The 226,057-nt window shown below is 66.8% G+C and carries 210 protein-coding genes, 2 tRNA genes, 1 other RNA gene and 3 pseudogenes (2 of these 216 cut by a window edge); 124 read left to right on the top strand and 92 right to left on the bottom strand.

Annotated elements, in window-relative coordinates:
* The 4 genes in view from ACORJG_RS11225 to ACORJG_RS11210 are tightly spaced (at most 2 nt apart) and all read right to left on the bottom strand, a layout consistent with a single transcriptional unit that may run on beyond the window.
* On the bottom strand, window positions 1–30 hold the 5' end (the start) of the coding sequence (locus ACORJG_RS11225; protein ID WP_427789098.1) for an enoyl-CoA hydratase/isomerase family protein. The gene continues 723 nt to the left of window position 1, outside the view; the window shows 30 of its 753 coding nt (coding positions 1–30); it begins with the start codon at window positions 28–30; the stop codon falls past the left edge of the window.
* Window positions 27–1,217: a CaiB/BaiF CoA transferase family protein gene (locus ACORJG_RS11220; RefSeq protein WP_427789097.1), complete on the bottom strand. Its 1,191-nt coding sequence runs from the start codon at window positions 1,215–1,217 to the stop codon at window positions 27–29. The genes ACORJG_RS11225 and ACORJG_RS11220 overlap by 4 nt, the downstream gene beginning before the upstream one ends.
* Window positions 1,195–2,352 (bottom strand): acyl-CoA dehydrogenase family protein, encoded by a 1,158-nt coding sequence (locus ACORJG_RS11215; RefSeq protein ID WP_427789096.1) that lies wholly within the window; start codon window positions 2,350–2,352, stop codon window positions 1,195–1,197. Before ACORJG_RS11215 ends, ACORJG_RS11220 begins: the two co-directional genes overlap by 23 nt.
* A gap of 2 nt (window positions 2,353–2,354) precedes the next feature.
* On the bottom strand, window positions 2,355–2,873 hold the full coding sequence (locus tag ACORJG_RS11210) for a cupin domain-containing protein (RefSeq protein ID WP_427789095.1): 519 nt from the start codon (window positions 2,871–2,873) through the stop codon (window positions 2,355–2,357).
* A gap of 122 nt (window positions 2,874–2,995) precedes the next feature.
* Here ACORJG_RS11210 and ACORJG_RS11205 point away from each other — a divergent pair, with 122 nt between their 5' ends.
* Window positions 2,996–4,609: an FAD-dependent monooxygenase gene (locus tag ACORJG_RS11205; protein ID WP_427789094.1), complete on the top strand. Its 1,614-nt coding sequence runs from the start codon at window positions 2,996–2,998 to the stop codon at window positions 4,607–4,609.
* Window positions 4,610–4,615: 6 nt separating this feature from the next.
* Here the strand turns inward: ACORJG_RS11205 and ACORJG_RS11200 are convergent, their stop codons facing one another.
* Complete coding sequence (locus ACORJG_RS11200) at window positions 4,616–5,227, bottom strand: TetR/AcrR family transcriptional regulator (RefSeq protein ID WP_427789093.1); 612 nt, start codon at window positions 5,225–5,227, stop codon at window positions 4,616–4,618.
* Between the two features lie 248 nt (window positions 5,228–5,475).
* Between ACORJG_RS11200 and ACORJG_RS11195 the strand changes: the two genes are divergently transcribed.
* Together ACORJG_RS11195 and ACORJG_RS11190 are read left to right on the top strand one after the other, a co-directional pair.
* Window positions 5,476–7,764 carry a TonB-dependent receptor gene (locus ACORJG_RS11195; RefSeq protein WP_427789092.1) on the top strand — a complete coding sequence of 763 codons (2,289 nt, stop codon included), beginning with the start codon at window positions 5,476–5,478 and terminating at the stop codon, window positions 7,762–7,764.
* A 119-nt stretch (window positions 7,765–7,883) separates the two neighbouring features.
* Complete coding sequence (locus ACORJG_RS11190) at window positions 7,884–9,074, top strand: MFS transporter (RefSeq protein WP_427789091.1); 1,191 nt, start codon at window positions 7,884–7,886, stop codon at window positions 9,072–9,074.
* A 16-nt stretch (window positions 9,075–9,090) separates the two neighbouring features.
* Here ACORJG_RS11190 and ACORJG_RS11185 read toward each other — a convergent pair.
* Window positions 9,091–9,245, bottom strand: a pseudogene (locus tag ACORJG_RS11185) (transposase); the annotation flags it as partial.
* Between the two features lie 76 nt (window positions 9,246–9,321).
* Here ACORJG_RS11185 and ACORJG_RS11180 point away from each other — a divergent pair.
* Window positions 9,322–10,493 (top strand): IS3 family transposase gene (locus ACORJG_RS11180; RefSeq protein WP_427789090.1). Its coding sequence is split into 2 segments (ribosomal slippage): window positions 9,322–9,592 and window positions 9,592–10,493, totalling 1,173 coding nucleotides; the frame shifts between segments, so codons are not numbered across the junction.
* A gap of 83 nt (window positions 10,494–10,576) precedes the next feature.
* Here ACORJG_RS11180 and ACORJG_RS11175 read toward each other — a convergent pair.
* A complete protein-coding gene (locus tag ACORJG_RS11175) occupies window positions 10,577–11,524 on the bottom strand; it encodes a hypothetical protein (protein ID WP_427789089.1) in 948 nt (315 codons plus the stop codon).
* Between the two features lie 8 nt (window positions 11,525–11,532).
* Complete coding sequence (locus ACORJG_RS11170) at window positions 11,533–12,183, bottom strand: hypothetical protein (protein WP_427789088.1); 651 nt, start codon at window positions 12,181–12,183, stop codon at window positions 11,533–11,535.
* 499 nt (window positions 12,184–12,682) lie between these two features.
* Here ACORJG_RS11170 and ACORJG_RS11165 point away from each other — a divergent pair, with 499 nt between their 5' ends.
* The 6 genes from ACORJG_RS11165 to ACORJG_RS11140 all read left to right on the top strand — a co-directional run bounded on the left by ACORJG_RS11165 (window position 12,683) and on the right by ACORJG_RS11140 (window position 19,311).
* The gene (locus ACORJG_RS11165; RefSeq protein WP_427789087.1) at window positions 12,683–14,008 is read left to right on the top strand and encodes a site-specific DNA-methyltransferase; all 1,326 of its coding nucleotides are present in this window, start codon (window positions 12,683–12,685) and stop codon (window positions 14,006–14,008) included.
* The gene (locus ACORJG_RS11160; protein WP_427789086.1) at window positions 14,005–14,442 is read left to right on the top strand and encodes a DUF5681 domain-containing protein; all 438 of its coding nucleotides are present in this window, start codon (window positions 14,005–14,007) and stop codon (window positions 14,440–14,442) included. The genes ACORJG_RS11165 and ACORJG_RS11160 overlap by 4 nt, the downstream gene beginning before the upstream one ends.
* Before the next feature lie 164 nt (window positions 14,443–14,606).
* Window positions 14,607–15,017 carry a DUF2924 domain-containing protein gene (locus tag ACORJG_RS11155; RefSeq protein ID WP_427789085.1) on the top strand — a complete coding sequence of 137 codons (411 nt, stop codon included), beginning with the start codon at window positions 14,607–14,609 and terminating at the stop codon, window positions 15,015–15,017.
* Window positions 15,017–16,633, top strand: a complete 1,617-nt coding sequence (locus tag ACORJG_RS11150; protein WP_427789084.1) for a recombinase family protein — start codon at window positions 15,017–15,019, stop codon at window positions 16,631–16,633. Before ACORJG_RS11155 ends, ACORJG_RS11150 begins: the two co-directional genes overlap by 1 nt.
* Window positions 16,634–17,351: 718 nt before the next feature.
* A complete protein-coding gene (locus ACORJG_RS11145) occupies window positions 17,352–18,092 on the top strand; it encodes a hypothetical protein (protein WP_046651716.1) in 741 nt (246 codons plus the stop codon).
* Window positions 18,093–18,201: 109 nt separating this feature from the next.
* Complete coding sequence (locus tag ACORJG_RS11140) at window positions 18,202–19,311, top strand: Fic family protein (RefSeq protein WP_046651715.1); 1,110 nt, start codon at window positions 18,202–18,204, stop codon at window positions 19,309–19,311.
* A 211-nt stretch (window positions 19,312–19,522) separates the two neighbouring features.
* On the opposite strand, the gene ACORJG_RS11135 is transcribed toward ACORJG_RS11140, so the two are convergent.
* Complete coding sequence (locus tag ACORJG_RS11135; protein WP_427789083.1) at window positions 19,523–19,651, bottom strand: hypothetical protein; 129 nt, start codon at window positions 19,649–19,651, stop codon at window positions 19,523–19,525.
* A gap of 32 nt (window positions 19,652–19,683) precedes the next feature.
* Here ACORJG_RS11135 and ACORJG_RS11130 point away from each other — a divergent pair, with 32 nt between their 5' ends.
* A complete protein-coding gene (locus ACORJG_RS11130; protein ID WP_427789082.1) occupies window positions 19,684–20,505 on the top strand; it encodes a hypothetical protein in 822 nt (273 codons plus the stop codon).
* 280 nt (window positions 20,506–20,785) lie between these two features.
* Here ACORJG_RS11130 and ACORJG_RS11125 read toward each other — a convergent pair whose 3' ends face one another.
* A complete protein-coding gene (locus ACORJG_RS11125; RefSeq protein ID WP_427789081.1) occupies window positions 20,786–24,142 on the bottom strand; it encodes a TonB-dependent receptor domain-containing protein in 3,357 nt (1,118 codons plus the stop codon).
* Between the two features lie 117 nt (window positions 24,143–24,259).
* Complete coding sequence (locus ACORJG_RS11120; RefSeq protein WP_427789080.1) at window positions 24,260–25,180, bottom strand: hypothetical protein; 921 nt, start codon at window positions 25,178–25,180, stop codon at window positions 24,260–24,262.
* A 178-nt stretch (window positions 25,181–25,358) separates the two neighbouring features.
* On the opposite strand from ACORJG_RS11120, the gene ACORJG_RS11115 reads away from it, so the two are divergent.
* The 4 genes from ACORJG_RS11115 (at window position 25,359) to ACORJG_RS11100 (ending at window position 29,797) form a co-directional block, all read left to right on the top strand.
* Window positions 25,359–26,759: an aspartate ammonia-lyase gene (locus ACORJG_RS11115; RefSeq protein WP_427789079.1), complete on the top strand. Its 1,401-nt coding sequence runs from the start codon at window positions 25,359–25,361 to the stop codon at window positions 26,757–26,759.
* Between the two features lie 52 nt (window positions 26,760–26,811).
* A complete protein-coding gene (locus ACORJG_RS11110) occupies window positions 26,812–27,387 on the top strand; it encodes an RNA polymerase sigma factor (RefSeq protein WP_427789078.1) in 576 nt (191 codons plus the stop codon).
* The gene (locus ACORJG_RS11105; protein WP_427789077.1) at window positions 27,384–28,376 is read left to right on the top strand and encodes a FecR family protein; all 993 of its coding nucleotides are present in this window, start codon (window positions 27,384–27,386) and stop codon (window positions 28,374–28,376) included. Before ACORJG_RS11110 ends, ACORJG_RS11105 begins: the two co-directional genes overlap by 4 nt.
* 74 nt (window positions 28,377–28,450) lie before the next feature.
* Window positions 28,451–29,797: a dicarboxylate/amino acid:cation symporter gene (locus tag ACORJG_RS11100; RefSeq protein WP_427789076.1), complete on the top strand. Its 1,347-nt coding sequence runs from the start codon at window positions 28,451–28,453 to the stop codon at window positions 29,795–29,797.
* A gap of 578 nt (window positions 29,798–30,375) precedes the next feature.
* Here ACORJG_RS11100 and chrA read toward each other — a convergent pair.
* From chrA to ACORJG_RS11070, 6 genes and pseudogenes are all read right to left on the bottom strand, one after another.
* Window positions 30,376–31,695 (bottom strand): chromate efflux transporter, encoded by a 1,320-nt coding sequence (gene chrA, locus ACORJG_RS11095; protein WP_427793026.1) that lies wholly within the window; start codon window positions 31,693–31,695, stop codon window positions 30,376–30,378.
* Window positions 31,696–32,388 (bottom strand): annotated as a pseudogene (gene arsH / locus ACORJG_RS11090) (arsenical resistance protein ArsH); the annotation flags it as partial.
* The gene (gene arsN2 / locus ACORJG_RS11085; protein WP_427789075.1) at window positions 32,385–32,825 is read right to left on the bottom strand and encodes an arsenic resistance N-acetyltransferase ArsN2; all 441 of its coding nucleotides are present in this window, start codon (window positions 32,823–32,825) and stop codon (window positions 32,385–32,387) included. The pseudogene arsH and the gene arsN2, both read right to left, overlap by 4 nt.
* A complete protein-coding gene (arsB, locus tag ACORJG_RS11080) occupies window positions 32,825–33,910 on the bottom strand; it encodes an ACR3 family arsenite efflux transporter (protein ID WP_427789074.1) in 1,086 nt (361 codons plus the stop codon). The genes arsN2 and arsB overlap by 1 nt, the downstream gene beginning before the upstream one ends.
* On the bottom strand, window positions 33,910–34,332 hold the full coding sequence (arsC, locus tag ACORJG_RS11075) for an arsenate reductase (glutaredoxin) (RefSeq protein ID WP_003163807.1): 423 nt from the start codon (window positions 34,330–34,332) through the stop codon (window positions 33,910–33,912). The genes arsB and arsC overlap by 1 nt, the downstream gene beginning before the upstream one ends.
* A gap of 7 nt (window positions 34,333–34,339) precedes the next feature.
* Window positions 34,340–34,675: an ArsR/SmtB family transcription factor gene (locus ACORJG_RS11070; protein ID WP_003163806.1), complete on the bottom strand. Its 336-nt coding sequence runs from the start codon at window positions 34,673–34,675 to the stop codon at window positions 34,340–34,342.
* A gap of 322 nt (window positions 34,676–34,997) precedes the next feature.
* Between ACORJG_RS11070 and ACORJG_RS11065 the strand changes: the two genes are divergently transcribed.
* The 5 genes and pseudogenes from ACORJG_RS11065 to ACORJG_RS11045 form a co-directional block, all read left to right on the top strand.
* Window positions 34,998–35,498, top strand: coding sequence for an RNA polymerase sigma factor (locus ACORJG_RS11065; RefSeq protein WP_427789073.1), 501 nt, complete (start codon window positions 34,998–35,000; stop codon window positions 35,496–35,498).
* On the top strand, window positions 35,495–36,484 hold the full coding sequence (locus tag ACORJG_RS11060) for a FecR family protein (protein ID WP_427789072.1): 990 nt from the start codon (window positions 35,495–35,497) through the stop codon (window positions 36,482–36,484). Before ACORJG_RS11065 ends, ACORJG_RS11060 begins: the two co-directional genes overlap by 4 nt.
* A 130-nt stretch (window positions 36,485–36,614) precedes the next feature.
* Window positions 36,615–39,311: a TonB-dependent siderophore receptor gene (locus tag ACORJG_RS11055; RefSeq protein ID WP_427789071.1), complete on the top strand. Its 2,697-nt coding sequence runs from the start codon at window positions 36,615–36,617 to the stop codon at window positions 39,309–39,311.
* Window positions 39,312–39,409: 98 nt separating this feature from the next.
* Complete coding sequence (locus ACORJG_RS11050) at window positions 39,410–41,086, top strand: alkaline phosphatase D family protein (RefSeq protein ID WP_427789070.1); 1,677 nt, start codon at window positions 39,410–39,412, stop codon at window positions 41,084–41,086.
* A gap of 246 nt (window positions 41,087–41,332) precedes the next feature.
* Window positions 41,333–41,689, top strand: a pseudogene (locus ACORJG_RS11045) (transposase); the annotation flags it as partial.
* Window positions 41,690–41,693: 4 nt separating this feature from the next.
* On the opposite strand, the gene ACORJG_RS11040 reads toward ACORJG_RS11045, so the two are convergent.
* Window positions 41,694–42,047: a hypothetical protein gene (locus ACORJG_RS11040; RefSeq protein ID WP_427789069.1), complete on the bottom strand. Its 354-nt coding sequence runs from the start codon at window positions 42,045–42,047 to the stop codon at window positions 41,694–41,696.
* Window positions 42,048–42,235: 188 nt separating this feature from the next.
* Between ACORJG_RS11040 and ACORJG_RS11035 the strand changes: the two genes are divergently transcribed.
* From ACORJG_RS11035 to ACORJG_RS10970, 14 genes are all read left to right on the top strand, one after another.
* Window positions 42,236–42,892: an RNA polymerase sigma factor gene (locus ACORJG_RS11035; protein ID WP_427789068.1), complete on the top strand. Its 657-nt coding sequence runs from the start codon at window positions 42,236–42,238 to the stop codon at window positions 42,890–42,892.
* Complete coding sequence (locus ACORJG_RS11030; protein WP_427789067.1) at window positions 42,855–43,820, top strand: FecR family protein; 966 nt, start codon at window positions 42,855–42,857, stop codon at window positions 43,818–43,820. Before ACORJG_RS11035 ends, ACORJG_RS11030 begins: the two co-directional genes overlap by 38 nt.
* Before the next feature lie 114 nt (window positions 43,821–43,934).
* Window positions 43,935–47,495 (top strand): TonB-dependent receptor domain-containing protein, encoded by a 3,561-nt coding sequence (locus ACORJG_RS11025; protein WP_427789066.1) that lies wholly within the window; start codon window positions 43,935–43,937, stop codon window positions 47,493–47,495.
* Window positions 47,496–47,718: 223 nt separating this feature from the next.
* The gene (locus ACORJG_RS11020) at window positions 47,719–48,222 is read left to right on the top strand and encodes a hypothetical protein (protein WP_427789065.1); all 504 of its coding nucleotides are present in this window, start codon (window positions 47,719–47,721) and stop codon (window positions 48,220–48,222) included.
* Between the two features lie 210 nt (window positions 48,223–48,432).
* Window positions 48,433–50,532 carry a TonB-dependent receptor gene (locus ACORJG_RS11015; protein ID WP_427789064.1) on the top strand — a complete coding sequence of 700 codons (2,100 nt, stop codon included), beginning with the start codon at window positions 48,433–48,435 and terminating at the stop codon, window positions 50,530–50,532.
* Between the two features lie 332 nt (window positions 50,533–50,864).
* The gene (locus ACORJG_RS11010) at window positions 50,865–52,706 is read left to right on the top strand and encodes a Ca2+-dependent phosphoinositide-specific phospholipase C (protein ID WP_427789063.1); all 1,842 of its coding nucleotides are present in this window, start codon (window positions 50,865–50,867) and stop codon (window positions 52,704–52,706) included.
* Between the two features lie 127 nt (window positions 52,707–52,833).
* Window positions 52,834–55,620: a TonB-dependent receptor gene (locus ACORJG_RS11005; protein WP_427789062.1), complete on the top strand. Its 2,787-nt coding sequence runs from the start codon at window positions 52,834–52,836 to the stop codon at window positions 55,618–55,620.
* Window positions 55,621–55,706: 86 nt separating this feature from the next.
* A complete protein-coding gene (locus ACORJG_RS11000; RefSeq protein WP_427793024.1) occupies window positions 55,707–56,195 on the top strand; it encodes an RNA polymerase sigma factor in 489 nt (162 codons plus the stop codon).
* 84 nt (window positions 56,196–56,279) lie between these two features.
* On the top strand, window positions 56,280–57,281 hold the full coding sequence (locus ACORJG_RS10995) for a FecR family protein (RefSeq protein WP_427789061.1): 1,002 nt from the start codon (window positions 56,280–56,282) through the stop codon (window positions 57,279–57,281).
* 140 nt (window positions 57,282–57,421) lie between these two features.
* Window positions 57,422–60,346: a TonB-dependent receptor gene (locus ACORJG_RS10990; RefSeq protein ID WP_427793023.1), complete on the top strand. Its 2,925-nt coding sequence runs from the start codon at window positions 57,422–57,424 to the stop codon at window positions 60,344–60,346.
* A 104-nt stretch (window positions 60,347–60,450) separates the two neighbouring features.
* Window positions 60,451–61,059 (top strand): RNA polymerase sigma factor, encoded by a 609-nt coding sequence (locus tag ACORJG_RS10985; RefSeq protein ID WP_427789060.1) that lies wholly within the window; start codon window positions 60,451–60,453, stop codon window positions 61,057–61,059.
* The gene (locus tag ACORJG_RS10980) at window positions 61,001–61,999 is read left to right on the top strand and encodes a FecR family protein (RefSeq protein ID WP_427789059.1); all 999 of its coding nucleotides are present in this window, start codon (window positions 61,001–61,003) and stop codon (window positions 61,997–61,999) included. The genes ACORJG_RS10985 and ACORJG_RS10980 overlap by 59 nt, the downstream gene beginning before the upstream one ends.
* Before the next feature lie 10 nt (window positions 62,000–62,009).
* Window positions 62,010–64,469 carry a TonB-dependent receptor domain-containing protein gene (locus ACORJG_RS10975; RefSeq protein ID WP_427789058.1) on the top strand — a complete coding sequence of 820 codons (2,460 nt, stop codon included), beginning with the start codon at window positions 62,010–62,012 and terminating at the stop codon, window positions 64,467–64,469.
* 2 nt (window positions 64,470–64,471) lie between these two features.
* Entirely contained in the window at window positions 64,472–65,773 is a 1,302-nt protein-coding gene (locus ACORJG_RS10970) for a ComEC/Rec2 family competence protein (RefSeq protein ID WP_427789057.1), read from the top strand.
* 189 nt (window positions 65,774–65,962) lie between these two features.
* Here the strand turns inward: ACORJG_RS10970 and ACORJG_RS10965 are convergent, their stop codons facing one another.
* From ACORJG_RS10965 to ACORJG_RS10950, 4 genes are all read right to left on the bottom strand, one after another.
* Entirely contained in the window at window positions 65,963–67,531 is a 1,569-nt protein-coding gene (locus tag ACORJG_RS10965) for an alkaline phosphatase D family protein (RefSeq protein ID WP_427789056.1), read from the bottom strand.
* A gap of 17 nt (window positions 67,532–67,548) precedes the next feature.
* The gene (locus ACORJG_RS10960; RefSeq protein WP_427789055.1) at window positions 67,549–70,632 is read right to left on the bottom strand and encodes a TonB-dependent receptor; all 3,084 of its coding nucleotides are present in this window, start codon (window positions 70,630–70,632) and stop codon (window positions 67,549–67,551) included.
* A 110-nt stretch (window positions 70,633–70,742) separates the two neighbouring features.
* Window positions 70,743–71,720 carry a FecR family protein gene (locus ACORJG_RS10955; protein ID WP_427789054.1) on the bottom strand — a complete coding sequence of 326 codons (978 nt, stop codon included), beginning with the start codon at window positions 71,718–71,720 and terminating at the stop codon, window positions 70,743–70,745.
* Window positions 71,717–72,202: an RNA polymerase sigma factor gene (locus ACORJG_RS10950; protein ID WP_427789053.1), complete on the bottom strand. Its 486-nt coding sequence runs from the start codon at window positions 72,200–72,202 to the stop codon at window positions 71,717–71,719. Before ACORJG_RS10950 ends, ACORJG_RS10955 begins: the two co-directional genes overlap by 4 nt.
* Here ACORJG_RS10950 and ACORJG_RS10945 point away from each other — a divergent pair.
* A complete protein-coding gene (locus ACORJG_RS10945) occupies window positions 72,122–72,433 on the top strand; it encodes a tyrosine-type recombinase/integrase (protein WP_427789052.1) in 312 nt (103 codons plus the stop codon). The genes ACORJG_RS10950 and ACORJG_RS10945 overlap by 81 nt on opposite strands.
* Window positions 72,434–72,470: 37 nt before the next feature.
* Here the strand turns inward: ACORJG_RS10945 and ACORJG_RS10940 are convergent.
* A tRNA-Ser gene (locus ACORJG_RS10940) sits at window positions 72,471–72,560 on the bottom strand.
* Between the two features lie 146 nt (window positions 72,561–72,706).
* Between ACORJG_RS10940 and msrA the strand changes: the two genes are divergently transcribed.
* Together msrA and ACORJG_RS10930 are read left to right on the top strand one after the other, a co-directional pair.
* Window positions 72,707–73,357, top strand: a complete 651-nt coding sequence (msrA, locus tag ACORJG_RS10935; RefSeq protein WP_427789051.1) for a peptide-methionine (S)-S-oxide reductase MsrA — start codon at window positions 72,707–72,709, stop codon at window positions 73,355–73,357.
* Complete coding sequence (locus tag ACORJG_RS10930) at window positions 73,357–73,710, top strand: MmcQ/YjbR family DNA-binding protein (RefSeq protein ID WP_427789050.1); 354 nt, start codon at window positions 73,357–73,359, stop codon at window positions 73,708–73,710. Before msrA ends, ACORJG_RS10930 begins: the two co-directional genes overlap by 1 nt.
* A gap of 108 nt (window positions 73,711–73,818) precedes the next feature.
* Here ACORJG_RS10930 and ACORJG_RS10925 read toward each other — a convergent pair whose 3' ends face one another.
* The 8 genes from ACORJG_RS10925 to flgF all read right to left on the bottom strand — a co-directional run bounded on the left by ACORJG_RS10925 (window position 73,819) and on the right by flgF (window position 80,435).
* Window positions 73,819–75,606 (bottom strand): DUF885 domain-containing protein, encoded by a 1,788-nt coding sequence (locus ACORJG_RS10925; protein WP_427789049.1) that lies wholly within the window; start codon window positions 75,604–75,606, stop codon window positions 73,819–73,821.
* 62 nt (window positions 75,607–75,668) lie between these two features.
* Window positions 75,669–76,211, bottom strand: a complete 543-nt coding sequence (locus ACORJG_RS10920) for a hypothetical protein (protein ID WP_427789048.1) — start codon at window positions 76,209–76,211, stop codon at window positions 75,669–75,671.
* A gap of 7 nt (window positions 76,212–76,218) precedes the next feature.
* Window positions 76,219–76,734 carry a hypothetical protein gene (locus tag ACORJG_RS10915; protein ID WP_427789047.1) on the bottom strand — a complete coding sequence of 172 codons (516 nt, stop codon included), beginning with the start codon at window positions 76,732–76,734 and terminating at the stop codon, window positions 76,219–76,221.
* Window positions 76,735–76,899: 165 nt separating this feature from the next.
* On the bottom strand, window positions 76,900–77,238 hold the full coding sequence (locus ACORJG_RS10910) for a hypothetical protein (protein ID WP_427789046.1): 339 nt from the start codon (window positions 77,236–77,238) through the stop codon (window positions 76,900–76,902).
* A gap of 123 nt (window positions 77,239–77,361) precedes the next feature.
* Window positions 77,362–78,087 (bottom strand): flagellar basal body L-ring protein FlgH, encoded by a 726-nt coding sequence (flgH, locus tag ACORJG_RS10905; protein WP_427789045.1) that lies wholly within the window; start codon window positions 78,085–78,087, stop codon window positions 77,362–77,364.
* Between the two features lie 14 nt (window positions 78,088–78,101).
* A complete protein-coding gene (gene flgA / locus ACORJG_RS10900) occupies window positions 78,102–78,878 on the bottom strand; it encodes a flagellar basal body P-ring formation chaperone FlgA (protein WP_427789044.1) in 777 nt (258 codons plus the stop codon).
* 16 nt (window positions 78,879–78,894) lie between these two features.
* Window positions 78,895–79,683, bottom strand: coding sequence for a flagellar basal-body rod protein FlgG (flgG, locus tag ACORJG_RS10895; protein ID WP_346533016.1), 789 nt, complete (start codon window positions 79,681–79,683; stop codon window positions 78,895–78,897).
* Window positions 79,684–79,697: 14 nt separating this feature from the next.
* Window positions 79,698–80,435 carry a flagellar basal-body rod protein FlgF gene (gene flgF, locus ACORJG_RS10890; RefSeq protein ID WP_427789043.1) on the bottom strand — a complete coding sequence of 246 codons (738 nt, stop codon included), beginning with the start codon at window positions 80,433–80,435 and terminating at the stop codon, window positions 79,698–79,700.
* 180 nt (window positions 80,436–80,615) lie between these two features.
* On the opposite strand from flgF, the gene ACORJG_RS10885 reads away from it, so the two are divergent.
* The 10 genes from ACORJG_RS10885 to ACORJG_RS10840 all read left to right on the top strand — a co-directional run bounded on the left by ACORJG_RS10885 (window position 80,616) and on the right by ACORJG_RS10840 (window position 87,432).
* On the top strand, window positions 80,616–81,275 hold the full coding sequence (locus ACORJG_RS10885; protein ID WP_427789042.1) for a flagellar basal body-associated FliL family protein: 660 nt from the start codon (window positions 80,616–80,618) through the stop codon (window positions 81,273–81,275).
* Window positions 81,276–81,277: 2 nt separating this feature from the next.
* Window positions 81,278–82,348, top strand: a complete 1,071-nt coding sequence (fliM, locus tag ACORJG_RS10880) for a flagellar motor switch protein FliM (protein ID WP_427789041.1) — start codon at window positions 81,278–81,280, stop codon at window positions 82,346–82,348.
* A 1-nt stretch (window position 82,349) separates the two neighbouring features.
* Window positions 82,350–82,958, top strand: coding sequence for a DUF6468 domain-containing protein (locus ACORJG_RS10875; protein WP_427789040.1), 609 nt, complete (start codon window positions 82,350–82,352; stop codon window positions 82,956–82,958).
* A 98-nt stretch (window positions 82,959–83,056) separates the two neighbouring features.
* On the top strand, window positions 83,057–83,908 hold the full coding sequence (locus ACORJG_RS10870) for a MotE family protein (RefSeq protein ID WP_427789039.1): 852 nt from the start codon (window positions 83,057–83,059) through the stop codon (window positions 83,906–83,908).
* Window positions 83,909–83,975: 67 nt separating this feature from the next.
* Window positions 83,976–84,215: a DUF3297 family protein gene (locus ACORJG_RS10865; protein WP_427789038.1), complete on the top strand. Its 240-nt coding sequence runs from the start codon at window positions 83,976–83,978 to the stop codon at window positions 84,213–84,215.
* A gap of 86 nt (window positions 84,216–84,301) precedes the next feature.
* A complete protein-coding gene (locus ACORJG_RS10860; RefSeq protein ID WP_427789037.1) occupies window positions 84,302–85,729 on the top strand; it encodes a M20/M25/M40 family metallo-hydrolase in 1,428 nt (475 codons plus the stop codon).
* Window positions 85,730–86,449: 720 nt separating this feature from the next.
* A complete protein-coding gene (locus ACORJG_RS10855; protein WP_427793021.1) occupies window positions 86,450–86,614 on the top strand; it encodes a hypothetical protein in 165 nt (54 codons plus the stop codon).
* Window positions 86,608–86,829, top strand: a complete 222-nt coding sequence (locus ACORJG_RS10850; protein ID WP_427789036.1) for an EAL domain-containing protein — start codon at window positions 86,608–86,610, stop codon at window positions 86,827–86,829. The genes ACORJG_RS10855 and ACORJG_RS10850 overlap by 7 nt, the downstream gene beginning before the upstream one ends.
* A gap of 88 nt (window positions 86,830–86,917) precedes the next feature.
* Window positions 86,918–87,046 carry a hypothetical protein gene (locus tag ACORJG_RS10845; protein WP_427789035.1) on the top strand — a complete coding sequence of 43 codons (129 nt, stop codon included), beginning with the start codon at window positions 86,918–86,920 and terminating at the stop codon, window positions 87,044–87,046.
* Window positions 87,046–87,432 carry a hypothetical protein gene (locus ACORJG_RS10840; RefSeq protein WP_427789034.1) on the top strand — a complete coding sequence of 129 codons (387 nt, stop codon included), beginning with the start codon at window positions 87,046–87,048 and terminating at the stop codon, window positions 87,430–87,432. The genes ACORJG_RS10845 and ACORJG_RS10840 overlap by 1 nt, the downstream gene beginning before the upstream one ends.
* A 66-nt stretch (window positions 87,433–87,498) precedes the next feature.
* On the opposite strand, the gene ACORJG_RS10835 is transcribed toward ACORJG_RS10840, so the two are convergent.
* From ACORJG_RS10835 to ACORJG_RS10810, 6 genes are all read right to left on the bottom strand, one after another.
* Window positions 87,499–87,855, bottom strand: a complete 357-nt coding sequence (locus ACORJG_RS10835) for an endonuclease domain-containing protein (protein ID WP_427789033.1) — start codon at window positions 87,853–87,855, stop codon at window positions 87,499–87,501.
* A 78-nt stretch (window positions 87,856–87,933) separates the two neighbouring features.
* Complete coding sequence (locus ACORJG_RS10830) at window positions 87,934–88,359, bottom strand: thioesterase family protein (RefSeq protein WP_427789032.1); 426 nt, start codon at window positions 88,357–88,359, stop codon at window positions 87,934–87,936.
* Between the two features lie 21 nt (window positions 88,360–88,380).
* Window positions 88,381–88,731: a Grx4 family monothiol glutaredoxin gene (gene grxD / locus ACORJG_RS10825; protein ID WP_427789031.1), complete on the bottom strand. Its 351-nt coding sequence runs from the start codon at window positions 88,729–88,731 to the stop codon at window positions 88,381–88,383.
* An 85-nt stretch (window positions 88,732–88,816) separates the two neighbouring features.
* A complete protein-coding gene (locus tag ACORJG_RS10820) occupies window positions 88,817–90,064 on the bottom strand; it encodes a hypothetical protein (RefSeq protein ID WP_427789030.1) in 1,248 nt (415 codons plus the stop codon).
* A gap of 131 nt (window positions 90,065–90,195) precedes the next feature.
* Window positions 90,196–90,558 (bottom strand): hypothetical protein, encoded by a 363-nt coding sequence (locus tag ACORJG_RS10815; RefSeq protein ID WP_427789029.1) that lies wholly within the window; start codon window positions 90,556–90,558, stop codon window positions 90,196–90,198.
* A gap of 119 nt (window positions 90,559–90,677) precedes the next feature.
* Complete coding sequence (locus ACORJG_RS10810) at window positions 90,678–91,604, bottom strand: LysR family transcriptional regulator (protein ID WP_427789028.1); 927 nt, start codon at window positions 91,602–91,604, stop codon at window positions 90,678–90,680.
* A gap of 56 nt (window positions 91,605–91,660) precedes the next feature.
* On the opposite strand from ACORJG_RS10810, the gene ACORJG_RS10805 reads away from it, so the two are divergent.
* A complete protein-coding gene (locus ACORJG_RS10805; protein ID WP_427789027.1) occupies window positions 91,661–92,821 on the top strand; it encodes an MFS transporter in 1,161 nt (386 codons plus the stop codon).
* Here the strand turns inward: ACORJG_RS10805 and ACORJG_RS10800 are convergent.
* Window positions 92,818–94,275, bottom strand: coding sequence for a PLP-dependent aminotransferase family protein (locus ACORJG_RS10800; RefSeq protein WP_427789026.1), 1,458 nt, complete (start codon window positions 94,273–94,275; stop codon window positions 92,818–92,820). The two genes, ACORJG_RS10805 and ACORJG_RS10800, sit on opposite strands and share 4 nt — an antisense overlap.
* Window positions 94,276–94,340: 65 nt before the next feature.
* On the opposite strand from ACORJG_RS10800, the gene ACORJG_RS10795 reads away from it, so the two are divergent.
* Window positions 94,341–94,943 (top strand): YczE/YyaS/YitT family protein, encoded by a 603-nt coding sequence (locus ACORJG_RS10795; protein ID WP_427789025.1) that lies wholly within the window; start codon window positions 94,341–94,343, stop codon window positions 94,941–94,943.
* 77 nt (window positions 94,944–95,020) lie between these two features.
* Window positions 95,021–95,785: an SDR family oxidoreductase gene (locus ACORJG_RS10790; protein ID WP_427789024.1), complete on the top strand. Its 765-nt coding sequence runs from the start codon at window positions 95,021–95,023 to the stop codon at window positions 95,783–95,785.
* A gap of 3 nt (window positions 95,786–95,788) precedes the next feature.
* On the opposite strand, the gene ACORJG_RS10785 is transcribed toward ACORJG_RS10790, so the two are convergent.
* Complete coding sequence (locus ACORJG_RS10785; protein WP_427789023.1) at window positions 95,789–97,417, bottom strand: peptide chain release factor 3; 1,629 nt, start codon at window positions 97,415–97,417, stop codon at window positions 95,789–95,791.
* Window positions 97,418–97,577: 160 nt separating this feature from the next.
* Here ACORJG_RS10785 and ACORJG_RS10780 point away from each other — a divergent pair, with 160 nt between their 5' ends.
* Window positions 97,578–97,718 carry a hypothetical protein gene (locus tag ACORJG_RS10780; RefSeq protein ID WP_427789022.1) on the top strand — a complete coding sequence of 47 codons (141 nt, stop codon included), beginning with the start codon at window positions 97,578–97,580 and terminating at the stop codon, window positions 97,716–97,718.
* 22 nt (window positions 97,719–97,740) lie between these two features.
* Here the strand turns inward: ACORJG_RS10780 and ACORJG_RS10775 are convergent, their stop codons facing one another.
* Both ACORJG_RS10775 and ACORJG_RS10770 read right to left on the bottom strand, forming a co-directional pair.
* Window positions 97,741–98,121 (bottom strand): hypothetical protein, encoded by a 381-nt coding sequence (locus ACORJG_RS10775; RefSeq protein ID WP_427793020.1) that lies wholly within the window; start codon window positions 98,119–98,121, stop codon window positions 97,741–97,743.
* Between the two features lie 368 nt (window positions 98,122–98,489).
* Window positions 98,490–98,819: a DUF1491 family protein gene (locus ACORJG_RS10770; RefSeq protein WP_427789021.1), complete on the bottom strand. Its 330-nt coding sequence runs from the start codon at window positions 98,817–98,819 to the stop codon at window positions 98,490–98,492.
* 55 nt (window positions 98,820–98,874) lie between these two features.
* On the opposite strand from ACORJG_RS10770, the gene ACORJG_RS10765 reads away from it, so the two are divergent.
* Entirely contained in the window at window positions 98,875–99,738 is an 864-nt protein-coding gene (locus ACORJG_RS10765; RefSeq protein ID WP_427789020.1) for a hypothetical protein, read from the top strand.
* Window positions 99,739–99,746: 8 nt separating this feature from the next.
* Here ACORJG_RS10765 and ACORJG_RS10760 read toward each other — a convergent pair whose 3' ends face one another.
* Window positions 99,747–100,688, bottom strand: a complete 942-nt coding sequence (locus ACORJG_RS10760; protein ID WP_427789019.1) for a S41 family peptidase — start codon at window positions 100,686–100,688, stop codon at window positions 99,747–99,749.
* Between the two features lie 50 nt (window positions 100,689–100,738).
* Here ACORJG_RS10760 and ACORJG_RS10755 point away from each other — a divergent pair, with 50 nt between their 5' ends.
* Window positions 100,739–101,212 carry a MarR family transcriptional regulator gene (locus tag ACORJG_RS10755; protein ID WP_427789018.1) on the top strand — a complete coding sequence of 158 codons (474 nt, stop codon included), beginning with the start codon at window positions 100,739–100,741 and terminating at the stop codon, window positions 101,210–101,212.
* 59 nt (window positions 101,213–101,271) lie between these two features.
* Window positions 101,272–101,895, top strand: coding sequence for a LysE family translocator (locus ACORJG_RS10750; protein ID WP_427789017.1), 624 nt, complete (start codon window positions 101,272–101,274; stop codon window positions 101,893–101,895).
* A gap of 3 nt (window positions 101,896–101,898) precedes the next feature.
* Here ACORJG_RS10750 and ACORJG_RS10745 read toward each other — a convergent pair whose 3' ends face one another.
* On the bottom strand, window positions 101,899–103,554 hold the full coding sequence (locus ACORJG_RS10745) for a sensor histidine kinase (protein WP_427789016.1): 1,656 nt from the start codon (window positions 103,552–103,554) through the stop codon (window positions 101,899–101,901).
* 145 nt (window positions 103,555–103,699) lie between these two features.
* Between ACORJG_RS10745 and ACORJG_RS10740 the strand changes: the two genes are divergently transcribed.
* Window positions 103,700–104,143: a SufE family protein gene (locus ACORJG_RS10740; protein WP_427789015.1), complete on the top strand. Its 444-nt coding sequence runs from the start codon at window positions 103,700–103,702 to the stop codon at window positions 104,141–104,143.
* 30 nt (window positions 104,144–104,173) lie between these two features.
* On the opposite strand, the gene ACORJG_RS10735 is transcribed toward ACORJG_RS10740, so the two are convergent.
* The 4 genes from ACORJG_RS10735 to ACORJG_RS10720 all read right to left on the bottom strand — a co-directional run bounded on the left by ACORJG_RS10735 (window position 104,174) and on the right by ACORJG_RS10720 (window position 107,285).
* Window positions 104,174–105,232, bottom strand: a complete 1,059-nt coding sequence (locus tag ACORJG_RS10735) for a linear amide C-N hydrolase (RefSeq protein WP_427789014.1) — start codon at window positions 105,230–105,232, stop codon at window positions 104,174–104,176.
* Window positions 105,233–105,270: 38 nt separating this feature from the next.
* Entirely contained in the window at window positions 105,271–106,074 is an 804-nt protein-coding gene (locus ACORJG_RS10730; RefSeq protein ID WP_427789013.1) for a hypothetical protein, read from the bottom strand.
* 126 nt (window positions 106,075–106,200) lie between these two features.
* The gene (locus ACORJG_RS10725; RefSeq protein ID WP_427789012.1) at window positions 106,201–106,917 is read right to left on the bottom strand and encodes a DUF6456 domain-containing protein; all 717 of its coding nucleotides are present in this window, start codon (window positions 106,915–106,917) and stop codon (window positions 106,201–106,203) included.
* Complete coding sequence (locus ACORJG_RS10720) at window positions 106,914–107,285, bottom strand: chromosomal replication initiator DnaA (protein ID WP_427789011.1); 372 nt, start codon at window positions 107,283–107,285, stop codon at window positions 106,914–106,916. Before ACORJG_RS10720 ends, ACORJG_RS10725 begins: the two co-directional genes overlap by 4 nt.
* A gap of 306 nt (window positions 107,286–107,591) precedes the next feature.
* Between ACORJG_RS10720 and ACORJG_RS10715 the strand changes: the two genes are divergently transcribed.
* From ACORJG_RS10715 to ACORJG_RS10695, 5 genes are all read left to right on the top strand, one after another.
* On the top strand, window positions 107,592–108,683 hold the full coding sequence (locus tag ACORJG_RS10715; RefSeq protein ID WP_427789010.1) for a hypothetical protein: 1,092 nt from the start codon (window positions 107,592–107,594) through the stop codon (window positions 108,681–108,683).
* 272 nt (window positions 108,684–108,955) lie between these two features.
* Window positions 108,956–109,657, top strand: a complete 702-nt coding sequence (gene ctrA / locus ACORJG_RS10710; protein WP_003165857.1) for a response regulator transcription factor CtrA — start codon at window positions 108,956–108,958, stop codon at window positions 109,655–109,657.
* A gap of 235 nt (window positions 109,658–109,892) precedes the next feature.
* A complete protein-coding gene (ppdK, locus tag ACORJG_RS10705; protein ID WP_427789009.1) occupies window positions 109,893–112,583 on the top strand; it encodes a pyruvate, phosphate dikinase in 2,691 nt (896 codons plus the stop codon).
* 487 nt (window positions 112,584–113,070) lie between these two features.
* A complete protein-coding gene (locus tag ACORJG_RS10700) occupies window positions 113,071–113,604 on the top strand; it encodes a porin family protein (RefSeq protein WP_303718527.1) in 534 nt (177 codons plus the stop codon).
* Window positions 113,605–113,817: 213 nt separating this feature from the next.
* Window positions 113,818–114,345 carry a porin family protein gene (locus ACORJG_RS10695; protein WP_427789008.1) on the top strand — a complete coding sequence of 176 codons (528 nt, stop codon included), beginning with the start codon at window positions 113,818–113,820 and terminating at the stop codon, window positions 114,343–114,345.
* Between the two features lie 97 nt (window positions 114,346–114,442).
* On the opposite strand, the gene ACORJG_RS10690 is transcribed toward ACORJG_RS10695, so the two are convergent.
* The 9 genes from ACORJG_RS10690 to ACORJG_RS10650 form a co-directional block, all read right to left on the bottom strand.
* Window positions 114,443–114,715: a hypothetical protein gene (locus tag ACORJG_RS10690; protein WP_427789007.1), complete on the bottom strand. Its 273-nt coding sequence runs from the start codon at window positions 114,713–114,715 to the stop codon at window positions 114,443–114,445.
* A gap of 102 nt (window positions 114,716–114,817) precedes the next feature.
* The gene (locus tag ACORJG_RS10685) at window positions 114,818–115,963 is read right to left on the bottom strand and encodes a beta-ketoacyl-ACP synthase III (RefSeq protein ID WP_427789006.1); all 1,146 of its coding nucleotides are present in this window, start codon (window positions 115,961–115,963) and stop codon (window positions 114,818–114,820) included.
* Window positions 115,964–116,112: 149 nt separating this feature from the next.
* Complete coding sequence (locus ACORJG_RS10680) at window positions 116,113–118,176, bottom strand: capsular polysaccharide biosynthesis protein (protein WP_427789005.1); 2,064 nt, start codon at window positions 118,174–118,176, stop codon at window positions 116,113–116,115.
* A 216-nt stretch (window positions 118,177–118,392) separates the two neighbouring features.
* Window positions 118,393–119,211 (bottom strand): HpcH/HpaI aldolase/citrate lyase family protein, encoded by an 819-nt coding sequence (locus tag ACORJG_RS10675; RefSeq protein ID WP_427789004.1) that lies wholly within the window; start codon window positions 119,209–119,211, stop codon window positions 118,393–118,395.
* Window positions 119,211–119,888: an SDR family NAD(P)-dependent oxidoreductase gene (locus ACORJG_RS10670; protein ID WP_427789003.1), complete on the bottom strand. Its 678-nt coding sequence runs from the start codon at window positions 119,886–119,888 to the stop codon at window positions 119,211–119,213. The genes ACORJG_RS10675 and ACORJG_RS10670 overlap by 1 nt, the downstream gene beginning before the upstream one ends.
* A gap of 78 nt (window positions 119,889–119,966) precedes the next feature.
* Window positions 119,967–120,860, bottom strand: a complete 894-nt coding sequence (locus tag ACORJG_RS10665) for an ROK family protein (RefSeq protein WP_427789002.1) — start codon at window positions 120,858–120,860, stop codon at window positions 119,967–119,969.
* Window positions 120,861–121,115: 255 nt separating this feature from the next.
* A complete protein-coding gene (locus ACORJG_RS10660) occupies window positions 121,116–121,613 on the bottom strand; it encodes a GAF domain-containing protein (protein ID WP_427789001.1) in 498 nt (165 codons plus the stop codon).
* A 21-nt stretch (window positions 121,614–121,634) separates the two neighbouring features.
* Window positions 121,635–122,387, bottom strand: a complete 753-nt coding sequence (locus ACORJG_RS10655; protein WP_427789000.1) for a hypothetical protein — start codon at window positions 122,385–122,387, stop codon at window positions 121,635–121,637.
* A gap of 30 nt (window positions 122,388–122,417) precedes the next feature.
* Window positions 122,418–122,493, bottom strand: a tRNA-Ile gene (locus tag ACORJG_RS10650).
* Window positions 122,494–122,706: 213 nt separating this feature from the next.
* Between ACORJG_RS10650 and ACORJG_RS10645 the strand changes: the two genes are divergently transcribed.
* From ACORJG_RS10645 to murG, 15 genes are all read left to right on the top strand, one after another.
* Window positions 122,707–123,465, top strand: a complete 759-nt coding sequence (locus tag ACORJG_RS10645) for an SIMPL domain-containing protein (protein WP_427788999.1) — start codon at window positions 122,707–122,709, stop codon at window positions 123,463–123,465.
* A gap of 149 nt (window positions 123,466–123,614) precedes the next feature.
* Window positions 123,615–125,414 (top strand): signal peptide peptidase SppA, encoded by a 1,800-nt coding sequence (gene sppA, locus ACORJG_RS10640; protein ID WP_427788998.1) that lies wholly within the window; start codon window positions 123,615–123,617, stop codon window positions 125,412–125,414.
* A gap of 120 nt (window positions 125,415–125,534) precedes the next feature.
* Entirely contained in the window at window positions 125,535–125,858 is a 324-nt protein-coding gene (locus ACORJG_RS10635; RefSeq protein ID WP_427788997.1) for a hypothetical protein, read from the top strand.
* A gap of 10 nt (window positions 125,859–125,868) precedes the next feature.
* Window positions 125,869–126,630 (top strand): N-acetylmuramoyl-L-alanine amidase, encoded by a 762-nt coding sequence (locus ACORJG_RS10630; protein ID WP_427788996.1) that lies wholly within the window; start codon window positions 125,869–125,871, stop codon window positions 126,628–126,630.
* Between the two features lie 284 nt (window positions 126,631–126,914).
* An RNA gene (gene rnpB, locus ACORJG_RS10625) (RNase P RNA component class A) lies at window positions 126,915–127,293 on the top strand.
* 530 nt (window positions 127,294–127,823) lie between these two features.
* Complete coding sequence (locus tag ACORJG_RS10620) at window positions 127,824–128,303, top strand: division/cell wall cluster transcriptional repressor MraZ (protein WP_427788995.1); 480 nt, start codon at window positions 127,824–127,826, stop codon at window positions 128,301–128,303.
* A complete protein-coding gene (gene rsmH, locus ACORJG_RS10615; protein WP_427788994.1) occupies window positions 128,300–129,262 on the top strand; it encodes a 16S rRNA (cytosine(1402)-N(4))-methyltransferase RsmH in 963 nt (320 codons plus the stop codon). The genes ACORJG_RS10620 and rsmH overlap by 4 nt, the downstream gene beginning before the upstream one ends.
* Window positions 129,259–129,636: a cell division protein FtsL gene (gene ftsL / locus ACORJG_RS10610; protein ID WP_427788993.1), complete on the top strand. Its 378-nt coding sequence runs from the start codon at window positions 129,259–129,261 to the stop codon at window positions 129,634–129,636. The genes rsmH and ftsL overlap by 4 nt, the downstream gene beginning before the upstream one ends.
* The gene (locus ACORJG_RS10605; RefSeq protein WP_427788992.1) at window positions 129,633–131,414 is read left to right on the top strand and encodes a peptidoglycan D,D-transpeptidase FtsI family protein; all 1,782 of its coding nucleotides are present in this window, start codon (window positions 129,633–129,635) and stop codon (window positions 131,412–131,414) included. The genes ftsL and ACORJG_RS10605 overlap by 4 nt, the downstream gene beginning before the upstream one ends.
* Entirely contained in the window at window positions 131,411–132,880 is a 1,470-nt protein-coding gene (locus tag ACORJG_RS10600; protein WP_427788991.1) for a UDP-N-acetylmuramoyl-L-alanyl-D-glutamate--2,6-diaminopimelate ligase, read from the top strand. The genes ACORJG_RS10605 and ACORJG_RS10600 overlap by 4 nt, the downstream gene beginning before the upstream one ends.
* Entirely contained in the window at window positions 132,873–134,312 is a 1,440-nt protein-coding gene (locus tag ACORJG_RS10595; protein ID WP_427788990.1) for a UDP-N-acetylmuramoyl-tripeptide--D-alanyl-D-alanine ligase, read from the top strand. The genes ACORJG_RS10600 and ACORJG_RS10595 overlap by 8 nt, the downstream gene beginning before the upstream one ends.
* Window positions 134,313–135,422, top strand: coding sequence for a phospho-N-acetylmuramoyl-pentapeptide-transferase (gene mraY, locus ACORJG_RS10590; protein ID WP_427788989.1), 1,110 nt, complete (start codon window positions 134,313–134,315; stop codon window positions 135,420–135,422).
* A gap of 4 nt (window positions 135,423–135,426) precedes the next feature.
* Window positions 135,427–136,956 (top strand): Mur ligase family protein, encoded by a 1,530-nt coding sequence (locus ACORJG_RS10585; protein WP_427788988.1) that lies wholly within the window; start codon window positions 135,427–135,429, stop codon window positions 136,954–136,956.
* Window positions 136,953–138,134 carry a putative lipid II flippase FtsW gene (gene ftsW / locus ACORJG_RS10580; RefSeq protein WP_427788987.1) on the top strand — a complete coding sequence of 394 codons (1,182 nt, stop codon included), beginning with the start codon at window positions 136,953–136,955 and terminating at the stop codon, window positions 138,132–138,134. Before ACORJG_RS10585 ends, ftsW begins: the two co-directional genes overlap by 4 nt.
* 13 nt (window positions 138,135–138,147) lie before the next feature.
* The gene (murG, locus tag ACORJG_RS10575) at window positions 138,148–139,233 is read left to right on the top strand and encodes an undecaprenyldiphospho-muramoylpentapeptide beta-N-acetylglucosaminyltransferase (protein WP_427788986.1); all 1,086 of its coding nucleotides are present in this window, start codon (window positions 138,148–138,150) and stop codon (window positions 139,231–139,233) included.
* Between the two features lie 23 nt (window positions 139,234–139,256).
* Here the strand turns inward: murG and ACORJG_RS10570 are convergent, their stop codons facing one another.
* Together ACORJG_RS10570 and purE are read right to left on the bottom strand one after the other, a co-directional pair.
* The gene (locus ACORJG_RS10570) at window positions 139,257–140,330 is read right to left on the bottom strand and encodes a 5-(carboxyamino)imidazole ribonucleotide synthase (protein WP_427788985.1); all 1,074 of its coding nucleotides are present in this window, start codon (window positions 140,328–140,330) and stop codon (window positions 139,257–139,259) included.
* Window positions 140,330–140,827 carry a 5-(carboxyamino)imidazole ribonucleotide mutase gene (purE, locus tag ACORJG_RS10565; protein WP_427788984.1) on the bottom strand — a complete coding sequence of 166 codons (498 nt, stop codon included), beginning with the start codon at window positions 140,825–140,827 and terminating at the stop codon, window positions 140,330–140,332. The genes ACORJG_RS10570 and purE overlap by 1 nt, the downstream gene beginning before the upstream one ends.
* Window positions 140,828–140,954: 127 nt before the next feature.
* Between purE and ACORJG_RS10560 the strand changes: the two genes are divergently transcribed.
* From ACORJG_RS10560 to ACORJG_RS10540, 5 genes are all read left to right on the top strand, one after another.
* A complete protein-coding gene (locus ACORJG_RS10560) occupies window positions 140,955–141,557 on the top strand; it encodes a GGDEF domain-containing protein (RefSeq protein WP_427788983.1) in 603 nt (200 codons plus the stop codon).
* A gap of 185 nt (window positions 141,558–141,742) precedes the next feature.
* Window positions 141,743–143,383 (top strand): amidohydrolase family protein, encoded by a 1,641-nt coding sequence (locus ACORJG_RS10555; protein WP_427788982.1) that lies wholly within the window; start codon window positions 141,743–141,745, stop codon window positions 143,381–143,383.
* Window positions 143,384–143,464: 81 nt separating this feature from the next.
* Window positions 143,465–146,401 (top strand): TonB-dependent receptor domain-containing protein, encoded by a 2,937-nt coding sequence (locus tag ACORJG_RS10550; RefSeq protein ID WP_427788981.1) that lies wholly within the window; start codon window positions 143,465–143,467, stop codon window positions 146,399–146,401.
* An 89-nt stretch (window positions 146,402–146,490) separates the two neighbouring features.
* Window positions 146,491–148,281, top strand: coding sequence for a DUF885 domain-containing protein (locus ACORJG_RS10545; protein WP_427788980.1), 1,791 nt, complete (start codon window positions 146,491–146,493; stop codon window positions 148,279–148,281).
* 111 nt (window positions 148,282–148,392) lie between these two features.
* Window positions 148,393–148,866: an Lrp/AsnC ligand binding domain-containing protein gene (locus ACORJG_RS10540; protein ID WP_346528946.1), complete on the top strand. Its 474-nt coding sequence runs from the start codon at window positions 148,393–148,395 to the stop codon at window positions 148,864–148,866.
* Between the two features lie 37 nt (window positions 148,867–148,903).
* Here the strand turns inward: ACORJG_RS10540 and ACORJG_RS10535 are convergent, their stop codons facing one another.
* From ACORJG_RS10535 to ACORJG_RS10525, 3 genes are read right to left on the bottom strand one after another with little or no spacing between them, the layout of a single operon-like run.
* Window positions 148,904–149,128: a YdcH family protein gene (locus ACORJG_RS10535; RefSeq protein WP_025978184.1), complete on the bottom strand. Its 225-nt coding sequence runs from the start codon at window positions 149,126–149,128 to the stop codon at window positions 148,904–148,906.
* A 41-nt stretch (window positions 149,129–149,169) separates the two neighbouring features.
* Window positions 149,170–149,640 (bottom strand): TIGR02444 family protein, encoded by a 471-nt coding sequence (locus ACORJG_RS10530; protein ID WP_427788979.1) that lies wholly within the window; start codon window positions 149,638–149,640, stop codon window positions 149,170–149,172.
* Window positions 149,637–150,254, bottom strand: a complete 618-nt coding sequence (locus tag ACORJG_RS10525) for a UbiX family flavin prenyltransferase (RefSeq protein WP_427788978.1) — start codon at window positions 150,252–150,254, stop codon at window positions 149,637–149,639. The genes ACORJG_RS10530 and ACORJG_RS10525 overlap by 4 nt, the downstream gene beginning before the upstream one ends.
* Window positions 150,255–150,368: 114 nt before the next feature.
* Between ACORJG_RS10525 and ACORJG_RS10520 the strand changes: the two genes are divergently transcribed.
* Window positions 150,369–150,542: a YdcH family protein gene (locus ACORJG_RS10520; RefSeq protein WP_427788977.1), complete on the top strand. Its 174-nt coding sequence runs from the start codon at window positions 150,369–150,371 to the stop codon at window positions 150,540–150,542.
* Window positions 150,543–150,622: 80 nt separating this feature from the next.
* Here ACORJG_RS10520 and ACORJG_RS10515 read toward each other — a convergent pair whose 3' ends face one another.
* Complete coding sequence (locus tag ACORJG_RS10515) at window positions 150,623–151,288, bottom strand: DUF1013 domain-containing protein (RefSeq protein WP_427788976.1); 666 nt, start codon at window positions 151,286–151,288, stop codon at window positions 150,623–150,625.
* A gap of 215 nt (window positions 151,289–151,503) precedes the next feature.
* Here ACORJG_RS10515 and ACORJG_RS10510 point away from each other — a divergent pair, with 215 nt between their 5' ends.
* Window positions 151,504–152,175, top strand: a complete 672-nt coding sequence (locus ACORJG_RS10510) for a beta/gamma crystallin-related protein (RefSeq protein ID WP_427788975.1) — start codon at window positions 151,504–151,506, stop codon at window positions 152,173–152,175.
* A 60-nt stretch (window positions 152,176–152,235) separates the two neighbouring features.
* Here ACORJG_RS10510 and ACORJG_RS10505 read toward each other — a convergent pair whose 3' ends face one another.
* Window positions 152,236–153,207 carry an NAD(P)H-quinone oxidoreductase gene (locus tag ACORJG_RS10505; protein WP_427793018.1) on the bottom strand — a complete coding sequence of 324 codons (972 nt, stop codon included), beginning with the start codon at window positions 153,205–153,207 and terminating at the stop codon, window positions 152,236–152,238.
* A 104-nt stretch (window positions 153,208–153,311) separates the two neighbouring features.
* Between ACORJG_RS10505 and ACORJG_RS10500 the strand changes: the two genes are divergently transcribed.
* Both ACORJG_RS10500 and ACORJG_RS10495 read left to right on the top strand, forming a co-directional pair.
* Complete coding sequence (locus ACORJG_RS10500) at window positions 153,312–153,515, top strand: DUF1192 domain-containing protein (protein WP_346528963.1); 204 nt, start codon at window positions 153,312–153,314, stop codon at window positions 153,513–153,515.
* Between the two features lie 103 nt (window positions 153,516–153,618).
* Window positions 153,619–154,125, top strand: coding sequence for a DUF1465 family protein (locus tag ACORJG_RS10495; protein WP_427788974.1), 507 nt, complete (start codon window positions 153,619–153,621; stop codon window positions 154,123–154,125).
* A gap of 142 nt (window positions 154,126–154,267) precedes the next feature.
* Here ACORJG_RS10495 and ACORJG_RS10490 read toward each other — a convergent pair whose 3' ends face one another.
* Both ACORJG_RS10490 and rpmE read right to left on the bottom strand, forming a co-directional pair.
* Complete coding sequence (locus tag ACORJG_RS10490; protein ID WP_427788973.1) at window positions 154,268–155,824, bottom strand: L,D-transpeptidase family protein; 1,557 nt, start codon at window positions 155,822–155,824, stop codon at window positions 154,268–154,270.
* Between the two features lie 153 nt (window positions 155,825–155,977).
* Window positions 155,978–156,202 (bottom strand): 50S ribosomal protein L31, encoded by a 225-nt coding sequence (gene rpmE / locus ACORJG_RS10485; RefSeq protein ID WP_346528965.1) that lies wholly within the window; start codon window positions 156,200–156,202, stop codon window positions 155,978–155,980.
* A gap of 132 nt (window positions 156,203–156,334) precedes the next feature.
* On the opposite strand from rpmE, the gene ACORJG_RS10480 reads away from it, so the two are divergent.
* Window positions 156,335–158,179: an ABC transporter transmembrane domain-containing protein gene (locus ACORJG_RS10480; protein WP_427788972.1), complete on the top strand. Its 1,845-nt coding sequence runs from the start codon at window positions 156,335–156,337 to the stop codon at window positions 158,177–158,179.
* 139 nt (window positions 158,180–158,318) lie between these two features.
* Here the strand turns inward: ACORJG_RS10480 and ACORJG_RS10475 are convergent, their stop codons facing one another.
* The 5 genes from ACORJG_RS10475 to ACORJG_RS10455 form a co-directional block, all read right to left on the bottom strand.
* Window positions 158,319–159,359: a glycerophosphodiester phosphodiesterase gene (locus ACORJG_RS10475; RefSeq protein ID WP_427788971.1), complete on the bottom strand. Its 1,041-nt coding sequence runs from the start codon at window positions 159,357–159,359 to the stop codon at window positions 158,319–158,321.
* Between the two features lie 201 nt (window positions 159,360–159,560).
* On the bottom strand, window positions 159,561–160,367 hold the full coding sequence (locus ACORJG_RS10470; protein WP_427788970.1) for an inositol monophosphatase family protein: 807 nt from the start codon (window positions 160,365–160,367) through the stop codon (window positions 159,561–159,563).
* A 132-nt stretch (window positions 160,368–160,499) separates the two neighbouring features.
* Window positions 160,500–161,066 (bottom strand): elongation factor P, encoded by a 567-nt coding sequence (efp, locus tag ACORJG_RS10465; protein ID WP_346530965.1) that lies wholly within the window; start codon window positions 161,064–161,066, stop codon window positions 160,500–160,502.
* A gap of 171 nt (window positions 161,067–161,237) precedes the next feature.
* Complete coding sequence (gene bfr / locus ACORJG_RS10460; protein WP_346530964.1) at window positions 161,238–161,738, bottom strand: bacterioferritin; 501 nt, start codon at window positions 161,736–161,738, stop codon at window positions 161,238–161,240.
* Between the two features lie 166 nt (window positions 161,739–161,904).
* Complete coding sequence (locus ACORJG_RS10455; protein WP_427793016.1) at window positions 161,905–162,090, bottom strand: (2Fe-2S)-binding protein; 186 nt, start codon at window positions 162,088–162,090, stop codon at window positions 161,905–161,907.
* 120 nt (window positions 162,091–162,210) lie between these two features.
* Here ACORJG_RS10455 and thiE point away from each other — a divergent pair, with 120 nt between their 5' ends.
* From thiE to ACORJG_RS10440, 3 genes are all read left to right on the top strand, one after another.
* A complete protein-coding gene (gene thiE / locus ACORJG_RS10450) occupies window positions 162,211–162,882 on the top strand; it encodes a thiamine phosphate synthase (RefSeq protein ID WP_427788969.1) in 672 nt (223 codons plus the stop codon).
* A gap of 64 nt (window positions 162,883–162,946) precedes the next feature.
* Window positions 162,947–164,626, top strand: a complete 1,680-nt coding sequence (locus tag ACORJG_RS10445) for an ATP-binding protein (RefSeq protein ID WP_427788968.1) — start codon at window positions 162,947–162,949, stop codon at window positions 164,624–164,626.
* Between the two features lie 55 nt (window positions 164,627–164,681).
* The gene (locus tag ACORJG_RS10440; protein WP_427788967.1) at window positions 164,682–165,407 is read left to right on the top strand and encodes a hypothetical protein; all 726 of its coding nucleotides are present in this window, start codon (window positions 164,682–164,684) and stop codon (window positions 165,405–165,407) included.
* Window positions 165,408–165,410: 3 nt separating this feature from the next.
* Here the strand turns inward: ACORJG_RS10440 and ACORJG_RS10435 are convergent, their stop codons facing one another.
* From ACORJG_RS10435 to ACORJG_RS10420, 4 genes are all read right to left on the bottom strand, one after another.
* A complete protein-coding gene (locus ACORJG_RS10435) occupies window positions 165,411–165,746 on the bottom strand; it encodes a VOC family protein (RefSeq protein ID WP_427788966.1) in 336 nt (111 codons plus the stop codon).
* 245 nt (window positions 165,747–165,991) lie between these two features.
* Entirely contained in the window at window positions 165,992–166,492 is a 501-nt protein-coding gene (gene eco / locus ACORJG_RS10430) for a serine protease inhibitor ecotin (RefSeq protein WP_427788965.1), read from the bottom strand.
* A gap of 47 nt (window positions 166,493–166,539) precedes the next feature.
* The gene (locus ACORJG_RS10425; RefSeq protein ID WP_427788964.1) at window positions 166,540–167,730 is read right to left on the bottom strand and encodes a thiolase family protein; all 1,191 of its coding nucleotides are present in this window, start codon (window positions 167,728–167,730) and stop codon (window positions 166,540–166,542) included.
* 74 nt (window positions 167,731–167,804) lie between these two features.
* Window positions 167,805–168,653 (bottom strand): acyl-CoA thioesterase, encoded by an 849-nt coding sequence (locus ACORJG_RS10420; protein ID WP_427788963.1) that lies wholly within the window; start codon window positions 168,651–168,653, stop codon window positions 167,805–167,807.
* 164 nt (window positions 168,654–168,817) lie between these two features.
* On the opposite strand from ACORJG_RS10420, the gene ACORJG_RS10415 reads away from it, so the two are divergent.
* The 3 genes from ACORJG_RS10415 to ACORJG_RS10405 all read left to right on the top strand — a co-directional run bounded on the left by ACORJG_RS10415 (window position 168,818) and on the right by ACORJG_RS10405 (window position 170,467).
* Window positions 168,818–169,315 (top strand): winged helix-turn-helix transcriptional regulator, encoded by a 498-nt coding sequence (locus ACORJG_RS10415; RefSeq protein ID WP_427788962.1) that lies wholly within the window; start codon window positions 168,818–168,820, stop codon window positions 169,313–169,315.
* Between the two features lie 56 nt (window positions 169,316–169,371).
* On the top strand, window positions 169,372–170,067 hold the full coding sequence (locus tag ACORJG_RS10410; protein WP_427788961.1) for a helix-turn-helix transcriptional regulator: 696 nt from the start codon (window positions 169,372–169,374) through the stop codon (window positions 170,065–170,067).
* 70 nt (window positions 170,068–170,137) lie between these two features.
* A complete protein-coding gene (locus tag ACORJG_RS10405) occupies window positions 170,138–170,467 on the top strand; it encodes a VOC family protein (RefSeq protein ID WP_427788960.1) in 330 nt (109 codons plus the stop codon).
* A 3-nt stretch (window positions 170,468–170,470) separates the two neighbouring features.
* On the opposite strand, the gene mnmA is transcribed toward ACORJG_RS10405, so the two are convergent.
* From mnmA to ACORJG_RS10380, 5 genes are all read right to left on the bottom strand, one after another.
* Complete coding sequence (mnmA, locus tag ACORJG_RS10400) at window positions 170,471–171,703, bottom strand: tRNA 2-thiouridine(34) synthase MnmA (protein ID WP_427788959.1); 1,233 nt, start codon at window positions 171,701–171,703, stop codon at window positions 170,471–170,473.
* A gap of 110 nt (window positions 171,704–171,813) precedes the next feature.
* Window positions 171,814–172,098: a DUF1153 domain-containing protein gene (locus tag ACORJG_RS10395; protein ID WP_087139603.1), complete on the bottom strand. Its 285-nt coding sequence runs from the start codon at window positions 172,096–172,098 to the stop codon at window positions 171,814–171,816.
* A 186-nt stretch (window positions 172,099–172,284) separates the two neighbouring features.
* Window positions 172,285–173,727: a flagellar hook protein FlgE gene (flgE, locus tag ACORJG_RS10390; RefSeq protein ID WP_427788958.1), complete on the bottom strand. Its 1,443-nt coding sequence runs from the start codon at window positions 173,725–173,727 to the stop codon at window positions 172,285–172,287.
* A gap of 61 nt (window positions 173,728–173,788) precedes the next feature.
* A complete protein-coding gene (locus tag ACORJG_RS10385) occupies window positions 173,789–174,490 on the bottom strand; it encodes a flagellar hook assembly protein FlgD (RefSeq protein ID WP_427788957.1) in 702 nt (233 codons plus the stop codon).
* Window positions 174,491–174,492: 2 nt separating this feature from the next.
* Complete coding sequence (locus ACORJG_RS10380; protein ID WP_427788956.1) at window positions 174,493–175,767, bottom strand: flagellar hook-length control protein FliK; 1,275 nt, start codon at window positions 175,765–175,767, stop codon at window positions 174,493–174,495.
* A 409-nt stretch (window positions 175,768–176,176) separates the two neighbouring features.
* Here ACORJG_RS10380 and flgK point away from each other — a divergent pair, with 409 nt between their 5' ends.
* The 6 genes from flgK to ACORJG_RS10350 all read left to right on the top strand — a co-directional run bounded on the left by flgK (window position 176,177) and on the right by ACORJG_RS10350 (window position 182,908).
* Window positions 176,177–178,267, top strand: a complete 2,091-nt coding sequence (gene flgK, locus ACORJG_RS10375; RefSeq protein WP_427788955.1) for a flagellar hook-associated protein FlgK — start codon at window positions 176,177–176,179, stop codon at window positions 178,265–178,267.
* Complete coding sequence (locus ACORJG_RS10370; RefSeq protein WP_427788954.1) at window positions 178,264–179,211, top strand: flagellin; 948 nt, start codon at window positions 178,264–178,266, stop codon at window positions 179,209–179,211. Before flgK ends, ACORJG_RS10370 begins: the two co-directional genes overlap by 4 nt.
* A gap of 198 nt (window positions 179,212–179,409) precedes the next feature.
* Window positions 179,410–180,528 (top strand): MlaE family ABC transporter permease, encoded by a 1,119-nt coding sequence (locus ACORJG_RS10365; RefSeq protein WP_427788953.1) that lies wholly within the window; start codon window positions 179,410–179,412, stop codon window positions 180,526–180,528.
* Window positions 180,525–181,325, top strand: coding sequence for an ABC transporter ATP-binding protein (locus ACORJG_RS10360; RefSeq protein WP_427788952.1), 801 nt, complete (start codon window positions 180,525–180,527; stop codon window positions 181,323–181,325). Before ACORJG_RS10365 ends, ACORJG_RS10360 begins: the two co-directional genes overlap by 4 nt.
* Window positions 181,326–181,340: 15 nt before the next feature.
* On the top strand, window positions 181,341–182,279 hold the full coding sequence (locus ACORJG_RS10355) for an MlaD family protein (RefSeq protein ID WP_427788951.1): 939 nt from the start codon (window positions 181,341–181,343) through the stop codon (window positions 182,277–182,279).
* Entirely contained in the window at window positions 182,276–182,908 is a 633-nt protein-coding gene (locus ACORJG_RS10350; protein WP_427788950.1) for an ABC-type transport auxiliary lipoprotein family protein, read from the top strand. Before ACORJG_RS10355 ends, ACORJG_RS10350 begins: the two co-directional genes overlap by 4 nt.
* 28 nt (window positions 182,909–182,936) lie before the next feature.
* Here the strand turns inward: ACORJG_RS10350 and ACORJG_RS10345 are convergent, their stop codons facing one another.
* The 3 genes from ACORJG_RS10345 to fliI are packed head-to-tail and all read right to left on the bottom strand — an operon-like array spanning window position 182,937 to window position 185,791.
* Window positions 182,937–184,007, bottom strand: a complete 1,071-nt coding sequence (locus ACORJG_RS10345; protein ID WP_427788949.1) for an endo-1,4-beta-xylanase — start codon at window positions 184,005–184,007, stop codon at window positions 182,937–182,939.
* A gap of 16 nt (window positions 184,008–184,023) precedes the next feature.
* A complete protein-coding gene (locus ACORJG_RS10340) occupies window positions 184,024–184,431 on the bottom strand; it encodes a flagellar FliJ family protein (RefSeq protein WP_427788948.1) in 408 nt (135 codons plus the stop codon).
* A gap of 16 nt (window positions 184,432–184,447) precedes the next feature.
* The gene (gene fliI, locus ACORJG_RS10335) at window positions 184,448–185,791 is read right to left on the bottom strand and encodes a flagellar protein export ATPase FliI (RefSeq protein WP_427788947.1); all 1,344 of its coding nucleotides are present in this window, start codon (window positions 185,789–185,791) and stop codon (window positions 184,448–184,450) included.
* Window positions 185,792–185,982: 191 nt separating this feature from the next.
* On the opposite strand from fliI, the gene ACORJG_RS10330 reads away from it, so the two are divergent.
* Window positions 185,983–187,467, top strand: a complete 1,485-nt coding sequence (locus tag ACORJG_RS10330; protein ID WP_427788946.1) for a methyl-accepting chemotaxis protein — start codon at window positions 185,983–185,985, stop codon at window positions 187,465–187,467.
* A 39-nt stretch (window positions 187,468–187,506) separates the two neighbouring features.
* On the opposite strand, the gene ACORJG_RS10325 is transcribed toward ACORJG_RS10330, so the two are convergent.
* Complete coding sequence (locus ACORJG_RS10325) at window positions 187,507–188,415, bottom strand: EamA family transporter (RefSeq protein ID WP_427788945.1); 909 nt, start codon at window positions 188,413–188,415, stop codon at window positions 187,507–187,509.
* Window positions 188,416–188,500: 85 nt separating this feature from the next.
* On the opposite strand from ACORJG_RS10325, the gene ACORJG_RS10320 reads away from it, so the two are divergent.
* From ACORJG_RS10320 to ACORJG_RS10305, 4 genes are all read left to right on the top strand, one after another.
* Window positions 188,501–188,983 carry an Lrp/AsnC family transcriptional regulator gene (locus tag ACORJG_RS10320; RefSeq protein ID WP_427788944.1) on the top strand — a complete coding sequence of 161 codons (483 nt, stop codon included), beginning with the start codon at window positions 188,501–188,503 and terminating at the stop codon, window positions 188,981–188,983.
* 99 nt (window positions 188,984–189,082) lie between these two features.
* Entirely contained in the window at window positions 189,083–190,072 is a 990-nt protein-coding gene (cysK, locus tag ACORJG_RS10315) for a cysteine synthase A (RefSeq protein WP_427788943.1), read from the top strand.
* Between the two features lie 61 nt (window positions 190,073–190,133).
* Window positions 190,134–191,351 (top strand): DUF2336 domain-containing protein, encoded by a 1,218-nt coding sequence (locus ACORJG_RS10310; protein WP_427788942.1) that lies wholly within the window; start codon window positions 190,134–190,136, stop codon window positions 191,349–191,351.
* A gap of 165 nt (window positions 191,352–191,516) precedes the next feature.
* Window positions 191,517–191,939 (top strand): MucR family transcriptional regulator, encoded by a 423-nt coding sequence (locus ACORJG_RS10305; protein WP_427793015.1) that lies wholly within the window; start codon window positions 191,517–191,519, stop codon window positions 191,937–191,939.
* 54 nt (window positions 191,940–191,993) lie between these two features.
* Here ACORJG_RS10305 and ACORJG_RS10300 read toward each other — a convergent pair whose 3' ends face one another.
* Complete coding sequence (locus ACORJG_RS10300; RefSeq protein ID WP_427788941.1) at window positions 191,994–192,485, bottom strand: hypothetical protein; 492 nt, start codon at window positions 192,483–192,485, stop codon at window positions 191,994–191,996.
* 89 nt (window positions 192,486–192,574) lie between these two features.
* On the opposite strand from ACORJG_RS10300, the gene ACORJG_RS10295 reads away from it, so the two are divergent.
* On the top strand, window positions 192,575–193,396 hold the full coding sequence (locus ACORJG_RS10295; RefSeq protein WP_427788940.1) for a WecB/TagA/CpsF family glycosyltransferase: 822 nt from the start codon (window positions 192,575–192,577) through the stop codon (window positions 193,394–193,396).
* A gap of 146 nt (window positions 193,397–193,542) precedes the next feature.
* On the opposite strand, the gene smc is transcribed toward ACORJG_RS10295, so the two are convergent.
* The 4 genes from smc to ACORJG_RS10275 all read right to left on the bottom strand — a co-directional run bounded on the left by smc (window position 193,543) and on the right by ACORJG_RS10275 (window position 198,921).
* Window positions 193,543–196,983 (bottom strand): chromosome segregation protein SMC, encoded by a 3,441-nt coding sequence (gene smc, locus ACORJG_RS10290; protein ID WP_427788939.1) that lies wholly within the window; start codon window positions 196,981–196,983, stop codon window positions 193,543–193,545.
* A gap of 10 nt (window positions 196,984–196,993) precedes the next feature.
* On the bottom strand, window positions 196,994–197,620 hold the full coding sequence (locus ACORJG_RS10285; protein WP_427788938.1) for a DsbA family protein: 627 nt from the start codon (window positions 197,618–197,620) through the stop codon (window positions 196,994–196,996).
* Window position 197,621: 1 nt separating this feature from the next.
* Window positions 197,622–198,257, bottom strand: coding sequence for a thioredoxin domain-containing protein (locus ACORJG_RS10280; RefSeq protein ID WP_427788937.1), 636 nt, complete (start codon window positions 198,255–198,257; stop codon window positions 197,622–197,624).
* A 100-nt stretch (window positions 198,258–198,357) separates the two neighbouring features.
* Window positions 198,358–198,921 carry a DUF721 domain-containing protein gene (locus ACORJG_RS10275; protein WP_427788936.1) on the bottom strand — a complete coding sequence of 188 codons (564 nt, stop codon included), beginning with the start codon at window positions 198,919–198,921 and terminating at the stop codon, window positions 198,358–198,360.
* A 21-nt stretch (window positions 198,922–198,942) separates the two neighbouring features.
* On the opposite strand from ACORJG_RS10275, the gene mutY reads away from it, so the two are divergent.
* Window positions 198,943–199,962, top strand: a complete 1,020-nt coding sequence (gene mutY / locus ACORJG_RS10270; RefSeq protein WP_427788935.1) for an A/G-specific adenine glycosylase — start codon at window positions 198,943–198,945, stop codon at window positions 199,960–199,962.
* Window positions 199,963–199,983: 21 nt separating this feature from the next.
* Here the strand turns inward: mutY and ACORJG_RS10265 are convergent, their stop codons facing one another.
* On the bottom strand, window positions 199,984–201,063 hold the full coding sequence (locus ACORJG_RS10265; protein WP_427788934.1) for a site-specific DNA-methyltransferase: 1,080 nt from the start codon (window positions 201,061–201,063) through the stop codon (window positions 199,984–199,986).
* Window positions 201,064–201,369: 306 nt separating this feature from the next.
* Between ACORJG_RS10265 and catB the strand changes: the two genes are divergently transcribed.
* A complete protein-coding gene (catB, locus tag ACORJG_RS10260; protein ID WP_427788933.1) occupies window positions 201,370–201,993 on the top strand; it encodes a type B chloramphenicol O-acetyltransferase in 624 nt (207 codons plus the stop codon).
* Between the two features lie 58 nt (window positions 201,994–202,051).
* Here catB and ACORJG_RS10255 read toward each other — a convergent pair whose 3' ends face one another.
* On the bottom strand, window positions 202,052–204,133 hold the full coding sequence (locus ACORJG_RS10255) for a catalase (protein WP_427788932.1): 2,082 nt from the start codon (window positions 204,131–204,133) through the stop codon (window positions 202,052–202,054).
* Window positions 204,134–204,282: 149 nt separating this feature from the next.
* Here ACORJG_RS10255 and murC point away from each other — a divergent pair, with 149 nt between their 5' ends.
* From murC to cckA, 9 genes are all read left to right on the top strand, one after another.
* A complete protein-coding gene (murC, locus tag ACORJG_RS10250; protein WP_427788931.1) occupies window positions 204,283–205,728 on the top strand; it encodes a UDP-N-acetylmuramate--L-alanine ligase in 1,446 nt (481 codons plus the stop codon).
* Window positions 205,729–205,879: 151 nt separating this feature from the next.
* Window positions 205,880–206,788: a UDP-N-acetylmuramate dehydrogenase gene (murB, locus tag ACORJG_RS10245; protein ID WP_427788930.1), complete on the top strand. Its 909-nt coding sequence runs from the start codon at window positions 205,880–205,882 to the stop codon at window positions 206,786–206,788.
* Between the two features lie 244 nt (window positions 206,789–207,032).
* Window positions 207,033–207,971, top strand: a complete 939-nt coding sequence (locus ACORJG_RS10240; RefSeq protein ID WP_427788929.1) for a D-alanine--D-alanine ligase — start codon at window positions 207,033–207,035, stop codon at window positions 207,969–207,971.
* A complete protein-coding gene (locus ACORJG_RS10235; RefSeq protein ID WP_427788928.1) occupies window positions 207,959–208,789 on the top strand; it encodes a cell division protein FtsQ/DivIB in 831 nt (276 codons plus the stop codon). The genes ACORJG_RS10240 and ACORJG_RS10235 overlap by 13 nt, the downstream gene beginning before the upstream one ends.
* Window positions 208,790–208,816: 27 nt before the next feature.
* Window positions 208,817–210,142 carry a cell division protein FtsA gene (gene ftsA, locus ACORJG_RS10230; protein ID WP_427788927.1) on the top strand — a complete coding sequence of 442 codons (1,326 nt, stop codon included), beginning with the start codon at window positions 208,817–208,819 and terminating at the stop codon, window positions 210,140–210,142.
* A 124-nt stretch (window positions 210,143–210,266) separates the two neighbouring features.
* Window positions 210,267–210,530 (top strand): flagellar biosynthesis protein FliQ, encoded by a 264-nt coding sequence (gene fliQ / locus ACORJG_RS10225; RefSeq protein ID WP_291778108.1) that lies wholly within the window; start codon window positions 210,267–210,269, stop codon window positions 210,528–210,530.
* Between the two features lie 21 nt (window positions 210,531–210,551).
* Window positions 210,552–211,322, top strand: coding sequence for a flagellar biosynthetic protein FliR (fliR, locus tag ACORJG_RS10220; RefSeq protein ID WP_427788926.1), 771 nt, complete (start codon window positions 210,552–210,554; stop codon window positions 211,320–211,322).
* Window positions 211,315–212,391 carry a flagellar biosynthesis protein FlhB gene (gene flhB / locus ACORJG_RS10215; protein ID WP_427788925.1) on the top strand — a complete coding sequence of 359 codons (1,077 nt, stop codon included), beginning with the start codon at window positions 211,315–211,317 and terminating at the stop codon, window positions 212,389–212,391. Before fliR ends, flhB begins: the two co-directional genes overlap by 8 nt.
* Window positions 212,392–212,677: 286 nt before the next feature.
* The gene (gene cckA / locus ACORJG_RS10210) at window positions 212,678–214,771 is read left to right on the top strand and encodes a cell cycle histidine kinase CckA (protein WP_427793013.1); all 2,094 of its coding nucleotides are present in this window, start codon (window positions 212,678–212,680) and stop codon (window positions 214,769–214,771) included.
* Window positions 214,772–214,952: 181 nt separating this feature from the next.
* Here the strand turns inward: cckA and ACORJG_RS10205 are convergent, their stop codons facing one another.
* Window positions 214,953–215,105: a hypothetical protein gene (locus tag ACORJG_RS10205; protein ID WP_427788924.1), complete on the bottom strand. Its 153-nt coding sequence runs from the start codon at window positions 215,103–215,105 to the stop codon at window positions 214,953–214,955.
* A gap of 200 nt (window positions 215,106–215,305) precedes the next feature.
* Here ACORJG_RS10205 and ACORJG_RS10200 point away from each other — a divergent pair, with 200 nt between their 5' ends.
* The 10 genes from ACORJG_RS10200 to ACORJG_RS10155 all read left to right on the top strand — a co-directional run bounded on the left by ACORJG_RS10200 (window position 215,306) and on the right by ACORJG_RS10155 (window position 225,902).
* Window positions 215,306–215,920 (top strand): superoxide dismutase, encoded by a 615-nt coding sequence (locus ACORJG_RS10200; RefSeq protein ID WP_346531137.1) that lies wholly within the window; start codon window positions 215,306–215,308, stop codon window positions 215,918–215,920.
* Between the two features lie 66 nt (window positions 215,921–215,986).
* Window positions 215,987–216,952 carry an MBL fold metallo-hydrolase gene (locus ACORJG_RS10195; protein WP_427788923.1) on the top strand — a complete coding sequence of 322 codons (966 nt, stop codon included), beginning with the start codon at window positions 215,987–215,989 and terminating at the stop codon, window positions 216,950–216,952.
* Between the two features lie 182 nt (window positions 216,953–217,134).
* Window positions 217,135–217,752 (top strand): 30S ribosomal protein S4, encoded by a 618-nt coding sequence (gene rpsD, locus ACORJG_RS10190; RefSeq protein ID WP_427788922.1) that lies wholly within the window; start codon window positions 217,135–217,137, stop codon window positions 217,750–217,752.
* A 200-nt stretch (window positions 217,753–217,952) separates the two neighbouring features.
* Entirely contained in the window at window positions 217,953–218,312 is a 360-nt protein-coding gene (locus ACORJG_RS10185) for a hypothetical protein (RefSeq protein ID WP_427788921.1), read from the top strand.
* A gap of 1,002 nt (window positions 218,313–219,314) precedes the next feature.
* Window positions 219,315–221,012 (top strand): sodium:solute symporter family protein, encoded by a 1,698-nt coding sequence (locus ACORJG_RS10180; protein ID WP_427788920.1) that lies wholly within the window; start codon window positions 219,315–219,317, stop codon window positions 221,010–221,012.
* A 16-nt stretch (window positions 221,013–221,028) separates the two neighbouring features.
* Entirely contained in the window at window positions 221,029–221,160 is a 132-nt protein-coding gene (locus tag ACORJG_RS10175) for a putative transporter small subunit (RefSeq protein ID WP_346533025.1), read from the top strand.
* A 105-nt stretch (window positions 221,161–221,265) separates the two neighbouring features.
* The gene (locus ACORJG_RS10170; protein ID WP_427788919.1) at window positions 221,266–222,969 is read left to right on the top strand and encodes an alkaline phosphatase family protein; all 1,704 of its coding nucleotides are present in this window, start codon (window positions 221,266–221,268) and stop codon (window positions 222,967–222,969) included.
* A 167-nt stretch (window positions 222,970–223,136) separates the two neighbouring features.
* Entirely contained in the window at window positions 223,137–224,603 is a 1,467-nt protein-coding gene (pyk, locus tag ACORJG_RS10165) for a pyruvate kinase (RefSeq protein ID WP_427788918.1), read from the top strand.
* Between the two features lie 9 nt (window positions 224,604–224,612).
* Window positions 224,613–225,653: a DNA adenine methylase gene (locus ACORJG_RS10160; RefSeq protein WP_427788917.1), complete on the top strand. Its 1,041-nt coding sequence runs from the start codon at window positions 224,613–224,615 to the stop codon at window positions 225,651–225,653.
* A 108-nt stretch (window positions 225,654–225,761) separates the two neighbouring features.
* The gene (locus ACORJG_RS10155) at window positions 225,762–225,902 is read left to right on the top strand and encodes a hypothetical protein (RefSeq protein ID WP_427788916.1); all 141 of its coding nucleotides are present in this window, start codon (window positions 225,762–225,764) and stop codon (window positions 225,900–225,902) included.
* 18 nt (window positions 225,903–225,920) lie between these two features.
* On the opposite strand, the gene ACORJG_RS10150 is transcribed toward ACORJG_RS10155, so the two are convergent.
* Window positions 225,921–226,057 carry the 3' portion of a ribonuclease HII gene (locus ACORJG_RS10150; protein WP_427788915.1) on the bottom strand. 514 nt of this gene lie beyond the right edge of the window, so 137 of the gene's 651 nt are visible here — the last part of the coding sequence; its start codon lies off the right edge, out of view; its stop codon occupies window positions 225,921–225,923.

Raw genomic sequence — 226,057 nt, 5'->3', positions numbered from 1 at the left:
GCGCCGGATTATTGAGGGCAGGCCGCTCATGCCGGCGTATCCGCCAGAGCGCCGAGAATGGCGTGAGTATGCTCGCCCTTGCGCGGAGCCGGTCGATGCGGGCCGGGCAGGCCTTCGCTCCATTCGGAAGGACAGGCCATCATTCGGATGTCGCGACCGGCAGCGTCCACCGCAGGCTGGAAGAAGTCGATGCTGGTCAGATGAGGATCGGCCAGCAGGCTGTCGAAATCATGCACCGGGAAGATCGGCACGCCGTGAGGTTTGAGGGCTTCGCGCCAAGCCTCAGTGGTGCGGGTCTGAAGAATCTCCTCGACCAGACCGTACAGCGCTTCGATATGGCGGGTGCGCGTACCCAGGTCCTTGAGACGGGGGTCGGTCTCGAACAATTCGGCGCGTCCCGCCAGGGCCAGGAAAGCCTTCCATTGAGCATCGGTATAGACGGTGCAGCAGACGTGGCCGTTCTGCGTCTTATACGGGCGGCGGGTGCGTGCGGTCAGGCGTGGATAGCCGTAGTCGCCGCGCGGGGGATCATAGGTGTGGCCATACAGATGGTCGCCCATGACCAGGCTGGTCATGGTCTCGAACATGGGAATGTCGACCCTTTGACCCTTGCCCGTGCGCGTTCGGGCGTAAAGGGCGGCGGAAACGGCTCCGAAGGCGTAGAAGCCGACGGCGCGGTCGGCCACGGTGACCGGCGCATAGGCGGGCGGACCGCCGGTGGCGACGCCGACCGCATGGGCCAGGCCGGACGCCGCTTGGATCAGGTCGTCGAAAGCGGGCTCGGCGGCATAGGCGCCGCGTTGACTATAGCCGAACACGCCCGCGAAAATCAGGCGCGGGTTAAGCGCATGCAGTCGTTCCCAACCCAGGCCCAGCCGGGTCATGGCGGCCGGACGGATATTGTAGATCAGCACATCGGCGTCGCACGCCAACCGCAGCAGGGCGTTCAGGCCCGCCTCGTTCTTCAGGTCCAGGACGACGGACTGTTTGTTGCGGTTCAGGTGCTGGAAGATGGCGCCGAGGCCGTCTTCTCCGCCCGGACCGACGGGACGGATCATGTCGCCGTCGGGACTTTCGATCTTGATGACCTCAGCGCCGAGATCGGCCATGCAGACGGTGGCCAGCGGCCCCATGAAGACCGATGTCAGGTCCAGGACGCGGATCCCGGCCAGGGGGCCTTCGCCGACTTTCGGTTCAATAGGATCTGGGGAGGTCAAGCACCTTCTCCGAGATGAAGTTGAGGATCATCTGGCGCGACACCGGGGCGATGCGGCCGATCATGGATTCCCGGAACAGGCGCTCAACGTCATATTCCTTGGCGTAGCCCATGCCGCCCAAGGTCAGGACGGCGGTTTCGCAGGCGGCGAAGCTGGCCTCTGCGGCCAGGTATTTGGCGGCGTTCGCCTGGGGGCCGCAGGGCTGGCCGGAATCATAGAGGCTCGCGGCCCTCATCATCAGGGCGTCTGCGGCTTCCAGCTTGGCCCAGGCTTCGGCCAGCGGGTGGGCCACCCCCTGATTGGCGCCGATCGGGCGTCCGAAGACCTGACGTTCGCGGGCGTAGGCCGAGGCGCGCTCCAGCGCCGCCATGCCCTGGCCGATGCAGCCGGCCGCGACCAGGATGCGTTCCGGGTTCAGCCCGTGCAGCAGAATCCTGAACCCGTCGCCTTCCGCGCCGATGCGGTTCTCGACCGGGATTTCGAGGTCCTCGATGAACAGCATGTTGGAATCGACGGCGCTGCGGCCCATCTTGTCGATCTCGCGGATTTCGATGCGGGAGCGGTCCAGCGGCGAATAGAAGAGGCTGAGACCCTTCAGGCCGGGGCCGCCGGTGCGGGCCACGATCAGCATATGGGTGGCGATCTGGGCGGTGGAGATCCAGAGCTTGCGGCCCGTGACCCGGTACAGGTCGCCGTCGCGGCGGGCGACAGTCTCAAGGCTGCCGGTGTCCAGACCTGAATTGGGCTCGGTGACGGCGAAACAGGCGTGGTGTTCACCCGAGATGATCGGCGGCAGGAAGCGGGCCTTCTGGTCCTGTGTCCCGGCCGCCACCACGGGGTGCAGGCCGAAGATGTTCATATGGACGGCCGATGTGCCCGAGGCGCCGGCGCCTGACCCGGATATGGCCTTGAGAATCAGGGCCGCCTCTCGAATCCCCAGACCTGATCCGCCGAACTCTTCGGGCATGGCCACGCCCAGATAGCCAGCGTCGGCGACGGCCTGGCGGAATTCGACGGGAAAGCGGTGCTGGCTGTCGGCGTTGCGCCAGTATTCGGCTGGGAAGTCCGCGCACAGTCTGCGCACGGACTCCGTCAGCTCGTCAGAGGCGACGGCCTCTCCGAAACCGTTCGACATGACTAGTCGGCGAACGGATAGGGCAGGTGGGCCACGGCGTTGTTGGCGGCGGCGGCGTGGTAATAGGCGAAGGCGTCGACCACGAAGCCCGGCGTGCCGTCTTCATTGATCATCTGCAACGGGCCGCGAGAGATGATCAGGGCGTCGCCCCACTCGTCCCCCTCGGTGATCGCGACGTGGGTCGAGCCAGCGTATTCATAGGTGTAGTCGCCAGGACCGGACGTGCCTTCGCCGACATAGGACCAGTGGCCCGTAGGGCTGAGGTTGAGGATTTCGACCTCGCCCAGGTGGCGGTGCGCGCCGACGCCGGTGCGATACCGGAACAGCATGGTGTGACCCAGCGTCGCCGGATCGATGCGCAGCAGCTTGAACTTGGCGCAGTGCTCATGCCCCGGAAACGACGACCAGGGAATGTCGGCGACATTCACGAAGATCGCGGGCGGAACCTTGGATTCTGGCATGGCGGCCAGCTTCTGGCCCGCCAGATCGGCAGCTTCGCGGGCGGATGGATTGTTTGACATCTGGATGACCTCCCCATGAGACCGGCCGCCTTAATTTCAGGGTGACGGCTCGGATGCGTTGCATTGAACGGTTCTGTCAGTATAAATATTTGACGGTTCTGTCAAACGAGTGAATGCAGGCGATGACTGAAGTAGACGTGATCATTATCGGCGGCGGGCCGGTCGGGCTGGGCGCATCGATCCAGCTGAGTCGGTTGGGGATCGCCCATGCGCTGATCGAGCGGACGACGGAGGTAAGCCCGCACCCGAAGTCGCGACTGCTGAATCCGCGCTCGACGGAGCACATGCGCCAGTGGGGGCTGGAGCAGGCGGTGCTGGACGTGGGCGTGGGCGTCGAGCCCAAATTCTTCTTCGGCAAGGATCTGGTGTCGCCCTGGGAGCAGGTCTTCGAGCCGGGCGCCTCCCTGAGCGATGTCCATAGCCGGGCGCTCAGCCCCTGCGCCGTGACCGGGATGCTGGTGTCGCAGGACGTGCTGGAGCCGATCCTGCGGCAGGCGGCGTCAGGCTATGAGGCCGCCGCTGTGCATTTCGGCTGGGAGGCGAAGGTGACGGCTGAGAGCGCCGAAGGCGTCGAGGTCGTCGCCACTGAACTGTCCACCGGCGAGACGCGGAATTATCGCGGCCGTTACCTGATCGCGGCGGACGGCGCGGCCGGGGCTTTGCGTCGGCGGGCCGGCGTCGGCGTCACCGGGGCGGACCGCAGCCTGGAAGCCATCAGCGTGCTGTTCCAGTCCGATTTGACGACGATCGTCGATTCGCCTGCGGCCTTTTTTGCTCTGTGCAATCCAGACACGATCGGCACGGCGGTGATCGCGCCGGTCGATGCGCACGGCCGCGCCGCGCTGTTGGGCAGGCCCAAGGTCATGGATGAAAAGCCTCTGGATCAGATCGACTGGCTGGCGGAGTTGAGGGCGGCGGTCGGCGTGCCTGACCATGTGTTCGAGATTATCGATGTCCGCGCCTGGCGAGCCACGGTGGCGGTTGCTGAATCCTATCGCGCCGGACCTGTCTTTTTTGTGGGAGACGCGGCGCATCTGATGCCGCCGAACGGCGGCTTCAACATGAACACCGGTCTGCAGGACGTTCATAACCTGTGCTGGAAGCTGGCGGCCGTGCTCGGCGGCTGGGCGGCTGAAACCCTGCTGGACACCTATGATCGCGAACGTCGTCCCATAGCGCTCTATAACGCCGCCGAGGCGGTCCGAAATCTCAAGACGCTGGTCGATAAGGACGAGAGCGGGCGCGCCGCCATGTTCCGCAAGGATCACTATGTGCATCCCGGACTGGCCCTGGGCTATCGCTATACGGACGGCGCCGTGGCGTTCGAGCCGGATCAGGTGCTGGAGGCGGATTGGGAGGTGGGCGTCTATGAGCCTTCCGCACAGCCGGGTGCGCGCGCGCCCCACCTGTGGCTGGACGACGAAGGCGAGGTGTCTCTGATTGATCTGTTCGAGAAGGATTTCGTCCTTCTGGCGGCGTCCGACCCTGAGGGCGTGTGGCGGACGGCGGCCGATAGGGCGCGGGCGCTCGCCACGGCGCCCCTGCGCCTGGAGGTGGTTGGCGACCGTGCGCGGCCGGATCCCCAAGGGCGCGGCTTCGCTGCGCTGTACGGCGTCGAAGCGGATGGGGCTGTTCTGGTGCGGCCGGACGGCCATGTGGCCTGGCGCGGACGCGATTCCGGCGCTGCGGGCGATCTGGTCGGAGGCTTGAGGCGCGGCCTCGGCCTGGCGGCCTGACCGGCCTCAGCGGGCCTGCGGCTCGGCGGTGATGAGGCCGCTGGTGAGCATTTCAATGATCCAGTCGGCATGGGCGGATACGGTTTCCGGAGAATGGGCCTCCAGGCCATAAATCCTGCGCAGCAGCGGCGCCGCCATGAACAGGGTCGCGACCGAACCGATCAGGATGTGAACCAGATTCGGGCGGGGGATCGGCTTCAGCCGGCCCTCGGCCTCCACCCGGTCGAACAGGGCGTTCAACTGGGCGTGGAGAGGGAACATATATTCGGTGGTCAGCCATTCCAGGCGTTCGCTGTCCGCGCGCATTTCGGCCAGGACTAGGGTGACGCGTTCCGGGTGTTTCGCTGAAAACTGGACGAAGGCGCGGATGAACATCTTCAGCCCGTCCACGCCGCTCAGATCGCGCGAGAGCTCGACGACGGCGGAATAGTTGGACTTCAACTCCTCGAAGATGTGCTCCATCACCTGGCGCCACAGCGCTTCCTTGCTCCCGAAATGATAGAGCAGAAGGGGGTGGCCGGTGTCCGCCGCGGCGGCGATGTCCATCAGGGAGGCGCCGTCATAGCCGTCGCGGGCGAAAGCCGTCAGGGCGGCCGCCAGGATATCGCGTTTCAGCATATCCGTCGGTCGGTTGTTCGTGCGCGTCTTACGTCGCGTGGTCGCTCTGACCATGACTATCCTGCTCTCTCGAACCGATCCGTTTGATTTCGGCGGTTCAGGCGTGGGCTGCACTCAGCCCTCAAGGGCCGGGAATGATGCGGCTGTAGTCGAGGGGAGGCGGTGATTTGTCAAATGGAGGCCCGATTTGGCGGTCGTATAATCCATCGCGAAACACAACGTTGACAGAACGGTCAAATATTCTGATGGTGTCGATCAAGGCGCGCCGCATATGCGGAAAGACGCTGATTGGGAGGACATCGATGACAGTGCATTCACGACGCGGGCGTTGGAGCCTTGCCCGATTTCTGATGACCTCGGCGGCCGCCGCAGCGTCTTTCGCGCCGGTCGGCGCCATGGCGGCGTCGACACAACAGGACGGCGATCATGTCAGCGCGCTCGGCGACGTGGTCGTCACTGCGCGTCGCCGTCAGGAGGCGCTGCAGGAGATTCCGGCCAGCGTCACCGCCATTTCCAGCGAGACCATAGAGCGCGGCGGCGTACGCAACATCGAGGACGTGGCGCGGATGACGCCCGGCCTGACGTTCGTTTCGCTCGGCAGCAATTTCGCCCTGCCGGTGATCCGCGGCCTGTCGACGAACGTCGGCGAATCCAATGTCGGCTTCTTTATCGACGGCGTTTATCAGGGCTCGCGTTCCGGGATGGATCGCCAACTGGCCGATGTCGAGCGCATCGAGGTCATCAAGGGACCGCAGGTCGCGCTTTATGGGCGCAACGCCTTCGGCGGCGCCATCAACGTCATCACCCGCCAGCCGACGAACGATCCTTCATTGCGCGCGGCGCTGACCGCAGGCGAATACGGGCGTCTGGAGGGCTCGGCGGTGGTCTCGGGACCGCTGGTCGAGGACCGCCTGTACGGCCGGATCGGCGTCGCCCACGTCCAACGCGACGGTTTCTATACCAACACCCTGACCGGGGGGGATCTGGACCACAACCGGTCGACCACCCTGTCGGGCGCCTTGATGTGGCAGGCTGCGGACAATGTCTCATTCGACCTGCGCGCTTCGTGGGAAGATACGGAGACCGGCGACAATCCGGGCTATTTCACGCTCAACAACAATCCCGACCTGTTCGCGGGCCGGTCCCAGATTCTGTTGGGCGAGGTTCCGTCAAAAACCAGCGGCTTCGCCGTCACCCCCGGCGGGTTTGAACGTGAAAGCAGTCTGATTTCGCTGACCGGGCGCTGGGATGTGTCGGATAGGCTGCAAGCCTCCTCGATCACGGCCTATAGCCAATTGGAGAGCCATCAGCGCACGGATAACGACTATGGTCCGGCGGATCTGAGCTATCAGACCCAGGATACAGACCTCAGCGTTTTCTCGCAGGAGTTCCGCCTCGACTATACGGGTCAGGCCATCGATTGGCTGGCCGGTCTGTACTATTCCGACCAGGATCAGACCTCCGTCGATCTGGATCGCGTATCTAGCGCGGCGCTTGAAGCTGCGTTGCCCGCATCGCTCAAGTCGACCTTGCTGCGCAACACCGAGACGTCGGAAGTGCTCGCTATGTTCGGCAGCGTGTCCTGGCGTTTCGCCCCGGACTGGTCCGTTGATGTGGCGGGACGTTTCTTCCGCGAGGAAAAGACGCTCGATCCCTTCCAGAGCAACCCATACACCAACGTCGTCTTAAGTCCGAACCCGGCTCTCTCGCTGACCGAGGAACATTTCACGCCCAGCCTGACCCTGTCCTGGGCGGCGACGGAGGATCTGCGTCTATATGGATCCGTGGCGCGCGGCGTGAAGACTGGCGGGTTCAACGCCCTGGCCAACGTGACGGCGCAGGAACGTTACTACGACGCGGAAACCAGCTGGAACTATGAGTTGGGCCTCAAGGCGTCGCTGCTGGAACGCCGGATGCTGGTCAATGCAGCCTTGTTCCAGATCAAGTGGGACGATCAGATCGTTCGCGCTCTCGGCTCGCTCGGTGCAACCCTGAACGCCAATGCCGGCAAGACGACATCCCAAGGCTTCGAGTTGGAAGTCGTGGCGCGTCCGGTACAGGGGCTGAATCTGAATGGCGGCTACACGTACACGGATGCGAAGTTCGACGAGTACTATTACCCGTCGCTATCGGCTTCTTTCGGCCTGAACGCTGTGCTGGACGGTAATACGCTGCAGTACGTTTCCAAGCATATGTTCACCGCCGGTGCCCAGTATCAGGCATCCCTGGGCGGCGGTTGGGATTGGTTTGTGCGGAGTGATCTGGCTTACCGATCGCGACAGTACGGCACTACCACCAACCTGTTCTGGGTCGGAAGCCAAACCAAGGTCAATGCCGCCTTCGGGATTGAGAATGAGCGCTGGGCCGTCGAAGTCTGGGCCCGGAACCTGCTGGATGATGACGCGCCGGGCATGTCTATCCAGCAGCGCAATCGCGGGTCCGCTGTCTTGCCGCCGGCAGGGCAGGGGGTGTTCCAGACCCTGGCCTTCGCGCCCGAACCGCGCAATGCGGGCGTCACTCTGCGTTTCCGCTACTAGGGGCGGCAGCCCGGCCCCCGCTTCAGTCAGAAAGGCTGGAGGCCGGGCGCGTGTCTGAATCACTACAGGATCCGATATTGCGCCTTTCATCCGAGGTCGGGCGCCGGGAGCAACGACAGATGACTGACGGGGGACGGCAAGGCTGGACGGTGGTGGGCGGCTCCTTTCTGGGAGCTGCACTCGGGGCTACAGTGCTCGTGCCCTACAGCTTCGGCTATCTAATCGCGCCTCTGGCGACGGAGAATGGCTGGGAACGCGGTCAGTTCGCCGGGGCCGTCAGTCTCTACATGTTGACCCTTCTGGTGCTGCTGCCGTTCGCGGGACGCGTCATCGACATGATCGGCGCACGCAAGGCGGCGGCGGGATCAATGTTCGCCATGGGGCTGGTTTTCGCCGCCATGCCTCTGTTCGCCAATAGTCTTTGGGGCCTGCACGCCGGTTACGGCTTGCTGGCTATCGCCGCCGTTGGGGCGTCGCCTATCAGCTATGCGCGGGCGGTCACCTCATGGTTTGACAAGCGGCGAGGTCTGGCTCTGGGCGTAGCCCTATGCGGTGTCGGCTTGGGTACGGCGCTGTTGCCGACCTATGTTCAGGGCTGGATCGGCCTGGGTGGCTGGCGGGGCGGTTATCTCGGCGTGGCCGGTCTGTTGATCGTTATCGGCGCGCCTGCGACCTGGTTCACCGTGCGTGAACAGACAAAGGAAGCGGTGGCGACGGCGGCCCAAGGCGGTGACTTCCGGCAAGTGTTGGGTCAGGGGCGCTTCTGGCGCATGTTGATCAGCTTCTTCCTGCTTGGACTCGGTATCAGCGGCGTTACCCCTATGCTGCCCGCTATTCTTGAGGGGCGCGGCGCGGATGTGGATGTTGCTGTCCGCCTTCAAGCCGTTCTGGGGCTGTCATCCATCATCGGCCGTCTGGCGGGCGGCTGGTTGATGGACAAGGTCTTTGCGCCCCGGGTGACGGTTGTTGCGGGGTGTTCCGCAGCGGCAGGTCTGGTTCTGTTGCTGAACGCAGGCGAATGGGGACTGGTAGCAGCAATGGCGGGCATCGGTTTGGGTCTGGCGACGGGTATGGAAAGCGACGTTATCGCTTATTTGACCAGCCGCTATTTTCCCGCCAGCGTGTTGTCCTCGGTGCTCGGAATAATGGTGGCGGCCTATCTGGCGGGCGCCGCTCTTGGGCCGATCACCCTGACGATGATAGAACATGCTGTGGGGGATGTAGTCTACTTCGGGTTAGGCGCTTTGTTGGGGGTTGCGGCCTTAATACAGCTGAACCTGGGTCGTTATTCGATAAGTCGTTATGAATAGGCTCAGGACTCATTGTTTATAGCCAGTAGCAAACGATGGCGGCGATGGTGATTGCCGTCATGAAGGTGTGAGCGCAGCGGTCGTAACGGGGGTGTGGACGCGTCGCCAGTCCTTGAGGCGGGCGAAGAGGTTCTCGATCTTGTGCCGCTGGCGATAGAGGGCCTTGTCGTAGGGGATCTGGACCTTGATCCTCCCTCATTTTGGTGGACACCCATGCTAGCTTTTCGGAGCTGGAGAGGAGTGTCTGATGAGTGTTCAACGCCGGAACTTTCCGGATTCTTTCAAACGCGATGCGGTTGATCGCGTCGCCAGCGGTGGCCTGAGCGTCGGGGCGGTGGCCCATGAACTGGGGCTGCACGAGACGGTGCTTCGTCGGTGGATGACGCAGTTCGGGGTGCAGGCGACGGGGACGTCGCGGCGCCCCACACCGCAGGCATCGTCCCCGTCGCCGTCGGATCTGGCCGCAGAGGTGGCCCGGTTACGACGGGAGAACGGTCAGCTTCGGATGGAGCGAGATATCTTAAAAAAAGCCGCGCTCATCTTCGGAGCGGCCTCCCGATGAAGTTCGGGTTCGTCGATGAGCATCGTCAGGTGTGGCCGGTTCGCATGATGTGCGCGGCCCTGGGCCTGTCGGCCAGCGGCTATTACGCCTGGCGCGGTCGGCCCGAGAGCGCGAGGTCTGTCGCCAACCGCGAACTGACCGAGGACATTCGTCTGATCCATGCCGAGAGCAGCGGCTGTTATGGCTCGCCCCGCATCCACGCCACCCTACGGCGGTACGGACGCCGGGTCGGCCGTTCCCGCGTGGAGCGGCTGATGCGCCGCGCCGGCTTACGGGGCCTGGCCGCCCTGCCGCGTCGGGCCCGGACGACGAACAGTCGTCACGGCTATCCGATCGCGCCCAACAGACTGGCCCGCAACTTCGAGGCGGCGGCGCCCAACCAGGTCTGGCTCGCCGATCTGACCTACATCCCGACGGGTGAGGGCTGGCTCTACCTCGCCGCCATCCTCGACATGCACGCCCGCAAGATCGTGGGCTGGTCCATGCGCCAGACCCTGCATACCGAGATCGCCCTCGACGCCCTCAACATGGCCGTCAAACGCCAGCGACCCGCGCCCGGCCTCATCCATCATTCGGATCGTGGCATCCAATACGCAGCCGAGGCCTATCGCTCTGCCCTGGCCCGATCCGGCATCACCCCGTCCATGAGCCGCAAAGGCGACTGCTGGGACAATGCGCCGATGGAGAGCTTCTTCCACACCCTCAAAGTCGAGCGCGTCCATCACCGCGTCTACGCCACCCGAGACCAGGCCCGCAGAGACCTGTTCGGATACATCGAGGGCTTCTACAATCCCCGTCGCCTGCACTCGTCACTGGGCTATATCAGCCCCGCCGAGGCCGAACGCAGAGCGGCTTAAACCCGTCTACTTTTGCGGGGGAGGATCAAGGGGCATTGACAGAGCGTTGCTTGCGGCTGGATGAGCCGGAACCGTTGGGCGGCTCAGTGTATGATTTCGACACGTTCCATGCGGCAATTCTCGCCGCGATAGGGGATGCCGTGCCAACTGAGTTCGACTTTCAGGTTCTCGACTTCGATGTTGTGATCACAGGGCAGGATGACGGTGAGGGGGATGTCCTGCTGCTCAGCCAATCCAATGACAAACTTGGCGATGGATTGCCGCATCATCTGATGATCGGCTTGTTGGCCGCGCGTATAGCCGTCGCGGGCGCCGTAGCCTTCGGTCGAGAGGTCGCCATGTTGCATGTGCGGACGGGGAGGGCGAGAACGACCAAAGAAATCGTTGGGTGCGACCAGATTGGTGGGCAGCGCTACGGACAGCGGCGCAAACAGCATTGACCACAGCGTCGCCTGGTAGGCCCTCCGCCAGGCCTGGGATTGTCCAACCACGTCAGTACTGGCGGCCTGCGCCAGACCGATAGCGGCGACCCCCATGGTCAGCCAGTAGGTGGAGGCGAGATCTTCTTCGACCAGGCCGATAAAGCGGGCCTTGAAGCCAGCGTCGACCTGTTCCTCGAACATGACCCGCCCTGTCGCGCGCTCGACGATGCGATAGGTCGCCCGACTGCGGCTGTCGAAATCCACGCCGAAGAAGGAACCGCGCAGATCCTCGAACTCGACCTGCAGCCCATAGCGTCCGGCCAGAGGAGTTCGGGCCGCCATGCCGGATTTGTCCAGGGCCTGCTGGAGCAGCGGACGGTAGGCGTTCTGATTGGCCTCGGCAAAGAAGTAGGAGTGCTGGGACATGCCGGAGACGTAGTCGATGACCACGGCGTTTCTGAGAGGGTGGCGGATCGGAACCAGCATCGCCTGACCGGTCGGTTGCGGCGGTTGTTGCAGCCGGATGCGCGTATCCTGTGAGGCGCATGCGCCGAGAAACATCACCACACCAAGAACGGCTGTGGTTGATTTGAGCTTTTGAATGAACATCGGGCGCCTCAGACCTGTGACGCGCCGAGGCCGTGGAAGGTCCGCCAGCGATAGAATTCAGTCCGGACGTTGTTGAGGTTGAGACCAAGAGCCTCGGCTTCAACCAGCGTGGCCGCAACGGAGAGAGGGTCTTCCTGTTGCGCTCTGAGCCGGTCAAACATGGACCAGGCCTGTCCGCACAGGGTGTCCGGCCGGGGCGGTTGGAGCTTGTGATCGGTCTGGGTGACTGACACGATCTCGAGCGTGGGTTTCAGGCGATGCCACGCCTCGCGAAATTCATCGACGTCATAGTCTCGAGCCTCCAGCCAGCGGCCGTCTCCCGTTTTGTCGACGGTGGCCCGGTCAAGCACTTCCTGCCTGGTCAGGATGAAGCAGGTGGGCTGTTCGGAGGTGGCGTTGATGGTGATGATCCACCATTCAGAGCGCAGTTCCTGCCCATTCTTGCCCAGCGGCACGGCGTTACGTTTGCTGAGCGCCTTGGACTGAACGCCGAAGAAGACGCTTTCATCTGCATTGGTGACGAAGAGGTCAGACCCTCTGGCGTTGCGGATAGTCGGCATGGCGTGCCAGCCGCGGCGAGCCAACTGCCAGGCGGCGTAGTTCAGGCCGGCGTTGCCAGTCATGGCGCTATCGTACTGGGATCGTTTGTTTGCGGTCATGTCGCCCCCAAGATTCCAATTCCAAGGGGCTCCCGGCGTTTAAAGCCGGGCGTTAGGAACCCTGAGCGTAGCACAAGGCGCTGCCGCCTTTGGGCAAGCCTTGGACATACGCGACAGCCGCCCGGCCAAGAAAACTTGACCGGCCTACGCTTTTTAGAGGTTCCTACGCCCCACGGCCTGGATGTGCCCAGCCCGCACTGCGTCAGTGCCATACAGTCGGGCGCCGGGCAAATCGGAAGTAGACCGCGTGCGACTGTGTGTGGGCGCGTCGGCGAGAACCGGTTCTGGCTCAGGCGTTGACCGTTTTGGCGCACACGATTCGACGTGTGCTGCGAATCACCTGTATCCATTCGTCATCCGCGCTTCCTCCCGTGGCTGTTTCTGCAGTCATGAAACCTCTCTGGATCATGAGAGGTGGTCCGTGCGCGATCCCTCTCAATGCCCCTTTTTTTTTAGGCCTTTGCGCACGCCAAAGGCCTGATCTGTAGAGGTATTTGAGATGAATGATCTCATCATCGTAATGCGTGACATCACGCATCTGCGTCCGCGTGTCGACAATCCGCGGACACACAGTCGACGGCAGAAAGAGCAACTGGCTGCCGCGATCCAGCGGTTCGGCTTTACCGTGCCTATCGTCATTGACGAGGAGGATATGATCCTGGGCGGTCATGCCCGGCTTGAAGCGGCGCAGAAGCTCGGGATGACGAAGGTTCCTACCTTGCGACTGTCCGAGATGAGCGAGGCGGACAAACGGGCCTATGCCATCGCCGACAACAAGTTGGCTGAGAATGCCGGATGGGATCTGAAGCTGCTCAAGGCTGAGTTTGAATTCCTGACGGATCTGGAGTTCGATTTCGACGCCACGATTACCGGCTTTGACGAGCCGGAGATCGAAGGGCTGCTTCATGGCGGCGCCGAGAAAGAACAGAAGGCGACGGCCGATGATGCGTCGTTCGACCTGGGATCGGGGCCATCCTGCACCCAGCCGGGAGATGTCTGGCATATCGGGCCTCATCGCCTGATCTGCGGCGACGCCCTTGCACCTGAAACCTATGCCCAGCTCATGGGCGAGGAGCGGTCTGCGATGGTGTTTGCTGATCCGCCCTACAATGTGCCGATCCAGGGGCACGTATCGGGCCTGGGCCAGGCGCGTCATCGGGAGTTCGCCATGGCGTCCGGGGAGATGTCGTCAGAAGCGTTTCAACGCTTTCTGTTCGATGTCTTCACGCTGTTGGCCAAGCACAGCGTCGACGGCTCGATTCATTTTCACTGCATGGACTGGCGCCATGTGTCGGAGATGATGAGGGCCGGCATGGGCGCCTACACCGAACTGAAGAACCTCTGTGTCTGGGCCAAGAATAATGGGGGCATGGGCTCCCTCTATCGTTCAGCGCATGAAATGGTGTTCGTGTTCAAGTCGGGCCGCGCGCCGCATATCAACAATGTGGAGCTGGGCAAAAACGGGCGATACCGCACCAATGTCTGGAGCTATGCCGGCGCAAACAGCTTCGGTCGTGGGCGGGATCAGGATCTTGCCGATCACCCGACCGTCAAGCCCGTCGGATTGGTCAAGGACGCTATCCTGGACTGTTCGCGACGGGGCGATATCGTTCTCGATCCCTTTGCGGGATCCGGCACAACTCTTCTGGCGGCGCACCGAGCCGGCCGCAGAGGATACGGCATAGAGATCGACCCCATCTATTGCGATGTCATCATCCGGCGTCTGCGTGAACGCGCAGGCCTGGAGGCCACGCTCGCTGGCTTATCCTTCGATCAGGTCGTGGCCGAGCGCGCCGCCGCCTGGAACCAGGAGGCTGCAGCATGAGCCAGAACGACGAACCCAAGACCTATAAGATCGGCTATGGCCGCCCGCCTCAGCACACACAGTTCAAGCCGGGACAATCGGGCAATGCCAAAGGCCGCCCCATCCGGCGGCCGAGAGCCGACACGCCAGGGCAGCTCGGCCGCGACGCGCGGGCGGTTGGCAATATGCTGGTGAAAGGCGCGAACGGCGACGGCATTCCTTTGATCAAAGTAATTTTAATGTCGCTGGGAGGGGCTGCTGCCAAGGGGAATGCGACCGCGGCTAAGGTGATGTTGGATTATTATGAGAGGGGGTGTCGCGACAACGTCGAGCGCAATCCTGATCTCAGTTTGATTGATGAGATCGACCTCGGTCGCATCAATCGCCAAGGCCGCTCAAAGCAGAAAATGGGCAAAACCTTGAGAAAGCTGGCGGAACAATCCCGACGGAGTTGATCCAGTCAGGGAATGGGTAAGGGGGCGCAGGACATCCTGCGCCCTTTTTGCTGTTTCAGATGTATCGGGGCTGGACTACACGCCGCACCAGAGCGTTGGTGTCTCTGGGCCCGCTCGTCGGGCCATGATCAGTACGGGGGCGTGTTCCCGGTTGATCTGAGACCATGATGGATAGTTCATGCGAGCCTTTGGAGGGGCTGGCTGCCCTGGACCTGGAGGTTTTGCGTCGTCGCTGGCGCACGCGATACGGTGACCCTCCCACCATTCGTTCGCGCGAACTCTTGATGCTGATGCTGGCCTGGCGAATCCAGGCCGAGCGCGAAGGTGGGTTGGAGCCCCAGGCGCGACGCGCCATGCGCAGGGCGACCGGCGCGGCGGCGTTGACCAGCCTGCCGCCCGGGACCCGTTTGATGCGCGAGTGGAAGGGACGTCCGCATGAGGTGATCGTTGAGGGCGATGGCCGTTTTCGATGTGGCGAGACAGTCTATGGCAGTCTTTCCGAGGCGGCGCGTGCGATCACAGGTTCGCGTTGGAATGGCCCGCGTTTCTTTGGTCTGCGCGAGGAGCAGGCGTAGTGGAGCGCCGTCGTATCCGATGCGCCATCTACACCCGAAAAAGCACTGAAGAGGGACTGGATCGGGCTTTCAACAGCCTGGATGCGCAGCGTGAGGCGTGTGAATCTTACGTGAAAAGCCAGGCGGTGGAGGGATGGGTTGCGCTCCCGACGCTGTATGACGATGGCGGCTTCTCCGGTGGCAATATGCAGCGGCCAGCTCTCAAAAAGCTGCTTGCGGACGTGGATGCCGGGCTCGTCGATACCATCGTCGTCTACAAGATCGACCGTCTGACCCGCGCCCTGTCGGACTTTGCCCGTATTGTCGAGCGCCTGGACCGTCGAGAGGCTTCGTTCGTCTCGGTGACGCAGGCTTTCAACACCACGACCTCGATGGGACGGCTGACGCTGAACGTCCTGCTGTCCTTCGCTCAGTTCGAGCGAGAGGTCACGGGCGAGCGTATCCGTGACAAGATCGCTGCGTCCAAGAAGAAGGGCATGTGGATGGGGGGCGTGCCGCCCCTTGGTTATGACTTGCCCACGGATCAAACGACGCGGGCCCTGGTGGTCAATGATGAGCAGGCGGAACAGGTCCGCACCCTCTATCGGATCTATCTGGAGCTCGGTTCTGTAGCTGTCCTGGCTGAGCGACTGAACGCGCAGGGGTGGCGGACCAGGGTGCGTATGAGCCGCAAGGGAAATCGGTCAGGCGGTGTCCCTTACAGTCGCGGCGCCCTGTTTCATTTGCTCAGGAACCGCATCTATCTCGGAGAGATCGTCCATGGCGATCTCTCCATGCCGGGCCGACATCCGGCCATTGTTGATGCGGAGCTGTTCGATCGGGTTCAGCGGCAATTGAAGGCCAATACCGTGCAGTACGCCGAGCGGCCGATGCGTGCAGCCGAGCTGCCGCTGAAAGGCCTGCTGCACGATGGCGAAGGTCACAGGATGAGCCCGTCATTCGGCTATGGGCGGGGCGGTAAAGTCTATCGATATTATGTCTCGGCCCCGCTGCAGCAGGGCCGAAAATGCTCGACAGGTGCTGGCGTGCTGCGGCGGGTTCGCGCGGAAGCCATCCATGAGGTGATCGAAAGGGCTCTGGTCGGGCGATTGGGACACGATGATACCGCCCCCCTGGCCGCGATGTTGGGGCCGGTCAAACGGATCGACCTGCTGATGGATGAAGTCAGGATCACCCTGACGACGGATCGACTGCCTCTCGCATTGCGCAAGAGTCTTGAACCGGTGCACGACGATGCCGAGACCGCGATCCTGACCCTTCCGGTACGGTGTCAGGCGCGCGGCGGTCAGGTACGACAGCTTGACGGCGAAGGCAGGGCGCTGATCCTGCGCCAACGTCGCGATCCTGTTCTGATCAAGGGATTGCGCCGGGCGCATCAGCTGGCGGCGAACATGGGGTGGAATGCGGCTGATGGATCGTTCCGTCAGACGGATGTGACGTCTCCAACAAGCGCTTACGAGCGCAAACTGGTGCGGCTGGCGTTTCTCGCTCCGGACCTGCAACGGGACATTCTGGAGGGCCGTCAGGCGCCGGGCCTGACTCTTCAGCGTCTGCTGTATGAGCCTCTTCCCCTCGCCTGGGACAGACAGAGGCAGGTCTTCGGCGCCGGGCGCTGAGCCTCTCTCCAGGGCAATTCCCGTGCAGAATTATTGTGGACTAAGGGCGAAATTACCATCGTCTGCGGGATTGTTATTGTTCAGATTATTATGGAAATTCGCGTCCAGGGGCCTGTTCGCGGGCCTTTCAATCGCTGATCCTGGACTGATGTTTCCCTGCTAATTCACGATGGTTTCCCTGCTTTAGGCTGGGAGATCGCGGCGCGATCTTTGTCCAAGTAGCTGTAATGATAAAGAAATTATTGCCCTAAGCGACGCGCGCGCGTCTGGCCGCCTGGCTTTGAACAGGGAAAAGGCAAACTCCACCGTCCTGGGACCGGGCAGAGACTGGCGCGATCCAGGCCGCGCCAGAGGCCCGATAAAGACGGGAAATCGCCTCTGGGATCAGCGGGTTTGAATGGAAATGTCTTGAGATTACCGCTGCTTGCCGTCGCGTTTCAGCAGCAGAGACAAGCTATGCAGTGTGTGTGGCGGACAGAGAGGAAGTCGTTTTTCTTTGTAAATCCAATACCCTGATGCGTCTAACGGGGTGTCGCCTCCATATTGAAATCCTTGGGGATTTTTCCCGTTTGGCTAACCGCTCGGGAGGCATCTCGGCCACGAAAAACCCCGCCAGCGTTGCAGCGCTCGGCGGGGTTCGAATGGGCTTGGCACAACACTCAAGGCCGCAGGAAATCTACTCCCTGCTCGGTTCGGCCGCAACGCCGGAGGTTCGCCGATGAGCCGCCGTCTCGATCCTGAAAACTTCGTCGCCGAAAAGCTGGCCTGGCATCAGCGGATCGCGAGCGATCCCAAGATCAGCCTCCAAGCCAAGGCAGTCGCGGGTTTCATTCTCCACGACCTGAACCCCTGTGAAGGCGGCGCCTGGCGTGGCCAGGAGAGCATGGCGACCAGTTTGGGCGTTAGCCCCCGGCAACTCCGTCGCCTGATCGAAGAACTGCAGGCCTCCGACTATCTGGAGGTCGAGGTTCGGCGTGGACGCGGCCGCACCAACATCTACCGCGCAACCATGCCAAGCGAGGCGGTTGAGGCGCCGCAAAAGCGGTCATCCGCGACCGCTCAAACCCGCGAAAACTGGTCACAGGTGACCGCTCAAGCGCCAGAAAACCGGACATCGGTGACACAAAAACCGGTCACCGATGACCGACAATACCTTTATGACCCCATTAAAAGATTTCGCGTCGCGACCAACGGTCAGGCAGGCGGCGGCGCAGGGAAGCCGGCGCGGGGCGCTCCGTTCGTTCAGGCTGACATCCGTCAGGCGGTCGTTCAGATCGTGGGGGAAGCTGCGACGGTGAGCTATCTGGATCGCGCCAGATGGGAGCCCGATGGCCAGCGCATCGTCTGCTCCAGCCCTACCGCATTCGGTCGACTGAAAGACCTTGTCGGTCGTCCGCTTGCGAAGAGGGGCGTGTCCATCGCTCTGCAGACCTGCGAAGCCACACGCCTTGCGGCCTGATCGGGGTCTAGCGGCGAATGTCTGAGATATTCACCGCAAACGTTGCGTTGATTGAGTCTTGTCCTTGCGGCGAATAATGTCCACATTCGCCGCAGAAGGTGCGGCAAATATGACCTACATACATGAGCTGGCCGATTGGCCAAACCTGATTTGGGACCATAGCGCCCTCGCCCAGCCGCTCGCCGCTGTGCGCCATCGCCAGGGCCGGCTGATCGGGCGGATGGAGGCCTTGGGCTTTGCGCTTCGTGAGGAGGCCGTCCTCCGGACCCTGACCGAGGACGTGTTGAAGTCCAGCGAGATCGAGGGCGAAGTCCTCGATCGCGAACAGGTTCGCTCCTCCATCGCCCGCCGCTTGGGTATGGACGTTGTCGGTCTGGTTCCTGCGGATCGCGATGTCGAGGGCGTCGTCGAGATGATGCTCGACGCCACCCAGAATTACGCCCAACCGCTCACCGCCGACCGCCTGTTCGGTTGGCATGCCGCTCTGTTCCCAACGGGGCGCAGCGGGATGAGCCGGATCAACGTCGGGGCGTGGCGGACGCCAGAGGGTGACCCGATGCAGGTGGTGTCCGGTCCGATCGGACGCGAGCGCGTGCACTATGAAGCTCCGGCCGCCGACCGTCTCGACGCCGAAATGACGGCCTTCCTGGATTGGTTTGAGACCGCCACGCCCGATCCGGTGCTTAAGGCCGGCGTCGCCCACTTGTGGTTCGTCACCAATCACCCCTTCGACGACGGCAATGGCCGTATCGCCCGTGCCATCGCGGACCTCGCCCTGGCTCGCGCTGAAGGCACCTCTCAGCGGTTCTACAGCATGTCCGCCCAGATCCGTGCGGAGCGGAAGACCTACTACGAAATGCTGGAAGCGACCCAGAAAGGCGATCTGGACGTCACCGCTTGGCTGCTCTGGTTCATCGCCTGTCTCGACCGCGCCTTCGACGGCGCCGAGACGATTCTGGCCAGCGTCATGCGCAAGGCCCGCTTCTGGGAGGCCCTGGCCGATCAGCCTCTGAACGAACGCCAGAGGAAGGTGCTCAACCGCCTGCTTGACGGTTTCGAGGGCAAACTGACCAACGCCAAATGGGCGGCGCTGGCGAAGACGTCTTCGGATACGGCGCTGCGTGACATCAGCGACTTGATGCAGCGGGGGATATTGGAGCGAGATGCCGGGGGCGGGCGGAGTACGAGCTATTCGCTCGCCAGCAATCCTCTTGACTGAGGAGGCGCAAGGACCGCTCGTGACTCCTAGCGGACGTTCGCAGCGACCGCTCACGAATCCCGCTTCGGAACCGGGCAGGTTCTAAAGAACGTTCGCAGATTGGCTGTTAAGCCGGTGGGCCAGCGACCCGGACCTACTTCTGTGGCTGGCTTCACTCGGGCCCCTTGTTGGAAAAGACGGCTTTCGCTCGCCCTGGCCTTGTCGGTCTGGGCTAAAGGAGCGCCCAGGCGGCCCAGATCCCGCCGCCGATGACGAGAAGAATGACCCAAGCCCTGAACGATAGCGGAACCTTATCTCGCCAGGTGAAGCGTTTTTGCTCGGCAATCCAGTCATGCTGCATCTGGGCGAAGAATTTGTAGTGCGCATAGCGACGTGAATGACGAGCGGAAAATCGTTCGAGACGCGCTGGCAGAATGGAATGTCATCCATTCGCAGGAGCGGCAGGCGGTGTTCCTGCCAGTTAGTTGGGAAACCCATTCATCGCCGGAACTGGCCGGGCGGCCTCAGCAAATTATCAACGATAGGCTGTTGAAGTATTGTGATCTTCTCGTGGGCATCTTTTGGACGCGCGTGGGCAGCGATACGGGCAAGGAGATCAGTGGTTCGATCGAAGAAATTATCGAGCACCGGAACGCTGGTAAGCCCGTGCTGCTGTACTTCTCGGAAGTCCCCGTGAAGCCCGGGAGCGTCAACGACGATCAATGGGCTAAACTCTTGGAGTTTAAGGAATGGGCCAAAGCGGAAGGATTGTTCGGAACCTATGAGTCAGTCGATCAGTTCCGAGCCGACTTTCCGCGTCACTTAGGCCTCACGCTGAAAGACAACGAGTATCTTCAATCCTGCTTGGCCGCGTCCGATGATACGCCGGACTTGGTCGGCATTTTCGGGCGCGGTCTACGCGAAGTTCACATTAGCACCCACGCCGAAACTCTGCTGAAAGCGGCTGTGGCCGGTGACGGCGATGTCATGCTCAATGAGTACCTAGGCGGCGCATCGGTTCAGGCGGGGAGCGAGACGTTTCCCGCCGATACCCGAAAAGAGTTGGCAAAATGGAAGGCCGGGATCCAGGATTTGCGGAACGCCGGCCTTATCGAGGACCGCGGCTACAAAGGCGAAATCTTCGAGGTGACGCACGCTGGCTACGAGTATGCCGAGCAGCAAGGGTGGCCGACGAGCGAAGCCGAGCCTGACTGACAACGAGGCCTTAGGGATTGCTGTCGAGAGCGCTTCGATCAGAGCGTCCCGAATCTTTGTATGTGGCCTACCTGTGCGAACCTTTTCGGCGTGAGTGGAATGGCAGCTTGCGGGGGTGATGCCAAAGTCCGCTCCTGGCGCGCTGCCGCCGGCACTCTCTCATGCGGCGGGCAGTAAAGGGCTTGGCCCTATCGGGGGGCGACCTCTCTGACTACGCAGGTTCTGGAACGCTGCCGGCGGCGAAGGCTTGGCCGCCGGCAGTTGCTCCAATTCGCGCGTCTTAGAATTTCACCGTGACGCCGAAATAGTAACGGCGACCGGCCGTATCGTAGGCCCCGTTATAGTTGGCTAGGCGACCGCTGAAGACATCACCTGTCGGCAGAAAGGGGCTGACCTCGTCCAGCAGGTTGTTGACCCCAGCGTACACGCGGACGTCGCGCCCAGCGACGTCCAAATCATAGCCAGCATAGAGATCGTGCTCCCAGACTTCGGGAATGCGCAGGAACAGCGGATACTCGGCGTCCGGCATGGTCTGTAGCAGCGCCTCGTATTGTTGCAGGCGGAAGCGGCTGTCGAGCACGGGGCTCAGGTATTTGACCGTGTAGCGCAGCCGGAAGTCGTTCAGGCGCCAGGAGAGGGAGGCGCGGCCCCGGTAATCAAAGCTGCCCTGGGACAGGTCTCCGCGCTGGTCGGTGACGACTTCGCCCTCCAGTCCCTCGAACCGGTGCTTCTGTTTCAGGACGTGCGAGCCGTCATACCGCAGGTCCCAACGACCGGGGACGCCGATAGAATCCAGGTTGAAGCGGTATTGCAGGGCCACATCGATGCCCGAGGATTCCAGCCCGGCGACGTTGAACTGCCGTTGGGTCAGCGATGAGATCTGGCCGTCGTTCGGGTTGCGGCTGACGTCCGCGCAGAAGGGATTGTCGGCGATCGACCTGTCGCTGTCGTAGCACTGAATGAGGATGTCCTCATTCGCGTACTGGGTGATCGCGTCCTTGATGTCGATGGCGTAGTAATCGACGGATAGGGTCAGCCGGGGAATGAAGCTGGGTGTATAGACGGCCCCCAGGGTCAGGGTGTCCGCGGTCTCTTCTTTCAGGTCCAGATTGCCGCCATTCGGGCTGTAGACTGAGGAGCCCGACTGGCGATAGCGCACCGTATAGCCCTGGTTCAGGGCCTCCGCGAAGGCGGCCTGGATGCCGACTTCCTCACGACAACGCTCGGCGATCCGGCCGGCTGTGGCGGGCGTCACATTGCTGCAGATGTCGCTGACCGTGTCGAAGTCGCCGCGCGGGGGCGAGAAGAGTTCGGCGATGTCGGGCGCGCGTTGCGAGCGGGCGATCTGGGCGCGGAAGCGCAGATCGGTGTTGGGCGCCCACTGCAGGCCGGCCCGATAACTGAACACCGTGCCGACATTGGCGATGTCGTAGTCGGCCAGACGCACCGAAGCGTCCAGGCTCAGCAGGCGCGCGAACGGCAGGTCGGCTAGGATCGGAACCGACACCTCGGCGAAGCCCTCGATCGCCGAAATCTCGCCGTCGAAGTCGGGCACGGGATTGCCCGAGGTCCCGCCCAGGTTCGATAGGCGGTCGCCGCGGAGGCTCTGGCTGTCCTTGCGATAGTCGGCGCCGAAGGCCGCGCTCAGAGGCCCGGCGGGGAGTTGTAGCACGGAGCCGGCCATGAAGGCCTGCAGGGTGTGCTGTTCGATCGTCACCTGCTGGCGCAGATCGGCGCGGATATAGTCCGCGGCTTCCGGCGTAATGGCGCCTTCACCGAACAGGTCGACGGGCACGCAGCCGGCTGCACGCGCGGCCGCATCGGCGCAACGGATGGCGCCGTCGGGACCGAATTCCGCGTTGAGGCCGTGGCGCAGAGCCAGGCCGTTGATCTCGTTGCGGCGGTGCTGCTCCTGATCGTAGCGGCCGTAGCCGGCCGTCGCCTCCCAGGTCCAGTCGTCCCAGGCGTCGCCGCGCAGGCCGACCCAGCTGCGCAGGGTGTCGCGCCGATTGGTCGTGTCGCGATAGCCGATCTCGTTGAAGCGGCGCGCCCAGGCGATGCCCTGGGTGTTGGCGGACAGGTTGTTGGCGAACACCTCATAGGGAACCGTCGGGTTGCAGTCGCCCAGATCGGCGCGACGGCAGGGAATGCGGCCGAGCGTCTCGTCCGTCTGAAGGCCGGTATCGGGCTCGAACACGGACACGGTCGAGTTGAAGGTCAGGCCGACCGGCTCGCGACGCTCCTGGGTGTCGACCCGCGAATACTGAACCTGTCCGAACAGGTTGAGGTTGGGGCGAAGGTCGTAATCGGCCTTGGCGGCGAGCAGGTAGCGCTCGCGCGGCAGGATCAGCGAGCGATGCTCACGCTGATTATAGCCGTCGCGGTTGGCCAGGAAATAGCCGGTGTTGCCGTCATCCCGCTGGCCGGGCAGGACCGGCGCGCCGGTCTGGGTGTTGGGGCCGAGCGGAACCAGGCCGCCGCCCTCATAGAAGCGGCGCTGCGCGGAGTTGGCGCCGTAGAACACGCCGCCGGGCGTATTGCCGCTGAGGTCGCGGTAGGCATTGGGCGGGAAGGTCGAGGCGGGCTGATAGTCGCTGATCAGCGTGCCGTTTGCGTCGGTGTAGAGCGTCTCGAACTCATTGCGCCCCAGTTCGGCGTTATAGGCGTAGCTGACCTGGCGCGTGGCCCAGTCGCGATCGGCGGCGCGGATGCCGTGATCCCGGTCGTAGGTGCCGCTGAGGGCGAAATAGCCGCGCTTGTCGGCGAAGTTCTTGCCCCAGAGAATCTCATAGGTCTGCTCCTCGCCGTCGCCTTCCTCGGATACGCCGCCACGGGCGCGCACGGACAGGCCGGTGTCGCGCGTGGTGATGATGTTCACCACCCCGGCCACGGCGTCCGAGCCGTAGACGGAAGACGCCCCGCCGGTGATGATCTCGACCCGGTCGACGAAGCTGGAGGGGATGGTGCTGGTGCTGACCCGGTTGGCGTTGGCGCTGTTGGACACGGTGCGGCGGCCGTCGATTAGCACCAGGGTGCGGTTGTCGCCCAGGTTGCGCAACTGGATGGCGCTGAGGCCCGAGTTCTGGACGTTGCCGGCCACGGTGCTGTCGTTGAGAGTCGAGGTCGCCGCCGGCAGGTCCGCCAGCATTTCGCTGAGTTCGGTCGTACCCGATTCCTGCAGGTCGTCGGCGCTGACCCCCACAACCGGCGTCGGCGTGTCGAAGGTCGAGCGACGAATGCGGCTGCCGGTGACGACGATGTCGCCTACCGTTGAGGCCTCGGACGAGAGGGCGGTGTCGGGAAACGTCTCGGCTTGCGCCTGATCCTCCCGGAAGATGCGCACGGTGTTGGCGTTGACGAAGCGGTGCTTGAAGCCGGACCCAGCCAGCAGTCGAACCAAGGCTTCTTCCGGCGTAAGGCGATCGTTGATGGCCGGCGCGCGTTGCCGGCGCAGGGCCGGGTCGGTGTAGATCAGTTGAACCCCGGTCAGCCGCGGCAGTTGCTGCAGGCTGTCGTGCAGGCTTTGCGCCGGCAGCACGATGGAATGGCGCTCCTGTTCCATCGCCAGGACCGGCGTCGCAGCCATGGTGGCCAGCGACAGGGCGGACGCCAGGAGAATGGCTTTTCTGTTCAACATGTTTTCGCTCCCCGAATTCGACTTCTATGGCGCGCCCGCAAAGCGGAGGCGGCGGCATGAGCCGTTATGTTTTGTGGACGCACGGCCCCGGGTGATGCGAACCCGGGGTCGCGAATTTTATTTGGTCCGGCCCGAGAGGATCGGGGCGGCGAAGCCCGCCATCCCGCCGTTGTCATGGGCGATGCCGGGCGCATAGGTCACGCGCCAACCGAACCTGACGCCGCTGCGTTCCGCCTCGGCCTGACCGGCGGCATAGAAGGCCTGGCCTCGCGCCAGGCGATGCGGACCCTGAGCGTCGGCATTGCGGCCGTGCGGCAGGCTGGGATGGGCCCGATCCGTGTCGGCCGTGCCCAGCAACAGCACCAGGGGCTTCTGCAGGGCCGCCTCAAGCCCTGCTTCGTCCGCTGGGGCGCCTTCCAGCCCGAAGGGATAGGCCTGGGTCAGGTCGGGAAAGGCATAAGAGCCCGCGTTGGCGGAGATCGCCACGCGATAGCGGGCCTCGGGGGTCAGCAGGACGAAACGGTGCACGAACTGCGCCCCGGCCGAATGGCCATAGAGGCCGTAGCCGTCAACCTGACTGCCTGAGCGTCGCTTCAGATCGTCGAACAGCGGTTCGATCGCTGAGAAGGCCCACAGTGGGCGAGGGCGCAGCGCGCCCTGTTTGTCGCGGAAATAGCCGTGGTTGTAGGCGTTGGCGCCGGGGAAGCGTTCAGCGTCGAACTCCGGCACGGCCAGGATGAAGCCATGCTGTTCGGCCAGGTCGCGCCATTCGTCGCGATAGCGATCTGCGTCGCGGCCGCGCCCGTGCATGACGATCACGATCGGCGTGGCGGGGCCGACGTTTTCCGGCGTATGGGTCCAGATGCGCAGCGCCGGTCCCGCCCAGCCGTCGAACACGAACCGCCCGTCGCCGGGCGCCAGACGCTCTGAAGCCACATGTGTTTCACCTGCCTGAGCCTCGCCAGCCTGTGCTGCGCTCGCAGGCGTCATGGCCAGCGTCGCAATCCCGAGCGCCGCCGCCGCCACCCAGGTCGTCATCCCCTCAAGCTTCATTTCCGTGTCCCATCCAAATGATCGCTCCCTCAACCGGAGCCCTGTAGGGACTCGACGCTGAAGTGCGTCAATGGCGAACCTGGCGCTGTTTGGTTCGCCTTCGTCGTCGGCGAGCGTCCCTGTCCCTACAAGCGTCACAAGGCCAGGGAGCTTCGCCGTCATCATGATCCACGCCACCGTCCGCCGCATCGACCACGATCCTCTGGGTCCGGTCGAACTGGACGCCGACTGCCTGCATGGGCCGCAAGCCGAACGAGCGCGCTCGAATTTCGATCTCAGCAGGACCCGGGTCTCGGATCTGCCGGAGCTGATCGTGGCTCTGGCCGAGGTGAAGAAGGCCGCCGCCCTGACTCACCGCGAGACCGGAGGCCTGTCGCCTGAAGTCGCCGGCGCCGTCGTTGGGGCCTGTGACGAACTGATCGGCGGGGCGCATCACGCCGCCTTCGATCTCGACGTCTGCCAGGGCGGGGCGGGGACATCCACCAATATGGCGGCCAATGAGATCATCGCCAACGTGGCGCTTCTGCGCCTGGGCCTGACGCCCGGCGCCTATGACGTCATCCATCCCAACGACCATGTGAACCGAGGCCAATCCACCAACGACGTCTACGCCACGGCGATCCGCCTGACCGCCTACCGCCAGGCTCAGGCTCTGGCGGCCGCGCTCGACCGACTTGCTGAGGCCTTCGCCGCCAAGGGGGAAGCCTTCAGCCGCGTGCCCAAGCTCGGTCGGACCCAGCTTCAGGACGCCGTGCCTATGACGCTGGGCCAGGAGTTCGCCGCCTTCGCCGCCGTTACGCGCGACGACGCGGCGCGCCTGCGCCAGATGTCGGCGGAACTGCTGACGGTCAATCTGGGAGGCACGGCGATCGGCACAGGCCTGGGAGCCGAGCCGGCCTATCGGGCGCGGGTCACGGCGCGCTTGGCGGAAGTGACCGGCCTGCCGGTTCGCGCTGCGGATGATCTGATCGCCGCCACCTCCGATACCGGCGTGTTCGTCCTCTACAGCGGCATGTTGAAGCGGGTCGCCGCCAAGATGTCGAAGATCGCCAGCGACCTGCGGCTGCTGTCCAGCGGGCCGCGTGGGGGGATGGGCGAGATCCATCTGCCCAAACGCCAGCCGGGTTCATCCATCATGCCGGGCAAGGTCAATCCGGTCATCCCCGAGGCGATCAACTGCCTGGCGTTTCGCGTGTTCGGCTGCGACGCCGCCGTAACCTTTGCGGCGGAGGCAGGGCAGCTCCAGCTCAACGCCTTCGAGCCGGTGATCATCTGGTCCTTGCACGAGTCTGCCACGCTGCTGACCCGAGGCGCCGACGCCCTGCGCCTGCACTGCGTCGACGGCATCGTCGCCGATTCTGCCCGCTGCGGCCTGAACCTGGCCCAAAGCACGGCTCTCGCGGCCGAGCTTGTTCCGCACCTCGGCTATGCTCGCGCCGCCGAGATCGCGCAGTATGCCCAGGAGTGCGGCGATCTGATCGCCTCCGTGCGTCTGCTGGCGCCCGAATGGAACGAATTTATCGCCCAGAAGGCGTCTGCTGATTTCGCATTGGCCCATCCTTAGCGTCTCTATTGAAGAGACGGCCGGTCGAGGCGCGTCGAAGACGGAGCTGGAAATGAAGCCGAACAGGAGCGAGCAAGCGCGCGCATCTGATCCCGACGTCCTAGCGGCGTCAGGCCAGATCGACGCCAAACTCCTGCGTCGCTACGAGGGGGCGTTGCGCGATTTCTTCGGGCGTCGCGTCTATTCGCGAGATGAGGTCGACGATCTGGTCCAGGAAGCTTTTGCCCGGCTGATCGAGTCCGGCGGACGACGCGACGTGGAGTATCCGGCCGCCTACCTCTTCCGCATCGCCAGCAATCTGATCCATGACCGGGGGCGGCGCCGCGCCCGCAGCCCGGTTCAGGCCGAGCTTGACGTCGAGGACGCCGCCCTGGCGGTCGCACCCGAACAGGAAAACCGACGACGGCTCGAGGACCTGCAGATGACGCTGAACGCCGTGCTGGATCAGTTGCCGGCCAAATGCCGCGACGTCTTCGTCATGCGGCGGTTCAAGAACATGACCACGCCCGAGATCGCCGGAGCGCTCGGCATCAGTCATCGGATGGTTCAAAAGCATATGTCACGCGCGCTTCTCGCCCTGCATGAAGCGGTGAGCGAACAGGGGCGCGGCCGGGAGGGCTCGCTATGAGGCGCCGCATCGACTCCCGCCCGGGCGCGGCCGAGGCCATGGTCGACCGCATCGTCGCGGCGGACTTCGGCGCAGGCTCGCCTGAAGACCGCCAGGCGCTGCAGCGCCTTCGCCGCGAAGGGCCGGACCAGGCCGCTTTGCATGACGAGGTCATGGATCTGTGGGACGACCTCGGCCAGTTGGAGCCGCCCCGCCTGTCGTCCAGACAGTCGGTGCGCGCGCCGAGAAACTGGCGGTTGATCGCTGCGTCCATTCTGCTGCCGCTGTTCGGAGCGATGGCGTTGTTCATGACCCATGGCGTCTTCGGCGACCGCGGCGCGACCGTGTTGAGCACAGGGGCGGATGAGCGCCGCATCGTGACCCTGGCGGACGGGTCGACCGTCAGCCTGAGCCCCCACACCGTGGTGCGCGCCGCCTTGGGACGTGATCAACGCCTGCTGGAACTGGAGCAGGGCGAGGCCCTGTTCGATGTCGCCCATGACACCCGGCGGCCGTTCCTCGTCGATGTGGGCAGCGGCCAGGTGCGCGCCATCGGCACGCGCTTCAACATCCGCAAGGGTGAGGACGTGGTGGTCACTGTGGTCGAGGGCGTCGTCCGCGTGACGGCCGGCGATCAGGACGGCGACGCCAAGCTGCAGCTGTCCCAGGTCGCCAGCGCCGGCCATCAGGTGCACCTCGGCAAGCGTCGGAACGCGGGCGCTGCCGAAGCGGGCGGCGCCTACCTTTCACCTGCGCGAAAGGTCGATGCTGAACGCTACGCCAGCTGGGTCAACGGCATGTTGCAGTTCGAGGGCGAACCGCTGTCGCAGGTGATCGACGAGCTGAACCGCTATTCGTCGCACAAGATCCGCCTGCCGGATTCATCCATGGCCGACATTCCCATCTACGGCATGTTGCACATCGGCGACGCCGAAGGCCTGCAGGCCCTGGTGCAAGATCTGGAGCGCGGTGACCGGCGACGACCTAGACCGGCGTCGTCAGCTCCCTAGGGTTCCACGACGCGTCGCCTGATCGCGCACCTTTCCCAGATCGTCCGTCTCATCGAACCGCGCGCGGCTGAGCCTTGCCGCTCGCCGACCCATCGTGCCTGGAGTTTCTCGTCATGCCCCGCAATCTTACCTTCGCCATCCTGATCGGGATGCTGCTCGGTGTCACCGCCGGCTTCTTCTGCCATCAGGCCTTGGGCGACGCCGGCGAGGCGGAGCGGGTCGCCGGCTACTTCTCGATCGTGTCCGACATCTTCCTGAAGATGATCAAGATGATCATCGCCCCGCTCGTGTTTGCGACTCTCGTGGCGGGGGTGGCCCGCATGGGCGACGGGCGCGCCATCGGACGTATCGGCGCCAAGACACTCGGCTGGTTCATGGGCGCCAGCCTGGCCTCGCTTGCTCTCGGCATGGCGCTGGTCAATCTGTTGCAGCCCGGCCGGGGCCTGGACCTGCCGCTGCCGACCGAAGACGCAGGCGCCGTGACCGCCAAGACGCCGGATCTCGCCGCCTTCCTGGTGGACATCGTGCCGGCCTCCATCGTTGAGGCGATGGCCACCAATTCCATCCTGCAGATTGTCGTCTTCGCCCTGTTCTTCGGCGTCGGTCTCGCTGCGATCGGCGACGCCGGCAGGCCGTTGGTTCGCGCGGTTGATGCCGTCGCCGAGGTCATGCTGAAAGTCACTGGCTACGTCATGCTGACCGCCCCGTTGGCCGTCTTCGCCGCCATCGCGGCGGTGATCACGACCGAAGGTCTCGGCGTGCTGCTCGTGTTCGGCAAATTTATCGGCCAGTTCTATTTCGGGCTGGGCCTTTTGTGGGCGGTGCTGATCCTAGCCGGCTTTCTGGTCCTCGGGCGGGCAATCATGCCGCTCATGCGCGCCATTCGCGGTCCGCTGATGCTAGCCTTCTCCACGGCGTCTTCCGAAGCCGCTTATCCCCGGACGCTGGAACACCTGGTCGAGACGGGGGTCCCGCGCCGCATCGCAGGGTTCGTCCTGCCGCTGGGCTACAGCTTCAACCTGGATGGCTCGATGATGTATGCGACCTTCGCCATCCTGTTTATCGCCCAAGCCTACGGCATCGACCTGTCCTTAGGAGAGCAGATCGCCATGCTGCTGGTGCTTATGGTGACGAGCAAGGGCGTGGCCGGGGTGCCGCGCGCGTCCCTGGTCGTCGTGGCCGCGACTTTGGTCCAGTTCGGCCTGCCCGAAGCGGGCCTCCTGCTTGTCCTGGGCATCGACCAGTTCCTCGACATGGGCCGCAGCGCCACCAACGTGGTTGGAAATGCCGTAGCCGCCGGCGTCGTCGCCAAATGGGAGCAAGCCCACACTGACGTGGCCGAACAGTCATCGCCCCTCGATGCCAACGGCGAGGCGACGCTGGCGCCGGAGGCTGCTGTCGCTGCGACCGCGCACTTATAGGCTGGTGAGCCTTCTCATGTCCGTCCTACTTTCCGTAGGCGCGACAAGCGACTCGGCCGATCTCTGGGCGCAACCTGGCCGAGTCGCTCTCTGATCATAGACGGCGCCTAATCTTGACGCCCAGCGCGCGCCTCGCGGAAGAGGATAATCATTACGGTGGGCGGATCGAAGCTGGTGGTGGGCGACGCGGTCGCCTGAGAGAGGGGGCGAGCAGCAGATGCAGCAACCAGTCGCGCCCGCCGCCCGCGTCGACGCTGGATGGAGGCGCCGCAGATACAATTTCCTCAGCCAACCGGGCGTCCGCTTCCTGGCGATCACGCAATGCCCGCTGCTGGCGCGTCGCCGACATCAGCGCGAATAGGCGAGGACACCTGACCATAAGCCGACGAAGCCCCTCCGGTGGGGCAAGAATGACGAACCCTCTTGGGAGGACTCATCAATGCGACCGCCCGACGGGAAGATGGCTCTTGTCATGATGCCCCATCGGCATCCATGCCGCTACGAGCACTCGGAGTGCAAGGTCTGCCTTGTTCACCATGCAGGAGTCCTGGATACATCGCGACGGGCGCGGGCTCGGCTCAGATCAGTGCGAAGGCGACCCCGCTTGCGGCGGTCAGGGCAACGACTATCCATGGTGTGCACTTCCACACCGTCAACAGAACGAAGCCGGCAAGCGCCACGAGGAAGTCGATCGGACTCAGGATCGCGCTGGTTCCTACTGGGGTATAGAGGGCGAAAGCGAGAATGCCGACGACCGCCGCGTTCGCACCGCGCATCGCCGCCTGGGCCGCCGGTCGGGCGCGCAGCAGGCTCCAGAACGGCAGCACGCCTGTCACCAGCAGCAATCCCGGCGCGAAGATCGCCACGAGACAAAGGGCGGCCCCAGCGAGTCCATTCGGAGAAGGCTCCATCACGGCGCCCAGATAGGCGGCGAAGGTGAAAAGCGGCCCCGGGACGGCTTGGGCTGCGCCATAGCCCGCAAGAAAGCCATTGGAATCGATCCAGCCGGGCTGCACCACGCCTTCTTCGAGCAGGGGCAGAACGACGTGACCGCCTCCGAAAACGAAGGCGCCGGCTCGATAGAAGACGTCCAGCAAGGCGACGCCGTGGAACCCTGTCGCCATGGAGGCGAGCGGTAGGCCCGCCAGAAGCAGAAGGAACAGGACCAGGGCCCCTGCGCCGGCGCGCCGTGAAATCGGGAAGCTTGCAGTCGCCCCTGGCGCGGCGGTCGTCGTGCGGCAAAGGCGCAGCCCCGCCAGACCGCCGAGGACGATAGCGACGATCTGGCCTGTCGCTCCGCCGAGCAACATCAGGATTACAACAGCGGCTAGGCCGATGACTGCTCTTTGCCAATCAGGGGTCAGGGTGCGGGCCATCCCCCAGACCGCCTGAGCGACCACAGCCACGGCCACCAGCTTCAGTCCATGAAGCAGGCCCATTCCAACTGGCCCGTGGAGCGAGGCTGCGCCCATGGCGAACAAGACCAGAAGCGCGGCGGACGGCAGCGTGAAGGCGCACCATGCCGCAACGCCACCCAATGGGCCGGCGCGCCACAAGCCCAAGGCGTAGCCCACTTGGCTGGAGGCCGGCCCTGGCAGGAATTGGCACATGGCGACCAGGTCGGCGTATCCGGCTTCATCGATCCAACGGCGTCGAGCGACCAACTCGTTCCGGAAATAGCCGAGGTGCGCGACGGGGCCGCCGAACGACGTGAGGCCGAGTTTGAGGAAGACCGCGAAGACCTCTGCCGGCGAGCCGGTCAGGGGCGCGCTCAGGCGTCTGTGGGCTGCTTTGGATTCGCCGCTGATTTCCGTGGCCATTCTCCAGCAATCCAGTCTGATGCTACGCAGACCTGATCGCGATCGCTGACAGGTGTCATTGGCCGCATCGATCGGCACGCCCGACGCCTTTCGCTCGGAATAGCGATCCACCAACTGACCTGCGTGCCACCGCGTCAAGACGGTGAAGCGCACCAGTTCCTCCATCACATCGACGATGCGATCGTAGTAGCTGGACGGCTTCATGCGGCCGTCGTCGTCGAACTCCAGGAAGGCCTTGGCGACGCTGGACTGGTTGGGGATGGTGATCATCCGCATCCAGCGGCCGAGCAGGCGCAGGGTGTTGACCGCGTTGAAACTCTGCGAGCCGCCGGAGACCTGCATGACGGCAAGGGTGCGGCCCTGAGTCGGGCGCATACCGCCCATGCTCAGCGGCAGGTGATCGATCTGAAGCTTCATGATCCCCGAAATCTGGCCGTGGCGTTCGGGGCTGCTCCAGACCATGCCCTCCGACCACAGGGCATGCTCGCGCAGTTCGTGGACGGCGGGATGATCGTCGTAGTCGACCTGATCGGTCAGCGGCAGGTCGGACGGATCGAAGATGCGCGTTTCGCAGCCCATGAAGCGCAGCAGGCGAGCGGCCTCCTCGACGCATAGCCGGGAATAGGAGCGGTCGCGCAGTGAGCCGTAGAGCAGCAGGATGCGGGGCGGATGATCGTGCGGGCCGAGGCCGAGCGCGGGGCGGCTGGACAGATAAGCTGGGTCGAGCGCGGGCAGGTGGTCGGGATCAGGCAGGTCGCGAAGGCGGGTCATCGGGCGCGCAGTTCCTTGAACATGAAGGCCGCCGAGGCCGGGCACAGGCCGCTGAACTGCCGGGAGGCGGCGACTGAGGGCGGCGCGGCTGACCGAAGGGCGACCGAATAGCCGTGTCGCTGGAAGAAGGCGGCGGCCGAGGTCGTGAGCAGATAGAGACCGTCGGCCCCTTGTCCGGCGGCTTCGGCTTCGAGCCAGCACAGGATCGCCCCGCCGTGACCGCCGCCGCGACGGCTGTCAGGGACGACCATGGAGCGGATCAGGGCGTCGGAACCGATCTGCTCCAGCCCGCCGTAGCCGATCAGGCCGGCGTCGTCCTCGAAGCGGTAGAAGCGCCGACCGGGCTCATGGAGATCATCCGTCGGCAGGCCGGCGGCCTCCAGCGCGGCGATGAGGTCGGGAGTGGGCTCGGGCAACTCCACGACGTTGAAGGCCATCAGCAAGCGTCCTTCTTCGGGGCGGTCGCGGGGAAATAGCGGCGGCCCAGCCACAGGGCCACTGAGACCAGCAAGATCAGCACCGGCACCTCGACCAGCGGGCCGATGACGGCGGCGAAGGCGACCGGCGAGGCCAGCCCGAAGGCTGCGATGGCGACGGCAATCGCCAATTCAAAGTTGTTGGAGGCGGCGGTGAAAGCCAGGGCCGTGGTGCGCGGATAGTCCGCCTCGATCAGCCGTCCCATCAGGAAGCTGACCACGAACATGACGAAGAAGTAGATCGTCAACGGAATGGCGATGCGCAGGGCGTCCAGCGGCAGGGCGACCACCTCGCCGCCTTTGAGGCTGAACATGGCGACGATGGTGAACAGCAGGGCGATCAGGGTGATCGGCGCGATGCGCGGCAGGAAACGCGTCTCGTACCAGTCGTTCCCCTTCCTCGCGACCAGCGCGCGCCGGGTCAGGAATCCGCCCAGGAAGGGTAGGCCCAGATAGACCAGGACGGCGCCGGCGATGGTCCAGACGCTCACTTCGACCACGCTGCCCTCCAGCCCGAACAGGGGCGGCAGTACGGTCAGGAACAGCCAGGCGTAGAGGCTGAAGAAGGCGATCTGGAAGATCGAGTTGAAGGCGACCAGGCCCGCCACATATTGGTTGTCGCCGCGCGCCAACTGGTTCCAGACCAGCACCATGGCGATGCAGCGGGCTAGTCCGATCAGGATGACGCCGGTCATGTGTTCCGGCTGGTCGCGCAGGAAGATCACCGCCAGCGCGAACATCAGCACCGGCCCCAACACCCAGTTCTGGAACAGGGACAGAAGCAGCACGCGCTTGTCGGCGAAGACGCGGGGAAGTTCCTCGTACGTCACCCGCGCTAGCGGCGGATACATCATCAGGATCAGGCCGATGGCTATGGGGATGTTGGTCGTCCCGACCGACAGGCCGTCGATCCAGGCGGGAAGCCCGGGCGCGACTGTGCCCAGCAGCACGCCCAGCGCCATTGCGGCGAAAATCCACAATGTCAGCCAGCGATCGAGGAAGGACAGGTGGCGCCTTGGTTGTTCAGCAATCACGGCATTGACCATCAGCGGACCCTCCGGCCCCCGGCGTCGATGACGACTTCGCCGTCCTCCTTGGTGAAGGGCTTGAGTCCTTCTGAAGGCAGAAGGTCGAGGACCGCTTCGGACGGGCGACATAGCTTCACGCCTAGCGGCGCGACCACGATCGGACGGTTCAGCAGAATCGGGTGTGCTTCGATGGCGTCCAGAATCTGGTCATCGGTCAAATCAGGGTCTCCGAGGACCAGTTCGGTGAAGGGGGTGCCCTTCTCGCGCAGAAGGCCGCGCAGGGGGACGCCCATCCGTTCGACCAGCGCCTGGATCATGGCGCGGTTGGGCGGCGTCTTCAGATACTCGATGACTTGCGGCTCGATCCCGACGTGTCGGATCAGGGCCAGGGCGTTGCGCGACGTGCCGCAGGCAGGGTTGTGATAGATGACGACGTCCATGGTGTCCTCATGCGCGGCAGAGCGAGAGTTCGGCCAGTAGCGGCTCGCACAGTTCGGCGCGGCCCTGGCAGCAGTCCTTCAGCAGGAACAGGACCAGCGCCTGGAGGCGATCCAGGTCCGCCCGGTAGATGATCGACCGGCTGTGGCGCTCCGAATTGACCAGGCCGGCGCGGGACAGAACCCCGAGGTGCGCCGACATGGTGTTGGCGGGCACCGCCAGGGCATCCGCGATCTCGCCGGCGGGTAGGCCTTCGGGTTCGTGCCGCACCAGCAGACGGAAGGCCTCAAGGCGTGTCGGTTGGGCTAGGGCGGCAAGAGCGAGGATGGCGGCTTCGGATTCCATGATTCCAAAATAATGGAATTAATGGTGTCGTCAACCAAGCCGGGAACGCTAAGCAAGGATGGAATGTCAGCTGTCCGTCGAGAAGCCAATGACTGCTCCTGGCGCTCAGCGGCAGTGTCGAATAGCCGAGCCCGCGGGCGATAACCTACCGGTGGGTCGGGGCGCACCAGACTGAGATACGGCGAAAGGGGAGCTTTGCAAAACTGGTGCGATGATGTGGGCGATCTGTCGCAAATCCCGGGCAAGTTAGCAGTGGGGATGAAATTGCGGCAAGTCTATGGGAACCCAAGGCGGGGCAAGCGGCGGGCGTGACGGTCGCTCATTGAACTATCTGCTGGCTCGTTACGGGGTGGAGATCCGCACCGCACTGGTCCGGCGCTATGCTTCTCAGCAGGATGGAGTGGACGACGCCCTTCAGCAGGCTTTCCTGCGGTTCAGCACGCTGGAAAACCGGGAGGGCGTGGCGGATCCCAGGGCCTTTCTGTTCGTCATGGCGCGCAACGCCTTGAAGGACGCCATCCGCCGCGCCGACAGCCAGAAGAGGCGCTGGAAGGCGATGGCCGATACTGCGCCGCCGCCGCATGAACTCAGTCCCGAGGAGGTCCTGTTGAGGCGCGAGGAACAGGAGGCGCTGGATCGCGGCATCCAGGCGCTGGATCCCGATGCCCGGGACCTTTTGCGGATGAGCCGGATTGAGGGGCTGACTTATGCGGAGATATCGCGGTTGACGGGACGTTCGCCGGCGGACATCAGTCGCACGATCGCGCGGACCCTGATCGAATTGCGTTGCGCTGTTCGGACACGAGGGACGGAGGCGGCATGACGGTGCGACATGATGCGCCGCCCATCGAACAGGCTCTGGAATGGTTGGCGCGGCGTTGCGGCGGCCCCGTCAGCGCGACGGATCGGCGGGCGTTTGAGGCGTGGCGGGCGGCCTCGCCGGATCATGCTGCGGCCTATGCCGAAGCCGAGGCCCTATGGGCGCGGCTCGATTGGTCAGAAGCGTTGAACCAGCAGAGTTTGGGCGACGCGCAAACCGTCTCGGTCGTCCCCGCGCGCGCGCCGGCGCGTCTCTGGACGGCGCCGTCGCGCCGGGGGCTGATGGCCATGGCGGCGGGGGTAGGGGCGTTGGCGATGACGCCTCTGGCGCTGCAACTGGCCAGTGGCGAGCGACGCCGGTTTGCGACCGAGGTGGGTGAAATCCGTCATCTGTCGCTGGAGGACGGCTCGCGCGTGTCGCTGGGCGGTCGCTCGGTTCTGGCGACCCGTGTCGACGAGGGGGTAAGGCATATGCGGCTGGATGCAGGCGAAGCCTTCTTTGATGTCGCGCGCGACGAGACACGGGTCTTCACTGTCGTTGGAGCAGGGCTGAAGGCCGAGGCGCTGGGCACGGCGTTCGAGGTCCGTCTGGGCGAACTGGGACCGGAGGTTTTCGTCGAAGAGGGACGGGTGCGGGTGACCGCCATAGCCGCTGGCGAGCAGACCGTCATCGGGGTGGGAGAGCGCGCGGCCCTGCGCGGCGGGGTGCTGAAACGGGCGGCGATCAATCCGGCGGGCGTCGCGCCGTGGCGGCGTCAGCGCTTCAGCTTCATTGATCAGCCGCTGTCGGAAGTGGTGGCTGAGGTGAACCGCTATTATCGGCCCGGCGTGACGATCGTCTCGCCTCAGTTGGGTGCGCGCAAGGTGACGGCGGCCTTCACTATTGAGCAGATTCCGCAAGCGCTGGAGAGCCTGGCGCAGGAACTGAACGGCCATCTGGTGCGACGCCGCAACGCCGACGGCGAAATCCAAATGATGCTGAAAAGCTGAGTTATCTTGAAGCTTTAATGAAATCGGGGTGCGGGCTGGAAGGGCGGGCGTCGGCTTGCGTCTAGGCGGTGTTGAAGCTGTTGGGGGCCGTGTCGGCTGCAGGCTTCACGCAACGTCTAGGGGATAGAGTTTGACCGTTCATCGTTCGAGGCTGAAGGCCGTCGCCACGTCTTCCGCCGCCGTTTTCGTGCTTGCCGCCGCCGCCATGCCCGCCATGGCTCAGGCCCCATCCCGTCCGGCCGCCGCCGCCCAGGTTCACACCATCCGCATCGAGGCCCAGTCTCTGGACCGGGCGGTGGTCGCACTGGCTGAACAGACGGGGACGGTGATCGTCGCAGCGGGCGTGACGCTGGATAATCGTCGTTCGAGCGTGCTGACCGGCTCGATGACGGCGGCGGAGGCGCTGGCGCGCCTGCTGGAAGGCGCCAATCTGACGTTCCGGCGCGACCCGAACGGCGCCTTCGTCATTGTTTCCGCCGCCGAGGCGCGGGCCGAAACGACCCAGATCGGCGACGTGGTCGTCACCGCTCGTTTCGATCCGCTGAGCCGTCTTCAGAAGGGCGCGACCGACAGCTTCACCGGTCTGGACCGTTCGCTGCTGGAGACGCCGCGTTCGGCGTCGCGCGTCAGCTCGGACACCATCGCCCGCTATGGGATGGAGAACGTCGACGATCTGGTCGCCGCTGTGCCGGGCGCCTATACGGCCAGCTTTTTCGGCGTGCCGGGCAATCTGAACGTGCGCGGCACCCTGGCCGACACCTATTTTCAGGGCTTCAAGCGGATCGAGAACCGGGGCAGCTTTTCGTCCAACCTGGGCGCCGCCGCCTATGTTGAGGTGCTGCGTGGACCGTCCTCGCCCATCTATGGCCCCGGCAAGGTCGGCGGCCTGCTGAACTTCGTGCCCAAGTCGGCGCGTGGCGTCGATGCGCGCTATGCCGATGAGATGAGCGGCGGCGTCAATGTCACCGTCGGTTCCTATGGGCGACGCAATGCGGCGGCCGACATCGTCGTGCCGGTGGGCGAGGGCGGCTTCGCCTTCTATGTCGAGCGCGAGGACTCCGATTCCTATTACCGCAATGTCCATCCTGAGCACTTGAACCTTCAGGCCACCTATGTCGGCGACTTCGGCGACGGCTGGTCGGGCGAAGTCAATCTGATGCACTTCAAGGAGTCGGGTCGCATCCAGTCGCCGGGCTGGAACCGGGTGACGCAGAACCTGATCGACAACGGCGTCTACATCACCGGGCGCGATACCGATCTGGTCGATCTGGATGGCTCGGGCATGATCGAATACGGCGAGATCGACGCCGCCTTCGGCGCCTGGGGCGGCACGTCCAACATCCGCCAGATCCTGGAATACGGCGGCAAGAACAATCCGAAGTTCGCCCTTGATGAAGGCGTCGGCACGACCCGCTTAAGCCGCCGCAACGTCATGGCGGATGACGCCGACTATAACGACAGCCGCACCTTCACCGCCTATGCTGGCCTGCAGAAGGAGATGGCGAACGGTTCGGTGCTGGCCTTCAAGGCCTTCATGGATGACATTGAGAATCAGCGTTTCAACAGCTTCGGTTTCGCTGCCGACTATGACGCCCGCGCCCTCGAGGGCCGTGTAACCTACAGCTTCCCTTCGCGCTTCGGCCAGCACGTCAGCGCCGACACCGTCATCGGCGCCGGTTATCGCGACCATACGGCCAAGCAGTATGAAAGCTTCCTGTCCGGCTATATCGCCCTGAACCGTCGCGACCTGTCGCACGGCTCGACGGCGGGCGATCGCATCGCCGCGCCCCTGATGAAGAACGGGGAGCAGATGTGGGACTCGCGGCATGAGATGGAGTGGAACAGCCGCTCGGTCTTCGCCATGAGCGACATCACTATCTTCGACCGTTTCAGCATCCTGGCCGGGCTGCGCTGGGACGATTACGACGTGAAGGCGATCAACAAGGGCGAGACGGTCTTCGGCCTGAAGGATACCTGGGTCGAGAACAGCAAGGACGCCGTCACCTGGTCGCTGTCGGCCCGCTATGAGACGCCGTGGGGCCTGACCCCCTATGTCACCGTGGCCGAGCCGCGCTCGCTGGAATCGAGCCAGACCGGCGGCGTGTCGGTCGGCACGGTGACCAGCAATCTGTTCATCTCGCCGTCGGAACTGAAGGAAGTCGGCGTCAAGTTCTCGCTGTTCGACGGCGCTCTGTTCGGCGGCGCAGCCTATTATGAGCAGTTCCGCCGCCAGACCGACATCATGGGCAATGTCAGCGGCACCACCTCGGACGGTTTCGAGCTGGAGGCCCACTGGCTGGCCAGCGACAAACTCAGCTTCACCACCGCCCTGACGCTGCAGGAAACGCGCGTGGATGCGCCGGGCAAGGGCAAGGGCGAGTATCTGGAACTGCGGCCCGAACAACTGGGCTTTGATCCGGTCCTGTCCTACGGCGGCACCTTCGCGGTGAACAATGCGGGCAGTTTCCCGGAACTGGCGGACGGCTATGTCGTGCGCACCATGCCCGACACCGTGTTCAGCCTGTTCGGCGCCTATACGACCGAGCCATTCAACCTGATGGGCGCCGAGGCCAGCGCGGGCTTCACCGCCGGGGCCACCTATGTCTCGGAAACGGGCGGCATTCTGGAAAGCAGCCTGCGTCTGCCGGGCTATACGCTGGCCAAGGCGGCGGCCTATGTGAAGGTGCGCAACGTCACCGTCTCGGCCAACATCGATAACCTGTTCGACGAGGAATACTTCACCCCCTCGGCCGAGGTTTACAAGGAAGTCGCCGTTATGCCCGGCCTGCCGCGCATGTTCCGGGTGAACCTGGCCTATCGTTTCTAAGGTCCGATGATCTGTCCGGCGGCCGGGATGAACGGCCGCCGGAAGGCTTTATTCCGCGCCGCCTGCACGGCGCCTCTCGAACGAAAAGAGTATGTTCGATGACGCAGAACCTACGTCTGTCGCGCCGCGGCGCCCTGGCCCTGATGAGCGGGGGCGCGGCGCTGGCCGGTCCCGCCGCCGCGCGCGCGCCGCTTGATCCGGCCGTCTTCACCCATGGTATTGCGGCGGGCGATCCGACGCAGGGCGGCTTTGTCATCTGGACCCGGGCGACGGGGCAGGGCGGCGTGGTCAATCTGCGTTGGGAAGTCGCTGAGGACGAAGGTTTCACCCGCATCGTCCAGTCCGGCACGGTTCAGGCTGCGGCTGAGCGCGACCACACGGCCAAGGTCGATGTGACGGGTCTGCGCGCCGGGCGTGAATATTTCTATCGCTTCCGCAGCGCCGATGCGGTCTCAGCCATCGGTCGGGCGCGCACCCTGCCGGGCAGCGGGGTCGAACAGGCGCGGCTGGCGGTGGTGTCCTGTTCCCACTACGGCTTCGGCTATTTCAACGCCTATCGCGCCATCGCCGATCTGGAAGAGCCGGTGGACGCGGTCGTTCACCTGGGCGACTACATCTATGAATACGGCGTCGACGGCTATGGCGGCGAAGAAAGCCGCGCACTGGGCCGCGAACACGATCCGGCGCATGAGATCGTCACCCTGGACGACTATCGCCGTCGCTTCGCCCAGTATCGCACCGACCCTGACCTTCAGGCCGCCCACGCCCGCGCCGCCTTCATCACCGTCTGGGATGATCACGAGACGGCGAACAACAGCTGGATGGGCGGCGCGCCTGACCACGATGAGGATACTGAAGGCCCGTGGGATCGTCGTCGTGATGCAGCGATCCAGGCCTATTTCGAATGGCTGCCCATGCGTGATCCGGCGCCGGGGCGCCCGGCCCACGTCCTGAACCGCGTCTATGACTTCGGTGATCTGCTGTCGCTGATCGCGGTCGAGACGCGCCTGACCGGCCGCACTCAGGCGCCCAGCGCCTCACGCGAGATGATCTTCGATGCTGAGGGCCGCCCCGATGAGGCCCGTTTCGAGGCCGAGGTGCTGAACCGCCCTGAACGCTCCATGATGGGGGCGGCGCAGGAAGCCTGGCTGGAAGACGCCCTGACCGTCTCGGTCCAGCGCGGAACGACGTGGCAGATGCTGGCCAATCAGGTCGTCGTGGCCCGGATGCGGGCTCCGGACTTCATGTCGGTCATGCCCGAGGACCTGCTGAAAGAGGCGATGTCGCGGCCCGGCTCGCGCCGCTGGCTGGAAAGCACGCGTCTGGGTCTGCCCATCAATCTCGATGCCTGGGACGGCTATCCGGCGGCGCGCCTGCGCCTGTATGACGCCGCCCGCCGCAGCAGGTCCAATCTGGCCGTCCTCAGCGGCGACACCCACATGTTCTGGGGCAACCGCCTGCACGATCCGCGCGACGAAAGCTTCGTCGGCGTGGAGTTCGGAACCGGCAGCGTCACCTCGCCCGGCGGATATGAAACCATCAGCCCAGACCCCCGTATCTATGAGGTCGCAGAGAAAGCCCTGGTGGCGAAAAACCCTGATGTTCGCTTCGCCCATGTTCGCGACCACGGCTTCCTGGTCGTCGGGATCACCCGTGAGGCCCTGACCTGCGACTACCACCTCGTGGCGGACATCAAGGCGCGCGATAGCCGGGTACGCCGTTTCGCTCGCATCACGACCGACCGCGCGGGCGGTTTCCAGGTGACGGAGGGCTGAGATGCGCATGCGGATTTTGGGCGTCGCCGTGTTTGGTCGCGCGACGCGAGCTATGAAGGGGCAGGCGCTGGGTCCAGGCGGCCGTCGACGCGGAGATCGTCATGTCCTCGGCGCCCGAAGTCTTCAGTGAGGCGCTCGGGGCTCCTTTTGATCCCAGCCGGACGGCGACGCTGGCGCTGCTGCTGGGCCGGCATGATCCAGGCCTCGGCCAAGGCGCGCTATGCCCGGCCGCGTCCCTTCGTGTCCGGACGACCGATCAGCCTGTTCATGACTGCGGGCCAGGTCCGCGACCATATCGGCGTCGCGGCCTTGCTGGACAGTTTACCCGAGCCCATGGCTGCAGGCAGATCAAGGCCACGACGCCGACTGGTTCCGCGGTGCTTTGCAGCCAAGGGCATCACGCCCTGTATCCCCGGGCGAAAATCCCGCACCGAACCCATCCGCCACGACAAGCGCCGATATAAACGACGCAACCGCATATAGATCATGTTCGGTCGCCTGAAGGACTGGCGGCGGGTCGCCACTGGCTACGATCGATGCCCGACCGCCTTCCTCTCAGCCATAGCCCCCGGCCTCGCCGCAACCGTCCTGTTCTGGCTATGAGCCCTCAGGTTTCGGGCGTTCCGAGAGTCCGCAGGCCCGCCTCCACCGCATCGAGGCGTTCATCCGTAATCAGGCCACCAGAAAGCGGCATGAGCGTCTTCAGGCTCATTCCCTTGAACTGTTCATAGCTTTCTTGCGTCGTCAGGCCCGGCAGTTCGCGATCCAAGACGGCGCGGGCGCCCTGATCGGTGGCCAGCGTTTGAATCGGCGTGTCGAGTGTGAAGGCGTTCGAGGTCTCGGCTGACAGATCAGGCTCGGCCGTCGTCTGCGATTTGGCGGTGGGTGCGGGCGCTTCCTGGGCCAAGGCCGCGCCGGCGCAGAGCAAGATGGCAAGGGTGGAACAAATGATGCGGACCATGGGACTCTCCGTTGTGGCTGCACCTGATAAGAGCCATGAACGCCGCTCATCCCCCACACCCACCGGGCCGATTAAACGTTCGAGCCCGATGACTGGCCCGGAAGCGCTGTGTCGCACCAGCATCATCTAACCATCATCATTGGCCGCTAGTCAGCACGCATCAGACTTGTCGGACGGTTGGGCAACGGGTGTCGTCATCGACTTCATCAGAGGTGACGGCGACGCCTTCGCGGCGCCTGACCGAAAAGGTCAGCCTTGAGCGTGCGCGCTGGTTCGACCAGCATATCCTCCCGCATGAGGACGGCCTTCGCGCCTGGTGCCGACGGCGCCGCCTCGGGCCGGAAGACATCGACGACATCATCCAGGAGGCCTACACGATCCTGGCCTCGCGCGACCGGCTGGACGACCTGGCGCATCCCAGCGCCTATCTCTATCGCATCGTCCATTCCCTCGTAATCCGGGATGCGCGCCGCGCTCGCATCGTGCCGTTTGAGCCGATCGACAAGATGGAGCGCCTGGACGCGGCCCGCGACCCTTTCTCGCCTGAACGGATCGCCATCGGCCGGGAGGATATGAGGCGGATGGCCGCCGCCATTCAGACCATGCCGGCCCGGGTCCGCGACGCCTTCGTCATGCGTCGGGTCGAGGGTTATTCCCAACGAGAGATCGCCAAGCGGATGGCCATCACCGAAAGCACGGTCGAAAAGCACATCGCCAAGGGGCTGGCGTTGCTGATCCAGCGCTTGGGGCATAGTGGAAATATTTCGTCCGAATCTCTTATAAGACAAGAAGCTGGAAAAGACCCCGTTGGCGCAACACCGCGAGACTCCTCGGACAGTCGATGAAGCGGCCGCCGCCTGGGCCGCGCGGATGGATCGCGGTCCGCTTTCGGAACAGGATGCTGAAACGCTCGAAGCTTGGCTGGAAGAGGATCCCCGCCGCCTCGGCGCCCTGATGCGCGCGCGCGCGATCTACTCGCGCACGGAATCGGCCTGGTCGCTAGAGCCGATCTTCAATCCTTCCGCCTTCAAACGCCCGCGCGGCCCGACCCGCCGGCGCGTGCTGGGGTGGGGTGCGGGCGGGGCCGTGGCGGCCTCTGTCGGCGCCGCCTTGGTTGGCTACAGCCTCACCGCGACACGGTCCTACGCCACGGAGCGAGGCGAGGTGCGCCAGGTGCCGCTGGCCGATGGCGCCAATCTGACGCTGAACACCCTCTCAGAAGTGCAGATTCGCGCGCGTTCCGATGATCGGGACATCCGGGTCATCACGGGGGAGGTGCTGCTGGCCCTGGCCGACGGGTCTGGGGAGACCTGCACCCTGCGGATAGGCGACTGGCGGCTCGACACCAGCGGCGGCTCCATCTTCGTCAGCCGCATCCCCGATCGGCCCACCGAAGTCACGGTTCATCGCGGGCGGGTCGTTATCACGGGACCGGATGCGACGCGCGTCCGTCTTGACCAGGGACGCCGGCTCGTCCTGGCCGGCGGTCCCGGCCTGGCGCAACGTGTCGAGACCCTCGCCCCTGACCAGCTGGAGCGCGAACTGGCCTGGCGCGATGGCCAGCTGGCCTTCCATGACGACACCCTGGCCTCGGCGGCGGCCGCGTTCGCGCGTTACAGCCGCCAGCCGATCGTCATCCGAGATCCTGCCTTGGAAACCGAGAGCGTCAGCGGCCTGTTCGCCGCCAACGATCCGGCCGGCTTCGCCCAGGCCATCGGCCTGGCCTTCGACGTCGCCGTGCGGGTGGAGCCGGATCGCATCCTGATCGGCTGATCCCCCTTGCCGGACCGTGTGAATTTTTGACGACGGGATTGGGGAGAAACCCCCTCCGACTCTCTTTGACCAGTGTAGGCGGTTCGTTGGGAGCCGCCGGGCAACGGGGGTTTCATGTCCAAGACGATGACGAGCCGACTTCTCGCCGGGGCGGCGGCAATGGCTGTTCTGGCGGCGGCCGGCGAAGGCTTGGCGCAGCAGCGCAGCTTCAATGTTCCTGCCCAGCCGGCGGTCGACGCGATTCCGGCTTTTGCGCGCCAGGCGGGCGTTCAGATCGTCGTCCCGTCTTCCCAACTGCGGGGGGTTCGCACGCCAGCGCTCTCGGGCGCCCAGGACACGCGCCAGGCGCTTCGTCGTCTGATCGCGGGTACGGGACTGGAGGTCGCGTCCGACAACGGCTCGACGATCGTATTGCGCAGAGCGAGCACCCCCTCCGCGGCTGCGCGCCCTGCCTCGTCGTCTCAAGACGCGCCAGTGAGGCGGCGCAGTCGCTCTGCACCGCCGGTCGCGGAGCCGACGCCCGAAGCCACGACGGTCCAGGACATCATCGTCACCGCCCGCCGGATGCAGGAGCGGATAATCGACGTGCCGGTGGCCGTCTCCGCCTTCTCGGCCGAGCAGTTGGACGAGCGCAAGATCGAGGGCGGTTCGGAACTGTTGCGCGTGGTGCCGAACGTCAACTTCTCCAAGGACAACTTCACCGGCTACAACTTCTCGATCCGGGGCATCGGGGCGAAGGTTCTGGGCACTACGGCCGATCCCGGCGTGGCGATCAGCTTCAACAACACGCCGCTGTTGCGCAACCGCCTGTTCGAGCAGGAATACTTCGACGTCCAGCGGCTGGAGGTCCTGCGCGGACCGCAAGGCACGCTCTATGGCCGCAACGCCACGGCCGGCGTGGTCAATCTGCTGCCCAACCTGCCCGAGTTGGGCGTGTTCGAGGGCGACATTCAGGCTGAAGCGGGCAATCACGGCACCCGGCGCATTCGCGGCTACGCCAATATTCCGATCGGCGACACCTTTGCTGTCCGTTTCGCCGGGGCGGCGACCCAGCGCGACGGCTTCGATTACAACACAGTGACCGAACAGGAAGTGAACGGCCGCGACCTGTGGTCCACGCGCGTCGGCGTGCTGTGGGAGCCGACCGACAATTTCCGCGCCAACTTCATGTGGGAGCGGTTCCGCGAAGACGACGACCGCGCCCGCACGGGCAAGATGCTGTGCACGCGCGGCGAGACTCCCGAGACCTTGGAGTGGACTGCGCCGGACGGCACGGCCATGTCGACGCCGGTGTCCTCCTACTGGACCTCGACCACCCTGACACCCAGTTGCACCCCGTCCTCGCTCTACGACGATGCGGCCTATGGCGTGCCCGACGGCCGCGGCTTCCCGATCACGGCGTCCCTGACCAACTTCACCGGGGTCTTCGTCAATCCGCGCTGGGCCGGCGGCGGGCGTCCCCCTTCGGGTTACAACGACTCGGGGCCCAATGGTTGGGACGGCACCTATCTGTTCCCGCTCTATCTCGATCCCTTCGCTGTCGAAGGCGATCGCCAGTCCTCCGACCTGCGCACCATCTCCACGGGCTATGATCCGCAGTTCAGGGCCGAGAATGATATCTTTCAACTGAACCTGGAATGGGACCTGACCCCGGGCCTGACCCTGCATTCCCAGACCTTGTACATGGAAGACTCCTATTCCGGCTTCCAGGACTTCTTCCGCACCTACGCCACCGGCCAGATGTACGCCCATGAAACGCCTGGCCTTCAGCATGGCCTGCCGCGGACTGTCGCCCCGGAATGGGCGCCCTGGATCGGTCCTTCCGTCGCCAACGGCAAGCCGGTCTACGGGGTCATGGACGGCCCCCTCCAGAACCGGCCGATCTGCGGGATGCTGGAGAATTGCGGCATTCCGACCGGCGGCGTCTGGCTTGATCCGCAATTGGGCGCGACCGATCGCTTTATGGCGCTGGATCTCAGCCAGGCTGAAAGCACCCAGTGGTCGCAGGAGCTGCGCCTGCAATCCAATTGGGACGGGCCGTTCAACTTCAACCTGGGCGCCAATTGGTTGAAGTATAAGACCGAAGAAAACTACTGGGTCATATCCAATGTTTTCAGCATGATGGCGGTTCAGAACAACAAGCCTTACTTCACCAGCGGATGGGTCGATCAGTACTGCAATATCACGTCTGTCGGCCAGGCCGCTGCCGATGCGGGAACGTTTGATCCCAACGCCTGCGTCTATATCGACGCCACGCCCTTGGCGGGGCTCATTAACGGTGAAGGGGGTGACGGCCACAACTATGTCCGCAACACCAGCATCAGCCAGACCGAATCCTGGGCGGTGTTCGGTGAAGGCTATTGGACTGTTCGCGACGACCTGCGCCTGACGTTGGGCCTGCGCTACACCGACGACACCAAAACCATCACCCCGGTGCCGGGCCAACTTCTGGCGGCGACGCCCGACATCCGCCACCCGACCAACACCGGCCTGGTCGGTCGGGGCTATCCTCGCTACCCCGACGAGAAGATGAGTTGGGGCGAATGGACAGGCCGGGCGGCTATCGACTGGAAGCCGGACCTGTCGTTCACCGACGACACCCTGATCTATGCCTCCTACTCCAGAGGCTACAAGGGCGGCGGCGGTAATCCGCGCGACCGGGATTACAATCCCAATCTGGTCGAGAATCCGGAACTGCCTTCGCGCTATGATCCTGAGTTCGTCAATGCCTTCGAGATAGGGACGAAGAACAGCCTGGCCGGAGGCCGGTTGATGTTCAACGCGACAGCTTTTTACTACGACTATAAAGGCTATCAGGTCGCCCAGTTGATGGAGCGGGCGATCCATAACGAGAATTTCGACGCCGAGATCTGGGGCGCCGAGTTTGAGACCGCCTGGGCGCCGACGCGCAACTTCCGTCTCGACGCCACCCTCGGTCTGCTGAAGACCCGCATTGGGGACGGCATGGAATCCATCGACGTCATGAACCGCACCCAAGGCCATGAGGACTGGGTCGTGATGAAACCCTGGCCGGGCAGTCCCTCCACCTGTATTGTCCCCAAGGACATTGTCGGCCGAGTTTCTTATTTGAATGATGGGCTTGCGCCGGGTGCGGCGCTAATTCCCAGTGGCTCTCCGCAGATGAGAACCCTTTGTCCGTCCATGTATCTCGGCGGCTCATGGGTGCCCGACAGTGGAGCGGGTTTTCCTTATGCTGATCTGTGGTTCGACCAATGGCAGGCCGCATATCCCATTGATTGGAATCCATTGACCGACGCTCCCAATGGCGGGCGCGGCTTCTCGGCTGACCTGTCGGGCAATGAACTACCCAACGCCCCGCACGTGACGTTCAACATCGGCGCCCAGTATCGGATCGAACTTCCGCAGGGGTGGGACCTGATGCTGCGAGGCGACTACTACCGCCAGTCGGACAGTTGGATGCGGGTCTATAACTACGCCCCTTATGATCGACTGAAGGGCTGGGGCAACGCCAACCTGTCCTTCACCCTCACCAATCCGACCTCAGACCTTGTTGTCCAGGCTTATGTGAAGAACGTGTTTGACGACACGCCGCTCACCGACGGCTTCACCGGCCCTGACGAGATGGGCAACGCCACCAACGTCTTCGTCCTTGACCCTCGCATCATCGGAGTTTCCGTTAGGAAAAGTTTCTAAGTAATAGCAAAAACAAAAGCGCTGCGTTTAGAAATAGACGCAGCGCTTTTGTGTGCAAATTTTCATATTTTAAAATATTTTTTCAATTCATAAACTGGAATCCACACTGTCTTACTTGAACGATACGGTTCTGTCGTCACCCCAACAAGCGGTGACGCCTGATTAGTAGAGTGCATCCCTATCCCTCTCTAAAAGGACTTGAACCATGACTTCGATTCAGAAAATGGCTGCCGCCATCGCTTCGCTCGCCCTCGTCGCCGGCGCTTCGGCGGCTTCGGCCCAGAGCCTCGGCTTCAACCAGGCCGGTCAGGCCGTGACCGCCAGCGGCCAGCTCATCCAGAATGTCGCGTTTCCGGGTGTCATCCAGACGACCTGTAACGTCGACATCTACGGCACTGTGGCTGCCGACGGCAAAAGCATCGTCTTCGACGCTTACGACGGCGTTCAGGCCCCCGGCGACGGCGGCAATCTGGCATGCAGCGACTCGCTGGATTTCCCGATCGTGGTGACGGCCTCTGCCGCTAACCAGATCAACCTGGATCAGTTCGTGGTCGGCACCCGCGCCGGTCCGTGCCAAGAAAACAACTACAAGCTGGCCTATTCAGGCAACACGGCCACCTTCAGCGGCCAGCCGTTCGGCGTGAATAACGCCTGCAACGCCAGCGGAAGCTTGGCCCTGACTCGTGACTCCAACGGCGCTGCGGTCAACATCGTCACCCTGCCGTAAGACTCTGCTCCCTACGGAAGCAAGGCGCGAATTCCTCATTGCGCCTTGCTTCTTTCTTCTTCCGGGCATGCCAGAAGGTTTCTTCCTCTGGCATGCGAAGCACGTCCCCCCCTTTGCCTCGGCTTGCTTCTTTTTCTTGGCGCGAGCCGTCACGCCGACGCGATGAAATCCGGCTAGGACGCACAAGCGCCGCTTACAGGGGCACAAGCCGTGGTTGCTCTGGCTCTCATCCTCGCTCTATCGGCCCTCGCGGGCCAGGAGCCGGCGGCGGGCGATCCGGTCCAACTGGAGGAGGTCGTGGTCACCGCCCGGCGCGGGGCGGCCCTGGTCGATCCCGAGGTCGAACTCGACGGGTTTCAGATCGACGCCCTCGGCGGCTATGACATCGGCGAGACCGTCAGCCGCCTTGCCGAAGACCATGCTCTGGGCGAAGCGCCGATGATCATCGTCAATGGCCGACGCGTAGCCGACTCCGGCGTCTTTCTCGGCTTTCCGCCGGATGCGCTGGAGCGGGTGGAGGTTCTGCCGCCGAGGGCCGGGGCGCTCTATGGGGCGCCCGATCCGTCGCGTCGGGTCGTGAACATCGTCCTGCAACGCCGCTTCAACAGCCGCGATGGACAGGCCAGGGTTCGGCGTCCTACCGCCGGGGGACGGGCCGAGGCGCAAGGCGATCTGCGCCAGTCCTCCATCGTCGACGCCCGGACCCGTGGGATCAGCCTGAGGCTGTCGCGCGACACCGCCCTGCGCGCCGGCGAGCGGGACCAGAAACGGACCGACGGGCCCGTCGCCGATGCCGTCACCTTGCGCCCCGCCTCCGAGGAGGTCGCCGCAACCCTGGGCCTGACCGGCGGGATCGGCGACTGGTCGGCCAGTCTGAACACAAACGCTCAGATGCAAGAGACGCACTCCGTCTCGATGCGGGACGACGAGCCGGTCGAGAGCCGGCGCCGGAGCCGGGGACTGACCGCGACGGGCGGGCTGAACGGCGATGCGGCGGGGTGGGCGGTGCAGATGGCCTTGAGCGGGCGGATGTCGCAGACCGAGCAGTCGGGGCTGAGAGACGCGGAGTCTGACACCGCTTCGGTCAACGCCAGCCTGTCGGGAAGCCGCAGCCTGTTCAATCTGCCTGCCGGGCCCCTGACCACCAGTTTGTCGGCGCAGGCATCGCGGTCGCGTTCCACGTCCGAAAGCGCCCAGGCCCGCACGCGCTTCAACGCCCGGACGAACGACCTGGGCGGCAATCTGGCGATTCCCTTGGCGCGGGGCGGAGCGGTGGGCGACCTGGCCCTGTCGCTCGGGGCCAGTTTCAGCGAGAGCGACGGCGGCCGAGGGGAGAACCTCAACGCGGCCATGTCCTGGAGCCCTGCGCCAAAAATGAGGCTCAACGCCAGTTGGGCAACCTCGACCCAGAGCCTGGCGGAACAGCAACGCTTCGATCCAGAATACTATGGCGAGCCGGTCGTGGTGTTCGACTTCCTGACAGGGGAGGCCGTGGAAGTGCTTCCCATCTTGGGGGGCAATCCCGACCTGCGCCAGCCGCATTCGGACAGGATCGCCGTCATGGCCTCGGCGGGACCGTTCACCGCCTGGGGGATACAGGGCGGCGTCAATTGGCAGAGAATGGAGGCCGTCGACGGGATCGGCTCCTTGCCTGTCCCTACGCCCGAGGTCGAGGCGGCCTTTCCCGATCGCTTCCGGCGCGAGGTCGACGGTCGGCTCGTCAGCATCGACCAGAGGCCGATCAATTTCGACTCGGCACTGAGCGAGACGCTGACCACCAACCTGGGCGCGGCCGTTCCGTTAGGGCGCTTCGGCGGCGAGAGGTTGGGGGTGGTGCGGGTGACGGTCAATCACACCTGGCGGCTCACGGATTCCACGACCATGCATGAAGGCCTGCCCCGAATGGATCGGCTCGCTGGAGACGGAGGCGGGATTGGCCGCCACCAGTTCGGTCTGTCCCTCGACGGCCGGAGGGAACGGTGGGGCGTGAACGCCGGCATCCACTGGCGGGGCGGCTATCGCATCCGGCGCGAAAGCGGGAGCGATGGCCCCGATGACCTTGAAATGTCGCCATTCACCTCGGTCGATCTTCGCTTCAATGTTCAACTCCAGAAGGATCGTCCGGCGCGGGACGCGGAGAGCCGGGCCAGGCGCGGCACCGGTCTTCAACTGGAATTGGCGATCGCCAATCTGTTCGACGCCCGCCCCAGCGCTCGTCTGGGCGACGGTCGCCCGGCGCCAGGCTATGGCCGCGATGATCAGGACCCTGTGGGACGCACCGTTCTCATCATTCTGAAACGCCGGTTGTAGTGGAACTGCGCCTCTTCCAACGCCATCATGAGTTCACTCGCCTGTACGCGCGATCGAGCGCGACGGTGCTTTCCGTCGGGGTGCGGTGCGCCGGAAAGGGGAACGGCCTGTAATGTCCGTCAGTGTGTTCGTTGGAGAGGCTCTCGCCTGTCTCCGAGAGGGGCTGATCGCGGCTAAACGATAAGCGCATGGTCACTTTGCTTCTGTGACCCGGTTCGCCTGAGGAGGCCGTCCTGTGTGTCGTTGTAGGAGGGTGACGTCCTCCGCATGGTGGAGAGCAACATCGCTGTCGCGTTGGCTTGCTAGGCGTCTTCGTCCCTGCGGAGAATTACATGCTCGCCCTGTTGCTGACTCTCGTCGCCGTCGCCCTGCCTGACCCTGAGGCCGCCTGCCGCCCGGAAGCCCTGGACCTGCGCGCGGCCGGGGGCGACGGCTGCGCGCGGATATGGATGGACGCCTCCCTGAGGATGAACGACTTGGCGGCTGTGGGCACCCACAACAGCTACAAGCTGGGCATCCCCGAGCCGGACCTGGCGGCCATGGTCGCGGCGAACCCGGGCGCGATGAACCTTGACTACAGCCACCGCCCGCTGGCGGCGCAACTGGACGCCGGGGCGCGCCAGCTCGAGATCGACGTGCTGCATGATCCGCAGGGCGGCCGCTACGCTCGGCCTCGGTCGGTGCTGGGCGGCGAGGCGCCGGTCGGCGAGGCGTTCCGGCAGGCCATGGCGGCGCCTGGGTTCAAGACCCTGCACATGGCTGATGTCGACTTCCGAAGTTCATGCCTGACCTTCATCGCCTGCCTGCGCGAAATTCGCGACTGGTCGCAGGCGCACCCGCATCATGCGCCGATCCTGATCATGCTGAACGCCAAGACCGGCCAGGCCTCGCTGCCGGGCGGGGCCACGCCGCTGGAGTTCGACGGCGCGGCCTGGGATGCGCTGGACGCCGAAATCCGCTCGGTCTTCGACGCGGCGGCGCTGATCACGCCGGATCAGGTGCGGGGCGGCCGCGCCACCCTGCGCCAGGGGGTGCTGGCGGGCGGCTGGCCGACGCTGGGCCAGGCGCGCGGCAAGGTCTTCTTCGCCCTGGACGAGGGGCCGGCGAAGGTCGCGGTCTATGCGGCCGGCCGCCCGTCGCTGGAGGGCAGGGCGATGTTCGTCAATACCGACGAGGCCAGCCCCGCCGCCGCCTATCTGACGCTCAACGATCCGGTGGCTCAGCAGGACCGCATCCGCGCGGCGGTGCGCCAGGGCTTCATCGTCCGTACCCGCGCCGACGCCGACACCCAGGAGGCCCGGACGGCTGACGTGACCCGTCGCAGCGCCGCCTTCGCCAGCGGCGCGCAATACGTCTCGACGGACTACATGTGGGCCGATCCGCGCTTTCCGACCTATCAGGTGCGGATGGCGGGCGGCGTGGCGGCGGTCTGCAACCCGGTGCGGGTCGAAAATCGTTGCGACGCCCTGGCGATCGAAATGGTCGAGGGCCAGCCTGCGCGCGGCTATCTCGCGCCGGACGCACGGCCCGATCTGACGACGGTGCTGGCCCCGCCGCCCGAGCCCGGTTCGCCTCGGGACCGCGCCGACGCCGAGGTCTTCCGCGAGACGCGAGCCCTGCAGGGCGGGCCGCGCTGGGCCCTGGCCACGGACGACGTCACCGGGGACATGTACGACCACTTCGCCGAGGCCATGGGGGTGCGGTTGTCGACGGAGCAGGCCCCCGTGCTCACGGCCCTGCTGGATCGGTCGGGCGACGACCGTTCCGTGGTTGGCGACGCCAAGGTCCATTGGGGAACCAGGCGGCCCTACATCGGCATGGACCTCGCGATCTGCGAAGCCAAGACTGATCATCTGGGGGGCAATCCGGACTATCCCTCGGGCCACGCCGCCCATGGCGTGCACGTCGCCATGATCCTGGCCGAACTGGCGCCGCAGCGGGCCGACGCCCTGTACGCGCGGGGCCGCGCCTTCGCCGAGAGCCGCTATATCTGCGGTTCGCACAGCTATAGCGCGGCCGAGGCGGGCATCCTGTCGGGCGCGGTCATCTACGGCGCCGAGCAGCGGTCCGAGACCTTCCGGCGCGACATGCAGGCTGCAAGGGCCGAGGTGCAGGCCGCCCTGGCGCGCGCCGACCAGGCCGGTCGGGCTGAGGCCAAAGCGACAGCACCGTGAAGTTTGAATGAAACCCGCTGTCTTACGCTGAGGGGCCGCCCGGCGGCGTCGTTGACGGCGGCGGGGCACGGTCTGGACAGCCGTCCGGCGCCCGCCGTCGCAACATCGACCCGCGGAGATATCTCAAGTGATCGGACTGAACCAAAAGGGCGGCCAGGGCCGCGCCGGCCGCATGGCCTTGCTGATGGGCGGCTGCGCCGTGGTGGGACTGATGGTCGCCTCGGGCGCCCAGGCCCAGGCCGCCGCCGAGGGAGAGCAGGCCGTCCAATTGGACGAGATCGTCGTCACCGGCAGCTATCGGCGCAGCCTGGCGCAGGCCGTCGACATCAAGCGCGACAACATCGGCTTCTCCGACTCCATCGTGGCGACGGACGTCGCCAACTTCCCGGAGCAGAACCTGGCCGAGGCGTTGCAGCGCATGCCGGGCGTGACCATCGAGCGCAACAAGGGCCTGGGCGGCCGCGTCATGGTCCGCGGCCTGCCGAGCGACTTCACCTTCGTCACCATCAACAACCTGGGCACGGCCTCGGGCAGCGGCGGGCGCGACGTCGAGTTCGACATCTTCGCCTCGGAGATCATCCAGCAGGTCACGGTCCAGAAGTCCCCCCGCGCGGCCGATGAAGAAGGCGGCGTCGCCGGCTCGGTCAACATTTCCACGGCGCGGCCGTTCGACTACGCCGGCCGCAAGTTCGTCACCTCGGTCGAAGGCGCACACAACTCCATCTCGGAAGAGATCGATCCCAAGGTCTCGTTCCTGGCCAGCGACACGTGGGGCGACTGGGGCGGATTGGCGTCCTTCTCGATCGCCCGTCGCACCAACCGCACCGATTCCAACTCGGGCATCAACTTCCGGCCCATGTTCCGTTTCCTGGAAGCCTCGGGCACGCGGGCCGATCAGGCGGCCGAGGTCCTGGAGCGGGACGCCGGGGTCGTGGTGCAGGACCGCGCCAACCGCGATGAAACCGGCCGCATCATCTTCCAGGACAAGGTCGGCGACCGCGTCTATCTGAACACCCAGGACCAGTGGGGCGGCACCCTGGCGCTGCAGTACAAGCCCTCGTCCAACTTCGACCTGTCGTTCGACGCCATGGTCGGCGGCTATGAAGCCGTCGAGGACGAGTACGACGCCGCGGCCTATTCCGCCTCCAGCCGCAGCACCCTGGAGACGATCCACGCCTACGACGACACGACGCTGGCCGACCATGGCATGGTCATCCTGCGCGATGTCTCTTACACCGCCACCCAGCATGAGATGCTCAGCAAGGAGCGGATCAACGAGACCGAATACGCCCAGTTCGGAATGGAAATGAACTGGCGTGGCGATAACTGGAAATTGCACGCTCTGGCGGGTTATTCCGGGGCCGAGAAAACGCTCGACCACTCCAACCTGAAGCACGTCGCCTATGCGCCGTCGCGGACGCGCTGGACGGACCGCGGCGGTGAAACGGTGCGCAGCGACGACCCTGCGTCGATCGACATGTATGACTCGCCGCAGAGCTACCTGTTCGAAGCCTATGAGACGACGCGCGAGAGCATCACCGACGACAAATACGCGGCCCAGATCGACTTCACGCGCTACCTCGACCTCGACTTCTTCCCGGCCCTGACCAGCATCCAGGTCGGCGCGCGCTATACGGACAAGTCCAAGGAGCGCCAGTATGGCCAACTGAACATCCAGGGACCGAAGGCCGGGGATTCCTCATGGGCCAACACGCGCACCATGGCGGACAGCGAACTGACTCCGATCGGCGACTTGGTCCCTGGCGGCGGCTACAATGTGCGCGACCTGACCTGGAGCCAGGTGTCCAACGCCTATGCGCGCGACTTCTTCCGCTACGACGGCTTCTCGACCCCGTTCGACGACGGCCAGTATTACGAAGTCTCCGAAGAGGCGACGGCGCTCTACGCCATGGCCGACTTCAACTTCGACATTGGTCCGGTGCCGGTCGCCGTCAACGGCGGCGCGCGGTATGTCGACACGACCGTCGTGTCCTCGGGCTTCCACCAGATCCAGAATTCCGACGGCTCCACCGGCTACACGCCGGAGCCGGTGTCGAGCGAAGGCGGCTACAGCAAGGTCCTGCCCAGCTTCAACTTCACCGCGGAGTTGACCGACAACCTGCTGCTGCGCGGCGCGGCGTCGGAAACCCTGATGCGTCCGGCCCTGACCGACCTGGCCTACAAACGCACCGCCAGCTGGAACTCGTTCCGCTTCACCGACGGCAACCCGAACCTCAGGCCGACCTACGCCAAGCAGTGGGAAGTGGGCCTGGAGAAGTATTTCGGCGACGGCGGCCTGCTCGCGGTGTCGTATTTCTGGAAGGAGATCGAAGGCGTCGTGCGCAACGAACTGACCGGCACGGTGCCCGACGTCACGAAGTACAACGCCAACGGCACGATCGACGGCGTCTATGATTTCGACGTCTACCAGCCGGTCAACGCCGAGGGCGCCTATGAGGTCAGCGGCGTCGAACTGGTGGCCATTGTGCCGCTGGGCATGATCTACCGTCCGCTGGAAGGGTTCGGGATCAACGCCAACTATACGGTGCTGGACAGCTCCCTGACGGGCGAATCCGACATCGGCATCCCGACGCCGCCGGTCGGCCTGGCCGAGTCCACCTACAACTTCACCCTGTTCTACGAAAACGAGCGCTTCCAAGCGCGCGCCTCCTACAACTTCAAGGACAAGTACGTCGAAGGCATCGGCTATGAGATGTATCCGATCTGGCGGGACGGCTACGGCCAGACCGACATCTCGATCAGCTACAACGTCAATGACCGGGTTCAGGTGAGCCTCGAAGGCATCAACATCACCGACGAACCGACCATCGGCTACACGATGGATCCGTCGTTCCCGACCATGTACGAATTGTCGGGACGCCGTGTCTCGCTCGGCCTGCGAGCGAGCTTCTGATCCCCGAAGCCGCCAGCAAGACTGACCCCCCCTCCTGTGGAGGGGGGGTCTTTGCGCGTGCGACGGAGGCGGGCGCCGACGCCTTCATCGCCGATCTGCGCCGTGAACTTGTCCTCTGGCTGACCCGCAAGGGCGCGGCGGCGTCCGATGTCGAGGACGTGGTGCAGGAGGCGTTTTTCCGCTTCCACCGCGCTGGTCACGACCTGGCTGGCGCGGACGCGCGACCGCTGTTGTTCGTCATCGCCCGCAATTTGCAGCGCGATCGCTGGAAGGTCGAGGGCCGGGAGGCCCGTCGTCGGGTGGATGACGATGTGCATACGATGGATTCAGGACCCCGCGCCGTCGCCAGTCGGGCGAGCCCTGTCGACGAGCGCCTGATCCAGCGCCAGAATCTGGCGGCGGCCGCCGCCACGATCCGCGCCCTGCCGCCGCGCTGCCGCGACGCATTCCTGCTGAATCGCTTCGAGAGCCTGACCTATCGCCAGATCGCCGCGCGGTTGGGCGTATCCGTCAGCATGGTGGAGAAATACGTCGCAGAAGCGCTCCGTCAGCTGAAAAACATGCGTGAGGGCTGAGGTGTCGTGGGTCTGGATCGTTGTGGTTGTCGAGGGCCGCAGCCGCATGCTTTGTCGGCCTCGCCAGGAAAGATTCGTACGCCCATGATCAACCGTCTGACGGCTCTGTTCGATCGCCGGCCGCAAACGGCCGAGGACTGGCTCGCGCGCATGGGCCGGCCGGATGTCGGCACGAGAGATCAGGAAGCGTTCATGACCTGGATGGAGGCGGACCCCGACCATCTGCGCCAGTACGAAACGATCAAGGCGGCCCAGGCCGCCCTGTCGCCCCTGCGCGGTGTCTTCGCCGACGATCTGAACCGGCTTGGACGGCGGTCGTCGGGACGGGCCTTCCGCCAGGGCCGCCCTCTGGCGATAGGCGGCGCTCTGGCTGCGGCCGTCGTCGTCGGGGTTGCGCTTCTGCCGTTGGCTCGGCAGCCGAATGGCGTTTCGCCGCTGCTGTATGAAGCGGGCGCGACCGAGATCCGGGACGTGATCCTGAGCGACGGGACCCGCGTCACCTTGGACGCCGGCTCCGCGATTCGCGTGGCCATGGCCGACGACGTCCGCCGTGTCGAGATGACGCGCGGAGCGGCCTACTTCGATGTCGCCCATGACGCCGACCACCCGTTCCAGGTCGCCGTGGCCGATCGCAAGGTGATCGTCACCGGCACGCGTTTCGTCACGACGCTCAATACGGCCGGCGGCGAAGTGGCCCTGCTGGAGGGGAGGGTGCTGGTCGGCCGTCACGACGCGACTCAAAAAGGCGCCCTCGACGAGGCGGTCCCCCTGGCGCCGGGCCACCGTCTGGCCTTCAGGGCAGGCGAAACCGGGGGGCGGCCTGAAGCCGCCGATGTCGAACTGACCACGGCCTGGCGTCAGCGTCGGCTCATATTCCGCGACGTCCCTCTGTCGCAGGTGATCGCGGCCGCTGGCCGCTATTCCGGACAGCCGCTGGTGATCGAAGATCCCCGCCTGGCGCGGATGCGGGTGACGGCGGTCCTGCCCCTGGAGGGCGCCCAGCCCCTGGTCGAACGCATGGACGAGCTTCTGCCCATTCGCGTCACTCCGACCGCCGACGGCCGCGCCGCGATCCGCGCCGAATAGGAGGCCATCGCAGAGCTGTCACGCCCGGCGGCTAAGGCTTCGGTGTCTCCTTTCGGCTGTCTCGACAGGGTTCGCCTGGCTTGAAACCCTCAGTGTCATCGCTGCAGCGAAACGCTCTCGGCGGGACGGCGCTCGCCTTGATGCTGAGCCTGGCGACGGGCGTCTCGGCGGCTGTTCAGGATGAAATCCACATGCTCGACATTCCGGCGCAGGACGCGGCGTCGGCCCTGGTGGAGCTCTGCCTGGCGGCGAATTGCGAACTGGCTTTCGTCGGTCCCGCTCGAGGCGAAGTGCGAACGCGCGCCCTGCGCGGACGGATGTCCTGGCGCACGGCGGTGCAGCGACTGACCGCAGGAACGGAACTGCGTCACCGCTTTGTCGGCGAGCGCGGTGTACGCATCTGGCTGGTCCCGCGTCCTGCTCCGCCTCCCTTGGCGCCGTCTGCCGAGCCGACAGAGGTGGCCCCGGTCTTCGTGCACGGCCGTCTTTCGGATCAGATCGACGAAACCCTGCGCCGCAAACGTGCGGCGGACGCCATCACCGATGGAGTGTCGTCCGAGCGCATGGGCGATCTGCCCGCCGCCAATCTGGCCGAGGCGCTGCAGCGCGTTCCGGGCGTCACGATCGAACGCGAGGTGGGCGAGGGCCAGTTCGTCAGCGTGCGCGGGCTGGGGCCGCTGTTCCAGTCCGTGACCCTGAACGGCGCGCCGGTCGCCTTCAGCGAGAATATCCGCAACTCCACCCAGAGCGGCCGGCAGTTCCGATTTCGCGCCCTGTCCGCCGACCTCCTGGCCGGGGCGCGTCTGACCAAGACGGCCACGCCTGATCTCATCGACGGCGGCATCGGCTCCAATATCGACATCGAGACCATCGGCGGTCTGGACGGCGCCCCTTTCCTGACGGCGCGCGCGGGCGCGGGACTGGAAGCGCGCACCGGACGGCGGGCGCCGGATGTCTCGGCGGCGGGGCGGCACGTGGCCGCGGACGGGGCCTGGGGCCTGGTGGCCGGCGTGTCGGAAGAGCAGCGGTCGGTTCTGTACGACCGCTTCCAGATTCAGCGCTACACGGATCTGGCCATAGAAGGGCGGATGGCGGCGGCTCCCACCGATGTCCGCACGACGATCGAACGCGAGGATCGCCGACGCCGCAGCGCCTTCCTTGGCGCGGACTGGCGCGCGACCCCGTCCCTGAGCCTGGATTTCGACGCCCTGATCTCGACGTTCGACAACACCATCCGCGAGGATCGGCTGGTGTTCAGCCTGGGTGAGCGACTGCAGGATTCCGGCGTGGCGCTTGCCGTGCGGAACGGGGTGGTGACTTCGGCCGACGTGCCGGAAGGCCGCATCGACAACAACACCGAGGTTTCGGATCAGGCCCATCTGAACATGACGGCGGCGCTGGGGGCCGAAATTCTGTGGGGCGGCTGGCGCATCAATCCGAGGCTCAGCGGGTCGGCGGCGGAATCCAGACTGGATACGCCCCTGCTGCGGCTGTCGTCGCGGGCGGCGACGACGCCGGCCTATAGTCTGGATATCGGCGGAGCCGATGAAGCGCGGCGCGCGCGCCTGCTGCATACGGACCTGGACTTGCTGGATCCCGGCCTTCTCGTCGAGCCGCGCCTGACCGTGCGCGCCGTGGCCTCGCGTGACGAAGACTGGACGGGCCTGATCGACGCGCGCAGCACGATCGATCTCGCCTGGGGCGGGGTTCGCCTGTCCGCCCTGCAGATAGGAGGGCAGTTCAGCGACCGCAGTCGCGATTACCAGCGCCGCGACCGTCAGGCCGCGTTGCGCCCTGGCGCGACGGTCACTCCGGGCTTTTATACGGGCGGGGTTCCGGGCGATGTCTTCGCGAACCTTCTGCGCGTGCGTCCCGGACCCTGGGCGACGGCGGATTTCGAGCGTTTCAGCCAGGTCTTCGTCATTCCCGGCGAGCGGGACGACGTGATGGCGCACCCGCGCGATCTGATCCCCACCGGCGCCGACCTTCAGAACTCCTATCGCGTCGGGGAGCGCGCGGTGGCGGCCTATGTTCGTTTCGACCTGGAGGGCACGCTGGCCGAGCGCCCCCTTACGGGCAACTTCGGTGTTCGACTGGTCCATACCCGGACCGAGGTCGATGGCGCCGTGCTGGGCGTGGACGGCGACGGCGCGGCTCAGATCCAGCGCACGGCCTATGCCGGCGGCGGCCGCGTCTGGCTGCCCAGCGCCAACCTCGCCCTGGCTTTCGACGACCGGCGCCTGCTGCGCCTGGCGGCTTCGCGCACCGTCACTCGCCCGTCGCTGGCCGACCTGAGCTCAGCCACCGTGCCGGCCAGCACCCTGGTTTCGGCCGTCTTCAACCGTGGCCAGGCCGAGATCGACAGCCCTTCGCCGGGAACCATCTTCTCGGGCGTCGGCGGCAACCCTGCGCTCCAGCCCTATCTGTCGACCAATCTGGACCTGTCGTGGGAATGGACCTTTCCTCGCGGCGGCCTGAGCGTGGCCCTGTTCCACAAGTCGATCGACGATTTCATTCTGAACGTCGAAGCGCTCGAACCCCTGGTGTTCGAGACGCGAGCCGGACCGCCGGTGATGGCCGACGTTCTGATGGCCCGTCCCCGCAATGTCGGCCATGCGACCATCCAGGGGCTGGAGTTGGGCTTTCATCGTCGTCTGAGTTCCGGCTTGGGCCTCTGGGCTAGCGCGACATGGACCGACGCGGCGGCGACCGACCGGCGTAGTCAGGAGCGCCATGATCTCGCCGGCGTTTCCCGCTTCGCCTATACGCTGAATCCCTTCTTCGAACGCGGCCCCTTCGCCGCCAGCCTGGCCTGGTCCTGGCGTTCGGCCTTTCGGTCGGAAGCCGACATGCAGGGCGGCGGGGTTTCGGCCTTCGTCGTCGCACCCGCCGGCTATCTGGACGCTCAGGTCAGTTGGGATCTGAGCCCTGCCGCCCAATTGGTGATCGCCGCCTCGAACCTGACCGACACGACGGAGATGGCCTACGAATCCCAACCCGAACGTCTGCTTCAACTTGGACATGCAGGCCCGAACTATCTCGTCAGCCTTCGCTGGACGCTTTAGGAGAACGGCCCGAGCGTCGTTTTACGCATGGCCGGCCCTCGTCCCTCCGGCCAAGGTTGCAGGGCTGTGCAGGGATTGTCACAACCTGCTGCTAGTCGTTGACCATGGGGTTGGCTTCGACAGAACGCGCAGCGTGGCTGGGACAGCATGTCTTCCCGCATGAAGCGCAGCTGCGCAATTGGCTGTCGCGCAGGACTCTTTCGGGCTTTGAGGTCGATGACGTCATTCAGGAGACCTACGCCGTTCTGGCGGGTCTGGAGCGCGTCGATCACATCCGCAATCCGCGTACCTATATGTTCGAGGTGGCCAAATCCATCGTTTTGCAGGCGTTGCGCCGGTCCCGGGTCGTGACCTTCGACGCCCTCGCGGAGATGGCCGACGGCATGTCGCTTCCAAACGCCGAACCCAGCCCCGAGCGCATTGTCGCCGACCGACAGGAACTGGGCCGCGTCGCCGCGCTCATCGCCGGCCTCCCGCCGAAATGCAGGGAGGTCTTCACCCTGAGGAAGGTGCAGGGCCTGTCGCAGAAGGAGGTCGCCGGGCGCCTCGGCATCTCCGAAAACACGGTCGAAAAGCATGTCGGAAAGGCCCTGCTCATCTTGACCGCGAAAGTGGGGGATGGCGGAAGCGGCCGTCTCGAGTCATCTAACCATCGTGACAGCATCAAAACTTCCTCTGACCGACGCCCTGCCGGAAAGCGCCGCCGACATTGAAGCCGCTGCGGTCGCCTGGGCGGCCAAGGTCGATCGCGGCGGCCTGTCGGCCTCGGACCAGGCGGCGCTCGAAGCCTGGGCGGCGGCCGATCCGCGACGCGCCGGCGCCTATGCGCGCGCCCTGGCGGCCAGCGCCTATTTCGATAAGGCCGCCGCCCTGGGCCCCGGTTTCGCGCCGTCGCGCCATCCCGCCGCCGCCCGGCCGATGGACCGGCGGTGCCTGCTGGGCGGCGCGGGCGCCCTGATCGCCGCCTCGGTCGTCGGCGGCGTCGGCGTTTACGCCCTTTATGGGCGCGGCCGGATCGCGACGCCCAAGGGCGATGTCCGCCGCGTCTCCCTGTCCGAGGGTTCGGCCATCACCCTGAACACGGACACGGCGCTGCGCCGCGCCCTGGGGCCCGACCTGCGGCGGATCGACCTGCTGAAGGGCGAGGCCCTGTTCGACGTCGCCAAGGACCCGAGCCGGCCTTTCGTGGTCTTCGCCCGCGGCGTCCAGGTGCTTGCGGTCGGCACCAGCTTCACCGTGCGCCTGCATGACGACGGCCGCGTCGACGTGGCGGTCAGCGAGGGGGTGGTGGAGGTCCGCAAGCCCGATGCGCCGATGGTGCGCCTCGTGGCGGAGACCCAGGCCTTCGTCCCGACGCAGGGCGACATCGAACGGGCGCCCGCCCCAGCCGCCGCGCTGGAACGCGCCCTGGCCTGGCGCGAGGGCCGGATCGACCTGGCGGGCATGAGCCTGGCCCGCGCCGCCGAGGAGTTCGCCCGCTATTCCGACCGTCCGATCCTGATCGAGGACCCGGCCGTGGGGGCCATGAAGGTGACGGGCGTCTATTCCGTCAACGACCCGGAAGGTTTCGCGCGCGCCGCCGCCCTGAGCTTCGACCTGGAGGCGTCGGCCGACCCGGGCGCCATCCGCATTCGCCGGGCCGGATTGTCATAGAAGTTTCTCGATGGCGCATGGCGGGAAACGCGCCGCGCCGCATCTAGACCCTGTAACCGGCGCGACGCCGGGCGAATTTCGGGGCATCCAGATCATGTCGTTCAACTATATTCTGGGTTGCGGCGCCGCCGTGGCCGTGGCGGCGCTCGCCCTGCCGGCGGCCGCCCAGGAGCGGTCCTTCAATATCCCGACCCAGGACCTCGCCTCGGCGATCTCGGCCTTCGGCCGCCAGTCGGGCCTGCAGATCGTCGCCCCGGCCGACCACGCGCCGGGGCAGCGCAGCCGCGCCGTCGTCGGGCGCATGGACGCCCGGGCGGCCCTGCGCCAGCTGATCGCCGGCTCGGGTCTGGAGATCGCTTCGGACAAGGGCGACGTCATCGTCCTGAGGCGGTCGGCCGAATCCTTTCAGGCGGCCCCGGCGGGTGAGATAGAGCCCGCCCGCCTGGACGAGATCATCGTCACCGCCCAGAAGCGCGACGAACGGGCCCAGAGCGTGCCGATCGCCCTGTCCGCCTTTTCGGCCGACACGATCGAGCGGTTCCAGCTCGACAGCCTGCGCGACGTCTCGCGCCTGACGCCGGGGCTGCTGGTCTCCGCCTTCAACCAGTCGAGCCCGACCATCGCCGTGCGCGGCGCCACCAACACCTTCACCCAGATCGGCGCCAACAAGCCGGTCGCCGTGGTGGTCGACGATCTGTTTATCCCGCGCAACAGCGCCGCCACCTTCGAGCTTTACGGCCTCAACTCCATCCAGGTGCTCAAGGGGCCGCAAGGCGCCCTGTTCGGCCGCAACGTCACCGGCGGCGCCATCGTGCTGGACACCGGCCGGCCCGATCTCGGCTCTACCGGCGGTTCTGCCCGCGTGGGCGCAGGCTCCTTCAACCTGCGCCAGTTCGACGGCTACGTCGATCTGCCGGTCGGCGACATGGCCGCATTCCGCTTGGCCGGCTCGATGAAGACCCGCGACGGCTACGGCCGCGACCGGCTGACCGGGCGCGAACAGGACGATCAGGAAAGTCACGGCCTGCGCGCCCAGCTGCGGGTGATCCCCAACGACGTGCTGGAAGTGCTGCTGGGCGCCGACTACAGCGACGACCACAACGGCGGCCGCACCCTGTCGTCCAAGGGAGCCGGCGACGACGGCGATCGCCGCACCTCCGAGCTCGACTTTCCCCAGGGCTTCGACCGCGACCAGTGGGGCGCCTCGGCGCGCGCCTTCTGGACCTTGCCGGTCGGCCAGGCGACCTCGATCACCGGCTATCGCCGCTCGCAGTCCGGCGAGGACTATTCGGGCACAGGGACCAGCTACCGCTTCCTGGCGTCGGGCAATCAGACGGTGAATCGCGACGTCGACCAGGTCGGCCTGTTCTCGCAGGAAATCCGCTACGCCAGCCCGCAGTGGGGCTGGGGCGACTTCGTGGCCGGCCTGTATTTTTCCAGCGAGGACGCCAAACGCCAGCTGACCGTCCGCAACCTGGCCGCCGGGACGGGGCGAGAGACCTCCAACGTCCTGACCGACCAGGCGGTGGAGACGCTGAGCTACGCCGTCTTCGCCAATGCGACCTTCCGCCTGGGCCGCGACCTCGACCTGTCCGTGGGCGCCCGCTACACCGTCGATGAGAAGACCGCCTCCCTGAACCGCGTCGATGCGCCCAGCGCCGCCAACAGCTTCCGCGCTGACGACCTGAAGGCCGACTGGAGCGAGGTCACGCCGCGCGTCGTCCTGACCTGGTCGCCGCGCCAGGACGTCCACGCCTACGCCAGCGTCACCCGAGGCTATACCGCCGGAGGCTTCAACACCGATGCGGCCGCCCTGTCGGCTCTGACCACGCCGTTCGACCCCGAAACGGTCACCAACTACGAACTGGGCGTGAAGTCCCAGTGGCTGGACGACCGCCTGCGTATCAACGCCTCGATCTTCCAGATGGACTACAAGGACAAGCAGGAGCTGTTCTTCAACAACCTGACCCGCGTCCTGACCATCACCAACGCCGGCCAGGCGACGATCAAGGGGGCCGAGTTGGAGATGGCCTATCGGCCGACGTCCTGGCTGCGGCTGTCGGGGACCTATGGCCTGCTCGACGCGGTCTATGATGAGTTCATCATTCCCGGCGGGGCGGTCTATACGGGCAACAGCCTGGGCTCCTCGCCCCGCAACAAGGGCTCGCTGGCGGCCGATCTGGACCTGCCGCTGGGCGAGGTCGGCTATCTGATCGGCTCGGCCAGTTGGGCGCACACCGACGGCTACAACACCGGTGCGGCGGCGGACCCGAACCTTGAAATCCAGTCCTACGCCCTGACCAATCTGATGGTCGGCTATGAGCCGCCCAGCCGCGCCTGGCGAGCGACCGCCTGGGTCAGGAACGCCGGCGACGTGGACTATGTGCTGACGCCCTCGACCCAGGGCGTCCTGGCCGAATACCTCGGCGAGCCCCGCACCTGGGGGATGACCCTCTCGGCGCGATTCTGACCGTGTCCTGGTCGCGCCGCAAGGTTTTGCTGCTGGCCGGCGGCGCGGCGGCCGGCGCCGGGTTCGGCGCGCCCGCCTGGGCCCAGGCCCCCGCCGTCGACACAGTCGGGCGGCGCCTGCGGCCCTGGCGGCCGGGCGAGCTGGACATCCACCACATCGCCACGGGGCGGGGCGAATCCACCCTGGTCATCGGGCCGGACGGCTCCAGCCTGATGATCGACGCCGGCGCCTCGGCCGGGGCCTCGCCCCCGGCCCTGTCCGTGCGCCCCGACGCTAGCCGGCGGGCCGGCCAGTGGATCGGCCGCTACGCCCAGCGGCGGCTGGACGAGACGGGCGGCCGCGAGATCGACGTCTTCCTGGCCACCCATCAGGACCCGGACCATATCGGCGACGTCGATCCCGACGCGCCCCTGGCCCCGGGCGGTTATCGCCTGACGGGGGTGAGCGACGTCGACGCGGTCGTCCCGATCCGTCGCCTGGTCGATCGGGGTTTCCCGGACTACGACACGCCCGCGCGCTCGACGGCGCCATTTCGGCTCAACTACGAGGCCTTCGTGCGCGCGCGACTGGCCCAGGGCCGGTCGGTCGAGCGGTTCCGGGCCGGGGCGCTCGACCAATTGCGCCGGGGCGGCGAGGCCGCTCTCTTTCCCGAGTTCTCGATCCGGAACATCGCAGTCAACGGCGAAGTCTGGACCGGAGAAGGCGAGGCGGTTCGGCCGCTGTTTCCGTCCCTGACGGCGCTTCCGAGCGAAGATCGCCCCGAGGAGAACGTCTGGTCGGCGGCCCTTCGCCTCTCGTATGGCGACTTCGATTATTTCATTGGGGGCGATCTGACGAGCAGTACGTTCGACGGCGCTCTGCCGTGGCGCGATGTCGGCACGGCGGCGGCCAAGGCTGCAGGCCCCGTCGAGGTGGCGGTGACGCCGCACCATGGCATGTTCGACGGCGTCAGCGCCGAGATGGGCCGAGCGCTTACGCCCAGGATATGGGTCGTCCCTGCCTGGCATGCAGTGCATCCGAGCCTTTCCATCTTGGAGCGATTGTTCAGCCCGCATCTGTACCCTGGTCCGCGAGAGGTGTTCGCCACTGGCCTTGATCCGAGCACGGCTGCCGCCGCGCCCTGGCTGATGGACCGTCTCTCAAGCCGTGACGGTCACGTGATCGTTCGCGTGTCGCCTGGAGGCCGAACCTATCACATTGTGGTCACGGACAACGCGGACGAGGGCGATCGGGTGACGGCGACCTTCGGCCCGTTCGAAGCGGTGCCGCCCTTGTCAGATGAACTCGGGCCGCTACGGCAGTGAACAGGATCATGAGCGTGGGCATGATGAGGGGCCTTGACGGCTGTGGGATACGCCGGGAGCGAGGAAATTTTGCCTGTTCGCCGTCGCAGCGTCGAGGCTCCGGAATTTACCGGCCTTCCCTGCGACGCAACGACATGAACGGCCTAAGCAACTTGAAGGAAGAGAGCGTCGGGGCGGGACGCGCGCGTTCTACAGCTTGTGCAGCTTCGCTTGATGCGGCTCGGCGGCGTAGACGCCAAGCGTGCTCATTATGCCGCCCGGTTCTGACACCTTGTCGATGACCTTGACGCTGGTCACCCATTCGCGGGGCGTGATGTCGAAAAGCTGATATCCGCGCCGATCCGTATACATCCGCCAGTGAGGATTATCGGGCATCAGCGAGGCGGTTTTTTTCTCGCCTTCTCCGTTTCCGCCTGAACTGATGGAAGACGCGAGGAATTCGACCGCGGCCTTCTCGCCGTCCAGCGCGCGGTCGTCGACAGGAATCTCGCCCGCCCCGTGTCTGTGGTTGTCGCCGCTGGCCACGACCACATTGGTCAGTCGGCGACGACGGAGGGTGTCGATCAGGCGCTGGCGCGCGGGCCGATAACCGTCCCACAGGTCGGTTGCGAAGAGCCCTTCGGCGCCCCCGATTTCGGACCGGAAATCCAAGGGCATCATGATGACCTGCTGGGCGAGCAGGTTCCAGTTCGTCTCATGGCCCAGCCCTTCGTCCAGCCAGGTCTCCTGGGCCTGGCCCAGCATGTTGGCGCTGCGGGCTTCAGGCGGACAGACATTGCCCCGGAAGCGGTCATCGCAAGGCTGGTCGTCGCGATAGGAGCGCGTGTCCAGCACATGCATCCGCAGCAGGCGGCCATAGTCCAGACGGCGATAGGCCTTCACGCCCGCAAGCGTCGGGAACTGCGCGCGGCGGACCGGCATGTTCTCGTACCAGGCCTGCAGGGCCGCGAACCGGCGCAGCATGAAGACCTCGGGCGGGGTGCCGTCCTGATCGTAGGCCCCGGCCCAATTGTTATCGACCTCGTGGTCGTCGAAGCTGCAGGTGAAGGCGCTGGCGGCGTGGACGGCGATCAGGCCGGGATCGCTCTTGTACTGGGCATAACGACGACGATAGTCGTCGAGACTGTAGATCTCGCCGCCGAAGTGCTGGCGCACAGAGCCGGCTCCATGTCCCGCAACGGGCGCGGCGGCCCCGCCCCCCTCGTAGATGTAGTCGCCATAGTGGAAGACCAGGTCCAGGTCGGGCTCGCGCGACAGGTGCTCCCAGGCGTCATAGAAGCCCTGGGCGTAGTGGTTGCAGCCGCCGACCCCGATGCGCAGTCGTTGAAGCGTCGCGCCGGCCAGGGGCGCCGTCACCGCCGTGCCGACATTGCTCAGATCCGATCCGGCTACGGCGAAACGATACCAATAGCGCCGATATGGCATCAGTCCCTCGACCTCGACATGAACCGAATGCCCCATCTCGGGCCGGGCGACGGCCTCGCCCTGACGAACCACGCGGGTGAAGCTGTCGTTTTCGGAGACCTCCCAGCGCACGGGAACGCGGACGGCGGGCATGCCGCCGTGCTCGTCCAGAGGGCGGGGCGCCAGCCGCGTCCAGATGACGAAGCCGTCCGGCCACGGGTCGCCCGACGCCACCCCCAGCGTGAAGGGATTGGCGCCGAGGGGCTGGGCCCGCAGCGGCGAGTGCGACAGGCCGGTCAGCATCGGAATGCCGACACCCGCCAGGATCAGATTGCGGCGATTGAACTGGCTCATGACTGCGTCCTCGAGGCTCAGAACGCCGCCTTGGCGGTCAGGAAGAAGTATCGACCGACCAGGTCGTAGGTCTCATTGTCCCGGTACACGTTGGTCTTGAACTGCGGGTAGGTGTCGAAGACGTTCTTCACCCCCAAACCGATCTGATAGCGATCGCCGAACCGGTAGTTCATCACCAGGTCATGATAGGTGATGGCGTCGACCGTATTCCCGTCCGGGTAAGCTTCATCGGAGTCCGTGTTTAGATCATAGACGGAGGAACTGCGGTGCTGGACGCTCCACCCGATGGTGAAGTCGCGCAGTTCGTAGTCCAGCGTCAGCGTGGCGCGCCAATCGGGATTCTTGTAGCCGCCGGCATATTCGACATCGCCCGACGCAATGCCCGGCGTCGTTTCCGTGACCATGTCCAGCAGTCGGGTGGCCTTCAGCCCCGCGCGGAACTCTCCCTCGCCCAGGGCCACGCGATAGCGGGCGCCCAGATCGACCCCGCGCGCGTGCATGCGCGCGGCGTTCAACTGGTTGGACCGGACGGCGGTGGCCTCGTGCGTCACAGGGTCCCGATCGATACGGGCGCAATAGGGGTTGTCGATGCTCGGAGCGTCGACGCACAGCTTCATCAGCGTGGCGTAGCCGAACTGGGTGATGACGTTCTCGATATCGATGTCCCAGTAGTCGACGCTCATGTCGAACGACGTGGCATAGGGCGACGCCTGCAGAAAATCGGGACGCCAGACGACGCCGAAGGTGGTGCTGTCCGAGGTCTCGGGGGCGAGGTCGGGATTGCCGCCGGTGGTGACCACGGGGCCGATCTTATAGTCCAGAAGCGGATCGGTGATGCCCAGCGCCAGACAGTTGGCCGCGCGCTGTTCGGTGGCGAAATAGGAGGCGACCTCGCACGGATCGTCGATCGAGCCGGTCATGGTGTTGATCTGCGCTTCATACAGTTCGCCGAAGTTCGGCGTCCGCACGCTGCGTGACCGGACGCCGCGCACCGCAAGTCCGCTGAACGGCTCCCAGAACAGGCCAGCTTTCCAGGAATCCGTGCCTCCGACCGTGCTGTAGTCCGAGTAGCGGTAGGCCAGTTCCAGATCGAGGTGGTTGGCCAGGGTCATATTGGACAGCACCGGCACGAGCAGTTCGGCATAGACCTCCTTGACGTCGGTCTCGGCATCCAGTTCCGGGTGCGCGGCCGGGCCGCCGCCATAGACAAGCTCGCCGCTCAGGGCGAGGGGATCGTCGCGGGTTTTCAGCGTGTCCTTGCGGTATTCGACGCCGGCCGCAAAGCCGAGTTCGCCCGCCGGCAGGTTGAACAGCACGCCGTCGACCGTCGCGCCCGCCAGCGTCTGGGTGTTCACCCGCCGCTCGTTGCGGTCCGCCATCGCATAGTCGAGCAATTCCTGGCTGGGCGCTTCCAGGCTGAAGATGTTGAGCGGCACGCAGCCGCTGTTGCGGGCCGTGATGTCGCGGCAGACCGGATCGCCATTGGCGTCCGCAACGACGTCGCGCGCCGCGATCCAGTGCGATTTCCACGGAATGTTCGACTGGGTGTAGTCGTCGCGCACCCGGCCGTGCTGGGCGAAGGCCGTCCAGTTGATCCGATCGTTGAAGCGGCCGTTGATTTCGGCGCCGAAGGTGACGGAGCCGCGGTCGTGGTTCTCGCCGCGCATCGGGAAGTTGCCGAAGGTGCGATCGATATAGAGCGACTGCAAATTGTTGCTCGTCATATAGTCGCGCAGCCCGTCGGGCAGGAACGGGTTGTCCAGATAGGCGATGGATCCGCGCGGCTGGGTTCCATTGCCCGAGAAATAGGTCGTGCGGCTGTCGTCGCGCCAGTAGTTGCTGAGGCCTTCGTATTCCTGTCCGGCGTATGAAAAATAGCCGACGATCTCGGTGTTCTCATTGAGGTCGTATGAGGCGCGCCCCAGAAGCGAGATCGCCGTATTGCCGCCTCGAAACTGCAGGACGTCCTGAAGATGGCGACCGTCGCCGCCGTCGCAGACGGAGTATTGGCCCATGTCGGTCATGACGCCGCACTCGCCCTTGCGAACGCCCGCGTCCTCTACATACCAGCGCTGGCCCGCGTGCCAGAAGGTCGGCTTGTAATCATAGTACATCTGCCGGGTCTGCTCGTTGATGATGCGATCCGGTATGCCGTCGTTGATCCCCGTATTGGCCAGGTTGGCGCGATAGCTGAGGAAGTTCTGCATTCCGAAGCGGTCGACGTAGAGCAGGGGATCGGTCTGGCTCCACGATCCGCCGATGACGAATCGACCCCGGCCGTCGGCGAACCGACCGCCCGTCGACGCCGAAATCAGATGTTCGCCGGCGTCGCCCTCCCCGGAAATCCCGGTCGTCGCCGACAGGTTCACGCCTTCGATGTCGCGCTTGGTGATGATGTTCACCGCGCCGGTCACCGCATCGGCGCCATAGACGGCGGCTGCGCCGCCGGTGATCACCTCGACGCGATCGACCATGCTGACCGGGATCATGCCCACATCGACCGCCGAGGATCGGGCGGAGCTGGAGACGCGACGCTTGCCGTCGATCAGGGTCAGGCTGCGGTTCACGCCCAGATTGCGCAGATCGACGGCCGAAATGCCCGCATCCCATCCCGTGCTGGCGCTGCCGAGGTTCTGACCCACGCCCATGACCGGATCACGTGCCAGGGCGTCCGCCACCGAGATACGGCCCAGGGCGAGCGCCTCATCCATGCGTGTCACGCTGACAGGCATCGGATTGACCAGTTCGGGACGCGGGATGCGCGAGCCGGTGACGACCACGTCTTCGATCTGCGCGACCTCAGCGCCGTCCGAGGCCACGAGGACCGCCACCTTGCCGTCGAAGGAGCGAACGCTCAGCCCCGTTCCAGCCACGAGGCGGTCAAGGGCTCTACGGACCTCGAACTGGCCCTGCACGGCGTTGGTGCGTCGTCCCGATGCGGCGGAACTGGCCAGGACGATCTCGATATTGGCCTGTCGCGCGAAGGCGCGCACGCCAGTTGCCGCCGGCTGGGCTGTCAGGTTGAAGGTCTGAACCTGCGACTGGGCGAAGGCGGCCGAGGGGAGGAAGACGCCTGCCGCGACCACGGCGGCAGGAACCAAGCAAGAAAAATCTTTAAAGCGCACGAACTGAAGCCCCATGAAATTGGATTTGAGCTCAGGACGATCGCGTTAGGGCTTTCCGTCAGCAGTTTTGTGAATGTTGAGGCATGTTAATTGTGACGTTTTATAACAATCGTGTCGTGCACGTGCTCAATTTCATCACCGGATATGGCTGATACTGCCTCTGCAAACCGTGCCGGTTCTGTTTCCGAGAACAGGCCGACAATCTTCATCTTCTCGGTTTCAGGATTCTCGATCACGATCTTGGTGCGGTTCACCGCATTCATGCGCCCGGCGATGGCGCCGATGGTGTCATCGTCGATGGACATCTGTCGCGGGGCCTGGCGCGCCTTGGCGTGCTGCTGTTCGGGGCCGGGCGCCAATTTCAGGCTTTCGCCCGCATGGAGCACGACCGACCTGGCTTCTCCACGAACGGACCAGACCTTCACCTGACCTTCCGTCACCTCGATCAAGCCGCCCTCATTTCCCAGCCGGCGGACTGTGAAGACGGTGCCGAGAGCCTGGGCGCGGACGGCCCCCGACTGCACAACGAAGGGGCGGGCCGGGTCCTTGGCGACATCGAAAGTCGCGTGGCCCGACAGCAGGATCACCCGCCGCTCGGAAGGGGACATGGCGACATCGATCCGCCCGCCGCGCCCCAATGTGGCGACCGAACCGTCCTGCAAGCTCTGTCGACGTGAGTCAGCGACGCCGCTCTCGACGGCCTGGCGAACCGGGGCCTGGGTGAGGGTCTCTTTCGGGAACGGGATCGCAACGATGGCGAGGAGGCTCGCCGCCAGCAAACCGCCAAACGCTATTCCCAGGCGCTCAGCGCCGACGGACCTTTTGGGTTTTCTGATCGCGCGGCGCGGGCGGGCTCCATTGTCATTGGCGAGCGCAGGCTTGTGGACGCTCATGGCGCGATCCATGAGTTGCATTCCCGCCCGCGCCCTCAAATAGGCGCCGCGATGGCGTCGATCCGCCTGAAGCCATTGATCCAGACGCGCCTGCATGTCGTCAGACAGGGGCCCCGCCTGCGCCTTTACGAGCCAGCCCGCCGCCTCTTGCTCAATGGTTTCCTCCTTCATGAGGACGTCTTCGCTCCAGATTCGCTTTTCGTCGGCCGGTCCGCGCGGACATCCTCGCCCTCCAGCATCGAAAGCACCTTGCGCAAACCTCTCACCATATGATTTTCGACCGTGTGTTCGGCGATCCCCATGCGGCGCGCGGTCTCCTTCTGCGAGAGGCCGTGCAGCCGCCGCAACTCGATGACCTCGCGCGTCACCTGCGAAAGGCCGCCCAGCGCCACGACCACGCGCCTCAACTCCTGTCGCGCCTCGATGACCTGATCCGCCAGCGGGGCTTCATCCAGGACGCAGGACTCATCCATTTCCGTCAGCTCCCGCGCGCCCATCGTCTTGGCCCGGCGAAGGCTGTCCAGAACGACGGACTGAACCGTCGTGAAGAAGTAGGCCTTGCCGTTCGCGATATGATCGATCGATTGCAGAGAGGCGATGCGGCAATAGGCCTCCTGCAGAACGTCTTCGACCTCCACGGCATGTTGCCTCATTGCTCTGCTCATGGGCTGCGGAAAGCGGCGGCTCGGAGATTGGCGGAGGCCGGCTGTACGGCACACGAGATCATGTCGATCACGGGCCACCAAAGTTTGAAGGAGGTGGAGCGCTACACGCGCGAAGTCGCCCGGCGCGGGTTGGCCGATACAGCGATGAACCGCATCGCTAGATGCACGAAACCAGAACACTTCCGTCTAACTCTCAGCTTAAGGTTAGACGACTCTTAGGATAAGACAATGAATTATAACGATAAATTTCGGCGGGTGGCGGACAGAGAGGGATTCGAACCCTCGATAGAGTTGCCCCTATACACGCGTTCCAGGCGTGCGCCTTCAACCACTCGGCCACCTGTCCATTCCACCTGAAGCCCGGATGCGTCCGGGGCGGAACCGTCGGGAGCGGACCGACGGGAGGGGCTGATTAGAGCATGACGCCCCCATGGGCAAGCGCCCTTGAAGCCTCCATATAGGCGAAGACGCTGTTTTCTCGGAGTTCGCGCCATGTTGCTGAAGAAGAATGCTGAATTGCCCACGTCCGAGACGGCTCTGCCGGGGCGGGCCGAGCCGCTGGCGACCGATGAGACTCACTTTGTGCTGGGGCATGCGCTGAAGGGGCCGCATCCCGCGGGGATGCAGACGGCCGTGTTCGGCATGGGCTGTTTCTGGGGCGTGGAGCGGGTGTTCTGGAAGCTGCCGGGCGTGTGGGTGACGTCGGCGGGCTATGCGGGCGGGATCACGCCCAATCCGACCTATGAAGAGGTCTGTTCGGGCCGCACCGGCCATACGGAGGTGGTGCAGGTGGTGTTCGATCCGGCCCGGATTTCATACGGCGATCTGTTGAAAGCCTTCTGGGAGAACCACGATCCGACGCAGGGCATGCGTCAGGGCAATGATCAGGGCACGCAGTATCGTTCGGCCATCTATACGCTGAATGATGAGCAGCAGGCGGAGGCGCTGGCGTCGCGCGACGCCTATCAGGCGGCGTTGAATGCGGTGGGGCGCGGGGCGATCACGACCCAGATCGAACCGGCAGGGCCTTATTACTTCGCCGAAGACTATCATCAGGGCTATCTGGCCAAGAATCCGGCGGGCTATTGCGGCATCGGCGGGACGGGCGTGGTCTGTCCGATCGGCCTTGGTGTCGGCGCCTGATGGATCGTGCGGGCGTAGGCAAGGTCTGCCTGGCTCTGCCGGGGGCGACGATGGATCATCCGTTCGGGCCGGGTCATGACGCCTATAAGATCGGCGGCAAGATGTTCGCCCTGATCGGGGCCGAGGGCGGGCTGTCGTTCAAGGTGTCCGACATCGCCTATGCGGTGCTGACCGAAGAGGGGCGGGCGGCCCCTGCGCCCTATCTGGCGCGGGCCAGATGGGTGCATCTGGCTGATCCGGGGGACTGGCCGGATGATGAACTGGCCGATCACCTGAAGTCGGCCCACGCCCTGATCGCCGCGAAGCTGACGAAGAAGGCGCGGGCGGAGTTGGGGCTTCTCCTCCCCATGTGATGGGGAGATCGACGGCGAAGCCGACGAGGCGGCTGGGTCTCGCTGTCGCAAGACCCCTCCACCACTTCGTGGTCCCCCTCCCCACGGTGTGGGGAGGAGAGGCAGGCGTTACTTCGCCTTCTGCTCGGCGATCCAGCGGTCCATGCGCGCGTCCAGCAGGGCCAGCGGCAGGGCGCCGTCGACCAGCAGGGCGTCGTGGAAGGTGCGAACGTCGAAGCGGTCGCCCAGTTCGCGTTCAGCCTTCTGGCGGATCTCGCGCAGGCGGATCTCGCCGATCTTATAGGCCGTGGCCTGACCGGGGTCGCCGATGTAGCGCTGCAGTTCGGTTTCGATGTTGTGCGCAGACAGGGCGGAGTTGTCGCGGAAGCAGGCGCGCGCCTGTTCCTCGCTCCAGCCCAGCCAGTGCAGGCCGGTGTCGGCCACCAGACGACAGGCGCGCCACATCTCATAGCTGAGGCGGCCGAACCGCTCATAAGGCGTGCGATAGATGCCCATTTCCTCGCCCAGGAACTCGGAATAGAGGCCCCAGCCTTCGCTGAAGGCCGTGACCGAGGCGCGGCGGCGGTAATAGGGCTGGTCGGCGGCTTCCTGCTGCAGGGCGATCTGCAGGTGGTGGCCCGGCACGGCCTCGTGCACCGTCAGGGCGGGCAGTTCATACAGAGGCCGCTGATCCAGCTTGCCGGTGTTGACGATGTAGCCGCCGGCCACGCCTGTCTTCATCGACCCGGCGTTATAGCGACCGGTGGTGTAGGTCTCTTCCATCTCGATCGGCACCGGGCGCACGCCATAGGTCAGGCGCGGCAGGGTGGCGAACAGCGACGGCAGGCGGTCGTCCGAGCGTTTGGCGATTTCGGACGCCTTCTCCAGCAATTCCTCGCGCGTCTTGGCGTAGAATTGCGGGTCGGTGCGCAGGAAGGTCAGGAAGCCGGCGAAGTCGCCGGTCCAGCCGGCGGCGCGCATTTCCGTCTCCATGCGGGCGCGGATGCGGGCGACTTCTTCAACGCCGATCTGATGCACCTGATCGGGCGTCAGGTCGGTGGTCGTGTTGCTGCGGACCAGGAAGGCATACAGGTCGCGGCCGCCGGGGCGGTGAACCAGACCCGGCTCCTGCGGGGCTTTTGGCGCGTATTCGTCACGCAGCAGGTCGCGCCAGGCGGTGCGACGGGCGGTGATCGGTCCCTCGACAATGGCGCGGGCGCGGGCGCGGAACTGTTCCTGCTGGGCGGCGGGGATGGAGGCGGGCAGGGCGTTGAACGGACGCAGCAGGACGTCGCCCGCCTCGCCCGGCGTCAGGTCACGCTCGGCCTGGGCCAGGGCGCTGTCGACCACCGAACGGGCCTGGATCAGGCCGGTTTCCAGCCCGCGCCGGGTGTTGGCGATCCCGGCGTCGTAATAGGCGGGCGCGGCCTCCAGACGTTTCAGCCAGGCCTCGGCGTCGGCGGCCGTGGCGATGCGGGTGGCGGGCGCCACATAGGCCAGCATCTGGCCGGGACCGCCTTCTGAATCAAAGGCCAGACGCGACGGGTCCAGCTCGATCCGCTCCAGCTCGCGGCCGATCAGATAGCCGACGAAGACGTGGTTCAGGCGGTGGGCTTCGTCCAGCGAGGCCGGGTTGATGGCGTCCAGCCGCGCCTTCAGGGCGTTCAGCGGGGCGCGGCGGGCCAGTTCGCCTGCGCGGCTGGCGTCGGGCAGGCGCGACAGGGCGGCGCGGTCGCTGTCCATGCCCGAGCCGATGGGGTCGTTCTGGCGCAGATACGCCTCATAATCGACCAGCAGGGCGTCCAGCGCGGCGGCGGCCGGAGACTGGGTCTGAACGACGGCCGCCTGCGCGGACGGCGCGCCTATGGCCGCAAGGCCCGACAAGCCGAGACCGGCGGCGAGAATAAGATGACGCATGGCGGAAGCCCTCCCGAATACTGCGGTGGAAGGGAGCGGACCGGGCCGCCGCGGTCAAGCCTTCAACGGCACAGGTCGAGGAAGTGCGCGGCGCGTTTTTCCGAGCCGGGCTGGGCGGCCATGGTCAGGCGCTGATCGCCCTGCAGCACGGCCAGCCAGCCCAGACGGCTGAAACGCTGGAACACCGGGGCGGCGGCGGGCGCGGTGGCGACCAGATAGGCGCCGTCGTGCATGTCGGCCTCTTCGATGCGGGCCGGATAGGTTTCGACGGCCCCGCCGGATTCAACCGTGATGGCGCGGCCGGGCGTTTGGTCGACAAGCAGCGACAGGGCGACCTTGCCCGACCCCTTGGCGCACATGAGGCTCAGCGGCACGTCGTCCGATTCGGCCAGGCCGTAGGACAGGCGCGGCTCGTCCGGGTCATCGTTCAGGAACCAGTCGTAACCGGCGACCGGGCGTGGGGCGCCCGATGCGGCGCCGGACGCTGTCAGGGCCGAAGACGCGCCCGTGGTCGGGGCGCAGGCGCCCAGCGCGCTCAGGGCGGCGAGAGCGGCGGCTCCGGAGAGTGCGCTTGTCAGCGGGGCGAGGCGGGCGATGGCGCGCATCCTGATCTTATCCGGTGCAGAGTTCGGCGAAGCGCCGCAGCTTGGGCAGGTCGCCCCGTTCCAGGCTCACTACGCTGGTCTGGTCGCCCATGGCCAGCGTCAGCCGCCCGGAGGCCAGAAAGGCGCCGAAGACCGGGTGGTCGGCGCGCAGGGCCGTCTCCAGCCGCCCTCGTCGGGCGCGGGCCTCGACCTCGGCGGTGGCGGCGCCTGAACGCACGGTGGCGAAGCCGTCGGCGCCGGTCGCCTGATGCAGGGTCAGGCGGGCGATGCTGGAGCCGGGCGTGCATTCCAGCGTGGTGCGCAGGTGCGGCGTATCGGGAATCTCATTGGCCAGCACCAGAGGGCCGTCGCCGCTGTAGAGGGTCCAGGTCCAGCCCTCTGCGGCGCGCGGGCGCGTCGTCGGATTGGGCGCCGGCTGTGCGCTCTGGGGTCGTTCGACCGGCGCCTGCGCCCCGGCGTCAGGCGAAGCCTGCACGGCCAGGGCGAACATCGCGGCCTGGGCCAGGCCAAGCATTGAGGTCATGTTTCAGCCCCCGCTGATGAAGACCGGCGGACTTTGATCAGGCCCGCCCCGAAGCGCAATAGCCAAGAAAGCCCTGAATCAGCCGTTGCTCGTCGCGTGTGGCGGTCAGGCGGCGCTCGCCCGCCTCGGTCAGGACCGGCATCCGGCCGTCGCGGGCCAGTCCGGTCAGGGCGGCGTCGTCCAGCGATAGCCGGGCCTCGAACGCCTCGCCGTCCGACAGGGGATCGACCGGACGGGGGCCAGCGACGCCTGTTGCAGGGTCGCGCTGCGCGGCTGCACATCGCCATAGACCACGGCGGCGCCTTCGCCCGGCGTGCAGGTCAGCATCAGGGCCAGATGGTCCGAATCCGGCAGGCCATAGGCCAGTTTGGCCAGCGGGCCTTCACGCAGGACGTGCCAGCCTGCGACTTCTGTTTTGATCTGCGGCCGGGCGCGCGTCGTCGCCTGGCTCGCAATGGCGGCCAGGGCCACAATGGCCAGAACAGGAAAGGCGGCGTTCCGCATGACAGACAACTCGCGTTCGGCGGATCAAACGCGTGTCGACTGTTAACGGTTCACGGCTCCGCTGGGCGGCGCGCGATTCCGTGATGCGACGATGCCGCAATCACACGGTTTGTTGAACGCGGATCAGAAGGGGCTGAAGCGCTCGACCAGTGATTGGCCGGCGGGGGCGGCCTGCATCCGGCTGATGTCGCCGCGCCCGCCATAGCTGATGCGCGCCTCGGCGATCTGGCTGTGGCGGATGGTGTTGGCGCTGGAGATGTCTTCCGGCCGCACGATGCCCGCCACGGTCAGTTCGCGCACCTCGCGGTTGGTGCGCACTTCCTGCCGACCCTGGATGACCATGTTGCCGTTGGGCATGACGGCGGTGACGACGGCGGCGACGGTGACGTTCACCCGCTCCGAGCGGTTCACGCTGCCCGAGCCGTTGGCGTTCACGGCCCCTTCCATGCCGACCATCTTGGACGGGTCGAAACCGCCGGGGAAGGCGCGGCCGAGGCTGTTCTCGAAGCCGAAGAAGTTGTTCACCCCGGTCGAGGCGCTGTTGGTTCGGTTGCGCTGGGTGGTGTTCTGGGTCTGGGCGCGATCGTTGATGTCGATGGAGACGGTCAGGATGTCGCCGACGCGACGCGCGCGCTGGTCGCCGAAGAAGCTGCGCGCGCCGGTGCGCCACAGGCTGTTGGGGCTGGCTGCGGTCGGTTCGGGCAGATAGGCTTGTTCGACCGGGACCAGGGCGGCCGGATAGCCGATGGGCGCCAGCTGCGGCCCCTTCACCGCTTCAACGGCGGTGGAGCAGGCGGTCAGGCTGAGGGCGGACAGCGAAAGGGCGGCGACGAGGGACAGGGTGCGCATGATGGTTTCCTCGCTCAGCGGGCGGCGAACTGTTGCGGGTTCTGACGGGCGATGCGGGCGGCGGGGCCGGTGACGGCCCGGCCGGGGGCCACGGCCACGGCGTCGATGGTGCGGTTGGACTGGATGTTCAGGATCGGCACGGCCTCGCCCGCCGAGGCGTTGCGGGTCGCCTTGCCGGTGACGGTCAGCTCAACGCCGCCGCTGATATAGGCGACCTCGACCATGTCGTTGCGGGCGATGACCTGGGGCGAGGCCAGGTCGCGCTGGGCCACCGCTGATCCGGCGCGCAGGGCGCGTTTGGCCTGCAGACCGATGACGGTCTCGGCGTCCTGAGGGGCGCCTGCGGGGGCCAGATGCGACTGGACCCGCGACCAGATGACGTCCTCGGGCTGGATCACCTCTCCGGCGGCCAGACTGCGGGCGTAGGTCAGAACCTCGATGCTGGCGGCTGGGCCGGCGCCGACGCTGGCGGCGGCGGGGCGGGCCAAGGCCTCGGCCGGAAGGGCGGCGCCGCCCTCGCGCACGACGATGCGGCGCAGGCCTGCCGGATTGCTCCATTCCAGCCCTGCGCGGCGCGCGGCCAGCTGAACCTGAGAGGCCTCCAGCACGGCGGTCGCTCCGACGCGGCGGCCGACCACCACGTCAGCGGCGGCCCCGGCGTCGTCGAACAACTGGCCCAGGGTGATGCGGCCGTCGTCGTTGACCGGATCGGGCAGCAGATTGACCGGCCCGGCCCATGCGGGGGCAGCCAGTGCGGCGATGGCGGCGGCGAGGATCAGCACGCGCTTCATGGCTTAAGGCCTTTCCCTAGCTCTTCAACTGGGTCGAGACGGACAGCATTTCGTCGGCGGTGGTGATGACCTTGGAGTTCATCTCATAGGCGCGCTGGGCGACGATCAGGGCGGTGATCTCGCTGACCGCGTCCACGTTCGACGCCTCGGTGTAGTGTTGCAGCAGGGTGCCGTAGCCGACCTCGCCCGGCGCCCCGACCGTGGCCGGGCCCGAGGCCGCCGTCTCCAGCAGCAGATTGTCGCCGATGGCTTCCAGCCCTGCCTCGTTGAAGAAGGTGGCCAGTTCCAGCTGGCCCACGACCTGCGGTTCGGGCTGGCCTTCGGTCTTCACCTGAACCTGACCGGACTTGGAGATGGTGACGTCGACCATGTCCTGCGGAATGGCGATGGCGGGCTCGACCGCATAGCCGTCGTCCGTCACCAGCTGACCCTCGCCGTTGACGGTGAAGTTGCCCGCGCGGGTATAGGCCAGCTCGCCCGAGGGCAGGGTGATCTGGAAGTAGCCTTTGCCCTGAATGGCCAGGTCGTAGATGTTGCCGGTGCGGTTGGGACTGCCCTGGTCGGTGATGCGGTAGACGCTGCCTGCCTTGACGCCCGAGCCGATCTGGATGCCGGTCGGCACGACGGTGCCCTGCGTCGAGGACTGGGCCCCCATGCGCTCGACGTTCTGATACAGCAGGTCCTGGAACTCGGCCCGCTGACGCTTGAAGCCGACCGTGTTCATGTTGGCGATGTTGTTGGAGATGACCTCCACGTTCAGCTGTTGGGCGGCCATGCCGGTGGCGGCGGTGCGAAGCGCGCGCATGTCTCAGCTCTCCCTTACGAAACCCGGCCCAGCCGCTCGACCGAGCGGCGTGACAGGTCGTTGGCGTTTTCGATCATCTTGGTGACGCGCTCATAGGCGCGGCTGATCTCGATGAGGTTGGTGATTTCCACGAGGGTGTTGACGTTCGACCCTTCCAGCATTCCCTGACGGATCTGGGCGTCGGTCGCGTCCAGCGGCTGGGCGTTCGAGGCGTTGCGGTACAGGCCGTCGCCCGATTTCTGCAGCGCCGACAGGGCGTCGAAGCGCACCACGGTCAGGCGTCCGACCGGCTGGCCCTGCTGGCTGATCGTGCCGTCGTGGGCGACGCTGGCGGGGCCGCGCTGCGGGTCCAGAACGATCTCGGCGCCGTCGGCCAGCACCGGCAGGCCCTGCTTGGTGGTCAGCCGTCCTTCGGGATCGGTGACGAAGCCGCCGTCGCGGGTATAGGCGGGGCCGCCCGCCGTCTGCACGGTGAAGAAGGCGCCTTCGCCCTCGATGGCGAAGTCCAGGTCGCGGCCGGTCTGCTTCAGCGAGCCCTGACCGAAGTCGCGGCCCACGCCCTTGTCCAGCACGAAGCTGGCCGAGGGGCGGATGTTGTCGTTACGGGCGCGCTGGCCGACCTCGGTCCCGACCATCAGCTGCTCGACCTTGAAGCCGGTGGTGTCGGCGTTGGCGACGTTATTGGCCACGATGTCCAGCTCGCGGCGAAGCGTCATCTGGCGCGACAGTCCGATATAGGCGGCGTTTTCCACGGGCGGGCTCCTTTCGCCGCTTCCCGTCGCAACGGTCGTGCCAACAGGGTTAACGCCCGTGGAATGGGGGTTTGAGCGGTATTCGCTCCTGCGGCGCCCGGCAGGATTTGCCGATCGTAAACGCCTCATTAACCAAAACTGGCCCACACCCGGCAGGGTAAGGATCGGGGCGACCTGCGGATGCTGAAACTCAAGCTGGGCAAGAAGAAGAGCGAAGCGCCCGCGGGCGACGATGCGAACCTGCCCGTCGTGAGCGAGGCTGCGCCCGGCGCCGAGGGCGAAGGCGACGCCGCCGAGGCTCCGGCCAAGAAGAAGATCCCCCTGCTGTTCATCATCATCCCGGCGGCGCTGGTCGTGCTGGGCGGGGGCGGGGCGACCGCCTTCCTGATGATGAAGCCCAAGCCCGCCGAGGCGTCAGGCGGCCACGCGGCCCCGGCCAAGGACGAGAAGAAGGCCAAGAAGGAAGGCGGCCACGGCGGCGGCAAGGAGGGCGAGGCGGCCCCCGGCGAGGGCAAGATCGCGGCCGGTCCCGACGGCGTGACCTTCTACACCCTGCCCGACATGATCGTGAACATTCAGTCGGCGGACGGGCGTCCGACCTATCTGAAGCTGCGCCTGACGCTGGAGATGAAGGACGCCGCGGTGGCCTCGCATCTTCAGGCCGAGGCGCCGCGGATGCAGGACATGTTCCAGAGCTTCCTGCGCGAACTGCGTCCCGAGGATCTGGCCGGGTCGGCCGGGTCGTATCAGCTGCGCGCCGAGATCCTGCGCCGGGTCAATCTGATCGCGGCGCCGGGCAAGGTGGACGCCGTGCTGATCGAAGAAATGCTGGTGCAGTAGTCATGACTGACGCCCTGGCGCCCGAAAACGAACTGGACCCCTTCGGCGGAGACGCTGATCTGGGAGCCGACATGGGCGCGGCCCTGTCCGAGCGGGTGCTGAACCAGGACGAGATCGACAGTCTGCTGGGCTTCGACATGGGCGGCGGCGCCGATGATGAGCGCAGCGGCATCCGCGCCATCATCAACTCGGCGCTGGTGTCCTATGAGCGCCTGCCGATGCTCGAAATCGTCTTCGACCGCCTGGTGCGGTTGATGACGACCAGTCTGCGCAACTTCACCTCCGACAACGTCGAGGTAAGCCTCGACACCATCAGCTCCATTCGCTTCGGCGACTATCTGAACTCCATCCCGCTGCCGGCCATTCTGGCGGTGTTCCGGGCTGAGGAGCTGGATAACTATGGCCTGCTGACGGTCGATTCCAACCTGATCTATTCGATCGTCGATGTTCTGCTGGGCGGGCGTCGGGGCACGGCGGCCCTGCGGATCGAGGGGCGGCCCTACACCACCATCGAGCGGGTGCTGGTGCAGCGCATGGTCGAGGTCATCCTGAACGACGCCCGTCAGGCGTTCGAGCCGCTGACCCCCGTCCACTTCAATCTGGATCGGCTGGAGACGAACCCTCGTTTCGCCGCCATCGCGCGCCCGGCCAACGCCGCCATTCTGGTCAAGCTGCGCATCGACATGGAAGATCGCGGCGGCCGAGTCGAACTGCTGCTGCCCTATTCGACGCTGGAGCCGATCCGCAAGATGCTGCTGCAGCAATTCATGGGTGAGAAGTTCGGCCGCGACAACATCTGGGAAGGCCACCTGGCCACCGAACTCTGGACCACGGAAACCGAGGTGCGCTGCGTGCTGGACGAGCAGCAGATGCCCCTGTCCAAGGTGCTGGACCTGAAGGTCGGCGACACCCTGATGTTGAACGTCACGCCTGAATCCGACGTCTCGGTGCGGGCGGGCTCCATCGCCCTGACGACCGGCAAGATGGGCCGCAAGGGCCAGCACATCGCCGTGCGCGTCGAAGGCCCCATCAGCACCGACGCCGCCGCCCGCCTCGCCAGGGAGAACAGCTGACATGACCGGCATCATCCTCGACTCCATCCTCATGCTGCTGCTGGTCGCGGCCATCGGCTACGGCATCAAGCTGGAGCGCAAGCTGAAGACCCTGCGCGAGGGCCAGCTGGCCTTCGCCTCGGCCGTGACCGAGCTGAACAGCGCCGCCGGACGCGCCGAACAGGCGCTGGCCACCCTGCGCGCCTCGGGGCAGGAGACGGACCTGCTGCACGACCGCATCATCAAGGCCCGCGCGGTGAAACAGGAGTTGGAGGTGCTGATCGCCCGCGCCCCCGCCCGCCCGAGCGACAGCCGTATCGAAACGCGCGAGGACGAACGCCGCGCCGCCGCCCGCGCCCCCGTCGAGACGGACATGGCGGTCGAGCCTGAACCCGTCCGCACCTCTTCGGTCGCGCCGCTGCTGGATGATGAAGCCCGCGCCCGCCGCATGGCCTCGCTGATGGAGCGCATCGAGGGCGCCCGCGCCGTCATGAAGGTGCCGTCGCCCAAGCCTGCGCCCGCGCCGGAGCGCGCCTCGCCGGTGATGCAGGCCCTGGCCGCTAACCATGCTGCGCAACAGAGCCTAAACCGCGCCCGCCGTAGTCTGGACGACGACCTGTTCGCTGCTTGATGTTGGCCCCTATGTCCGACACACGGTGTCGAACGACTTGAGGGGCGAAGTTTTTCCTACCTGGCGCGTAGCGCCGAACCGTTCGCTGAGTTTGACCGATGAGCAAGCTGCCCCGCCTTCTGCCCCTGATCGCCATCGCCATCGGCGGCGTCGTGGCCGTGCGCGCTGCGGGCGTGGCGCCGGACCTGTTTCAGGGCGCGACCGCATGGGCGCAGGAAACCGCCGTCAAGGAAGGCGAGGGGGCCAAGCCCGAACCCAGGCCCGCCGCCGTCTGCGCCCTGACGCCCGAACAACTGGCCCAGCAGGCGGGCATTTCCCCGGCTGAACTGCGGATCATCCAGTCGCTGTCCAAGCGCCGCGACGCGCTGGATGCGCGCGACGCCGATTTCGCCACCACCCTGCCGCTGATGGTCGCCGCCGAGCAGAAGCTGGACGCCAAGCTGCAGGCGCTGGAGGCCCTGAAGGGCGAGATTGGCGCTCTTGTCGGTCAGGTCGACGAAAAGGAAAAGGCCGAGGCCGACCGTCTGGTCGCCGTCTATTCCGCCATGCGGCCCAAGGAGGCGGCGGCCGTCTTCGCCACTCTGGACGACAGCGTGCGCCTGCCGGTCGCCTCGGCCATGCGCCCCCGGACCCTGGCCGCCATCATGGCCCAGATGCAGCCCGCCGCCGCCCGCGAACTGACCGAAAAGCTGGCCAAGCGCTTCCAGGCCCAGCAATACGCCGCCCGCGCCGCCGCCGTGGCCTCGCCCCCGACCGAAGCGGGGCCCGTTGCGCAACAGGCCGCTCAACAGGCCGCAGCCCCTGCGCCCGCGCCGACCCGCGCCGCCCAGAACACGGCCCCGCGCCGCGCCCCGACCTCCGCCGCGCGGCCTGCGGCCCAGCCCGCCGCCAAGGCTCCGGCCGCCGCTGCTGCAGATGCTCCGGCCGCGCCGCGCCAGTCGGTGCAATAAGGCGGCGGTTGTCGCATCGGCCTTGCGCGGCTATTCAGCCCGCTTCGATTTTTCGCGAGACCTTCTTATGTCCGACGTCCTGCCTGACCGCCTCTCGGTCGATCCCGACAGCCCCTTCCACGACGCCGAACTGCTGGCGCGCGGCGTGGGCATCCGCTTCAAGGGCGAGGAAAAGACCAACGTCGAGGAATACTGCGTCTCGGAAGGCTGGGTCCGTCTGGCCGTCGGCAACCGCGTCGACCGTCGCGGCAAGGCCCTGACCGTCAAGTTACAAGGTCCGGTCGAGCCCTTCATCAAGGGCGAGTGATTTCCGCCTGGCGGCGAAGCTGAGGCTTTCGGTCGCAGTCTTCGCCCGCTAGGGTTCGCGCCTGTCATTGAGTCTGGGAGGCGCTCTTGTCGTTCAATATCCGTCTGATGGCCGCCAGCGCTGTGGCGCTCGGCCTTGTCGCTGCGCCGGTCATGGCGCAGGACGCCCGCACCATCCGCGCCGCAGAACAGGTGCGAGATCAGGCGCTTAAGGGCAATATCGCCCTCGACTACGTCACCCAGATCACCACCCGCTTCGGCCCGCGCCCGGCGGGTTCGCGCGCCGAGCAGGAGGCCGCCGCCTGGGCCGCCGACTATATGCGCGCCCACGGTTTCCAGAACGTCCGCATCGAGCAATTCCCCCTGATCGGCTGGGAACGAGGCGAGGAAAGCGCCGAGATTCTGGGCGCCCGTCCGCAGAAGCTGGTCGTGGCGGCTCTGGGCCACTCCATCCCGACGCCGGCCCAGGGCATTGAGGCCGAGATCGTCTTCTTCGACGGTCTGGACGCCCTGCTGGCCGCGCCCGCCGGTTCGCTGAACGGCAAGATCGCCATGGTCGACGGCGGCCAGATGGTGCGGATGCAGGACGGGTCGGGCTATGGCCCGCTGTCGCGTCTGCGCGGCATGGGACCGGTCGAGGCGGCCAAGCGCGGCGCCGTGGCCTTCGTCATGCGCTCGGCCGGGTCGGACGAACACCGGATGCCGCACACCGGCACCACCCGCTATGTCGAGGGCAAGGTGCCGCTGCCGGCCTTTGCGCTCAGCGCGCCGGACGCCGATCAGGTGGCCCGTCTGGTCGGCATGGGCGAGACGGTGCGCCTGCGCCTGAAATCCACCGCCCACACCTATGAGACGATCAGCCAGAACGTCATCGGCGACATCGTCGGCGCCTCGCGTCCGGACGAGATCATCGTCCTGGGCTCGCACATGGACAGCTGGGATCTGGGCACCGGCGCCATCGACGACGCGGCGGGCGGCGCCATCACCCTGGCGGCGGCCAAGCTGATCGCCGAACAGGGCCGCCCGGCCCGCACGGTGCGCGTGGTCCTGTATGGCTCTGAAGAGGTCGCCCAGCCGACCGACCACGGCAACGGCGGCGGCGCCTATGTCCGCAACATCGGCTCGGCCGTTGAAAAGCACATCGTGGCCGGCGAGAGCGATTTCGGCGCCGACCGTATCTATGCCCTGGGCCTGCCGCCCGGATCGCAGGGGACGGACTTCGCCCGTATCGCCGAGCGCGTCCTGCGCCCGCTGGGCGTCCTGCCGGGCGAGCCGGAAATGTATGGCGGCGTCGACATCGGCCCGCTGGCCAAGGTCGGGGTGCCGGTGTTCGGCCTGCGTCAGGACGGCACGCGCTATTTCGACCTGCACCACACCGCCGACGATACCCTGGACAAGATCGACCCGGCCCAGATGACCCAGAATGTCGCCGCATGGGCGGCTCTGGTGCGCCTGATCGCCGATTCAGATGTAGACTTCCGGGCCGCCCGTGCGGCACATGAGGCGAAGCGCTGAGGCGCGCGCTGCGAGCGTGGCGGAACTGGTAGACGCAGGCGACTTCCAACATCTCTTCGGCAGGTCTACCCCTCTGAATCGATCGTGTGTCTTGGCGCATGCATGCACCCCAGGCACTTTCTGTATGCGGGAAAGATGTCATACGCCGAATCTGCACGTCTTCATTGGCGTCGGCTCAGTTGCCCTTGGCGATAGCCATCGAACGCGGCTATAGAGCGGTTCAGCTGGCGGGCGTGGCGAAACTGGTAGACGCAACGGACTTAAGCTGAGGATTGAGTGCGCCGGGGGAAATCCCGGACGTAGAACTGCTCAAATTCGGGGAACCCTGTAAAATGGCGATCCCGAGCCAAGCCCGTCATCCGTGGCGGGAAGGTGTAGAGACTAGACGGGCGGCGTCTAAGGCCTTGCGGCTATGACGAAGGGATAGTCCAGACCACGAACGTCTTCGGGCGGCGGCGAAAGTCGAAGTGGTACGAAAATCCGTCGGGCATTGCCCATGCCGGTTCGACTCCGGCCGCCCGCACCAACTCATGTTCAGCGTCCGACGCGCTGTACGCCAGGCGCAGGGCGCTGTTGAACTGATCGCGCGCGCGATTTCGGCGTTGAAGGAAGACCGCGATCCTGTGAGAACCGCTCAGATTCAAGAGCGGCTATTCATCTCCAAACCAGGCGCCGCGTCAGGCTTGCCGACAGGCCGCCGCCTGGGCCGAGCCGCACCGCATCGCCGTCAACCTGTCGCCACTGCAACTGAACCACGTCGACCTGCCGCGTCTGGCGCATCAGATTCCGTTCGAGACGGGCCTGTCGCCCTCGCGGCTGGAGCTGGAGATCAATGAAACGGCGATGATCACCGACATGGAGCGCACCACCCGTGTCCTATGTTAGTTGAAGGCGCTGGGCGTGACGATCGGCGAAGCCTGTCGATCCCGGTGCTGGCCGAGGGCGTCGAGACGCCCGAGCAGCCGGCCTTCCTGCGGGCGCAGGGCTGCAATGAGGTGCAGGGCTATCTGCTGGGCCGGCCCCAGGCCGAGGCGGACGCCCTGACGAACGGGGCGGCCTGGATCGAAACGACGGGCGCCGCCGTGGCCAGCGCCGCCTGACGGGCGGATTTCTTGCCGATTATTCACATGACCCGGCGGCGCTGCGCTGGCAGGTTCCCGCGCGACTATAAGACAAAAAGGACGCATCATGCGCCGCATCATCATCGCCCTAGCCATCGCCGCCGTCGCCGCGCCGGTTCTGTCGGGCTGCATCATCATCTCGACCGAAAAGCCGACCACGCGGGTGATCCACTCGGCCCCGGCGGACGCGTCCTGATGCGGATCGTCCCTGTTCTGGCCGCGGTCGCCCTGCTGCCGCTGCTGGGCGGCTGCATCATCTATTCGAACGAGGGCGGTGAGAAGGTCTCGGTCAACGTCGCCGACCGCGCCTCGGCCCGTCCCGAGGCGCTGGAAGCCGTGCGCAAGGTCGACTTCGACGGCCAGCGCCTGAGCGTTGTGGTCGGCTCCAACGGCTGCACCGAGGCGTCCAGCTTCGAGGTCCGCATCAAGGACGACGAACCGGCGGAACTCAGCCTGATCCGCCGCGCGCCCGATATGTGCAAGGCGCTGGTCCCCGACGGCAAGACGGTCAACTGGACCTATGACGAACTGGGCCTGAAGTCCGGCCAGAGCGTCCGCGTGATCAACCCGATCAGCCTGTAGGTTGAACCATTCCTTTCCTCCCCACAGCGTGGGGAGGGGGACCGCGAAGCGGTGGAGGGGGCGTCGCTACGCTTGCGCATGACGCGCTGCGTTCCTGATCGCATTCAGCGCACCCTCCATGTCATCGCGCACGTCACAGGCGGGAATACGCAGCACCGAAACACCGCGCGCCTTCAGCCAGTCCGTCCTCAGCTCATCATAACGCGATTGATCGGCCAGCCCGTGGATGAGGCCGTCGACCTCCACCGCCAGTTTCAGCTCGGCGCAATAGAAGTCGAGAATGAAGGGGCCGATGGGATGCTGTCGCCGGAACCTCAGGCCTTTGAGGCCGCGTCCCTTTAGCTGAGCCCACAGTTGCGCTTCAGGCGGCGTCAAAGCGCGGCGCATCTTTCTGGCGCGCTCGTAACTCAGGCCGTCCGGCATGGCGTCGCCCCCTCCACCACTTCGCGGTCCCCCTCCCCATTGCTGAGCAACAGGGAGGAAAGGGCAAGGCTGATGCGCTTAAGCCGTGAACGGCCCCAGCATGTCCGCCGGGATGCGGGCGGGGCGCAGGGTCTTGGAATCGACCAGACACCACTCCGACAGCCCCTGCGCGCACAGGCGGCCTTCGGCGTCCTCGATGCGGACATAGCGGTTGAAGCGCGGGCCCTGGGGGTCGCCGACCCAGGTGCGGGCCACGACGCCGATCGCGCCCGGCTCAATGGCGCGCAGATAGTCGATCTCGTGTCTCAGGGCGATCCACGACCATTTGGCGCGCGTCTCGTCATCGAAGCGCGCGTTCCAGTGGGCCGTGCCCACGTCCTGCAGCCAGCCGACATAGACGACGTTGTTGACGTGGTTGTTCTCGTCGATGTGCTCCGGCCGCACATCCAGAGGCACGACGAAGACCTCGCGGTCCTCACGCGGTTGAAGCTGCGGCCGGGCCATCGGGCTTAGGCCTCGCCCAATTTACGCTTCACCAAGGGCGACGCCCTTTTCGGTCATCAGGGCGGCCAGTTCGCCCGACTGGAACATCTCGCGCACGATGTCTGAGCCGCCGACGAACTCGCCCTTCACATACAGCTGAGGGATGGTCGGCCAGTCGGTGAAGGCCTTGATGCCTTCGCGCAGGGCTTCGTCCTGCAGCACGTCGACGCCGACGAAGGCCGCGCCCACATGGTCGAGGATCTGGACGGTCACCGAAGAGAAGCCGCAGCGCGGCGAATCCGGCGTGCCCTTCATGAAGAGCACCACGTCATGCTCGGCCACCGTCTGGGCGATGAAGGCGTGGACGGGATCGGCGGCGGTTTGTTCGGTCACTGTATCGGAACCCTTCTGCGAAGCCCGTGAGCTAGGTGCCCAATGGGGCCGGGTCAAGGCCGTGCGGCGTCCGGTCCCGTCCCCGTCAGGCGGTTTGCGGGCGCGGGATCAGGCGCTCGGCCCGTTCAGCCAGCTTTGCGGCGCCGTGTTCGCGCGCCGTCTGGGCGGCCTCGGCCAGCATCAGGCCGACGGCGCGGGGCGTCTCGCCGGTCCAGCGGGCGCGGGCCAGTGCGATGCGCGCCAGACCGATCTGCTCGGCCGCCCAGTCCAGCGGCGTGGCGGCGACCGAGGGCCGCGTCAGGCGCCGACGCAGCGACGTCTCGATCTCCAGCAGGGCCTCCAGATCGCCGATGGCGGCGGCGCGCTCGGCCTCCTGAGCGACCCGCTGCTCATGGGCCAGGGCGCCCAGGATCAGCCCGCCGCCCTCGGTCACGGCCTCGGCCTGGGCCAGGGCCAGCAGCGGCAGGGTCTCGCGCTCGGCCCGCATCACCTGAATGGCGGCCCAGTCCAGCGGGCTGTGGTCGGGGGTGAACAGTTGGGCGGCGGCGTCGAACAGGGTGCGGGCCTGATCCTGCGCCGGGTCGTCGGCGGCCACGGCGGCCAGTGCGGCCATGCCCGACGCGCACAGGGCCAGGGCGCGGGCGCGGCTTAAGGGGCGCTGTTCAGGCGGTGCGGCCTCGACCAGAGCGCGCAGGTCGTGGCCCGCCTGATCCAGCAGGCGCGGGTCGCGGGCGATCAGCCCGGTTTCCAGCGCCAGGGCGGCGCGTTCCAGCCGCAGGTCGTCCTCGGCCGGGCGGCCGCCTTTCAACCGCGCCACGGCGGCGTCCATCAGCTCGGCGGCTTCGGTCAGTTCAGGCAGGGCGCCGGACAGCAGGGCCTGACGCGCCCGCAGCCGCGCATGCAGGGCGGCCATGGCCGAGGCCGTATCGGCGCGACGCGCGGCGGGCAGTCCGGCCAGCAACTCCAGCGCGGCGTTCAATCGTTCGGGATCGCCGCGCAGGTCGAACGCCATCATCCCGGTTTGAGCCAGATCGAGGGCGGCGCGCACGGCCTGATCGTCGTTCGCTGCGGCTCCGGCGGCGTCGCGCCCGGCGGCCTCGGCGCGCTCCAGACTGGCGGCGGCGCCGCAGCGGCGGGCGTGCTCGCGCCACAGGGCGGCGGCGCGTAGGGCGGCGTCATGGGGGCGGGCGCAGGAGACGCGGCCCGCATCGGTCGCCTGCTGGCGGGCCTCCGTCTCGACCAGACGGGCGCTGATCAGCTCCAGCCAGCCGAGATCGTCGCTGTCGCGCGCCTTCTCGAACAGCCGTCTCAGATCTCTGCCGAATTCGAACATGCCGCTCTCATCGTCCCGCTTCGGGATCACGAAGGCGATCCGGGGGTGAGACAAGCAAACGCAGCGCCGTAAAGGCGGTTCAGCTTAACCATATAGTCAGATTTTTCGCGTCCGCCGGTCGGGCGGCGGCGTCAGCCCAGTCTGGGCGCGGCGCGACGGCACCGCTGAAGGCCGTTGCGGGCCTCGGTTTCGCCTGCAGAAAGGCGGCGCACGGACTGCAGGCGGGCGCGGGTCTGGTCCTGTTCGGCGACGGCCGGATTGCGGCCCGCCGTCGTCGCCGCCTGCATGGCGGCCAGCGACCAGTAGAGGGCGGCGTCATACAGTTGACGGCCATAGCGGCTTTCGCCGCCTTCCAGTTCGGATGCAGCCTGTGTCAGGCCGGCGCACTGCACGGCCTCATTATAGGAAACGAGCCGTGGAGGCTGAGCCGGCGCCGGCGCCTCGGACTGGCTTTGCGCCAGCGCCAGAGCGGCAGTGATGGCGATGAACAGCATCTGAACTCCACACAGAACCGCAAATCCACGCGCCTGTGTCATGACATCGCGAAGAAGCGATTTGCGATTCATACACAACCACGTCCGCGCGATGTATGAAAGCACTGTTCAGCTGAGCTTCAGCCTGGGTCCGGGACGTTTTCCATCGCACGGCCCTGATCGATCAGCCAGCGGACGAACAGACGCCGGTTGCGGGACATTTCGCCTGCGCCGGGAATGACCGCCACCGCGCCTGCGTCCCGCACAAAGCCGAACGGCGCCAACAACCGCCCCTGCGTCACCGCCTCGGCCGTCAGCGACCACGGCAGCACCGCCGCGCCCCAGCCGGACAGGGCGCCGTCCAGCGCGAAATGCAGGTGCGCCAGGGCGCGGCCGGGCGCATCGGGCAGGTCATGGCCGCTCATTTCGGCCCAGTCGCTCCACGCCGAGACATGGGTGCGGGCCGTCAGGCGCGGCGCCGCGAACACCGCCTCGCGGATGTCTTGCGTTGCAGGCGAGGCCGTCAGCGATGCGGCCAGATCGGGCGCGATCACCGGCCCGAAGGCGTTGGGCATGACGCAGACGCCGCCCAGAGCCTCAATCCGGGGCGTGTCCAGCAGCCGTAGAAGCAGGTCGGCGCCGCGACGGCTGACGGCGTGCGGCGCCAGTTCGATCAGATGGACGCGAATTTGCGGATGCTGGCGGCTGAAATCCGCCAGTCGCGGGATCAGCCACTTCACCGCCAGACTGGCGTTGACGGCGATATGCAGGTCGCTGCCGGTCCCGCGCGCCTCGCCCACGGCGGCGGCGATCCGGTCGAAGGCGGCCGTCAGTCCGGGCGCCAGGCGCCGCCCCGCATCGGTCAGGGTCAGGGCGTGGCGCGGTCCTTCGAACAGCCGCAGGCCCATCTGCGCCTCCAGCGCCTTGACCTGACGGCTGACGGCGCTGTGGGTCACGTTCAGCTCGGCCGCCGCGCGGGTGGCGCTGCCGGTGCGCGCCATGGCCTCAAAGGCGCGCAGGGCGTTCAGCGAGGGCAGCGGTCCCGAGCCTGTGAGGTTTTCGAACATACTCGGTTCGATAGGTCGCTTTCTTCGGATGGGCAAATCCGGCGAGACGGCGCGCCATGTCGAACCCTGCCGCTTCCCGCCTGATCGTTCCCGTTCTGGGATTGGGGATGATCGTCTCCTTCGCCTCCAGCTATTATCTGATGGGGGTGTTGGCCGAGCCGCTGGCGAAGGGCGCGGCGACGACGCCGGGCACGGTGTTCGCCGCCCTGTCGGGCGCCTTTCTGGCGTCGGCGGCGATCAGTCCCTTCGCCGGGCGCTGGATCGACCGGCGCGGCGGGCGTGAGGTGCTGTCCGCCTCGGCCGTGATCTTCGCCATGGGCCTGAGCGTGCTGGGGATGGCGCATGGGCCGGTCGCCATGATCGTGGGCGTGCTGATGCTGGGCGCAGGGATGGGGACGGGGCTGTACGGTCCGGCCTATGCGCTGCTGGTGGCCCTGCATGGAGATGCGGCGAAGAAGCCGATCACCGCCGTCTCCCTGCTGGGAGCGTTCGGCGGGGCGATAGGCTGGCCGCTGACGCTGTTGATGATCGAGACTCTGGGCGGGCGCGGCGCCTGTTTCGTCTGGGCGGGGGCGCATCTGCTGCTGTGCCTGCCGCTATACGCCGCCGTTCTGCCCGACGGCCGCACCGCCGCCCGCCCGGCGGCGAAAGGGGCGGTGCGCTGGGACGCGACCATGATCCGGGTGGCCGTCCTGTTCGCCGGAGCCTGGTGGGTGGCCACAGCCATGGGCGCCCACCTGCCGCGTCTGCTGACCGGGCTGGGTCTCAGCGCGGCCGAGGCGGCGCTGGCGGCGGGACTGATGGCGGGGGCGGCCATCGTCGTGCGCCTGATCGCCCTGATGGCGCCGGGCATGGGATCGCCGGTGGCGGCGGCGCGGACGGCGACCCTGCTGCACCCGATCGGCGCCCTGATCGCCTTTCTCGGCGGCAAGGGGGCGGCGGGCGCCGTGGCGCTGGGTCAGGGGGCGGGCAACGGCCTGCTGGCCGTGGCCTCGGGCGTGCTGCCGCTGCATCTGTTCGGGCGAGAGAACTATGGCGCGCGGCAGGCGCTGGTGTTGACCCCCGCCCGCTTCGTTCAGGCGGCGGCCCCGGCGCTGTATGGCGTCGTGCTGGACCGTTCGGCGCTGCTGGCTCTGATGGTGTCCAGCGGCGTCTGCCTGTTGATGTTCGCCATGACCTTTGGGCTGAAGCGATACGCCGCAGCGCCCGCTTCCTAGAGGACAGCGCGGTCGGTGGGGTCGGGGTCTGTGCGGCGGCGTGGCGTACTGCGGTCCAGCCCGCTCCATGCAGCGGCCAGCCGGTCGACGGCCAGATCCAGTTCCGCCTCCTCGCGGCTGAAGGGCAGGCGGATGAAGCGGTCGAAGGCGCCGTTGACGCCGAAGCGCGTGCCCGGCGCGATCCGCACGCCGTGATCCGGCGCGGCGATGGCCAGACGCACTCCGTCGGGCCGGGGCAGTTCGACCCACAGCGACAGGCCGCCCTCGGGGCGGCGCGTGCGCCATTCGGGCAGGCGCTCAGCCAACTGCGCCCTCAAATGGGCCTCGCGCCGGGCCAGCGCCTGACGCCGGGCGTCCAGCGGCCCCGGCGGCCCGGCCAGAAGCACGGCGGCGGCCAGTTGCTCCAGCACCGGCACGCCCAGATCCAGCGACGGGCGGCGGCGCACCACGGCGTCGACCACATCGGCGTGGGCGCGGATCCAGCCGACGCGCAGTCCGCCCCAATAGGGCTTGCTGGTCGACCCCAGCCGGACGACGTGCGGCCCATGATCGACCGGAGGGGGCGGCGGTCGGTCGAACCACAGTTCGCGCAGGGCGTCGTCCAGCACCAGCAGGGCGCCCGCGCGGGCCGCGGCGGCGGCGATGGCGACCTCGTCGGCTGCAGACAGCACATGGCCGGTCGGATTGTGGTGCGCGCCCGTCAGGAAGATCAGCCGGGGCTGGATGCGGGCGATGGCGGCCAGCATCCCGTCCATGTCCCATCCATGCGGCGTCATGGCGACGGGGCTGGGCTGAAGCCCCGCCTGCGTCAGGGCGTCCAGCGTATGGGGATAGGCTGGATGCTCGATGATGACCCGATCGCCGGGGCGCGTCACCGCCCGCAGCAGCAGGGCCAGTCCGCTGAGGGCGCCGCCGCTTATGACGATCTGATCGGGCGTCGTCGGCGCCCCTTCGGCCGTATGGCGATCGGCCACGGCGCGGCGCAGAACCTCAAGCCCCATCGGCTCATAACCATGCCCCGGCAGGTGGGCGGGCAGGGCCTCGACCGCGCGGGCATAGGCGGCGTGGACCTGTTCGTCGGCGGCGATGGCGGCCGAGGCCATGTCGATGACGCCCGGCGCATCATCCATCTGCATCGGCCCGTCCAGCCGCCGCACCGGCCGCGACGCCGGACTGGCGGGCAGGGCGGTGAAACTGCCCGATCCGGTGCGGCTGATGATAAAGCCGTCCGCCCTCAGCCGGTCCAGAGCCGTGCTGACGGTGATACGGCTGACGCCCAGCGTTTCGGCCAGCCGCCGCTCGCCCGGCAGGCGCGCGTGCAGCGACAGCCGCCCGTCCAGAATCATCAGCTTCAGCGCTTCGGACAGCAGGCGATAGGCCGGCTCGCCTTCCGGTTCGCGCCAGCCGTTCAACAGCCGTGAAAGCGAGGCCGGATGGATCAGCAGGTCGCGCATAGGGCCATCGTGATGAAAGCGGCCCTGTAAAACAAGGCCGGTTGTGCGATCAACAGCTCATGTTCATGCGTCGTTTCATCCAGCTTCAACTGGGCCTGTGCCTTTATGGCGTCGCGGCCGCCGCCATGGTGCGCTCCAACCTCGGGCTGGACCCGTGGAACGTCTTTCATCAGGGCCTGTCGCTGAAGACGGGCATGAGCCTGGGGACGGCCTCCATCCTGATGGGGGTGCTGGTGATGCTGACGTGGATCCCGCTGCGCCAGAAACCGGGGCTGGGCACCTTGTGCAACATCTTCGTCATCGGTCTGTCGATGGACGCGGCCCTGGCCGTCATGCCCGAGATCACGGGCATGCCGCTGCGGCTGACCTTCATGGCTCTGGGCGTGCTGCTGACGGGCATGGGCGGGGCGGCCTATATCGGCGCAGGCATGGGCACCGGCCCGCGCGACGGCCTGATGATCGGCCTGAACCAGCGGTTCGGCTGGTCGATCCGCGTGTCGCGCATGCTGATCGAGATCAGCGTCCTGGCCGGGGGCTGGCTGCTGGGCGGTTCGGTTGGCCTGGGCACCGTGGCCTTCGCCGTCGCCATCGGCCCGCTGGTCCAGTTCTTCCTGCCGTGGTTCCAGGCGCTGGGGCGCGGAGAAAAGCGGGTGGCGCGGGCCACCTGAACGCCGCGTCCGAACCTCGCCAGACCGCGCGTCGAGAGCGTGAAAGGAAGGCGCCTTCATGAACGAAGGAGGTCGCCATGCCCGCACTGTCCGACAAAGTCGCCATCATCACCGGAGCCAGCTCAGGCATTGGGGCCGCCGCCGCTCGCCTGTTCGCGCGTGAAGGCGCGGCCGTGGTCGTCACCGCCCGGCGTGCGGCGGAACTGGCGGCTCTGGTTGCCGCGATCGAGGCCGAAGGAGGCCTCGCTGTCGCCGTGCCGGGCGACATCCGCGATGAGGCGCTGGCCGAGCGTCTGGTGAACACGGCTGTCGCGCAGTTCGGCGGGCTGGACATCGCCTTCAACAACGCCGGGGCCATCGGCGCCAATGAGCCGACGCATGAGATCGCGCCGGACCGCTGGCGCGAGACGCTGGACGTGAACCTCACCGCCGCCTTTCTGGGCGCCAGGCATCAGCTTCCAGCCATGCTAGCGCGCGGCGGCGGCTCGTTGATTTTCACCTCGACCTTTGTCGGTCACGCCATCGGCATGCCGGGCATGGCGGCCTATGCGGCGGCCAAGGCGGGATTGGTCGGCCTGTCGCGGGTCATCGCCGCCGAGTACGGCGCAAAGCGAATCCGCAGCAACTGCCTGCTGCCGGGCGGCACGGACACCGAGGCGGGCCGCGAGTTCGCCCATACGCCCGAGATCATCGCCTTCGTCGAGGGGATGCACGCCCTGAAGCGGATGGCGAGCCCGGACGAGATCGCCCGCGCCGCCCTGTTCCTGGCGTCAGACGCGTCCAGCTTCATGACCGGCGCGGCCATGCTGGTCGATGGCGGGGTGTCGATCAGCAAGACCTGAAGGTCAGCCCCGTTCCTTGGTCTTGCTGAAGGCCACCTTGGGGAAGCGCTCGGAGACATAGCCCGTCTCCCACGCCGACTTGGCCAGGAAGACCGGGTTCTGGTCGATGTCTGCGGCCATCTGGGGCCGGTATTTGCCGGCGAAGTCCTCAAGGTCGGCCTTGGCGCCTGACACCCAACGGGCCTCGGCGTAAGGGCTCGGCTCGAAAATGACGTCCAGGCCGTATTCTTCGCCCAGACGATCGGCCATGACCTCGAACTGCAGCTGGCCGACGGCGCCGACGATGAAGTCCGCGCCCAGATCCGGGCGGAACAGCTGGGTTACGCCTTCCTCGGCCAGACCGACCAGCGCCTTCTGCAGGTGCTTGGCCTTCAGCGGGTCCTTGACCCGGACGCGCTGCAGGATTTCCGGCGCGAAGTTGGGCAGGCCCGCAAAGCGCACCAGACCGCTCTCCGACAGGCTGTCGCCGACGCGCAGCACGCCGTGGTTGGGAATGCCGATGACGTCGCCCGCATAGGCCTCTTCGGCCAGTTCGCGATCCGAGGCGAAGAACATGATGGGGGCGTTCACCGACAACTGCTTGCCGGTGTTCTGGACCTTCAGCTTCATGCCGCGCTTGAAGCTGCCCGAAGCCATGCGGAACATGGCGATGCGGTCGCGGTGGTTGGGGTCCATGTTGGCCTGAACCTTGAAGACGAAGCCGGTGACTTCATCCTTGCTCGGCTCGACCGTGATGTCTTCGGGCGCGGGGGCGTTGCGGGTTTCGGGCGGCGCCTCCTTGCGGGCGGTCATCGTCTTGGGCGGCGGCGCCCATTCGCCGATGGCCTTCAGCAGTTCCTCGATGCCGAAGTGACGCAGGGCCGAGCCCCACAGCACGGGCGTCATGTGGCCTTCCAGAAACGCCTGATGGTCGAAAGGCTTATAGCCCGCCTCGACCAGTTCCAGCGCATCGATCATGTCGGCCTGCTCCGTGCCCTGGAAGAAGGCGGCGGCGTCGTCGAAGGGCAGGGGCGCGGGATGTTCACCGTCGTTGTCGGCGGTCTTGCGGGTATAGGGCTGGAACCGGCCCTGACCGCTGACCTCGGCCAGACCGCGCAGGCGATTGCCGCTCTCAGCGGGCCACCAGATGGGCGAGGGGTCCAGCTGCAGACGCGATGCGATCTCGTCCAGCAGGGCCATCGGGTCCTGCGCCTCGCGGTCCAGCTTGTTGATGAAGGTGATGATCGGGATGTCGCGCAGGCGGCAGACCTCGAACAGCTTCAGCGTCTGCGGCTCGATGCCCTTGGCGGCGTCCAGCACCATGATGGCGCAGTCGGCGGCGGTCAGGGTGCGATAGGTGTCTTCCGAAAAGTCTTCGTGCCCCGGCGTGTCCAGCAGGTTGAACATCTTGCCGTCGTGCTCGAACGTCATGACCGAGGCGGTGACCGAGATGCCCCGCTCTTTTTCGATCTTCATCCAGTCCGAGCGGGCGCGGCGGTTTTCCCCGCGCGCCTTGACCGCGCCTGCCGCGCGCACGGCGCCGCCCGCCAGCAGGATATGCTCGGTCAGGGTCGTCTTACCGGCGTCCGGGTGAGCGATGATGGCGAAAGTCCTGCGGCGCAGGGCCTCGTCGGCGAGAGTCAATTTGGACATGGAGCTTCCTTCAGGACGCGCGACCTAGCGCGCCACGGCCCGATTGTCGACGTTCACGATGCCGTGAGAGACCCCTCGCCAATAGGGGTTATTCGAGTCATGGTGCCTCTCGGAAGACAGCGATCCATGAGTTCGCTGCGCCAAAGGGAAAGGAAACGTCATGGCTCTGGTTCATCCGGACAAGGCCGCGCCGGTTCAGCACAGCGGCAAGATTCATCCGCTGGTCTGCTTTCTGGCCGGGTTCGCACTGATCGTCACCGCAGCCGCCGTGGTCCACACGGTGTTCGGCATCATCCTCTAAGTCTGAGGCGACGCCGCGATGATCAGGCCGCGAGGCGGCTCCATACAGCCTTGTCCGCTGCGACGGCGTTCAGGGCGCGGCGACGTGCGCGCTGTTGCAGATGGCGCAGCACGACCTCGGGCAGGGCGCAGAAGCGCGGCTCGACCAGTTCGGGCGCGCAACCGGCCTGCGGCGCGGCGAACAGGGCGGCGTTAACGCCCTCGGCCCTGTGCGCGATCAGCCAGGCCAGACGGCGCGCGCGGGCCGGATCGGTCTGGTGCAGCAGGGGCTCTTCGGCGAAGAGCTCGCAGCCCATCTCCAGCACATAGTCGAAGGACAGGTTCTCGAACCGGCGCACGTCATGGCTCGGGGCCGGGCAGGCCTCGTCCAGATCGAAGACGACGTCGTTCAAGAGAAACAGCATCAAGCCAAGCCCGTTCGCCGGGCCGTTCTGGCCCCATGCGAAGGGTTTTAGGGCGCCTGCGCTTGCGGTCCGGTTCACGAACGCGGTGAACAGCGCGGTTACCATTTTGAGCGGGCCTAACGCGCTTGCGCTGCTTGAGGGCGGTTTGAGCACGTATGACCCTCTCCCGGCGGGAGAGGGCTTGAGCCTCCAAGAGCGTAGCGATTGGTTAAGGCGAAAGGGTGAGGGGCTTGTCCTGTCAGTCGGCGTGAGCCGTCGCACCACGGCCTGCGGCCGACTTCGCCCGTAAACCCTCACCCTTTCGCTTAGCGGATCGCCTTCGGCTCTCCGAAGCTCAAGCCCTCTCCCATCGGGAGAGGGTTCAACGATTAGCCCTGCGTCTTCTCGGTCAGGAAGTGGCGGCCCTGGCGGTCCTCGATCTCGACGATCCAGAGGTCGGGGTCGTAGCGGCGCTGGCGATCCAGATAGGCGTCCAGTTCGCTCTCGGTCTCGCTGGCGACGGGTTGGATCCACAGCGGTTCGCCGTCCTGGCCGGTCGCCTCGGTCCACAGGCGGGCGGTGCGGGTCGCGGTGTCATAGGCCTTGACGATGACGGCCCCGGCGCGGGCGTCGCCCTTCTTCACCACGACAGCGTTGGCGCCCTCCAGCTCCGCGCGGCGGATCAGGGCGCCGACCCAGACGTCAGTGGAAAGAAGCAATTGGTTCACCCTGTTTGGACACGGACCCGGAACCGGCGGCGGCTAGGGTGGAGCCATGAAGATAGCGCCGTCGCCCCGCATAGTCAGCAGAACGCTGGCCGCGATCATCGCCCTGACCCTTGCGACGGGGACGGCGACCGCGGCTGGCGACGTCTACTATGAGCGCGCCTTCGTGCGGGCGGCGCAGGACAAGTGCCGCCTGTTCGAGCCGCGCCTGACCCAGGCCCTCGAGGCGGCGACCCTGCAGGCGCGCGGAGCGGCCCTGCGCGCCGGGCGCCCGGCGACCGAACTGGCCGCCACGGCCGGGCGAGCCAAGGCGCGGGCCCAGGCCACCCCCTGCAACGACGCCGAGTTGGACCGGGTCAAGAGGCGGGTGCGCCACGCCTTCGCCGGATGGTCGCGCGCGGCGCGGATCAACTTCCCCGGCGACAAGGCCGGCTGGAGCGCCGACCGTTTCGAAAGCGCCCGCGACGGCTGGCGCCTGTTTCAGGACGGGGCGACCGGCGCCTCGCCCGTGCGGTTCGGCCTGACCGGCAGGGCGCCCCAGGATGCGCGCCCGGCGGCGGTCGTCTCCTTCGTCGGCAAGCCCCGACCCTATGCCGCGCGCATCGTCATGCGCGATACGGCGCGCTCGCCCCGGCCGTGGCTGGGGACGGACGGCCTGCCGCCCGAGGCCGCGCGCCGCGCCGTCTTCGCCGCCGGTTCCGACATCGCGCCGCGCGATCTGCTGGCGTCCGGCGCGCGGGCGGGCGAAGTCTGGCGCTTTCCCGACAGCGCGGCCGAGGCTCTGGCGGCGCTGGACCTGCGCGAGCCCTTTCTGATCGAGTTCCTGTTCCGCGACGACAGCGTGGCGACCGCCCGTTTCGAGGCGGGCGACTTCGCCGCCGCCCGCGCCTTCCTGGCCATGGGGCCGGTCTAGGCGGCCGTTCAGGTCTTCGGCGTTCGGCCCAGCTTCGCCAGCAGGCGGTCGCGGGCGGTCAGCAGGGGATCGTCGCCGCCGGGCGCGTCGGGACGGACGCCGCCGCCTTCCCAGTTCTTTCCCGTGACGGCGTTGACGGGGCGGGCGTCCGGCACGCTGACGGCGTAGCCGTGGGGCAGGGGCTGCGGCGGTCCCAGCATGTGGGCGGCGCCGCCCGACCGGTCGCCGATCACCTCGGCCCGCCCGGCCGCCTGCAGCGTATAGGCGGTGAACTCGGCCGCCGAGCCTGAGCGGCGATCGATCAGGACGGCGACCGGCGTGTCGGTCCGGACGGCGGGCAGGGCGCGGGGCGGCGCGGCGTGAGGAAGCCGGCCCTCGCGTCGTTCGATCCAGCCGAACGCGGCGCCTTCGGGCAGCAGGCTGGCGACCAGTTGATCGGCCGTGCGCCCGTCCCCGCCGCCGTTGCGGCGCAGGTCGATGATGAGGCCGTCGACATCTTCCAACAGGGTCAGGGCGGCGGCCAGGCGCGTCTCGACCAGGTCCCAGGGATAGAAGGCGCTGAGCCGCAGATAGCCGATGTTGCCCTCCAGCACCCGCACCTCGCGCACGCCGCCGCCTGCGGCGCGGGCCTCGTCGCGCCAGGCCTGCAGGGAGGCGGGGGCGGGACCGGTTGACGGTCCTGAAGACGGCGGGGGCGTCAGGCGGAAGTGCCCGTCCAGCGTGCGCAGGTCGCGCGTCGCCGCCTCGGCGAAGGCGGCCGGGTCGTCGCATTGTTCGGCATAGCGTCCCTCCGCCGCCCAGTCGCGGACGCGGCGCGCCACGGCCTGCCCCTCGGTCTGGGTGATGTAGCCGGCTCCTATGCGGTCGGCGGCGGCGTTCAGAACCTCGACCTGCAGGGGGCAGGTCGTCAGGGCGACGGCCAGGAAGGGATGGACAAGCGCGGAGAGCATGGGGCCTCGCATGGGTTGATTTGTAACAGCCCTTATATATTTATGAGGCCATGTCCGAACGCCCGTCAAGTCTTGGAGCCCTGCTGCGGCGTCTGGCCGACCGTCTCGACGGCGAGGTGGAGGCCGCCTACGCCGCGCGTGGGCTGGCGTTCAGGCCGCGCTATACGGTGATCATGCGCGCCCTGATGGAGGCCGAGCGGGCGGCGGAAGAGCCGATGGCGCTCAGTATCAAGGCCCTGGCCGAGGCCGCAGGCCTGACCCATTCGGCGCTCAGTCAGACGGCGGCGCAGATGACCCGCGAGGGATGGCTGGTTTCCGGCCGTGCGGCGGACGGACGACAGCGCGCGGTCATGCTGTCGGATCAGGCGCGCGCGGCCTTGCCGGCCCTGACCGATCAATGGCGCGCGACCAAGCGGGCGGCGCGGTCGCTGGATCAGGATCTGGGACTGGAGCTTGAGGCGGTTCTCACGGCGGCGTTGAGGGCGCTGGACGCGCGCGGCTATCGCGACCGCATGGAGGGATGAGGCGGCCGGGTTGAGATCGGACGTTGTAACCTTCGCTCAGCGCATGATCTAGTGCGCCCATGTTCGATCCCGCCCTGTTCGCCGCCTTCCTGGTCGCCATCACCATTCTGACGATCACGCCGGGGGTGGACACGGCCATGGTGCTGCGCTCGGCGGCGGCCGAGGGCGGGCGTTCGGCCGTCTTCGCCGGGGCGGGCATACTGCTGGGCTGCCTGATCTGGGGCGCGGCGGTGTCGCTGGGATTCGGGGCGCTGCTGCGGGTGTCGGAACTGGCCTATACGGTGGTGAAGTGGGCGGGCGCGGCCTATCTGGTCTGGCTGGGCGCGCAGATGCTGTTCAAGCCGCGCAAGAGCCTGGGCGAGCCGGGCGCCGCCCCGCCGCCCAGCGGTCCCGTCGCCTTTCGGCGCGGCCTGCTGACCAATTTGCTGAACCCCAAGGTCGGCGTCTTCTACGTGACCTTTCTGCCCCAGTTCGTGCCGCAAGGGGCCAATGTGGCGGCCTTCACCTTCTTCCTGGTCGGGGTTCATGTGGCGCTGACCATCGTCTGGTTCGCCGGGTTGATTCTGGCGACGGCGCCGCTGGGTCGGTTCCTGCGCCGCCCGGCCGTGGTGCGGACGATGGACCGGGTGGTAGGCGTGGTCTTCATCGGCTTCGGGCTGAAGCTGGCCGCCTCGAAGGTCTGAGGCTCAGGCGTCCGGCGTCTCGAGCGGCAGGCGCACGGTCGCCGCCGTGCCGACGCCCAGAACGCTGTCCAGCGTCAGCGTCCCGCCGTGCAGTCCGGCCAGCGCGCGGACCAGCGCCAGACCCAGTCCTGACCCCTGCGCCCGCTGTTCGGCGTCGCCCGCCTGTTCATAGGGGCGGCCCAGACGCGCCAGATCTTCGGCCGAAATGCCGACGCCGGTGTCGGCCACGGTCACTTCCAGCGCATCGTCCGCCGCCTGCACCGACACGGTGACGTTGCCGCCCGGCGGGGTGAACTTCACCGCATTGGCCAGCAGGTTCAACGTCATCTGCTTCAGGGCGCGGCGGTCGGCGCGGAGGTTCAGCGCCTCGGGCGGCAGGACGGTGGCCAGTTCGACGCCCTTGTCGTCGGCCTGAATGCGGACAAGGGCCAGCGCCGCCAGCACCGGCTCGCGCGCGTCGAAACGCTCCAGCGACAGCTCATACCGGTCGGCCTCGATGCGGCTGACGTCCAGCACGTCGTTGATCAGGTCCAGCAGATGCCCGCCTGCCTCATGGATCGAGCGGGCGTAGTCGGCGTAGCGCGGCGGGACGGGACCGAACAACTCCTGCCGCATGGCGTCCGAGAAGCCGATGACAGCGTTCAGGGGCGTGCGCAGTTCGTGGCTCATATGGGCCAGGAAGCGGGACTTTCCGGCGCTCTGGGCCTCGGCCTCGGCGCGGGCGGCGTCCAGTTCGGCCTCGCGCGCGTGTTGCAGGGTGGCGTCCAGCGCCTGAACGATCAGGCGGGGCGCGCCTTTCGCCGGTGCACCCTCCAGCCGTCGCGCGACCAGAAGGATGCGCCGGTCCAGCGCCAGGCGCGGCGTGAAGCGGACCTGCGCCTCGGCCCCGCTGCGGGCGCGTGCCAGGGCGGTCAGGACGGCGGGCTGGTCCGCTGTCTCGACGGCGGCCAGCAGGCCATCGGCGAACAGCGGGTCGACGGGCAAGGCGGCGGGCGCGGCGCCATAGGCGGCCAGCGCGCGATAGGCGGGCGCCGCGCCGTCTGCATCCAGCAGCAGGGTCAGGCCGGGCTGTCCGGCCAGCAGGGTCTCTATGCCCGCGACGTCGGACTGCGCCGCGTTCAACCGCCGCGCCGCGCGCCGCGCGCCCAGCATCAGGGCGAGACAGGCCGCCGCCGCGCTGGCCAGCATGGATGCTCCGGCGGTCAGCGGCGCAGCCGACGGCGTTCCCAGCAGCCAGCCCGACAGCAGGCCCGCGCCCGCCGCGCCCAGCGTCGCCGCCGCCGAGACCTGCACCCGGCGCCGTCCGCCCAGCGCCAGACCAGCGGCCAGAGGCGCGAAGATGAAGCCGGGCAGGGGGCCGCCCGCGCCGCCGCTGAGCGTCGCCGCCGTCAGGCTGGACAAGGCCCAGATGACCATCAGGGCCGAGCGCGCCTCGTCATCGTCGCGCTTCAGCAGGATCAGTCCCGCCAGCCCCGGCGCCGCCATGACCGCCAGCGCCAGCAGCAAAGGCCCGCCACCTGCGCTGAAGGCCGCCGTCAGTGCCGTGGCGCCGACCGCCGCGACCCAGGCCGCGTGCCAGGCGGCCACGGCGGCGCCGTCCCCGGCGTCGTGGACCTCGGGGCGGCGGATGGGGTCAAGCGGGGCGGCGCTGGGCTTCAAGACTACCTGTTCGGCGAGGGGTGAACGAAACCTTCAATCTAGGGTGCGTCGCGCCCTCGCCACAGCCCGCTCGCCTGTGAGGGGAGTATGGGCGTGTCACGAGGGGCGGTTGTGATCGCGACGACGGGGGCCTATGTCGCCCGCCATGACCGCAGCGCACGCCATCCCCGACCGCTCCATCGACGAAACCCTGGCCGAACTGGTCGAGGAATTCGACCTGCTGGGCGATTGGGAGGGGCGGATCGAATACGTCATTGATCTGGGCAAGGATCTGCTGCCCCTGCCGGAACCGGCGCGGATCGAGGCGAACAAGGTGCCGGGCTGTGCGGCGCAGGTCTGGCTGTCTTTGCGGCCGGAAGGCGGGCGGCTGTTCTTCGACGCCGACAGCGACAGCGCCCTGTCGAAGGGGAATATCGCCCTGTTGCTGCGGCTGTATTCGGGGCGGCTGCCGGGTGAGATTCTGGCGTTCGACGCCAAGGCCGCGCTGGACCGGCTGGGCCTGCCCTCGGCCCTGACGCGCCAGCGCGCCAACGGCCTGAACAGCATGGTCGGCCGTATCCGCGAGGCGGCGGCGCTGGCGGCGGGCTGACGCCACAATAGAGAGGCGCGGTGTTCGGGCCTACTCTTGCGGACCGAGGAAGGGGAAGGCCCGCGCGTTGGTGAACTTGGCCGTCGCGTCGCCCGCGTGGGTGTTGATCTGGTTTTCGCCCAGCTCAAGACGCTTGACCGGGGCGCGTTCAGAGAAGTCGATCTTCTTCAGGTCCACCCAAAAGGTGTTCGGCGTCAGGGCCGACTCGAAGAAGTACAGCTTGCGCTTGTGATCCACGACGGTCCGCCAGCGGGTCGAGGAGATGTTCGGCTGGTCCGGGGTCGAGATGCCGAACGGCACCGAGACGTTGCGGATCACGCTGAACACGCTGGCCACGGCCATGTTCTGGTCTTCAAACTTGGGAATGGCGTTGACGTAGAAGGAGGCCCGTGCATAGCGGTCGGCCGCCCGGTTGGTGCCCGGCAGCATGACCGTGCCGCCGATGCCCTGCCAATAGGTGTTCAGCGCCAGTTGCTGATCGAAGGTCGGCGAGTTGGTCATCACCTGATAGTCGCGGCTGTGATGCACGACCAGCTTGCCGTCGATGTATTCGAAGATGGCGCTGTCGCCGCTGCTGTCCGACAGAGACAGGTGCAGGGTGGTCAGGCGGTCCTGACCCGGCACATTGTCGCTGACCAGGACGAAGGGCTCGTCGCGCAGGCCTTCGACAGCCTCGGCCACGGTAGCGTAGTTGTCGAGGGCGTATTGGGCCCAGGCGGCGATGCTGAGGGCGGGCTTGTTCGGGTCATAGGTCGGGTATTGCGACTCGACCAGCCACAGGACGTTGGCGACCAGACCCATTTCATTCACGCCGTCGACGGTCGAGATGTCATAGCCGCTGGCGATGACGCTGCCGTATTTCGACGTCCAGGTCAGGGAGTTGGGACCGCCGGACCCGTCCCGCGCCATGCCGCGCGGAAAGATCCAGAGATTGGTCATGATCTCGTCCTTCCAGTCCATCGACCGGGCCGTGATCACCGCGCCGTCGTGGCCATGGTAGACAAGGCGCGTGCACGCCTCGGCCGCCGGAACGGCCATCATGAAGGCGGCGGCGAGAGCGGCGACGCCCTTCTTCATTCCGTTACGCATGTCGTCTCCTTGGGATGGGGGGATCGTCAGGAAAGGGATCAGTAGGTCAGCGACAGGCCCAGCACCGGGCCGTGGCGCGTCACCTTCCAGTCGAAGCGCTGGCCGGTGAAGTCGTCCTGCTCATAGTTCTGATACAGCAGGCGATAACCCGCATTGACCGAGACGGCGCCCCCGCCCAGCGGCGTGCGATACGAGGCCAGCGCCTGCCACGACAGGCTGTGGCGGTCGGTGTCGCCCAGACCGCCTGCGTCGGCCTGTGCGCGCAGGGTCCAGTGTTCGGACACGTCGCCTTCGACCCGCAGGCCCAGCAGCAGGTCGGTCCATTCAGCGCCCTTGTGCGTGGCGCCCAGCGGGGTGTTCAGATCGGCCCGCAGCTTGCTCCAGCGGGCGCCGACCAGAGGCTCGACGCGGAAGCTGCGCGCGTCGCCGAAGGCGGTGCGGCCGTCCAGCGGATCGTCCACCAGACGATACAGGACGCCCGCTGAAACCGTGGTCGAACGGGTGCCCAACTCGGCCGGGACGCCCATCAGGGACACGCCCTCATTGGTCTTGGAATATTGATAGTCGACGAAGCCCGCCCAGCGGCCGCGGCGCACCTCGACGTCGCCCATCACGAGGCTTTCCAACTGATCGAAGGCGTCCGAGGCGGACACGTCGACTGGCGCCTTGTGCCCGGCCATGGTGACATTGCCGTCCAGCGAGGTGGCCCAGACATAGGGGCTGACCGTGACGCTCCACCGGTCGTCGGCGCTGGTCTGGGCGGCTGCGGCGCCGCCCAGACCAGCGATCAGGGCGGCGGTCGCCAGACCAGAAAGAAGCGAGGCGGGGCGGAGGAACGTCATACGGATATACTCTCGTCAGCCTTAAGGGGGCGTCTTTGACATAGGTCAGCCATACTTAAGTAATCGTGGATCATGGAACTGACGAGGCGCTTTTTCGACGCTGGCGCAACCGCGTTCGCCGCACAGTCACATCAGGCCATAGTGTTCCGCCAGCGCCTGCAGCCCCTGTTTCAGCAGGGTCTTGCCCTGACGGCGGCGCAAGCACAGGGCCTGTTCCGCCAGTTGCAGCGACGTGCCGTGGATGCAGACCTGCTCGACCATGGCGCGCAGGCGAGGCCCGCAGGCGTCCAGCGCCGCCTTGACCCGGCCTGAGGCCGACAGGGCGCGGTCGCCCGGCTCGATCCGGCCTGCGCCGCCGCCGGAGCCTGTGCGCGGCAGGGCGTCCCAGCGCATGGTCAGCGACGGACCGGCGGCCGCGATCTCGGCCTCGGCGCGCAGGCGCTCGCCCGCCGCGACCTCGGCCGGGGTCAGCCACGGTCGACCCGACTGGTCCTTGCGCCGGGCCAGCCACAGGATCGGGCTCTCGCCCAGATTGGCGCGGCGGGTCGTCAGGCGGCCGTCGGTCTCCATCACCGCGCGCTCGCCCTCGATGACGCCGGGACGGCCGGGCGGGGGCGAAAGGGGCGCGTGGTGGTTTGCGGCGCGCGGCAGCCAGCCGCCGCCCTGTCTCAGCTTCAGCCCCGGCAGTTCGATGACGGCGCGGAAGGCGGCCTCGTCCAGGGTCAGCACCACCCGGCTGCGCCGGTCGCCGCCGAGACGCAGGGGATAGGCGCCGCCCGCCTGATCCAGCCAGGCGCCGGGCCGTTGCAGCAGACTGCGCGCGCGTTCCAGTTGACGGCTCATCGGCGGCCTGCCTTTCGCGGCTCCAGATCGACGACGGGCAATTCCATCACCGCGCGCAGCGACCGCTCCAGTCCATCCATCAGCAGATCATATTCAGCCCGGTCGCGCTCATCCTCGGCCCATCGGCAGGCGGCGCCCGCCGTCGCCCGGTTCAGGCCGAAGGCATGAGCCACCCGCTCCAGCGGCCAGCCGTAGGAGACATGCGCCAGATACATGGCCGACCATCGCGCCCGGCAGGCCGGCGGCCGCACCCGTTCACGACGGGTCATTTCCTGAACGGGAATGTGGAAGGCCAGACCGACCAGACCGAGGGCGGCGTCGGCGCGAATCCGGTCCCCTTCCAGCACGGGCACGCGATAGATGTGCATGATCGGACGTCTCCCTCATTCCAGTTGCAACGCCATCCTAGAGCGGGCGGACCAGTGATATGGGAAACTATTCCTAATGTGCGTCAGCTTCGGTCGCCTCGCCTTGTATGCAAAGGGTTTGATCGCACTGTGATCGGCGAATGACCTGGGGATAAGCGGCGTATCAGGCGTGCGGACATGCGCTTGACGGGGACCCGTTGGGGCGCCGGGCCGTTAAGGTTTGAACGCGCACTACGATGTCGCCAAGGCGGACTGAACAGGCGCAGGCTTCAGGTTGAGAACAGCCCGTATCTTTCGGAGTATATCATGTCGTTCTGGTCCAAAATCTTCGGCGGAAGCAAGGCGGAGGACGACGGCGCCCTGCGCATCACCATTCACCAGGCCATCCATCATTTCGGCTTTCGCGCCTCGACGGCTCAGGATCGCTACGGCGACTTCGCGCCTGTTATCGAAAGCACCGAGCGTATGGCGAACACGCCGGAAGGCATCACGGCGTACATGGATCTAATGACGCCCTATCTCAGGGAGGATTTTCGACTGCCTTGGGGCGAGACCCTGGCCAGCCACGCCCATGAGTGGGCGCCGCCGGGCGATGCGGCCCACGCTGCGGACAGCGACGCCTTCGTCGACGGCGCCCGACAGGTTTATGAGAGCCGACCTTCGGCTCTGAGTGCGGCCATCTACGCCTTTGCGTGCAATTTGGTCGGCTGGAGGGCGCGCGGGCAGGATTACAAGGTGTCGCCGGAAGGCGCGGCGACTCTTCAGGACTGGGGCGATCGCGGCTGGGACATCGGCATCGGCCATGTGAACAGGACGCTGGACGGTGGGCAGGGGCTGTCGAAGTCGGACGTTCCGTTGCTGGCGAGCGTCTGTTCGATCGCCCTGACGCGCGGTTCGCCCGAGGCCCTGACACAGGTCTTCGGTCTGTGGGAACAGGTCGATCCGACCGACCTGGCCATGATGACCCAGAGGGCCTATTCGCTGCTGCCGCGCTGGTACGGGTCTGCGGAAGAACTGGAGCAGTATGCGCGGTCCTGCATGGAGGCCACGCGGCCCGTCTACGGCGCCGGCGCCTATGGCTATATCTACGGCTGGCTGTGTCGTCTGGCGGACTTTGATATCGAAGACACCGGTTGCGATATCGATCTGGCCGATCAGGGCATGAAGGATCTGCGGGCGTATTTCCCCTGCAACTATCTGCACAATATGCACGCCCAACTGCTGTCGTGGGGCGACAGGGAAGAGCGCGTGCTGGAAATCTTCAACGAGGGGCTGAAGGTCATCGACTATCGCGCCTGGACCTTCGCCGATGAAGACAATGGAATGCGCAACGCCGTCGTGGCTCTGGCGGTGGCCCGCAATGAGGCGGCGGGCGATAATATCCACCTGATCGAATAGCGGTTGATGGACGCCGGGGCCTCACGCGATCCGCCTTCGCGCCCCGACTTTCAACAGGCCGGGCGCCGACCTCTCGACGTTCTTTGAAAAATTAACACTTTCAAAGCGAATCCTTGACTCGGGAGTCTGGACGGCGATTCGCAAATCAGCTTAGGCGTTCCATATCGGGATGCGTTAACCCTTCTTAAGGTTTTGGCCCGTTAACGTTGGAACAAGGTTACCCGGCCGTTTTTCAAATGCGGCCATCCCAAGCTTTGCCTGGAGGGGCATGAATGCGCGTCCTGTTGATCGAAGATGACCACGCGACGGCCCAAAGCATCGAACTGATGCTCAAGTCGGAAGGCTTCAACGTCTATACGACCGATCTGGGTGAGGAAGGCATCGATCTGGGCAAGATCTATGACTACGACCTCATTCTGCTGGACCTGAACCTGCCGGACATGAGCGGGCTTGAGGTTCTGCGCCAGCTGCGCAACGGCAAGATCAACACCCCGGTGATGATCCTCTCGGGCAGCCATGAGATCGACACCAAGGTCAAGACCTTCGGCGGCGGCGCCGACGACTATCTGACCAAGCCCTTCCACAAGGACGAGCTGATCGCGCGCACGCACGCCGTGGTCCGCCGCTCCAAGGGCCACGCCCAGGCCATCATCCACACCGGCGAGATCGCCGTGAACCTGGACGCCAAAACGGTCGAGGTGAACGGCCACCGCGTGCATCTGACCGGCAAGGAATATCAGATGCTGGAGCTGCTCTCCCTGCGCAAGGGCACGACCCTGACCAAGGAGATGTTCCTGAACCACCTGTATGGCGGCATGGACGAGCCGGAACTGAAGATCATCGACGTCTTCATCTGCAAGCTGCGCAAGAAGCTGGCGACGGCCGCCGGCGGCAAGCACTACATCGAGACCGTCTGGGGCCGCGGCTATGTCCTGCGCGACCCGGCCGAAGGCGCGATCACCGTCGCCGCCTGAACGGATCCGGCCTGAGCCTCCACTCAGGATTGAACGAATGCAAACGCCCGTCGGGAAACCGGCGGGCGTTTTCCTTTGTCCGCTCCATGGTTTGGGGCTGAAGACGATGGCGAGCGGATACATCCTCTCACGGATTGTTACGCCTACGGCCTCGCCTTCGCAGGTGCAGCGCGCTAGTGAAACCCCGCATAAGGCGGGACTCAGTCTCGCGAGACCACGGTTCAGGAACTACGAAATGACCAAGTGGGTGTATGGCTTCGGCGGCGGCTCCGCCGATGGCGACGCGTCGATGAAGAACCTTCTCGGCGGCAAGGGCGCGAACCTGGCCGAGATGTCGTCCCTCGGCCTGCCGGTGCCGCCCGGCTTCACCATCACCACCGAGGTCTGCACCTGGTATTACGCCAACCAAGAAACCTATCCGACCGACCTGACCGATCAGGTCAAGGCCGCCCTGGCCCACGTCGAGGGCGTGGTGGGCAAGACCTTCGGCGACGCCGCCAACCCCCTGCTGGTGTCGGTGCGCTCGGGCGCCCGCGCCTCCATGCCGGGCATGATGGACACCGTCCTGAACCTGGGCCTGAACGATGAGACGGTCGAGGGCCTGGCCAAGCTGTCGGGCGACCGTCGCTTCGCCTTCGATTCCTATCGCCGCTTCATCACCATGTACTCCAACGTGGTGCTGGGTCTGGGCCACGACTATTTCGAAGAGGTGCTGGACGACCACAAGGATCGTCTGGGCGTCTCGGTCGACACCGAACTGACCGCCGAGAACTGGGAGAAGGTGGTCGCGGACTACAAGTCCCTGGTCGAGCGGGAGCTGGGCAAGCCCTTCCCGCAGGATCCGCAAGCCCAGCTGTGGGGCGCCGTCGGCGCCGTGTTCGAAAGCTGGATGAACGACCGGGCGAAATTCTATCGCCGCATGCACGACATCCCCGAAAGCTGGGGCACGGCCGTCAACGTCCAGTCGATGGTGTTCGGCAACATGGGCGAGACGAGCGCTACGGGCGTCGCCTTCACCCGCAACCCCTCGACCGGCGAGAACAAGCTGTACGGCGAGTTTCTGATCAACGCCCAGGGCGAGGACGTGGTGGCGGGCATCCGCACGCCGCAGTCCCTGACCAAGGCGGGCCGCGAGGAGATGGGCGAGACGGCGCTGTCGATGGAAGAGGCGATGCCCGAGGTCTTCGCCCAGTTCGTGGACGTGGTGGGGCGGCTGGAAAGCCACTACCGCGACATGCAGGACATCGAGTTCACGGTCGAGCAGGGCCGCTTGTGGATGCTGCAGACCCGCAACGGCAAGCGCACGGCCAAGTCGGCGCTGAAGATCGCCGTGGACCTGGCCTCCGAAGGCGTCATCTCTCAGGATGAGGCCGTCAGCCGCGTCGAACCGGCGGCGCTGGACCAGCTGCTGCACCCGACGCTGGACCCCAAGGCGGCGCGTACTGTCGTCGCGGCGGGCCTGCCCGCCTCGCCGGGCGCGGCGACCGGCAAGATCGTCTTTGACGCCGACGAAGCCGAGCGTCTGGGCCAGAACGGCGACGCCGTCATCCTGGTCCGCGACGAGACCTCGCCGGAAGACATTCACGGCATGCACGCGGCGCGCGGCATCGTCACGGCGCGCGGCGGCATGACCAGCCACGCGGCGGTCGTGGCGCGGGGCATGGGGCGCCCTTGTGTCTCGGGCGCGGGCGAGATCTCGATCAATGAGAAGGCCGGAACCTTCACTGCGCGCGGCCGCACCTTCAAGGCGGGCGAGGTCATCACCATCGACGGCGGCAAGGGCGAGGTGCTGGACGGCGCCGTGGCCATGATCGAGCCGGAGCTGACGGGCGACTTCCAGACCCTGATGGGCTGGGCCGACGGCATTCGCCGCCTCAAGGTCCGCGCCAACGCCGAGACCCCGCTGGACGCCCGCACCGCGCGCGGCTTCGGCGCCGAGGGCATCGGCCTGTCGCGCACCGAGCACATGTTCTTCGACGAGGCCCGCATCGCGGCCGTGCGCGAGATGATCCTGGCCGACGACGAGGCGGGCCGCCGCGTGGCCCTGGCCAAGATCGCCCCGTTCCAGAAGGCCGACTTCGTCGAGCTGTTCACCATCATGAGCGGGCTCCCCGTCACCGTGCGTCTGCTGGACCCGCCGCTGCATGAGTTCATCCCGCACACTGACGTCGACATCGACGCCCTGGCCGCCACGCAAGGCCTGGACGCGGCCAAGCTGAAGCGCCGCGCCCGCGAGCTGCATGAGACCAACCCCATGCTGGGCCACCGCGGCTGCCGTCTGGGCGTGGCCTATCCGGAAATCTACGAGATGCAGGTCCGCGCCATCCTGGAGGCGGCGCTGCAGGTGAAGGCGTCCTCGGGCGTCGCCCCGATCCCGGAGATCATGCACCCGCTGGTCGCCCTGGGTCTGGAGATGAAGTATCTGCGCGAACTGACCGACCGCACGGCCAAGGCCGTCTTCGCGGACGCCGGGGACAGCGTGGACTACCTGGTCGGCACCATGGTCGAGCTGCCGCGCGCGGCCCTGCGCGCCGCCGATCTGGCCGAGCACGCCGAGTTCTTCAGCTTCGGCACCAATGACCTGACGCAGACGACCTTCGGCATCAGCCGCGACGATTCCGGCCACTTCCTGCAGGCCTATCTGGACAAGGGCATTTTCGAGAACGACCCCTTCGTCCGTCTGGACCAGAGCGGCGTGGGCGACCTGATCCGCATCGCCGAGGAACGCGGACGAGGCGTCAAGCCGGGCATGAAGATGGGCATCTGCGGCGAACACGGCGGCGATCCGTCGTCCATCGCCTTCTGCGAAGAGGTCGGGCTGGATTACGTCTCCTGCTCGCCCTACCGCGTGCCGATCGCGCGCCTCGCGGCGGCGCAGGCGGCGTTGGCCGCACGCTCGGGCGAAGAGCGCGAAAAAGACCGCTGAGGCTCAACCGTTTCCCTCCCCGTCCCGGGGAGGGTGGTTGCGCAGCAACCGGGTGGGGAGGGCCAGGTGATCGGCCCTCGGCGCTTGATCAGCCTTGCCGCCCCCACCCGGCTTCGCCCTGTCGGGCTCAGCCACCCTCCCCGGGACGGGGAGGGAGAAAGCGTGCTCGCTTCTTCTTTCCTCCCCACGACATGGGGAGGCGGACCGCGTAGCGGTGGAGGGGCTTTGCGACGGCGGAACCAGGCGGCCCCTCCGTCTCGTCGGCTACACCGCCGATCCACCTCCCCATGGAATGGGGAGGAAAAATCATCGGCCTTTTTCACGTCATGGAATAGTCATTCTTGACGGAACGCGGTGTGTGCTTCCGTTCGCACAGTCTTCGAAAGCTTCATCAAGCATACGGAACGCCGTCCGGCGCCCGTGCCTTGTTTCTCCGCAAGGTGGTCAGGCCTGTCCTGTTCATCGCAACAAGGAGTGAGTGAAGCTCATGCGTAAAGTTATTCTCGCCGCCGCCGTCCTTTCTGCATTCGCCCTGCCGGCTGCGGCCCAGGTGATGCAGCCGGGCGGCCCGACCTATTACGGCACGCTCGGTTATTCTCAGCTGGACCATTCCGATGGCGATCTGGGCGCGATCACCGGCCGTCTGGGCGCGAAGTTCAATCCCTACCTCGGCGTCGAGGGCGAAGGCTCGATCGGCGTCCGCGATGACAAATTCAACATCGCCGGGGCCGAAGGCAAGATAAAGCACGACTATGATCTGGCCGCCTATGTCGTGGGCACGGTGCCGGTGACGCCGAACTTCGAACTGTTCGCGCGCGGCGGCTACGGCACCACCCGCATGAAGGCCCAACTGGCCGGCGTCGAGCGCAAGGCCGACGGCGAAAGCTGGAACTACGGTGCGGGCGCCAACTATTTCTTCGACGCCCAGAACGGCCTGCGCGGCGACTGGACCCGCCGCGAGTTCAACGATGATGCGGGCAAGGTCGACGTCTATTCGGTCAACTACGTCCGCCGCTTCTGATCCGAAAGCGGACGAAAGCCAGTCAGGGCGCGCTCCAGCGGGGGCGCGCCCTTTTTACTGATGCATTCAGGTAACAATGTGTGTGGGTTTTTCGCAACATTAGAGATGGTTCCGCGTCCTGCCTATGGAACGCTTAGGCAGTCATCGCCATTTATCCCTGTGTCAGATGGGGCATGTGACCAAAGAAGTCACATCATCTATGGAGTTAAAATAATGCGTAACGTTCTTCTCGCCGCCGCTGCTGTTTCTGTTCTGGCCGCACCGGCCTTTGCTCAATCGAATGTTGAGCCGCGTGCTTATGGCTCGCTGGGCTATACTCATATGGAGGGCGACGCCGCCCAGACAGGCGCCGTCAGCGGCCGCCTCGGCGTCAACCTGAACCGCTATTTCGCGCTGGAAACCGAAGTCGGCGTCGGCGTGAAAAACAAGGATATCACCGTTGGCGGCGTCGACGGCAAGATCAAGCATGAGTGGGACGCGGCCGGTTACGTCGTCGGCAAATACCCGATCGGCGACAAGCTGGAACTGTTCGCGCGCGGCGGCTACGGCCACACCGAGCTGAAGCAGAACCTGGTCAACGCCAACACCAAGGTCGGCGGCGACAGCTGGAACTATGGCGTCGGCGCCAACTACTACCTGGACGGCGTCAACGGCGTTCGCGCCGACTGGACCCGTCGCGACTTCCGCGATGACCGCGGCGAAGCTGACGCCTATTCGCTCAGCTACATCCGTCGCTTCTAAGGCGCGAGATTTCAGGGTCTGGCACCCTGAAACGACGAAGGCCCGCTCTGGCGACAGAGCGGGCCTTTTCGTTGGCTGTTATGCCATCAGGGCTGGATCAGGCCGGTTCGGCCTTCAGCGCCCAGCGCATGGAGCCTTCGCCGAAGGGGCGGAAGAAGAAGTCGCGATAGCGTTCGAACACCTCGATGACGCGGGTCTTCAGATCCTGCGTCACGGACTCGCCGCGTTGGCGTTTCAGAGCGGCGACGCAGTCGATCACGATGTCCTGATGGGCTGCGCCGCCCATGCGTTGAAGCACCGTGGCCACGTCGTGCGCCAGCGGATCCTTCAGTTTTTCAGCCCAGGGCGATGTGAAATCTGTCTGAATCATGTGGGCGCATCCTCCCCCTGGTTCCCGACAAGGCGATACGATTTGCAAAAAAACGCGAACAGTGCAAGCGCTGCCCCGAACAAAGGTATGCGTCAGTCTTTTTCAGCCGCGTTTGCGGACAAAAACCGTTCCCGCTGAATAACCTGCGCCGAAGCTGCAGATCAGACCCGTATCGCCCGGCGCGAAGCCGTCGTTGTGCAGGTGGAAGGCGATGATCGACCCGGCCGAGGATGTGTTGGCGTAGTCGTCCAGGATGATGACGTTCTCTTCGGGCGCTGGATCGCGGTCCAGCACCTTGCGCGCGATCAGGGTGTTCATGTTGATGTTGGCCTGGTGCAGCCACAGGCGCTTCAGCCCGTGCGTGTCCAGGTCCAGCTCGGCGGCGTGATCCAGGATCATAGTGGAGACCATGGGCACCACCTCCTTGAACACCTTGCGGCCCTGCTGGACGAACATCTTGTCGGTCAGGCCGTCGGACGAGATCGGCTCATGCCCGTCGGTGGGCAGGGCGGCGCGGTTCAGGAAGCCGAAATTGTTGCGGATGTTGTTTGAGAAGCTGGTCTGCAGCTTCGTGCCCAGAATGTCCCAGCCGCCCGGTCCGGCCTGATCCTCGGCCTCGATGATGACGGCGGTGGCGACGTCGCCGAAGATGAAGTGGCTGTCGCGGTCCTTGAAGTTCAGGTGCGCCGAGCAGATTTCCGGGTTCACCATCAGCACGGCCTTGACCGAGCCGGAGGCCACGAAATCCGCCGCCGTCTTGATGCCGAAGGTGGCGGAACTGCACGCCACGTTCATGTCGAAGGCGAAGCCCTCGATCCCCAGCGCCTGCTGCACCTCGATGGCCATGGCGGGGTAGGGGCGCTGCATGTTCGATGCGGCGCAGATGACGGCGCCGATCTCGCTGACCGGCTTGCCCCAGGCCCTGATGGCGTCCTGGGCGGCCTTCACCGCCATTTCTGCCATGATCGACAGTTCGTCGTCGCCGCGCGCGGGCAGGTGCGGCAGCATACGCTCGGGGTCGATGATGCCCGACTTGTCCAGCACATAGCGCGCCTTGATGCCCGAGGCCTTCTCGATGAAGGCTTCGGACGAGGGCGTCTTGGCCTCGATCTCACCGGCGGCGATGGCCTCGGCGTTGGCGGCGTTCCAGCCCTCGGCCCAGGCGTTGTAGGCGCCGACCAGCTCCTCGTTCGAGACAGACTGTTCCGGCGTGAACAGGCCGGTGGCGGAGATGACGGCTTTTTGCACTGTAATGTTCCCTAACGCTCGGCGCGCGGCGCCTCGCTGCATCAGGGAACAGGGAGTCCCCGGCGCTCGACAAGCCTTATGTCGGCGCCTCGCGGCGAAGTTCAGGCGCCTCGCGGGCCGGACTCAGTCCGTAGCGATGACGAACGACCTCAATAGGCCGGGGGAAGGCTGCGGTCGAGACTGGCCTTTATGCCTCTCCACCACCGATTGATGCGGCCGCGCGGCGGGGCGGGCAGGGGGTGGTCGCGCGCGGCGATCAGGGCCTCGACCAGATCCTCGGCCTCGCATGGCCAGCCGTCCGGCGTGACATAGACCGGATAGCCGATCAGGGCGGCGTGGATGACGCTCTGCAGACTGGCGCGACGGGTGCGGCGCTCAAACGTCAGGCGGTCGTCGGTCAGGCCCCATCCGGCATAGAAGGGGCGGCCGTAGACGCTGACCGGCTTGCCCCGCATCAGGGCCTCGAACCCGGTCAGGGAGGTCAGGGTCGCCAGCCGGTCGCAGGCGTTCAGGCAGTCGATGATGTCGAGGTCGTCGGCCGAGGCGTCGACCTCCTCCATCGCTGCATGGTCCAGCAGGCCGGGCCGGTTGCCCGCCGTCACGTCCGGGTGGTTGCGATAGATCAGGAAGGCGTCGGGATGATCCGCCCGCGCCGCCTTCACCAGACCCGAGTTGGTGCGCAGGTCAGGCCCGCAGCCCATCATGATCGAGCGGTCGTTTTCGACCTGACCGACGACCAGCAGGATCGGCCTGTCTTTCGGCCAGTGCGCCGGGACGCCCGCCCCTTTCAGATTGTATTTCGACAGGCCCGCCTCGACCACGCGAACACGAAGCGCCTCGGCGCGCGCGGCCTGATCCGGTGAAGGCTCGCTCGCCTCGATCAGGCTCTCCAGACGGCTGGGGCGGGTCGGGTCGTAGTAGACGCCCTGATCGTCCAGCGCGACCGACAGGGCGCCGAAGAAGTCGGACCCCAGACCGCGCGAGCGGATGAAGCCGTCCTCCATGCGCACGACGGGGCCTTCAAAGGCGTCGGCGGCGGCGCGGATCTGCGGCGTCTCCTTGCCGGCCCACCAGATCAGCCTGCCGCCCGTGGCCCGCGCATAGGCGACGGCGGCGGATGAGCGCCAGAAATAGCGGACGCGGCCCTTGGGCGAGTTCAGCAGGCGGCGCACCGGCGGCCGCTTGGCCGGGGCGAAGCCGACGGCGGCCCAGTCGCCCGCCAGCCGGTCGGCCCGGTCGCGCAGGGCGATCAGCCGCTCCAGCGCCTGTTCCGCCTCGCACCGTTGGCCGGTGACGGGATCGACGTAGCGGGTGTAGGCGATCAGGGCCGCCGCCGCGATCTGCTCCAGATCGCGCGGGGCGCCGCGCCGTCCGGTCTGCACGGCGTCCGTCGTCAGGCCCCAGCCCGAATAGAAGGGCGCGCCGAAGCAACGCACCGGCAGGCCGCGCAGCAGGGCCTCGAACCCCAGCGCCGAGGTCACGACATAGACCGCATCCACCGCCGCCAGCAGGTCGGCGGGCCGCACGTCCGCGTCGATCAGGGTGACGTCGTCGAGTTGATCCGCCGGGATGCAGCCCTGCTTGCGCCCTGCCGCCACGGCGGGGTGGCGTTTGACGATCAACTGGGCGTCCGGCTCATCCCGCCGCGCGGTCGCCAGCATGTCGGAGAAGCTGGCTTCGGTCGCCAGCCCATAGCCGATGGAGGCGTCGCCGAAGGTCTGGTCCACGATCAGCACCCGGCGGCCGGGCCTGAGCAGGCGTGCGTCCAGCGGCCCGCCCATATTGGTCTTGGACACGCCGGAGGCGACGATGCGGTCGATCAGGCCGCGCGCGCGGGCCTTCATGGCGGCGTCGCACCAGTCTGGGGCTGCGTCGATCAGCTGCTCCAGTCGGCTGGGCCGGGTGGCGTCGTAATAGACGCCCAGATCATCAACGATCAGGCTGAGGCTGGTCGCCCCGCTCTCGCCGATCCCGACCGAGCGCAGAAAGCCGTCCTCCAGCGCCACATAGGGTTTGCCGTGCTTCGCCGCCCAGCGTCGGCCCGCCTCCGCCGTCGGCTTCATGCCCCAGCCGAGGACGGCCTCGATCGACGATCCGGGCAGGGCGGACAGGTCGTAATCGGGCAGGAAGGCGGACAGGAACGGCACCTTCAGCACCCCCGGCGCACAGACCCAGGCGCGGGTTTTCGACAGGGGCGGAAGCGGTGCGGTCATGAGGGTGTGTCTAGGTGGAACGCGAGCGGCGCGCCACCCCGCTCTTCCTTCTCCCCTTGAGGGAGAAGGTGGGCGCCGAAGGCGCTCGGATGAGGGGTGTCGGCGCGGTGGTGGACGGTTGGGGCTTCGTGTAGAGCGTCGTTCGGATAGGGCGCGCTCACACCCCTCATCCGTCAGGCTCCGCCTGCCACCTTCTCCCTCAAGGGGAGAAGGAATTTAGAGGTTGGCCAGCAAGGCCTGCGCCTGTTGAAGATGCAGCCGTTCCACCATCTCGCTCTCGACGCGGAGGACGCCCAGCCCGGCGGCTTCGGGCGCAGCGAAGGCGGCGACAACCTTGCGCGCCCATTCGATTTCGTCAGACGACGGACCGAACGCCGCGTTCGCCCCCTCGATCTGCGAAGGGTGGATCAGGCTCTTGCCGTCGAAACCATATAGCCGCCCCTGCGCGCATTCAGCCGCGAACCCGGCCTCGTCCTTGATGCGGTTGAACACGCCGTCGATGACGCTCAGACCGTTGGCGCGGGCGTGGGCCACGACCGCCGCCAGCCACGGCTTCAGCGGTTCGCGGTCAGGCGCGGGGCCGGTCTTCAGGTCCTTGGCCAGATCGTTGACGCCCAGCATCAGGCCGCTCAGTGCGCCGTCCGCTTCGGCGATGTCGCGCAGATCCACCAGCGCGCGCGGCGTTTCGATCATGGCCCACAAATCGACGCCAGAACGCAGCGCCGCCGACAGGGCGTGAACCATGGCTGCGCTCTCGACCTTGGGGGCGACGATCAACTCGACGGGGGCGTCACGCAGGGCCTTCAGGTCGTCGGCGCCCCACGGCGTGTCCAGGCCGTTGATCCGCACGCCGAGGCGCGGGCCGAAGCCGCCTTCCTGCGCCGCCGCGACGGCGGCCGCGCGGGCCTCGGCTTTTATTTCGGGCGCGACGGCGTCCTCCAGGTCCAGCACCGCCACGTCGCAGGGCAGGGTGCGGGCCTTCTCGATGGCCCGCGCGTTCGAGGCGGGCAGATAGAGGACGCTGCGCGCGCGCATCAGACCTTGCCCATGACGGGGATCAGGGCGCCCGTCACCGCCCGCGCCTCGGGCGAGGCCAGGAACAGGATGACGGCGGCCAGATCGGCGGGCGCGACCCATTTCGAAGGATCGGCGTCGGGCATGTCGGCGCGGTTGGCCGCCGTGTCGATGATGGAGGGCAGGACGGCGTTGACCGTCACCGGGGTCGACTTCAGCTCCTCGGCCAGCGCTTCGGTCAGGCGATGGACCCCGGCCTTTGACGCGGCGTAGGCGCCCATGCCGTGCCCGGCCTTGATCGCGCCGTTGGCGCCGATGTTGACGATGCGGCCGTCGCTTGAGGCCTTCAGATGGGGCAGGGCGGCGCGGCTGGCGTTCAGCGTCGTCTTGACGTTGAGGGCGTGCATCCGGTCGAATTCATCGCCGTCGCCCTCGACCGGGCTCCAGACGAAGCCGCCGGCGATGTTCAGCAGGGCGTCCAGACGGCCGTAATGGGCGACGACAGCCTCGATCGCGGCCTTGGCCTGAGCCGCGTCGGTCAGGTCGACGCCGTTGATCTCGAAGATGTCGGGGTTCGGCGCGCGCGGCGGGGTGCGGCCGATGACGGCGACCGACAGGCCGCGCGCCTGCGCCGCCTCGACGACCGCCCGGCCAAGGGCGCCGTATCCGCCGGTGATCGCGACGACTCTCTGGCTCATGCTTCCTGCTCCTGACGGTTCGGCGCGAACCATAGCGGGGCGCGCGGCCCGATCAATCCGGGATCAGGCAATCGGGGATCAGGCGTCCCACAGCCGCGCGGCGCCGCGCACGCCGGAGGAATCGCCCCACTTCGCCGGGACGATCCGCCCGTCCCAGTGGTCGGAGAAGACATGGCGCGCCACGACCGGCGGCAGGCGGTCGTAAAGCTCGCCCACGTTCGACATGCCGCCGCCCAGCACGAAGACCTCCGGGTCGGCCAGATTGACCACCATGGCCAGACCGCGCCCCAGCCGGTCGATGTAACGGTCCAGCGCGGCGGCGGCCTGTGCATCGCCTGCGCGGGCGGCATCCACGATGGCCTGCGCCGTCCACGCCCGTCCGGTCGTTACTTCATGATCGCGCTGGAAGCCCGTGCCGGACACCCATGTTTCGAGACAGCCGTTCAGGCCGCACCAGCAGGCGGGGCCGGGCGCCTCGTGCGCCGAGGGCCAGGGCAGGGAGATGTGGCCGACCTCGGCGCCGACGGCGTGCGCGCCCTCGACCAGCCTGCCGTCGATGACCAGACCGCCGCCGTAGCCGGTGCCCAGAATGACGCCGAACAGGCTGGCGGCGCCCGCGCCTGCGCCGTCGGCGGCCTCGGACAGGGCCAGGCAGTTGGCGTCGTTGGCCAGCCGCACCGGGCGTTTCAGTGCGGCCTGTAGATCCTCGGCCAGAGGGCGGGCGTTCAGATAGGTCGAGTTGGCGTTGCGGATCAGTCCGGTGCGCGGCGAGGGCGAGCCGGGAATGGCCAGACCGACCGATTGCGCCGGACCTGCCTCGGCCTCGACCCGCGCGATCAGGCCGGCGACGAGGCTGATCGCGGCGTCATAGGTTCCGGGGTTCGGTTCGCGGATGCGCGCCGCGAAGGCGCCCGACGCATCCAGCGCCGCCGCCTCGATCTTGGTGCCGCCGAAGTCGATTCCGATCCGCATGAAGGGGGAGGTAGCACGGGCGGGCGTGGGCGTCGTGTGCGGAACCCTCTCCCGGTGGGAGAGGGCTTGAGCGCACGAGAGCGCAGCGATCGTTCTGGCGCGAAAGGGTGAGGGTTCTCGGGGAAAGTCGGCCGAAGGCCGTCGCGCGACGGCTGACGCCGACTGACAGGGCTGAACCCTCATCCTTTCGCCTGCGCCAGTCGCCTCCGGCTCCTGGAGGCTCAAGCCCTCTCCCATCGGGAGAGGGGAGTGGCTTCAACCCGCGCCGAACACCTTGGCCATCAGCCGTTCCAGCGCCTCGGCGTCCACAGCGTCGAAGGCCGCCGTCTCGGTCGCGTCCACGTCCAGCACGGCGATCAACTCGCCCGCCGCGTTCAGCACCGGGACCACGATCTCGCTGGCCGAGCGGCTGTCGCAGGCGATATGGCCGGGGAAGGCGTGGACGTCCTCGACCACCTGGGTCCGGCGGGTCTTCGCCGCCGCGCCGCAGACGCCGCGCCTGAACGGAATCCGCAGACAGCCCAGCGTGCCCTGATAGGGGCCGACCACCAGTTCATCTCCTTTGGCCGCGTCCACGACGTAGAAGCCGGTCCAGAAGAAGACGGGGAAGGCGTCGGCCAGCATCGACGCGACGGTGGCCATGCGCGCCGTCAGGTTCGGCTCGCCGTCCAGCACGGCCAGAATCTCGGCCTCGACCTCGGCGTAGCGTTCGGCCTTGTCGGCGGGGCGGTCGTCACGGGCGACATAGGACATCAGGCGAGGCTCAACGCGGTCTCAAGGAACAGTATAGTCGCCGCACTCGGGCAGCGGCGCGTCAGGAACATAGGCGCTCAATGCCGGATCGAAAGTGAAGACGCGCTGCACGCTGCATTCGGCGTCGACAGCCTTGACCAGATCAGCGGGCTTCAGCGGCGGCTTGGCGAGCGAATCTTCGCTACGCGACACCCGGCCGGGGAAGGTCGTGGCGGTGGAGGCATAGGTCAGGCGCGGCGGGAAGGCGTCGCCCTCGGCCTTCAGTTTGGCGTCGAACTCATATTCATCGTGGCAGGCGCCGGCGCGCTGTTTGATCGTCTCGGGACCGAAGCAGGCGCGGATCATCAGCGAGCCGGACAGGGGAACGGTCAGAATCTCCTGCGGCGCCGCGCCGGGCGCGAAAAGGATCAGGGTCCGATAGGAGGCCATCCCCCCGCCGCCCGAATACATGGATTGAAGCTCCATGTCGGCGCCGAGAATGATCTCGTCGCTTCCGGCGCGACGCAGGACGGCGCCGGGCTTCCAGACGCCTTCGGAGACTTCGCTTTCGATTGGGTGAGAGGCCACGGGCGCCCGGCCGTCAGGCGCGCCGTCATACAGGCGCAGCACCCGCTGTTCGTCCGATTCGTCCGCCTCGATCAGGGCGCACCAGCGGCGATCGGCGGTGCAGGCGGGAATAGCCTCGCCCTGCGTTGCCGCCGGGACCGGCTCCAGCGTCTCGAACTCGGGCGAAGGAGCGGCGGCCAGAAGGGCGGCGAGCAGAAGGGCGGGCATGGGGCGTCCTTGAACGATGGCGTTCGGATGTGGTGGGCGTGGAGGGACTCGAACCCCCAACCAGACCGTTATGAGCGGTCGGCTCTAACCATTGAGCTACACGCCCCCGGGCGGCTGATCACGCGCCGCGAAGCACTACAGAAGGTTGTGCCTAGCAGGCGTCGTCGCTGCTGCAAAGCCGCCTTCGATCTGTCGCGCTTTTCATGCGGATGAACGGAACCTGCATGGGGGGATTTTGCGTTTGTTCAGCTTGAAACGGCTAAGTTCGGTCGTGGCTGGCGAACACGCCTGCCGGAATGATTTCGACGGAGACCTCCCCATGACCCGCACCGCACGCGCCCTGATGTTGGGCACGGCCCTGATGACTTTGGCGGCGCCGGCCGTCGCATCTGCTCAATCCCAGCCCGGCGGCTCTTCTCCGATGCAGGTGCACGCCATGGCTCAACAACCCGCCCTGAACCTGTCGGCCTATGGCGAGGTCAAGGTCGCGCCGGATCAGGCCACGATCAACTTCGGCGTTGTGACCGAGGCGCCGACGGCCCAGGAGGCCATGGCCCAGAACGCCCAGCAGATGACCCGCGTCGTCGCCGCCCTGCGCCGCGCCGGGGTCGCCGAGCGCGACATCCAGACTTCGGGCCTGAACCTGTCGGCGCAATACGACTATCAGCAGAACGAATCGCCCAAGCTGCGTGGCTATCAGGCGTCGAACCGCGTCACGGTGATCATCAATGACCTGACCAAGGTCGGCACGACGGCCGACGCCGTGGTCGCTGCGGGCGTCAACCAGATCGACGGCATCAGCTTCGGCCTGAAGGATCCGAAGGCGGCCGAGGATCAGGCCCGCGTGCTGGCCGTGCGCGCCCTGCAGGACAAGGCGCGTCTGTATGCCCAGGCCATGGGCGTGCAACTGGGCCAGGTGCGCTCGCTGACCGAAGGCGGCGGCTATGCGCCGCAGCCGCGCCCGGAGGTCATGTACGCCCGCGCCGCTTCGATGGACGCCGGCGCCTCGACCCCCATCTCGGCGGGCGAACTGTCGGTTCGCATCGACATCACCGGGACGTATGACATCGGGCGGTGATCCCGCCCGGATGAAATGAAGAGGGCTCGCTGGCGACGGCGAGCCCTTTTTCATGGCTTCATTACCGTCCGTTCATTTGACGCGGCGGGCAGGGGCTTTATCCTCATGCTTGGCCACCTCTGGCCGCGATCCTGGACGCACGCCTTCCCATGAAGCAGTTCTTCCTCACCATGCTGGGCGTCTTCGCCGGGCTTGTGGCCTTCTTCATCGTATTGCCGGTGGTGGCGCTGATCTTCTTCGCCATGGCGGCCGGGGCCTCCAAGCCGACGACGCCCGCCCATACGGTGCTGGAACTGGATCTGCGCAGCGGCCTGACCGATCAGACGCCGACCAATCCCTTCGCAGCCTTCGGCGGGCCGGGCTTGTCGGTGATTCAGGTCGTGGACGTGCTGGCTCAGGCCGCCGCCGACGACAACGTCAAGGTTCTGCTGGTGCGCGCGCCCGAAGCGGGCATGACGCCAGCCTCGGCCGATGAAGTGCGTCAGGCGATCGCCCGCTTCCGCGCCTCGGGCAAGACGGTGATCGCGCACAGCCAGGGCTTCATGCCGGTGGGCGCGGTCATGTCCAGCTATATGGTCGCCTCCAGCGCCGATCAGCTATGGCTGCAGAACACGGCGAACTTCCAGGCTGTGGGCCTGTCGGCGGACAGCGTCTTCCTGGGCCGCGCCTTCCAGAAGTATGGCGTCAAGGCCGACTTCGAACAGCGCTATGAATACAAGAACGCGGTTAACGAATATACGCAGAGCGACTTCACCGCGCCGCACCGCGAGGCCATGCTGGCCTGGATGGGCTCGATCCACGACAGCGCCATCGCCAACATCGCCCGCGACCGCAAGACCACGCCCGAGGCCCTGAAGGCCGTCATCGAGGCCGGTCCCTATTCGGCCGATCAGGCCCTGTCGCTGAAGCTGGTCGACAAGATCGGTCAGGTCGAGGAAGCCGAAGTCGCCGCCAAGGAAAAGGCGGGCAAGGACGCCAAGATCGTCAAATTCAGCGAATACGCCTCGATGAAGGGGACGCGCACGACCTCTGGCTCGGGTTCGGCCAAGTCGGCCATCGCCATCGTCGGCGGCGAGGGCGCCATCATGACCGGTCGCGGCGCCAACGATTCGCCCTTCGGCGGCGGGACCAGCATCCGCTCGGACGACACGGCCAAGGCCATCTATCAGGCGATCGAGGACAAGGACGTAAAGGCCATCGTCTTCCGCGTCTCCTCGCCGGGCGGTTCTCCTGAAGCGTCGGAGCAGGTTCTGGCCGCCGTGCGCGCGGCCAAGGCGGCGGGCAAGCCGGTGGTGGTGTCGATGGGCGCCTATGCGGCGTCAGGGGGCTACTGGATCAGCTCTGAGGCCGACTGGATCGTGGCCCAGCCCTCGACCCTGACTGGCTCGATCGGCGTGTTTGGCGGCAAGTTCGTGCTGGCCGATGCGCTGGGCCGTTTCGGCGTCGACATGCGCGGCCTGTCGGTCGGCGGCGACTATGCCGACGCCTTCTCGCCGGTGCAGGGCTTCGATCAGGGCCAGCGTGCGGCCTTCGCCGCCTCGATGGACCGCATCTACGAAGAGTTCGTCGCCCGCGTCGCCAAGGGCCGTAAGCTGCCGGTCGAGCGCGTGCGCGAGATCGCCAGGGGCCGCGTCTGGACCGGCGCTCAGGCGCATGGCTTGGGTCTGGTCGATCAGCTGGGCGGTCTGGAAGAGGCCGTGGCCAAGGCGCGGCAGCTGGCCAAGATCCCGTCGTCGGACGTGGTCCGCTTCAAGCGATTCCCGCAGCCGCAGACGCCGTGGGAAGCGCTGGCGACCGCCTTCGGCGCCTCGGGGCAGGCGGCTGAGGCCATGGTCAAGGTCGGTCAGGTCATGGGCGATCCGGCCGCACAGGCCATGCTGAACCGGGTCGAGACGGACCGGATGCGCAGCAGCGGGGCGGTGGTTCTGGCCGACCAGCCCGCCTTCTGAGGCGCGCCCCGATCCGTAAAGTGACTGGTGCGTGATGTCGCAGTCCATTGACCGTTCATGTTGATGGGCCGACATTACGCCTCAGGCGTTCATCAGGACGCTGAGAGAGGCTTTGAGTAGATGATCAACTCCGACCCGATGGGCCAGCTGGGTTTCAATGCGCGCCGTCGGCCCGGTTCCGGCCTGTTGGCCCCCTTCGTCTGGGTCGCAGGTCTGGTCGCCACGGCGCTGGCCGTGACCGTGGGCGCCCTGCTGGCGGTCTTCACCGCCGCCGCTGTGGCGATGATCGCCCTGGTGGCCGGCGTGCTGGTCTTCTTCGCCGGTTTCGCCCTGCGCGCCCGCCGCGCCATGACCGCCCGCCGCCGTCGCGATGACGGCGTGATCGACGCCAGGAAGGTCGGCGACACCTGGGTGGCCTACGGCTGGGAAAAAGAAGGGCGCTGATCGGCCCGTCATGACCGCCTATACCGACGCGCCATCTCCGAACTTCGACGCCCGGCGCGGCCCGCCGGACATGCTGGTGCTGCACTATACCGGCATGGAGACGGCCGAGGCGGCGATCGAGCGTCTGCGCGACCCGGAGGCCAAGGTCTCGGCCCACTATGTCGTCGATGAGGACGGCTCCATCCTGCGTTTGGTGCCGGAAGAACGCCGGGCCTGGCACGCCGGGCGCGGCGCCTGGCAGGGCGAGACCGACGTCAACGCCGCCTCCATCGGCATCGAGATCGTCAATCCGGGCCATGAGTTCGGCTATCGCCTGTTTCCTGAACCGCAGATCGAGGCGGTGATCGCCCTGATCGGCGACATCCGCACCCGCTGGTCCATCCCCGACGCCCGCATCATCGGCCACTCGGACATGGCGCCCGAGCGCAAGCAGGACCCGGGCGAGCTTTTCCCGTGGAAGCGTCTGGCCGAGGCCGGGCACGGCCTGTGGTTCGACCCGGCGCCGGAGCGCATCGGCGCCCTGGGCGCGCCCCTGTCGCCGGGAGACGAGGGGCTGGGCGTCATCGTCCTGCGTTCGGGCCTGCACCGGCTGGGCTATGGGCTGCAGCCGGGCGGCGCCTATGACGAGGAGACCCGCCTGACGGTCGAGGCCTTTCAGCGTCACTGGCGGCCGGATCGGGTGGACGGCGTGGCCGACGGCGAGACGCGGGCGCGTCTGGTGGGGTTGCTGCAACTGGCCTCGGTCGAGAGCGTGACGGGCGTGCTGGATTAAACCAAGCGCCGCACCTCTCCCTCCCCGTCCCGGGGAGGGTGGTCGCGCAGCGACCGGGTGGGGAGGGCGAGGTGATGCAGGCGCTGCCTTGCCTTCCTTCGTCATCCTTTGACCGGACCTGATGGTAATGGCGGAAGAAGCGGTTTCGGCCGTGTCCGTATCGCCCTGCCGCCCCCACCCGGTTTCGCCCTTCGGGCTCAACCACCCTCCCCGGGACGGGGAGGGAGAGGTGTGGCGCGTGTCTCACATTGACCTTCGCCCCATTCGCGCGCATCTAGCGCTCGCCAGACGGCCGGGCGGTCGCGGCGGGGGCTTGCTCCTGTCGAGGAAAGTCCGGGCTCCACGGTGAAAAGGCGGCGGGTAACGCCCGCCCGGGGTGACCCGAGGGACAGCGCCACAGAAAGCAAACCGCCTGGGCTTCGGCTCAGGGAAGGGTGAAAGGGTGGGGTAAGAGCCCACCGCGTCGGCGGCAACGTCGACGGCATGGCAAGCCCCGCCTGGAGCAAGACCAAATAGGGACATCGCGCGGGGCTCGCTCCGCAGGGTTCACCGCCCCAGATGTCCGGGTAGGTCGCGAGAACCGTCCAGCAATGGGCGGTCCAGAGGAATGATCGTCGCCGCTTTCGGGCGGAACAGAACCCGGCTTACAGGCCGTCTGGCTTTATATTTCGCCCTACCGCGCTTTGCGCTGCTTGAGGGTGTTATTGCTGACCCTCTCCCGGCGGGAGAGGGCTTGAGCTTCGGAGAGCCGAAGGCGATCCGCAAAGCGAAAGGGTGAGGGGCTTGTCCCTTCAGTCGGCGTAAGCCGTATCGCCATCAGTCAGCCGCAGCCTTCGGCCGACTTCACCCGCGAACCCTCACCCTTTCGCGCAAGAACGATCGCTGATGCTCTCGTGCGCTCAAGCCCTCTCCCATCGGGAGAGGGGTGCTCATTAACCATTCCGTTTAAATCAAGGCCTTAGAACCCGTCCACAGGCTGTGAATACTCATTTTGTTCTGTGTATGTTCCGATTTTACAGTCGTGGCGACGTCTTCGGAACCGCAAATTAGGTTAAAGGGCGTCAACTAATCCCATTGAGGCCCATTCTGTCCCATGCTATCCCAATGGCTCATGAGTAGGGGCCGAACGCCCGACGCGTGGGCTTTTTTCAACGGATTTCAGGGACGGGCCGCAGGGTTCGATTGGGCAGGGCGTGTTTCTCTCGACCTACGAGAAGCAGCTGGACGGCAAGCGCCGTCTCCTGATCCCTCAGGAATTCCGTACGGCTGAGAACGGCGCCGAGCACGGCGTCTTCTGCTTTCCCTCCATCGAAGCGGACTGTCTGGAAGCGGGCGGCGACAAGCTGTTCGCCGAATATCGCGCGGTGATCGAAAGCCTGCCGTTCGGCGATCCCTATCGCTCGGCGCTGGAAGCCTCGATCTTCGGCGAGCAGAAGCCGCTGGCCTATGACTCGGGCGGGCGCATCACCCTGCCGGAACATCTGTGCGCTGAGGTCGACCTGTCCGACACCGTCGTCATCTACGGCGTCGGCGAGCGGTTCCAGATCTGGAACAAGGACAAGTGGGCCGCGCACCGCGCCGAGCAGCGTCGCATGGCGCGCGAGGGTCTGAAGCAGTTCGGCGAGATGCGCCGTCAGGCCCAAGGTCAGGCGAAGGCGGGAGGGGCGGCATGACCTCTCCGCACGCGCCCGTTCTGCTGGCCGAGGTGATCGAGGCGCTGGCGCCCATGGCGGGCGACGTCGTGATCGACGCCACCTTCGGCGCGGGCGGCTATACGCGCGCCATTCTGGAGCGCGGGGCCGATGTGGTGGCGCTGGATCGCGACCCGACGGTGCAGCCGTTCGCCGAGGCTGTGGCGCGTGATTTCCCCGAGCGCTTCCAGCTGATCCGCACGCCGTTTTCCGGTCTGTCCGAGGCGTTCGAGGAGAGCGGCAAGGCGAAGCTGGACGGTGCGGTCTTCGACATCGGCGTCTCGTCCATGCAGCTGGATCAGGCCGAGCGCGGCTTCTCCTTCATGCGCGACGGGCCGCTGGACATGCGGATGAGCGATGAGGGCGTCACCGCCGCCGACATCGTCAACACCTGGGACCACGGGCCGCTGGCCCATATCTTCAAGCTGTATGGCGACGAGCGTCAGTCGGGCCGGGTCGCGACCGCCATCCTGCGTCGCCGGGTCGAGCAGCCGTTCACCCGCACGCTGGATCTGGCTGAGGTGGTGGAGAAGGCTCTGGGCGGGCGTCGCGGCGCCGCCATCCATCCGGCTACCCGCGTGTTTCAGGCCCTGCGCATCGCCGTCAACGACGAGTTGGGCGAGCTGGAGCGCGGGCTGGAAGCAGCCGAGGCGACGCTGGCGCCCGGCGGGCGGCTGGTCGTCGTCACCTTCCATTCGCTGGAAGATCGCATCGTCAAGGCCTTCATGACCGAGCGCACCGGCAATGCGCCGGGCGGATCGCGCCACGCGCCGGTCGCGGTCGAGACGCGCAGGCCCAGCTTCGACCTGCTGTTCAAGGGCGCGCGCGAGGCGGGCGAGGCTGAACTGGCCGCCAACCCCCGCGCCCGCTCGGCCAAGCTGCGTGCAGGCGTCCGCACCAGCGCCCCGGCCTGGGGCGCGGTGAAGGGGAGGGTCGCATGATCGCCATGCCCGCCCCCATCAAGCGCCTGTTCGAGTGGAAGGTGCGCGGCGTGCGCTGCGTCGAGATCATCGGCGTGACCTGCGTGCTGGCGCTGGTCTTCTCGGTCTATATCGCCAAGGCGGCCGCCGCCCGCGAAAGCGCCGAGATCAGCCGTATCGAGCGCGATATCCGCGAAAACCGCGAGCGGGTCCGCCTGCTGCGCGCCGAGGTCACGCGGCTGGAGCAGCCCGCGCGGCTGGAGGCCCTGTCGCGTGAGATCGGCCTGGGTCCGGTCGATGTGAAGAAGCAGGCGGGCGAGGCGACCCTGCCTGAAATCGCGCCTGTTCCGCCTGAAAAACCTGCTGAGAAACCGGCTGTGGAGGCGGCGCCATGAGCGTGCATGACCATCACGGCATGGGCGGCTATCGCGGCCGTCCGCAGGCGACCTTCGGCGGCGCCGTTTCGGCCTGGGGGCGCTGGGTCGCCTCTCTGGTGTGGAATCTGGAGCATTCGTTCGAGCGCGCCCGCGCCGACGCCCGCCCGGAAGAAGACACCCGCGTCCGCATCTTCCTGATCATGGCCGTCTTCTGCGTGGTGTTCGCCGGGCTGGCGCTGGGCGCGGCGCACGCGGCCCTGCTGACGCCGCGCGGCGGGGCGGGGGCGGGCTTCAACCCCGGCGCCCTGACGCGCGCCGATCTGGTGGATCGCAACGGCCAGCTGCTGGCCACCAACATCACCCACTACGGCCTCTACATCGACCCGCGCGAGGTCTGGGACATTCCGGCGGCCAAGGCCCAGCTGCGCCGCGCCCTGCCGCGCATCTCGGCCAAGCGGCTGGACAAGGTGATGAGCGGCGAGCGCCGCCTGATCGTGCTGACCGGCCTGACGCCGACCGAGCGCCGGGCGGTTCACGGGCTGGCGCTGGGCGGGGTGACGTTCGAGCCGGAGGACCGCCGCGTCTATCCGCTTGGGACCTCGGCCGTGCATCTGATCGGGCGTTCTGATACGGGCGGCGAGGGCGTCGCGGGCGCCGAACTGGCCTTCAATCAGGAAATCCGCGCGGCGGGCGTGGCGGGCGAGGACTTCCCCCTGTCCATCGACCTGCGGGTTCAGGGCGTGGTTGAGAACGAACTGGCCATCGCCGCCGAGGAGCACAAGGTCAAGGGCGCCGTCGCCGTCGTCGCCGACGTGCAGACAGGCGAGATTCTGGCGATGGCCTCGTGGCCGACCTATGACGCCAACCGCCGCAACGCCGCGCCGGAAGAGGCCACGCTGAACCGCGTCGTCTCGGCCCACTATGAGATGGGCTCGGTGTTCAAGAGCTTCACCGTCGCCGCCGGGATCGACACCGGCCGGGCCGACATGAACACCCTGTTCGACGCCTCTCAGGCGCTGCAGATCGGCAAGCGCCGCATCACCGACTTCCACGCCACCAACAAGGTGCTGACGCTGGAGGAGGTCTATCTGCATTCGTCCAACATCGGCACCTCGCGACTGGCGGTCGAGATGGGCGGCGATGTGATGCGCGACTATTTCCGCCGTCTGGGCCTGCTGGACGCCGCCCCGATCGAGCTGAAGGAATCGGCCGCCCCGCCCAAGGTGCGCAAGTGGGACGACAGCACCCTGGCGTCGCTGTCCTTCGGCTATGGCGTCATGGTCACGCCGATCCAGTATGTGGCGGCCTATGGCGCGCTGAGCAACGGCGGGCGCTATGTGGCGCCGACCCTGCGCAAGGGCGGGCGTCCGAACGCCCAGACGCATCAGGTCGTCTCGCCCGAGACGTCGGCCGTCATGCTGGACCTGATGCGCCGCAACGTGACGCGCGGTTCGGGCCGGTTCGCCGATGCGCCGGGTCTGCGCATGGGCGGCAAGACGGGCTCGGCCAACAAGCTGGTCAACGGCCGCTATAATCCGGCGGTGGCCGTCGGCTCCTTCGCCGGGGTCTTCCCCGCCGACGGGCCGGTGGACGCCAAACGCTACACCGTCTTCGTCCTGATGGACGAGCCGGGCGTCTATCCGCGCACCGGCGGCTATGTCGCCGCGCCCGCTGTGGGCCGGATCGCCAACCGCATCGCGGGCTTCCTGGGCGTCGAGCGCAAGGCTGACCGCTGGTCCACCGCGCTGGGCGAAAAGATCCCCGAGTTCCAGGACGTGGAGGGCGACGGCCGATGAGCCTTCCCGCCGCCCACCTGCGTCTTTCCGAACTGCTGCGCCGCGACGTGGCCTCGGATCCCGAGATCACCGCCGTCACCGCCGACAGCCGTCAGGTCGTGCCCGGCGCCCTGTTCGTCGCCCTGCCGGGGACGCAGGCCGACGGCCGCGCCTTCATTCCGCAGGCCCTGGCCAAGGGCGCGGCGGCTGTTCTGGCGCCGTCGGATACGCCGGAAGGCGCGGCGCCGGTTCTGGTCGGATCGGGCGATGTGCACCGGGCCTACGCCATCGCCGCGCGCGCCTTCTACGGCGCACAGCCGCGCACCTGCGTCGCCGTGACCGGCACCAACGGCAAGACCTCGGTCGCCAACTTCTGCCGCCAGATCTGGGCCGGCATGGGCCTGAAGTCGGCCAGCATGGGCACCCTGGGCGTCGTCGGCCAGAAGGGCGACAGGACCTACGCCCTGACCGGCCCCGGCCTGACCAGCCCCGACGCCGCCGAAGCCGCGCGCCTGCTGGCCGAGCTGGCCCGCAAGGAAGTCACGCACCTGGCGCTGGAGGCCTCGTCCCACGGCATCGACCAGCGGCGTCTGGACGGGGTGGCGATCAAGGCGGCGGGCTTCACCAATCTGACGCAGGACCACCTCGATTATCACGGCACGATGGAGGACTACCGCGCCGCCAAGATGCGCCTGTTCGAGGCCCTGCTGCCGCGCGGGCGCACGGCGGTTCTGAATGCGGACTCCGACGCCTATTCGGCCTTCGCCTCGGCCTCGATCATGGCCGGTCTGGGCGTGATGGGCGTCGGCGAGCGCGGGCGCGACCTGACCCTGCTGGCGCGCCGCGCGACGCCGGAAGGCCAGCGCCTGAGCATCGATGTGCGCGGCCGGGTGCATGACGTCCTGCTGCCGCTGGCCGGGGCGTTCCAGGCGTCGAATGCTTTGGTGGCGGCGGGCCTGTGCATCGCCGGCGGCGAAGACCCCGACCGCGTGATCCCGGCGCTGGAGTTGATCCGGGGCGCGCAGGGCCGTCTGCAACGCATTCCCGGCGGCGCGCGCGGCGGCGAGGTCTATGTCGACTACGCCCATACCCCCGACGGGCTGGAGACGGTGCTGAACGCGCTTCGTCCGCATGCGACGGGCAAGCTGATCGTCGTCTTCGGCGCGGGCGGCGACCGCGACCGGGCCAAGCGTCCCCTGATGGGCGAGATCGCCGGGCGTCTGGCCGATACGGCCATCGTCACCGACGACAACCCGCGTTCCGAAGACCCCGCCTCCATCCGCGCTCAGGTTCGCGCAGGCTGCCCCGACGCGCTGGAGATCGGCGACCGCCGCGAGGCCATCCGCCACGCCGTCTCCCTGATGCGCGAAGGAGATGTGGTCGTGATCGCCGGAAAAGGGCATGAACAGGGTCAGATCGTCGGCGGGGTGGTGCATCCCTTCGACGACGCCGCCGAAGCGACCGAAGCCCTGAAAGATCATGCCTGACGCACACACGCCGCTCTGGACCGCCGAAGCCATCGCCTCGGCCACCGGGGGACGGCTTCATGGACCCGACGCTGAAGTCTCGGGCCTGACCTACAACAGCCGCGAGATCCAACCGGGCGACCTGTTTCTGGCCCTGCACGGCGCACGCGACGGGCATGAGTTCGCCGAGGCCGCCTTTGCGGCAGGCGCGACGGTTGCGCTGGTCGACCGGCCGGTCGAGGGCGGGCCTTATGTGCTGGTTCCCGACACCCTGAAGGGCTTGGAGGCGCTGGGCGTCGCCGCGCGCGACCGCGCCCGCCTGCGCGGCGCCGTCACCGGCAGCGTCGGCAAGACCAGCGTGACCCAGGCCATCAAGGCGGGTCTTGATCTGGCGGGATCAAGCCACGCCTCGATCAAGAGCTACAACAACCATATCGGCGTGCCCCTGACGCTGGCGCGGATGCCGCAGGGCACGGATCGCGCCGTGTTCGAGATCGGCATGAACCATCCGGGCGAGATCGGGCCGCTGTCGGCCTTCGTGCGCCCGCACGCCGCCTGCGTCACCACGGTCGGGCCGGTGCACATCGAAGCCTTCGCCGACGGCGAGGCGGGCGTGGCGCGCGAGAAGGCCGCCATCTTCGAGGGGCTGGCGCCGGGCGGGATCGCCGTGGTCAACGCCGCCGACGCCCATGCCGACATCGTGCGTCAGGGGGCTGAGAAGGCCGGGGCCGTGGTGCGGACTTTTGGTCATGCGGCGGGTTGCGACGCGCGCCTGCTGGAGTTTGTGGCTGATAGCGGGGGCGCGACCGTCACGGCCGAGCTGGACGGACGGCGCATCGAATATCGCCTCGCGCAGTCGGGCGTGCACTGGGGGCTGAACAGCCTGTGCGTCATCCTGATGCTGCAGGCGCTGGACGTGTCGCTGGAGACGGCGCTGCAGGCGCTGGCGGGCTTCCAGCCTCTGGCCGGGCGCGGGCAGGAGCGGACGGTCGCTGTGCCCGGCGGCGCCTTCACCCTGATCGACGAGAGCTACAACGCCAATCCGCTGTCGATGAAGGCGGGCTTCGTCAGTCTGGGCGCGCGGTCGCTGAAGGCGGGCGGGCGCCGCGTCGTCGTGCTGACCGACATGCTGGAGCTGGGCGAGCACAGCCGCGCTCTGCACGAGGGGTTGGCCCCCGCCATCATCGCCGCCGGTCTGGATGTGGTGCATACGGCCGGGCCGCAGATGCGCCTGCTGCATGAGGCCCTGCCGCCGTCGCTGCGCGGCGAGTGGCGCGAGACCGCCGCAGAACTGGCGACTGAGGCCGCCCTGTTGGTGCAGCCGGGCGACATGGTCATGGTCAAGGGCTCGAACGGATCGAAGGCGTCGCTGGTCGCGGCAGCGCTTGCAAATCTCGGCCTCGCCGAACATGAGGCCCGCGACGGCGCCGTGGCCCGAGGAAAGTCCGCTTAAATGTTCTATCTGCTCTATCTCTATTACGCGGACGTCGCTCAGGATTATCCGCTGCTGCACCTGATCCAGTATCAGACGGTGCGTGTGGCGCTGGCGATGGCGACCTCGATGATTGTGGCCGTGGCGATGGGCAGCCGCTTCATCAACTGGATCCGGGCCAAGCAGGGCCGGGGCCAGCCGATCCGCGACGACGGCCCGGTTTCGCACCTGTCCAAGGTCGGCACCCCCACCATGGGCGGGCTGATGATCCTGGCGGGCATCGGCGTGGCCGTGCTGCTGTGGGGCGACCTGACCAACCCCTATATCTGGATCGTCTCGGGCGTGACGGCGGCGTTCGGCGTGCTGGGCTTCATCGACGACTACGCCAAGGTGACGAAGCAGACCTCGGCCGGGCTGACGTCAAAGCAGAAGCTGGCGGCCCAGACGGTGGTGGCTGTCATCGCCGGCGTGCTGACCGTGCTGTGGATGACCCAGTCGCCGACCTCGCCGGGGCTGGAGACGTCGATCGCCTTTCCGTTCCTGAAGGCCGTGCTGCTGAACGTCGGCTGGTTCTATGTGGCGTTTGCGGCCTTCACCATCATCGGCTTTTCCAACGCAGTGAACCTGACGGACGGGCTGGACGGGCTGGCCATCGTGCCGGTGATGATGGCGGCGGGCGCCTTCGGCATTATCGCCTATCTGGTCGGCAACTTCGTCTTCGCCGAGTATCTGCAGGTTCACCATGTGCCCGGCTCGGGCGAACTGGCCATCTTCTGCGCCGCCATCATCGGCGGGGGCATGGGCTTCCTTTGGTATAATGCGCCGCCCGCCAAGATCTTCATGGGCGACACCGGCTCGCTGGCCCTCGGCGGCGCGCTGGGCTCCATGGCCGTAGCCACCAAGCATGAACTGGTGCTGGGCATCGTCGGCGGCCTGTTCGTGGTCGAGGCGGCCTCGGTCATGATCCAGGTCGGCTACTTCAAGCTGACGGGCAAGCGCATCTTCCTGATGGCGCCGATCCACCACCATTTCGAGAAGATGGGCTGGCCGGAATCGACCGTGGTGATCCGCTTCTGGATCGTCGCCGCCATGCTGGCCCTGGCCGGTCTGGCCACGCTGAAGCTGCGTTGATCCGATGATCCCCGTTCCCGGCTTCGAGGTGCGTCGCGTTGCGGTCTTCGGCCTGGGGCGGTCGGGGATCACGGCGGCGCGCGCGCTTCAGGCCGGGGGCGCTGTTCCCGTGCTGTGGGACGACGGCGTCTCGGGCCGGATGCAGGCAGAGGCCGAAGGGTTTGTCGTTGAGGATCTGACCCGCGCTGACTGGTCCGGGTTCGCCGCGCTTGTACTGTCGCCGGGCGCGCCGCTGACCCATCCGAAACCGCACTGGAGCGTCGAGCGCGCCCACGAGGCGGGCGTGCCGGTCATCGGCGACGTGGAGCTGTTCGCGCGGGCGCTGGCCGCCCTGCCGCAAGGGGAACGGCCGCGCGTGGTCGCCATCACCGGCACCAACGGCAAATCGACGACCACGGCCCTGATCGGCTGGGTGCTGAAGCAGGCGGGCCTCACGGTTCATATCGGCGGCAATATCGGCATCGGGGTGCTGGCCCTGCCTGAGCCGACGGCGGATGCGGTCTATGTGATCGAGGTGTCGTCCTATCAACTGGACCTGACGACGGGCTTCGCGCCGGACGTGGCGATCCTGACCAATGTGTCGCCGGACCATCTGGACCGTCACGGCGGGATGGAGGGCTATGTCGCCGCCAAGCGCCGGATCTTCCAGGCGCAGCATGATGAGGCGCTGGCGCTGGTCGGCGTGGATGAAGAATGGGGCCGGAAGGCTGCGGCGGATCTGCGCGCGCAGGGACGGCGGGTCGAGACGGTGGTGTCCCTTCCTTCTCCCCTCGGGGGAGAAGGTGGCTTGCAGAGCAAGACGGATGAGGGGGGCGTGTCCCCTGTCGCGTCCCGTGCCGAAGAGACGCAGTCGTATCTGGCGGCCCCCTCATCCGAGCCGCTTCGCGGCCCACCTTCTCCCCCGAGGGGAGAAGGGTATGCGGCAGCGGCTGGCGTTTTGATGGCGGGCGATAAAGTGCTGGCGGATCTGACCGCCGCCCGCTCGCTTCCCGGCCGCCACAACGCCCAGAACGCGGCCTTCGCCTACGCCACGGCGAGGGCCCTGGACGTGTCGCACGAGGCGGCGGTCGAGGGGCTGTTGAGTTTCCCCGGCCTGTCGCACCGGATGGAGGCCGTCGGACGTCTCGGCGCCGTTCGCTTCATCAATGACTCCAAGGCGACCAATGCGGATGCGGCGCGGCAGGCGTTGGCGTCTTACCCCTCCGTCTTCTGGATCGCGGGGGGCAGGGCCAAGGACGGCGGGATCAATGATCTGCGCGATCTGTTCCCGCGTGTGGCGCGGGCCTATCTGATCGGAGAGGCGGCGGACGCCTTCGCCGGGACGCTGGGCGATACGCCGCACGTCGTGGCCGGGACGATGGAGCGCGCCGTTGAACTGGCCGCCGCCGATGCGGCCGCGGCCGGGGGCGAGCAGGTTGTCCTGCTGTCGCCCGCCTGCGCCAGCTTTGATCAGTTTCCCGATTTCGAGGTCCGGGGCGAGGCGTTCCGCGCCGCCGTCCTGAGCCTGGGCGCACGGGCGGAGCCTGCCGCATGACCCACAACAGCTACAGCCACCCCTTTTCGCGCAACGACCAGAGCATGGTGGCGCGCTGGTTCTGGACGGTGGATCGCGGCCTGTTGGGCGCGGCGCTGACGCTGATGGCGCTGGGCGTGGCGCTGAGTTTCGCCTCAAGCCCGGCGGCCATTCTGGCCGATGAATCGATCCGTGATCCCTTCCACTATTCGTGGCGGATGATGGTGTTCTCGACCATGGGCGTCAGCCTGATGCTGGGGGCGTCGCTGCTGTCGCCGCGCGGAGTGCGGCGGATCGCGGTGCTGGCGCTGGCCTGCGCCATCGTGGTTATGGCGGCTCTGCCCTTCATCGGCGACACGGTGAAGGGGGCGGCGCGCTGGATCAATCTGGGGCCGTTCAGTCTTCAGCCGTCAGAGTTCGCCAAGCCGGGCCTGATCGTCTTCGCCGCCTGGATGTTCGCCGAGGCCCAGAAGGGCGAGGGCGTGCCCGGCGTCAGCATCGCCTTCGGCATGTGGGCGCTGACGGTCGGCCTGTTGCTGATCCAGCCGGATATCGGCCAGACACTGCTGATCACCACCACCTTCATGGCCGTCTTCTTCATGGCCGGGGTGCCGCTGAAGTGGGTGGCGGCGCTGGCGGCGGTGGGCGCGGGCGGGGTGGTGTCGCTGTATTTCATGTTCGGCCATATGCGCGATCGCCTGAGCCGCTTCCTGTCGCCCGAGACGACCGACACCCACCAGATCGACCGCGCCTCCGAGGCGATCCGCGCCGGGGGTCTGGTCGGGCGCGGCATCGGCGAGGGGGTGATGAAGCGCCATGTGCCGGACCTGCACACAGACTTCATCTATTCGGTCGGCGCCGAAGAGTTCGGGCTGGTGCTGTCGCTGACCATGATCGGGCTTTACGCCCTCATCGTCATTCGCGGGATGCGCAAGGCGATGAAGCTGAACGACCCGTTTGAACAGACGGCGGCGGCGGGGCTGTTCATGCTGATCGGGCTGCAGGCCTGCATCAATGTGGCGGTGAACCTGAACCTGATCCCGACCAAGGGGATGACGCTGCCCTTCATCAGCTATGGCGGGTCGTCCATGATGGCCATGGGGCTGACCATGGGGTTTGCGCTGGCCCTGACCCGGCGCCGTCCGGGCGCCTATGAACTGGGATCGAACGTCAATCCGCGCCGTCGCCTGCTGCCGTAAGAGAGCATCATCCATGACCAAGGTCTGCGTCGTCGCCGCCGGGGGCACCGGCGGCCATATGTTCCCCGCCGAGGCGCTGGCCCGCGAGATGGCGGCGCGCGGCTGGCGCGTGGTGCTGGCCACCGACAAACGCGGCGAGCAATACGCCCACGCCTTTCCTGCTGAGGAACGTCTGGCGCTGGACGCGGCGACGGGCTCTGGCCCCATCGGCCTGATGAAGGCCGGTCTGGCGATCCTGAAGGGCGTCGGTCAGGCCAAGGCGGCGTTCCAGCGCACGGGGGCGGACGTGGTGGTGGGCTTCGGCGGCTATCCGTCGGCGCCGGCCCTGCTGGCGGCGGTGACGACGCGGCGGCCGACAGTGATCCATGAGCAGAACGCCGTGATGGGCCGCACCAACCGCTATCTGGCGCCCAGCGTGGGCGTGATCGCGGCGGCCTTCCCGACGCTGGGACGGGCGCCGGACAAGGTGAAGAGCCGCGTCCAGCTGGTCGGCAATCCGGTGCGGCCGGACATCCGCGCCCTGTTCGACCGGGCCTATGTCGCACCGGTCGAGGGCGGGCCGATCCATGTGCTGGTGACGGGCGGCAGCCAAGGCGCCCGCATCCTGTCCGAGACGACGCCGCGCGCGCTGGCGGCCCTGCCGGAAGCCATCCGCAACCGGCTGAAGGTGCAGCAGCAGTCGCGGCCCGAGACGCTGGAGGCCGCGCGCCAGATCTATCTGGACGCCGGGATCGAGGCCGAGGTCGCCCCCTTCTTCCGGGACATGGCCGACCGGCTGTTCAAGGCGCATCTGGTGATCGGGCGGGCGGGGGCTTCGACCTGTTCGGAGCTGGCGGTGGCGTCCCTGCCGTCGGTGCTGATCCCGCTGAAGATCGCGATGGACGACCACCAGACCCTGAACGCGCGGGCGCTGGCTGAGGCGGGCGCGGCGAAGGTGATCGCCGAGGATGATCTGACGGTGGATGGCCTGACGGCGGCGCTGAAGGCGATTCTGGCGGACCCGGCGACGCTGGCGGCGATGTCGGCGGGTGCGCGGTCGGTGGCCATTCCGGATGCGGCGCAACGGCTGGCTGATCTGGTGGAAGCGGCGGCCGCCTGAACCCTCTTCTATCGGGAAAAGGGTCAGAGAATGCGGTTGATGTGGGCCATCTTCCGCCCCGGGCGGGCGTCGTGCTTGCCGTAGAGGTGCAGGCGGGCGTCGGGCTCAGATGCCAACGTGCGCCATTGCTCGACTTCATCGCCCAGCAGATTGGTCATCTCGACGCGGGCGTGGGCCTGCGTCGGGCCGAGAGGCCAGCCGACGACGGCGCGGACGTGCTGCTCGAACTGGTCGCAGACGCAGCCGTCCTGGGTCCAGTGGCCGGTGTTGTGGACGCGCGGGGCGACCTCGTTCACCAGCAACTCGCCATTTCCCATGTCGAACAGTTCGATGCCCATGACGCCGATGTAGTCGAGGCCGTCCAGAACGGCGGCGGCGATCTGTTCAGCGCGTTCCTGCGTGGCCGGATCGACGGCGGCGGGGGCGGTGGTGGTCTTCAGCACCCCGTTCTGGTGGACGTTTTCACCCAGAGGGTAGACGGCGATCGCGCCGTCGCGGCCGCGCGCGGCAATGACTGACAGTTCGCGCTGGAAGACTGCGGCGGCCTCCAGCACGGCGGGGCGGCGGCCGATGGTGTCGAAGGCGGCGGCTGCGTCGGCGGCGTCGCGGATCCAGACCTGGCCCTTACCGTCATAACCTTCGCGGCGGGTCTTCAGCAGGGCAGGCAGGCCCAGCGTCGCGATGGCGGCGGTCAGGCCGTCCAGCGTGGTCACGGCGGCGAAGGCCACGGTCGGGGCGCCGACGGCATTGAGATAGGTCTTCTCGTCCACCCGGTCCTGGGCCACGGCCAGCGCCGTCGGCCCTGGGGCGACCAGGGCGCCCGCTTCGGCCAGGGTCTCGACCGAGGCGGCGGGGACGTTCTCGAACTCGAAGGTGACGACGTCGCACAGGCGGCCCAGCGCTTGAAGCGCGTCGGGGTCGTCATAGGGGGCGGTGATCTGGGCGCGCGAGACGCGGGCGGCCGGACAGTCCGGCTGTGGGTCGAGAATCACTACGTCGAAGCCGAGGCGCGACGCGGCCTGGCTCAGCATCCGGCCCAACTGGCCTCCGCCGAGAATGCCGAGGGTCGAACCGGGAGGCAGGGGTAAATCGGGCATCAGTCCTCGACGCTTTCGGCGACGGATTCGGTCTGGGCGGCGCGGAAGGCCGACAGGCGCTCGGCGATAGCGGGGTCAGACAGGGCCAGAATCTGCGCCGCCAGGATGCCCGCGTTGGCGGCTCCCGCTTCACCGATGGCCAGGGTGGCGACGGGCACGCCGCCCGGCATCTGGACGATGGACAGCAGGGAATCGAGGCCCTTCAACGCCTTTGACTGGACCGGCACGCCCAGCACCGGCAGATCGGTCATCGATGCGGCCATGCCGGGCAGGTGGGCGGCGCCTCCTGCGCCCGCGATGATGACCTTGAAGCCGTTCGCCTTGGCCGTGGTGGCGAAGTCATAGAGGCGCTGGGGCGTGCGGTGGGCGCTGACGACCTTGGCCTCCCAGGCGACGCCCAGCTGATCCAGGCGGTCGGCGGCCAGCTTCATCGTGGGCCAGTCGGAGCGGCTGCCCATGATGATGGCGACGGAAACGGGCGGCGTGGAGGCGGTCATGCGCAAAGGCTCCCCAAGCGGAAAGCGGCCCGTTACAGCACCCGCGTTGCACCCGCAACCGGGGACGCTAGACTCAAAGTCGTCGCAAGGCCCTGAGTCGGCCGGATTTGCGACGCCGGAGCCTGCCTTGAACCACCTGGCCGAACAGACGACCGCTCCGGATGCAGACGCGGATCTGCGCGCCGAGATCGCGCGCCTGCGCGCCGAGGTGGCGGCCCTGACGCAGCGGGCCGAGCGGGCCGAGGCCCTGGCCGATCACGATGTGCTGACGCCCGTGTTGAACAGACGTGGCTTCATGACGGTGCTGGCGCGCAACATGGCCTATTGCCGCCGTCACGGGGTCGAGGCCGCCCTGCTGTATCTGGACCTGGACGGCTTCAAGGCGATCAACGACAGCCTGGGCCATGCGGCGGGCGATGCAGCCCTGATCGCCGTGGCTGAACTGCTGTTGGCCAATGTGCGCGAATCCGACGCCGTGGGGCGCATGGGCGGAGATGAATTCACGGTCTTGCTGATGAATGCAGGCCTTGATGACGGGCGCGAAAAGGCCCGGCGCCTGTCCGCCGCGCTGGAAAGCGAAGGCTTCATCTGGAATGCCGATCGGATAGCTCTGGGCGGATCCATCGGTGTCCGCGCCTATTCGGGGCAGGAAAATGCCGAAATATGGCTGTCAGAGGCAGACGCCGCCATGTGGTTGCGAAAGCGGGCACGGCCACAGGCGTCACGTTGATATCCTTGTAATCGGAAATCGGCGCTGCATGGCAAATATTATTTTCTGACCAACCGTAATATCCGAAGCTTTATTTTGTGGCGAAATGGTAGCGATTTAGAGGCCGGTGAGGGACCGGACGCGCGCTAGCAGGGCCGGTGGCCCTCAATCTTGGGAGGGATTGCGGCTTGCGAACGATGTTTGGGGTGAAGTCCCTTCTTAAATGCGCGGGTGCAGCGTGTGCTGCGGCTCTGATGCTGGCCTCGGCGCCGGTCGGGACGTCCGTCGCCCTGGCGCAGACGCAGGCCGCACCGGCGCGCGCCACGCTGAACCCGGCCCCGCCGCGTCGCGCTGATGAAGGCTTCGGCCCCTATCCGCTGATGGTGGTGCGCGGCGCCATGCTGATCGACGGCACAGGCGCGCCGCCCATGGGGCCGGTCGACATCGTCATCGAGAACGACAAGATCACCGACGTCATCCAGGCGGGCTGGCCGGGTCTACCGGAGCGTGAAGGCCGTCCGCCGCTGAACGCCGCGCACGAGATCGACGCGCGGGGCATGTATGTCATGCCGGGCTTTGTCGACGCTCACGCCCACGGCGGCAGCCCGCAGAAGGCTGCGGATCTGGAATATGTCTACAAGCTGTGGCTGGCCCACGGCGTGACCACGGTGCGCGGCGTCAGCCTGGCGCCGCAGGACATCGCCCTGTCCGAAAAGAACCGCTCGGCGCGCGGCGAGATCGTCGCGCCGCGCATCTACAACTATCAGACGCTGGGTTCGGGCTGGTCGCGGGGTCGCATCCGCAACGAACAGATGGCGCGCGAGTGGGTGCGCTGGGGCGCGGCCAACGGCATCGACGGCATCAAATTCTTCCTGCGCGGGGACGAAACGCCCGAAGTGGTTCTGGCCGCCATCGACGAGGCCAAGAAGAACGGCATGGGCACGGTGGCCCATATTTCCCAGCCGGGCGTGGCCCAGTTGAACGCGCGCGATCTGGCCGAGGCCGGGCTGGGCACGGTGACCCACTTCTACGGTCACTTTGAAGCCCTGCTGGGCGGTCGCAGCATCCAGAACTATCCGACCGACTATAACTTCTATGACGAGCAGATGCGCTTCGGCGAGGCGGCGGAAATCTGGAAAGAGGTCGAGCCGGGCACGCCGCAGTGGTTCGAATATCTGGAAGAGCAGAAGAAGACGGGCGTCGTCTTCGATCCGACCATGACCATCTATGCGGCGTCGCGCGATCTGATGCGCGCCCGCAATGCGCCCTGGCACCAGATCTACACCCTGCCGACGCTGGCGGATTATTTCCAGTCCACGCGCGACAACCACGGCAGCTATTTCTTCGACTGGACGACCTCGAACGAGGTGGCGTGGCGCCGCTTCTATGAGCGGTTCATGCGTCTGGTGAACGATTACAAGAAGATCGGCGGCCGGGTGACGGTCGGGTCGGATTCCGGCTTCATCTGGAAACTGTACGGTTTCGGCTACATCGAAGAGCTGGAGCTGTTGCAGGAGGCGGGCTTCAACCCGCTGGAGATCGTGCGGGCGGCGACGATGGACGGGGCGACGACCCTGGCCGAGCCGACCGGCAAGGCGCCGACCTTCGGCGTCGTGCGGCCCGGCATGAGCGCGGACCTGGTCATCACGACCGAGAATCCGCTGGCCAACTTCAAGACGCTTTACGGCACCGGGCACGAACGCCTGAGCCCCGACAACCGCATCGAGACGGTCGGCGGGGTGCGTTGGACGGTGGCGCGCGGGGTCGCCTACGACGCTCCGGCCCTGCTGGCCGACGTCCGGGCCATGGTCGATCGGCAAAAAGCCGAACGGGGGACGGCGCCCTAAGGCGCCGACCCAAAACAGGTCGCCGCGCGCCGAATGGGGATGACGCGCCCGGCGATCCAATCACAAACGAGGGGAGTTAATATGAGACTGTCTGCTTATCTGAAGGCGGGCACGATGATGGCTGGCATGGCCATGGTCGTCGCCGCACAACCGGCCCTGGCACAGAGCGCGTCGTCTGACGAACAGGCCAGCGCCGTCGCCGATATCGTGGTGACCGGATCGCGTATCCGCCGCCCGAACGTCGAGGCCTCGACGCCGGTCAACGTCGTCGATGCTCAGGAAATCGAGAACATCGGCGTCACCAACCTGATCGACGCCATGGCGCGTCAGCCGCAGGTCGGCCTGGGGGCGTCCGCGTCCAGCACCACCAACTCGGTTTCGGGCCAGGGTCTCGCCACCCTGAATCTGCGGAACCTGGGGTCGAGCCGGACTCTGGTCTTGGTCAACGGCCGCCGTCACGTCGCCGGTTCGGCCGGCACCAGCGCCGTGGACGTGAACTCCATCTCCAAGACGACGATTGCGCGCATCGACACGGTGACGGGCGGTTCTTCGGCGGTTTACGGCGCGGACGCCGTGGCCGGGGTGGTCAACTTCATCACCAAGCAGGACTTCGACGGAATCGCTGCTCAGGCGCAGTATGGTTCGGCGGACGGTCCGAACACCTATTACGGGTCGGTGGCTATAGGCCGCAATTTCAACGACGACCGCACCAACATCATGGGCGCCGTGACCTATGACAAGTCGGAGGGGCTGTTCCGCCACGAGCGCGATTACGCGATGAGCGCGTTGGCCGAAATCCCAAACCCGAACAAGAAGAGCCCGGACGACGGCCTGCCGTCCTTCATCCAGGCGCGGGACGTCTACACCAACACGCAGAACGACTTCTTCACGCCGGTCATCGTCGATGCGATCGGCTCCAACAAGGCGTTCGCCCTGACGTTCACGCCGGACGGCAAGCTGACCCAGTTCGACCGCGGCCAGATCCTGTATGACGGCGCAGGCCGCGAGCAGAAGCTGTCGATCGGCGGCGATGGCTTCAAGCTGCGCGACGACATGCTGCGCACGCCGGTCGAGCGTTACGGCGGCGAACTGCAACTGCGTCACGAGTTCCTGCCCAAGGTCGACTTCATCAGCGAACTGAACCTGTTCGCCGAAGCCAAATATTTCCACATGGTGGCCAGCAGCCAGGCGCGTAACGGCACCTTCGCCGACAGCTCGCCGGGCATGGCGACGGGCAACGCCTATCGCATTCAGGCGGACAACGCCTTCCTGCCGGATGAACTGAAGACCATGTTGGCGCAGGCCAATATGAAGCATTTCGACATCAGCCGGATCGACACTGACTTCGGCATCCGCACCTCGCGCAGCGAATATGACACCACGCGCTTTGTGACGGGTCTGGACGGCGCCTTCAGCAACGGCTGGCGGTTCGAAGCCTACGTCAACTACGGCCAGACGGAATCGCAGTTCACCAACTTCGACCGTCTGCAGAAAGAGTTCTATGAGTCGATCGACGCTATCAGCGAAAACGGCAAGATCGTCTGCCGCAGCGTGGATGCGCGTGCACGGGGCTGTCAGCCGCTGAACCTGTTCGGGGCCTATAAGGGGTCGCAGGAAGCACTCGACTACTCCTACATCTACACCGTCCGCAACGACCGTATCCGTCAGTGGAACGCCGTGGCCAGCGTCAACGGCGAGCTGTTCTCCTATCCGTCGCTGTTCAGCGGAACCAACCTGCCGGTCGCCTTCGCTGCGGGCGTGGAATGGCGCAAGGAATCCAGCCGCGCGGTTCCGGATATCCGTTCCCAGCAGGGACTGATCTTCCAGAACAAGCAGGCTCGGACCGAGGGCGCCTATGAATCGAAGGAAGTCTTCGGCGAAATCAACCTGCCGCTGCTGGCCGATGTGCCGTTCATCCAATACCTCGATCTGACGGCGGCCTATCGTTATCAGGACTACACCACCACGGGCGGCGACAGCAGCTACGGTCTGGGCATGGAGTGGACGGTCGACCGCAACATCAGGTTCCGCGCCAACTACGCCAAGGCGGTGCGGGCTCCGAACATCAGCGAATTGTTTGATGGGGGCGGCGAAGGCTATAATCTGTTCGATGATCCCTGCGACGCGACGCGTCTGAACGTCGGCAACTTCCCGGACAACCGCAAGGCGAACTGTGCGGCTCTGGGCCTTAGCCCGAGCTTCACTCAATCGAACGCGACCAAGCCCGCCATCAGCAAGGGCAATCCCGACCTGCATCCGGAAGAGGGCGAAACCCTGACCCTGGGCGTGGTTCTGACGCCGTCCTTCCTGCCCGGTCTGGCGATCACCGTTGATCACTACGACATCAAGATCAGCGACGTGATCGCCTCGCTGGGCGCGCGCACCATCATCAACAACTGCGTCGACAGTCCGACCCTGAACAATCAGTTCTGTTCCAATGTCACGCGCGGCCCTGACGGCAACATCAGCAAGGTGGTGACCCAGGTGATGAACGTCGCCGAATACACCAACTCGGGCTGGGACGTGACGGCGTCGTATCGCACGGATCTGGTGAAGCTGGGCCTGCCGGACTACGGCTCGCTGTCGCTTAATGCGGCTGCCGGTTTCCTGGACGAGCTGACCTATGACCCGGTTCCGGGTGACGCCAGCGTCCGTGACGAACAGGCCGGTCAGGTGCCGAATCCCAAGCGCCGGATGAACTTCCGCGTGTCGTGGGACTATGATCGCCTGTCGCTGTCATACGCCAATCAGTATCTGGGCAGCGTGTTGCGCAGCAACAAGGATAAGGTGGGGGCGTACGAAGTGTGGAAGGCTCCGTCGTGGGTGACGCACGACATCCGCGCTGAGTATCGCTTCGACCGGTTCTCGGTGTTTGGCGGGGTGAACAACTTCACCAACGAAGCGCCTCCACAGACCGCGTTCACCTGGACGGGGACCGCGCTGTACAATGGCTTTAACGCCAGCCTCTACAATAACCTCGGTCGGTACGTTTACATTGGCGTAAACGCTAAATTCTGATCCACTATAGAGAAGCCGCCCGGCGACGGGCGGCTTCTTGCCTTTAAGGGCGCACCAACGGCGTCTGAGTAATTTTCGGGGGAAAGACGATGAAGTCTCTCACTGCTTTCGGGGCCCTTGCGGTCGCTGTCGGGGTTCTGACCGTGGGTGGCGTCGCCGCGCCGCAGTCGGCCCATGCCGCACCGGCTTCGGCCGTCGCCGCCGCGCCATCGGCGCTCGACGCCCAGTTTGAGGCCATCGCCGCCGAGGAGTGGGCCTGGCGCCAGAAGGAGATGCCGGGCCGCAACGCCAAGACCAGCACCCTGCCGGACGTCAGCGCCGCCACCCAGCAGCGCCGTCTGGAATACTGGACCGCCGTCCAGCGTCGCCTCGACGCCATTTCGCCGGACCAGCTGTCGCCGAACCAGCGCACCAACTATGCCGTCTACAGGCACCAGATCGACAACTTCGTCGATGACGGCCGTCACCGCCTGTATGAAATGCCCTTCAACTCGGACAGCGCCTTCTGGTCGTCGCTGACGGGGCTGGGCAGCGCGAATTTCACCTCGGTCGAGGACTACGAGCGCTATCTGTCCCAGATGCGCGACGTGCCGCGCTATTTCGATCAGCAGATCACCAATATGCGCGCTGGACTGGCGCGCGGCTTCACCCAGCCCAAGGCCTCTCTGGTCGGGCGGGACGTGTCGATCCTGGCGGTGACGGAGCCGACGGACGTCACCCAGAACCCTTTCTACAAGCCCTTCCTGACCATGCCCGCCAACATGTCCCAGGCGGACAAGACGCGCCTGCAGGCGGCGGCGGTTCAGGCCATCCAGCAACAGGTCGTGCCGGCGCACCGTACACTGCTGAGCTTCATCCGTGACGAATACATGCCCGACGCGCGTGAGACCCTGGGCGCCAACCGCCTGCCGGACGGGGATGATTTCTATCAGACGCAGATCCGCCAATACACCAGCGTCAACCTGACCCCCGATCAGATCCACCAGATCGGCCTGTCCGAAGTCTCGCGCATCCGCGCCGAGATGGAGACGGTGATGCGCAGCACCGGCTGGACCGGCGATTTTGCGGGCTTCATCCACTTCCTGAAGACCGACCCGCAGTTCCACTATGACAAGCCGGAACACCTGCTGTGGCACGGCGCCTGGGTCATCAAGAAGGTCGACGGCAAGATCGGCCAGTATTTCAATCTGAAGCCGCGCGACACCTTCAGCCTGATCCCCGTGCCGGACGCCATCGCGCCCTATTACACGGCTGGTCGCGGCGGCAACGGCGTCTGCCTGCTGAACACCTATGACCTGCCGTCGCGCCCGCGCTACAACATCCCGGCGCTGACGGTGCACGAGTGCAACCCCGGCCACGCCTGGCAGGGCAATCTGCGCCGCGAGCACGAGCCCATGCCCGACTATCGCGCCCAGACCTACATCTCGGCCTTCGGCGAGGGCTGGGCCCTGTATACCGAGAAGCTTGCCGTCGAGATGGGCATCTATGAAGACGCCTATGAGGACTTCGGCCGCCTGACCTATGAGATGTGGCGCGCGGCGCGTCTGGTCATCGACACCGGCGTCCACTCCAAGGGCTGGACCCGTGAACAGGCTGTGGCCTTCCTGACCCAGAACACCGCCCTGTCGGACCACGAAGTCGGCACCGAGATCGATCGCTACATCACCTGGCCGGGGCAGGCCCTGTCCTACAAGCTGGGCGAGATCGAGATCGTGCGCCTGCGCCGCAAGGCCGAGGCGGAACTGGGCGCTGACTTCGACATCCGCGCCTTCCACGATCATCTACTGGCCATCGGCGTGGCGACCATTCCGGCCATGACGGCGGAAATGGAAGCCTTCATCGCTGACAGCAAGGCGAAGGCAGGCCGTTCGGCCCAGTAAAAAAGGCGGGCCGGCGCGTCATGCGCCGGCCTCCGACGCTCGCAAGCGCGTTGCGCATTTATCGCGGGTTTGTCAGTGTCGGGAATCTGTAAAGCGTAGGGGGAAGAGCGCATGAGCGCTGGGGAATACAAACTGGACGATGCCGATCGCCGCATCCTGAGGGTGCTGCAGCAGGACGGGCGGATCACCAATCAGGATCTGGCCGCGTCGTGCAACATGTCGGCGTCATCCTGTTTCGAACGGGTGCGGCGGCTGCGTGAGCGGGGGGTCATCACCGGCTATACGGCCCTGATCGATCCGAAGTTCGCCGAGCGCGAGCTGCTGATCTTCATCGAGGTGCTGCTGGACCGCACGACCTCGGACATCTTCGACCAGTTCGCCGAGCGCATCCGCCGCTCGCCCGAGGTGTTGGAGTGCCACATGGTGGCGGGGGGCTTCGACTATCTGGTCAAGGTGCGGATGAAGGATATGGCGGCCTACCGCATCTTCCTGGCCGACACCCTGATCGTCATGCCGGGCGTGCGCGAAACCCGCACCTACGCCGTGATGGAAGAGGTCAAGGACACCTCGGTCCTGCCGTTGTAGGGCTAAGGCCCTCTCCCGACGGGGAGAGGGCTGCCTGCTAGGCGATGATGTCGGGCAGGATCTGATCCTGAAGTTTCACGATGTCGTCGCGCAGGGCCAGTTTCTTGCGTTTCAGGCGGGCGATCATCAGCTGGTCGGGGGCAGGCATATGGCCCAGCGCCTCGATCGAGGCGTCCAGGTCGGCGTGTTCCTGCAGCAGGCGCGCCAGCTCGGCGCGCAGCGCCTCGTCTTCTTCGGACAGGTAAGGTTCGTCGTCGTTCATCGTAAGCCCCGCGCCGGTGGCGCTTTATAGCTTGGCCGGGGTCAGGCTGGAAGCAGCTCGGCGAGTGTTCTGAGGGCGGGGCGCGGCACGACGCGATCCCACAGGCGGGCTGTTTCAGCCATGGCGTCCAGAGGATTGCGCGCCGGGCCGGATGGCGATGGCGAAAGGGCCTGAAGGCCTTCCAGAAGATGGCGCTCGGCGGCCAGTTCGGCGGCCTTGACCCGTTCGCGCACCGCCAGACGGGCGTCGGTTTCAAGGTCCGGCACGGGCGTCTTCAGCGTGCGGCGCACGGCGCGCAGGGGGGCGATGGTCGTGGTCTGCCAGGCGCGGGCGGTGTCGCAGGCGGCTTCAATCGTCTCTTCGTCCGGGCGGCGGCCGGTGACAGCGGTCCAGGCGGCCCAGAGCAGCAGGGGGATGTTCTGCTCGTGATAGTCCTGAAGCGACAGGCAGGCGTCTGCGGCTTCAGGCGCGGCATAGGCGGCGCAGGCCCAGGTCCACAGATCATCGCTCATGCCTCGGCGCCGCCTTTCAGGCCTTCCCAGCGGCGCACGGCCGACCAGTCCAGGCCGAACACGTCCAGCGCCCGTCCGACCGACTGATCGATCATCTGCTCCAGACTGTCGGGTCTGGCGTAGAAGGCTGGCAGGGGCGGGGCGATGACGGCGCCCATTTCGGCCAGGGCCGTCATGGTGCGCAGGTGGCCCAGGTGCAGCGGCGTCTCGCGCACCATCAGCACCAGGGGGCGGCGCTCCTTCAGCGTCACGTCGGCGGCGCGGGTCAGAAGGGTCGAGGTCACGCCGGTGGCGATCTCGCTCATCGTGCGCACGGAACAGGGCGCGACGACCATGCCCAGGGTGCGGAATGAGCCGGAGGAGATGGTCGCACCCACGTCGTTCAGGCGATGGACCACATCGGCCCTGGCCGTCAGCTCGTCGGGGGTGAAATCCGTCTCCTGCGACAATGTGAGCAGGGCGGCGCGGGTGACGACCAGATGGCTCTCGACGCCCAGTTCTCGCAGGGCGTCCAGCACGCGCGCGCCATAAATAACGCCCGAAGCGCCAGAGATTCCAACGACTAGCCGGGAGGGCGCGGGCGCCCGAACGGTCGAGTTCACAACATCGGCCAATTTCGCCTCCAACCTGTCCGTGCCCGGAGCGGCGGGGGTCACTGCAATGTGATTCCACACCCCGCTGAACCGGGCGCTGAGTGTAGTGGTCCCTTAGACATGGAGGCGCAAGCCATGACCATTGAGGCGCGTATTCGCGAACTGGGTAATCGGCATCGGTCGCTGGATGAGACCATCCAGCAGGAGATGCGACGGCCTTCCGCGGACCCGACACACCTCAGGGAGATGAAGCAGCGAAAGCTGCGGTTGAAAGAAGAAATCAATACCCTGGAAGCCCGCGCCCACTAGCGGGACTCCTGCCTGAAAAACGACGGCCCCGGAAGAGCGATCTTCCGGGGCCGTTTTGTATTCGCCGCTGAACCGATGGATCAGTCGCGCGAGCCGAACACCGACTCGGCCGTGGGCTCGGCGCCCGAGCCATAGCCTTCTTCGGCTTCTTCGATGGCGGCTTCGGGCTCAGCCTCGACTTCGACGGGTTGCAGGACGCCGTTTTTGGCGTCGTCCTTGGCCTTCTTGTCGGCGGCCTTACGGACCACTTCGTCCAACTGCAACTGGCCGGTCAGGCCCAGCGTCACCGGGTCGACGGGCTTGATGTTGGCCGAGTTCCAGTGGGTGCGGTTGCGCACGCTCTCGATGGTGGCCTTGGTGGTGCCCAGCAGCTTGGCGACCTGGGCGTCGGTCACTTCGGGGTGGTTGCGGACGAACCACATGATGGCGTCCGGGCGGTCCTGACGACGCGAGACGGGCGTGTATTTCGGACCCGACTTGGCGGGTTTCAGCAGTTCGGCGTGGCGGCTGACCACGGCCTTCATGCGGTAGTTCGCGTCGTTCTGGGCCTTGTCCAGTTCTTCGCGGGTCAGCTGGCCGTTGACGATCGGATCGGCGCCGCGGATGTCGCGGGCGACGTCGCCGTCGGCGATGCCGCGCACTTCAAGCGGGTGCAGCCCGCAGAAGTCGGCGATCTGCTCGAACGAGAGCGAGGTGTTGTCCACCAGCCAGACCGCGGTGGCCTTGGGCATCAGGATGTCGGTCATGGGCATGGATCCCGGCGTTGCGGCCCGAAAAACGAGCGTTTGAATCGACGGCGCCCGACCTTTTCGGCCGGGCGCGAGAAGCCCTTTATAGTTGATTTCAGGGGAAATGAAAACGTCGTCTGTCGTTCTCATAAAGCGAAGGTTCATCTTGCCTGGGCCAGATTGGAGGCCAAGGCGCGTTGTGCGCCAGAACAAGGCTCCAAGGAGGCCGATCCATGAAGACGTTCGTGATTGCCGCGGCAGGTCTGGCCCTGACAGCCGGTGGTTTCAGCGCCCTGAGCGCAGGTCCGGCAGAGGCCCAGCAACGGGGCGCGCCGCGCGGCTCCTACGCGCAAAGCTGCGAAGGCTCCTATGTCAATCAGGGGCGGCTGTATGCCGACTGTCGCGACATGCGCGGCAATATGCGCTCGACCTCCATTGAACTGGCGCGCTGCTCCAGCAGCGACATCGTCAATGACAACGGCCTGCTGATCTGCCACGGCCATCGCGGCGACTTTGAGAACAGCCGTCCGGGCGGCGGCCGCCCCGGCGGTGGTTGGGGCGGAAACAACGGCTGGGGCGGGAATAACGGCTCTGGTCATGGTTCGGGTCACGGCTCGGGGCAGGGCGGTTGGAGCCAGTCGTCGATCACTGTCTATCGGGATTCCAACTATCGCGGACAGTCGATGACCTTCCGTGAAGAAATATCGAACCTGCGCAATACAGGCATGAATGATGCGATCAGCTCGATCCGACTTTCGCGCGGCGCATGGGAAGTCTGTGAAGACGCCAACTTCCGCGGCCGTTGCGAGATCATCCGCAACGACACGCGCGACCTGAACCGGATCGGCATGAACGACAAGATTTCGTCTATGCGCCCTGTCCGCAGCGGCGGCGGTCGCTGGTAAAACGTCAGCCTCACTGGATCATGAGAGGGCGGGAGGCTTCGGCTTCCCGCCCTTTCTGTTTCAGGGCAGCAGCATCACCTTGCCTACATGGGTGCCCGCTTCCAGATGGGCGTGGGCGGCGGCGGCTTCGGCCAGCGTGAAGGTCGTCTCGACCTGAGCCTTAACGGCGCCGGATGCGACCCACGGCCAGACCGTCGCCTCGACGGCGGCGGCGAGACGGGCCTTTTCATCGGCCGGGCGGCTGCGCAGGGTCGAGCCGGTCAGGACGATGCGCTTCAGCATGATCCGCATCAGGTCGACCTCGGCCTTCGCTCCGGTCAGGGTGGCGATCACCACCCAGCGCCCGCCGGGTTTCAAGGCGTTGAGGTTCAGTTCGGCATAGGCGGCGCCGACCATGTCCAGCACCACATCGGCCCCGCCCTCGGCCTGAATGGCGGCGGCCAGGTCGTGTTCGGTCGCGTCCAGACTGACATCGGCGCCCAAGGCGCGGGCGGCCTCAGCCTTGGCGGCGCCGCGAGACGTGGCGATGACGCGGGCGCCCGCCGCCTTGGCCATCTGGATGGCGATGACGCCGATGCCGCTGGTGGCGCCGTGGATCAGCAGGGTCTCGCCCGCCTTCAGACCGCCGCCCTCGAAGACGTTGGCGAAGACGGTGAAGGCGGTCTCGGGCAGTGCGGCGGCCTGAGTGAAGTCCAGACGTTCGGGAATCGGCAGGGCGTGCCGGGCGTCGACCACGGCGTATTCGGCGTATCCGCCGCCGCCCAGCAGGGCGCAGACCCGGTCGCCGACCGTCCAGCGCGTCACGCCTTCGCCCACGGCGTCGACCTCGCCCGCGACCTCCAGCCCCAGAATGTCGGGGGCGCCCGGCGGGGGCGGATAGCGGCCTTCGCGCTGGACGATGTCGGGACGGTTCACGCCCGCCGCCCGTACGCGGATGCGGATTTCACCAGGGCCGGGATCGGGCAGGGGCCGTGTCGTCAGGCACAGGGCGTCGGCCGGGCCGCGTCCGTTTTTGATTTCAATGGCTTGCATGGCGGCTGATGCGGCGGCGGACATGGCGGCTCCCTTGGCTTGCATTCGGGATCAATGCGGCGTTCACTTAAGGGTTCATGCCTGAGATGGCCAAGGAGGCGAGGATGAGTTTTGAAGATCTGGAGCCCCGGCCGCAGCGCGGCGAGGCCATCACCGCCCTGGGCCGCGAAGACCTGGACCTTTACGCCGTCGACGAACTTCAGGAGCGGATCGCCGCCCTTGAGGCCGAGATCGCCCGGTCGCGCGCCGCGATCGACGGAAAGTCCTCGCAGCGCAGCGCCGCCGACGCCCTGTTCAACTTCCGCTGAGTTTCAACCTGGGGGCGGTTTGTTTGCACCTCTCCCGCAGGGACAGTTTACATGGCATGACGATTGCACCCTGCGGATGCATGAGATTCATGGATAGACGCCCGTGACCGCCATCGAAGCCAAACCGACTCCGGCGGGCCTCCCGAGCGCCGAGGTGCTGAACTTCGCGCGCTCTGAGCTGTTCGAGCGCACCTTCCGCGAAGGCATGGAGCTGGTCGAAGAGACAGCCGCCTATCTCGACGGCGACGGGCGTCAGGATTCACGCCTGCTGTCGCGCGCGGCCGCCCTGTCCTATGCGGGCGAGAGCATGAAGCTGACGACGCGGCTGATGCAGATCGCCTCATGGCTGCTGGTCCAGCGCGCCGTGCGTGAACAGGACATGAGCGCAGAGGCGGCGGGGGATCCGCGCTATCGTCTGGCCGACCGCCGTATGGAGACGGAGCCGCGTCGCGGCGACCTGCCCATCGCCCTGATCGAATATGCCGTACGGGCCGAGAAGCTGTACGATCGCGTCCTGCATCTGGATCGCCAGATGTATGTCGAACCGGCGACCCCGCCGGAGAATCCGGTGCAGAGCCAGATGGATATGCTGCGCGCGGCGTTCGGCTGAGGTTCACCTCCCCATTTCATGGGGGGGGATCGGCGGCGCAGCCGACGAGACGGAGGGGCTGCCGGGTTCCGCTGACCTAACCCCTCCACCGCTACGCGGTCCCCCTCCCCACAAAGGGGGGAGGGAAGAGGGGCGCAGTTCCTTACGGTGTCACTTCATTCGGGTCGATCGGGGCGTCGGCGACGACCTGCGGCAGGTTGACGGCGATACCCAACGCATCGGCCAGCTTGGCGTCGCGCTTGTAGACGTCCTCGCGGAAGGCGACGCGGCCCTGACCGTCGACGAAGGCGGTCCAGTACAGCAGGCGCACGCCGATGTTGCGGCCCGTGGTCACGCGCTTGGTCTCGCCGCTGGCCTGGGCCGCGTCGAATATGGCCAGCCGTTCGGGATCGGGCGACAGCAGCAGGCGGGCGAAGCCGATGGCGTCCTGCACCCGCACGCAACCGTGGCTGCGCTGGCGCACCGACAGGTTGAAGGCGCCCCGCGCCGGGGTGTCGTGCAGGAAGATGGCGTAGCTGTCCTGAAGCTCGAACTTCACATTGCCCAGCGACGACTTCGGCCCGGCGCGCTGGACCACCCAGCCGTCGGCGTTGACGTACATGTCGTTGGCCGCGAGATAGCCGGGGCCCTTGGGCAGGATTTCGCGGCGCGCGATGCCCATGGGCACGGTCCACGGCGGATTGGCCACGACCGAGGCGAAGGGTTTTTCAAGGCTGGGCGTCTGGTTGGCGGCGGTGCCGACGACGACGCGGTTGGAGTGAACCGGCTTGCCGTCCTTCCAGTAGACCATGATGGCGGCGGCGGTGTTGACCTCGATCCGCTCGGGATTCAGGTCGCGCTTCAGCCAGCGGCGGCGCTCCAGGTTCAGGGCGATCTGGCGGGCGCGGTCCTCGGCCGTGGCGGTCAGCGAGCGCTGGGTGGCGCCGCCGATGCGGCCATCGGCGCCCAGACCGTGGCGGGTCTGGAAGCTGCGCACCGCCTGCTCCAGTTCGGGGCCATAGGACAGGTTGCCCTTCAGGCGCTGGGCGTTGGCCGCGCTCAGGTCGCCTTCGGCGGCCAGGCGAGCGGTCAGGGCCGGAATGCGCGGGTCGCTGGTTCCCGGCTCGATCGTGCCGCCCACGCGGAAGGCGGGCCAGCCGCCCTGACGCGCGATGCGGCGATAGCGGGCGTAACCGGCCGACAGATTGGTGTAGCCCAGATCCGTCGGCGGCAGGGCGTCGAACCACTCGCTGAGTTTGTTGGCGGACACGGCGTCGACCAGACCGCGCGGCAGGTCGACGCTGTTCTTCTGCATCTCCCATAGCTCTTCGACCGTCTCGGGCCGGACGCGGCCCTCGGCCAGCACCTTGGCGTAGGCCAGGGCGGCGGCGGTGGAGCGGATCTCGGCCGTTTCGCGATCAGCGGCCAGACCGACGAAGTCGAAGAAGTCGCCGGGGGCGAGGCCGTGACGTTCGGCGCCCTGCGCGATTTCCTGCAGGATGCGCAGGCGATCAACGGTCCAGATCGGCTTGCCTTCGGTCAGTTGATAGACTGCGCGCACCCCGGCCTGCTGGGCGGCGGGCAGGCGGCCTGCCTGCGCGTCGAAGCCCGCGATGAAGATCTGGGGATCGGTGGTGCGCGTCTGCGCCAGGGCGCCGGAGGCCGCAGCCAGCGTCAGGGTCGTCGTGGCGACGCCAAGGCCCAATTCCCGTCGGTTCATCGTTTGAAACTCATAAGGTCCGATATCGGCTCAGACACAGCGTCTGCGCCCCGGGTGATCGAACGCGCTGATATTACCGGCGTTCCGGATAACAAAAAAGCGCCGGCCCGAGGACCGACGCTTTTGTGGCGAACTTGTCGCAGCAAGCGTGGCTTACTTCTTGATGAAGCCGCCGAACTTGTTGTTGAAGCGCGAGACGCGGCCGCCGCGGTCCATCAGGTGCTGGTTGCCGCCGGTCCAGGCCGGGTGCGTCGACGGATCGATGTCGAGGTTCAGCGTGGCGCCTTCTTTGCCGTAGGTCGAACGGGTCTGATAGGTCGTTCCATCCACCATGGTCACGGTGATGAAGTGGTAGTCGGGGTGCGTGTCCGCTTTCATCGATCTTGTCCGTCTCTGCGCGACGACGATGCCGACCGTCACTGCGCGTAAATAGAGAATCCCGCCGCGAGGCGCGACGGGAGCGAGGGGCGGCGTTTACACCGGGGGGCGTTCCGGGGCAAGAGCGCGACCATGACCCACGCTGAACCTCAACGTCACGCCCAACCGACAGGTCGCCCCGGCGCCGGGGCCGTTCTGGCCGAACAGATGGATGAAGCGGGCGGCAAGCGCGCCAAGAGCCGCAACATCCGCCCGCTGGGCCGGTTGCTGCCGTTCCTGGCCCGGCACAAGATGGACGCGGCCATCGCCTGCGTCTGGCTGATCGGTTCGACAGCGGCCTCGCTGGCGCTGACAGCGACGGCGCGCGGCGCCATCGACCACGGGTTCGAGAACGGCGGCGCCGACATTGATCGGTGGTTCCTGATCCTGGGCCTCAACGCCGTGGTGCTGGGGCTGGCGACGGCGCTTCGCTATTTCTACGTCACCAAGACGGGCGAGCGGATCATCGCTGATCTGCGCACGGCGTTGTTCCAGCGCATCCTGACGCTGGACCCGGTCTTCTTCGCCCATATGCGGACGGGCGAGGTGCTGTCGCGCCTGACGACGGATATCCAGTTGGTCGACACGCTGCTGACCACCTCGGTCAGCTATGCGCTGCGGAACTTCCTGACCCTGATCGGCGGGGTGATCCTGCTGTTCTTCGTCAGTCCCAAGCTGACCGGTTTCGTGCTGCTGATCGTGCCGGTGCTGATCGTGCCGCTGTTCCTGTTCGGCCGGGTGGTGCGCCGCCTGACGGTGCAGTCGCAGGACACCTTCGCCGGGGCCGTGGGCTTCGCCGGCGAAAGCGTCGACGCCATCGAGACGGTTCAGGCCTTCGGCCGCGAAAAGAGCGCCATTGGCCGCTTCGGCGCGGCGGTGGAAGAGGCGTTCGCCGTCTCGCTGAAGCGGATGCGGGCGCGCGGCGTGATGACCGCCATGATCATCATGGTGATGTTCGGCGGCGTGACGCTGGTGCTGTGGCTGGGCGCGCAGGATGTGATCGCCGGGACCATGACGCCGGGCGCCTTGTTGCAGTTCGTCCTGCTGTCGGTGTTCGCGGCGGGCGCGGTCGGCGCGCTCGGCGAAAGCTGGGGCGACGTGCAGAAGGCGGCGGGCGCCATGGAGCGGATCGACGAACTGATGCGGGCGACCCCCGCCATCGCCCCGCCCGCCAGCCCGGTCGCCCTGCCTCAACCGCCGCGCGGCGAGGTGTCGATGTCGGCGGTGGACTTCGCCTATCCGGGCCGTCCCGACCTGCCGGCGCTGAAAGGTTTCAGCCTGACCGTGCGGCCGGGCGAGACGGTGGCCCTGGTCGGGCCGTCGGGGGCGGGCAAGTCGACGGTCTTCCGCCTGCTGCTGCGCTTCTATGATCCGCAGTCCGGTCTGGTGTCGGTGGACGGCATGGACGTGCGGGCGGCCGATCCGGTCGACGTGCGCAACCGCTTCGCCTGGGTGTCGCAGGAGGCGCCGCTGTTCTCGGGCTCGGCGCTGGAGAACATCCGCTTCGGCCGCGAGGCCGCCACGCTGGAGGAAGCCCGCGCCGTCGCCGCCGAGGCGCAGGCGCTGAGCTTCATCGACGCCCTGCCGGAAGGTTTCGAGACGCCTCTGGGCGAGCGCGGCAAGAGCCTGTCGGGCGGCCAGCGCCAGCGTCTGGCTATCGCGCGGGCTCTGGTGCGCGAGGCGCCGATCCTGCTGCTGGACGAGGCGACCAGCGCGCTGGACGCCGAGAACGAGCGTCTGGTGCAGGCCGCGCTGGATCAAGCCATGGAGGCGCGCACCACACTGGTCATCGCCCACCGTCTGGCGACCGTGCTGCGCGCCGACCGCATCGTGGTCATGGACGGCGGTCAGGTTGTCGAGGAAGGCACGCACGCCGAGTTGACGGCCAAGGGCGGGCTGTATGCGCGTCTGGCCAAGCTGCAGTTTCAGGGAACCTGACGCGAACCCTCTCCTCCCCATGCAATGGGAAGGTGGCGCGGAGCCATAGGCGACGTGACGGAGGGGTGGCTTGGTTCCGCTGTCTCAACCCCTCCACCGCTTCGCGGTCCCCCTCCCCATTGCATGGGGAGGAAAAGTGTCAGCGTGCGTTGACGGCGGCGGCGGGAAAATCGCTGAACACGGCGTCGACGCCCAGCGCGTAGACGGCTTTCAGCCACCCTGTCAGGTCGCCATGGTCGGCGGGAGCGTCGCCGGTGCGATACTGCGCGGGCAGGAACACGTTCTCTGCCCTGAAGGTCCAGACCACAACCTTCAGGCCCGCCGCATGGGCGTTCTTCGTTAGAGACGACGCCTCCAGCGCGCGGCTCGCATCGTCGCGCGGCACGACCATCAGATCCTGCGCCCCGACGGCCTCGGCATAGCGGGCGATCTCCGCCAGCCCCTGCGGCGTCGCCATTTCGGCATAGGTAGCGCCGGGTCGGTCGGCGGGGCCGCCGCCCGCCTGCATCAGTTGCAGCAGCGGAGCGTCGATGCGCGCCTTCAACCGCTCCAGAGTCCCGACCTCAAAGCACTGGATCAGGATGGGGGCGTCGGCGCCGGTCAGACCGTGGCGCTCCAGCACCGCGACGAAGGCGTCCTCCATCGGCAGGCCCAGAGCGGCGAAGTGGCTGGGGTGCTTCAGTTCGGGCGCGACGCCGATGACGCGGCCGGTGCGGGCGGCGCCTTCGCGGGCGATGGCCGCCACCTCGTCAAAGGTCAGGATCGGCTCCTGACCGTCAAAGGCGGCCGAGGCCGGGCGCAGGGCGGGCAGGCGCTCGCGGGCGCGCAGGGTCTTCAGCTCGGCCAGGGTGAAGTCTTCGGTGAACCAGCCGGTGATGGGAACGCCGTCCACCTCGCGGGTGGTGCGGCGCGGGGCGAACTCGGGACGGTCGGCGACGTCGGTGGTCTCGCCGATCTCGTTCTCGTGGCGGACGACCAGATGGCCGTCGCGGGTCATGACCAGATCCGGCTCGATAAAGTCGGCGCCCTGTTCGATAGCCAGTTCATAGGCGGCGCGCGTGTGTTCGGGCCGCTCGCCCGAAGCGCCCCTGTGGGCGATGATGACGGGGGCAGAGGGCGGCGTGGACATGGCCGGTTGGCTCGATGACAGGAGGACGGCGGTCAGGATGGCGGCGATCATGCGCGAAGGGTAGGGGCCAGACGTGACAGGCGCGTGATTTCTCCCTCCTCTTCATGGGGGGCGTCGCGCAGCGACGAGCGGGTGGGGAGGGGGGGAGCCAGACATGACGAAGGCGGCGCTACGTCAGCGGCGCCGCCCCCACCCGGTTTCGCCCTTTCGGGCTCAACCACCCTCCCCATGAAGGGGAGGGAGATTTTTGGCTCACGCCTCGCGCAGGATCTTGCGCAGCTTGGCGTGGATGTCCGGGTTGCCGGCGATGATCTGCTTGCCGCTCATCGGGTCGCCGTCCTGATCGATGGTGGTGACGACGCCGCCCGCCTCAGTGACCAGCAGGATGCCCGCCGCCACGTCCCACGGTTGCAGGTTGCGCTCGAAATAGGCGTCGTAGCGGCCCGCGGCGACCCAGGCGAAGTCCAGCGAGGCGGCGCCCAGGCGGCGGATGCCCGCGACGCGCTGGCCCACGGCGTGGATGTCCTTGATGGCCTGTCCGTGGCCCGTCTTGCCGATGAAGGGCAGGCCGGTGGCGATCAGGCACTCGGCCATGTCGGCGCGCCCGGCGATGCGGATGCGCGTGTCGTTCAGATAGCAGCCCTTGCCCTTTTCGGCCCAGAACATCTCGTTCATGACCGGGTTGTAGGTGACGCAGGCCACGATCTCGGACGTGCCGTCGGGATGCTTGCGCTCCAGACCCACCGTGATGGCGAAGTGGGGCATGGCGTGCATGAAGTTTGTGGTGCCGTCGATCGGGTCGACGATCCAGGTGTGGGTCTTGTCGGTGCCCTCGATCATGCCGCGCTCTTCGCCCAGGAAGCCGTAGCCGGGGCGGGCCTTCAGCAGCAGTTCGAACAGGGTCTGCTCGGCCTTGACGTCGGCGGCGGTGACGAAGTCGCCGGGGCCCTTGCGGGACACCTGCAGCTGGGACACCTCGCCGAAATCCCGGAGCATCGGGCGGGCGGTCTTGCGGACGGCGTCCATCATGACCTGGAGCAGGGCGGAAGCGAGGGCCATAGGCGGTTCTCCTGATCCGTCGATCCTTAAAAGGCCAGCGGCCCGGATGGACGGAGAAGCAAAAGGGGCGCGGACCATCCGCGCCCCTGTAGTCTTAGCTTGCCCGGCCTTGGCCGGGAAAGACGGTGTTTTTTAGTCCGCGCGGCGGACGTATTCGCCGGTCGAGGTGTCCACGACGATCTTCTCGCCCGTCGACATGAAGGGCGGGATCATGACGCGGATGCCGTTCGAGGCCTTGGCGGGCTTGTAGGACGACGAGGCGGTCTGGCCCTTCACGGTCGGCTCGGTCTCGACGACTTCCAGAACGACGTGTTCCGGCAGTTCCAGACCGATCGGGCGCTCCTCGTGCGACTCGATGATGACCTTCATGCCTTCCTGAAGGTAGGGGATGCGGTCTTCGCCGACCCAGCCCTTTTGCAGTTCGATCTGCTCATAGGACTCGTCGTCCATGAAGACGAGGGTTTCGCCGTTGTCGAACAGGTAGGAGTAGTCGCGCTGTTCCAGCGTGACGCGCTCGACCTTGTCTTCAGAACGGAAGCGTTCGTTCAGCTTGTTGCCGGTTTCGAGGTTCTTGGCCTCGACGTTGGCGAAGGCGCCGCCCTTGCCGGGCTTGACGTGGCTGGCCTTGGTGACGACCCACAGGCCGCCATTGTGTTGCAGGACCATGCCGGGCTTGATGGTGTTGGCGTTGATTTTCATGAGAACCACAGGGCTCGTTGCTGGGGGGCGGCAGGCGCCGACCGCCAGAGCGAGGCGCGCCAAATCGCGGCGAGCCCTAGAGGATTAGCCGAAAAAGGGCAATGGCGCGTGCGATCGCCCCCTATGCCGTCATCATCGCGCCGGGCCCGACGATGACGGCAGCAGCAGGCGTCAGTTCCCCGTGGCGGCGCCGTCGGTGACGATTTCCTTCATCGCCGACTGCAGATAGTTCTGCGCGCCCATCAGCTTGATGAGGCTCTGCTGGTTTTCGAGGAAGTCGATGTGCTCCTCGGTGTCGGCCAGGATCTTCAGCAGCAGGTCGCGGCTGACGTAGTCGCGGGCTTCCTCGCACTGGGTCAGGGCATCGCGGGTGGCGGCGCGGCTGTCGATTTCCAGCTGCAGGTCGGCGCCCAGGCATTCGATCGGATCTTCGCCGACCTTCAGCTTGTGCAGGTCCTGCAGATTGGGCAGGCCGTCCAGGAACAGGATGCGTTTGATCAGCATGTCGGCGTGCTTCATCTCGCCGATCGATTCTTCGTAGATGACGTTGCCGAGGTGGCTGAGGCCCCAGCTTTCGAACATGCGGGCGTGCAGGAAATACTGGTTCACCGCCGTCAGTTCGTTGGTCAGCACCGCATTGAGGGTGCGGATGATCGCGGGATCGCCCTTCATGATCGTCGTCCTTGTTTCAGCGGCGGCGAAAGCGACGTCGGCGCGACGACAGGGCCTTTCGGCCGCCCGTAAGGACTTCATAACACGGCTGAAACGCCGTGGATTATTTGCGAGTTCTTATCACCGCATTGATAATGCGAGTGAAATCCGCTTTCAAAATCCGCCTCTATTCGGCGGCGATAGCGAAGGCGGCCTGGGTTTCCTGAATCATCTGGCGCATTTCGCAGACGCATTTGGCGCATTGCGGCGCGCACTGATGGCTGGCGAAGATGTCCTTGGGACGGCAGGCGCCCGCCTCGATGGCGAGGGCGACATCGCGTTGGCGAAGACCGTTACAGTTACAGACGTACAAGACCACGCCCCGACAGATCACTGAGAATAACTCGCTATACCATTTATAAAGGCGGGTGCAAATCATTCGCATGGTCATGCGACATTGACGGCGACGACGGCGAAGGGCAGGGGCAGGATCATGGCTCGTCAACCGCAAATTCCCGACCGCCCGGCCTGCCGGCTGTATCTGATCACGCCCGCCGCCCTGCCGGATCTGGAGGCTTTCGCCGCCGGTCTCGAGGCCGCCCTGTCGGCCGGGGACTGCGCCGCCCTGCAGATTCGCCTGAAAGAGGCTGCGGACGATGCGATTCGCGCCGCCGTGGCGCGGTTGAAGCCGATCTGTGAGGCGCACGACGTGGCCCTGATCCTGAACGATCGGCCGGATTTGGCGCGGGCGACCGGCTGCGACGGCGTGCATGTGGGGCAGGAAGACGCCTCTCTGGCCGAGGCGCGGCGCATCATGGGGCCGGACGCGATGATCGGCGTCACCTGCCACGACAGCCGCCATCTGGCGATGGAAGCGGCTGAGGGCGGAGCGGACTATGTCGCCTTCGGCGCCTTCTTCCCCACGCAGACCAAGGATGTGGTCCATCATGCGGAGCCTGAAATCCTGACCATCTGGCAGGAGACGATGGAGATCCCCTGCGTCGCCATCGGGGGCGTTACCCCTGAGAACGCCGGGGCCATCGCGGCGGCGGGCGCGGACTTCGTGGCCGTCAGCGCCGGGGTCTGGGCGCATCCGCAGGGACCGGCGGCGGCGATGCGGGCGTTCGACGCGGCGCTGGAAGGGGCGCCGGACGTCGCCTCCTGACTTCAGAGGTTATTTAGGAAGCTCGGTCAGGGTTCGCGGCCAGTTTAGTCTCGTGGACCAGATCATGATGATGAGTCGCGCTGCCGATCGGACAGATGCGGGCGCCGCGCCATCGCGTGCGGCCTCTGCCGCTGTTGCGCGCGCCCCGGGAGCCGGGGGCTATTTCCGGCAGCCGCTGCTGCCGATCCTGACGGTTGTCGGGGTGATGGTGCTGGTCGTGCTTTCGGTGAGCTTCGCCCGTTTCAATGGCGTTGTCGTCGGCCTGTGGGGGGCGGGAGGCGCGGCGCTGGCCGTGTGGTTGCGCGGGCCGCGGGGTCTGACACATGACAGCGGGTTCGCGGCCATGATCGCCATGGCCATCCTGGCGGGCGAATTCATGGGCGGGGCGAGGCCGGCGGTGGCGGTGCTGCTGACCTTCGCCGATGTACTGGAGATCGTGCTGGCGGTCGTCTTGGCGCGGCGCCTGTCGCCCAGCTTTCGGGTCGACAGCATTGAAGGACTGATGCGGTTTCTGATGGTGTGCGCCGTCGCACCGATCCCTTCTGCGCTGATCGGCGCCATCGGCCTGCACGCCATTGTCGGCGTGCAATGGCTGGAAGCGCTGGGCTTCTGGTGGATCAGCCATGCCCTTGGGTTCGCCGTGTTGGGGGTCTTCGGCCTGTCGCTTCGGCGCGGATGTCTGGACGTTCTGCGTCGGCCCGCGCGTCTGGCCGAGGGGGTGGCGCTGACCGCCCTGATCATCGTGGCCTGCCACGCCATTTTCTCACATCTGAGCCTGCCTTACGGCTTTCTGTTGTTGCCGCCGCTGGTGCTGATGGCGATCAGGTTCCGGGTGCTGGGGATGGCATGGAGTCTGCTGATCGTCTCGGTCATGGCGATCGGCGGGGCGATGGCGGGCAGCGGCCCCTATTACGCCTTCGGCCCGTCGGAACGGGTGTTGCTGAGCCAACTGCTGGTGCTGCTGGGCTATATGCCGATGCTGCTGGTGGCGGCCCTGCTGGAGGAGCGCGACCGTCTGGCCGAACACGCCCGCGAAGGGCGGATGCGGGCCGAGCGCGCCTCGGCGGCCAAGTCCCGCCTGCTGGCCAATGTGGCTCATGAGATCAAGAGCCCGATCGGCGGGGTGATCGGTATCGGCGAACTGTGGGCGGGCGGTCATCTGGGCAAGACGACGCCGCAGCAGGTCGAGATGGCGAAGATGCTGGTGAAGACGGCCCGTCAGGTCGAGGCTCTGGCCCATGACCTGCTGGACGTGGCGCGCACCGAGGGCGGGGACATCCGCATCGACCTGCGGCCCACCGATGTGATGGGCGTGCTTGAGGATGTGCGCCGCAGCCTGCTGCTGAACCCGGCCGCTGCGGCGATGAAGATCGAGGTCGCGTCGATCGGCGATCAACTGGTGGTGATGGCGGATTCGCAGCGTCTGGCGCAGGTGCTGGCCAATCTGGCAGGCAATGCGGTGAAGTATGCCGCTTCAGGCGGTCAGGTGACGATGCGTGCGACATGGAGCGGCGACAGAATCCGCATTGAGGTCGTCGATCGCGGTCCCGGCCTGTCGGACGAGAAACAGGCCCAGTTGTTCGAGCCGTTCAACCGTCTGGGGCTGGAGCGTTCGGCGGTGGAGGGGCACGGCGTGGGCCTGGCCCTGGCCAAGCGGCTGACCGAGCTTCAGGGCGGCGAGATCGGCGTGATCTCAGCGCCCGGCGAGGGGGCGACCTTCTGGGTCGAACTGCCCGGCGGGTGATCGCCGATCAGATGGCCGCTTGACCGGATGCGGCGCGCGGCGTCAATGTCGGGCCATGAAATCTGCATTACTCGCCCTGTCGATGGCCGCTCCCCTGGTTCTGTCTGCGGCGACTGCAAACGCACAGCAGGACCCCGCAGAGCGCGCCCGCATCGAGGAATTGACCCGGCGGCTGAACGGCGGCCCGGTCGCTGCGCCCCAGACCCCAGCGCCCCAGAACCCAGGGCCTCAGACTGCTGCGCCACAGGCTGCTACGCCCGCGACGCCGCTGGCGCGACCGCAAGCTCAGCCCCAGCCTCAAACCCAGCCTTCGGCCGCGCCTTCGCGTCCGGCTCCGGCCGCAGCAGACGCTCCGGTCGCCGGGCGGCGTGCGCCTGCGACATCAGGCTCGACCGCCAGCGCGGGGTCCGCGCCCAGCCCGCAACTGGATGTAGCGGGACGCGCAGCCCTGCCCTTCAGGGTCGACCTGCCGACGGGCTTCCAGATGGTCGAGGGGCGCGCGGCGCCGGGCGCCCACGTCTATTCCGTGCGCAAGGGCGCCAAGACCTATCTGATGATCTACACCGGACCGTCGTCGCAGTTCCCCATCTATGAGGGCGAGCAGGTGACGGTGGGCGGGCGCGTCTCGATCATCGTGCCGGACGGCGCGCGCCGTGTGGCGATGGAGCACCTGTTCCAGCGCCCGGTCGAGCCGAATGAGATCCACGTCTGGGTGATGGCCGCCGATGGCGCCGAGCGTGACGAGGCCGAACGCATCGCCCAGACCGTGGACCCGAAATAGGGCCTAGTTTTCCGACCAGACCGCCAGTTCGTTGCCGGACGGGTCGCGGAAGTGGAAGCGTCGTCCGCCGGGGAAGGCGAAGATGGGGTGGGTGACGGCGCCGCCCGCCGCCTCGACCCTGGCCTGCATCGCCTCCAGATCGTGGGCGTAGAGGATGGGCAGGGGCTTGGGCGTCATGGCGTCGGGCGTGAAACCGCCGTCCAGCCCTTCGCTGAAAGCCGCATAGGCCGGGCCGTAGTCCTGAAAGCGCCAGCCGAACGCCTCAGAGTAAAAGGCTTTGTGCGCCGTCAGGTCCGTCGCGGGCAGTTCGAGATAATCCAGCTTGCCGTCTTCGCGCATGGCGACTCTCCAGGAAATTGAGGTGGACGCTTGCACGAAGGCCGACTCTGCGCAAACCTGCAACTAGTTCGCAAAAGCAGGTTTGGATTCATGATCGTCCTGAGCGCCGGATGCGCCTCACTGGCTTCGCTGATGCGGCGCGATGCGGACAGACGCGGCGCGTGTAGACGTGACGGGCGTCAAACAGAATGGGCGCCGGTCGAGGCTGACCGACGCCCGCATCTGATCGCAATGGACGGTGCGGATCAGCGCGCCGTCTGGGTCTCGCCCGCGCGCCATACGCGATAGCGCACCTCGACGTCCGACGGGGCGTAGACCACGACCGGCAGACGCGAGTTGTAGCGGATCAGCGGCTGTTCCTGCGTCGTCACAAAGGCCTGATGCTCTGAACCGGGCGGGCAGCCCATCAGGGTGCTGGCCCCGGCGCCGAGCGCAGGCAGGACATAGTAGTCATAACCCCAGCCCTGCGCCGTGCGGGTCTGCAACTCGCCGCCGAAGAACTGATGGTTGCAATCCACGGTCTTGGTCTTGCCGAGGATCAGTTCGACCTTCAGCGCGTCCTCGTCCGAATGGGCGGGCAGGTTGATGACATGGCGGGTTTGGCCAGCTGTTGCGGCCGGGAAGGCCTTCAGATCGGCGGAGCCCGCCTGACCGGCCTGACCCGTTACGCCTTCGGCCTGTGCGGTAGCGCAGGCGGAAAGGCTTAAGGCGGCGACGCCGGCGGCGAAGAGGGTCGGCAGTTTCAAAGGAAGCGCTCCACTAGCAGGGATTGTGTCGCCACAACGCTGCAGCTTCAGACCAGTTCCACCGCCATGGCTACGGCCTCGCCGCCGCCGATGCACAGCGACGCCACGCCCTTCTTGCCGCCGCGCGTCTGCAGCGCCGCCAGCAGGGTGGACAGGATGCGCGCGCCCGATGCGCCGATGGGGTGGCCCAGCGCTGTGGCGCCGCCGTTGACGTTCAGCTTGGCGCGGTCGATGCCCAGCTCCTTCTGGGCGATCATGGCGACGACGGCGAAGGCCTCATTGACCTCCCACAGGTCGACATCCTCGACCGACCAGCCCGCCTTCTTCAGCGCCTTCTGCATGGCGGGGACGGGGGCGGTGGTGAACAGGCCCGGCTCATGGGCGTGGGCGGCGTGGCTGACCACGCGGGCGACGATGGGCAGGCCCAGCGCCTTGGCCGTGCTTTCGCGCGTCATGACCATGGCGGCCGCGCCGTCGGAGATGGAACTGGAGTTGGCGGCGGTGATCGCGCCGTCCTTGACGAAGGCGGGGCGCAGCGTCGGGATCTTGGCCGGATCGGCCTTGCCGGGCTGTTCGTCCTCGCTGACCGTCACCGGGCCTTTGCGGGTGGACACTTCAACCGGAACGATCTCGGCCTTGAAGGCGCCCGAGGCGATGGCGGCCTTGGCGCGGGTCAGGCTTTCGATGGCGTATTCGTCCATCTGTTCGCGGGTGAACTGATACTGGGCGGCCGCGTCTTCGGCGAAGACTCCCATGGCCTTGCCGGGGGAATAGGCGTCTTCAAGGCCGTCCATCATCATGGAGTCGACGATGACGTCGTGGCCGATGCGGGCGCCGCCGCGGTGCTTGTTCATCAGATAGGGCGCGCCGGTCATCGACTCCATGCCGCCCGCGACGATGACGTCAGCCGTGCCCGCCAGCAGGGCGTCGTGCGCCATCATCGCCGATTGCAGGCCCGAGCCGCACATCTTGTTCACGGTCGTCGCCTCGACGTGCTTGCCGAGACCCGCGCCGATGGCGGCCTGACGCGCGGGCGCCTGGCCCAGACCGGCAGGCAGGACGCAGCCCATGAAGATCTGCTCGACCTTTTCAGGCGCGACGCCTGCGCGCTCGACAGCGGCCTTGACGGCGGCGGCGCCCAGATCGGTCGCCTTGACCGGCGACAGCGCGCCCTGGAAGCCGCCCATCGGGGTGCGGGCGAAGGAGCAGATGACGACGGGATCAGCAGCGGCGGTCATGACAGGCGTTTCCGTAATTGAATCGTTTCGTGGGGATTAGGGGAGGCGAAGGGGCGATGGCAAGCAGGGCGGCGTCAGAGCAGCTTGCGGCGCTGGCGGGCCAGGGCGAGGGGGCGGCCATCTGCGCCCCAGGCGATCGCCTCGTCCACCGACCAGCCCAGACCGTGGTCCAGCAGCCGATATTCAAAGAAGGCCCAGCCGTCGGGTGCATTGTCCGGCGTGGGGTCGCTGATGAAGTCATAGCGCAGGTCCACCGTCGTCATCATCGGCGGCGCCTTGAAGGCGGTCCAGGCGGGCGGATAGAGGGCGTCCAGCAGGTAGCACATCCGCAATTCGTCCAGCGGCGCCCCGTCCTTCACCCGCATCCAGACCCGCTCGACGACCGGCTTGCCCTCATTGCCGCCCAGGATGTTGGGGCCGCTCTCGAAGCGATAGTCGACGTGCTGGGCGAAGCGCGGCGCCATAGGCCCGCTGATGCCGGGCGCATCCTTCAGGCTTTCCAGCGAAGGCGGCGGCGCCAGCAGCGGCGTCAGCGGCGCCGGCGTCGGCCCGTCGGGGCCGTAGGTGGCGCTGGCGTGATGGGTCAGCCTGTCGTCCTGTGCGGCCTCGACCACGGCGAAGGCAACGTTGCGCCCTCCGCGCAGCATTCTCGGACGGAATTGCAGCGACCGGCCATAGCGGGCGGCTGCCAGATACTGGACCGTCAGGCTGCGCAGCGGCGCCTCTATCCCCAGACCCTGACGCATGGCCCCGGCGCACAGGGCCGCCAGCAGGCCGCCGAAGGGAAAGCCCGCCTCGGGCGGGGCGCTGACCGGACCGTTGGAGAACTCGCCGTTCAGATGGGCGGCTAGAACGCCCGGCGCGGCGCCGTCGTCTTCGGGCGCCAGGTGCAGGGCGGCGCGGATCAGGTCAGGTTCGGTCATGGCTCTCATCGAAAAGCGGAGGCGGAACCTGCGACGGAGCCGCCTCCGAGTCGAGGGAAGGATATGACCGGGGGCGGCCATGTCCGTTGCAAATAGAAACTGACTTACTCCGTCGCGATTGGCAACCCTTGTCAAAAGCCTGACGGAGCGTCACTTTCATCGCTATGGGACGCACCGCCGACTATTCACGCCAGAGTTGCTCTGTCGCCGCCACGCTTGAGGTGATCGGCGATCCTTGGACGATGCTGGTCATCCGCGACGCCTTCAACGGCGTTCGCCGCTTTGAGCAGTGGCAGGAGCGGCTGGGCGTGGCGCGCAATGTGCTGGCCGCGCGGCTGAAGTCGCTGGTGCATCATGGGGTGCTGGAACCGCGCCCCTATTCGGAACGCCCGCCGCGCAACGAATATGTGCTGACCGCCAAGGGCAAGGATCTGTACGGCGTCCTGATCACCCTGCACGCATGGGGCGAGAAACACATCTATGGCGAGGAGGAGCCGTCGGGCATCGTCCTGCGTCACAAAACCTGCGGCCACGACCTGAAGCCCCGCATCGCCTGCGGCTGCTGCAATGAGATGGTGCGCCCGCGCGAGGTCGAGGTGGTCTTCACCGAAAATCGCCCCACCGTCGGCGACGTCATGCCGGGCAAGGACGAGGCAGCCTGATCACCTTTGCAAAGCATGCTGCCATTTTCCGGCAGCAGGTCTGCTAAGATTTTCGGGTGTCCCGGTCCGAACGCCTTCTTGATCTGCTGAACACCCTGCGGCGGCATCGTCGGCCGGTCAGCGGGCGCGTGCTGGCGGATGAGACAGGCGTATCCCTGCGCACCCTCTATCGCGACATCGCCAGTCTGCAGGCGCAGGGCGCGACCATCGAGGGCGAGCCGGGCGTGGGCTATGTGCTGAAGCCCGGCTATCTGCTGCCGCCGTTGATGTTCACGCCCGAAGAGATCGAGGCCCTGGCTCTGGGATCGCGCTGGGTGGCCGAGCGGGCGGATGCGCGATTGCGCGATGCGGCGTTGAGCGCTCAGGCGCGGATCGCGGCGGTGCTGCCGCCGGATCTGCGCGACGAGATGGAGGCCTCGGCCCTGTTCATCGGGCCGGGCGCGCCGATCCCCGCCGATGCGGTCGATCCGGCCCATCTGCGCAAGGCGATCCGCATCGAGAGCAAGCTGAGACTCAGCTATCGCGACGAGGCGGGGGCGGCGTCTGATCGGGTGATCTGGCCCTTCGCCCTGGCCTTCTTCGACCGGGTGCGACTGTTGATCGGCTGGTGCGAACTGCGCGGCGACTTCCGCAGTTTCCGCACCGACCGCATCGTTGAGGTCGAGGTGATGGAGACCCGCTATCCAACGCGCAAGGCTGTGCTGCTGAAGCGCTGGCATGAGGCGTGCGAGCGGCGGGGGCCGCCGCGATGATGCTGACAGAAACTGGCGGCAGGCGCGGCTAGGTTCTCCGTCTGTTCAGACAGGCGGAGGGACCGTGACCATGAGCGACGACATTCAGCTGAACGTGGCCGATCCGGACGCCAGCGCGCGTTTCTACGCCGGGCTGCTGGGCCGACGGCCTGTCGAGGCAGGGCCGGACCATGCGGTCTTTCTGTTGGCGCCGGGACGGACGCTGAGCCTGTGGCGCGGGCGAGGCGGGGCGCAGGCGGACCTGCGCATGGCGGCGGCCGATGTGGTGGATGAACTGCACATCGACTGGTGGGACCGGGGCGCACGCATCGTCCTGCCGCCCAGCGACATGGACGGCGGCCACGGCTTCGTGGCGCGTGACCCGGACGGCAACTGCCTGCGGGTCTATGCGGCGGCTTAAGGCCTAAACCGCCACGGCTTCGGTCGACTGGATGAAGCCGCCGCCCAGCACGCGCTCATCGTCGGCCGGATCGTAAAGGACGCAGGCCTGACCGGGTGCGACGCCTTCCTCGCCCTGATCGAAGACGACCTGAACGGCGCCATCAACAAAAGCCAAATGGGCGGGGGAGGGCTGGCGGGTCGAGCGGACGCGGGCCAGTACCGGGGCGCCATCGCGGGCGGCTTCCTCGATGGTGGCCTGATCGCCCAGCCAGTTGGTTTCTTCCAGCATCAGGCGCGCGGTCAGCAGGGCTTCGCGCGGGCCGACGATGACGCGGCGGTTGTCGGGGTCCAGCCTGACCACGAACAGGGGCTCGCCCACGGCGACGTTAAGGCCCCGGCGCTGGCCGATGGTGTAGTCGGTGATGCCCGAATGGCGGCCCAGCACCCGGCCGTCCATGTGCACGATGTCGCCCGCCTCGCGCCCCTGCGGCCGCAGACGGTCGATCAGGGTGCGATAGTCGCCGGTCGGTACGAAGCAGATGTCCTGGCTGTCCGGCTTGGCGGCGATGCGCAGGCCCAGCGATGCGGCGACGCCCCGCACCTGCGGCTTTTCCAGATCGGCCAGCGGGAAGCGCAGATAGTCCAGCTGATCCTGCGTCGTGGCGAACAGGAAGTAGGATTGGTCGCGCGAATGATCGACCGCCTTGCGCATCTGCGAGCGGTTGCCGTGCGTCGCGCGGCGGACGTAGTGGCCGGTCGCCATCGCCTCGGCGCCCAGATCTCGGGCGACATCCAGCAGGTCGCGGAACTTCACCGTCTGATTGCAGCGGATGCAGGGGACCGGCGTCTGGCCCTTCAGGTATGAATCCGCGAACTGGTCGATCACCGCGTCCTTGAAGCGGTTTTCATAGTCGAGGACGTAGTGCGGGATGCCGATCAGATCGGCGGCCAGACGGGCGTCGTGAATGTCCTGACCCGCGCAGCAGGCGCCCTTCTTCTTCAGCGCCTCGCCGTGGTCGTAGAGTTGGAGCGTGACGCCCACCACGTCATACCCGGCCTTGTGCAGCAGGGCGGCCACGACGGTGGAATCCACCCCGCCCGACATGGCGGCGACCACGCGCGCGCCCTGCGGCAGGCCGACGGCCTGTCGCACGCTCTCGATCGCGGCGTCCAGGTCGGCTTGCGACATGGGGGCGATGTCGGGAACGGGGCAGAGGATGTCGTCGGTGAGGGCGTCCATGGTCATCGCCGCCATTTAGGCCTTAAGGCGCGCGATTTCGAGGCCTGCTCTGAAACGAAGGCCCGCCAATGAAAAAGACCGCTCCCGTTCAGAAGCGGCCGTCATCATGCGCTCAGGCGAAAAGCCTAGTCGCGGTAGCTCTGGATGCGCGTGGTGCGCAGGCCCTGCATACCCCATTTGTCGATGGCTTTCTGCCAGGCCAGGAACTCTTCGGCCGTCAGACGGTATTTGGCCAGGGCGTCCTCAAGACTGATCAGCCCGCCGCGCACAGCGGCCACGACCTCGGCCTTGCGACGGATGACCCAGCGGTTCGTGTCCGACGGGGGAAGGTCCCGCAGGGTCAGGGGCGTGCCCGTCGGTCCGACCACGTACTGTTCGCCGTTACTGTTAAGGCGTCGCTCTTGCAGCATGGGCTTAAGCCTCTCTCACCACCACCATGAACGCGCAGGCTAGGGCCCCGCCCGCTAAGGGGCGTTTAAGCGTCGTGGTGAAGGAATGGCTAAAACGCATCCGGCCGGTCCGGCGCGTTCTGCGCCGTGGCAAGAAAGGATTCATTGAGTCTAACGAGACCTTGCTCATGGATTCCCGTTGGCCGATCAGCGCTTGATGTTGATCAGCTCCGCCAGCATCTCGTCGGCGGTGGTGATGATCTTGGACGAAGCCGAATAGGCGCGCTGGGTGGTGATCAGGCCGGTGAACTCGGTCGACAGGTCGACGGTCGAGGCCTCCAGCTGGCTGGCGCCCAGGAAGCCGGTGCCGCCCGTGCCCGGCGCCTTCAGGTTGAAGGTGCCCGAGTTCTGGCTGACCCGATAGGCGTTGCCCGACACCTCGGACAGGCCGTCGGCGCTGGGGAAGGTGGCCAGGGCGACCTGGGCGATGCGGCGCATGACGCCGTTGTCGAAGATAGCGGTGACGAAGCCGTTCTCGTCGATCTTCACCTCGGTCAGGTTCCCGAAGGCGGTGCCGTTCGTATAGGTGGCCTGGACGATGGAGGTGCTGTCGTACTGCGTCAGCCCGCCCGCCGAGGCGTTCAGGTCGAAGGTGATGGTCTGGGTGTTCAGGCCTTTATCCGTGGCCCAGGCGCCGTCGTCGGTAGCGCTGGGCGCATCGCCTGATGCGGCCAGGGTGATGGTGGTCTTGGTCGGATCGGGGAACAGGGCGTCAGGGCCGGCGAAACGGGTGTCCAGACGGCCGTCGGACGTGAATTTCACCAGGCCGCTCTTCAGCGGCAGGTTGGCGTGTTCGACCGATCCGTCCGGCGCATGGATTTCCGCGAACCAGGTGTTGGGGTCATCATGCTTCTTCAGGAAAGAGATGGTCATCATCCGCGCTCCGCCCTTTGAATCGGACACAGGGACGCTGATCTGGAAGTCCGGTTTTGTGCCCTGGTTCGGCACGGTGGGGTCGTAAGAAGCCATCGAGTGCGTCGTCGATACCGCATCGTAGGCGCGCGGCCCCGGGGGTGACATCGCGGCGTCCTTGGCTGCGTCGGACGAGCCTTGGCTGGACTTCAGGTTGGCGTTCAGGCTGACGCGGGTGGTCGGTTCGGCGGCGCCGCCGACCGAGCCGACATTGATGGTGCGCAGACGCGTCATGTCGGACGGGTCGACGTTGACGTTGCCGTCCTTGTCCACCGGCCAGCCCTGAAGATACAGGCCCGAGGTGTTTTTCAGATAGCCCAGGTCATCGATCTTGAAGGCGCCTGCGCGCGTGAACAGGCGCGTATCGGCCGCCGTCAGGTTCTCGGATTTTTCCGTGACGACGAAGAAGCCCTGACCGGCGATGGCCAGATCAGTGCCCGAGGTGGTGCGTTGAAGCTGGCCCGCCTGGCTGATGAAGTGGCGCGCCGAGGCCTGAACGCCGCCAGCCGAATAGTTGAGGCCCGCCGTCTGGGCGTTGACGACGGTCGAGAACTCGGTCGACGCGCGCTTGTAGCCGACGGTGTTCACATTGGCGATGTTCTGCGAAATCGTCGAAAGGGCCGCCGCGTTGGCGGTCAGACCGGACACGCCGGCCATCATGGCGCCGTTGATGCTCATGACTGGGTTTCCTTACGAGTGAGTGGGCTGAAAACAAAAGAAGCGGTGTAGAAGGGGCGCATCAGGCGTTCCCTTCGGCGGGATCGGGCGGGGCGCTCGCGGTCTTCTGCTCTTCGAGCGCAATCAGGCTGGATACCGGCATGATCGACTTGCCGATGATGACGAAGGGCGTTCCGTCGTACATTTCCACGCCGGTGACGCGACCCCGGATCAATACTTGGGCGTCGACGTCCTTGCCCGCGCCATTCTTGGCGATGACCTTCAATGTATAGACGCCGCCGTCGTCCACCTGACCGCCGCCGGTGGTCTGGCCGTCCCATTTGAAGTCGTGCAGGCCGTTGGTGCGGTCGGGAGCGGGGCCGCTCCACATCACCTTGCCCGAGGCGTCCAGCACCTGCAGCGTGGCCTCGGTCGCATCGGCCGCCAGTTCATAGCTCCAGCTGGCCTCGCCGTCCTCGAAACGGGTGGCGGCCCAGACGGCGGTGGCGTCCTTGCCGATATAGGGGGCGGCGCCGGTCAGGCCGTCGCCCTGCTGGGCTTTCAGCAGACTGGTCAGCAGGTCATTGGTCAGCAACTGCTGCTCGACGCCCGCCATCTGGGTCAGCTGCGCCGTGAAGGCGTTGGAATCCATCGGCGACAGCGGATCCTGGTTCCGCAACTGGGTGGTCAGCAGCGACAGGAAGGTCTGGAAGTTGGAGGCCAGCATCTGGCCGCCGTTGTTCACCCGGCCTGCAGCATTATTGGCGGAGACGGCGTCAACCATCGTCAGACCTTCAGATCGACGCGGTCAGGCGTCAGGGAAAGGGATGCCCAGGCGCCGGGCGCCGGAAGTGCGGTATCGGCTTCTGCGGCCAGACGGGCGGCGCCGGTGAAGGCGCGGCGGTCAGGCTGGCGCTCGAAGGCGCCGCCGCCGAAGCCGGAGGCCGGGTCACGCTCGGCGAATTCCAGATCGTCAGGCGACAGCTGCAGCCCCGCCTCAAGCAACTGACGGCGCAGTTCGTCGGCGCGGGCGCGCAGATCGGCCGCCGCCGCCGGGTTGTCGAAAGCCAGACGCGCCGTGACCTGTCCGTCGGATTCGATCTCCAGGCTGACGTCGACGCGGCCCAGTCCTTCGGGCGTCAGGGCCATGTCGAAGCGGGTCGAGCGGCCGTCCAGCTTCCTGATGATCTGGGCGGCGATCTGGGCGGTGGTCTCGACCGTAGCGCGCGACAGTTGCGACAGGCCCAGATCACGATGCGGGCCTGATGCGGGCGAGGAAGCGGCCTCGGTAGCGCCCTGCGGCGCGGGCGGGGCGTCTGCGTCGCCGGAAGACGGGGCGGCAGGCGCCGCCGCCATCTCGGTCGGAGCAGGCGGTGTTGCTGAGGGACGGGCTGAAGCGACGGGCGATACGGCCTCGGCGTCCGGGCGCGGCGAGGCGCTGCGGTCGGGCGACAGGTCGGTCGCCTTGGCGGATGACGCCGGTTCACGGCTGGCCTCGCGGGCGAGAGCGAGTCGCTCGCCCGCTCCGTTGCGCAGGCCGGTCAGGCCCGCCAACAGGGCGTCGGAGGCAGACGCGGTGCGGCTGGCGGGGGCGGCTGCATCCGGCGATGGCGTCTCGTCGCCGACAGCCGCGTCGGGCGCCATCTCGCTGTCGGTCGCGGCGATGGGGGCAGGGGGCAGGTCGGGCGCCGGATCGGCAGCGGCGGTCGACGCTGTCGCAGGCGCCTGCGCCATCTGGGCGGCGAAGGCGGTCTCGGCTTGCATCAGGGGCGCGGCGGATCCAGCGGAGGGTGCGTCCGCTTCGACGCCGGTTTCCATTGATAGCGGCCCTGTCGCCTCGGCGGGCGGGGCGAACCAGATCGGCGTGGCGACGGGGATGGCGTCGAGCGCGGGTTCAGCCTTGGCGAGCGCAGGCGCGGGGTCTGTTTCGCTGTCGGCGTCCAGTGCGAGCAGCAGGTCCGAGAAGACGGCTCTGTCCGCAGGCGCCCCGGTCAGGGCGTCCAGGTTGGCTCCGCCGGGCACGGCGGGCGCAGAAACAGACAGGAGGGTGAGGGCGGACATGCTTGTGGGCAGGCGCTTTCGGTCGCTGAGGGGCGGCGCCTGCTGCGCCTGGGTCATTCGGCAAGTCCTCCGCAAGCCTTGGGCCACAGTGAGGGTTCTGGTTTAATATCTTGAAATATAAAAATATTATTTCGGATCGGGCGATCGCGACGCGGCTGTTGCGCCGGGCGTTTATTGCCGCGCCGCGCGGTTTTTGCCGGGCGCGGGTCGGCAGGCAGGCGGCTGGCAGGCTGTGGCCCGCGCCTTGCCTCTCTTGTGAGTGAACGCACAGGGGCTGAATGCCGATGTCGAGGAAATTCAAAGAGATGGTCAGAAGACCTGCTCAAATCGCCGGGCAAGATCTGCACGCTTGCCTGCAAGGCTTGCCGGGCGACGGCGTCTGTGCGCGCCGTGGTGAAGGAGTGGCGCGATGAGCCTCAACTCGATCATGAACATCGCCACCTCGGGCATGAACGCGGCCCAGACGCATCTGCGGGTGGTTTCGGACAACGTCTCCAACGTCAACACGCCCGGCTATGTCCGCAAGATCGCCGACCAGCAGTCCTGGACCAGTCAGGGTATCGGTTCAGGCGTGGAGATCGCCCGCATCCGTCTGGCCACCGACCGCTTCCTGCAGGCGGCCAGCCTGAACGCCAGCGCCGACGCCGGGCGCCAGACGGTGCGCTATGAGCTGTATGACCGCATCCAGTCGATGTTCGGCGACCCCGGTGCGGGCAGCGGTTTTTTCGCCCAGATCGACAGCGTGTTCTCCGCCTTCGCCGCCTCGGCCGAGGATGCGACCTCCGGCCCCCGCCGTCAGGAGGCGATCTGGAAGACGCAGAGCCTGTTCGACGAGGCCGCCCGCATCAACAGCCAGATCCAGTCGGTGCGCGAAGACGCCGACGCCCGCATCAAGAGCGGGGTCGAGGCCGTCAACAGCCTGCTGGAGCAGATCGAGAAGCTGAACGTCGAGATCGCGCGGGCCACCGTGGCCAACGCCGACTCCTCGGGCGCCGAGACGGCGCAGGCCGCGCTGATCGATCAACTGTCCGGCCTGATGGATGTGCGCATCACCAACCGCTCGGTCGGCGGGGTCGAGATCCGCACCGGGGCGGGCATATTGCTGGCGGGGCAGGGCGCGGCCCGTCTGGAATACACGCGCGCGGGCGCCGTCTCGGCCCAGACGGTGTTCAATGAGATCACGGTGATCGAACCGCCCGCAGGCAAGGCGCGTCCGCTGGCCGAGGGCCTGACCTCGGGCGAGTTGAAGGGGCTGCTGGACCTGCGCGACGGCGAGGCGCCGGCGACGGCCGAGCGTCTGGCCGAACTGATGTCGCGCATGGCCGATGAACTGAACCGGGCGCACAACGCTTCATCCGCCGCGCCGCCGCCGAACAGCCTGACCGGCCGCAATATCGGTCAATCGCTGGAGACGGCCCTGACGGGCTTTACCGGCCGGACCTCCATCGTCATCACCGATGGGCAGGGCGTGGCCCTGCAGAAGATCGATCTGGATCTGGCGACGCTGAACCCGGCCAACTTCCTGGCCGATCTGAACGCCCAGCTGGGCGCCAACGGCAGCGCCAGCTTCGTCGACGGCCGTCTGAAGATCGAGGGCGCGCCCGGCACGGGTGTCGTGGTGGTCGATGACTCGGCGGCGCCTTCGGACAAGGGCGGACGGGGCTTCTCGCACTTCTTCGGCCTGAACGACCTGATCGTCAGCAACCAGCCCGCGACCTATGAGACGGGCCTGACGGCGACGTCGCAGCACGGCTTTACGCCGGGTGAGACCATCACCTTCCGCTTTGACGATGCGGCGGGCGTAAAGATCCGCGACATAGAGGTCGCGGTCCCGGCGGGCGGCGATATGGCCAGTCTGCTGTCCGCGTTGAACGATCCGGTGACGGGTGCAGGCCGGGTCGGCACGTTCAGCCTCAGCGCGGCGGGTGAGATGATCTTCACGCCCCGGCCGGGGACGAGCGCCAGTCTTACGGTCATGCAGGACCGCACCCAGCAGGTTCCGTCGGGCGTGTCGATGAGCGCCCTGTTCGGACTGGGCGGGACGCGCGCCTCACGCGCGGACTCCCTTTCGGTGCGTGCTGACATCGCGCGCGATCCGGCGCTGATGGCCTTCGCCAAGGCGGACGCCAGCGGCGGCGTGGGCGCATCGGTGGTCAGCCGCAATGACGCACGCGGCGCGCGGCTGTTGGCCAGTGCAGGCGAGAACGCGACCCGCTTTTCCGCGGCGGGCGGGGCGGCGGGCGGCTCCATGTCGCTGTCGCGCTATGCGTCGGAACTGTCGGGCGAGATCGGCAGCCGCGCCTCAATGGCCAAGAACGACGCCACCAGCGCCCGGGCCCTGGCCAAGGAGGCGACGGCGCGCCGCACCAAGGTCGAAGGCGTCAATCTGGACGAGGAACTGGTGCTGATGACGACCTATCAGCAAGCCTTTAACGCTTCGGCGCGCATGGTTCAGGCCGCCAAGGATATGTACGACATCCTGCTGGGAATGGTGCGATGACCCGCGTCTCTACCTACGGAAACTATCAATCGGCCCTGCTGGACCTCATGTCGGCCCAGAACCGGCACGCCGAGGCCCAGAAGGTGTTCAGCACCGAGAAGAACGCCACCGATCTGGTCGGCTTCGGCCGCAACTCGGAAACGGTCAGCGCCCTGATGAGCAGTCAGGCCCGCATCCAGAGCTTCATCGACACCTCCAAGACCGTCGCCGACCGTCTGAAGACGCAGGAAATGGGGCTGGGCCGGGTCGCCGACGCGTCCACGGCCGCGCGACAGGCCATCGCCGACGCCATCGCCGCCGGGCGGATGGAGGCGTTGATGCCCGCGCTGGAAAGCCTGTTCATGGAGGCTAAGGACGGGCTGAACATGAAGCATCAGGGCAAGTATCTGTTCGCCGGGGGCGCGGTGGACCGCGCGCCGGTGGACCTGCCGGAGATTCCCGGTCAGCCCGGCACGAGCATGATGGAACGGCTCGCCGCCATGCCGGGAGCGGGCGACGCCTTCCGCAACGATCAACTGAAGCAGTCGTCCTGGCTGGACGAGAACGTGTCGATGGACACCGGCTTTCTGGCCGACGCCATCGGATCGGACCTGTTCGGCATCTTCCGCGACATTCAGTTGATGCATGAGACGACGCCGCTGGAAGGGCCGATGACCGATGCGCAGAAGGCCTTCCTGACCGCCCAGATGGGGCGGTTCGAGACGGCGGCCAAGGATGTGGTCAGCCTGCAGGCGCGCAATGGCGGAATGCAGAACCGCGTCGAGCGCCTGCTGGAATCCCAGGAGGGGCGCAAAATTTCAGTGGACACAATCCTGGCGGGAAAGACCGACGCCAACATGGCCGAGGCGGTCGTAAAACTGGAAATGGCGCAGTTGGCGCTTCAGGCTTCCGCGCAGGTGGTCAGCCAGCTGCGTCAGGTCTCCCTGCTGGACTATCTGCGTTAAACCGGATTGCGGCCGTGTTGCGGCTGAACAAAAATCTTCCGGCGACGTTCACAAAGCTGCACCGTGTCGGGAGGCCTCAGGCTTGCGCTCAGCAATGACGGAAGAGTTCATGATTTGTCATCGGCCGTTGACGCAGTGCGCAAAGCACAGCTTTAAGCAGCCTGTGCGTGCAGGCGGGCCTGCGACGGTAGCGAATTCATGAAACGGGCGACCTATCAGATCGACGAGCATCAGGACGGCCAGACGCGGCTGCGGCTGGCCGGCGACTGGTCGACCGTCACCATGGGCCGTCTGGGCGATCGCCTGAAGGACGAGCTGGACGGGCGCACCGTCGGCGCGCTGGACCTTGATGAACTGGGCCGGTTCGACACCGCAGGCGCCCTGGCCGTGGCTCAGGCGATGGACAGCCCCATTCCCGAAGCCGCCTGGTCAGCGCGCCCCGAAGCCGGGCGCCTGTATCGGATGGTGGCCAAGCTGGACTGCAACACGGCCGACCCGCCGCGCCGCTCCGCCCCCATGACGCGCGGCTTCGCCAAGGTCGGACGCGGCGTCCATGATTTCGGCGCCGAGGCCATGCTGTCGCTGACCTTCCTGGGGCGGCTGATGGCGGCGGTGCTGACGACGCTGAAGCATCCCGGCCGCATCCGCTGGGCCGCCTGGTTCAGTCAGGCCGAGCGCACGGGGCTGGACGCCATCCCCATCGTTGTGGTGACCAACTTCTTCATCGGGGCCGTGGTGGCCTTCATCGGCGTGGACCTGCTGACCCAGTTCGGGGCGGGGGTCTTTGCGGTGCAGTTGATCGGCGTCGCCGTCTTTCGTGAATTCGCCGTGGTCATCACGGCCGTCCTGCTGGCGGGCCGATCCGCCTCGTCTTTCGCCGCCGAGATCGGCTCCATGCGCATGACGCAGGAGGTGGACGCCATGCGGGTGATGGGGGTCGATCCGTTCCAGGCGCTGGTGATTCCGCGTCTGGCGGCCCTGCTGGTCATGCTGCCGCTGCTGACCTTCCTGGCCATGGTGGGCGGTCTGCTGGGCGGCATTCTGGTGACGTGGAGCCAGTTGAACCTCGGCCCGGCCTTCTTCCTGCAACGGCTGGTCGAGGACGGCTATATGCCGCGTCACATGATGGTCGGTCTGGTCAAGGCGCCGGTCTTCGCCCTGGTGGTCGCCGCCATCGGCTGTCGTCAGGGCATGTCGGTGGCGGGCGATGTCGAGAGCCTGGGCCGCCGTGTGACGTCGGCGGTGGTGCAGGCCATCTTCGCCATCATCCTGCTGGACGCTGTCTTCGCCCTGATCTTCATCGAGCTGAAAATATGACGGGCGAGACGCACAAGAAGACAGCCGATGACCGCGAAAACGTCATTGAGGTGCGGGGCCTGCTCAGCCAGTTCGGCGAGCGGGTGATCCACAAGGATCTGGACCTGAACGTCCGGCGCGGCGAGATCATGGGCGTCGTCGGCGGCTCCGGCACGGGCAAGACGGTGCTGCTGAACTCCATCATCGGCATGAAGGAACCCGAGGGCGGCGAAGTGCGCCTGTTCGGCGAGGACCGCTCGACCATGTCCGAAAAAGAGGCTGCGGCGCTGGAGCGGCGCACTGGCGTCCTGTTCCAGCAGGGCGCGCTGTTCTCGGCCCTGACGGTGCTGGACAATGTGTCTGCGCCGCTGGTCGAGCATACCGATCTGTCCAAGGCGACGATCCGCGAACTGGCCGAGATGAAGGTCGCCATGGTGGGGCTGAAGCCCGAGGCCCTGTATCTGAAACCGGCCGAACTGTCGGGCGGGATGAAGAAGCGCGTCGGCCTGGCGCGGGCGCTGGCGCTGGACCCTGAACTGGTGTTTCTGGACGAGCCGACGGCCGGTCTGGACCCGATCGGCGCCGCCGCCTTCGACGAACTGATCCGTCAGCTGTCGAACGATCTGGGCCTGACGGTCTTCATGATCACCCACGATCTCGACAGCCTCTACGCCATCTGTGACGAGGTCGCCGTTCTGGCCGACAAGCATGTGGTGGCCCAGGCCCCCGTGGCCGAGCTGGAACGCTCGGACCATCCGTGGATCAAGGAATACTTTCTGGGGCCGCGCGGTCGCGCCGCCCACAAGACCGCGGCCTGAGGAGGGCGCGAAACGATGGAAAGAGACGCTCATTACGCCGCTGTCGGCATCGCCACCGTCGCCCTGCTGGTGGCGCTGGCCGTGTTCACCATCTGGCTGGCCCGGCTGCAGTTCAACAAGGAGTACGACGTCTATGACATCGTCTTCTACGGCCCGGTGCGCGGCCTTTCCGAAGGCGGCGAAGTTCACTTCAACGGCATCCGCGTCGGCGAGGTGACGAACCTGAACCTGGACCCCAAGAAGGGCGATCAGGTCATCGCCCGCGTGCGCCTGAACGGCACGACGCCGGTGCGCGTGGCTTCGCGCGCCCAGCTGGAGCCGCAGGGCATCACCGGCCTGAACTACATCCAGATCACCGCCGGAGAGCCGTCCAGCCCGCTGCTCAAGGACCAGTATCCCGACCACGTGGTGCCGGTGATCGAGAGCCAGCCCAGCCCGCTGGCCGAACTGCTCAGCGGCTCGGGCACGGTGCTGGCCCAGACGGTCGACGCGCTGAACCGCATCAACCGACTTATGTCCGACGACAACATCCGCAGCTTCTCATCCAGCGTGAAGAATGTCGAAGCCATGACCGCCGAGCTGGAAGCCCGCAAGGGCATGTTCCAGCAACTGGAAGAAACGATCATCAAGGCCAACGCCGCCGTCGGCGAATATCAGCAGCTGGGCGCCTCGACCCGACAGCTGGTCGAGACGGACGGCAAACAGGCCATCGCCAACATCAACAAGGCGACGCAGGAGGCGCAGGCCGCCATCGCCTCGATCAACCGTTCGGCCTCCGGGCTTGAGGGGCCGCTGGGCGACTTCGGCTCGCAGACGGTTCCGCAGCTGAACGACACCATCCGTCAACTGGATCAGGCGACGCGCTCGCTGCAGTCCCTGATCGACAATGTGCGCAACAGCCCGCGCGATTTCATCTCCAAGGCGCCGTCCAAGGAAATCGAGGTGCAACCATGATCCGCAACCGACTGATGAGCCTCGCCGCCTGCGCCGCGCTTGCGGCGGCCGTTTCGGGCTGTGCGGTGCTGGCGACGCCGGACCCGGTGCAGCTGTATCGTTTCGGCGGCGCCTCGGCCTATGCCGGGACCGGCGCGACCTCGGCCTGTCCGGACGTTCACGTCGCCATGCGCCGGATAGACTTCCCCGAGGCCGCGCGTGGCGACCGACTGCTGGCCGTCACCGGGACCGAGGCGGCCTATATCAAGGGCGCTCGCTGGGTGTCTCCGGCTGAGACCCTGTTCGAGGAAACCCTGCGCAACGCCTTCGCCGACGGCGGCACTTGCACGGTCCTGAGCAGCGGGCCTCCGTCACGTGATGGTCTGATGCTGAGTGTCGACGTGCGCCGCTTCGAGGCGGCCTATGCCGCGCCGGGCGCCGTGCCGGATGCGAACATCGTCGTGCTGCTGCGCCTGTTCCGCATGAGCGACCGCAGCCTTGTCGTCGAGGACCGCATCACGGTGCGCGAAAGCGCGGGCGAGAACCGCCAGTCGGCCATCGTCGCCGCCTTCGACCGCGCCACAGCCGAGGCCAGCCGCCAGATCGTCCTTTGGACCGACCAGCAGGGCTTCCAGGCGACACGGGACTGACTTCCTTCTCTCCTTGCGAGAGAAGGGATCAGGCGCCGAATGTGCCGGACAGCACGCCGAACAGCGGGTTGGGCTGGCTCTTGTCGTCGAACAGCAGGGGGCTGTCCTGACCGTCGTCGTTCTTGCCGCGACGCAGCCAGGAATCGCTGTCGCGCACGCCCCAGACGGTGAAGGCGAACCGTTGCGTGGGAGGCAGGTCCATGAAGGCCTCGGCCAGTTCAGACACGCGCGCGCTCTGTTGCTCGCGGCGCTGGGCGCGGGAGCGCACGTCGGGCAGATGGCCGCCGCGCTTCAATGAGGCGTCTAGCTCTGACACATGGATGGGCAGGCCGAACTGCCGGGCCTCGTTCATGAAGGCGGCGATCTGGCCGCCGGGGATTTCGATGTCGAGGTGGGACTGGATGCCGATGCCCTGTACCGGGGCGCCCGCCTTCAGCAGCCGCTCGACCAGACGCAGGAAGGCCGCGCCCTTCTTCGGCGTGTTCTCCAGATTGTAGTCGTTCAGGAACAGGGTCGCCTCGGGCGCGGCGATGCGGGCCTGTTCAAAGGCGCGGATGATATAGGCGTCGATCCCGCCCAGACCTCGGCTCCAGACGCAGTCGCGATAGCCGCTGCCGTCGTCCTCGACCGGTTCGTTGACCACGTCCCAGCCGACGATCTGGCTGCGCCAGCGCCCGGCGACCTCGGCGATATAGCGGTCGTGTTCGGCGATGAAGCGCGGGCGGTCGTCGACGATGGCGGTGAACCACGGATGTTCCTGCGCATACCAGATCAGGGCGTGACCGAAGAGGCGGATGCCCAGATCGCGCGCGAAGTAGGCGATGCGGTCCGGCGCGTCGAAACGCAGGGAGCCGTCCTTCTGGAGGATGTACTCCATCTTCATCTCCCACTCGGGCGTGAGCTGGGAGAAGTGGGTGGAGACCAGACGGAACCAGTCCTGATCCGACAACTGGCCCGACATGGCCACGGTCCCTACGGGGAAGGGGGCGACGGATTTCAGCGGGCGGACAGGGCCGGTCGGCGGCGGGACGGGCGCTTCGCCCGCGCCGCAGGAGGCCAGCGCGAGGGTCGAGGCGAGCAGGGCGCGACGGTCGATCATGACGCCTCTGCTGCTGTCAGCCACGGCGGCGCAGGCCCATTTCGTCATAGGCGGCGGCCTCGCGCTTGGCGGCGGCCATCAGTTTGTTCAGCCGGGTGGTTTCGGCGACGTGCTCGAACTTCTTCAGTTCCTCGAAGGCGCCGGTCAGTGCGTCGCGGGCGCCCTCTTCCTCGATTGCGATGGCGGCGACTTCGGCCTCGATGTCAGCGCGGCGCTGCTTCCAGCCGGTCAGATAGGCCTGAATCATCATGGCCGCCCCGCCGTCATGACGGGCTGCCTCGCGCTCGGCCTCGGCTTCGGCGTCCAGTATGGCGAGGCGCATCTCGGCCTCGGCCTTGCGGGCGCTGATCTCGGCCAGACGCTTCTGCAGCGTCTCGACCTCATAGTTGGAGATGCGGATCAGGGATTGGGCCCAGGTCGTCATGCGTCATTTCCCGCGATCATTGGTCCACCATGCCCTGGTTCAGGATGGTTTCAAGTATGTCGAAACTGTCAGCCAGGCGCGTCACGTCGTCTTTGTCCTGGGTCAAGAAGCCTTCCAGGGCCGGATTCAGGGCGATGGCGCGGTCGACGATGGGGTCGGCCCCGGTGCGATAGGCGCCGATGCGGATCAGCTCTTCCATGTTGGAATAGGCGCTCAGGCACTGGCGCGCGCGGCGGTTCAATTCGCGCTCGGGCGGGGACTGGTTGCCGGGCATGGTGCGGCTGACGGACTTCAGCACGTCGATGGCGGGGAAGCGGCCGCGCTCGGCGATCTTGCGGTCCATGACGATGTGGCCGTCCAGAATCCCGCGCACGGCGTCGGCGATCGGCTCGTCATGGTCGCCGCCGTCCACCAGCACGGTGAACAGGGCGGTGATCGGTCCCGCCTCGGTCCCGTCCGGCCGGATCGGCCCCGGCCCGGCGCGCTCCAGCAGCTTGGGCAGTTCGGTGAAGACGGTGGGGGTATAGCCCTTGGTCGTCGGCGGTTCGCCCGCCGCCAGACCGATCTCGCGCTGGGCCATGGCGAAGCGGGTGACGCTGTCCATCAGGCACAGCACCTCCAGCCCCTGGTCGCGGAAGAACTCGGCCACGGCCATGGTCATGTATGCCGCCTGGCGCCGCTTCAGCGCCGGTTCGTCACTGGTGGCGACCACGACGACGGCGCGTTTCAGACCCTCCTCGCCGAGAGTCTCTTCGATGAACTCTCGGACCTCGCGGCCCCGCTCGCCGATCAGGCCGACCACCACGACATCACAGGTCGCCTGACGCGCCAGCATGGACAGCAGCACCGACTTGCCCACGCCCGAACCGGCGAAGATGCCCAGACGCTGCCCCCGGCTGGTGGTGGTGAAGACGTCCATCGCGCGCACGCCCAGATCCAGCCGCTCGCCGACCCGGCCACGCGAATGGGCGGGCGGCGGCGGCGCGCGCAAAGGATAGGGAACAAGGCCCGGCGCCAGCGGCCCCGCGCCGTCGATCGGCTCGCCGAAGGAATCGATGATCCGGCCCAGCCACGCGGTCGTCGGACGCACGCTGGCGGCGGCGTTGATGATGCGGATGTCGGCGCCGGGCGCCACGCCCTCGACCGGGCCGAAGGGCATCAGCAGGGCCTTGGCCTCGCGAAAGCCGACAACTTCTGCGGGCAGGGGCGGCTGGCCGCGTCGCTCGATCTCGGCCCGCGCCCCGACGGCCAGACGCGACAGACCGCCGCGCGATTCAATCAGCAGGCCGCTCACGCCCGCCACCTTGCCGGTGACGACCAGCGGGTCGATCGCTTCGACGGCGGCGACGAGATTGCGCAAGAAGGGCCCCCGGGCCGCAGAAAGGCGCAGCCGTTCGTCTTTTCATATCTGATCATGGTTAATGAGCCATGAAACTGAGCTTAATTACACAACTTCAGATTGCAGGTAACGAAGATGAAACCTTTGGCGTGCCGTTGTTATTCACAGACTTATCTAACTCATCACCGTTATTCTGGCAGGGAGCGGTTCGGATGTTCACTGGAAGTCGTCGGAAAAAGCAGGCTGCGGATCTGGAGCGGCTTGAAGAACTGGATCGCCGCATGGCCGCGATCGGGCGATCACAGGCGGTGATTGAATTCGACCTTGACGGCACGATCCGGGACGCGAACGACAACCTGCTCCAGACCATGGGCTATGGCATGGACGAGATCCGGGGCCAGCATCACCGGATGTTCATGGACCCGGCCGAGGCGTCGACGCCGGACTACGCCGCCTTCTGGCGCGAACTGAACGAGGGGCGCTTCGTCGCCCGCAAGTTCCGCCGCATGGCCAAGGGCGGACGCGAGGTCTGGCTGGAAGCCTCCTATAATCCTGTGTTGGACGAGGCGGGGAGGCCGCTGAAGGTGGTCAAACTGGCCGTCGACATCACCAAGGCTGAACAGGCGTCTCAGCGCGCCGAGCGCGAACGTCTGGCGGCCGAGGCGGCGCAGGCGAAACTGGTCGGCGCCCTGGCGGAACAGCTTTCGCGCCTGTCGGACGGCGACCTGCGCGCCGCCATTGAGCAGGAGATGGAAGGCGCCCACCAGACGGTGAAGGCCGACTTCAACGGCGCCGTGACCAGTCTGCGGACGGTGATGGAGCAGGTGCTGGCGGCGGTGACGACTTTGCGTGGCGGCTCGGATGAGATCAGTCAGGCGTCCGACGATCTGTCGCGGCGCACGGAACAGCAGGCCGCCAGTCTGGAAGAGACAGCGGCGGCGCTGGACCAGATCACCACCACCGTCCAGCGTAGCGCCGAGGGCGCCCGTCAGGCGGCGGCTGTCGCCTCACAGGCTCATGCCGAGGCTGACCGCTCGGGCGAGGTCATGCGTCAGGCGGTCGCCGCCATGGACGGCATCAGCCGCCGCTCGTCCGAGATCAGCGACATCGTCGGCGTGATCGACGAGATCGCCTTCCAGACCAATCTCCTGGCCCTTAACGCCGGGGTCGAGGCGGCGCGGGCGGGCGACAGCGGGCGCGGCTTCGCCGTGGTCGCTTCCGAGGTGCGGGCGCTGGCACAGCGCTCGGCCGAGGCGGCCAAGGAGATCAAGACGTTGATCTCGGCTTCGGGCGCTGAGGTGGCGCAGGGCGTGCAACTGGTCGCCGAGACCGGGCGGGCGCTCGAGACGATCGCCGCACAGGTGGATGAGATGGACGGACTGGTCGCTGAAATCGCCGCCTCGGCCCAGGAGCAGGCCTCGGGTCTGGGCCAGGTCAATCAGGCGGTGAACCAGATGGATCAGGTTACGCAGCAGAACGCGGCCATGGTCGAGCAGACCACGGCGGCCGCCGCTAATCTGAAGACTGAGGCGGAGCATCTGGCCGAACTGGTCGGGCGTTTCAGGATGGGCGACGCTGCCGGCGTGGTGCATGAACTCAAGCCGAAGGCGGGTCCGCCCCCGGCGCTGGAGGCCCAGCGCGCCCGTATTCTGGCCGTCGCCAACGGCGCGCCGACCGAGGAATGGGCCGAGTTCTGATCGCCGCCCGCATCAACAGCACCAGTACGACGCCGGAGATCAGGCGGGCGCGGCCGGGTCCTGCAGCGGCTGTTCGTCGGACGGCGAGGTCAGGACAGCGCCCACCGAGGCGGCGATGATGGCGCCGATGGCCAGCCACTGCTGGGTGCTGAGATGCTCGCCCAGCACGAACAGGCCCGCCAGGGCGCCGATGGCCGGGTCGCCGCTGACCGCCACGCCGAAGGTGCGCTTGGGAATGTGGCGCAGCGCCACCATGTCCAGCGTATAGGGCAGGGCGCTGGACACCATTGCGACCACGAGGCCGAGCGCCAGAATCTTCGGGTCCAGCAGGCTCATGCCCGCGCCGGCCACGCCGAACGGCACCACGGTCATGGCGGCGAAGGTCATGCCCACCGCGACGGTCGAGCCGCTGGGCAGATGGCTGACCCGCTTGCCGAAGACGATGTAGCCCGCCCAGAACACCGCCGCCGCCGCCGCATAGGCGCAGCCGACCGGGTCCAGCGTCGACACATTCCCGTCCAGAGGCAGCAGCAGGCCCAGACCCAGCACCGCCAGTCCGATCCAGACGAAGTGGATCAGACGGCGAGAGTTGAACAGGGCGACCGACAGCGGCCCCATGAACTCGATCGCCAGCGCCACGCCCAGCGGAATGGTGTTCAGCGCCATATAGAAGCTGAGGTTCATCAACCCCATTACCCCGCCATAGATGGCCAGGGCGCGCAGATCATTGCCGGTGAAGGCGGTCCGCCACGGCCGGAACACCGCCAGCAGAACCATCGCCGACAGGCCGACGCGCAGGGCCGCCGTGCCCGCTGGTCCGACCATCGGATACAGGGTCTTGGCGAAGGAGGTGCCGGCCGACAGCGACACCATCCCGCCGATCAGGGCGAGATAGGGCAGAACCGCTGTCAGGCGGGGATGACGAAGGACGAGGACCGGGGAGGACATGGCCCGGAACCTAGTCAAAAACGGCCTGCGTTTCTTGGCGATTTCGCCTGCCATGACGCAAGAAACAGTCGTATAGTGACTTATCATGCAAGAAACCGTCGATCTGGATTCCTTTGATCGTCGACTGCTGGATCTGGTCCGGCGCGACAATCTTCAGCCTGCGCGCGTGCTGGCGGAAAAGGTCGGCCTGTCGGAATCGGCGGTGTCGCGACGTCTGCGGCGGTTGCGCGATACGGACGTCATCATCGCCGACGTCGCCGTGGTCGACCCGGCCCGTCTGGCGCGCGCTCTGACCATGCATGTCCTGGTTGAGATGGAGCGCGAGGGCACCGCCGTTCTGGACGCCCTGATCGACAAGCTGACGGCCCGGCCCGAGGTTCAGGCCGCCTGGTATGTAACCGGCGACACCGATCTGATCCTCTATGTCGTGGTGCCGACGATGGAGGCCTATGAGGTCTTCACCCGCGAAATGCTGAACGACGACGCGCGGGTGCGCACCTTCAAGACCCTGATCTCCATCCGCGAAGTCCTGCCCTTCGACCCGGCGCGACGGGCGCTGGCGCGCTGAGGTTTTCTAAAGGCTGATTCAGAATTCCTGCGCGGAGCGGGTTTGTCCGCGACGTATAAGACCTATCTGTTGAGCCGATACCGCACGGAGACCCTTCTCATGTCTGACGCTTCCAAAGCCGCCTATGACGCCAGCCGCCACAAGAAGGCGGGGCGGGGGCGCGTCTATGACAGCATCGTCGACACCATCGGCGACACCCCCCTGGTGCGGCTGCCCAATCTGACGGCGGCGCTGCAGCCCAAGGCGACGGTGCTGGCCAAGCTGGAGTTCTTCAACCCGATCGCCTCGGTCAAGGACCGCATCGGCGTGGCCATGGTCGAGGCGCTGGAGCAACTGGGCCGGATCAAGCCGGGCGCCACCCTGATCGAGCCGACCAGCGGCAACACCGGCATCGCCCTGGCCTTTGTCGCGGCGTCCAAGGGTTATAAGCTGATCCTGGTCATGCCCGAGAGCATGTCGATCGAGCGGCGCAAGATGCTGGCCCTGCTGGGCGCGCGGCTGGAGCTGACGCCCGCCGAAAAGGGCATGAAGGGCGCCATCGCCCGCGCCGAGGAACTGCTGGCGGAAATCCCCGGCTCGGTCAGTCCGGCCCAGTTCGAGAACCTGGCCAACCCCGCCATCCATGAGGCCACAACGGCCGAGGAGATCTGGAACGACACGGCCGGAGCCGTGGACGTGGTGGTGTCCGGCGTCGGCACCGGCGGCACCATCACCGGGGTCGGCCATGCGCTGAAGGAGAAGAAGCCCTCGGTGAAGATGATCGCGGTCGAGCCGACGGCCTCGCCTGTGCTGTCGGGCGGCGCGCCCGGCCCGCACAAGATTCAGGGCATCGGCGCGGGCTTCGTTCCGGCCGTGGTGGACCGCGACGTCATCGACGGCGTCGAACAGGTCACCAATGAAGACGCCTTCGACATGGCCCGCCGCGCCGCGCGCGAGGAAGGCATCCCCGTCGGCATCAGTTCGGGCGCGGCCCTGACTGCGGCCTTCCGTCTGGCGGCTCAGGATGAGTATGCCGGGCAGACCATCGTCGCCATCATTCCCAGCTTCGCCGAACGCTATCTGTCGACGGCGCTTTTCGAGGGCCTGTAAGGTCGTGAACCACCGGTCGGTCTGCACCAGCGGTTAACCGCTACGGTTCTAGACTGTCGCCATGGGCGATATGCAGTCTGGTCAGCAGGAAGAAAATCCATCCAGCGGGCGGACCGCTCGGCGCGTGCTGCTGCGTCGCCTGGCGGATGTCGTCAGCCTGCCTGCCAGCCGGATCAACGCCTTTGAGCGCTCGGTGGTGGGCGATCTTCTGGTCGATGTCCTGCGCCCGGCGCCGCTGGAGGACCGCCACAAGGTCGCTGTTCGCCTGGCGCCGCTGGGCGAGTTGCCTGATATGCTTAAGCGGCTGCTGCTGCGCGATGAACCGTTTGTCGCAGCGCCCCTGTTGCAGGATTGTGCGGCGCTGTCCGACGCCGATCTGATCGGCTGCGCGCGCGATTCCGGGCCTGAACATCGGGCCATGATGGCGGCGCGACGCGACCTGTCCGAAGCCGTGACCGACGCCCTGTTGAACATGGGCGAAGAGGCGGTGGTCGATCTGTTGCTGGCCAATCCTTCAGCGCAATTGACGCAGACCGGACTTGAAAGCGTGGTCGCCCTCAGTCGGCAGCGGCCTGAACTGTGCGCGGCTCTGCTCAAGCGTCCGGAGTTGAGACCCGCGGCGGCCTACATCATGTTCTGGTGGTGCGGGCCAGATGAGCGGCGCATTATCCTGCAGCGTTTCGCCGTTTCGCGCGAAGTCATGCAGACCAGCGTCGAAGACGTTTTCGCCATGGCAGCCGCCGAGGGATGGCAGGATCATGTCTCGCGCAAGGCGCTGCAGTTCATCGAGCGAAGACAGAGAAACCGCGCGGCGATACAGAAGAGTCCGTTCCCTGATCTGGAAGGCGCCGTAGAGGCGGCTGCGCGCAGCGGCCTGTCGCGCGGTCTGGTGTCTGAAATCGGCTATCTGTCCGGCATCAAGCCGCTGACGGCGGCAAAGATCATGGGCGATCCAGGCGGGGAAGCTGTCGCCATACTGTGCAAGGCGACGGGGTTGAGCCGACCTGCCCTTCAGTCCCTGTGGCGTTCCATGCGGCGGCCCGAGACGACGGATGAAGGCGCGGTCCATCCGGACTGGAGCCGGGTCCTGACAACCTATGAAATACTGGCGGTCGATCGCGCCCAGACGGTGCTGCGTTACTGGAACTGGTCGCTGTCTTCGGCCTTGACGCCGACTTTGATGCGGGCGATCCGCGAAGGCGACAGCCAGATGATCGACGAATACCCGGCGCCTGAGCGCGCCGCGGCCCTGGCGCTTGCGGATAACTTTGGTCGATAAGGGGTTCGCCCTTTGTCTGTGCTGCATTCGTCGGCTGATTTCGCGTTAAACGTGATTGACCTGCGTCGCATTGCTTTCAATACCAAACATAAGTATGAAACCGGACGGCGGCGGGTCGGGTCAGATCAGTCGATTGAATTTCGTTCACGCAAAAGGCTGATACTGATGGAAGAAAAACCCGAACTGCTCGAGATGACCGCCGACATCGTGTCGGCTTATGTCAGCAACAACACCGTTTCGGCCGACGCTGTGCCGGGACTGATTTCACAAATTCACGCTGCACTCTCGGGCGTTTCGCTCGCTCCGGTTGAGCCTGAACCGGAACCCCAGGAACCGGCGGTGCCGGTGCGTAAGTCGATTACGCCTGACTTCCTGATCTGCCTGGAAGACGGTCGCAAGTTCAAGTCGCTGAAGCGTCACCTGCGCACCAAATACAACATGAGCCCCGAAGAATACCGCGCCAAGTGGGGTCTGCCGAAAGACTATCCCATGGTCGCACCGAACTACGCCAAGGCGCGTTCGGAACTGGCCAAGCAGATGGGTCTGGGCCAGGGCGGCCGTAAGCCTGCCCGCGCCACGCGCAAGTAATCCTTCGGAATACAGTCTCTGAAGCGCCCGCCCTTCGAACGAGGGGCGGGCGTTTTATTTGGATGAAGCAGACGCAGGTTGGCAGATCGCCGCCTGATCGTCAGTCATGCACATGCGGCCTGCCTGAACAGCCTGCGCTGTCGTGCGCGCGATCACAGGCGCAGCAACGCCTTCACAAGCAATGGCGGCCAGTTCATCAGCGTCGCCGCCCGGCGCAATGGGCAGGGGCGGGCTGTCGTCCGGCGTCGAAGGACCTTCGCCGCCATCCGCACGCAGCGAGGCAAAGTCCAAACGTTGCGCAACGCGCCCGGCGCAGTCAAAGCGCCACCAGGTCCAGCCGCCCGTATAGGCGACGTCGCCGATGACCATGTCGTCTTCGCTGATCTGAAGCGACCGCATACGCACGCTGTTCTGATCCGGCGTGACCGACGCCCTGTCGGCGAAGACAGCGAACCGCCCGACGCCGGTCAGGACCAGTTCCATGTCCGGGTCTTCCCTCGGTGAAGAAAAGGCGACGGCGGCGGCCAGCATCAGGGCGAGGGTCATGATGACTTCCTTTACATGGTCGGACGGGCGGAAACGGTTAACCTTGTCCGCATACCCGCCGTTGAAACGGCTACGCTAGAGCCGTCCAGATGCACGACACGTCTTCAGCTTCCGACCCCTTGGCTCAGACGCCGGACCCGCACGCCATCCAGCGGATTACCCTGCTGGGCGAGCCGGTCGACCTGATCACGCCGCAGCAGGTCATGCAGCGGCTGGAAGCCTGGGTCGAAACGAAGACCCGCAGCGTCATCGCCAACCACAATCTGCACAGCCTCTATCTGATGGGGCGTACGCCGGGGATGCGGCGCCTGTATGAGGTCGCCGACCTGATCGAACTGGACTCGACGCCCCTGATCCACTTCGCCCGGCGGTTGGGCTATCCGGCGGGGCCGCAGCATCGCTGCACCTATCTGGATTGGCGCGACGACTTCTGGAGTCTGGCGAATCGCAAGGGCTGGCGTGTTCTCTACATCGGCGGCGCGGACGGCGTGGCGGATGAGGCGGCGCGAAGACTGTCGGCCCGCTATCCGGCGACGACGATCCAGGGACTCAGTGGCTATTTCGACGCGACGCCGGGGTCGGCAGGCAATGCGGCAGTTCTGTCGGAGATTCAGGCGTTCGCGCCGGACGTTCTGTTCGTCGGCATGGGGATGCCGCGTCAGGAACTGTGGATCGCGGACAATCTGGAGGTTCTGCCCGCGGCGCCGATCCTGCCGGTGGGCGCCGCCTTTGACTATGAGGCCGGGGTGCAGAAGGCCGCGCCGCGCTGGATGGGACGGTTGGGCGTCGAATGGCTTTTCAGGCTGGTCGCTGACCCGAAGCGGTTGTTCGCGCGCTACTGCATCGAGCCGTGGTTCCTGATCGCCCCGGCGCTGGCGGACCTGCGCGCGGTGAAGAAACGCAGGGGCTAAGTCTTTCCTCCCCACGCAGTGGGGAGGGGGACCACGAAGTGGTGGAGGGGGCGACGCAACACTGACCGTCGAGACGCCCCCTCCGTCTCGGTCGCTTGCGCGCCCGATCCACCTCCCCATGAAATGGGGAGGAGAGGCGGCACGTCTTATGCCGTCACGATCTCTTCAGCCTGTTGCAGGTCGACGCTGACCAGTTGGCTCATGCCGCGCTCGGGCATGGTGACGCCATACAGGCGGTCCATCCGGCTCATGGTCACCGGGTTGTGGGTGATGACGATGAAGCGGGTGTCGGTGCGGCTGCGCATCTCGTGCAGCATCCGGCAGAAGCGGTCGACGTTGGCGTCGTCCAGCGGCGCGTCGACCTCATCCAGCACGCAGACCGGCGCGGGATTGGCCAGGAAGACGCCGAAGATCAGCGCCGCCGCCGTCAGGGCCTGCTCGCCGCCGCTCATCAGGCTCATCACCGACAGCCGCTTGCCGGGCGGGCAGGCGTAGATCTCCAGCCCCGCCTCCAGCGGGTCGTCGCTCTCGACCAGCTTCAGTTCGGCCTGACCGCCGCCGAACAGGGCCTCGAACAGGGTCTTGAAGTTGGTGTTGATGACGTCGAAGGCGGCGATCAGCCGTTCGCGCCCCTCGGCGTTCAGTTCGTCGATGCCGTCGCGCAGCTTGGCGATCGCCTGCGTCAGGTCGATGCGCTCGGTCTTCATGGCGCTGAGTCGGTCGCCGTATTCGGCCGCCTCTTCCTCGGCGCGCAGGTTGACGGCGCCCAGCGCCTCGCGCTCGCGCTCAAGTCCGTACAGCAGGCTCTCGGCGCCTGCCGCGTCCGGCGGGCGGGCGATGGCGTCGTCGGTCAGCTTCCGGCCCAGCTCCTCGGGTGACATCTGCGCCGTCTCGCGGATGTTGGCGGCGCTTTCGGCCAGCTTTTCGGCGGCGGCTTCGGCGCGAGCGGACAGGCCGGCCCGGCTCTCGCGGGCCTGAGAGGCGGCGGTCTCGGCGGCGCGGGCGGTGCGGTCAGCCTCCTGCGCGCCCGCCTCGGCGACGGCGACGGCGTCGGTCGCGGCCTGCTTGCGCTTCTCGGCCTCGGCCAGTGAGTCCATCAGGGCGTTGCGCTGCTCGGCGAAACCGGCGGGCGCGGCCTCGGCCTTGGTCAGGGCGAGTTGCGCCTTCTCCGCATCGCGCTCCAGCGTCTTGAGGCGGGCGGCGCTGTCGCCGGATCGCGTGACCCAGCCCTCGCGGGCGCGGGACAGGCTGCCCAGCCTTTGCTCGCGCATGGCGCGATCGCGGGCTTCTTCGTCGCGGGTCGAGCGGGCGGCCTGCGCCGCCAGCCGGGCGCGTTCGGCCCCGCCGCGCGCCTCGGTCAGTTCCTGCCGCAGGCCGACGACGACGTCGGAGGACGACTCCACCGAACTGGCTTCGGCGAAGGCGGCCTCGGCCTCCTGCACCTCGCCGTCCAGACGGGCGACGGTCTCGTCCAGCGACTGGGCGCGGGCTTCCTTGCGGGCCTGATCGCGCATCAGGGATTCCAGCCGGTCGCGGGCCGAGACGACCTGCTTGTCCAGCATAAAGGGACGAAGGCGCGCGGCCTTCACCGCTTCCTCGGCGGCGCGGAAGGCTTCGCCCGCCGCCTTCAGCGCGCTTTGCGCCGTCTCCAGCGCGGGCTTGCCGAGGTCGATCTCTGCTTCCAGTTCCGACAGGCGGGTGCGCTGGGCCAGACGCACGGCGGCGGGGCGCGGCGCTTCGGCGCGGCTGACGAAGCCGTCCCAGCGATAGAGGTCGCCCTCGACCGTCGTCAGACGCGCGCCGCGCGGCAGGGCGCGGGCCAGTTCGGCGATCCGCTCACGCGGGGCCACGCCGCAGAAGGCCAGACGCGCCGCCAGCTGATCCGGCGCCGTCACATGGGCCGACAGGGGCTCGACGCCTTGCGGCCAGTCCGGCGGCGTCGCGTCTGCGCCTGCCCAGTGCGCCGGGGCGCGGGCGTCCAGCGCGGCGTCCAGATCATCGCCCAGCGCCGCCGCCAGCGCGGCCTCATAGCCCTTGGCCGCCGACACCTTGTCCAGCGCCGGAGGGTGCTCGCGCTTGCCCGTGACCAGCAGTTGCGCCAGCCCGCGCGCCTCGGTCTGCAGGCGGCCCAGCCGGTCCTCGGCGGCGCGGGCGGCGGTGCGCGCCTCCTGCTCGGCGCGGGCGATGTCGCTGCGTTTGGCCTCGGCGGCCTCGACGGCCTCGCGCGCGGCGGTCAGTTCGGTCTGAGCGGTTTCCAGCGCCGTGCGCGCCGTCTCGATCTCGGGCGTCTCCAGCGGGCCGAGGGCCTCGCGTTCGCGCCGGGCCTGTTCGTGCTGACCCTTCACGCGCGCCAGCCGGGCCTCGGCGTCGCGCTTTCTCGCGCTCTCGGCGTTGGCGCGGGCCTCGACGGCGGCCAGCGTCCCGGCCAGTCGTTCGACCTCGGCGTCGGCGGCCTTGCGCGCGTCCTCCGCCTCCAGCAGGGCGCGTTCCAGTTCAGGGCCGCGCTCGGGGGCGGCGGCGATCTCGGCCTTCAGCTTCTCAAGCTCACGGTCCAGCCGCTCCAGTTCGCGCCCGGCGTCGGCGGCCATGCCGTCTTCGCGCGCGCGGTCGGCCTCGATGCGGGCGACCTCGGCCTTCAGGCGGTCGACCTCGGCGCGGGCGGCCTGTTCGGCCATGTCCAGCCGGTCGCGCTCGATGATGGCGCGGTTCAGCAGGGCGGTGGCGACCGCGTCTTCTTCACGCGCAGGCTTCAGGCCCTCCTGAGCGTTCAGGGCCGCCGTCTGGGCCGCCGCCGCCGCCGTGGTCGTTTCGGCCACCAGCCGGTCGGCCTCGCGCAGTTCAGCCGCCGCCGTTTCGGCCGCTGCTTTCGCATCCGTCCAGCGGACGTAGAGCAAAGCCGCCTGAAGCGCGCGGATCTCGGCCGAGATCTTCTTGTACTTCTCCGCCTGCCGCGCTTCGCGCTTCAGCTTGTTCAGCGTCGACTCCAGCTCCTTGCCGATGTCGTCCAGCCGGTCGAGGTTTGTCTCCGCCGCCCGTAGCCGCAGCTCCGCCTCATGGCGCCGGGTGTGCAGGCCCGCCACGCCCCCCGCCTCTTCAAGGATGCGGCGGCGGTTCTGGGGCTTGGCGGCGATCAGTTCGCTGATCTGGCCCTGACGCACCAGAGCCGGGCTGTTGGCGCCGGTCGAGGCGTCGGCGAACAGCAGTTGCACGTCGCGCGCCCGCACCTCCTTGCCGTTGATGCGATAGGTCGAGCCGCGCCCGCGCTCGATCCGGCGCGAGACCTCCAGCATGGGGCTGTCGGTAAAGGGCTGGGGCGCGCGCTTCTGGGCGTTGTCGATGGTCAGCTGGACTTCGGCGTGGTTGCGGGGCGGACGGCCCGCGGCGCCGGCGAAGATCACGTCCTCCATGCCCTGGCCGCGCATGGCCTTGGCCGAGTTGGCGCCCATGACCCAGCGCAGGCTTTCCAGCACGTTCGACTTGCCGCAGCCGTTCGGCCCGACAATGCCGGTCAGTCCGGCCTCGATCTGCACTTCGGCCGGGTCGACGAAGGATTTGAAGCCGACGAGCCGGAGGCGCTGGAACTGCATCGCGTCCCGATCAGCGCGTCCGGATCAGCGGATCGATGGCCGCTGACAGAGACGCCAGCGAGGGATCGGCCACCCGCTTGCCGTTGACGAAGAAGGACGGCGTGCCCGTCACCCCCGCCGCCACGGCGCCGTCGACCTCCGCCTGAAGGGCGCGGGTGGTCGCCGGGTCTTTCAGACAGGTTTCGATCTGTTCCTGAGTGCGGCCGCTGACGGCGATGGCGGCGGCGAACCAGTCGGTTCCGTCGCCCTTTTCAAAGGCGGCGGCCTGACCGCTCATCAGGCTGTGGGCCACGTCGAAGAAGCGGCCGGGCGCGGCGCAGCGGCCGATCCCGGCGGCGACGGCGGCGATCTGGGCCGGGGGCGTCGGCATGTCGCGGAACACCAGCCGCACCTTGCCCGTGTCGATATAGCGGGCCTTGAACTGCGGCAGGACGTCCTTGGTCCAGGCGGCGCAGTGGTTGCAGGTGAAGGAGGCGTATTCGATCACCGTCACCGGCGCATCGGCCCGGCCCAGCACGCGGTCCGACGCCGTGACGGCGGGAACCGGAGCGGGCGCGGCCTCGCGCGCCTGGGCGACGCCGCCCGTCAGCATGGCCGCGCCCAATGCGGCCGTCAGGATCAGGCGGCGTCCCGTCATCTTACTTGGCCAGTTCGGCGTCGATGGCCTCGGACAGGCCGGACAGGGAGCTGTCAGCGACCTTGACGCCGTTGACCATGAAATAGGGGGTGCCCGTCACGCCGGCGCTGATGCCGGCCTGAATGCGCTTCTCCATCGCGTCGATGGCGGCCTTGTCGCGGATGCAGTCGTTGATCTGCTGCTCGCTGAGGCCCGCGGCCTGACCGGCGCGGAACAGGGTGGTGCGCGGCTGGACGCCCGCCATCCATTCCTTCTGGCTGGCCATGATGTCGGCCACGACGTCGAAATACTTGTCCGGTCCGGCGCAGCGCGCGATCAGGAAGCCCGCGACGGCGATGTCCTGCGGCGGGGTCGGGAACTCGCGGAAGACGAAGCGGACCTTCTTGTTGTCGACGTACTTGGCCTTGAATTCAGGCCCGACCTCTTCGTTCCAGACAGCGCAGTGGCCGCAGGTGACCGAGGCGTATTCGACGACAGTGACCTTGGCGCCTTCATCGGCGCCCATCGCCATGTCGCCCTCGGCGGCGCCGCCCGCCTTGCCGCCCGAGCAACCGGCCAGCACGGCCATCGAGGCCAGGGCGGCGGCGGACAGGGCTGCGCGGCGGCTCATGGCGGCGTATTTGAAGGTCGGGGCCATCGGATGGTCCTTGTCAGAAATGAGATTCAGAAACGTCGCGCGATTCGTGCGCGCAGGCGAAATCGTCTTGAATGTCGAGAACGCTGATGTCGAAGATTTGTCAACGTCCCTCATCGCGCGGCGGCTGCGACAGCACGGCGCGGCCCAGCTTGTTCAGCGCCGCCTTCAGCCCCTCCGGCGCCGCCTCGACCGAAGCGTTCAGCGCCGCTTCCGTTGCGGCGGGCAGGGGCGGCAGGACCGCGCGGCCGCGCGGCCGCGGCTTGGCGCCCGAGGCGGGCAGGGGCTTCACCGGACCTTGAGCAATGCGCAGTTTCTCGACCGACCCGGCGCCCAGAAACAGGTTCACGCGCTCGATGATGTCGGCCGACTGATGCTGGACCAGCAGGGCGGCGGGCCCGGCGACGCGCAGCTCCAGCGTTCCGCCTGCATTGCCGCGTCCTTTGGTCAGCTTCTGGGGACGGGTGACGCGGGCCAGCCGCTCGCCCACGATCTCGACCCAGCGCGGCTCCAGCGCCGAGGCGCCGCGCCCGAACTGGGCGTCCAGCTTCCTGATCAGCGGCGCCAGCGAACGACCCGCAGGCGGCGGCGGGCGCAGGGCCGGGCGCGTGCGCCTCTGCGCCAGAATCTGACGCGCTTCAGCTTCGGTAGGCAGGGTGCGGCGCATTTCGTCTATATAGCCTGATCCATGCCCGACGTCCCCTCTCTCCGCGCCGCCCTGCTCGACTGGTATGACGCCCATGCGCGCAGCCTGCCGTGGCGCGCGCCGCCGGGGGCGAGCGTCAGGACCGATCCCTATCGCGTCTGGCTGTCCGAGGTGATGCTGCAGCAGACGACCGTGCCGCACGCCGCCCCCTATTTCGAGCGGTTCACTACGCGCTGGCCGACCGTGAACGATCTGGCGGCGTCGCCCGATGATGACCTGATGGCCGCGTGGGCAGGGCTGGGATACTACGCCCGGGCGCGTAATCTGCTGGCCTGCGCCCGCGCCGTGGCGGCCGATCATGGCGGCGTCTTTCCGCAGACCGAGGCCGAGTTGCTGGCCCTGCCGGGGGTGGGCGCCTATACCGCCGCCGCCGTGGCCGCCATCGCTTTCGACCGGCCCGCCAACGTTGTCGACGGCAATGTCGAGCGGGTGATGAGCCGCCTGTTCGCGGTTGAGGCGCCCTTACCCGCCGCGCGGCCGGAACTGCGGCGTCTGGCGGCCCTGTTCGTCGACGATCACCGGCCGGGGGACTGGGCGCAGGCCCTGATGGATCTGGGCTCCGGCGTCTGTCGGCCCAAGTCGCCGCTGTGCGGCCAGTGCCCGCTGACGTTCGGTTGCGAGGGGCTGAAGACCGGCGCGCCCGAACGCTATCCGTTGAAGACGAAGAAGGCTGAGCGGCCGCATCGGCGCGGCCATGCCTGGGTGCTGACCGACGGCGCGGGGCGCGTCGCTCTGGTGCGGCGGCCGGACAAGGGGCTGCTGGGCGGGATGATGGGGCTGCCGACCTCGGACTGGAGCGCGGCGCCGGATGCCGCGCCGCCGATGGCTGCGGACTGGCGCGCGTCCGGATCGGTCGAGCACGTCTTCACCCATTTCAGCCTGACGCTGGAGGTGCATCGGGCGGCGGGGCAGGGCGGCGACTTCGTCTGGACGCCGTCGGCAGAGGCGGCGAAGGCCCTGCCGACGGTGTTCAGAAAGGCGCTGGAACGCGCCCTCGCCTGATAATTTAGGGCCTGATGACTCTTACTGCATCCCGGCGCGGATTTCGGCGCGCAGGGCGTCGATGGGGCGCAGGCCCGTGTCCGTCTTGAAGCGCCAGTAGGTCCAGCCGTTGCACGCCGGGGCGTTCTCCAGCAGGGCGCCCAGCTTGTGGATCGAGCCGGTCAGAGCGCCGGACACCAGCGAACCATCAGCCCGCACCCGCGCCTCGCGCTCGCCCTTGGGACAGTACAGCTTGTCGCCCGGCGCCAGCAGCCCGGCCTCGACCAGGGCGCCGAACGGCACCTTGGGCTCGGCCTTCTTGGAGCCGGTGACGACCAGGTCTTCCGGCGCGGCGGGGATGACCGCCTTGATGCGCTGTTCGGCCAGCTTGGCGTAGGTCTCGTCACGCTCGATGCCGATGAAATGACGGCCCAGACGCCTGGCCGCCGCCCCCGTCGTGCCGGTGCCGAAGAAGGGGTCCAGCACCACGTCGCCGACGCGGCTGGCCGACAGCAGCACCCGGTGCAGCAGGGCCTCGGGCTTCTGGGTCGGGTGGGCCTTGTTCCCGTCCTCGTCCTTCAGCCGCTCGTGGCCGGTGCACAGGGCCAGCGTCCAGTCCGAGCGCATCTGGGTGTCTTCATTGAAGGCCTTCAGCGCGTCGTAGTTGAAGGTGTAGCGCTTCTGATCGCGCGACTTGGCGGCCCAGATCAGCGTCTCATGGGCGTTGGTGAAGCGCGTGCCCTTGAAGTTCGGCATCGGGTTCGACTTGCGCCAGATGATGTCGTTCAGCACCCAGAAGCCCAGGTCCTGCATCGCCGCGCCCAGGCGGAAGATGTTGTGATAGCTGCCGATGACCCACAGCGAGCCTTCGTCCTTCAGCACGCGGCGGCACTCGCCCAGCCAGGCGCGGGTGAAGGCGTCATAGGCGGCGAAGCTGTCGAACTTGTCCCAGTCGTCGTCGACCGCGTCGACCTTGGAGTTGTCCGGACGCAGCAGGTCGCCGCCCAGTTGCAGGTTATAGGGCGGGTCGGCGAAGACCATATCCACCGACTTGTCCGGCAGGCCCTTCAGCACCTCGATGCAGTCGCCACGCAGGATGACGTCGGTCTTCAACTCGGACATGGAAAAGCGGCCCCCAGACGGATTAGGCGCTTATGGTGAATCCTTACGGTTAAGGCGGAGTAACCAAGATTCACGCCGTGGCGATTGTGTTGATTGCGCGGGGGCGGGGCAGGGCCCATAATCCGCGCATGGAAATGGCGGTCAGACCCTTCTGATAGCGTCCGTGCGGGCCTGACGCCCCCGAGCGGCGCACCCTGTGCGATCCGGTTTCGCCCGGCGCATGACGGCTGCGCGCTTCATAGCCTTCAGTAAAATTCCAAGGCCGCTAGGCGCTGACCGGGTGCGGCCGCGCACATAGAGATTTCCATGACTCAGGTTTTCGAAAGCCCCTTCAAGGGCCGACTGCTGTCCGATCTGGTGACCAATCCCAACATCATCGTCGGGCGCTACAGCTATTATTCCGGCTGGTATCACGGCCACGGCTTTGACGACTGCGCCCGCTATCTGATGACCGAGCCGGGCGTGGACCGACTGATCATCGGCGACTTCTGCTCGATCGGCAGCGGTGCCGCCTTCATCATGGCGGGCAATCAGGGGCACCGGAACGACTGGGCCAGCTCGTTTCCCTTCTTCTACATGCCCGAGGTTCCGCATTTTGCCGGGGCGGTCGACGCCTTCCAACCGGCGGGCGACACGGTCATCGGCAACGATGTCTGGATCGGCAGCGAGGCTATCATCATGCCGGGCGTGAAGATCGGCGACGGCGCCGTGATCGGCACGCGGGCGCTGGTGACGCGCGATGTCGAGGCCTACGCCATCGTCGGCGGCAATCCGGCCAAGGTCATCCGCAAGCGGTTCGATGACGACAGCATCGCCATGCTGCTGGAGATGAAGTGGTGGGACTGGGACGACGCCTGTCTGGGCGAGGCCATGCCCCTGCTGTGCAGCGGCGACATTACGGCCCTGAACCAACTGTGGCGTAGCGCGTAGAAATGACAGGGTCCGGACAAGCCGCCCGGACCCTGTCACTGCCCTAGTGGGCGCGCATCTATGCCAGGGTGCGGACTTTAGGTTCGCGATCCCATTGGCGGGTGGCGGCGGGTGCGATGAAGCCCTTGGCGCCTTGTGACAGGTCGACCACGCCTACGTCCGCCTCGACGCCGGCCTTGTCGAGCAAGGGCTGCGCCTCGGGTGTATGGCCGATGGCCTTCAGATGGCCGAAGGCGTCCTTGGCGAAGTCGATTGCTGCACCGTCGGTGAGCAGCGCCTTGCAACCGTCATCCGACAGTACCAGAGCCACGGCGTCGAACAGCACGGACGGTGCGCCCGCCAGTTGGTGGTCCGCCTCCAGCATCGAGCCATCCTTCAGCTTGGCTCCGGCGATCTTGGGCGAGATGATCTCAACCGCCGCCCCCGCTGCTTTGGAGGCTTCCTGAACGGCCTTGACCACACTGCCGTCGGCTCCGTCGGTGACCAGTATGCCGACCTTGCGCCCCTTGAGGTTGGGCGGATATTTGCCGATCAGGCGCAGCGCCGGAGAGGGGGCGAGGTCGATCGGTTCGACCGCAGCGGCGTTCTTCTTGGGAAGCGCCATGCCCAGGCCGTCGGCGACTCGTTTGGCCAGGTCGTCGTCCACATTGCGCAGATTGCCCATCATGCGCAGCCGGACATGTTCCAGCGACACCTTCGACAATTCAAAGACGATGGCCGAGGCCAGGTGGGCCTGTTCCGGCGCCTCCAGACTGCGGAAGAACATGCGCGCCTGGCTGTAGTGGTCGGCGAAGGTTTCAGCGCGCAGCCTGACCTTTTCGCCTTCGACCGGTTCGCGGAAGCTGGTGAAGCCGCCTTTGGCGTCTGCGCGCGGCCCGGCTTCCTCTCCGGCCTCGGCCAGACTGTTGGGCTCATAGTTGGCCCGGCCTGCCGGAACCGCCGTCTGCATATGGCCGTCGCGCTGGAAGTTCTGGAAGGGGCAGCCCTTGGCGCGATTGATTGGTATCTGATGGAAGTTGACCGTGCCCAGCCGCGACAGCTGGGTGTCCTGATAGGAGAACAGCCTGCCCTGCAGCAGGGGATCGTCCGAGAAGTCTATGCCCGGCACGATATTGGTGGGCAGGAAGGCCGCCTGCTCGGTTTCCGCGAAGAAGTTGTCCGGGTTGCGGTTCAGCGTCATCCGCCCGATCACCTTCAGCGGGTGGATTTCCTCCGGGATCAGCTTGGTGGCGTCCAGAATGTCGAACGGGAGGGCGTCGGCCTCATCCTGGGTCAGAATCTGGACGGCGAAGTCCCAGGCGGGGAAATCGCCCTGGTCGATGGCGTCGAACAGGTCGCGGCGATGGAAGTCGGGATCGGCTCCGGCGATTTTCACCGCCTCGTCCCAGCAGGTGGCCTGCGTGCCCAGTACGGGGCGCCAGTGGAATTTGACGAAATGCGCTTCGCCCTTGGCGTTGACCAGCCGGAAGGTGTTGACGCCGAAGCCTTCCATCATGCGCAGCGATCGCGGGATGGCGCGATCGGACATGGCCCACATGAGCGTATGGGTGCTCTCGGGCATGAGGCTGATGAAGTCCCAGAAGGTGTCATGGGCCGACGCCGCCTGCGGGTACCCGCGGTCGGCCTCCATCTTTACCGAGTGGACGAGGTCGGGAAATTTGATGGCGTCCTGGATGAAGAACACAGGAACATTGTTGCCGACGAGATCCCAGTTCCCTTCCTTGGTATAGAATTTCACAGCGAAGCCGCGGACGTCGCGCGGCGTATCTATCGATCCTGCGCCGCCCGCAACGGTCGAGAAGCGGGCGAAGACCTCGGTCTGAGCGCCGACCTCGGTCAGCACCTTGGCGGTGGTGTATTTCTCCAGACTCTCGGTCAGTTCAAACACGCCGTGAGCGGCCGATCCTCTTGCATGAACGATGCGTTCGGGGATGCGCTCATGATCGAAATGCTGGATTTTTTCACGTAGAATGAAGTCTTCAAGCAGGGTGGGACCACGCGTTCCGCCCTTCAGCGAGTTCTGATTGTCGCTGATGGGCGTTCCGTGATTAGTGGTCAGACGCGCTTCAGGCGTCGTCGCCTGTTGTTGCAGTTCGCCACCCTGTCCCAGGTGATCCTTCACGTCGGTCTTCTTAGTCACTTGTTGCTCCTGTACGGCCGTCTGTGAACTTGAGCCAACGCCTCCCGCTGCTTTTTGGTCCCCGATGCCGGCGGTCTCTTTTCCGTGAAATGACGCTGGAATCGTTCCCCTGTCTTCGCAGTGCGCTCCGGTGAGGCTATGAGGCCGGGATGATCCGTCGTCTTCGCCCCGTTCCGTTCGCCCTCGGGCCTGTCCACTTCGTCGGCATCGGCGGCATCGGCATGAGCGGCATCGCCGAGATCATGCTGAAGATCGGCTATCAGGTGCAGGGTTCGGACGCCAAGGTCAGCGCCAATACCGAGCGGCTCGAAAAGCTGGGCGCCCGCATCTACATCGGCCATGACGCCGCCCATGTGACCGAGGGCGTCTCGGCCGTGGTCTATTCCACGGCGGTCAAGGCGGCGAACCCCGAACTGGTCGTGGCGCGCGAGCGACGCATTCCCCTGGTCCGCCGGGCGGAGATGCTGGCCGAGCTGATGCGCCTGCAGTTCTCGATCGGCGTCGGCGGCACCCACGGCAAGACGACGACGACGTCGATGGTTGCGGCCCTGCTGGACGCCGGGTCGCTGGATCCGACGGTGGTCAACGGCGGCATCATCAACGCCTATGGCACCAACGCCAAGGTCGGCGGCGGCGACTGGATGGTGGTCGAGGCGGACGAGAGCGACGGCTCCTTCCTGCGCCTGAAATGCACGGTGGCGATCATCACCAACATCGACCCGGAGCACCTGGACCACTACGGCGACTTCGACGCGGTGAAGAAGGCCTTCTGCGACTTCATCAAGGACATTCCCTTCTACGGCTTCGGCGTGGTCTGTCTGGATCACCCCGAGGTGCAGAAGCTGGCGGCCCAGATCGATAACCGCCGTCTGGTCACCTATGGCCTCAACCCCCAGGCCATGGTCCGCGCCGACAATGTGCGGATGGACCCGGACGGCTCGCGCTTCGACGTGGTGATCCAGGGGCAGGGCCTGGATGCTCTGGAAGAGCCTGCGCGCATCGAGAACCTGCATCTGCCGATGGCGGGCTGGCACAACGTCTCCAACGCCCTGGCCGCCATCGCCGTGGCGCGCGAGATCGGCGTGGACGATGACGCCATCCGCGCCGGTTTGGCCGGGTTCGGCGGGGTCAAGCGCCGCTTCACCACCACGGGCGTGGCCCACGGGGTGCGGGTCATCGACGACTATGGCCACCACCCGGTCGAGATCGCCGCCGTGCTGAAGGCCGCCCGTCAGGTGGTCCACAACGCCGACAATCCCGGCCGCGTCATCGCCGTGGTCCAGCCGCACCGCTACACCCGGCTGCGTGATCTGATGCAGGACTTCTCGACCTGTTTCTCGGACGCGGACAGCGTTCTGGTCGCCGATGTCTATCCGGCGGGGGAACAGCCGATCGAGGGCGTCGACAAGCACGCCCTGGTCGAGGGCGTCCGCCGCTACGGCCACCGCCACGTCGCGGCGCTGGAGAACGCCGCCGCCCTGCCGCGCGTCATCCGCGAAGAGGCGAAGCCGGGCGATCTGGTCGTCCTGCTGGGTGCGGGCGACATCACCAGCTGGGCCTACGCCCTGCCGGCGCAGCTGGAGGCGCTGGGCTGAATCTCATGCTCCCGCTCATCCCGGCGGACGCTGGGATCCAGTGAGAGCTTCACGACGAAGCCTTGCCGCCCTACATCGGATTGAACGTCAAACGGCTGGATGCAGCCAAAGCACTGGGTCCCGGCGTCCGCCGGGATGAGCGGATTACTGGATGGCCTGGACTGACAATCTCCCCGCCGTGCGCGGCAAGCTGCTGCTGAACGAGCCGCTGGGGCCCTATACTTGGTTCCGCGTGGGCGGGGCGGCGGACGCCCTGTTCATTCCGGCGGACGTCGACGATCTGGCCGACTTCCTCAAGGCCCTGCCCGAGGACGTGCCGGTGACGGTGATCGGCGTCGGCTCCAACCTGATCGTGCGCGACGGCGGGGTCGAGGGGGTGGTGATCCGTCTGGCGGGCCGCGTCTGGGGCCAGGTCACGACCGACGGCGTCACTGTCACGGCGGGCGCAGGCGCGCTGGACAGCATGGTGGCGCGCGCCTCGGCCAAGGCGGGCATCGCCGGGCTGGAGTTCTATGCGGGCATTCCCGGCTCGATCGGCGGCGCTCTGACGATGAACGCGGGTTGCTACGGTTCTGAGACCAAGGACGTGCTGGTGTCCGCCTGGGGCCTGAACCGCAGGGGCGAGCGGGTCGAACTGGCCCTGGCCGATTTCGGCTATACCTATCGCCACTCCAGCGCCCCGGCCGACATCATCTGGATCGAGGCGACCTGGCGCGGCACGCCTGACGCGCCCGAGGCCGTCGCCGCCCGCATCAGCGAGATCACCGAGCGTCGCGAGAAGACCCAGCCGATCCGTGAGAAGACCGGCGGCTCGACCTTCAAGAACCCGGACGGCCATTCCTCTTGGAAGCTGGTCGATGATGCGGGCTGGCGCGGCAAGCTGCACGCCGTTACCGGCGGCGGCGCCAAGTTCAGCGAGCTCCACTCCAACTTCATGATCAACCCCGGCGAGGCCACGGCTGCCGACATCGAGGGCCTGGGCGAAGCCGTCCGCGCCGATGTGCTGGAAAAGACAGGCGTGCAGCTGAACTGGGAGATCCGCCGGATCGGGCGCCCCTAACCCTTCTCCCCTTGAGGGAGAAGGTGGCCCGTCAGGGCCGGATGAGGGGTGTCGACGCGACGTTCCCCGCTCGCCCGCCGCTCGCCTGTATCCTCGCACCCCTCATCCGTCTTGCTCCGCAAGCCACCTTCTCCCTCAAGGGGAGAAGGAAGATGGTGACGAATTTCCTTCCACGCCCCCTTATCGTTTCCAACCGGTTAACCGTATTCGGGGCATAGGGACGGGCTAGCCTTCGGATGTGGTCATGCGTGCGCCCCTGAACACCCTCCATGTCGCTGTCCTGATGGGCGGCCTATCTTCGGAACGTGAGGTCTCGCTGTCCTCTGGACGCGGCTGCGCGGACGCGCTTGAGGGGCAGGCGGCCAAGGTCACGCGCGTCGACGCCGGACGTGATCTGGCCCAGGTGCTGACGGCGCTGAAGCCCGATGTCGTCTTCAACGCCCTGCATGGCAAATGGGGCGAGGACGGCTGCGTTCAGGGCGTCCTTGAAACGCTGAAGATTCCCTACACCCACTCCGGCGTCCTGGCGTCGGCCCTGGCGATGGACAAGGATAAGTCAAAGGCCGTTCTGCGCGCGGCGGGCGTCATCGTCCCCAGCGGCGGCCTGTTCGACCGACACGAAGTCGCCAGCCGCCACGTCATCGACCCGCCCTATGTGGTCAAGCCGAACGCCGAAGGCTCCTCTGTCGGCGTCTTCCTGGTGCGCGAGGGCGCCAACCGCCCGGTCGCCGAGGTCGGCGCCGACGACTGGACCTATGGCGATCAGGTCATGGTCGAGCCCTTCATCCCGGGCAAGGAACTGGCGGTCAGCGTGATCGGCGAGGCGACCGGCCCGCGCGCCCTGACCATCACCGACATCACCCCGACCAAGGGTTTCTACGACTACGAGGCCAAATACGCGCCCGGTGGATCGCGCCACGTCCTGCCCGCCGAACTGCCCTCGCACGTTTTTGACAAGGCTTTAAGTCAGTCAGAACTGGCCCACGCGGCCATGGGGTGCCGAGGCGTCTCCCGCGCGGACTTCCGTTATGACGATGTTAACGACGTTCTCGTTCTGTTGGAGGTGAACACCCAGCCCGGCATGACCCCGACCTCGCTCGTCCCCGAGCAGGCGGCCTTTGTCGGTATGGATTATCGCGACCTGGTTCGCTGGATGGTGGAGGACGCCTCATGCCCGCGGTAGTGCGCGGCGGTCGGCGACAGTCTTCGGGCAAGCGCGGCGCTCCGTCCGGCCGCGCGGCCGAGATCGGCCGTCTGGACATGTCGCCGCGCGTCGTGGCGGCGACCCTGGTGGTCGGCGTCGGCATACTGGCGGCCGTGCTGGCCACCGGCGCGCGGGCCGAGCGCATCTCTAACGCTGTCACCGAACGCTTTGACGCCGTGACGACCGGCATGGGTCTGAAGGTGCGTCAGGTCCACGTTACCGGCGCCTCGCCCGAGGCCGCCGCCGCCGTGCGCGCCGCTGTCGGCGTCCATGCCGACCAGCCCATCGTCAGCCTCGATCTGGCCGCCGTGCGCGACCGGGTGCAGTCGGTCGGCTGGGTCAAGGAGGCGCGCGTGGTGCGCCTGCTGCCCGACACCCTGATCGTGGACGTCAAGGAACACGACCGTCTCGCCGTCTGGCAGGTGGGCGGCAAGGCCCACGTCATCGACGCGCAGGGGCTGGTCATTTCCGGCGCCGACGCGGGCAGATACCCCCGGCTGCCGCTGGTGGTCGGCAAGGGCGCCGATCAGGCCGCCTCTGACGTCCTGCCCCTGCTGGCCCAGCGCCCGCGCCTGATGGCCAAGATCGACGCCCTTGTCCGCGTGGACGAGCGCCGCTGGGACCTGCGCCTCAAGGACGGCGCCTTGATCCAGCTGCCTGCCGTGGATCAGGAATCCGCCCTTATCCGCCTCGACGCCCTGGACCAGCGCGAACGCCTGCTGGACCTGGGCTTCGCCCGCATCGACCTTCGCACGCCGGAAGAAGTGGCTGTTCGCCCTTCCGAAGGCGCTGTTTGACTTTCTGACCCTTAAGGACACGACCCCATGGTTGGACGCAGCCGAGACATCAAGCCGGAACAGGGCAGGGGCGCGCCGCGCGCGCCGGTCGTGGCCGCGCTCGATCTCGGCCAGGCCAAGGTCGCCTGCTTCATCATGAAGCCCGACGGCGTGCGCCACGCCGACCGCACCATCCGCGTGGCCGGCGCCGGCCACGTCCAGTCGCGCGGCGTCAAGGGCGGGGCCATCGTCAACATGGACGAGACGGCCCAGGCCATCGGCCACGCCGTCGAACGCGCCGAGCGCGCGGCGGGCGCTCCTGTCTCCGGCGTCGTCGTCACCACGGCCATCGGCCAGATGGCCAGTCACCGGGTGCAGGCGCGCGTCTCGCTCGGCTCACACCCCATCAGCGACTCTGACCTGGCCCGCGCCATCGGCATGGCCCTGGCCCAGATCCGCCTGCCCAACCGACGCCCGATCCACGTCCTGCCGATTGCATGGTCGGTCGACGGCGCGCGCGGCGTCCACGATCCGCGCTCGATGCGCGGCGGCTCGCTGGGGCTGGACCTGCTGGTCGTCTCCATGTCCGAAGGGTCGTTCAACGCCCTCAGCCACTGCCTTGAACTGGCCCATCTGGACCTTCAGGGCGTCGCCGCTGCGCCCGTCGTCTCCTCCCTCGCCGCGCTGGAAGAGGATGAGATGGAGCTGGGCGCCCTGTGCATCGACATGGGCGGCGGCTCGACCTCGGCGGCGGTCTGGGGCGGTCGCTCCCTGCTGCACATCGAAAGCCTGAACGTCGGCGGCGACCATGTGACCGCCGACATCGCGCGCGGCCTGTCGACCTCGCGCGTCGGCGCCGAGCGGCTGAAGACCCTGCACGGCTCAGCCATGGCCAGCGCCAACGAAGACCGCGAAATGCTGGAGGCCCCGCCGCGCGGCGAAGACGCCTCAGCCGGTCCTGTCATCGTCCCGCGCGCCATGCTCAAGACCGTCATCGCCCCGCGCGTGGAAGAGACGCTGGAACTGCTGCGCGACCGCCTGAAACACGCCGGCATGGGCCTCGAACCCGGCGCAGGCCTTGTCCTGACCGGCGGCGCCAGCCAGTTGAACGGTGTGCGTGAACTGGCCGTGCGCGTCTTCGACCGCCCGGTGCGCCTGGGCCGCCCGCAACGCGCCCCCCACCTGGCCGACGCCGCCGCCGGCCCGGCCTTCTGCTCCGCCGCCGGCGTCCTGCTCCGCGCCGCCTATGGCCCGCGCGAGGCGGTCTCCGCCCGCAAACTGATGTCCCGCCAGATCACCGCCGCCGACGCCCCCAAGGTCCACCGCGGCGGCATGGTGGCCAGGGCTGCGGGCTGGCTGCGGGATAATTTGTAAGAATTTCAGTGTGTCAGATGCAAGGCCTGCATCAGATATCATCGTCCTAACGTCTCATTAACCATCCTGTCGGCATTTTCTGCCCAGTGTCCCGCATCTGTTTTCGGGGGGTCGGAGAGCGGCGATGAACGGCGCGGAAGTTCTGGATGTGGGGCGCGACGCCCTGTGGTTGACGATCCAGCTGTGCCTGCCGGCCCTGATCGTGGCGCTGGTGGTCGGGGTGGCCATCGGCCTGTTTCAGGCCCTGACGCAGATTCAGGAACAGACCCTGGTCTATGCGCCCAAGATCGTCGCCGTCTTTGTATCGCTGCTGTTGTTCCTGCCGCTGATGGGCGCGCTGCTGGGCGGCTTCATGCGTGAGATCGCCGCCCGTATCGCGGGCATGTAGGGCGGGAAAACGGGGCAGGGGATGGAGCCTTACGCCACGGCGGAACAGGTCTGGGCCGGGGGGCTGATCTTCGCGCGCGTCGGGGCGATCCTGATGCTGTTGCCCGGCTTCGGCGAATCCTATGTGCCGCCAAGGGTGCGTCTGTCGCTGGCGCTGGTGCTGTCGCTGGCGTTGTGGCCGATCGTGGGAAGCAGCCTGCCCGCCCTTCCGGCGACCTTGGGCGCCACCGTCGGCTGGGTGATCCGCGAGGTGCTGACCGGGCTGGCCATCGGCGCCATTCTGCGCAGCTTCATGACCGCCATGACCACGGCGGGCGAGATCGTCTCCATGCAGACGACGCTGGGCTTTTCCCAGACCGCCAACCCGATGCAGGCCCAACCGGGCACGACGCTGTCGGCCTTTCTGATGCTGCTGGGGGTGACGCTGGTGTTCGCGACCAACACCCATCACCTGTTCATCGGCGGCATGGTCGGGTCGTATGAGGCCATCGCCCCGGCCAGGCCGCTGATCGTGTCGGACTTCACGACCATGGCGGTGAAGACCCTGAGCCAGAGCTTCATGCTGGGGGTGCAGTTGGCGGCGCCGGTGCTGGTGTTCGCCCTGATCTTCAACCTGGCTTCGGGGCTGGTGGCGCGGGTCATGCCCAGCTTCCAGGTCTATTTCGCCGCCGCGCCGCTCAGCGTCATTCTGGGCCTGTCGGTCTTCACCCTGAGCCTGGGCGTGCTGGGGACGGTCTTCATCGACCGCTACCGTTCGGTGGCGGCCTTCTTCACGGGAGGCGCCGTTGGCTGACGGTCCCGATCCCGAGTCGAAAACAGAAGACGCCACCCCGCGAAAACTTGAGGATGCGCGCAAGAAGGGCGATGTCGCCAAGTCGCCGGACGTGGCGGCGGCGCTGTCTCTGGCCGGGGCGGCGGGAGTGCTGCTGGCGGGCGGCGGCTGGTTCTCGACCCGGATCGCCGAGGGGCTGACGCCTTTTCTGGCCCAGCCGCACGCCATGATCGGCGGGTTGCAGGCGGGGGCGGGCGTCGAGATCGGCATGCAGGCGGTCTGGGCCGCGGCGCCGTTTCTGGCGGCCCTGATGTTCGCAGTCGTTCTGGGCGGGGTCGGGGGAAATCTGGCTCAGTCGGGCCTCATCTTCACCACCGAGAAGATCAAGCCGAAATGGTCCAAGGTGAACCCGCTGGAGGGCTTCAAACGCATCTTCGGTCCGGACGGCGTGGCGCAGTTCCTGAAGACCTTCATCAAGCTGGTCGCCATCGGCTGCGTCTGTTTCTGGGTGTTGAAGCCGCACGCGCGCGAGCTTGAGAATCTGGCCGCCATGAGCCCGGCCTCCATCCTGCCGTTTGCGCGCGATCTGGCGCTGGCCCTGATGATGTCGGCGCTGGTCTTTCTGGGGCTGACGGCGGGGGGCGACTATCTGTGGCAGCGGATGCGCTTCGCCAAGCGGATGCGGATGACCAAGGAAGAGCTGAAGGAAGACTTCAAACAGTCCGAAGGCGACCCGCACGTAAAGGCCAAGCTGCGCCAGATCCGTATGCAGCGCGGCCGCCAGCGGATGATGCAGGCGGTGCCGGACGCCACGGTCATCATCACCAACCCGACCCACTATTCGGTCGCCCTGCGCTATGAGCCGGATCAGGGCGACGGCGCGCCGGTCTGCGTGGCCAAGGGCGTCGATGCGCTGGCCCTGCGCATCCGCGAGGTGGCGAAGGAACACGACGTGCCCATCGTCGAGAATGTGCCGCTGGCCCGCGCCCTCTATGCGGCGGTCGAGGTGGACGACATCATCCCGCGCGAACATTTCGAGGCGGCCGCCAAGGTCATCGGCTTCGTCATGCAGCAGAGGAAGCGGCGGTGAGGAAAGCCAGGCGCAGCACCTCTCCCTCCCCATCCCGGGGAGGGTGGTCGACGCGAAGCGGCGACCGGGTGGGGAGGGCCGGGCGATCCTGGCCTCGGCGCCTGAACAGCCTTGCCGCCCCCACCCGGCTTCGGCCTGACGGCCTCAGCCACCCTCCCCGGGACGGGGAGGGAGAGGCGTCGCGTCACCTGCGCGTTAGGGCGCATGAAAGAGCTTCGGTATGCTGACGAACCCTGATTCGTGCGGGCGAGATTCCATGACCATTCCCCGACCGCCCGGGCGCCCGATGCAGCGTCTGACGCAAGACCGGCCGCCGCCGCCGCAAAAGGCCCCCGCCGCCCGCCGTCCGCGTTTCGACCCGTGGCTGGTCGTGATGGCGGTCGGTTTTGCTCTGGCGATCGCGGCCATCGCCTATCCGGCGTTTCGCGCCAGCGCCTTCACGGCGCCGGGGCTGATCCTGATCTTTGCGGCCGGGGGAACGGCGCTGATCTGGCTGGCGGCGTTCGGTCGGTCAGAGCGGCGTCCGCCTTCAGGCGACACGGCGGTCGAGATGCTGGACGCCATGGCCGAGCCCGCCGCACTGGTTCAGCCGTCGGGGCAGGTGCTGGCCTATAACGCCGCCTGGGCCGAGGAAAACGGAACCGTCACCTCGCTTCCCCGTGCGGGAAAGGGCGGCGGCAAGTCGGCTCAGGCGCTTTACATGGCCTTCGCCCAGGCGCGCGGCGGCCATCAGGGCCGCGCCATCGTCCAGATCGGCGCGCGTGAGATCGAGGTGCTGATCGGTCAGGCGGGGCAGGGGCGTTTCCTGGTCCGCGCCGCGCCGGACGCCGTTCTGCCGCTGGCCCCGACCGCGCCCGCTGCGCCCCAGCCCGCTGCTCCGACGGGCGAGGCGCGCGCCATGGCCGCGGGCGCGCCCTTCGGCTCGGCCGTCATCAGCGGCGAGGACCTGTTCGCGGGCCGGGTCGAGGAGCCGAATGCGGCGCTGGCCCTGCTGACCGGCCCTGCGGCCTCGGGCGATGCGGCCTTCGGCCATCTGTTCGATCCGGCGGGCGTGGATGAGGCCCGCGCCAAGCTGGAGGCCGGATCGTCCGGCCCGATCGAGCTGATCGCCCGCGCCCACCCGGACCGCCAGCTGCACCTCTATGTCGCGCCCGAAGGCGATCGGCGCCGCGTCTGGCTGTTCGACGTGGCGGCGCAGAAGTCGATGGAGCTGCAACTGTCGCAGGCCCAGAAGATGCAGGCCGTGGGCCAGCTGGCGGGGGGGGTGGCGCACGACTTCAACAACCTGCTGACGGCGATCCAGCTGCAACTGAGCGGCCTGTTGGAGCGCCATCCGGTCGGCGACCCCTCCTATGAGGGGCTGAACGAGATTCGCCAGACGGCCATCCGCGCCGCCGATCTGGTGCGGAAGCTCTTGGCCTTCTCGCGCAAGTCGACGGTGCGGCGCGAACGGCTGGATCTGGGCGAACTGGTGGGCGAGTTCGCCGTGCTGCTGCGTCGTCTGCTGCGCGAGGACGTGCGGCTGGAGACCGACTACGGCCGCGACCTGCCTCTGGTGCTGGCCGACAAGAGCCAGCTGGAGACGGCGGTGATGAACCTGGCCGTTAACGCCCGCGACGCCATGCGCGGCGTGGTCGAGCCGGGCGCGGGCGTCGTCACCATCAAGACCCGCCGCCTGACGGGGGCTGAAGCGCGCGACATGGGCTGGCATGAGGCGACGGACGAGGTCGCCCTGATCGAGGTGTCGGACACCGGACCCGGCGTGCCGACGGCCCTGCTGGACAAGATTTTCGAGCCCTTCTTCACCACCAAGGCGGTGAACGAGGGGACGGGCATGGGTCTGGCCACCGTCTACGGCATCGCCCAGCAGGCGGGCGGTCATATCGCTGTGGCCAATCTGGAAAACGCGGGCGCCGCCTTCCGCATCTTCCTGCCCGCCGCCTCGGCCGAGGAACTGGTCGAGGCCCCCGTGGTTGAAAAGGTGGTCAAGGCGCCGCGCGATCTGTCGGGCGCGGGCCGCATCCTGTTCGTAGAGGACGAGGCGGCCGTGCGCGGCATCGCCGCCCGACTGTTGCGCCAGCGCGGCTATGAGGTGATCGAGGCCGCCGACGGCGAGGAGGCCCTGATCCTGGCCGAGGAATGGGCAGGCCAGATCGACATGCTGATCTCGGACGTCATCATGCCGGGGCTGGACGGGCCGTCCCTGCTCAGGAAGGCGCGGCCCTTCCTGGGCGATGCGCCGGTCATGTTCATCTCGGGCTATGCCGAAAGCGACTTCTCGGACCTGTTGCAGGATGAGGTCGGGGTGTCCTTCCTACCCAAGCCGCTGGATATCAAGACGCTGGCCGAACGGGTGAAACAGGAACTGCACGCGGGCTAGGCTTCACGCCTCTCCCTCCCCGTCCCGGGGAGGGTGGTCGCGTAGCGACCGGGTGGGGAGGGCTTGGTGATGGGCCCTCGGCGCTTGGAATAGCCTTGCCGCCCCCACCCGGCTTCGGCCTGACGGCCTCAGCCACCCTCCCCGGGACGGGGAGGGAGAGGTGTGGCGCCTGTGTCTGATTTCAGATGCGGAAATCCACGTGACCGTCGTTCCAGCGCCGCTCGCGGGCGGCGTCATGCAGGGCGTCGGCGAGTTCAAGCATATGGCGACGCTCCAACCGGGGAACGATCTCCAGCAGGCGAAGGCGCAGAACCTCGACCTCGGCGTCGGTCATCCGCGGCGGTCGGCTTCGTTCAGGCATCACGACCTCCCCGCCGTTCAGGCCAAGCAAAAGCAACGGATGGACGTCGTTTCGGTTCCGATTCACCGGAAAACGGCAAAAACTGAACAAAGGCGTCTTTCAAGGCTTGGGTATGGCGCGCGCGGCCCTAGATAGGGTCCAGAGGAATCAAACGCCGTAACAAGGAGTCTCCCATGGCCTTCACCCTGCCCCCGCTGCCCTACGCCTATGACGCGCTGGAGCCGGCCATCGACAAGGAGACGATGACCTTCCACCACGACAAGCACCATCAGACCTATGTCGACAACCTGAACAAGTTCGTCGACGCCACGCCCGCCGCGCAGGGCAAGTCGATGGAAGAGCTGTTCGCCGAAATGTCGAAGCTGCCCAAGTCGATCCGCAACAACGGCGGCGGCGTGTGGAACCACAGCCTGTTCTGGGAACTGCTGGCCCCGGTCGGCACGGGCGGCGAGCCCTCGGCTGAACTGGCCGCCAAGATCGACGCCGAACTGGGCGGCATGGACAAGTTCAAGGCCGACTTCGACGCCGCCGGCGCCGGTCAGTTCGGCTCGGGCTGGGCCTGGCTGATCCTGCAGGGCGGCAAGCTGAAGGTCGTCTCGACCCCGAACCAGGACAACCCGCTGATGGACGACGCGCCTGAGAAGGGCGCTGTCCTGCTGGCCGCCGACGTGTGGGAACACGCCTATTACCTCAAGTACCAGAACCGCCGGGTCGACTACCTCAAGGCCTTCTGGACCGTGGTGAACTGGAACAAGGTCAACGAACTGTACGAAGCCGCCAAGGGCTGATGCAGCAGACGCCCCGTCGGAAACGGCGGGGCGTTTTTTCTTTCCGGGCCGCGCCCGCAGGAGACGATGATGACTCCCTATCTGAAACTGGCTGCCTCGGGGCTGGTCCTCAGCCTTCTGATCGGCGCGGGCGCCTGCCAGCAGCAGCCCCAGCAGCAGCCCAAGGCAGGCGAGCAGGGGCAGGCGGCGACCGCCGCCGCCGCGACCTCGCCGGACGTGTATCCCTTCACCGTCGGCGATCTGAAGCTGGCGGCCCTGCGCGACGGCGAGATCGTCGTGCCGGTGGCGCAGAGCCCGTGGGTCGAGGCCGGGGCCAAGGCCGAGGACATCGTCTCCCTGCTGACGACGGCCGGGGCGCCGACGGATGCGGTCCACCTGCCGGTTCAGCCGCTGCTGGTGCGCGACGGTGATCGGGTGGTGCTGATCGACGCAGGCGCGGGCGGACAGATGGGCACGCAGAACCTGCTGGTCGCCTCGCTGCGCGCCGCCGGGGTAGAGCCGGATCAGGTGACGGATATCCTGATCTCCCACGCCCACGGGGACCATGTGGGCGGTCTGGTGAACGCCAGCGGCGCCCTGACCTTCCCCAAGGCGGTCATTCGCATGAGCGCGCCCGAGTGGGACGCCGCCAAGGGCGCCAAGGGCGATGAGGCCGCGCTGGTTCAGGCCATCACGCCGCGCGTCGAGGTCTTCCAGCCGGGCGCACAGGTCTCGCCCTCGATCCGCGCCGTGCCGCTGAAGGGGCATACGCCGGGCCATTCAGGCTATGAGATCGCCTCGGGCCAGCAGCGCCTGCTGTATCTGGGCGACGCCCTGCACAGTTCGGTCATCTCTGTTCCGCGGCCGGATCTGGCCCTGGTCTGGGACAATGACCGCGCGGCAGGCGCCGCGACGCGCCGGACCCTGCTGGATCAGGGCGCGCAGGGCGGGCTGCGTTACTATGGCGTCCACTTCCCCTTCCCGGGACTGGGCAAGATTGAGCGTCGCGGCGAGGGTTACGTCTGGACGCCGGAGGCGCCGCCCGCAGGCTGAAACGCCCGCCCGGCCTGAGGCTGTCGGCTTGACTCTGGAGGGGCGCGGCCGCATAAGCGCGCCCTTCTCGCACCGGGTTCGTCCCGAGGCGCGATGTCCATTACGGACGATGCGTGGACCGCCGTTGAGATCGCCGCTCCAATCGGGGAGCAGCCGGGCCGCATCATGATGAAGAGCGACACATGTCAAAGCGCCATAGCGCCAAGTACAAACTCGACCGGGCCATGGGTGAAAACCTGTGGGGTCGTGCCAAGTCCCCCGTCAACAAGCGCTCCTACGGCCCCGGCCAGCATGGTCAGCGCCGCAAGTCCAAGGTCTCTGACTTTGGTCTGCAGCTGAAGGCCAAGCAGAAGCTGAAGGGCTACTACGGCAACATCACCGAGAAGCAATTCGCGGCGACCTATGCCGAAGCCGCCCGCCGCAAGGGCAACACCTCGGAAAACCTGATCGGTCTGCTGGAATCGCGCCTGGACGCCATCGTCTACCGCGCCAAGTTCGTGCCGACCGTCTGGGCCGCCCGTCAGTTCGTCTCGCACGGCCACGTCACCGTCAACGGCAAGAAGGTCGACATCGCCTCTTACCGCGTGAAGGTCGGCGACGTCGTCGAGGTCAAGGAAAAGTCGCGCAATATGGCCCTGGTGCTGGAAGCCCAGCAATCGGGCGAGCGTGATCTGCCTGACTATCTGGAACTGGGCGATCGTGGTTTCTCGGTCCGTTACGGCCGAGTGCCGGAACTGTCCGACGTGCCCTATCCGGTGAAGATGGAGCCGAACCTGGTCGTCGAATACTACTCTTCGTAAGAGCGACGATCCCGCCCGATCCGTCGGGACGCGGTTCAGGACAAGAGGAGGCCCCGGTTCGCCGGGGCCTCCTTTTTCTTTGCAGGCTTGCAAACCTGCGGTTGTTCCCTTTTTGGCGAAACCGGGCCACAATGCGTCAATTGTCAGGCTGAAAGCGCGGGAGGCCAGAGATAAAACGTCAGATCGCCCTCTGCGCTGTGATGGTCTTCGTCGCCCTGTCCGGCTGCGCCCGCGCGCCGGGCGCTCTGGTGCGGACCGAGGGGATGCCCGGTCAGCTGGAGCCGATCCACGCCGCCGCCTTCACCCGCGATCTGGCCGTCTTCCGGGTCAGTTCCAACGGCTGCACCGACAAGGCGGATGTGAAACCCTTCATCACCCGTCTGAAGGATTCCGCCGTCATCACCCTGCGCCGTCTGGGCGAGGACCGCTGCGCGCGCCCGGTCAAGGGCGGGGTGCAGATGGAGTGGACCTTCCAGGAACTGGGCCTGCCGCCGGGCGTGACCGTGGTGGTCAACAACCCCTATCTGATGGACGCGGAGAATACCGCAGTCGGCCATTAGCTGTGCGGTTCCACCCTTTGGGGATGTGATCCTTCAGCAAGAATGGCATGAAGCCGTATGGGCTCATGCGGCAGGGGAGCGCTACGGCGCACACGCGCTTTCCATGCGCTGAAGGCCGCGATTGCAAGCTCGGTGCGCGGCGCTGGACCGCGAGTTTGAGATCTGCATCAACACCGTAACGATGCGGCCTGGGCGAACCAGGGTCGAGGATATGAAGACCGGGCCGAAGGCGCCGTCCCGATGTTCTGACTGCAGGGGGCAAATTCTGTCTGCTTGCGGGCATGTATCGCGCCCGCACGTTCAGCGTCGCCGAACGGGTTGATATGATCTTTGACGTCCGTGGTATAAACATGGCCTGACAAGGCTGAACCATCTCTGCGCCAGCGGCTTAAGCCTGTTCTCATGCCTGAATCGCGAGGCGCGGTTGCCGCTATCCAGAGATGTCGGTGCGCTTGAGCATTTTAATCCTTCAGGGAATGGCTGGGTCAGCGCCGATGCAGGCGATTTGTCGTTCTGGAGTACGGTTTAACGGGCGCTGAAGACGGCTCCTGCGCGATGTGGCAGGTAGAGGTGATGAAAGCATTTTTTGATTTTGTATATTCAAACGAGATGAATGAGCAATTCTTGCCCCTTTAGGGTGGTTGTGATTGAGAAAATATTCAGGTCATTTTATTTTTCGCTAATTTGAAGTTTTTGGTGCGGGTTTGAACCTTTCAAGAGTGGGTAGATTGGGCCCGGTTTCCGTCAAGTATGTCGTGGTGCACAAAAACTTTATCTCAGCCTTGCCATTGATGTATTAGGCTGCGTCTTTGTGGCTTGAGGGTTAAGCCGCGCTGGCGCGTTCGACGCGCCGTTCATTGCGCCGGGCGTTTCTGTCGGGCGCGAATGCAACCGTGACATCCCGTCGGCCTGCGCCAGTGGCGCGGCGACGTCTTTGCGGCTGCGCGGATGGCGAGCCGGGGGCTCGCCTGATGGCAAGAAGAGACAGGAGCGCAGGCGCGCGTGGACGACGTACAACTTCAACAACTGGGCGGGCCGCTGACGGTCGGCCTGCTGGTGCTGTTTTTCGGCCTGACCATGCTGATCTCGTTGCGGATCAGCCGACGCAAGGAAAACGCCGACGCCTATATGACTGCCGGGAACGGCATCGGTCTGGGCGTCTCGGCGGCCTCTATGACGGCGACGTGGATCTGGGCGGCGTCGATGTATGCGTCCGCCACCTCGGGCTATGTCTACGGCATATCGGGGCCGATCCATTATGGGCTGTGGGGGGCGCTGATGATCCTGTTCATCTACCCCTATGGCCGACGCATCCGCGCCGTGGCGCCGCGCGCCCATACGCTGGCCGAGGTCATGTACGCCCGGCACGGTCGTTCCAGCCAGTTGATGCTGGCAGGGTCCAACATCCTGGGCAGCGTCATCAGCCTGACGTCCAACTTCATCGCCGGGGGCGCCCTGATCGCCATGCTGTCGCCGTTCAGCTTCAGCCAGGGCATCGTCGTCATCGCGGGCGGGGTGTTGCTGTATACGCTGTGGTCGGGGTTCCGGGCCTCGGTGCTGACCGACTTCATTCAGGTGTGCGCCATGCTGGGCGCCGTGGTCGTGGTCATTCCGGCGATCTTCTTCGCCATGGGCGGCCCGGCGGTCTTCGTCGAGGGCGCATCCAATCTGACGCCGCAGCAGACCAGCTTCTTCTCGTCCGACGCCTTCCTGAAGCAGGGGGCGCCCTATATCGCCGCCGTCCTGGCCTACGCCATCGGCAACCAGACGATCGCCCAGCGCCTGTTCGCCGTGCGTGAGGACCTGATCAAGCCGACCTTCATCACGGCCACCGTCGGTTATGGCGCGACCATCATCGGCATCGGCATGCTGGGCGTTGTGGCCCTGTACGCCGGGATCAATCCGATGGAAGGCGACCTCAACAATCTGATCCCGCAACTGGCCGGAACCTATTTCGGGCCGGTGCTGTTGAGCGTCTTCTTCATCATGATCATCGGCTCGCTGGCCTCGACGGCGGACTCCGACCTGTCGGCCCTGTCGTCGATCATGATGGCCGACATCTATGGCCGGGCGCGCGGCAAGAAGGCCGATCCGCGCCTGATGCTGACCATCGGGCGGGCCACCATGGTCATCGCCACCGGAGCCGCCCTGTATTTCGCGGGCGCGCGGATGAACATCCTCGACCTGCTGGTGCTGGTCGGCGCCATCTGGGGCGCGCTGGTCTTCCCCGTCATCGCCAGCTTCTATTGGGAGAAGGTGACCAACAAGGCCTTCACCGTCTCGGTGCTGGCAGCCCTGGCGATCTTCTTCCCGGTCAGGTTCGGCTGGATCCCGATGGACGGAGCGGTCGGCTATGTCTTCGATGTCGTCGCCGTGGTCGGGGTGGGCGTGGTCGCGGGCCTGATGACATTCGGCTTTTTCGGCGCAAGGACGGCGCGGATCGTCGGGGTGCTGGCGGCGCTGGCCGTCGCGCCCTTCGGCATCGGCTTCCTGCATGACTACGCCGTGCTCAGCGGTTCGTTGATCGCCTATGCCGTCAGCACCGTGGTCTGCACCGCCATGTCCCTGTCCAATCAGGACGGCTTCGACTTCTCGCGCATCGCCCGAATGACCGGCGACTTCGATGTCGAGGAGGACGCGGCGCCCGCGCCCGCCCGGACCGCCACGCGCGCCGACCAACCCCTTCCCCAATCCCGATAATCAAGGAGAGATCGCCATGACCGCCTTCTGGCTGACCGCCTATGTCCTGATGTGGCCCGTCATCGTGGCCGCAGTGCTGGCCTTCATCGCCCGCGCCTTCTTCCGCGAGTGGCTGGACGCGCACCGGCGCGGCGAGCCGATGATCTGACGGAAAAGGGGGCCGCCGCCGCCTTTTTTCGAGCGCTGCTGTCTTGGCCCCGTCATGAGGCCAGCGTAGGTGTTTCACGACTTTCTGCTTCGCTTGGTGTTCCTGATGATCCGCAGCCGTCTTCTCGCCTCCGCCCTCGGCCTTACGCTGGGCCTCGCCGCGATCACGACCGGAGCGCAGGCGGCTGAAGCGGCGGCTGCGCCCGCCCCGACCGCCCCAACCGCGTCGTCGGCCGACATGGCCGCGCCCGCCCTGATCGTGACCATCGTGGTGGATCAGCTCAGCGCCAATCTGTTCAACCAATACCGCAGCCAGTTCACCGGCGGGCTGAAGACCCTGGCCGATCAGGGCATGGTCTCGATCAACGGCTATCAGACCCACGGCGTGACCGTGACCTGCGCAGGCCACTCGACCGTGCTGACCGGCGCCCATCCGGCGCGCAGCGGCATTCCGGCCAACGACTGGGTCGACACCACGACGGGCAAGACCACCTATTGTCTGGCCGCCCCGCAGAACACGCTGGCGCACGGCAAGAACACCGACAACGGCCCGGTCGGTCCTGGCAATCTGGCGGTGTCCACGCTGGGCGACTGGCTGAAGTCGGTCAGCCCTGACAGCCGCGTCTACGGCGTCTCGGGCAAGGATCGCGGCGCCATCAACCTGGCCGGGCACAAGGCGGACGGCGCCTATTGGCTGACCGACGGTTTCGGCTTCACCACCTATGTCGAGCCGGGCCAGACGGCGCAGGCGCGCCTCGCGCCCGTGGCGGCGGTGAACGCGCGGATGATGGATCGCTTCAGCCGCTCCACGCCCAGCTGGACCTATACCAACGCCGCCTGCCGCCGTCTGGAAGGCCAGTGGACCATCGGCGGTCAGGTGTTCGATTCAAAGCTGCCGCCCGCGAACGACCGCTTCGACAACTCGCCGGTGCTGGATGAACTGACGCTGGAAGGCGCCATCGAACTGCTGGAGACGCAGCAGCTGGGCCGTCGCGGCGTCACCGACATGCTGGGCGTCAGCCTGTCGGCGACCGATCGCATCGGCCACGCCTTCGGCACGCAGGGGCCTGAGATGTGCGAGCAGATGCTGCGTTTGGACGCGGCGCTGGGCGCCTTCCTGGACCGTCTGTCGACCATTCCGGGCGGGGTTATCGTGGCGCTGACGGCCGACCACGGCGGCTCTGACTTCCCCGAGCGTTCGGCGCTTGAGGGCTATCCCGCCGCGGGCCGCGTGGACGCCGCCCTGCAACCGCGCGTCAACGCCGCGCTGAAGGCCCGCTTTGGGCTGGACGCCGATCCGGTCGTGTCCTCGGCGGGCGGTTTCGTCATCGTCGACAAGGACCGCAAGTCGCTGGCCGAGCCCCTGCGCTCACAGGTTCTGACCGCCGCGATAGAACTGCTGAACGCCGAGCCGCAGGTGGCGATGGCGGTGTCGCGCGACGAACTTCTGGCCGAGCCTCTGCCCGCCTCGGACAACCCGGAAGAGCTGACGGTGCGCGAGCGCCTGCGCCTGTCCGCCGTCGGCGGCCGCGCGCCGGACATCATGCGCGCCTGGCAGCCGGGCCTGACAGGTCAGGGCCGTGTTGGCGGCGCCATCTCCAGCCACGGCTCGCCCTGGGATTACGACCGCCGTGTGCCGATCATCTTCTGGTGGCCGGGCGCGCAAGGCCAGGAGCGTTTCCTGCCGATGCGCACCATCGACATCGCCCCGACGCTGGCCAATCTGATCGGCGTCCAGCCGGACGGTCCCATCGACGGCCGCTGCATGGACCTGCCCCAGTTCGCCAAGGGGCGCTGCCAGACGAAATAGGCGGGGCGAAATAGGCGGCGCGAGACAGGTCGCGCGGGCCGTCATAAACTCGTGTTTCGACGCGATGGGACGGTCTTACGTCGGATGCGTTTCCTTGGCACAACGGCTCGAGAAGCGCCTCTGAGGGGAGGCGCCGGGCCGTCAGAGCCGCAAGAGGAAACCCGTTCATGCAAAGAGCCCGCCGCGCGCGCATCGTCGCGACACTCGGACCCGCCAGCCGCGCGCCGGGAACGGTCAAGGCGCTGGCGCAGGCCGGGGTGGACGTCTTTCGCCTGAACTTCAGCCACGGTTCGCACGACGACCACGCCGCCGCACTCAAGGCTGTGCGCGGGGCCGAGATGGCGCTGAAGCGGCCGCTGGGCGTGCTGGCGGACCTGCAGGGGCCGAAGCTGAGGCTGGGCCGCTTCGCCGACGTCGAGATCGAGGTGAAGCCGGGCCACAAGATGCGCTTCGACCTGAACCCGGCGCTGGGCGACGCGACGCGGGTGCAGATGCCGCATCCCGAAATCTTCAAGGCGCTGCGGCCGGGAATGCTGTTGCTGCTGGACGACGGGCGGGTGCGGCTGCGCGTGGGCGAGCGCACCGACGCATGGTGCGACGTGACGGTCGAGAGCGGCTCGAAACTGTCGGACCGCAAGGGGGTGGCGGTGCCTGAGGCGGTCATCCCGGTGTCGGCGCTGACGCCCAAGGATCGCGAGGATCTGGCCTTTGCGCTTCGTCTCGGCGTCGATTGGGTGGCCCTCAGCTTCGTGCAGAAGGCCGAGGATATGGCCGAGCTGAAGCGCATCGTGAACGGTCAGGCCGCCTGTCTGGCCAAGATCGAGAAGCCGCAGGCCCTGAACGATCTTGAGAGCATCCTCGACTACTGCGACGGCGTCATGGTCGCGCGCGGCGATCTGGGCGTTGAGATGGAGCCGGAAGAGGTGCCTGTCGCCCAGAAGAAGATCCTGCGCGCCGCCCGGCAGCGCGGCGTGCCCGCCATCGTCGCCACCCAGATGCTGGAATCGATGACCAGCGCTCCGGCCCCGACCCGCGCCGAGGCGTCCGACGTGGCCAACGCCGTCTATGAGGGCGCCGACGCCCTGATGCTGTCGGCCGAGACAGCGGCGGGCGGCTATCCGCTGGAAGCCGTCACCATCATGAACCGCATCATGGAGCGGGTGGAGCGCGACCCCCTGTGGCCGGGTCTGATGGACGCCGACCACGCGGGCATGGACATTCACGACGTGGACGCTCTGGTCGCGGCGGCGAGGAAGGCGGCCGAGGCGTCGTCCACCGCCTGTATGGTGGTGTTCACGACGCTGGGCGGCACAGCGCGGCGGATGTCGCGCGAGCGGCCCCTGCAGCCGGTGCTGGCCCTGACGCCCAAGCCTGAGACGGCGCGGCGTCTGGCCTTGGTCTGGGGGCTGGAGCCGCGTCTGGGCGACCAGCCGACCTCGCTGGAAAGCCTGACCGACGATGCGGTCGAGGCGGCCATGCTCTATGGTCTGGCCGAGCCGGGCCAGCGCGTGCTGATCCTGGCCGGAACGCCCTTCGGGGCGCCGGGCGCGGCGAATCTGTTGCGTCTGGCCCATGCTCCGGCCCATGCTGAGGGCCGCAACAAAACCGGGGCGAAGCGCGCCCGCAGGACCTGACAGGACGGAATGATCAAATACATCGGCTCAAAGCGTGCGCTTCTGGGCCATGTCATGGGCGCGGTGCAGGCGGCGCGGCCGCAGGGCGGGACGGTCTGCGACCTGTTCTCCGGCACCGCACGCGTGGGCCATGCGCTGAAGCGCGCGGGCTATCGTGTCTGGTCCAATGATCACAACGCCTACGCCCATGCGCTGGCCACGGCCTATGTTCAGGCCGACCGCGAGGTCTGGGCCGAGCGGGCCGAGGCGGTGCTGGCCGAACTGCGCGCCCTGACGCCCGCGCCGGGCTGGTTCACCCAGACGTTCTGCGAGGAAGCCCGCTTCTTCCATCCCGACAACGGCGCCCGCATCGACGCCATGCGCGAACGCATCGAGGTCATGGGGCTGGAGCCTGAGCTGAAGGCGGTGGTGCTGGTGGCGCTGATGGAGGCGGCCGACCGGGTGGATTCCACGGCGGGCCTGCAGATGGCCTTCATGAAGCAGTGGGCGCCGCGCGCGCTGAAACCGCTGGAACTGCGCCTGCCGGACCTGCTGCCCGGCGTAGAGGCGGGGCCGTGCCTCGCCACGCGTGCAGACGCGGTTGAGATCGCCGCCGAGGTCGAGGCCGACCTCGTCTATCTGGACCCGCCCTATAACCAGCACTCCTACCTCGGCAACTATCACTGCTGGGAAAGTCTGGTGCTGTGGGACAAGCCGGAAACCTATGGTGTGGCGCGCAAGCGGGTGGATGTGAAGACCCGCAAGTCCGCCTTCAACAGCCGCCCCGGCATCGGCCCGGCCCTGCAGACCGTCATCGAGCGGCTGAAGGCGCCGAACCTGATCGTCAGCTTCAACGACGAAGGCTATCTGAGCCGCGAAGACCTGACGGCCATGCTGGCTGCGCGCGGCCATGTGCAGGTGGTCGAGATTCCGCACCCCCGCTATGTCGGCGCCCGCATCGGCATCCATAATCTGAAGGGGCAGAAGGTCGGTTCGGTCGGACGACTCAGGAACGTGGAATATCTTTTCGTGGTTACGGAACAGCCCGTGGAACTGCCGGTCGCCGCCTGACGGGAACGAAAATCATGCGTTCACCGTTTCAGCCGTATGCGTACGCTTTCCAGTGTCCCTGATCCCGCCGCCCGTTTCGGAGCCCGCGATCTTGCTTCCCGACAGGAAGTGCTGCGCTCTGTCCGCCCGACGCCACGCAGCGGCCGCAGTTCGGTCGGCAGAGGTCTTGATGGCTGGACCATCCTGCTGATCGGGGCGATCGTCGCCGGTCTTGTCGGAATGCTGGTCGGCGGCGCCCTGTCGGTCTGAACGCCTTTCGAGCTCAGATCAGGCGGCTTTCAACAACGCTTTTATCGGCGCCCAGCTGCGCCGGTGCGCGGGGCAGGGACCCAGCGTCTGCAACGCCTTCTGATGAATGGGGGCGTTATAGCCCTTGTGGCCCCCAAAGCCGTAACCCGGATAGA

The sequence above is a fragment of the Brevundimonas diminuta genome, from assembly GCF_050310045.1.
GTDB classification, from domain to species: Bacteria; Pseudomonadota; Alphaproteobacteria; order Caulobacterales; family Caulobacteraceae; genus Brevundimonas; species Brevundimonas diminuta_F.
Note: the sequence above shows the minus strand (reverse complement) of the source record. Positions and strands in the feature narration are given on the sequence as shown.

Coding starts and splice junctions, on each gene's coding strand:
- ACORJG_RS11215 (WP_427789096.1), bottom strand. CDS start 2,352: ATGTCGAACGGTTTCGGAGAGGCCGTCGCCTCTGACGAGCTGACGGAG.
- ACORJG_RS11210 (WP_427789095.1), bottom strand. CDS start 2,873: ATGTCAAACAATCCATCCGCCCGCGAAGCTGCCGATCTGGCGGGCCAG.
- ACORJG_RS11205 (WP_427789094.1), top strand. CDS start 2,996: ATGACTGAAGTAGACGTGATCATTATCGGCGGCGGGCCGGTCGGGCTG.
- ACORJG_RS11200 (WP_427789093.1), bottom strand. CDS start 5,227: ATGCTGAAACGCGATATCCTGGCGGCCGCCCTGACGGCTTTCGCCCGC.
- ACORJG_RS11190 (WP_427789091.1), top strand. CDS start 7,884: ATGACTGACGGGGGACGGCAAGGCTGGACGGTGGTGGGCGGCTCCTTT.
- ACORJG_RS11175 (WP_427789089.1), bottom strand. CDS start 11,524: ATGTTCATTCAAAAGCTCAAATCAACCACAGCCGTTCTTGGTGTGGTG.
- ACORJG_RS11170 (WP_427789088.1), bottom strand. CDS start 12,183: ATGACCGCAAACAAACGATCCCAGTACGATAGCGCCATGACTGGCAAC.
- ACORJG_RS11165 (WP_427789087.1), top strand. CDS start 12,683: ATGAATGATCTCATCATCGTAATGCGTGACATCACGCATCTGCGTCCG.
- ACORJG_RS11160 (WP_427789086.1), top strand. CDS start 14,005: ATGAGCCAGAACGACGAACCCAAGACCTATAAGATCGGCTATGGCCGC.
- ACORJG_RS11155 (WP_427789085.1), top strand. CDS start 14,607: ATGATGGATAGTTCATGCGAGCCTTTGGAGGGGCTGGCTGCCCTGGAC.
- ACORJG_RS11145 (WP_046651716.1), top strand. CDS start 17,352: ATGAGCCGCCGTCTCGATCCTGAAAACTTCGTCGCCGAAAAGCTGGCC.
- ACORJG_RS11140 (WP_046651715.1), top strand. CDS start 18,202: ATGACCTACATACATGAGCTGGCCGATTGGCCAAACCTGATTTGGGAC.
- ACORJG_RS11135 (WP_427789083.1), bottom strand. CDS start 19,651: ATGCAGCATGACTGGATTGCCGAGCAAAAACGCTTCACCTGGCGAGAT.
- ACORJG_RS11125 (WP_427789081.1), bottom strand. CDS start 24,142: ATGTTGAACAGAAAAGCCATTCTCCTGGCGTCCGCCCTGTCGCTGGCC.
- ACORJG_RS11120 (WP_427789080.1), bottom strand. CDS start 25,180: ATGACGACCTGGGTGGCGGCGGCGGCGCTCGGGATTGCGACGCTGGCC.
- ACORJG_RS11115 (WP_427789079.1), top strand. CDS start 25,359: ATGATCCACGCCACCGTCCGCCGCATCGACCACGATCCTCTGGGTCCG.
- ACORJG_RS11110 (WP_427789078.1), top strand. CDS start 26,812: ATGAAGCCGAACAGGAGCGAGCAAGCGCGCGCATCTGATCCCGACGTC.
- ACORJG_RS11105 (WP_427789077.1), top strand. CDS start 27,384: ATGAGGCGCCGCATCGACTCCCGCCCGGGCGCGGCCGAGGCCATGGTC.
- arsN2 (WP_427789075.1), bottom strand. CDS start 32,825: ATGGCCTTCAACGTCGTGGAGTTGCCCGAGCCCACTCCCGACCTCATC.
- arsB (WP_427789074.1), bottom strand. CDS start 33,910: ATGGTCAATGCCGTGATTGCTGAACAACCAAGGCGCCACCTGTCCTTC.
- arsC (WP_003163807.1), bottom strand. CDS start 34,332: ATGGACGTCGTCATCTATCACAACCCTGCCTGCGGCACGTCGCGCAAC.
- ACORJG_RS11070 (WP_003163806.1), bottom strand. CDS start 34,675: ATGGAATCCGAAGCCGCCATCCTCGCTCTTGCCGCCCTAGCCCAACCG.
- ACORJG_RS11060 (WP_427789072.1), top strand. CDS start 35,495: ATGACGGTGCGACATGATGCGCCGCCCATCGAACAGGCTCTGGAATGG.
- ACORJG_RS11050 (WP_427789070.1), top strand. CDS start 39,410: ATGACGCAGAACCTACGTCTGTCGCGCCGCGGCGCCCTGGCCCTGATG.
- ACORJG_RS11040 (WP_427789069.1), bottom strand. CDS start 42,047: ATGGTCCGCATCATTTGTTCCACCCTTGCCATCTTGCTCTGCGCCGGC.
- ACORJG_RS11025 (WP_427789066.1), top strand. CDS start 43,935: ATGTCCAAGACGATGACGAGCCGACTTCTCGCCGGGGCGGCGGCAATG.
- ACORJG_RS11020 (WP_427789065.1), top strand. CDS start 47,719: ATGGCTGCCGCCATCGCTTCGCTCGCCCTCGTCGCCGGCGCTTCGGCG.
- ACORJG_RS11010 (WP_427789063.1), top strand. CDS start 50,865: ATGCTCGCCCTGTTGCTGACTCTCGTCGCCGTCGCCCTGCCTGACCCT.
- ACORJG_RS10995 (WP_427789061.1), top strand. CDS start 56,280: ATGATCAACCGTCTGACGGCTCTGTTCGATCGCCGGCCGCAAACGGCC.
- ACORJG_RS10990 (WP_427793023.1), top strand. CDS start 57,422: ATGCTGAGCCTGGCGACGGGCGTCTCGGCGGCTGTTCAGGATGAAATC.
- ACORJG_RS10985 (WP_427789060.1), top strand. CDS start 60,451: ATGGGGTTGGCTTCGACAGAACGCGCAGCGTGGCTGGGACAGCATGTC.
- ACORJG_RS10975 (WP_427789058.1), top strand. CDS start 62,010: ATGGCGCATGGCGGGAAACGCGCCGCGCCGCATCTAGACCCTGTAACC.
- ACORJG_RS10965 (WP_427789056.1), bottom strand. CDS start 67,531: ATGAGCCAGTTCAATCGCCGCAATCTGATCCTGGCGGGTGTCGGCATT.
- ACORJG_RS10955 (WP_427789054.1), bottom strand. CDS start 71,720: ATGAAGGAGGAAACCATTGAGCAAGAGGCGGCGGGCTGGCTCGTAAAG.
- ACORJG_RS10945 (WP_427789052.1), top strand. CDS start 72,122: ATGATCGATCGATTGCAGAGAGGCGATGCGGCAATAGGCCTCCTGCAG.
- ACORJG_RS10950 (WP_427789053.1), bottom strand. CDS start 72,202: ATGAGGCAACATGCCGTGGAGGTCGAAGACGTTCTGCAGGAGGCCTAT.
- msrA (WP_427789051.1), top strand. CDS start 72,707: ATGTTGCTGAAGAAGAATGCTGAATTGCCCACGTCCGAGACGGCTCTG.
- ACORJG_RS10930 (WP_427789050.1), top strand. CDS start 73,357: ATGGATCGTGCGGGCGTAGGCAAGGTCTGCCTGGCTCTGCCGGGGGCG.
- ACORJG_RS10925 (WP_427789049.1), bottom strand. CDS start 75,606: ATGCGTCATCTTATTCTCGCCGCCGGTCTCGGCTTGTCGGGCCTTGCG.
- ACORJG_RS10920 (WP_427789048.1), bottom strand. CDS start 76,211: ATGCGCGCCATCGCCCGCCTCGCCCCGCTGACAAGCGCACTCTCCGGA.
- ACORJG_RS10915 (WP_427789047.1), bottom strand. CDS start 76,734: ATGACCTCAATGCTTGGCCTGGCCCAGGCCGCGATGTTCGCCCTGGCC.
- ACORJG_RS10910 (WP_427789046.1), bottom strand. CDS start 77,238: ATGCGGAACGCCGCCTTTCCTGTTCTGGCCATTGTGGCCCTGGCCGCC.
- flgH (WP_427789045.1), bottom strand. CDS start 78,087: ATGCGCACCCTGTCCCTCGTCGCCGCCCTTTCGCTGTCCGCCCTCAGC.
- flgA (WP_427789044.1), bottom strand. CDS start 78,878: ATGAAGCGCGTGCTGATCCTCGCCGCCGCCATCGCCGCACTGGCTGCC.
- flgG (WP_346533016.1), bottom strand. CDS start 79,683: ATGCGCGCGCTTCGCACCGCCGCCACCGGCATGGCCGCCCAACAGCTG.
- ACORJG_RS10885 (WP_427789042.1), top strand. CDS start 80,616: ATGCTGAAACTCAAGCTGGGCAAGAAGAAGAGCGAAGCGCCCGCGGGC.
- fliM (WP_427789041.1), top strand. CDS start 81,278: ATGACTGACGCCCTGGCGCCCGAAAACGAACTGGACCCCTTCGGCGGA.
- ACORJG_RS10875 (WP_427789040.1), top strand. CDS start 82,350: ATGACCGGCATCATCCTCGACTCCATCCTCATGCTGCTGCTGGTCGCG.
- ACORJG_RS10870 (WP_427789039.1), top strand. CDS start 83,057: ATGAGCAAGCTGCCCCGCCTTCTGCCCCTGATCGCCATCGCCATCGGC.
- ACORJG_RS10865 (WP_427789038.1), top strand. CDS start 83,976: ATGTCCGACGTCCTGCCTGACCGCCTCTCGGTCGATCCCGACAGCCCC.
- ACORJG_RS10850 (WP_427789036.1), top strand. CDS start 86,608: ATGTTAGTTGAAGGCGCTGGGCGTGACGATCGGCGAAGCCTGTCGATC.
- ACORJG_RS10845 (WP_427789035.1), top strand. CDS start 86,918: ATGCGCCGCATCATCATCGCCCTAGCCATCGCCGCCGTCGCCGCGCCG.
- ACORJG_RS10840 (WP_427789034.1), top strand. CDS start 87,046: ATGCGGATCGTCCCTGTTCTGGCCGCGGTCGCCCTGCTGCCGCTGCTG.
- ACORJG_RS10835 (WP_427789033.1), bottom strand. CDS start 87,855: ATGCCGGACGGCCTGAGTTACGAGCGCGCCAGAAAGATGCGCCGCGCT.
- ACORJG_RS10830 (WP_427789032.1), bottom strand. CDS start 88,359: ATGGCCCGGCCGCAGCTTCAACCGCGTGAGGACCGCGAGGTCTTCGTC.
- ACORJG_RS10820 (WP_427789030.1), bottom strand. CDS start 90,064: ATGTTCGAATTCGGCAGAGATCTGAGACGGCTGTTCGAGAAGGCGCGC.
- ACORJG_RS10815 (WP_427789029.1), bottom strand. CDS start 90,558: ATGCTGTTCATCGCCATCACTGCCGCTCTGGCGCTGGCGCAAAGCCAG.
- ACORJG_RS10810 (WP_427789028.1), bottom strand. CDS start 91,604: ATGTTCGAAAACCTCACAGGCTCGGGACCGCTGCCCTCGCTGAACGCC.
- ACORJG_RS10805 (WP_427789027.1), top strand. CDS start 91,661: ATGTCGAACCCTGCCGCTTCCCGCCTGATCGTTCCCGTTCTGGGATTG.
- ACORJG_RS10800 (WP_427789026.1), bottom strand. CDS start 94,275: ATGCGCGACCTGCTGATCCATCCGGCCTCGCTTTCACGGCTGTTGAAC.
- ACORJG_RS10795 (WP_427789025.1), top strand. CDS start 94,341: ATGCGTCGTTTCATCCAGCTTCAACTGGGCCTGTGCCTTTATGGCGTC.
- ACORJG_RS10790 (WP_427789024.1), top strand. CDS start 95,021: ATGCCCGCACTGTCCGACAAAGTCGCCATCATCACCGGAGCCAGCTCA.
- ACORJG_RS10785 (WP_427789023.1), bottom strand. CDS start 97,417: ATGTCCAAATTGACTCTCGCCGACGAGGCCCTGCGCCGCAGGACTTTC.
- ACORJG_RS10780 (WP_427789022.1), top strand. CDS start 97,578: ATGGCTCTGGTTCATCCGGACAAGGCCGCGCCGGTTCAGCACAGCGGC.
- ACORJG_RS10775 (WP_427793020.1), bottom strand. CDS start 98,121: ATGCTGTTTCTCTTGAACGACGTCGTCTTCGATCTGGACGAGGCCTGC.
- ACORJG_RS10765 (WP_427789020.1), top strand. CDS start 98,875: ATGAAGATAGCGCCGTCGCCCCGCATAGTCAGCAGAACGCTGGCCGCG.
- ACORJG_RS10760 (WP_427789019.1), bottom strand. CDS start 100,688: ATGCTCTCCGCGCTTGTCCATCCCTTCCTGGCCGTCGCCCTGACGACC.
- ACORJG_RS10755 (WP_427789018.1), top strand. CDS start 100,739: ATGTCCGAACGCCCGTCAAGTCTTGGAGCCCTGCTGCGGCGTCTGGCC.
- ACORJG_RS10750 (WP_427789017.1), top strand. CDS start 101,272: ATGTTCGATCCCGCCCTGTTCGCCGCCTTCCTGGTCGCCATCACCATT.
- ACORJG_RS10740 (WP_427789015.1), top strand. CDS start 103,700: ATGACCGCAGCGCACGCCATCCCCGACCGCTCCATCGACGAAACCCTG.
- ACORJG_RS10735 (WP_427789014.1), bottom strand. CDS start 105,232: ATGCGTAACGGAATGAAGAAGGGCGTCGCCGCTCTCGCCGCCGCCTTC.
- ACORJG_RS10730 (WP_427789013.1), bottom strand. CDS start 106,074: ATGACGTTCCTCCGCCCCGCCTCGCTTCTTTCTGGTCTGGCGACCGCC.
- ACORJG_RS10725 (WP_427789012.1), bottom strand. CDS start 106,917: ATGAGCCGTCAACTGGAACGCGCGCGCAGTCTGCTGCAACGGCCCGGC.
- ACORJG_RS10720 (WP_427789011.1), bottom strand. CDS start 107,285: ATGCACATCTATCGCGTGCCCGTGCTGGAAGGGGACCGGATTCGCGCC.
- ACORJG_RS10715 (WP_427789010.1), top strand. CDS start 107,592: ATGTCGTTCTGGTCCAAAATCTTCGGCGGAAGCAAGGCGGAGGACGAC.
- ctrA (WP_003165857.1), top strand. CDS start 108,956: ATGCGCGTCCTGTTGATCGAAGATGACCACGCGACGGCCCAAAGCATC.
- ppdK (WP_427789009.1), top strand. CDS start 109,893: ATGACCAAGTGGGTGTATGGCTTCGGCGGCGGCTCCGCCGATGGCGAC.
- ACORJG_RS10700 (WP_303718527.1), top strand. CDS start 113,071: ATGCGTAAAGTTATTCTCGCCGCCGCCGTCCTTTCTGCATTCGCCCTG.
- ACORJG_RS10695 (WP_427789008.1), top strand. CDS start 113,818: ATGCGTAACGTTCTTCTCGCCGCCGCTGCTGTTTCTGTTCTGGCCGCA.
- ACORJG_RS10690 (WP_427789007.1), bottom strand. CDS start 114,715: ATGATTCAGACAGATTTCACATCGCCCTGGGCTGAAAAACTGAAGGAT.
- ACORJG_RS10680 (WP_427789005.1), bottom strand. CDS start 118,176: ATGACCGCACCGCTTCCGCCCCTGTCGAAAACCCGCGCCTGGGTCTGT.
- ACORJG_RS10675 (WP_427789004.1), bottom strand. CDS start 119,211: ATGCGCGCGCGCAGCGTCCTCTATCTGCCCGCCTCGAACGCGCGGGCC.
- ACORJG_RS10670 (WP_427789003.1), bottom strand. CDS start 119,888: ATGAGCCAGAGAGTCGTCGCGATCACCGGCGGATACGGCGCCCTTGGC.
- ACORJG_RS10665 (WP_427789002.1), bottom strand. CDS start 120,860: ATGCGGATCGGAATCGACTTCGGCGGCACCAAGATCGAGGCGGCGGCG.
- ACORJG_RS10660 (WP_427789001.1), bottom strand. CDS start 121,613: ATGTCCTATGTCGCCCGTGACGACCGCCCCGCCGACAAGGCCGAACGC.
- ACORJG_RS10655 (WP_427789000.1), bottom strand. CDS start 122,387: ATGCCCGCCCTTCTGCTCGCCGCCCTTCTGGCCGCCGCTCCTTCGCCC.
- ACORJG_RS10645 (WP_427788999.1), top strand. CDS start 122,707: ATGACCCGCACCGCACGCGCCCTGATGTTGGGCACGGCCCTGATGACT.
- sppA (WP_427788998.1), top strand. CDS start 123,615: ATGAAGCAGTTCTTCCTCACCATGCTGGGCGTCTTCGCCGGGCTTGTG.
- ACORJG_RS10635 (WP_427788997.1), top strand. CDS start 125,535: ATGATCAACTCCGACCCGATGGGCCAGCTGGGTTTCAATGCGCGCCGT.
- ACORJG_RS10630 (WP_427788996.1), top strand. CDS start 125,869: ATGACCGCCTATACCGACGCGCCATCTCCGAACTTCGACGCCCGGCGC.
- rsmH (WP_427788994.1), top strand. CDS start 128,300: ATGACCTCTCCGCACGCGCCCGTTCTGCTGGCCGAGGTGATCGAGGCG.
- ftsL (WP_427788993.1), top strand. CDS start 129,259: ATGATCGCCATGCCCGCCCCCATCAAGCGCCTGTTCGAGTGGAAGGTG.
- ACORJG_RS10605 (WP_427788992.1), top strand. CDS start 129,633: ATGAGCGTGCATGACCATCACGGCATGGGCGGCTATCGCGGCCGTCCG.
- ACORJG_RS10600 (WP_427788991.1), top strand. CDS start 131,411: ATGAGCCTTCCCGCCGCCCACCTGCGTCTTTCCGAACTGCTGCGCCGC.
- ACORJG_RS10595 (WP_427788990.1), top strand. CDS start 132,873: ATGCCTGACGCACACACGCCGCTCTGGACCGCCGAAGCCATCGCCTCG.
- mraY (WP_427788989.1), top strand. CDS start 134,313: ATGTTCTATCTGCTCTATCTCTATTACGCGGACGTCGCTCAGGATTAT.
- ACORJG_RS10585 (WP_427788988.1), top strand. CDS start 135,427: ATGATCCCCGTTCCCGGCTTCGAGGTGCGTCGCGTTGCGGTCTTCGGC.
- ftsW (WP_427788987.1), top strand. CDS start 136,953: ATGACCCACAACAGCTACAGCCACCCCTTTTCGCGCAACGACCAGAGC.
- murG (WP_427788986.1), top strand. CDS start 138,148: ATGACCAAGGTCTGCGTCGTCGCCGCCGGGGGCACCGGCGGCCATATG.
- ACORJG_RS10570 (WP_427788985.1), bottom strand. CDS start 140,330: ATGCCCGATTTACCCCTGCCTCCCGGTTCGACCCTCGGCATTCTCGGC.
- purE (WP_427788984.1), bottom strand. CDS start 140,827: ATGACCGCCTCCACGCCGCCCGTTTCCGTCGCCATCATCATGGGCAGC.
- ACORJG_RS10550 (WP_427788981.1), top strand. CDS start 143,465: ATGAGACTGTCTGCTTATCTGAAGGCGGGCACGATGATGGCTGGCATG.
- ACORJG_RS10545 (WP_427788980.1), top strand. CDS start 146,491: ATGAAGTCTCTCACTGCTTTCGGGGCCCTTGCGGTCGCTGTCGGGGTT.
- ACORJG_RS10540 (WP_346528946.1), top strand. CDS start 148,393: ATGAGCGCTGGGGAATACAAACTGGACGATGCCGATCGCCGCATCCTG.
- ACORJG_RS10535 (WP_025978184.1), bottom strand. CDS start 149,128: ATGAACGACGACGAACCTTACCTGTCCGAAGAAGACGAGGCGCTGCGC.
- ACORJG_RS10530 (WP_427788979.1), bottom strand. CDS start 149,640: ATGAGCGATGATCTGTGGACCTGGGCCTGCGCCGCCTATGCCGCGCCT.
- ACORJG_RS10520 (WP_427788977.1), top strand. CDS start 150,369: ATGACCATTGAGGCGCGTATTCGCGAACTGGGTAATCGGCATCGGTCG.
- ACORJG_RS10515 (WP_427788976.1), bottom strand. CDS start 151,288: ATGACCGACATCCTGATGCCCAAGGCCACCGCGGTCTGGCTGGTGGAC.
- ACORJG_RS10510 (WP_427788975.1), top strand. CDS start 151,504: ATGAAGACGTTCGTGATTGCCGCGGCAGGTCTGGCCCTGACAGCCGGT.
- ACORJG_RS10505 (WP_427793018.1), bottom strand. CDS start 153,207: ATGCAAGCCATTGAAATCAAAAACGGACGCGGCCCGGCCGACGCCCTG.
- ACORJG_RS10500 (WP_346528963.1), top strand. CDS start 153,312: ATGAGTTTTGAAGATCTGGAGCCCCGGCCGCAGCGCGGCGAGGCCATC.
- ACORJG_RS10490 (WP_427788973.1), bottom strand. CDS start 155,824: ATGAACCGACGGGAATTGGGCCTTGGCGTCGCCACGACGACCCTGACG.
- rpmE (WP_346528965.1), bottom strand. CDS start 156,202: ATGAAAGCGGACACGCACCCCGACTACCACTTCATCACCGTGACCATG.
- ACORJG_RS10480 (WP_427788972.1), top strand. CDS start 156,335: ATGACCCACGCTGAACCTCAACGTCACGCCCAACCGACAGGTCGCCCC.
- ACORJG_RS10475 (WP_427788971.1), bottom strand. CDS start 159,359: ATGATCGCCGCCATCCTGACCGCCGTCCTCCTGTCATCGAGCCAACCG.
- ACORJG_RS10470 (WP_427788970.1), bottom strand. CDS start 160,367: ATGGCCCTCGCTTCCGCCCTGCTCCAGGTCATGATGGACGCCGTCCGC.
- efp (WP_346530965.1), bottom strand. CDS start 161,066: ATGAAAATCAACGCCAACACCATCAAGCCCGGCATGGTCCTGCAACAC.
- bfr (WP_346530964.1), bottom strand. CDS start 161,738: ATGAAGGGCGATCCCGCGATCATCCGCACCCTCAATGCGGTGCTGACC.
- thiE (WP_427788969.1), top strand. CDS start 162,211: ATGGCTCGTCAACCGCAAATTCCCGACCGCCCGGCCTGCCGGCTGTAT.
- ACORJG_RS10445 (WP_427788968.1), top strand. CDS start 162,947: ATGATGATGAGTCGCGCTGCCGATCGGACAGATGCGGGCGCCGCGCCA.
- ACORJG_RS10440 (WP_427788967.1), top strand. CDS start 164,682: ATGAAATCTGCATTACTCGCCCTGTCGATGGCCGCTCCCCTGGTTCTG.
- ACORJG_RS10435 (WP_427788966.1), bottom strand. CDS start 165,746: ATGCGCGAAGACGGCAAGCTGGATTATCTCGAACTGCCCGCGACGGAC.
- ACORJG_RS10425 (WP_427788964.1), bottom strand. CDS start 167,730: ATGACCGCCGCTGCTGATCCCGTCGTCATCTGCTCCTTCGCCCGCACC.
- ACORJG_RS10420 (WP_427788963.1), bottom strand. CDS start 168,653: ATGACCGAACCTGACCTGATCCGCGCCGCCCTGCACCTGGCGCCCGAA.
- ACORJG_RS10415 (WP_427788962.1), top strand. CDS start 168,818: ATGGGACGCACCGCCGACTATTCACGCCAGAGTTGCTCTGTCGCCGCC.
- ACORJG_RS10405 (WP_427788960.1), top strand. CDS start 170,138: ATGAGCGACGACATTCAGCTGAACGTGGCCGATCCGGACGCCAGCGCG.
- mnmA (WP_427788959.1), bottom strand. CDS start 171,703: ATGGCGGCGATGACCATGGACGCCCTCACCGACGACATCCTCTGCCCC.
- ACORJG_RS10395 (WP_087139603.1), bottom strand. CDS start 172,098: ATGCTGCAAGAGCGACGCCTTAACAGTAACGGCGAACAGTACGTGGTC.
- flgE (WP_427788958.1), bottom strand. CDS start 173,727: ATGAGCATCAACGGCGCCATGATGGCCGGCGTGTCCGGTCTGACCGCC.
- ACORJG_RS10385 (WP_427788957.1), bottom strand. CDS start 174,490: ATGGTTGACGCCGTCTCCGCCAATAATGCTGCAGGCCGGGTGAACAAC.
- ACORJG_RS10380 (WP_427788956.1), bottom strand. CDS start 175,767: ATGTCCGCCCTCACCCTCCTGTCTGTTTCTGCGCCCGCCGTGCCCGGC.
- flgK (WP_427788955.1), top strand. CDS start 176,177: ATGAGCCTCAACTCGATCATGAACATCGCCACCTCGGGCATGAACGCG.
- ACORJG_RS10370 (WP_427788954.1), top strand. CDS start 178,264: ATGACCCGCGTCTCTACCTACGGAAACTATCAATCGGCCCTGCTGGAC.
- ACORJG_RS10365 (WP_427788953.1), top strand. CDS start 179,410: ATGAAACGGGCGACCTATCAGATCGACGAGCATCAGGACGGCCAGACG.
- ACORJG_RS10360 (WP_427788952.1), top strand. CDS start 180,525: ATGACGGGCGAGACGCACAAGAAGACAGCCGATGACCGCGAAAACGTC.
- ACORJG_RS10355 (WP_427788951.1), top strand. CDS start 181,341: ATGGAAAGAGACGCTCATTACGCCGCTGTCGGCATCGCCACCGTCGCC.
- ACORJG_RS10350 (WP_427788950.1), top strand. CDS start 182,276: ATGATCCGCAACCGACTGATGAGCCTCGCCGCCTGCGCCGCGCTTGCG.
- ACORJG_RS10345 (WP_427788949.1), bottom strand. CDS start 184,007: ATGATCGACCGTCGCGCCCTGCTCGCCTCGACCCTCGCGCTGGCCTCC.
- ACORJG_RS10340 (WP_427788948.1), bottom strand. CDS start 184,431: ATGACGACCTGGGCCCAATCCCTGATCCGCATCTCCAACTATGAGGTC.
- ACORJG_RS10330 (WP_427788946.1), top strand. CDS start 185,983: ATGTTCACTGGAAGTCGTCGGAAAAAGCAGGCTGCGGATCTGGAGCGG.
- ACORJG_RS10325 (WP_427788945.1), bottom strand. CDS start 188,415: ATGTCCTCCCCGGTCCTCGTCCTTCGTCATCCCCGCCTGACAGCGGTT.
- ACORJG_RS10320 (WP_427788944.1), top strand. CDS start 188,501: ATGCAAGAAACCGTCGATCTGGATTCCTTTGATCGTCGACTGCTGGAT.
- cysK (WP_427788943.1), top strand. CDS start 189,083: ATGTCTGACGCTTCCAAAGCCGCCTATGACGCCAGCCGCCACAAGAAG.
- ACORJG_RS10310 (WP_427788942.1), top strand. CDS start 190,134: ATGGGCGATATGCAGTCTGGTCAGCAGGAAGAAAATCCATCCAGCGGG.
- ACORJG_RS10305 (WP_427793015.1), top strand. CDS start 191,517: ATGGAAGAAAAACCCGAACTGCTCGAGATGACCGCCGACATCGTGTCG.
- ACORJG_RS10300 (WP_427788941.1), bottom strand. CDS start 192,485: ATGACCCTCGCCCTGATGCTGGCCGCCGCCGTCGCCTTTTCTTCACCG.
- ACORJG_RS10295 (WP_427788940.1), top strand. CDS start 192,575: ATGCACGACACGTCTTCAGCTTCCGACCCCTTGGCTCAGACGCCGGAC.
- smc (WP_427788939.1), bottom strand. CDS start 196,983: ATGCAGTTCCAGCGCCTCCGGCTCGTCGGCTTCAAATCCTTCGTCGAC.
- ACORJG_RS10285 (WP_427788938.1), bottom strand. CDS start 197,620: ATGACGGGACGCCGCCTGATCCTGACGGCCGCATTGGGCGCGGCCATG.
- ACORJG_RS10280 (WP_427788937.1), bottom strand. CDS start 198,257: ATGGCCCCGACCTTCAAATACGCCGCCATGAGCCGCCGCGCAGCCCTG.
- ACORJG_RS10275 (WP_427788936.1), bottom strand. CDS start 198,921: ATGCGCCGCACCCTGCCTACCGAAGCTGAAGCGCGTCAGATTCTGGCG.
- mutY (WP_427788935.1), top strand. CDS start 198,943: ATGCCCGACGTCCCCTCTCTCCGCGCCGCCCTGCTCGACTGGTATGAC.
- ACORJG_RS10265 (WP_427788934.1), bottom strand. CDS start 201,063: ATGTCCGAGTTGAAGACCGACGTCATCCTGCGTGGCGACTGCATCGAG.
- catB (WP_427788933.1), top strand. CDS start 201,370: ATGACTCAGGTTTTCGAAAGCCCCTTCAAGGGCCGACTGCTGTCCGAT.
- murC (WP_427788931.1), top strand. CDS start 204,283: ATGATCCGTCGTCTTCGCCCCGTTCCGTTCGCCCTCGGGCCTGTCCAC.
- murB (WP_427788930.1), top strand. CDS start 205,880: ATGGCCTGGACTGACAATCTCCCCGCCGTGCGCGGCAAGCTGCTGCTG.
- ACORJG_RS10240 (WP_427788929.1), top strand. CDS start 207,033: ATGCGTGCGCCCCTGAACACCCTCCATGTCGCTGTCCTGATGGGCGGC.
- ACORJG_RS10235 (WP_427788928.1), top strand. CDS start 207,959: ATGCCCGCGGTAGTGCGCGGCGGTCGGCGACAGTCTTCGGGCAAGCGC.
- ftsA (WP_427788927.1), top strand. CDS start 208,817: ATGGTTGGACGCAGCCGAGACATCAAGCCGGAACAGGGCAGGGGCGCG.
- fliQ (WP_291778108.1), top strand. CDS start 210,267: ATGAACGGCGCGGAAGTTCTGGATGTGGGGCGCGACGCCCTGTGGTTG.
- fliR (WP_427788926.1), top strand. CDS start 210,552: ATGGAGCCTTACGCCACGGCGGAACAGGTCTGGGCCGGGGGGCTGATC.
- cckA (WP_427793013.1), top strand. CDS start 212,678: ATGCAGCGTCTGACGCAAGACCGGCCGCCGCCGCCGCAAAAGGCCCCC.
- ACORJG_RS10205 (WP_427788924.1), bottom strand. CDS start 215,105: ATGACCGACGCCGAGGTCGAGGTTCTGCGCCTTCGCCTGCTGGAGATC.
- ACORJG_RS10200 (WP_346531137.1), top strand. CDS start 215,306: ATGGCCTTCACCCTGCCCCCGCTGCCCTACGCCTATGACGCGCTGGAG.
- ACORJG_RS10195 (WP_427788923.1), top strand. CDS start 215,987: ATGATGACTCCCTATCTGAAACTGGCTGCCTCGGGGCTGGTCCTCAGC.
- rpsD (WP_427788922.1), top strand. CDS start 217,135: ATGTCAAAGCGCCATAGCGCCAAGTACAAACTCGACCGGGCCATGGGT.
- ACORJG_RS10185 (WP_427788921.1), top strand. CDS start 217,953: ATGGTCTTCGTCGCCCTGTCCGGCTGCGCCCGCGCGCCGGGCGCTCTG.
- ACORJG_RS10175 (WP_346533025.1), top strand. CDS start 221,029: ATGACCGCCTTCTGGCTGACCGCCTATGTCCTGATGTGGCCCGTCATC.
- ACORJG_RS10170 (WP_427788919.1), top strand. CDS start 221,266: ATGATCCGCAGCCGTCTTCTCGCCTCCGCCCTCGGCCTTACGCTGGGC.
- pyk (WP_427788918.1), top strand. CDS start 223,137: ATGCAAAGAGCCCGCCGCGCGCGCATCGTCGCGACACTCGGACCCGCC.
- ACORJG_RS10160 (WP_427788917.1), top strand. CDS start 224,613: ATGATCAAATACATCGGCTCAAAGCGTGCGCTTCTGGGCCATGTCATG.